Genomic DNA, 230,686 nt, shown 5'->3' on the forward strand with positions numbered 1-230,686 from the left:
TCGCGTGGGCATTTTTCAAACCGGTGATAATCAGGTTGTCATGATGGGCATCAGCCATGGCAGTTCTCCATTTGGGTCTGGTCTCCCAATAGAATTTCCGATCCTTGGTTCCCTGACGTCATCCTGGAGTGGCGGGCATTGCGCCGTTAAAGCGTGTCGCAGTGAGTAGGATTCACGGCGACACGCTTTAGCTCTTCTTTTGTTGCATGTACGTTATCGTTTAATTGCGGGCAATTAAACGCGACATGCTTTAGATCCGCCGCACCCGGTCCGTGATCGCAACGACAACGAAGGCGCCCACAAGACCGATATGTTCGAAGAAGCCATTCATAGCCATGGCGCGATCAGGCCCGACCGGGACCTCCCAGAAACGCAAGGCAAGAAAGGTTGCCATCAGCGTAAAGCCGGCAAGCGCCAGCGCCGCCGCCCAGCGCAACACGCCTGAAATGACCAGAGCCGACATGACAAGTTCGAAGACAATCACCCCGACAGCGAACACCGGGGCGGGGTGCAGACCGAAATGCGTCATTTCACCGATGGCGCCATTGAAGTCAGCGATCTTGACAAGGGGTCCCTGAATATAGGCCGAGCAAAGCGCCGTCAGCGCCAGGCGGTAGACAAGCGGAGAAGCAAGCACTGTCGGCTTAGGCTGCTGCACTTTCTTGGAAATCGTGGTCATGGTTCTATCCTTCGATATAGCGGCTCGCGCCCTGTCAAACCGCCCAGCAGGAGCAGCCAAGCGCACCGAAAAAGCCCTTGAGATCAGCGATCGGCAGCTTAGACGTCCAGGCGCCGGCGTGGTCATGACCATGAACGCCGCAATCTTGAGCGCAACCACAGGACGCAATCGCCGTACGGCGCAGCGAGTGACGGCCTGCCCCTTCAGGATCGCCCCAGGCAGCATAGCCACCGAAGGTGCGGACGGGCGACCAGTCGGGCATCGCAGGCGGCACATCGCTTTCATCGCACTTGGCGAAATCGCCGGCGCCAAACACGATCTTGCCGCCGACCATGGTGAGGTCGGATGTCAGGAAGGAGATCTCGTCCTCGGCGCAGGCGAAGAAATCTTTGCTCGGTACCACGAGATCGGCAAACTGGCCTTGCTCGATCCGGCCCTTCTTGCCCTCCTCGTTGGAGAACCAGGTGACGTTTTCCGTCCACATCCGAAGTGCCGTCTCGCGATCCAGACAATTGGCGCGCGGATAGAGATGCATGCCGCCGACGGTCTTGCCTGTTATCATCCAGGCCAGAGATACCCATGGATTATAGGAGGCGACACGGGTGGCATCGGTACCGGCAGAAACCTTCACGCCCTTTTCGAGCATTTTTGCCACCGGAGGCGTTGCTTCGGCAGCACCTAGGCCGTAGCGCTCGACGAAATATTCGCCTTGATAGGCCATTCGGTGCTGAACGGCGATGCCGCCGCCAAGAGCAGCCACGCGATCGATCGAGCGGTCGGAAATCGTTTCGGCATGGTCGAAGAACCAGTTGATGCCCTCGAGCGGAATATCCTGATTGACCTTTTCGAAGACGTCGAGCGCCCGCGAAATAGTCTCGTCATAGGTGGCATGCAGGCGCCAGGGCCAGCGGTTTTGCGCAAGAATACGCACGACCTCTTCCAGCTCGCCTTCCATTTCCGGCGGCATATCAGGGCGAGGCTGACGGAAGTCCTCGAAATCTGCGGCAGAAAACACCAGCATCTCGCCAGCACCATTGTGGCGGAAATAATCGTTGCCCTGCTTGTACTTGACCGATTGCGTCCAGGCGAGAAAGTCCTCCTTCTCAGCCTTCGGCTTTTGGGTAAACAGATTATAGGCCAGCCTGACGGTCATCTGGCCAGCATCGGCCAACTGCTGGATAACGGCATAATCATCGGGATAATTCTGAAACCCGCCGCCAGCATCGATGACGCCGGTCACACCCAGCCGGTTGAGCTCGCGCAGGAAGTGGCGCGTCGAATTGACCTGGTACTCGAGGGGCAGCTTCGGCCCCTTGGCCAAGGTGGAATAGAGAATGCCGGCATTGGGCTTGGCCAGCAGCAGGCCGCTCGGATTGCCGGCGGCATCGCGGATTATCTCCCCACCAGGTGGGTTGGGCGTATCTTTGTTATAGCCGACGGCGCGAAGCGCCGCACCGTTCAACAGCGCCCGGTCATAAAGGTGCAGAAGGAAAACCGGGGTATCAGGGGCAACCGCATTGATCTCTTCGATGGTCGGCAGCCGCTTTTCGGCAAATTGGTGCTCGGTGAACCCGCCGACGACGCGCACCCATTGTGGTGCGGGCGTAACGGCCACCTGCTGCCTGAGCATGTCCATCGCATCCGCCAGCGAGCGCACCCCGTCCCACCGCAGCTCCATATTGAAGTTCAAGCCACCGCGAATGACGTGGGTATGGTTGTCGATCAGCCCAGGCAGAACGCGTTTGCCTTTCAGATCGATCAGCTTCGTCTCCGGCCCCTTGAAAGCCATGATCTCCTGGTCGTGACCGACGGCAAGAAATACGCCGTCCTTGATCGCCACGGCACTGGCCGTTGGATTGGTGCGGTCAAGCGTCGTGAAAAGACCGTGGTGCAAAATGAGGTCGGCGATCATGGCTGGAGCTCCAGATGGCGAGATGGTTGGGATCAAAAATATCGGCGGAGCGAGGCTCAGCTCTTGTCAGACAGACTGCTGCCAGGAGTAGGATTTCCCTTGGGCAGATGACCGAACATATGGGGCTTGACCTGATTGAGCCAGGAAACGGCAGCCGGCTCCTTGTTGAGCATGGTCTTGGCGAAGGGCACGATCTGCTCACCCACGAGAATACCAAGAAGTCCGACCAACGCCACGATGGGTGGAGCCGGCGACCGGACATTGATGAGACTGTAGATAATGCCGACTAGGACCCCGGCGGCAAGCGACAGCAAATAGACTTTCATGATCTTTTCCTCGGTTGGGAGAGGCGCAGGCATCTCGCGCCTGCGCCTCGTCTGAGATCAGTGACCTTCCGAGGCACCGAACATGGTCTTGGCATAGATGATGCCCAGACCGTAGGCGCCACCGAACTTCTTGGCGATGCCTGTGGTCATGTCGTAGGTTTCGGTACGAGCCCAATCGCGCTGCAGTTCCAGCATATATTGCAGCGACGTTATCGGCTGTACGCCCAGCGCGACCATACGATCCATGGCGCGATTATGGGCTTCCTCAGAGACGTCTCCGCAGGCATCGGCGATAACATAGACTTCGAAGCCCTGATCAAGAGCCGATAGCGCCGGACCGACGATGCAGACACTGGTCCAGAGACCAGAAAGCACAATCCGCTTTTTGCCTATGCGGTTGACCTCTTCAATCACCTTGGCATCTTCCCAGGTATTCATTGATGTCCGGTCGAGCAGCGCCTGCCCCGGAAACGCATCCGTGATCTCGCTAAACATTGGGCCGGAAAAACTCTTTTCCGCAACTGTCGTCAATATTGTTGAAACGCCAAAGCCCTTGGCAGCATTGGCCACCAGGGCAGCGTTGTTGCGCAGGTTCACCGCGTCGATGCTCTTGGTCGCGAAAGACATCTGCGACTGGAAGTCGATCATCAGCAGAATGTGATCCTGGGGAGCGAGCAGCTTTGCGCCCGGCGTCGGTGTGGCGGTGGTGTTCATGAAATTCCTCTCTGGACATCGTAAAGTACGAGATGTCAGGCCGTTATGAAGCATGATCGTCCGCGGCTCTTGTCGGGGACTTCGCGGTTTGGACGTTTCCACTGCCTTGAGGGCAGACTGAGTTGCCTCCGAAGAAAGCCCCCCGAAAAGAGCAGCAGGCCCTTTACAATCCCCAGATTGGCGGTATCGACCAAGGGCAAATCCTCTTGCGGCATTATGAACTAACTGGTACAAACAAAATCATTGGAGATAAGGACGTGGGGAGAGCACGTCCTTGAGCACCACCGAAAGGCGAAATCTCGATGCATCGGCCAACAGGCCGCGTGCGATCAGACACGCCTATGGCTGCACCGCGGAGGCTTGGGAGGAGATATGCCGTATAGTCTCGACTTTTCCGTCGTCATCGAGCGGCTGCCGGAACTGCTTTTGGCATGCCTTGCAACGATCGGCCTTGCTATCGCAGGCATGTCGCTTGCAACGGTCATCGGCCTGCTCGGCGTGGTCGCAAGACGCTCGCGTCTGCCGGCGCTTCGGGCGGTTGTCATCGGCTTCGTCGAGGTGATCCGCAACACGCCCTTCCTCGTGCAGATCTTCTTCATTTTCTTCGCGCTGCCGCAATTCGGTATCCGGCTCAATCCAACCGTCACGGCCATTGTTGCCCTTGGCCTTAACGGTGGCGCCTATGCAATCGAGATCATCAGGGGCGGCGTCGACGCCATTCCGAAAGGTCAGGTCGAGGCCGGTCTGGCGCTTGGCCTGCATCGTGCGCAGATCCTGCGCCACATCATCCTGAAGCCTGCTCTGCGTGCGGTCTATCCGTCTCTGACCAGCCAGTTCGTGATGCTGACGCTGACGACATCCGTCTGCACCTCGATTGCCGCCTACGAGCTGACATCAGTTGCCCAGAAGATCGAGGCAGACACCTTCCGCTCCTTCGAGGTCTATTTCTCGATCACCGTGCTCTACCTGATCATTTCCTCGCTGATGATGGGAGTTTTCGCCGTCATTTCCCGCATGTTCTTCAGTTATCCGGTCAAGTGAGGCAGTCATGGCATCTATCGGACCCAATGAACTGTTCTTCCTGATGCAAGGGCTGAAGTGGACGCTGGCGCTGACGGCAATCGGCTTTGTTGGCGGCGGGGTGTTCGGCCTCCTGGTCGCCTTGGCACGTGTTGCCGAAAGTGCCGTGCTGCGCAACGCGACGGTCGCCTACATCGCCATATTTCAGGGCACGCCGCTCTTGATGCAGTTGTTCGTCGTTTACTACGGCGTCGCGCTGCTCGGCATCGACATCGATGCGTGGATCGCCGTCGCCATCGCCTTCACTCTACATGCCAGTGCCTTTCTCGGAGAAATCTGGCGCGGTGGCATCCAGGCGGTTCCGAAGGGCCAGACTGAAGCGGCCAAGGCGCTCGGTCTGCACTATGTCTCGATCATGAAGGACGTCGTCCTGCCGCAGGCGCTCAAAATCTCGCTACCCGCGACCATTGGCTTCCTGGTGCAGCTGATCAAGGGCACCTCGCTTGCCGCCATTGTCGGCTTTGTCGAATTGTCGCGTGCCGGACAAATCGTCTCCAACCAGACCTACCGACCGCTGATGGTCTTTGCCATCGTCGGACTGATCTATTTCCTGATCTGCTGGCCCCTGTCGCTCTGGGGTGCGCGCAAGGAGAAGCGGCTGCAGACGGCAGCCCGTTAACACCTGAAGACAGAAACATCTCATCAGCTTTGTAAGGAGGAGCAAATGATGAAAACTACTCAGAAATCCATGGCACGCCGCACGGTGCTTGCCTTGATCACCGCAGCCGCAGTCGCGCCGCTCATGGCACCGGCCGCCGCCTTTGCCGGCACGCTGGAACAGGCCAAGGCCAAGGGTAAAGTCGTGATCGGCATTCAGGGCGACAATGCGCCCTGGGGCTTTGTCAATTCGAGCGGCATCCAGGATGGTCTCGATGCCGATATCGGCAAGGCCTATGCCGACTATATCGGTGTGAAGGCCGAGTTCGTGCCGCTTGCCGTTGCCAACCGCATTCCAGCTTTGATGACCGGCAAGGTCGACATCCTGTTTGCCACCATGGGCATGACCGCTGACCGCGCCAAGACCATTCAGTTCTCCAAGCCCTATGCCGGCAACGTTCTGTCGGTCTACGGCCCAAAGGATAAGAAAATTGCCAGCTATGACGACCTGAGGGGCGTTTCCGTCGGCGTGCCGAAATCCTCGGCCATGGACACCGCAATCACCGCTGGCGCCGGCTCGAAGGCAAGCATTCTGCGCTTCGATGACGATGCCGCCAATATCCAGGCGCTGATATCAGGCCAGGTCGAAGTCGTCGGCGGCAACCAGTTCTATGGCGACCGGCTGAATGCCGCCTCCGCCGGCAAATATGAAGCGAAATTCGATCTAGTGACGCTCTACAACGGAGCCGGCACCCGCCCGGGCGAGAAGGACTGGAACGAGAGCATCAACAGCTTCATCGACAAGATCAAGGCCAATGGTGAGTTGGCAAAGATCTACGCCAAGTGGATGAAGCGCGACGTTCCGTCCTTCCCGGACTCGCTGCCCGACATTCCTTTCGCCGCCAAGTAACAGGAGACCTCCATGCCGCAATCCACCGCTGAGGCTCCGCTGATCGCGCTCGAAGGCGTCGGCAAGTGGTATGGAGCCTATCACGCACTGAAAGACATTAACCTGACGGTTCGCAAGGGCGAGAAGATCGTGCTGTGCGGACCGTCAGGCTCGGGGAAATCGACACTGATCCGCTGCATCAACCATCTGGAGGAAATCCAGCAGGGCAGCATCACCGTCGAAGGCACAAGGCTGACCGGCGCAACCCGCACCATCGACGCGGTGCGCCGCGAGGTTGGCATGGTGTTCCAGAGCTTCAATCTCTTCCCGCATATGACCATCATGGAAAACTGCGTCCTGGCGCCCATGCGGGTCAAGGGATTGCAGAAGCCGCAGGCGGAAGAAATCGCCCGCAAATATCTCGATCGGGTGCGGATTCTCGATCAGGCCGATAAATATCCGGCCCAGCTCTCTGGCGGTCAGCAGCAGCGCGCGGCGATTGCCCGTGCGCTATGCATGGAGCCAAAGGCCATGCTGTTCGACGAACCAACCTCAGCGCTCGACCCGGAAATGGTCAAGGAAGTGCTCGATACCATGATCGGCCTGGCGCGCGATGGCATGACGATGATCTGCGTGACCCATGAAATGGGCTTTGCCCGGCAGGTGGCCGACCGCGTCGTGTTCATGGCCTCGGCGCAGATTGTCGAGGAAGGACCGCCGGAAGAGTTTTTCCGCAATCCACAACACCAGCGCACCCGCGCCTTCCTGGGCGAAATCCTTGCCCATCACTGAAACGGCGCGCTGGCCGATCAATCCGGCCGGCGGCCATTTTTCCTCTCGGAACTGCCCCAGACCCGAGCCATTGGACGAAACCATGACTGATAAACCCTCACTCTGCGTCGGGCTGATCGGCACCGATATTCAGCTCTCGAAATCCCCCGCCTTGCACATGCGCGAGGGCGCAGCCCAGGGCATCGATTACCGCTACGAATTGCTCGACATCCAGGCGCGCAATCTGCCGGAAAGCGCCCTGCCCGACCTTTTGGCCGAATGCGAAGCCCGAGGGTTTGCCGGCACCAACATTACCCACCCATTCAAGCAGGCCGTCATTCCGCTTCTCGACGATTTATCGGAAGACGCCCGCATGCTCGGCGCCGTCAACACCGTCGTGCTGCGCGACGGAAAGCGTGTGGGCCACAATACCGACTGGTCCGGCTTCTACGAGAGCTTCCAGCGGGGACTGCCGGACGTGAAGCGCGACAGAGCGCTGCTGATCGGGGCGGGTGGGGCCGGCGTTGCCGTTGCCCATGCGGCGCTCAAGCTCGGCATCGGCAGGCTGGATATCGTCGATCAGGCGCCTGCGAAGGCCGAGACCTTGGCCGAGGAGCTTAGCAGCCGGTTTGGCGCCGGCCGGGCCGTGGCCGTCACCGATGCCGGCCAGTCACTGGCGCAAGCCGATGGGCTCATTCACGCGACGCCGGTCGGCATGCCGGCGCATCCAGGGATTCCCGTTTCAGCCGACCTGATCGAGCCTCGTCACTGGGTGGCCGATATCGTCTACATGCCGCTGATCACCGATCTCATTGCAGCAGCACGCCAGAAGGGCTGTCACACCATGCCGGGCGGCGGCATGGCGGTATTTCAGGCTGTCGGCGCTTTCAGGCTGTTTTCCGGCCGTGAGCCGGATGCCGAACGTATGAGCGCGCATTTTGCCGAACTTTGTGCCTCGGAGGGCATCGCATGAGCCATTTCGTCATTCTCAACGGTCCCAATCTCAACCTGCTCGGCCAGCGTCAGCCGGAAATCTATGGCCGCGAAACGCTGGCCGACGTCGAAGCCATCTGCCGCGATGTCGCAGAGAGCGCGGGACACACGCTGTTTTTCGCCCAGAGCAACCGCGAATACGAGCTGATCGACTGGATCCATGAGGCCAGAGGAAAGGCGGCGGGCATTGTCATTAACCCCGGCGCCTTCACCCATACGTCGGTGGCGATCCTTGACGCCCTCAATGCATTCGAGGCGGCGGTCATCGAGGTGCATATTTCCAATATCCACAAACGAGAGGTCTTTCGCCACCATTCCTATGTGTCGACCCGGGCGGAAGGCGTAATCGCCGGTCTTGGCATCGAAGGCTACGAGATGGCGTTGCGCCACCTCATCAGCCGGTCTCACCGATCAAACTGATATGATCGGCGCGCAGCACATATCGCAGCACCATTTCGGCCACATGCTGCGACAGCGTCTCTTGTCCGCCAGGCTTAAACAGCGTGTCGCCAAAAATGGCAGAAAAGCTGGCGGCGTTGGAGACGTTGAAGAAAGACAGCGCGCTGATCTGCCAGTGCAATTCCAAGGCCTCGACGCCGGTGCGAAACAGTCCTTGCTCCTGGCCACGTTTCAGCACGCCCTGCAGCGCCTCGATCGCGGGCTGATTGACGCCGCCGATGGTCTGAGACAGCTGCATATGACGGCCGTGGTGAATGTTTTCGATCATCACCATGCGGATGAACGCCGGGTTGCGGCGATGGTGGTCGAAGGTAAAACGACAGAGCTTGGTAAGGGCAGCAACCGGGTCGAGTCCTTCGAGCTCCAGCTCCATTTCACCGCCGCGCACCTTGCCGTAGGCCTCTTCCAGCACGCGCTGGTAAAGTCCCTCCTTATCGCCGAAATAGTAATAGATCATTCGCTTCGACGTGCGGGTGCGGGCCGCAATCTCATCGATGCGTGCTCCAGACAGGCCGTTTTGCGAAAATTCCTCCATCGCGACGGTGAGAATGTCGCGGCGCACGCCCTCCGGATCCCGTTTCACCGGGCGCGCCTGCTTAACGTCCTGCGTTGCCGTCTCCCTCTCCATCATCCCCCGTCCGACACAACCGTCAGGCATTATTATTAACCAATCAGTACATAAAGCCGGAAAGGAAGCAAAATGGCAAGCCCAGACAAAAGCGACCGAACGAGCGACAGCAAGACCAATTCGCCCGCAGCGCATAGCGTACAGATGCAGACCTCAATTGCAACCGTATCGATCAGTGGCGAATTCCCAGAAAAGCTGGCAGCTATCGCCAGGGCTGGCTTTACCGGGGTAGAGATTTTCGAGAACGATTTCCTCACCTATGATGCCTCGCCAAAGGAAGTCGCCAAGATGGTCAGCGACCACGGGCTGGAGATTACCCTTTTCCAACCTTTCCGTGACTTCGAGGGGATGCCGGACCTGCACCGCGCCCGCGCCTTTGAACGAGCCGAGCGCAAGTTCGAAATCATGGACGAGCTGGGTACCGACCTGATGCTGATCTGCTCGAATGTCTCGCCGATCTCGCTTGGCGGCATTGACCGAGCCGCCGCCGATTTCCGCGAACTGGGCGAGCGGGCAGCCAAACACGGCGTGCGCGTTGGCTATGAGGCGCTGGCCTGGGGCCGGCACGTCAACGACCACCGCGACGCTTGGGAAGTGGTGCGGCGTGCCGACCATGCCAATGTCGGGCTCATCCTCGACAGCTTTCATACGCTGGCGCGCAAGATCGACCCGAATTCGATCCGCTCTATTCCAGGCGACAAGATCTTCATCGTGCAATTAGCCGACGCACCGCTGTTCGACATGGACCTGCTCTACTGGAGCCGACATTTTCGCAATATGCCCGGTGAAGGCGACCTTCCCGTCGTCGACTTCATGCGCGCCGTGGCCGCGACGGGCTATACCGGTCCGCTATCACTGGAAATCTTCAACGACCAGTTCCGTGGCGGCTCGCCGCGCGCCATTGCCGAAGATGGACATCGCTCGCTCGTCTATCTCATGGACCAGGTGCAGCGTCAGGAGCCGGATATCCGCCTCAGCGCCCCAACCATGCCGGCGCCGATCGAGACCGCTGGAGTGGCATTCGTGGAATTTGCCAGTTCGGCAGAGGACAAAGAGAAACTGACCACTCTCCTGCGCACGCTCGGCTTTTCCAGAACCGCAAAACATCGCACCCGCGACCTGGATCTCTACATCAAGGGCGACATCCGCATTCTGATCAATACCGACGGCACCGAAAACAGTTTCGCCAACGCCTCATATTCGGTGCATGGCACCAGCGCCTATGCCTTTGGCCTGAAGGTGGCGGATGCGGAAGAGGCCGTCCGGCGGGCAACAGCGCTTGGCGCCGTCCCGTTTTCCGAGCCGCGCCGCAGCGGTGAGGTGCCGGTGCCCGCCATTCAGGGCGTCAGCAACAGCGTCATCTATTTCCTTGATGACAGCCCCGAGTTATCGCGCGTCTGGGAGCAGGAGTTCGAGCCTGTTGCAGATGAGCAGACCCCTGCCGATACAAAGCTTTTGCGCATCGACCATTTAGCCCAGACCACGCGCTATGACGAAATGCTGACGTGGCTACTATTCTATGGCTCTATCTTTTCGACACGTCGCACGCCGATGGTCGATGTGGTCGATCCTGGCGGCCTCGTCCGCAGTCAGGCCATTGAAAGCCGCCCTGCCCCCGATTTTCGAGTGACACTGAACGGGGCCGACAATCGCAAGACGGTGGCCGGCAAATTTTTGGCCGAAAGCTTCGGCACCAGCATCCAGCATATTGCGCTAGCCACCGACGACATCTTCGGGACGGCCGCAGGCCTTGCCGCCTGCGGCTTTCGCGCGCTTCCGATCTCGCGCAATTATTATGACGATCTGGAAGCCCGCTTCGGCCTCGAGCCGGAGTTCGCCGATGCATTGCGCGCCGCAAGCATCCTTTACGACCGCGACGACAATGGCGAATATTTCCAGATCTATAGCCAGACCTTTGGCGAGGGCTTCTTCTTCGAAATCGTCGAACGGCGTGGTGCCTATAATGGCTACGGCGCCATGAATGCGCCGTTCCGCATTGCAGCACAACGCCGCCAGCTAAGGCCGGATGGGGTCCCGCGCTGAGTATTCAGACCACAGGACCGAACGAGAAAGGCGAGGCTGCCGATGCAGCCTCGCCTTTTTTCTTGAAGGATGAGGTGAGATCCGTCCGGCTTATCAGGCCGGCTGGCCCTCGCCGTGGCCATGTCCTGCAGAACCGTGTTCGGCAGAAGCGCCCTCCGGCTTGTCGGCAGCCTTGGCGATCAGCACATAGGCAGCCGGAACAACGAACAGCGTGAACAGCGTGCCGATCGACAGACCTGATGAAATGACCAGACCCATGTTGAAGCGCGAAGCAGCACCGGCACCCGAGGCGGTGATGAGCGGAACAACGCCGAGCACCATGGCAGCGGTGGTCATCAGGATCGGCCGCAACCGGATTTCGGCAGCTTCGACAATGGCCTGCCGCTTCGACTTTCCTGCATTGCGGTGTTCGTTGGCCACTTCCACCATCAGGATGCCGTGCTTGGACACCAGACCCATCAGCGTCACCAGACCCACCTGGGTATAGATGTTGATGCTGGCTCCGCCGAGGCCGAGGCTGATGAAGATCAGCGCGCCGGCGAGCGACATCGGCACCGAGACCAGAATGACGATCGGATCTCGGAAGCTGTTAAACAGCGCAGCCAATGCCAGGAAGATAATGATCAACGCAAAGGCGAAGGTCTGCACAAAGCCGCCGGATTCTTTCTCAAGCTGACGCGACTGACCACCGTAGTCCAATCCATAGCCCGGAGGCAGGGAATCGCTCGCAACGCTTTTCAAAGTTGCAAGGGCGTCACCCATAGCCACACCAGGCATGGCAACACCTGAGATGGTCGCCGAATTGACCTGTTGGAAGTGGTTATAGGACTGCGGCTGGGTGATCGTTTCAATGTGGGCGACCGTCGACAGCGGCACGTTCGTACCGTCGCTGGCCTTAATGTAATAGTTCAATACATCGGATGCATTGAGGCGCGACATCTGCTGCACCTGGGGAATGACCTTATAGGACCGGCCATCAAAGCTGAAGTAGCCGGTGTAATTACCACCCAGCATGGTTGCCAGCGCGCCACCCACATCCGACATGTTCAAACCGAGCTGAGCGACCTTTTCGCGGTCGAACACGATGCGCGACTGCGGCTGGTCGTATTTCAGGTCGTTGTCGAGGAAGATGAACTTGCCTGTCTTCAACGCGTTGGCGATGAAGGTTTGCGACACATCATTCAACTGGGAGAAATCGTTGGTGGTGGTGAGAACGAACTGGATAGGAAGACCGTTGCTACCTGGTAGCGGCGACGGCTGGAAGGCCACGGTTCTGACACCCGCAATACGATTCAAGTCGTTCTGGATCGCAGGCTGCAGGGTCTTCGTCGTTTTTTCACGCTGATCCCAGGGTTTCAGAACCCAACCGGCGATGGACTGGCCGGGGGCATCAATCTGGAAGACGATATTCGTTTCGGCTTCTTTTGCGAAAGTCTTGTAGGCCTGCTCCGCATAAAACTGCCGCTGGCTGAGCGTCGAGGACGGCGCTGACGTGGTCAGTGTCAGGATGACGCCCTGGTCTTCTTCCGGTGCCAGTTCGCTTGTCGATACCGTATAGAGCCAGTAGATGCTGCCAAGCACGATCAGGCCGAAGACGATCACGACGGGTATCGTATTCAGAGTGCCCTCGAGCAGACGGCGATAGCCTCGGCTAAGGCCCTCCATGAAGCGGTCGATGCCATGAACAATACGCGCTTCGATCGACTTGCCGTCCTTCGGGATCGGCTTCAGCAGATAGGCGCAGGTCATGGGCGACAGGGTCAGCGCGATGACGGCAGACACCGTGACCGCACCGGCCAGGGTGAAGGCGAACTCGGTAAACAGAGCGCCGGTCAGGCCGCCCTGGAAGCCAACGGGGACATAGACTGCGATGAGAACCACGGTCATCGCCACGATCGGGCTTGCGAGATCACGGGCCGCTTGCAAGGCGGCGTCGAAGGGTTTCATCCCTTCTTCCATATGACGATTGACGCCTTCGACCACGATGATCGCATCGTCGACGACGAGACCGATGGCCAGCACCAACGCCAGAAGTGTCAAAAGGTTGATCGAGAAGCCCATGGCGAGCATCAGCGCGAAAGTGCCGATCAGCGACAGGGGAATGGCAACGATCGGGATAAGAACCGCACGCCACGATCCGAGGAAGAGGAAGACGACGACGGTAACGATCAGACCGGCTTCGAACAGTGTATGGATAACCTCGTCGATCGAACTGTTCACGAAGTCGGTGGAGTCATAGATCACCTGCCCGTCAAGACCGGCTGGCAATTGCTGCTGAATTTCCGGGAAGACGGCCTTCACGCCATTGATGACGTCAAGAAGATTGGCGGTCGGCGCAACCTGAATGCCGATATAGACAGCCTTCTGACCGTTGAAGCTGGTGGCCGAGTCATAGTCGTCACTGCCAAGGGTGACATTGGCGACATCCTTCAACCGAATGATGGCGTTGTTGGTCTGCTTGACGACCAGATTCTGATATTCCGCAAGAGAATGCAGATTGGTCGAGGAGGAGAGATTGACCTGAACCATCTGGCCCTTGGTCGTGCCGAGACCGGAAATATAGTCGTTGCCGGTCAGGGCAGAGGAGATATCGGTGGCGCTCAAGCTATAGGCGGCCATCTTGATCGGATCGAGCCAGGCGCGCAGCGCGAACTTCTTGGCCCCGAGCAATTCAGCGGTCTGGACGCCCTGAACAGCCTGCAACTTAGGCTGTACGACGCGCGTCAGATAGTCGGTGACCTGGTTTGGCGCAAGAACATCGCTCTTGAAACCGAGATACATGGAGTCGATCGTCTGACCCACGGTCAGCGTCAGGGTCGGCTGCTGCGCATTCGACGGCAGCTGATTGATGACGGAATTAACCTTGGTATTGATTTCCGTCAGCGCCTTGCCTGAATCGTAGTTCAGACGCAGGTTGACGGTGATGGTGCTCGTTCCCGTCTTGCTGGTCGACGTCATGTAGTCGATGCCGTTCGCCTGGGCGATGGCATTTTCGAGCGGCGTGGTGATGAAACCGGCGATGATGTCGGAATCGGCGCCGGCATACGTGGTCGTCACGGTCACGACCGCGTTCTGCGTCCGCGGATACTGCAGGATCGACAGCGAAGTCATCGACTTCAGGCCGAGGACCAGGATCAGCGCACTGACCACCAGCGCAAGCACGGGCTTGCGCACGAATATATCGGTGAAGCTCTTCATGGCGTTATGTCCTATTGATCCTTGATCTCAGGCGCATTTTGAGAGGTCGGCACATGGCTGTTGTCGACGATGACAGGCGTGCCGCCGCGCAGCTTCAACTGACCTGCGATGACCACATTGTCACCGGACTTCACGCCATCGGTAACCGCAACAAAGTCGCCCCGGACACTGCCGGTCTTTACGAAGACCTGTCGGACGCTGTCGTGCTCTCTATTGCCTTTGTCCTTGTCGACGATGAAAACGCTATCGCCATAGGGATTATAGACGATGGCGGTCTGCGGCACGGTGACGAGCTGCTGAACTGCGCCAGTCGCAACCTTGACCCGCGCAAACATGCCCGGCAGCAGCGACCCATCGGCATTTTTCAGAGTGGCGCGAACCTGGACGTTGCGTGAAGTGCTATCGACCTTAGGGTTGATTGCAGAAATCTGGCCGGTGAACGTTTTGCCAGGATAGGCGTCGATGGTCGTGGTGACGTCCTGACCAACCTTCAGGCGGCTGACGTCCTGCTGAGGCAGGTAGAAGTCGACATAGATCGGGTCGAGGGACTGAAGCGTAACGACCGTGGTGCCGGCAGTCAGATACTGACCGAGGTCAACCGACCGAATGCCGAGACGACCGGCAAAAGGTGCCTTCAGCGTCTTCTGCTCGACAACAGCCTTCTGCTGGTCGACGAGCGCCTGGGCGTTCTTGACGTTCGCACGGTCGGTATCGACGGTCGCCTGGCTGACGGCTTTGACGTTCAACTGCGCCAAGTCACGCTGCAAGGTGATGTTGTAGTTGTCGAGCGTTGCCTCGAGGGATACCAGCTTGGCATTGTCTTCCGTCGCATTGAGCTGCAACAGAGTCTGGCCCTGCTCCACAGCGTCGCCGGAATTGAAGCTGATATTCTGGACGATGCCGGAGACTTCCAGCGCCAGATCGGCACCATTTGCCGCCCTCAGAGAGCCAACTGCTTCTATCTCGTCCTGCCAATCTGTCACATCGGCAACGGCGGTAGAAACCGTTTGCGCAGGATTGGCCATACCGGCCATGACCTGCTGGATGATTCCAGCTTTGAAATTCTGGAACCAGTACAGCCCACCGAAGACAGCGCCAGTGGCGAGCAACATGATCACCATTCGCTTGATCATTATGTTCAGACCTTCTTATTCTAAGTGTCGTTAATAAACTAGTTGCCCGCAGTCCGGCACGGCCGGACTTCTACGCTACGATGTCTGCGTTGTTTTGGACCTACGGAGACATCTTTCTTTCCTGCTTTCAGATCTACAAACTGAAACTGGACTGCACACTCCAACAAAACTATCTAATATACCGTTATTGATGTGCAGATTTTCTTGGCATTTTCTGGTAGCAGGCCAGCTTTGTCGGGCGTGTGATGGTCACTGCCTATGTCATAGCTTTGCCGCCACTTCTGGACCGGCAAAATGCCCTGGAGAAACACGCGGACGCGACTGGTCCGTCTCATCCTGTCGGTTCCACCAGCCACCACCAAGCGCTTGGTACAGCGCGACTGTATCGGTGTAGCGGGTCGCCTGGGCCTTTACCCTGGAGATAACCGCATTCTGATAGGACTGCTGGGCGGTGGATACTGTCGGGTAATCGACGGCGCCAATCTTGTACTGTTCCTGGGCCATGGTCAGGCTGGCGGAAGACGCCTTTTCGGCTTTTGCCTGCGCCTGCAGTGCCTTGGCATCATATTCGATGGCACGCAGACTATCGGCAACGTTCTGGAAGGCGGAAATCACAGTGCTTTTGTACTTGGACAGGTCTTGCCGGAAGGTCGCGACGCTGGCTTCCTTGGTATGATAGAGCTTGTTTCCATCGAAGATGGTTTGGCTGACGGAGTCAGCAACGCTCCAGGCAATCGTGTTGGCGCTGAACAGCTTGGCAGGCGCAGAGGCACCGTAGCTGCCGCTAAGCGTGATCTGCGGCAGCATATTGGCAATTGCCACGCCGACACTCGCCGTGGCGTTGTGCAGGGTTGCTTCCGCCTCGCGAATGTCAGGACGCTGGCGAACCAGGCTAGACGGCAGACTGAGCGGAAGATCACGCGGCAAATGCAAATCCGACAGGCTGACGCTTTCGCCGTTATCCTGGCTGGGCAGCCGACCGAGATAGGCCATCAGTTCGTTGCGCTGCTGAGCCCGCTGCTTTTGCAGCGACGGGAGGCTAGCCTCAGTCGTGGCGAGGGTCGATTGCTGCGACAGCACGTCGGATGCAGGAACAGCCCCGACATTGAACTGCTGCTGGATGCGCGCGAGTTGATCCCGCTGCAGGCGAATAATGTCCTGCGTAGCCTGGATTTGGGCATTCAGCGACGCATCGTTCATGGCCGCCGTCACGACATTAGCCGTCAGGGAGAGATAGGTGGCTTCCAGCTGGAAGCGCTGATAATCAGCCTGCGCCTGCGCCGCTTCGATCGTCCGCCGTGTTCCGCCCCACATGTCGAGATTGTAGGAGACGCTGACGGTTGCGTTATGCAGCGTAAAAAGGGATGCCTTTGTTGCGCCGCTAGCTGCCGAACGCTCACGCTCGGAGGATTCGCTGGCAGTGACCGTTGGAAACAACCCACCCTGATCGGCAAGAACAGTTTCGCGCGCAGACCGCAGAGCATATTGAGCCGCGGCCACATCCGGATGATTGTGGATCGCTTCTTCGACAAGCGCGTTGATCTGCTTGGACTGGAACAGTGTCCACCAAGCGGGATTGACATCGCTGCCCATAGTGAAGCGCTGCGCCTGGCCGTTGGAGACGCCCTTTGCATCGACAGTCTTGACCAGCGACTCTTTGGTATAGCCACTCGCGTCCGGCCCGTCCGGAGATTGGAAATCGGGTCCGGCGGTGCAACCCGACAGCGTGATAAGCGTTAATAGAATAGTCCATCGAGACCAAAGGACCTGGCTGCTTCCGTCGACGTCGGGGGCATAGGATTTTTTATTGAACATGAGGCGCTACCAATTGAACCGAACCGTTCAGTCTGTTGCTTCAAATTGCAGTCTGGTATAACGATGTCAAGTGGAAAACTGAACCGTACAGTTCAAAAGAGGGGGTATTTGATGCAAGGCAATTCTGCGAAAACCGCTATTGACACTGAAAACCATCCGAAATCTCGAAAGATGGCGAGCAAGAAGTCCAAGTCGGTTCTGCAAGCTGCCCGCTCTACCTTCCTTGAGCTTGGCTATGATCGGACCAGTATGGACACGATCGCCCAAGGCGCGGGCGTGTCGAAGGCGACGGTCTACGCACATTTTGAAAGCAAGGAAGCCCTATTTTCTCGGCTGATCGAGGAAGAGTTCGCACTTAACGGTGACGACCGACTTTGGGATTCCAGCCTGCCGATTGCTGATATTGAAGCAGATCTCAGGACCATTGCCCGCAATTTCACCCGCTGTTTTCTCAACGACAAGGGGTTGGCATTCCACCGGTTGATCGTCTCCAACGCATCGCGGTTCCCGGAAATCGCCGAGATTTTTATGAAAGCCGGCCCCCGCAAACAACGCGCCGAAGTCGGAGCATTTTTTGAAAGAGCGGTAGACGAAGGATTCCTGCGAATTGCCGACATGGACTTGGCCGTGAAGCAATTTCTCAGTCTGGTGCAGTGCGACCTGCCACTGAATTGGGCTCTTTCAATGAAGCCGCCGGCACAGAGCCAGTATGACGCCCTTATAGAGGGAGGGGTGCGCATCTTCCTGGCTGCCTACGGGGTCAAAAAAAACGGCGCGGACAGCTGAAATCAGCATCCGCACCGTTGAGAATAAAAGGCGGCGGCCAGGAATTGCGGTAGTCTTGTCTGGCGCTAGCCGGCAAGCCGATCCATTATTCTAATCCAGGACCGAATACCCTTGTGAAATGAGGTTAGATTGTATTTTTCGTTCGGAGAATGGACGCAGTCGTCCATCAGCGAAAACCCGACAAGCAAGGCATCCATGCCGAGCAGGCTCTGGAAATCTCCGACAATCGGGATCGATCCGCCCCCGCCGGTCACGACGGCCGGCTTCGACCATTCCTGCGAAAGAGCTTCCTTCGCCTTGGCAAGAACGGGAGAGTCGTAAGGTAGCTGAATGGCGGGAGATGCGCCTTCTTCGGAAAACTCCACCCGGCAATCGACAGGCAGTTTCGAGCGCACATATTCGCGGAATGTGTTGCGGATCTGCTGCGGGTTCTGGCGTCCGACCAGCCGGAAGGAGACCTTCGCCATCGCTTCGGCGGCAATGACGGTCTTGAACCCCTTGCCCGTATAGCCGCCGCTCATGCCATTGACCTCGGCAGTCGGCCTTGCCCAGAGCAATTCCAGCATAGAGCGCCCTTTTTCGCCCGAGATGGCAGAAAGGCCAATGTCCGGCAGGAACGAGGATTGGCTCTTCTCCAGTTCCGCCCAGGCGGCTTTGAGATCGGCAGGCACTTCGTCGACGCCGTCATAGAAGCCAGGCAGGGTCACCGCACCGGTCTCGTCATGCAGTCCGGCAAGGATATCGCTCAGGATATGCAGGGGATTGGCGGCAACGCCACCGTAACCGCCGGAATGCAGATCGCGGCTGGCGGCTTTGATGACGACCTCCTCCCCAACCAGTCCGCGCAGACTGGCGCAGATTGCCGGCGTCTCGGCGTCCCACATGCCGGTATCGCAGACCATGGCGAAATCCGCCTTCAGTTCCGCAGCATGAGCTTCGAGAAAGCGCTTCAGCGATGGAGAGCCGGATTCTTCCTCGCCTTCGAAAAGAATGGTTATGCGCAAGGGAAGTTCGCCCCTCACCTCCCTGAAGGCACGGAGCGCCTCCAGAAAGGTCATGATCTGGCCCTTGTCGTCGGACGTGCCGCGACCGGTAATGATCTTCTGCCCTTGCGGTGTCTCTCGCACCGCCGGGGCGAATGGGTCGTTGTGCCAAAGGCCGAGCGGGTCGACCGGCTGCACATCGTAATGGCCGTAAAACAGCACATGAGGGGCGCCCTCAGGGGCCGCAACATCATGAGCAACCACCATGGGGTGCCCCGAGGTGTCGCGCACCGAGGCCTCGAATCCCAGTTGCGTCAGGTGATCCGCCAAAAATGCAGCCGCTCGCCGGCAATCAGACGCATAGGCCGGATCGGTCGAAATCGACGGTATCCGCACAAGATCAAACAGCGTCTCAAGACTGGACGGGAGATTGGCATCCGCACGGGCAAGAACGGAATGGATATCGGTCATGACTCTATCTCTTGTAAGGTAACCGCAAACTTACGATTCTGTTGCAGCAGAAATCGCGGCGACAAGGTCGCTCCACAGCGCCTCCGTGCCCTCAAGGCCGACATGCAGCCGCACCGACAGCGGATCGACGCCGAAGGCTTCGGCAAAACTCGGCGGCGCTTTCTGGGCCGCGACCACGTCTCCCGGCACGATCAGGCTTTCATGGCCGCCCCAGCTGACGCCCATCTTGAAATAGCGCAGCTGATTGCAGAAGATCTTGAGATCGATGCCCGGCTTGAAGATGAAGGAAAACAGCCCGGACGTGCCGACGAGACCCGGTGGCAGGCTGTTGGCGAGCGCGGGATGGCATACCGTTTCAACCTGCTCATGCGCCTGAAGCCGCCGGGCGATTTCCAGCGCCGAAGCCTCATGCGCCTTCATGCGCACCGGCAGCGTCCGCATACCGCGGATCAACAGCCAGGCATCGAAGGGCGACAGCTTGCCGCCGAGATAAGGCAGGGTTTCATTGCGGATCCTGTCGATCAAGGCCTTCGGCCCGGCCACAACACCCGCCACGACATCGCTATGGCCGCCAAGATATTTCGAAGCCGAATGCAGGACGAGATCGACGCCGAGCGTCAGCGGCCGCTGGAAAACTGGGCTCGCCCAGCTATTGTCGATAATAGAGAGAACACCGTGATGCCGGGCAAGTGCGGCCAGCGCGCCGACATCATGGGCATGCATCACCCAGCTGGTCGGGCTTTCGAGATAGATGAGCTTGGCACCCGGCAGGGCTGCAGCGACCGCATCCTCGTCGCGCCCATCGACATAGGTCACCTCGACGCGCATGCGCTTCAAGATGGTCTCGAAAAACCGGAAGGCGTCCGGATAGACATGCCGCACGGCGACAATCCGATCGCCCGGCTGGACAAAGGTTAGTACCGTCGAGGAAATCGTCGCCATGCCGCTGCCGAAGCCGAGCGCATCCTCAGCACCTTCCAGACGCGCCAGCATGTCTTCAAAAATCCGCACAGTCGGGTTGAGGCCACGCGAATAGACCGGACGCTGTTTTTCACCGCGATAGGTCGCGACCATCTCGTCGTAATCGCTGAAGGTGAACAGCGAGGTCTGCACGATCGGCGGCACGACCGCATCGAAGGCATTGCCTTCGTCATGGGCAGTGATCAGCGAGGCAAATTCGGAAAAGTCGTGCTTGTCGTTCATTGGGACATGTCCTTGATGTCTTCTTCCACCACGCTGAGAATCTTGAGAGTTTCCTGGCGGGCCGCCTCCGCGTCGCCCTCGGCGATCGCGGCAAACAGAGTGCGATGATAGGGAAATGAGCGGCGGGCAAAATCCGGCCGGTCGAAAGGCTTGCTCCAGAAGCGCTCGAAAGCCTCGCGCATCTGCTCTAGCAACTGCCGGAACAGCGGATTATGGGCAGCATCGTAAATGGCGAGATGAAAGGCGAGATCTTCCTTACCTGAAGTGCCCTTGGCCAGATGCACCCGCTCCATCGCGTCGAGTTTTTCCTCGATCTGCTGGATGTCCTGTGCAGTCCGTCGCCTTGCGGCCCAGGCGCTTGCCTCGACTTCCAGGCCACGGCGTACTTCAAGCGTCTGCAACAGAGCTTCGCGGAGATTTTCCGCTTCCAACCTCAAGGGCATATGGACGGTTGCAGCGCTGATTGGCTGCAGCAGATAGGTGCCGCTGCCCTTGCGGCTTTCCAGCACGCCCAGCGCCTGAAACCGGCCGATCACCTCCCGCACCGTCGAGCGACCGACGCCAAGCGCCACCATCAGCTCCCGCTCGGTCGGCAGCCGATCACCGCGCTTTAAGCCTGCTTTTTCAATGTAATCGGCCATAACGCCGCTGACCTGGGCGACCCGGTCCAACGGCGCCAGGATGGCGAGCCGCGGCGGATCTCTGCCGGTGTTTTCCACACCCAAAGCCATACAACTCCCCTTTCGCGGACCGCTTGACAATTGGTCTGACATCTTAGCACTATGCGGCCTATCCGGAATGTCAAGCCATGCAGACAGCGCTTTCGACCGGTCTTTGCACTTGGGGAAAAAATACTGAACATCCCTGTTGCAGCCGAAGATGCCGTTGACGTTTGGATGACGATCCGACAAGAAAACGAAGAAAATACCAGAAATATACAACATGAGGGTGCCTGGCACACCTCAACGAACTGGGGATAGAGGAATGAAACTTCGTGTTTTCGGCGCGGCCGCAGCCGTTTCGGCTGCCGCTTTGCTCACTGGCCCTGCCTTCGCTTTCGAAGGCAAGAGCCTCACAGCGCCTAACTGCAGCTATGGCGGAACGATCAAGTCCATCGTCGCAACCGACGAGCATACCGTCACCTTCTCCATGTGCGCCCCTGACCCGGCTTTCAAAGCCAAGGCCGCCTTTGTCGTGTTCGGCATCCAGCCTGCCAAGCATATTGAAGAGCTTGGCCCGACAAAGAAGCTGCTCGAAAACCCTATCGGCACTGGTCCGTTCAAGTTGGAAAGCTGGAACCGCGGCGATTCGATCACCATGGTGCGCAACGACGACTATTGGGGCACCAAGCCAGCCTTTAGCAAACTGGTCTTCCGCTGGAACCAGTCGGGCGCCGGCCGTCTGAACGAGTTGCGCTCCGGCACCGTCGACGAGATCGCCAATATCAGCCCCGACGACTTCGACAGCGTCAAGAACGATCCCGATCTGCAGTTCCTGCCGCAGGAAAGCCCGAACGTTCTCTATCTCGGCATGGTCAACACCGCCAAGCCGTTCGATAATGAAAAGGTCCGCCAGGCCGTCGCCATGGGCGTCGACCGTCAGCGTATCGTCGACAATTTCTATCCCAAGGGTTCCGTCGTCGCCACCCACTTTACCCCCTGCTCGCTGCCGAATGGCTGCGCCGGCAAGGATTGGTACGGCTTTGACGCAGCTGCTGGCAAGAAGCTGTTGGCTGAAGCCGGCTTCCCGAACGGCTTCAAGACCAAGATCTACTACCGCGACGTCTTCCGCGCCTATCTGCCGGAACCAAGCGCAGTTGCCGTCGAATTCCAGACGCAGCTGAAGAAGAACCTCGGCATCGACGCCGAAGTCGTTCCGGTTGAATCCGGCAAGTTCATCGAGGAAACCTCGGCTGGCCGCATCGATGGTCTCTATCTGCTCGGCTGGGGTGCGGACTACCCGCATGTCACCAACTTCCTCGACTATCATTTTGGTAAGACGTCGAAGATGTTCGGCACGACCTTCCCTGAAATCACCGAGGGTCTGACCAAGGGCGGCACCATTGCCGAGACCAAGACTGCCGAGCCGGTCTACGCCGCAGTCAACGACGCGATCCGTCAGCACGTACCGATGGTTCCGATCGTTCATGGCGCAGCAGCCTATGCCGGCCGTGCGACCTTGAAGGACGCCATCGTCCGCCCGTTCGGCTCGCCACGTCTGCAGGACGAAAATCCGGGCAAGGATACTCTGGTATTCATGCAGAATGCTGAACCGATCAGCCTCTATTGCGGCGATGAAACCGACGGCGAAACGCTCAATGCCTGCACGCCGATCACCGAAACGCTGTTGGACTACGCTAAGGACAGCGGCGAAATCGTACCGGCGCTTGCCAAGAGCTGTGATGCCAATACCGACTCGACCGTCTGGACCTGCCACCTGCGGGAAGGCGTGAAGTTCACTGATGGTTCCGTGTTCACCTCCAACGACGTCGTCGCCTCCTGGGCTGCTGGCCTCGATGCATCGAACCCGGCCCATGTCGGCAATACCGGCTCCTTCGACTACTTCTCCTCCCTTTGGGGTGGATTGATGAACGCCAAGAAGTAATCGCAACCGGAACCGTCCGGCCGGGCCACCATGCCCAGCCGGACGGCTTTCGGCGTTTGCTATCAGCTTTGCCCGGTGCATTGCGTGGTGAACGCAAGACGAAATCCAGTGTCGCCAAGCGGTTTACGCTGGGCGGACGCTGAGAAATAGGACCTGCGATGCTCGGATATGCCGCAAAGCGCCTGCTAATCTCCATTCCCGTTATTTTCGGCATTCTCGTCGTGACCTTTGCGCTCGCCCGGCTCATTCCCGGCGATCCCTGCAAGGCCATGCTGGGCGAGAAGGCAACGGCCCAGACCTGCGCCGACTTCGTCGTGCGATACAGCCTCGACAAGCCCCTGCCGGTGCAATTCCTGATCTATGCCAAGAACTTGCTGCATGGCGACTTCGGCACTTCTGTCCGCTTTTCGCGTCCAGTCACCCAGATCGTGATTGAACGGCTGCCGATGACAATCGAGCTTGCCATGCTGGCGCTGATCGTCGCGACCTTTACTGGTATCGGCCTTGGCATCCTCGCTGCACGGCGCCACAATTCCTTGACGGATGTCGGAACCATGGTCATCGCCAATGCTGGCATCTCCATGCCGGTCTTCTGGCTCGGCCTGATGCTTGCCTATCTCTTCGGCGTCATGCTACGCGACACCCCATTCTGGCTGCCGCCATCGGGACGGCTGTCTGCCGGTGTGAGTTCCGTTCCCTTCTATGATGTCTGGCATTGGCAACTCGCCGCCGATAGCACCTGGTCGAAATTCCTGGAATTCTTGTCCAATCTCTACATCTTCAACGCGCTGATTACAGGCAATTGGCCGGTCTTCTGGGACGCCGTGCGCCATATGATCCTGCCGGTGCTGACGCTCTCGACCATTCCGATGGCTGTCATTGCCCGCATGACCCGCTCCTCGTTGCTTGACGTGCTCGGTCGCGACTACGTGCGTACCGCCCGCGCCAAAGGCGTTTCCGAACGCAAGGTGGTGCGTGAGCATGCGCTTGGCAATGCACTGTTGCCCGTCGTCACCATCCTCGGCTTGCAGATGGGCGCCTTGCTGAGTGGCGCGGTACTGACCGAGACGGTGTTCGGCCTTTCGGGTGTCGGGCGCATGCTGGTGGAGGCGATCTTCTCGCGCGACTATCCAGTGATCCAGACATTTACGGTGATGATTGCCGTTGCCTATGTGGCGATCAACCTGCTCGTCGATCTCTCCTATACCTATCTCGATCCGCGCATCCGGCCGCAATAGTGTCCGTCCGGTTCAAGTTGAACCCGACGGTTGCTCGCTTTTTGTTTTCGTTTGTCTTTTCGGAAAGCCGATCACCGCTTTCCCCTGACAGACTTAGTTCTCTCGTTTTCGTTTGTCTTTTCGGGAAAACCGGCGACCACTTTTCCCTGACAAACTCTAGGACGCTCCATGACCCGTTTGAACACTGCCTCGGCCAATGCCGCAGACATCATCATCGAAGAGGGACTGACCGGCGAGCCGGTGGCGCAGTGGCGCCGCACGCTTGGCCGTCTGCTGCGCCTGCGCTCCGGTCAGGTCGGCATCTTCATCATCGGCCTGCTGCTGCTGATCGCCATCTTCGCGCCTGTCATTGCGCCTTACGATCCGGATCAGGTCCTGATCGGCGTTGAACAGGTCAAGCGTCGCGAGCCGCCCTGTATCCACATGTTCGGCTGCGATCCGGAAAAGCCGCAGCATATCATGGGCGTCGACGGCAATGCCCGCGATTCCTTCTCGCGCATTCTCTACGGCACCCGTGTCAGCCTGCTGATCGGCCTCACCACGGTTGGAACGGCGCTAGTGTTCGGCGTGTTCCTTGGCGCCATCGCCGGTTATTTCCGCGGCTGGCTCGACAATCTGATCATGCGCGTCATGGACGTGATCCTCGGCTTTCCGTCGCTGCTCTTGGCAATCGCCATCGTCGCAGTGCTCGGCCCCGGCATCCGCAATGCGCTTTTGGCGATCTCGATCGTCTCGGTGCCCGCCTATGCCCGCGTCACCCGCGCCAGCGTGCTGTCGGTCAAGACGCTGGATTTCGTTGCCGCCACCCGCGTGCTCGGCGGCAGCAAATGGCGCATCCTGTTTCGCCGGGTGCTGCCAAACGCAATCACGCCGATCGTGGTTCTCGCGACGCTTGGGGTCGCCACCGCCATTCTCGATGCTGCTGGCCTCAGCTTCCTTGGTCTTGGCGCACAGCCGCCGACGCCGGAATGGGGCACGATGCTTGGCTCTGCCCGCAACGAGATCTTCTCTGCGCCGCATCTGGTGTTCTTTCCAGGCTTGGCGATCATGCTGACGGTGCTCGGCTTCAACCTTCTCGGAGACGGATTGCGCGATGCCCTTGATCCGCGGCTCCATGCGTGAGGATGTCATGACCCAGTCCATTCTCGAAATCCGTGATCTCAGCACCGAATTCCAGACCCGCTCCGGCACGGCACGCGCCGTCGATAAGGTTTCCATGACCTTGAAGGCCGGAGAAACACTCTGCGTTGTCGGCGAAAGCGGCTGCGGCAAGTCGATCACCGCGCTCAGCGTCATGGGGCTGGTGCCCTATCCAGGCAAGGTGGTGGGTGGCGAAGTGCTGCTGGACGGCGCTGACCTGCGCACGATGACGCCGAAGCAGCTTGCCGAAGTGCGCGGCAACCGCATTTCGATGATCTTCCAGGACCCATCCTCCTCCCTCAACCCCGTTCACACGGTCGGTCGGCAGATTTCGGAAGTCTACCGGCTGCACAAGAACATGGGTAAGCGTGAAGCCGAAGCGGCAGCGATCAAGATGCTGGCCGCCGTCGGCATTCCCGATCCCGAGCGCCGTATGAAGGCCTATCCGCACGAAATGTCCGGCGGCATGGCTCAGCGGGTGATGATCGCCATGGCGCTTGCCTGCCAGCCGGAAGTGCTGATCGCCGACGAGCCGACCACCGCGCTTGACGTCACCATCCAGGCGCAAATTCTCGATCTGATGCGCGATTTGCAGCGCGATTTCGGCACCGCCATCATCCTGATCACCCATGATCTCGGCGTCGTCGCCGAAATGGCCGATCATGTTGCGGTCATGTATGCCGGCCAGGTGGTGGAACGGGCTGATGTCCACACACTTTTCAAATCGCCGAAGCATCCCTACACGCAGGCGCTGCTGCGCTCGGTCCCCGTGCTGGGCGAAGAGACCGACATGCTTGAAGTGATCGATGGCCGTGTGCCGCAGTTGACGCATCTGCCCGAGGGCTGTCTGTTTGCCCCGCGCTGCCGCGCCCGTCGCGAGACCGATGATCCGCGCTGCACCACCATCCGGCCAGCCCTCACCGAACTCGGTGAAGACCATCTCTGTCGATGCTGGCTGGCCGCTCCAGCAGACCCGCTTGCCCATCGTGAGGAGCAGCCCGCATGAACGCGCTGATCGAAATCAACAAGGTCAAGATGGCCTTTCCGGTGACCGGCGGTGCCTTTCAGCGGGTGAAGGGGCATGTCAATGCCGTCAACAATGTCAGCCTCGCCATCGAGCGCGGACGCACGCTTGGCGTCGTCGGTGAAAGCGGCTGCGGCAAGTCCACCCTCGCCCGTATCGTCGTCGGTCTCTACGCTCCGACCGACGGAGACATCATCTTCGACGGCAAGCAGATCGCCGGACCCGGCATGGGCGTGGATTTTGCCACCAGCCGCCGCATCCAGATCGTTTTTCAGGACCCCTACTCCTCCCTCGACCCGCGTCTGCCGATCGGCGATTCCATCGCCGAAGGCCTCGTGATCCACGACATCGGCGACAAGACGGAACGACGCAAAGCCGTTGCCGACATGCTGGAATTGGTCGGCCTGCCGCCTCAGGCCGCCGACCGCTTCCCGCACGAATTTTCCGGCGGCCAGCGCCAGCGTATCGGCATCGCCCGGGCGCTGATCATGAAGCCCGAATTCCTTGTTTGCGACGAGCCGACCTCAGCGCTCGACGTGTCCGTACAGGCGCAGATCCTCAATCTGCTGAAGCGGCTGAAGAGCCAGCTGAACCTGACGATGATGTTCATCTCCCACAACCTCGCCGTCGTCCGGCACATCGCCGACGACGTGATGGTGATGTATCTCGGCCGCGCGGTAGAGATCGGGCCCGTGAACAAGATCTTCGCCAATCCGCAGCATCCCTATACCAAGGCGCTGCTGTCGGCGACGCTGATCGCCGATCCGGATCGACGTGGAGAGCGCATCAAGCTCACCGGGGAACTGCCCTCGCCGCTGAAGCCGCCGTCGGGTTGTCCGTTCCATCCGCGCTGCACGCTCGCCAATGATCGCTGTCGTGCCGACATGCCCGGCCTGACCGAGCGCGACGGCGTTCGGGTTGCCTGTCACGCGGTCGAAGAAGGCCGGGCCTAATCTCAATCCTTTACGCCATCGGGAATATGACCATGTCTCAAATGTCTGCGCCAAAAATCTCCATGGACGAGCGGGAGCAGCGCCTGCGGCAGCTGCGCCAGACCATGGCGGAGCGCGGCATCGGCGCGGTATTGATCGGCCCGACTGAAAGCCTGCGCTATTTCACCGGTCTCGTCTGGCATGCCAGCGAGCGGCTGGTTGGCGCTGTCGTCACGGCATCGGATCTCGTTTACGTCGTGCCCGGCTTCGAGTGCAGCCGGGTGGAAACACTGCCGCATCTGACCGGTGACATAAGAGTTTGGGAAGAGGATGAGAGCAGCTCGGCATTGGTCGCTTCGCTGCTGCCTGACGGCACGAGCCTTGCCGTCGATGATTCCGTAGCACTGTTCGTTTATAACGCACTGCGCCGTGAGATTCCGGCCGAGCGGCTGATCGACGGCGGGCCTATCCTGCGCGGCCAGCGATTGCGCAAGTCACCGAGCGAAATCGCCATTATCCAATATGCGATGAACCTGACGCTGGACGTGCAGCGCAAGGCGCATGCGATGATCCGCCCCGGCATCGCAGCGTCCGAGGTCATCCGCTTCATCGACGAGGAGCATCGGCGGCTCGGGGCTGCCGGTGGCTCTACATTCTGCATCGTGTCCTTTGGCGAGACGACGGCGCTGCCGCATGGGGCCGATGGCGATCAGATCTATAAGGCTGGCGATGTCGTGCTTGTCGATACCGGCTGCCGGATCGACGGCTACAATTCCGATATCACCCGGACCTATGTGATGGAGGAGCCAAGCGCAGATTTCGCGCGGATCTGGGCGATTGAGCGGGAGGCGCAGCAGGCCGTGTTCGATGCCGCTCAGCTCGGCGCCACCTGCGCCAGTCTTGATGATGCCGCCCGCCGGGTCATCACTGGCCATGGTCTCGGACCGGATTACCGCCTGCCCGGCCTGCCGCACCGCGCCGGCCACGGGCTCGGGCTCGAAGGTCATGAAGAGCCTTATATCGTGCGCGGAAACAGCACCTTGCTCGAAGAGGGCATGTGCTTTTCCAATGAGCCCATGATCGTGCTACCCGGCCAGTTCGGCCTGCGGCTTGAGGATATCATCCACATGACCGCTGACGGTCCGGCCTGGTTCACCCACCCGCCCAAGGGGCCGACCGAGCCGTTTTAAGAAGGTGCGGCGAGCGAGGTGGAAAATTCAGCGGACAGCATTTGGACGCTGAAAATCGACACCAACGTTCATTAGTAAGTTATTTTATTTACGCCTCCTTTATTATTGCTCCTCAATAATGCTGCAACCGTCAGAAATTCGGAAGAGTTTGCGCCTGCGCTCTCCGTACGCTGATCCAGTTCGTCGACCGACACGCTGTTTGCGATATCAATGGGTGGCTGCATCATGTCCCTTTATACACAGTTCAAAAAATCCTCTCGTCCGAGGGCTGCAATCGCCGAAATCGAGAATTTGGCGCGGAGCATGGCGGACGGCGATCTGTCGCGTCGTGCCGGTCTGGACATGGTCACCGACGAGGCAAGAGATGTGCTGGTTGCGGTCAATCATCTGCTTGACGCGGCCCTTCGCCCGGTTTTGAACCTGGGTGATGCTGCCGGCCGTATGTCGCTCGAGCATGATAGAGGCGATATCGATACGGCCATTCCTGCGCATGCCTTCAAAGGCGATCTGGCTGCCATGGCTCAGAGCATCAACGACATGGTTGCCGGTCATATCAGCGTTAAAAAGAAGGCGATGGCCTGCGTAAAGGAGTTCGGCGAGGGCAATTTCGAAGCACCGCTCGAACGGTTTCCGGGCAAGAAGGTCTTTATCAATGAGACCGTGGAGAGCCTGCGTGGCAATCTTAAGGGCTTCATCTCCGAGATGAACCGGATGTCGATGGAGCATGACAAAGGCGATATTGACGTCTTCGTTCCCGTTGAACGTTTCAAGGGCGATTTTGCCGTCATGGCGAAAGGTGTCAACGATATGGTGGAAGGTCATATCGCCGTTAAGAAGAAAGCCATGGCCTGCATCAAGGAATTCGGCGAAGGCAATTTTGCTGCCGAACTTGAAAAATTCCCTGGCAAGAAGGCCTTTATCAACGAGACGATCGAGACCCTGCGCAGCAATTTCCGTGATATCTTCCAGGAAATCGTCCGCCTGACCGCCGCCTCTACGGCCGGCAATCTCAGCGAACGTGGCGAGTCCCATCGCTTTGTGGGCGACTTCGCCAAAATCATCTCCGGGCTGAACCATATGCTCGACGCCATTCTGCTGCCCATCGCCGAGGGCAATCGCGTTCTCAGTCTGGTCAGCACCGGTGACCTGACCCAGCATGTCGACATCGACTGCGAGGGCGATCATCAAAAAATGAAGGACGCCATCAACTCGCTGGTGGATAACCTCAGGTCCTTCGCCGTTGGCGTCGCCAATGCCGCCGATCAGGTGACCAGCGGCAGCCAGGCCCTTTCATCGACATCAGAGCAACTGTCGCAGGGTGCAACGGAGCAGGCCTCCGCCGCCGAAGAGGCTTCTGCCTCGATGGAGCAGATGGCAGCCAATATCAAGCAAAACGCCGACAACGCGGCTCAAACAGAGAAAATCGCACGTCAATCGGCGAAAGACACCGAAAGCTCAGGCGCGGCAGTGGACAAAGCCGTCAATGCCATGCGCACCATTGCCGAAAAGATTTCGATCGTGCAGGAAATTGCCCGTCAGACGGATCTCCTCGCCCTGAATGCGGCTGTTGAAGCGGCCCGTGCCGGCGAGCATGGCAAGGGCTTTGCCGTCGTTGCTTCTGAAGTGCGCAAACTGGCCGAACGCAGCCAGGCAGCGGCCGGCGAAATCAGCGGCCTATCGGTCGAGACGGTCAGAGCGGCAACAGCTGCCGGCGAGATGCTCAATCGCCTCGTTCCTGACATCCGAAAGACTGCCGAACTCGTCTCCGAAATTTCCGTGGCGTGCCGGGAGCAGGATCTCGGGGCAAGCCAGATCAACGAAGCGATCCAGCAGCTCGATAAGGTAACGCAGCACAACGCCAACGCGTCGGAGGAAATGTCAGCGACATCGGAAGAACTCGCGACCCAGGCCGAGGAGTTGCAGACGTCGCTGTCCTTCTTCCAGACAGGTGAAGACAAGGATGCCAAGGTCAGTGCACGCGAAGCCGCACCTGCCGCCGCGCGCAAACCGGCACCGCCGATAAAACCAGTCAAATCACCGGCTTTCAAACCTCCTGTAGCGGTGCAGCAGGCCCGTGCGAAAGGCTTTGCCCTCGATCTATCGATGGGCGGGCCGGACGCCGAAGACGATCGCTTTCACCACACCAGCGATACCGGACGATATCGGTAAGAGCACCAGCTGCAGCAGGCTGTCATTCAGCCTGCTGTGGCACCGCAGCTCATATCGCAACCCCTTGGGCGTCGAAGCGATGCAGGCAACCGGGCTTTGGGGTGAGCCAGATGGTCTGCCCGACGGGGGGCGCAAATTCGCCGTCGGTGCGAAGATTGAGGCGGCCGATCCCCTCGGCTTCAACGGTCAGATAGGTATCGCTGCCGAGATATTCTCCTGAGACGATCCGGCATTCCCAGCCGTTCCCGGTTTCCACCACGGCAAGATGCTCTGGCCGCACACCAAGCGTCGTCGCCCCATGGCGCTCTGCTTCTGGGCCAGTAATCAGGTTCATCTGCGGCGAACCGATGAAGGTTGCAACAAACAGATTGATCGGCTTGCGATACAGATCGAGCGGCGCGCCGATCTGCTCGACCCGACCGGCATTGAGCACCACGATCTTATCAGCCATGGTCATCGCCTCAACCTGATCATGGGTCACGTAAACGGTCGTCGTTGCCAGCCTTTGCTGTAGGCTTCTGATTTCCGAGCGCATCTGCACGCGAAGCTTCGCATCGAGATTGGAGAGCGGTTCGTCGAACAGGAACACCTTCGGCGCCCGCACGATGGCGCGGCCCATGGCGACGCGCTGGCGCTGGCCGCCGGACAAGGCCGCCGGCTTGCGGTCGAGGTAGGATTGCAGGTCGAGAATGGCCGCGGCATCGCCGACCCGGCGGCCGATCTCCCCGGATTGCAGGCCGCCGAGCTTCAGGGCAAAGCCCATATTGTCGGCGACTGTCATGTGGGGATAAAGCGCGTAGTTCTGGAAGACCATGGCGATGTCGCGGTCGCGCGGCGCCAGATCATTGATCAACATATCATCGACGCAGATGATGCCTGACGTCACCGTCTCCAGGCCGGCGATCATCCGCAACAACGTCGATTTCCCGCAGCCCGACGGGCCAACCAGGGCAAAAAACTCGCCATCCTCGATAGCAGCGTCGACGCCGTGGATCACTTCCAGCGCCCCGTAACTCTTGCGCAGAGCCTCGATTTCAACCCGTGCCATTTTTCCTCCCCAAGGCTGGCTTGACACAAAACAAAAGTGATTTAATCTATTTTTTGCGACTTGGAAAGTCGGCTGTGGAGAGACGGTCGGCCTGCACGCCAGGAGGGGAGGCCCATACCGGGAAGCCAGGAGCGGAGGAAGCGATCACGCATTTGGCGCCAGCAGCGCCTGGTGGGAAAGGGTCAGCGAGAAGCTAGCCTGATCAGGAGCATCGACACGTCGGGCACGTCACAGGTCCGGCAAACTCATTATGTCTGGGAGGAACATTCATGATCATCAAGGCGCCCTTACTCGCGCTCACATCCATTCTCGCCCTGTCCGCCGGCCTTGTCGCCAACGGGCAAGCACAGGCCAGCGACCTCATCACCGGCGATACGGTCGGCAGCGCCAGCGCGAAGAAAACCCTTGTCTTCCGCATGACCACGGATGGGCCGCGCAATAACGATGAAACGGTCGCGGAAGGCTATAGCAAGCTGTTCAAGGCCTTCATCGCCAAGCGACCCGACTGGAAAATCGAGCTGCAGATGATGTCCGGCGATATCGGCCAGGAACAGGCCCGTCTGCTGGAACAGGCACGGTCCGGCAATGCGCCTGATTGCGCGGCGGTCGATTCCTTCGTGCTGCCGCTGTTCAAGAAAGCCGGCGTGCTGCGCTCCTTCTCGCCCTATTTCCAGAAGGATGAAATCGACCAGCTCTTCCCCTTCATCCGCACGGGCATTACCGGCTCCGACGGAAAGATCTACGCCTGGTGGTGGTCGACCGATCTTCGTGTGCTCTACCGCAACAAGGAAATCATCCCCGACGCGCCGCAGACCTGGGACGACACCAAGAAAGCGGCCCTTGCCTCCGTCAAGCAGGGCATGGAAGGCATCCTGTTCAACGGTGGCCGCTACGAAGGCACGACCTTCGACTGGCTGGCCAACTTCTGGGGCCAGGGCGGCAAGCTGGTTGACGATGCCGGCAAGCCGATCTTCGGCGAAGGCGACAACCGCGCGAAGTTCATCAAGGCAGTCAATTACTACCACGACCTCGTCACATCGGGCGCCGCCCCCAAGCGCGTCGCCACGATCGGCAATTACGACGATTTCAACGCTGCGGCAGCAGCCGGCACGACGGCCCTCTTCGTCGGCGGCAACTGGCAGATCAACCAGTTGAAGACTACGCTTGAGCCTGAAGATTTCGCCAAGTGGACCTTCTCGCCCCTGCCCGGCCCGACCGCCGATCAGCGCTCGACCGGCACCGGCGGCTGGACGGTCGCGTCTTTTGCGAAAGACGAGGAAAAGGTCAATATGTGCGCCGATCTAGCCCGTGAGGTCTATATGGGGCCAGCCAACGACGTGCAGCAACAATTGCCGACCCGCGCCGACCTCTATGACAAATATCCGGTCTTCTCGACTGACGTGAACAAGGCCTTCCGCGATGCGCTGAAGGTTGGTCAGGCTCGTCCGGGCGCGCCTGTCTATCCTGAAATCTCCAACCAGATCCAGATCATGATGGGCAAAGTGCTGACCGGCACCCAACCCACCGAAGCTGCCGTCGACGAGGCCTTCAAGGCGTCGCTCGACGCCTATGGCCGCCTCTGATCCCATGACCCAGCCGGGCGCGATGCGAACATCGCGCCCGGCCTACAGCATCGGACCGAAAAGTGGAAACCGGTTTTCGGAAAAATCCAATGCGAAAACAAAAAGCGAGAGAATCGTGCCGATTCCGTTTTTCGGTGCGATTTCCTGGCGCCCTTTGAAGGTCTGAAACGGATTACGACATGCCCATTGCCAGCACCAAAACCGGCAGCAGGGACCTTGCCTTGGCAGGAGCCTCCTTACCGCAATCAGGATCGGGCCTAGGATCTGAAGCAGCGCGGCTCGCCCCTTGGCTGCTGCCGCTGATCCTGGTTCTCGGGATCTTCTACCTCTATCCCGTGTTCGATGTGGTGCGACTGGCCTTCACCCATGCGACACTGCTTGGCGATACCGGCGGTTATACACTGTCGACCTTCGCGCAGACGCTGACACGCCCTGAACTTCTAGGCATTCTTTGGGTCACGCTGGTCTTCACGCTGTCGAGCGTCTTTGCCCAGCAGTTGTTGGGCCTTGCCGTGGCGCTGGTCGTGGTGCGCGGTGAAAAACGACGGCTGGTCGGCACCACGCTGTTGCGCACGACGGCGCTGATTGCCTGGGTCGTGCCCGGCATTGCCGGCGGCATCATCTGGAAGATGCTGTTCAACGAAGCGCCGTTTGGCGGATTGAACAGCCTGCTGCGGCTGATGGGCATGGCGCCGATGCAATGGCTGTCCGATCCCGATCTCGTCATGTGGTCGGTGGTGATGTCGAATGTCTGGCGCGGCACCGCCTTTTCGATGGTGGTGATGTATGCGGCGCTTAAGGCGATCGATCCCGTGCTCTATGAGGCGGCTTCCGTGGATGGCGCGACGGCCCTGCAACGTCTGCGCCATGTCACCCTGCCGCAATTGCGCCCGGCAATCCTCGTCAACATGATCCTCATCACCATCCAGACGCTCAATACCTTCGACGCGATCATCTCGCTGACCGGTGGCGGACCGGGCCGGGCAACGGAGGTTCTGTCGCTCTATACGTTCAACACCGTATTTCGCAATTACGATCTCGCCAGCGGCGCGGTCCTGTCGCTGGTCATGCTGGTTATCAGCCTGGGGCTGGCGCTGATTTATGCCTCGTTCCTGCCAAAGGAGACCTCGCGATGAAGGGCGCATCGATGGCAAAGGCCAGCAACCAGGAACGGCTCGGCGATCTCGCCAGCTATCTGTTCATGATCGTGATGTTCGCCTTCTTTGCCTGGCCGCTGCTCTGGCTGCTGTCGCTGGCGCTGCGCACCCGCAAGGAGGTGTTTCTCGGCGTCAGCCGCTTCATTCCCAAGGCGCCGACGCTTGATAATTTCGCGACGATCCTCTCCTCAGACAAGTTCGCCCATTATTTGTGGAACGCCCTGACGCTTTCCTGCCTCAGCGCCGCCGGCTGCCTGATTGTGGCGCTTCCGGCTGCCTATGCCTTTTCCCGCTTCAACTTTCGCGGCAAGGGCGTGTGGATGATGGCGCTTTTGTCGGTGCAGATGATTTCGCCGCTGGTCATCATGGTGCCGCTCTACCGCTACATGGCAGCCATTGGCCTAACCAACAGTTATTTCGGGGCGATCATGGTCTATATCGCGCTCGCCATTCCCATGGTCACCTGGATCCTGAAAGGCGCGATCGACGGGATTCCCGTCAGCCTGGATGAGGCCGCGATGATGGATGGCTGCACCCGGTTCGGCGTTTTCATCCGGGTTATCCTGCCGCTGTCGACGCCCGGCATCGCCTCTGCCTTCATCATTTCCGTCATCAACGGCTGGTCGCAATTCCTGGTGCCATTCCTGTTGATCACCAAGGAATCGATGACGCCGATCGCCGTTGGTATTTTTCAATATGCCGGCACCCAGAACGATTCCTCCATTCAATTGCTGGCGGCCGCCTGCCTCATCTCAGTGGTGCCGGCTATCGTCGCTTTCCTATCCCTGCAACGCCTGATCCTCAGCGCCATGACCGCCGGTGCGGTCAAGGGCTGAGCCGCCCCCGTCATTTCGAAACTATTTGAGAACCGCCATGACCCTTACCAATGCCCAACGCCTCGAACGCCTCAAGGTCCGCACCCTCGAACTGGAATTCTGGCGCGCCCGCAAGACCATCGCCGTGGATGGCTGGCGTTTCAACGATGCCCCGATTGCTCTCGGCGCAGACTGGCCCGAGAAGACGGGCACGCAGCATTTCGCGGCAGACATCGCCGTGCCTGACGGATGGCCTCTCGACACTGTCAGACTCTGCCTCGACCTCGGTGGCGAAAGCCTGATCAGGATCGAAGCAGCAGATGGCACGGCCAAGAGCTTTGGTCTTGATCCCAACCACCGCGAATTTCCCGTGCCGTCGCGACAGTTTCGCCTGACATCCGACACGGTCGCCCGCCTTCCCTTCGGCGAACCGGTGCGCCATCCGAAGCTGACACGGGCAGAACTCGTCTGGATCGAAGAAGATGTCGATGCGCTATGGCTGCTCCTGCGCCAGGTGGCGGAAGCGGTCGAGACGCTCGAAGGGCACGACGTGGTCCCGCATCTGCTGCAGGCGTCCGAGGAAACCATCCGGATGCTCGATTGGCCTTCGGCGACGGCCGACTACATCGCCCGCACGGCTGCGGCACCGATGCAGCAGAAGATCTGGCAATTGCCGACACTCAAACCGGACCCCGAAGGGTTGAACGAGGCACAGCGCGAAAGCGTTGCCAAGGCCTATCAAAGCCTGATGGACAAGCTTGCCGGCCTGCGCGAGCGCTTCCCGCCGCAGGGCAAGGTCGCATTGACCGGCCATGCTCATATCGACCTCGCCTGGCTCTGGCCTTATGACGAGACTCGCCGCAAGGTGCGACGCACCTTCCACACCGCACTGTCGCTGATGGAAGGCTCGAAGGATTTCCGCTTCAACCAGTCGACGGCCCATTACTATGCGCAGCTCGAGGAAGACGATCCTGCTCTGCTGGAAAAGGTCGTCGAGCGGGTCAAGGCCGGTCAATGGGAAACGCTCGGCGGCACCTGGATCGAGCCTGACACCAACATGCCGACAGGCGAGAGCCTGTCGCGGCAGATCCTCTACGGCCAGCGCTATTTCGAAAAGATATCCGGTATCCGCCACACCATCTGCTGGCTACCTGATTGTTTCGGCTTCTCAGGCGCCCTGCCGCAATTGCTGGTTCAGGGCGGCATGAAGAGCTTCTTCACCATCAAGGTGAACTGGTCGGAGAGCAACCATATTCCGTCCGACCTGTTCTGGTGGGAAGGCTTCGATGGCTCGCGGGTGCTTGCCCATACGTTCGACAATCCCGTCGATGGCTATAACGGCCAGGTCCGCCCGGATACGATCGCGTCCACCTGGCGTAATTTCCGTCAGAAGGATCGCCACGACACCACGCTTCTCTGTGTTGGCTATGGCGATGGCGGCGGCGGCGTCAGCCCAGAAATGATCCGCCGCGAAGAGCAATTGCGCGTCTTCCCAGCCCTGCCCGAGGCACAGTGGACCCGCGTCGAAGACTTTTTCGAGAATGCCCACGAGGCGGCTACGGCCCGTAAAATGTCGGTCTGGAAGGGCGAGATCTATCTCGAACTGCATCGCGGCACGCTGACCAGCCAGAGCGACGTCAAGCGCCTGCATCGCAAGGCCGAGCGCAGCCTGATCACCGCCGAAACCGTGGCAAGCCTCGCCCATCTTCTCGGCGCGGAACGGTCCACATCGATGGAGCCGGAATGGCGGGTGGTGCTGAAGAACGAGTTCCACGACATTCTGCCCGGCTCCTCGATTGCCGAAGTCTATGTCGATGCTCGCCGGGAGCTGGAGGCGGTGATCGAACAGGGCAAGGCCGCGCAGACGGCAGGGCTTGAACGCCTGCTGGCGGAATTGCCCGAGGGTGGCGACGGCCATATCCTGGTGGTCAACCCGTCGCTCGATAGCCGACCGCTGCGGCTGGAGCTCGCCGACGGCTTCATTTCGGCAGAAGGCACGATCCCGCCGCTTGCTGCCGTGGTGCTGCCGGCCTCGTCGCTTGCTCCCCTGCACGGCCTGTCGGCCAGCGAGCGGCATCTCGAAAATGCTTTCATCCGCGTCAAGCTTGCTGAAGACGGCTCTATCGCCAGCATCCTGCACAAGGAAAGTGGTCGCGAAGCCGTCGAAGGCGGGGCCAACCGGCTGTTTGCCTATCCTTGCGACAAGCCGCGCAACTGGGATGCCTGGGATGTCGAGGAAGATTATGCCGAACAGGCCGAGGAGATCACCGGCTTCGACAGCATCGAACTGATCGAGAAAGGGCCGCATCGCGCTGCAATCCGCATCCGCCGCAGCTGGCGCCATTCGAGCATCGTCCAGACGCTCAGCCTTGCCGCGAACGCCCGGCGCGTCGAGATTCACACAGAGCTGGACTGGCATGACCGGCGCGTGCTGCTGCGCACCGAAACCGGCGTTGCCGTGCAGGCCGCGAGAGCAGTTTGCGAATGCGCCTACGGCGTGGTCGAACGCCCGACGCACACCAACACATCCTGGGACGAGGCAATGTTCGAGGCGCCCGGCCATCGTTTCATCGACCTCTCGGACCCGGATTTTGGTCTCGCGCTGCTGAACGATGCCAAATACGGCCATTCGGCACGCGGCAATGTCCTTGGCCTGTCGCTGCTGCGCTCACCCGTCTATCCCGATCCGCTCGCCGACGAAGGCTATCAGGCTTTCACCTATGCCCTGATGCCGCATGCCGGCCCCTGGCATGCTGGCGGTGTCCGCGAGGAAGCCGAAGATCTGAACCAGCCGCTTCTCGCTATATCGGCTGAGGGCTATCAGACCGGTACGTGGCAGCCGCTCGCCGTTGAAGGCATCACCGCCGCCTTGTCGGCGTTGAAATCGAGCGAGGATGGTGACGATCTGATCCTGCGCGTCTATGAGCCTGCCGGCCGCCAGGGTGCCCTTACAGTCAAGCCCACCGAGGGCTGGCGCCACGAAGGACCGGTGACCATTCTCGAAGAACCGATGACCGGCCCCAGTGCCACGGGATTGAAGCCGTTTGAGGTGAAAAGCTGGCGCCTTAGCAAAAACTAATCGTATAAGCTGCTACACGGCAGGCGAGACAAGGGCGCGGATCTTGCAACTCCGCGCTTTCTTGTTTTTAGGTATTGCTGATTTCCGTGACGTGCCGTGCATTCAGGAGACCACATGAATTACTCCGGCGCCAATGGCGAGCAGGCAGCGGCGTTGAACCGGGCGATGGTGCTCAACGCCATCCATCGCGGCGCGCCGATTTCCCGTGCCGAGATCGCCAGCCAGTCGCGGCTGACCAAGCAGACCGTGACCCGGATCGTCGAGCGTTTGCTTGATGAAGGCTTGGTGATGGAAGCCCGCCGTCGTCAGGGCCTGCGCGGCCAGCCGGCCATCGAGCTCGAAATCGACCCTGAAGGTGTGTTTGCCATCGGCGCCAATATCGATCGCGATCACCTGACCGTGGTCGCCGTCGATGCCGCCGGCCATATTCGCGGTCGCATCCACCACGAAGAGCGGTTCATCCTGCCGTCGACCTTCGTGACCCTGATGGAAGGCGCGCTCTCGACATTCCTGCGCCGCAAGGTCATTCAGGAACATCGCCTTGCTGGCATCGGGCTTGCTATCCCGGATTGGCTGGGAGAAGTCGACGTCATCGGTCGTCCGCCGGAATACAGCGCCTGGAAGGGTTTCGACGTGCGTCAGGCACTGGCTTCGGTGACCCATCATCCGATCTTCATCGACAACGATGCCAATGCGGCCGCGCTGGGCGAAATCGAGTATGGTCTCGGAACGGAAATCCGCAGCTTCTTCTATATTCTCGTCAATGCCTGTCTTGGCGGCAGTCTGGTCATCGACGGCGCTCGTCACAAGGGCGCAAGCGGCTTGAGCGGTGAAATCGGCTGGCTGCCCGTTGCGCTCGACGACGGTCCTTTGGCCGGACAGAGCCGGCCACTCGGCGACCAGTTTTCGCTGTTCATCCTGCTCGACCATCTGCAACGCCAGGGCATCGAGGCGAAGACACCGGCGGATTTGCTGACGCTCGACGCGCATGGGCGCCAGATCGTGAGTACTTGGCTAAAGCGCTTCGCCGTGAAACTGGCCGACGCGATCATCGACATCGGCATGGTTGTCGATCCCGAGGCGGTCATCATCGGCGGTCGGCTACCGGTGCGGCTGCTTGACGAGTTGCTGGTGCATGTGCATCGCGAGATTGCAGACAGCGGCATGGCCGCGCCCTCTCTGCACCGCGCCGCGGGTTCGGAAGATGCTGCAGCGCTTGGGGCCGCCGCCATGCCGCTGTCTCACAAGCTCTGTCTGCCATCATCAGAGGCTAGCCAGCAGGAGCGCGTGCCGCTATCGGGCCTTCCGCCGCAGAGGGCGACCCTCGTCAGGCCTGCTTAGGCAGGAGCCGCTCCATCAACGGCAACAAGCCGGCACCAAGCGCCAGGTCGTCGTAGCCGAGAGACAAAGGCCGGATCGGCGGAATCCAGGGCGCTGCGACGAAATAGCTGCCCTTCTTGTCCCGGTCAGCGAGCATGTGTTCAACCAAGCCCTCCAGCACCGCTCGTGGTAGATTGCCCCCGATCAGGATAGCACCCGGCGACACGAAGCCGGCAATCGCCAGCACCGCATCAAGAAGCCGGCTTGCCGCCTGTTGCATCCAGGCATCAATAGCGCTCTCGCCATGCTCTGCCAGACAGGTTTCATAAGCCCGAACGCTTGCGACGTCTTCCAGGCTCGGCTCGCCGCGCGCCGGACGCATCTGGCCTATATCGCCGGCCCGGCCATGGGTACCACGAAAGAACCGACCGCCAGCGAGTAGCCCGGCGCGGATTTTCTCATCGATCAGCAGTACGGCAAAGCCACCTTCGGGCTCGCCAATGCCAAGCATCCGCTCACCGGCAACCGCCGCCTCGACATCCCGGACAAAAAACACCGGCATACCAGCGAGAAGCTTGGCAAATCGATCCTCATCCAACCGACAGTCCGGATGCTGCGCAATGCCGACACCCATGAGACGATCCGGCGCGACCGCCAGGCAATCTTCAATCGCAGCCTCCAATCCATCAGCGGCGAAGGCTTGCGTATGAATAGCCCGGCCGGAAAGATCGACCACGGCCGCACGGCCGCCATCCGGCCCCAGCCAGAGCCCAAAACCATAAGCGCCGTCGACCAGAGGCGAAAACCTTGCTGCTTTGTCGCCGCTTTCACGCCGCCCCTGCTGCACCAGACCGGCACCGGCCAGCCGCTTCAAGATGCCGGTCACGGCAGGTTCGGTCAGTCCGAGCTGGCCGGACAGCTCCTGGCGCGTTAGAGGACCGTGCCGCAACAACAGCGCCAGCGTCGCTCGCGAATTGTGGTCCGCGATGTCTTCAGGGCTGATGCCGGGGCCGTCCCGTTGCCCGCTGCCTCGCGGTATCTGCCGGCGCGCCAGGCGCCCGTCGCTGCTCACGCCGTCTGTCTCCAATCCATCCCGTCAGTTCGCCCGATCGGGCAAAGCAGGTGCTGGTCAACTGTAGCAGGACCGACGCATTGTTTGGGAGACCCATTGCCATTTTTTTAGGTGCTAACGTGAGCAGACAACGCGACATGGTTGCTGTGAAAATGCACGGTCACCTCAGCATATAGCAGTTGCCGCCAACCTCTCGGCAGAATCAAGAATGCGAGGCCTGCAAATCGCTTTCAATGATGGCCGCCGTCTTTTCATAATGCTGCTGCAGCAAGGTAACCGCCTGCGTGATGTCATGGTTCAGAACCGCCGCGAGAATTTGGCGGTGTTCGTCGCTGACCTTCCGAACCCGGAATGCCTTGCGGATCGACATGGCGCGGTAGCGAAACAACCGATCCGCCAATTGCTCGCAAAAACCTATCAGAGGGCGGGAACCGCAGCCGCGGATCAAAAGCGCGTGAAAGGCGCGGTGCAACTTCTCCCATTCCGGACTATGCTCGAATCGTTCAGGGTTCAGCGACCGCGGCATCCGCTCCAGCCGATGATGCGCGACCAGAAGCGCCTCTTCCCATTCGGCCGTACCATTGGCCATGGACTCCTTCAGCGCCAGGCCCTCGACCCAACAGCGGGTCTTTGTCAGTTCGCGCAGTTCCTCAAGGCTGATCGGCTTGACGAAAAAGCCGCGCTGCTCCTTGCCAACCACAAGTTCCTCAGAACTCAGCCGGTTCAGCGCCTCGCGCAGAGGCGTTTGCCCCGCGTCGTAATGCTGGGTCAGAAATCGTAATTGTAACTTGCGTCCCGGTTCGAGCGTCGTCGACAAAATGTCGGCTTTCAGCCGCTCATAGATGGTCGTGGCCAGTGTCGCCGGGCTTTCCGCCCCTTTGATCGCAATCTCGCCGTCCATGGGAATCCTGCTTCGTCGTCCACCATATTTATATACATAGTCGGCGCTCAAATAAAATTTATAAATTTTTTCTTTACGGGCCCGATTTTGTATATTACCACGCTATCAGAACTCTGGAGGAAACCATGAGCTTTGCAGGGAGGAAGCGCGGCCGTTTTGAGCGGAACTGCGCCTGTAGCGGCATCGACATCCATTGCCACGTCGTACCATCGAGCTTTCCATCGACACCGGGCGGAAGAGCGATCAAGGGCTGGCCGTCCATGTCCCCCGTTGTCGACTGCCACGCGACCGTTGTCATCGACGACAAGCCGTATCGCACGATCGGCGATGCCTGCTGGGTCGCCGAACGGCGCATCGAGGAAATGGACAAAGCCGGCATTCAGATTCAGGCGCTGTCCCCAATGCCCGAACTGTTCGGCTACTGGATCGAGGCCGAAGCTGCCGATGGCCTCAACCGCCACGTCAACGACGTGATCGCAGCCATGGTCGAGCAAGGCCGCGGCCGCTTCGTCGGACTTGGCGGCGTGCCGTTGCAGGATATCGATCTCGCCATCCGCGAGTTACAGCGCATCATGGCCCAGCCGGGCTTTCACGGGGTGGAAATCGGCAGCAACATCAATGGCGTCGCCATTGGCGATCCCAGATTTCATCCCTTCTTTGCCGAGGCCGAAAAACTCGGCGCAGCGATCTTCGTCCACGCGGTGCGCCCGGCCGGCATGGACCGGCTTGTCGGCCCAGCACCGCTGCAGCAGGTGCTTGCCTATCCGACCGATGTTGGGCTTGCCGCCGCATCTGTCATCACGGGCAATCTTCTTAAGCATTTCCCGAACCTGCGGATCGCCTTCAGCCATGGCGGCGGCACGCTCGCCTCGCTGCTGCCGCGCCTGGAACAGGGCTATGCGACGTTTCCGGCCCTCACGGACGCGCTGTTCGAGCCGCCCTCTGTCCAGGCCAAGCGTCTCTATGCCGACACGTTGGTCTTCGACACGGAAACGCTGCGCCGTGTCATCTCCGTCTTCGGCGAAGACAAGGTGATGATCGGCACCGACTATCCCTTCAATTTCCGCGAAAAGGACCCGCTGGCTTGCGTTGACGCAGCCCTTGCCGATCAAGCCGGCCGGGAACGGCTCACTTTCGCCAATGCCTTGACATTCCTGGCCATCGAGGAGGTCTCCAATGCCTGATTTTCCCGTCACCGCGCTGCGCAGCGTCGAGATTTCGACGCCAGATCTCGCCGGCTCGGTCGATTTCTACACGCGCGTCTGGGGCCTGACCGTTGCTGCCGAAGTCGATGACAAGGTCTTTCTCAGCGCCACCGGCGACGACTTCCATGTGCTGGAACTGAAGGCCGGCGATAAGGCCGAGCTGCGCAAGACCACCTTCCGCGCGGCCTCGGCGGATGCGCTTGCGGCTCTGCTTGCGCGCTGCCGCGACGCCGGCTGCACGGTCATGCGCGAGCTCGGCCCAGCCGATGCGCCCTCGGGCGGTCAGCGTTTCGTGGTGCGCGAGCCCCAGGGTGCAGTGCTGGAATTCGTGCACGGAGATCTGCGCAAGCCAGCCAAGACCGTTGAAAACCAGGTGCTGCGCCTCGCGCATGTCAACATCAACAGCAGCGAGATCGAAGCGCTTTCCTCATTCTATCAGGACGTGCTCGGTTTTCAGCTGACCGATCGTTCCAAGATGATGGCCTTCCTGCGCTGCAATGACGATCACCACGCGGTGGTGCTGGCAGAGGCGCCGGTCAACGGCCTCAACCATATCGCCTTCCTGATGCCGGATCTGGAATCGGTCATGCGTGGTTCCGGCCGGGTCGTGGACCACGGCTATCCGATCGGCTGGGGCGTCGGCCGCCACGGCCCCGGCGACAATGTCTTTGCCTATTTCGTCGATCCAACCGGCGTCGTGGTCGAATACACCGCCGAGGTGCTGCAGGTCGATGACACCTACCGCGTCAAGGGACCGGATGAATGGGTTTGGCCACCCGGGCGCACGGACCATTGGGGCATCGCGGCGCCCAAAAGCGAGGTCTGCAAGAAGGCTCAGGTTTCCGTCGGCTTTGCCGGCGCCTGACGCCTCGAACGTCTCGATAAGACAGTGAACCGCTCCGCGGCACTGCTTTCATGCTCTATTCCACACCATTGCAGAGGCATTTTCCGTGAACACCAAGCAGGAAATCTCCAGCCATTACGATGTCCTCATTATCGGTTACGGCCCGGCCGGCGCCGTGGCCGCCGCGATGTTTGGCGCCAAGGGTCACTCCACCCTGGTGATCGACCGGATGACCGGCATTTATGAAAAGCCGCGTGCCATCGCCATCGACCATGAAATCCTGCGCCACTTCGACAATATGGGCATTGCAGAAGAGGTTCTGCCCTTTGTGGCGCCGTTCACCGCGTCCCAGCATTTTGGTGCCAAGGGCCAGTTGATCCGCCGCATCGATATGGTGCCGGAACCCTATCCGCTCGGCTACACACCGAGCATGGTCTTCACCCAGCCGCCCGTCGAGCAGGTGCTGCGCCGCCACGCTGAAGGCCTCGACGGTGTAACGGTCGAGCTCGGCACTGAACTGATCGATATCGCTGACATGGGCAACCAAGTCGTCGCTACGCTGCGCAACGCCGATGGCGGGACCCGCAACGTGGCGGCCAAATATGCGCTTGGGTGCGACGGGGCGTCCAGCACCGTGCGCCAGCTTTGCGGCATCACCCTGGAAGATCTGATCTTCGACGAGCCCTGGCTGGTTATCGATGTGCAGGTCAACGACAGCTCTCTTTCGAAACTGCCGCAGACCTCGGCGCAATTTTGCGACCCGGCGCGGCCAACCAGCTTCATCATCGGTCCGAACAACCATCGCCGCTGGGAAATCATGCTTCTGCCCGGTGAAGATGCCCGCGAAATGGAAAAGCCCGAGAACGTCTGGAAGCTGCTCGCGCCCTGGCTGACGCCTGACGATGGCGAGCTTTGGCGTGCGGCGTCCTATCGCTTCCACGCTCTGGTCGCCGATACCTGGCGCCGGGGACGGACCCTGATCGCCGGCGATGCCGCCCATCAGCAGCCGCCTTTCATCGGTCAGGGCATGTGCCAGGGCCTGCGCGATGTCTCCAACATAGTCTGGAAGCTCGACAGGGTTTTGAAGGGCCAGTCCAGCGACAGCCTCCTCGACAGCTATACCGTCGAGCGCAAGCGCCATGTCCAGACACTGACCGGCAAGATCAAGGCCATCGGCCAGATGATTTGCGAACGCGACCCGCTGCTGGCGGCAGAACGCGATGCCCGCGTGCTTGCCGAGGGCGGCGGCAAGCCGCCGACCATCACCCGCCAGGAAATCGTGCCGCCGCTCGAGGCTGGCCTGATTGGCGCGGAAGGCACACCTGCCCGCGGCTTGCTGTTCCCGCAACCAGCTATCGTCAAGGATGGTAGTGCCGTCTTGCTCGACCGCCTGATTGGCCATGGCTGGCGGTTGCTGCTGGACGGTCGCAAGGTTTCAACCCAACAGGCGCAAACGCTCAAGGGCGCGGTCGAGGGCGTTGCGGTCCACGTTATCGCCGCGCCGAACTCAGCAGCCGAAGAGGCTGCTCTCGTGGAGAAAGACGGCGTTCTTTCGGCCTGGTTTGACCGCCATGGCTGCATCGCCGCCATCGTTCGGCCGGACCACTACGTCTTTGCCGGCGCCGCCGACATGACCGACCTTGAGAGCCAGCTGGCAGATTTGCGAACCCGTATCGCCTGAGGGGTGGCGTGAGGGGATGACAAGCGTGTTTCAATAATTCGGATCTGGGAGGACACTATGACCGAATCGACCAGTACTATCAGACCTTACATCGTGCTTTTGATGCTCTTCCTCTTCCAGACGTTGAATTTCTTCGACAAGCTGGTCTTCGGCCTATCCGCCGTTCCGATGATGAAGGAGTTGGCGATTACGCCGCAACAATTCGGCCTGATTGGCAGCAGCTTCTTTTTGCTGTTTTCGATTTCAGGCGTGCTTGTCGGGTTGTTCGTCATCGGCCGCGTTCCGATGAAATGGATACTGGTCGCGCTGGCGCTGATCTGGTCGATCTCACAGATCCCGATTTACTTCAGCAGTTCGGTCACGGTTCTCGTCGCATGCCGTATCCTGCTCGGCCTTGGCGAAGGTCCGGGCCTGCCAACGGCACTGCATGCCTGCCAGAACTGGTTTCATCCGCAAAAGCGCAGCGTGCCAAGCGCAATCGTCGTCCAGGGCATCAGCGTCGGCCTTCTCGCAGGCGGCCCGATCCTGACCTATCTGATCGTCAACCACGGCTGGCGTTCGGGCTTCCTGTTCTGCGGCGTGATCGGCCTTGTCTGGATCGCCGGCTGGCTTCTCGTCGGCGGTGAAGGCCCCTATGCCAGCAAGAGCCACAAGAGCGATGCCATCGTCAGCGACGAAGCGCCCATTCCAGCCGCCAAGCTATGGCTCGACCCAACCGTCATCGGCGTGATCATCATGTCCACGATGTCCTACTGGATCGTGGGCATGTCCGCGACCTGGCTGCCGCCTTTCCTGCAGCAGGGCCTGGGCTATTCCCAGGGGCAGACCGGCTCGATCATCTCTGCCGTCTATGTCTTCCAGTCGCCGCTTCTGCTGCTGGGTTCCTGGGTTGCACAGCGGATGCTGCTCAATGGCGTCAGCAGGCGCAAAGCGCTCGGCAGTGCTTCCGGCTATGCGCTTCTCGCTGCTGGCCTGGCACTGATCGGATCGGTCTATGTCAGCGGTCCGCTGCAATTGGCGCTGGTCGCCATCGCCTTTGCCGCACCCAGCCTCACCACCATCTACGGGCCGATCACGCTTGGCGCCATAGCCCCGGCCGTACAACGTGGCCGCTTGATTGTGGTGATTTATTCGGCCAACGCCGCCTCGGCCCTCGTTTCCAACGCCGTGACCGGCATGATCGTGCAGGCCGCCGGCCCCGATCATGTCACCCAAGGCTATGCCAATGCCATGATGTTTACCGCAGTGATCCTGTTGATCGGCGCGGTCTCCGCTTTTGCCCTGATTTTCCCGGAGCGGTCCCTGGAGCGTTTCGGCCGTATACCTCGCTTTGCCAATCGGGTACAGGAAGCCTGAAGGCTTTCCCCGACCTCATGACAGGAGAAGACCCATGAGACTATCAAGCGTATCTATCGACGGACAACGGACCTGGGGTGTCGTCGAAGGCGATACATTCCTCGATGTCGGCGCCGTACTGAAGGACCGTTACAGCGACCTGAAGGCTGCCGTGACCGCCGGTCTGGACGGCGTCGCCGCCGCGACAGCCTCGGCGAAGGCCACGCCGCTTGAGGCCGTGACCTGGCTGCCGGTGATCAGCAACCCAGACAAGATCCTCTGCGTCGGCCTGAACTACGAAATGCACCGCAAGGAAACCGGTCGGACCGAAGTGGAAAACCCGACCATCTTTGCCCGCTATGCCAATAGCCAGACCGGCCATCTGCAGCCGATCATCCGCCCGAAGGCCTCGATCGAGCTGGATTATGAAGGCGAGTTGGCCATCATCATCGGCAAGCCGGGCCGTTATATTTCCCGGGAAGATGCGCTCAGCCATGTTGCCGGCTATGCCTGCTACAATGACGGCAGCGTGCGCGATTATCAGCGCCATACCCATCAGTTTACCCCGGGCAAGAACTTCCCCGACACCGGCGCTTTCGGTCCATGGATGATGACGCCGGACGAACTCGGGCCGCTGGCCACGCTGCGTATCCAGACCCGCCTGAATGGTACTGTCGTTCAGGAAGCAACTTTCGATCAGATGATTTTCGATATCGCACGCCAGATCGAATACTGCTCGAGCTTCACCCGGCTTGAAGCCGGTGATGTCATCGTCAGCGGCACGCCGGGCGGTGTCGGAGCAAAGCGCAATCCGCCGCTCTGGATGAAGCCCGGCGATGTTGTCGAAGTTGAAGTCGACAAGCTTGGCATCCTGCGCAACCCGATTGTCCAGGAAGCCGCCTAATTTAGCTATCGGGAGCGATCTTCACCCTTCCGATCGATCGCAGCACCGTCCAACATCAGAGTCTGTCAGGTCCAGATTGAACCTGACAGACTCTGAGCCTCCTTACTGTCCTTCGTCTTATCGGGAAAACAGTTTCCACTTTTCCTGACAAACTCTAGGGCACGGGCGGTGCCCTCACGCAAACATGGACATCAGTGTGCTTGCTTGCTCTTCAGATAGGCGATGAGATCCGCCACATCCTCTGGATTTTTCAAGCCGGTAAAGCTCATGCGGTTGCCGGGATGCAGCTTTCTCGGATCAGTCACCCAGGCTGACACGCTTTCTTCATCCCAGACCGCTCCGCTGGCGCCCGCTGTTTTCAGAGCGTCGGAATAGTTGGTGTAATCGCTGACAGATGCGACCTTGCGTCCGAATATGTCCACCAGATGCGGGCCGATCTTATTTTCCGACTTATCAATATTGTGGCAGGCTGCGCATTTCTTGAAGACGATTTCACCTTTTGCCGGATCGCCCTCGGCAAGAGCCAACGCGGGAACAAGAAGGGCGGCCAATGCGATCAACGGGGCGCCTGGGAATTTCATCGCATATCGTCCTCTCAGAAGCGTATCAAAAAGGTGACCGGTTACCCGGTCACAGGTGGCGCGGGCTGTGTGAACCCGACCGCGCGGGAGGGCCCGGCCGGAGCGATGAGGCCGGGCAATCCGTTTACCTTGCTTTGACGCATTCCCTAACGAAGAGCCGGATTCCACTTTCCCCGGCAATGCTCTGCTGAGCAGTCAGATCGACTTCGCCGACATCTCCTTGGCAATAAATTCCGACTGGCGAATAGCAAGCGACACGATGGTCAATGTCGGGTTTTCCGCGCCGCCGGTGGTGAACTGGCTGCCATCGGACACGAACAGATTCTTGATGTCGTGCGTCTGGCCCCATTTATTGACGACACCGTCGCGGGCCTTTTCGCTCATCCTGACGGTGCCGAGATTATGCGTGGAGGGATAGGGTGGCGTCGGGAAGGATCGCATAGCCCCGACCGAGGCATAGAGCGCCTGCCCTTGCGCATAGGCGTGGTTGCGCATGGCAACGTCATTGGCATGGTCGGTGAACCAGACATCCGGGATCGGCATGCCGTATTTGTCTTTCAACTCCTTATGCAGTTTTACGGCATTCTGCTCCTGCGGCATGTCCTCGCCGACAATCCACATGCCCGCCATATTTGGATAATCGTCGAGTGCGGACGTGAACGACCGGCCCCAGCCGCCAGGATCGAGAAATGCTGCCATGAAGGGCAGGCCAAGCGACAACGTTTCCAACTCATAGCCACCGACAAAGCCGCGCGACGGGTCATGCTTTGCTTCGTCGCGAATGACGCCGGCCATGGTCGTGCCGCGGTACATATGCACCGGCTTTTCGAACACGGCATAGACCGAGCCCGTCGTATGGCGCATGTAATTCTTGCCGACTTGACCGGAGGAATTGGCGAGACCCTGCGGGAACATCGAGGAATGCGAGTTCAAAAGCAGGCGTGGACTTTCTATGGAATTGCCGGCCACGCAGACGATGCGCGCCTTCTGCTCCTGGACCTTCCCGTCCTTGTCAGCATAGACCACGCTCGTGACCTTGCCGGACTTGTCATGCTCAATGCGCAGGACATGCGATTGGGCACGCAGTTCCAGACGGCCGGTGTCCTCCCCCTTCGGGATTTCAGTGTAGAGCGTCGACCATTTCGCACCCCATTTGCAGCCCTGGAAGCAAAATCCAGTTTGCTGACAGCCCATGCGACCATCACGTTCCTTGGAATTGATAGCCATATGGCCGGTATTGCATTCCTTGTAGCCGAGTTTGTCGGCACCCGCCTTGAACACCTTGAAATTGTTGTTGCCCGGCAGCCCCTCGATACCATTGGTGCGTGTCACGCCCATCTTGTCTTCGGCACGGGCGTAGTAAGGTTCCAGTTCGGCGAGTGTGATCGGCCAGTCCAGCAGATTGGCACCCTTAACGTCGCCATAATGCGTGTGCGTCTTGAATTCATGTTCCTGGAGGCGCAGCGAGGCACCAGCCCAGTGGGTGGTGGTGCCGCCGACGGCCTTGACGATCCAGGCCGGGAGATTGGGAAAGTCCTTCGAGACCCGCCAGCCGCCGCCGGTGGTGCGATGATCGAGCCAAGCGAGTTGGGCGAAACTGTCCCACTCGTCATTGATAAAATCCTCGTGCTCGATGCGCGCGCCTGACTCCAGCACGACCACATCGATGCCCTTCTGGGCCAGTTCATTGGCAAGCGTGCCGCCACCGGCCCCCGAGCCGATGATAACGACGACACTATCGTCTTTCAGATCATAAGGTGCAGGCATGATATTCCTCCCGATAGCCCTTCACCGCGCCGCATCAACCCTTGAGCCCGCCTCCTCGCGAGCGAGGGTCAATCCTCACAGCCATTCCAGGTCATTGAAACCACGATTGATGTAACCGCCCTTGGAATAGGATTCGCCCTCGTAACCGAAGATCGGCCAGATCTCCTTCTGGTTATAAAGGCTCACCACCAGGTCACCGCGCACGGCCTGGAAGAAGGGCGTTTTCTCGATATCATGCAGGATGGCGATACGATCCTTTTCCCAGCCGATTGCCGCATAGCCGCCGGCACCAGCCCGTTTGTCGAGATCGGCCACGCCGTCCTCGACCAGCGTCTTGTGCGTGGCATCCCTCTGGGCAAGTTGGTCCTGGCCCTTTACGGCGATGGCGTAAAAACGGTCGGCCAGGCGGTCATGCGGGTAGATATCCCGGGCAAGCTTGATCAGCGTCGCCATGGTTTCGGGCTTCAGCGCCTGGCTCTCCAAAGCCCAGGCGGCTTCGGGACAGATCACCGCCTGGCCCGAAATGATCAATGCGGCGCCAATGGTACCGCTCTTCAAAACATCGCGGCGGGAAAGGCCGCGCTTGTCCTCATACAACGTCGCCATTCTTGTCCTCCTCCAGGCTTAATGGCGTTGATATGCTTCACATCGGCCGCTTCTCCTAAAGCGGCCGACATCTGCTTGTAATCATTTCGCTACTTGTATCGGCCGTGGCGCTGAAGAACCTCTATCTTATAGCCATCGGGATCGGTGATGAAGAAGAAGCGGGCAAGCAGGCCGCCATCGCGATTGAAGTCGACGATCTTGCCAGGATTGAGCCCAGCCTCCTCAAGACGGGCATGTTCCGCTTCGAGATCGGCAACGGAAACAGCGAAATGTCCATAGCCGTCGCCTAGCGCATAGGGCTCGGTCCGCCCTTTATTGACGGTCAACTCGACTTCGAAATCGCTTTCCTCATTGCTCATATAGATGAGCGTGAAGGTCTCGAAATCGAGACGGTCGGCCACGGACAGGCCGAACGCCGTCTGATAGAATGCAACGGATCGTGCCTCGTCCAGCACGCGGATCATGGAATGAATAGCTTTTGCCAAATCGGGCCTCCTTCATTTCGAAGGCAGATTACCGAAGCTTTTGGCAATGCTGGTAGCAACCGATTACCGCATGGGAGAAATGTTCCGCCCTTCCGATAAACTTTGGTATCGTTTGGCAATGCGGGTGCCGAAGTGATTTGACGATCGCCAGGCCGGGGAACACATTAGCAAGATAACAAAAACCAGGAGGAAGCCATGTGTGAAATCTATGCCGGTCAGGACCCGGAGCGCTATCGCCCGATCAATCGCTCAGTGCGGATAGGCGGTCATTCCACCAGCATCCAGTTGGAGGCGGCCTTTTGGCTGCTGATCGATGAGATCGCTGAAAGGCAGGGCTACTCCACTGCCCGTTTTCTGTCGACGCTCTATGACGAAGCCCTGGAGATCAATGGCTCCATCACCAACTTCAGCTCGCTGTTACGCACAAGCTGTCTGATCTACCTGATCAACAATGGCAAGACCGAGCCAGAGCCAGCCTCCTTCAAGATCATGGCAGCCGAGTGATCGAGCCGCGTCGGCCAGGTGGGGGCTTGGCCGATAACGGATTGAAGCGATTGCAGAGGCCTTGGCGCGGCGCTCGGCCCGGAAAATCGGGCGCGGCATTATGCGGGTGGCAAATGGTCAATCCAGCGCGTGAAAAATCTTTCCAACCGGCCGGCAATCGGGGACATCAGGTGCAGAGACGGTCATCCCACCGGCAATCACGCCCTTGACCATCGGACAGATGAACAGCACGCCCCGCACGCTCAAAGTCGAGCGCTCATCAATGCTATGCACAGCCGCCTGCAGAAACACCTGAACCGAACGGAACATGTAGACGCCAGCGGAGGCATGATTGGAAATCACCTGCTTTTCCACAGCCCGCGTTACCTGACCTTCGACAATGTCGAGATAGCTGTAACAACTCTCGTCAGAGACAAAGACCGGGACGACAGCGCCATGGCCCTCTGCCGCAAACAATGCTTGCGGATCGTCAGGTCCGTCCGAAAACAGGATATCGGCAAGATCGATGATCAGCGGCTCGTCCGGCTGCACCAGCGACATGGCAGCCAAAGCTGAAAACACCGCACCGCCCGTCAGATGCGACAGGGTGACGATGCGGCAGCCGGGCCAACTGCGGGAGAGGTAGCCGGTGAGCACATCGAGTTTTTCCACCGCGCGGACCACGAAAATGTAGTCTTCCGGCGCAAGCCTGACAGCCCAGGCCCGCTGTTTCAGTGCCGCCTCGATCAGAGGCGTGCCATCGAGATCCATCAATGGCCTGAACCCGTATTTTTCGGTCCACAGATCAGGCCCGGCAAGGGGAACGATACATTTCATCGCGGTCAGATCAGCTCCAGATAGGCTTCCAGATCAGGCGGCGTGCCAATGCCGTGCATCGCATCCGGGGCGATATGGTAGACGCCAATCCTGCCGCCCTGGCGGATCAAGTAATTATAGACCGGGCAGACATAGAATTCGTTGTTTGATCGATCATTATGGGCGATCATGTCCGTTGCCGCGTCAATAAAGTCGCGGGCACGGCGGAAATAGTAGATGCCCACGGTGGCATTATCCGAGATCGGCACCTTTTCCTTGACCTCGTCGACCAGCCCTTCATCATTGACATGGGCAAAGGACCATTTCGGATCGCGGTCTCTATCCTTGAAGCACAGGATGGATCCGTCGAGGTCACGCTCGATTGCGTCGTAGAGATAGTCGGCGCAATCGAAATCGACGATCTGGTCGCAATTGGCAATCAGCAACGGCGCGTCGGGATCGAAATGATGGCGGGCGGTCAGTACTGTGCAGGCAGCGCCTTCCGTGACGAAGTCGATCGGTGAAAACACCAGGTCGCCGCGCTCCTTCAGCCCGTCGACGACGTCGGGTTCGGCGTCCAGATGCTCCTGTCGGGCGATCAGCACGAAGCGGGCGTGGTCGAGCCGCAGATTGTCCATGACCCGTTCGATCATGGTCTTGCCCTTCACGTCGATAAAGGGCTTCGGCTTGCTATAGCCCACCTTGGCAAACCTGCTACCCAGGCCGGCCATCGGGATGACCACCTGCACCGATCGCGACGGCTTGGCGAGGACAGCGACCTTGCCGCGCAGCTCGTTCTGATAGAACTCGATGCGTTTGGGCGAATAGAAGGAAATATAGTTGTCCGAGGGGATCTCGTGCTGGACGATCCGTCCGCCCGACAGCACCACTTCATTCAGCACCGGCGACAGGTAATATTTGCCGCCGAGCGGGTCCGCCTTCAGAAGGTAGGTCTGGGCCTTTTCGATGAATAGATTGCCGGATCGGAAATAATAGTAGCCGGCAATCGCCTTGCGGCTCAACACCCGCTTTTCGGCTGTCTCGATCACCTCGCCTCGGCCGTTTTCGCGGATATAGGACCAGCGCGGATGGACTGAGTCGAAGGTGACTACGCCGGCATCGGCGCCGGAGCGTACGAAATCCCTGGCGATGCCGGAGAGATCCGCATCGATGATCTGGTCGCCATTGCAGATCACCAGCGGCTCGTCATCGCCAATGTGGTCGACCGCCATCAGCGCCGAGCAGACGGCGCCCATGGTCGGATTGTTGAGTTCGATCACTGTTGTCGACGGGCCTGCCAGCAGTTTCAGGATCTGGTCCAGGCTGTACTCAAGCGCATCCTGATGCAGCACGATGAAGATGAAACGCGCTGAGGCGTCGCGATTGCGGATGCTGTTGACCACGAGAGAGATCATCGGTGCGCCGTCGACCTCGATCAACGGTTTGGGGAAATGATACTCGTCTTTCGGGAAAAGATCGTCCTTCGACGCGATGGGGATAAGATATCTCACTGGACGCCCGCCTCGATCGTGTTGATTTTGGTGATGATACGCTCATAGGTCACATCGTTGGTCGAACCGACCACCATGACATGAGCCCCGGACGCGCGCGCAGCCTGGATGCCGTGATCGTTGTCTTCGAGGATCAGGCACTCCTCCGGGCGCAGGTTAAGCCGCTCGATGGCCATAAGATAGATTTCGGGGTCGGGCTTTGCTTTGCCCACATCCTGGTTGGACAGGAAGAAATCCAGATATTTCAAGAGATCGGACTGGCGCATCATCGCTTCGACGCTTGATCGCACCGAGTTGGAGCAGACGACGATGCTCTTGCCTTCGCGTTTCAGCCGCGACAGCGCGTATTCGTGATGAAACACCGGCGCGCATTTCTCAACAATGACCTGATAGGTCATCTTCTGCTTCAGCGTATTGAGAAAATCGTGCAGCTTCGGCGGCAGGCCGCGCGTCTTGCTCAACATTTCCAGCTTCTTGCGCGTCGGCAGACCGTCGTAAACGGCCAGATGCTCCGTGCGGCTGATATTCAGCCCAAATAGCGCGAGCGCATCGTTGAGCGTCTCGTAATGCCATTCCTTGGCATCGATCAGCACGCCATCCATATCGAACAGCACCGCCTTGATCATCGGTTGTCGTCCCCTCAGGTCCATGACCTCATCCCCATTTTTCAGCCGCCAGATGCGGCAAGTCGGTGCAGATCGCGATAGTGTCGCCCTTCAGGTCGCTCCACGCATCCCAGGCGGCAGCCGGGTCGCGTCCATGCAGTTCGGGCGAAACGAGCGCGACACGCTTGCCCGCATCAAGATGCTTCTGGACGACCTCAGCCGTGATCCAATCGGAATAGAAGGCATCGATCCACACGCCCTCAGCTTTGTCGTAAAAGGGCGGCACCGGCTCTAGTTCGGAATGGCGGGTATAGGCAACGAAACCGGCTTTGAAATAGCCGAGAGCGTCCGGCACGGCCATATCGAAGCAAAAGAGATCGGAGATTCCGACCTTGTCCAGCGCGCTGCGCAGCAGCGTCTGCAATCCGTCGGCCTTGATGTTCATGGCAATCGTGCCGGACCCGGCATAGCTCTTGTGCAGCGCCAGGAAATAATCGAGATCCATGACATCATCGCCGACAGGCATGTCGTGGGCGATTTTCAACACGCCGTTCTGGTCACGCGTGTCGGTTTCGACGCCGAAGCCGTTTTCAAACGCGCGACGGAAGGCTGTCTCGCTGTTCTTCTCGGTTGGCTCCAACCACCAGCCGCGATGCGCAAGAATTTTCATCACTTATCCAATCGGGTTGGATGACGGCCGCCCGCATCCTCTGGCGGCTATCAATCCGGGTTGAATTGCGGGAAGGTTTTTCTGTCAATGTGATAGACGGCCAAGTAGTCGTTCTGCCTGAAAAAGCCGGGGTCCTGCGCGTAAGCGAGCGCATTCGTCCACCGCATCGGATGGATTTGCTTGTGAACGCGCGACACGAGATTGGCGGTGCTGAATTCCAGCGCATGGTTCATGCCCTCCACGACCGTGAAGGAAAAGCCGCCATGCAGCGCCATGTAAAACTGGTAGGTAATATGGTCGAAGACGCTGTGGACCAGTCGCTCCACGAACTGGAGACTCATGTCCCAGCCGATCCATTCCAGGAAACCCGGGACGCTCTTGGCGACATAGACCGGTAGGTCCCACCACCAGGTATAAAAAGCCCAGTTTCCAGAAACGGTCTGGATATTCTCATGGTCAGCGATCGGCGCCAGCAAAACAGATGAGGCATACATGATCTGCCGCTCTGACGTATGATTTGCCGTCAGCGTCCCACCATACCAGCGGCTGGCGGATGCAATCGCTTCCGACGCCTGCGTCCAGCCGGTGGGATTGAGCACGTAGGTCTCGGCATCGACGCAGTGAATATAGTCGTAGGACTGATGGATCAGCGCAAGAGCGAGGAATTTCTTGATGGTCGGCCAAGTCCGCTGCTCAGCCACGACAGACAGAGCGCTTGCCGAAAAATAATCCGACAGAACGATGGATGTATAGCTGAGATAGGCCGAGGCTTGGTGCATCTGCCGGAATTGCAAGCGATCGGCATCGGTCGAAAACACGAAGACGACATCGTAATCGGCCCCCATGCTCTGAAACAGCAGATTGATTCCGTAAATGAAATAGGCATCGTGGATCGGAACGATCAGCGCCGTACGATTGTCAGGCAGCTTACGTGCGCCAGATTCATGCAAATAATGAACTGACGCTTCACCGGGAAGGCGAAAACGCCCTTCCATCTGCAGCCGGCCATCGACCAACTTCACATGATCGAAGCGGGTAGAAACCGTGTTGTTTTGGTTCAGAAGCTCGACCGCACCGCCCTTAACCCGCCAGGAATGCTCATTGGGATGGGAGTAGCCGCGCAGCCAACCACCGCTCTCCAGGCCCAGCTGCGGGGCAAACACTTCTTTGGTTCCAGCCTTGCCGAAGGTCCAGATCCGCTCCTTCATCAATCTCTCGAGCACAACGTCATCACGCGGCCCGGCACCAAGCCCAAGGCTATCACGTACACTCTTATCGAGATTAACAGGCACAGCAGTCCCCCATCTGTAAATTCGAAGGAACGCTATTAGGCGAAACTTGTATGAGGCTGTTGACTCAGGCCGCAACAGCCACTCAATCATCTGGATAAATATTCGTTATTGATTTTTTATTTCACGACATCATACTCGCCGTTGATCGAGAAGGTCCGGCAAATCAATTGGCTTGCCGGAGGACACAAAAGACGCCGGAGTGAGCCGGCCATGGGAGGAAGCATGCTCTGTTTTTCAGGAAAGACTGTCGTAATAACCGGCGCCAGTCGTGGCATCGGCGCGGCGATTGCCAAGCGCTTTGCACGCGAGGGCGCCAATCTCGTCGTTTCGGCCAATGAGGAGCGCGTTGAGACGGTTGCCCAGGAAATCCGCGATAATGGCGGCAAGGCGCTTTCGTTCGTCGGCGATGTCACGGACAAAGCAAGCGTGATCGCGTTGTATGACGCGGCCGAGACTGCCTTCAGCACCGTCGATGTCTCGATCCAGAATGCCGGCGTCATCACCATCGCCCGCGTCGAAGACATGACGGAGCGGGAATGGGACTTCGTGATGGCGGTCAACACCAAGGGTGTGTTTCTCTGTGCGCAAGAGGCTATAGCACGTATGCGCAAGCACGGGCGCGGCGGCCGTATCATCAACACGGCTTCAGGCCAAGCCCGTGACGGCTTCATCTACACGCCACATTATGCCGCATCGAAGATGGGGGTCGTCGGCATTACCCAAAGCCTCGCCAAGGAGGTCGCCGTCGAGAAGATCACCGTCAACGCCTTCTGCCCAGGCATCATCGAAACCGACATGTGGGCCTATAACGACGAAGCCTGGGGCAAGTTGCTGGGCGATTACAAACCCGGCGAACTGATGCGCGAATGGGTCGACGGCATCCCAATGAAACGCGCCGGCACCGGCGAGGATGTCGCCGGATTGGTGACCTTTCTCGCCAGCGATGATGCCGCCTACATCACCGGGCAGACCATCAACGTGGACGGCGGCCTGATCATGTCGTGAGGCCGTCTACACGGTGTAGAGCCATTCACCGAACAGAGACTGTATGCCAACACGCCATTTTCTGAAGGGTGAGCCTTCACGAGCGGGTCTGATAGACCGTGGCCTTAGCGTCGATGGGAAAGCTGACCCGCAGCAGGGTCGGCTTTCCCATAAGGCCGTAGTGCGGCATGGATAAATCGCCAATCTGGCTATCTCACCAGGTGCCGATCGACCGCTTCAAGGTCGCGGATAGCCATAGCTTTGACGCGCCGGTCCGTGTTGACCAGCGCGACATGTCAGTTATCGTATCCAGATGGAATTAAGTCAGCGGCTTACCAGCAGCAGAAGCCGCCATCGACCAGCAGATCGACGCCAGTAACGAAGCTGGCCGCATCCGATAGCAGGAAGACGGCCGGGCCGACCATTTCATCGACATTTGCCATGCGCTGCATGGGAGTCTGCTCTTCAAACAACTTGGTCTGATGCACCATTTCCGGGCGGGTGTTCATCGGGGTGGCCGTATAGCCGGGCGAGATCGTATTGACGCGAATGCCGCGCCCAACCCACTCCATCGCCATGGACTTCGACATGTGGATGACGCCGGCCTTCGACGCATTGTAATGGCACTGCATCAAGCCGCGATTGACGATAACGCCGGACATGGAGGCGATGTTGACGATAGCGCCGCGCCCGTGCTTCAGCATGGCGGCCGCTTCGGCCTGGCAGGAGAAAAACACGCCCTTCAAGTTGATGTCCATCATCGTCTGGAACTGGCTTTCCTCCATCTCCTCGGCCGGGTTGGCATTGGCGATGCCAGCGGCGTTGACCGCCAAACCCAAGGCCCCAAGCTCGGCTTCGGTGCGGGCGACGGCATCGCTCAGCGCCTGTTTCGAGGTCACGTCAGCAGCGATCTGGATGGAGCGCCGGCCCGCCTTGGCGATGAAATCGGCCGTTTGGGCAAGACCGTCATCCGTGCGCCGGTCCAGCAGCGCCACGTCGGCACCGCATTGCGCAAGCCCCATGGCAATCCGCTGGCCAATGCCGCTGCCGGCGCCGGTGACGAAGGCCACCTTGCCGGCGAGATCGAAGAGTTTGGGGGCGTTGAGGGTGATGTCGGACATCGTCCTTCCTTTCAAAATATTGCCAATCAAAGTGTCGCAAGTTCCATGACCGAGACGTCGTTTGCCGCCTCATGGTCGAGAATACCGGCCTGCTTGCCCTGCGCCAGAACGAGGATGCGGTTGGACACGCCGAGCACTTCCTCCAGATCCGAGCTGACCACGATCACGGCAACGCCTTGGCGCGCAAGATCGGCGATAATGCCGTAAATGCCGGCGCGTGCTCCGACATCGATGCCGCGGGTCGGTTCATCCAGCACGACGACCCTGGGATTGCGGATCAGCCATTTGGCGATCACGACTTTCTGCTGGTTGCCGCCCGAAAGATCGGAAGCGGGCTGCTCGTCGCGGCCCTTGACGCCGAAGGACGCAATCGCCTTCTTCGCCAAGGCCGATTTCAACTTGCGTGTAACCCAGCCGCCCTTGAAGCGGTCGAGATTGGCATAGGCGATGTTTTCGCCGATCTCGTGGGCGACAACCAGGCCTTGCGATTTGCGATCTTCAGGCACCATGACGATGCCCTTGGCGATCGCGTCGGCAGGGCTGCGCAAGACGAGCTCTTGCCCATCCAGCCGCACCGCGCCTGATGCCAGCGGATCTGCGCCGCAAATGCTGCGCACCAACTCGGTTCTGCCCGCGCCGATCAGGCCGGCGATGCCGAGGATTTCGCCTTCGTGGACATCGAAGCTAACGTTTTTAAACGCGCCATTTGCACCGCTGACGGCCTGGACCTCCAGCACCTTGCGGGTGCCCGGCGACGGCAGGGCTGGAAACATCCGCTCCAGCGAGCGCCCGACCATGCTTTCGACGATGGTACGGACAGGCGTGGCGCTGTCGGCAAATTCATTGACCCGCTCACCATCGCGCAGCACGACGATTCGGTCGGTGATCTGGCGGATTTCTTCCATACGATGAGAAATATAGATTATGCCGACGCCCTCGGCGCGCAGCTTGCGGACCTGCGCAAACAGTGCCTCGGTTTCGGCTCCGCCCAGCGCTGCCGTCGGTTCGTCGAGGATGAGCAGCTTCGCCTTCAGGGCCAATGCCTTGGCGATCTCGATCAGCTGCTGATTGGCCGTGGAGAGGCCGGCAACCTTACGGGTGGCGGGGATGTGCAGATTGAGGCGGGCAAGCTGCTCCTGGGCCCGCGCCACCATTTCGGCGCGATTGACGACACCATTCTTCATTGGCCAGCGACCGATGAAGACGTTTTCGGCAATCGACAGTTCCGGCAGCAGTTGCAGTTCCTGGTGAATGAGGACGATGCCCTTGTCGATTGCTTCGCGCGGCGATCCCGGGGCATAGGGCTCGCCCTGCCAATTCATGCTGCCTTCGGACGGCATGCGCGAGCCAGCGATGATGCCTGATAGCGTCGACTTCCCGGCGCCATTTTCGCCTAAAAGCGCGACGACCTCACCGGCATGGATATCGAGATCCATCTTGCGCAGCACTTCGACGGAGCCGTAGCTCTTGCTGATGCCGCGAAGGGACAGGATGGGATCAGGCATGACACAGGTCCTCGGACGAAATCGGCAATCACCGCCCGGCCCCGCCGCTCGGGATCTCGGGCAAGTCGAGAGCATCGGGCCGAAAAGGGGAAACCTTTTTCGGAAATGTCCGATGCTCTGGAAAGACGGGCCCCAGCTTTGAGCCGGGACCCGCCTCGGGAGGATCAGGGATGGTTGGCGATGAAGCCGGCGACATTGTCCTTGGTGGTCAGCGTCGCGTTCAGAAGCTGCACCGGCTCGACCTTTTCGCCGCCGACGATCTTGACCGCCATATCAACAGCCATGCGACCCATCTTCTGGGTCTGCTGTGTGGCCGTTACATCGAAGACGCCGTTCTTCAGGGCTTCAAGTGCTGCCGTATCGCCGTCGAAACCGCCAACGACAATCTTCTGCGAGGGCTTGCCGACCTTGATGGCCTGGGCAGCGCCGAGCGCCAGGCCATCGGCCTGCGCGAAGACGATAGAAACGTCGGGATTAGCCTGCAGCATGTTCTGCATGATCTGGAAGCCTTCATCCTGGCTCCACATGTTCGACCATTGCTCGGCAACGATCTTCACATCCGGGTTGGCCTTGACGGCTTCCATGCAGCCCTTGGTGCGATCGACTTCCGGCGTCGTGCCCTTCTGGCCATGGATGATGACCATCTTGCCCTTGCCGCCGGCCTTTTCGATGATGTGCTTGCACACGTCATTGGCTGAGGCGACGGAATCGGTGGCAATGAAGGTGTCGCCCGGTGCGCCATCGGCATTGCGGTCGATATTGATAACCGGAACGCCAGCGGCCTTGGCGAGCTTGACCGGTACAGTTGCGGCCGCAGCACCAGCTGGAATGTAGATCAGAGCGTCGACATTGCGGGTCAAGAGATCCTGTATCTGGTTGACCTGGGTCGGGCCGTCGCCCTTGGCATCGACGGTGATGACCTCGATACCGCGGCTCTTGGCTTCCGCCTCGACCGACTGCTTGATCTGGTTGAAGAAATTGGCCTGGAGATTGGCAACGGCCAGACCGATTTTCTTGACTTCCTTGGCTTCGGCCATGTTCAGCGACAAGGCGAGAACGGCGGCGGATGCAAACAGAATGCGGGTGAGTTTCATGAGTTCCTCCTCAAGGGTTGATAGCGACCTAAGGGCATGAACCTCCCCCCTCAGGCATCAGTACTTCCCCCCGCCGCAGCGGAGGGAATTTCAGTTGCGGCCCTGCCGCATCTGCTCAGCGCGGGCGCCGGCGCAGGGTTTCGGCGCCAACGGCAACGACGATCACGACGCCGATGATAACCTGCTGCAGAAACGGCGAGACGTTGAGCAGATTGAGGCCGTTGCGCAGCACACCGATGATCAGCACGCCGATCAGCGTTCCGCCGATGCCGCCGGCACCGCCAGACAGTGAAGTACCGCCAATCACGACCGCCGCGATGGTATCGAGTTCGTAGCCGAGACCGCTCGACGGCTGCACCGAATCCAGCCGGGCGGCGAGCACGATGCCGGCAAGGCCTGCCAGCACGGCGCAGGCGACATAGACGGCAATGGTAACCCGCAGGACATTGATGCCTGCCAGCCGAGCCACCTCAGGATTGCCGCCCACAGCATAGAGCATGCGGCCTTCGGCACGGAATTTCAGGAAAATCCAGGACACGAGCACCACAGCGAGCATCACGAACACGGTTGCCGTCAGCACGCCGAAATGGCGGTCGATGGCGAGCATCATGAACCAATCCGGAAAGCCGACGATCTGCTGGCCGTCGGTGATCATGTTGGCGACGCCACGCGCAACCGACATCATGGCAAGAGTGGCGATAAAGGCAGGCACGCGAAAATGCGTGACCATGACACCGACGGCAAAGCCGCTGATAGCAGAGGCAATAAGCGCAATGGGAATGGCAATCGCCATGGGCAGGCCCATCACATTGGCGGTCCAGCCCATGATCATCATCGAAAGCGCCAGTACCGAACCGACCGACAAATCAATGCCACCGATCAGGATGACGAAGGTCATGCCCACGGCCATGATGCCGAGCACGGTGATCTGGTCGAGAATGTTGAGGCCGTTGCGCAGGGACAGGAAGCTGTCGCTCATCACGCTCAGGAACAGGCAAAGCGCAATCAGCCCGATCAGCGGCCCGGTCGCGCCACTCAGCCAGCCGAACAGGTTCTTTGCGTGGGACTTTTCGCCCTTGGCGTCGATGGCGACCATGATTCCTCCCGATCGACTGCAAATGCCAAGCTCCGTCTCAGCTATTGCATAAATATTCTCATACGGTATTTAATTCAGTACCAACGAGCGAAATATCTGTCAACCGCCTTTGCCAGCCCCTGCGAATTTAATGGTTGATCGCAACTTTTCGCGTCAAACCCTCTTGACTGCCGCCCGACTTGTGCAAAACTAACCGCATACGCATATTTATGCATAGCGAGGTTTTTATGCAGACCCAAGAGCTCGAGCGCATGGCCCGCCAGATCCGCCGGCGCGATCTCCAGGCCGTTTTTGAGGCAGGCGCCGGCCATATCGGCGGTGAGATGTCGGCGATCGATATTCTGACAGCACTTTATTTCCGCGTGCTGCGGATTTATCCCGACCAGCCGAAACATCCGGGCCGTGACCGGTTTGTCCTGTCCAAGGGGCATACCGCCTGTGCGCTCTACATCACGCTCGCCAAACGCGGTTTTCTTCCCGAAGACGAGATCTCGACCTTCCTCAAGCCAGGCTCGCGGCTGAACGGCCATCCGAACTGTAACAAGGTGCCGGGCGTGGAAACCAATACCGGGCCGCTTGGCCACGGCCTGCCCGTTGCAGTCGGCATGGCGAAAGCCGCCAAATTGTCCGGCGCCGATTACCGGACTTTCGTGATGACCGGCGATGGCGAGATGCAGGAAGGCTCGAACTGGGAAGCCATCATGGCCGCCGCGCAGTTCGGGCTCGACAATCTTACCCTCGTCGTCGACCACAACCGCTTCCAGCAAGGTGCTGCTCTTGCCGATACCAATGACATCGCTCCGCTGCGCCCCAAACTGGAAGCCTTTGGCTGGGAAGTGACCGAAATCAACGGCAATGCCATGGCCGAGGTGGTCACCGCCCTCGAATATCGCGGCGCGAGGCCGCATTGCGTGGTGGCCCATACCAACAAGGGCCATGGCATTTCCTTCATGCAGGACCGCGTCGACTGGCATCACAAAGTGCCGAACAAGGAACAGTATGAGATCGCTCTTGCCGAATTGTCGGAGGCTCTGTGATGAACGCGCTGACCCAAACCGGAGCCCCAGCTGAAAAGCTGCACGATTGCCGCGATGCCTTTGCCGAAACGCTGGAGCGACTGGCCGCCGCCAATGATACAATCGTCGCCGTCTGCAATGACAGCGTCGGCTCGTCAAAGCTCGGTGGCTTCAAGTCGAAATTCCCCGAGCGGCTTGTCAATGTCGGCATTGCCGAGCAGAACATGATCGGCGTCGGCGCCGGTCTTGCCAATGGTGGGCGCCTGCCTTTCGTCTGTGCCGCCGCCTGCTTTCTAACGGGCCGAGCGCTCGAGCAGATCAAGGCCGACATCTCCTATTCCAATGCCAATGTGAAGCTGATCGGCATTTCGTCAGGCATGGCTTATGGCGAACTCGGCCCGACACATCACTCGATCGAGGATTTTGCCTGGACACGGGTCCTGCCCAATCTACCGGTCATCGCCCCATGCGACCGGATCGAAACGGCGGCGGCGGTGGAATGGGCGGCAAGCTATGACGGCCCCTGCTTCCTGCGCCTGTCGCGTGTTGGTGTGCCCGACCTGCTGCCTGAAGGCCATGTCTTCGTGCCCGGCCGTGCCAATCTTCTGCGCGATGGGAAGGATGTGACGCTGATTGCCAATGGCACCCTCACCCACCGTATTTTGAAAGCGGCTGCGCTGCTTGCCGAGCGCGGCGTCGAAGCGCGCGTGCTGAACATGGCGACAGTTCGTCCGATAGACGAAGAGGCCATTATCAGCGCGGCTCGCGAAACTGGCGCCATTCTGACGGCAGAAGAACACTCCATCTTCGGTGGCCTCGGCTCTGCCGTTGCGGAAGTGGTCGTCGATCATCAGCCTGTGCCGATGAAGCGGCTTGGTGTTCCCGGCGTCTATGCCCATACCGGCTCGGCTGAAATGCTGCTCGACGAATATGGTATGGCGCCCTTGGCCATTGCCGAGGCGGCGCTGGCGCTGGTCAAGCGTAAATAAGTCATCATAAAACACATTTGAGCCGCCCGATGCCCTACCGGCCCGGGCGGTTCCGCTTCTTAGCCTCTTTCTCGGGATAGACGCCATGCGGGCCATTCTCGCCATCGATCAGGGCACCACCAATTCGAAGGCCATTCTCGTCTCGCCGGATGGCGCGATTTTGAGCCGAGGGTCATCAGCGGTCGGCATTTCCTATCCACAGCCGGGCTGGGTGGAACAGGACCCGAACCGGATCTGGGCCTCTGTGCAAGAAGCTATCGCCGCCTGCCTTTCAGCCTGCCCGCAGGCTGCCGTCGAGGCCATCGCCATTTCCAACCAGCGCGAATCGGTAACGATCTGGGACGGAGAGAGCGGCGAAGCGCTGGGACCGGTGCTGAGTTGGCAGTGCCGACGCACCGCAGATGACTGCGCGAAGCTGAATGGCGACGGCCACTCCATTCGGGTGCAGGAACTAACGGGCCTGCCGATTGACCCGATGTTTCCAGGCTCGAAAATGCGCTGGCTGCTGGAGCGGGCACCGAATGATCGTCACCTGCGGCTTGGCACCGTGGATGCCTGGCTTATCAACTGCATGACCGGCGGCGCGACCCACGCCTGCGACGCCTCCAATGCCGCCCGCAGCCAGGCCTTCGATCTGAAGGCGCAGGGCTGGAGTGAAGAACTGTGCTCTCTCTTCGGCATCGATCGCAGAGCGCTGCCCGACGTGCGCGACAGTTCCGGCGATTTCGGAGTAACTCGCGGTATTGCTGGCATTGCCAATGGAACGCCGATCCGGGCAGCAATTGGCGACAGCCATGCCGCCCTGTTCGGTCATGGTGCCTACCGTCCGGGCGATGGCAAGGTCACCTTCGGCACCGGCTCATCGGTCATGACAACGCTCGGTGAGTATATTGCGCCGGAAGGCGGTATCACCACCACGGTTGCCTGGCGGCTGGGCGGCAAGCCAACTTTCGCTTTCGAAGGCAATATTTTGGTGTCGGCGGCCAGCCTGCCCTGGATGACCGAAATCCTCGGCTTGCCAGATGTCGCAGCCCTGATCGCCTTGGCGGAGACGGCAGACCCCAATGGCCCCGGCTTTGTCCCTGCTTTTGTCGGACTCGGTGCGCCCTACTGGGATACAGAGTCGCGTGCGCTTTTTTCGCAAATCAATTTTTCGACCACTCGAGCGCAAATGGCGCGCGCGGTTACCGATTCCATCGCCTTCCAGGTACATGACGTCGTTGCCGCCATGCGCGCCCAGTCCACTCATGCCGCTGGCGCGCTCTATGTAGACGGCGGCCCAAGCCAGAACCGGTTTCTGATGCAATGCGTCGCCGATATCTTGCAGCATCCTGTGATCCAGCGGGAGGCCCCGGAAGCATCGGCACTGGGCGCCGCCTATCTCGCGGGCCTGTCGGTCGGCTTCTGGAGCAGCCTTGATGACATCGCCCGGCTTGCCGGCGACGGCAGCCGCATCGAACCCCAAGCCGGAGACCGGCAGGACAGGCTCGAGATCTGGAAGGATGCGATTGACCGCTCGACCTTTCGGCCCATTCCCGCTAAAGATGAATAAAAATTCATCCCCGGAGGACTGATGGGCCGCATCAACGAGCTTCGACTGGTGACCCGCGTGGCGCAGATGTATCATGTGGAGCGCAAGCGCCAGGCCGATATCGCGGCGCATCTGCACCTCTCCCAGGCGACGGTATCGCGCATGCTCAAGCGCGCCGAAGCCGAAGGCATCGTGCGCACCAGCGTCATTCCGCCCGCCGGCACGTTCAGCGATCTCGAAGACGGGCTGCGGCATCGCTTCGGCCTGCCGGAAGTGGTCGTCGTCGACTGTTCGGAAGACCGGGACGGCGCGATTATGTCGCGCATCGGCGAAGCAGCGGCGCATCTGCTCGAGGCGACGCTGATTCAGGGCGAAGTCATCGGCGTCTCCAGCTGGAGCCAGACGATCTTCAAGATGGTGGAGAACATCCATCCGCAGCGCGGCACGCTGGCGCGTTATGTCGTGCAAACGCTGGGCGGCATGGGAGACCCTTCCGTCCAGACCCACGCGACGCAATTGACCACGCGACTGGCGCGACTGACCGGCGCGGAGCCTAAACTGCTGCCGGTGCAGGGACTGGCATCGTCGCGCGAGGCCAAGCTGTTGATGCTGTCTGATCCCTTCGTGCGCGAAACCATGGACCTGTTCGACAGCATCACGCTTGCCATCGTCGGCATTGGTGCTGTCGAGCCATCGGAGCTTCTGGCCCGGTCCGGCAATATCTTTTCCGCCCGCGAATTGTCCGATCTGGCCGAGGCCGGCGCTGTCGGCGATATCTCGCTCAGGTTTTTCGACAGCAGTGGCAAATTCGTCAAGACGCCGCTGGACGACCGGGTGATCGGGCTGCCGCCGGAGGCGCTCTCGGGTATCCGGCGGGTCATTGCGCTGGCCGGCGGCCAGAAGAAAACTCCAGCGATCGCCGGCGCACTGCGGACCGGTCTTTTGCACATGCTGATCACCGACCGCTTCACAGCCGAGCGTCTGCTCTCGCTATAAAGGCTTTAAAGCATGTCGCGTTTAATTGCCCGCAATTAAACGATAACGTACATGCGACAAAAGAAGACCTAAAGCGTCGACACCGCTGCCTTGGTCTGCGGGCGGCGCAGCCTGTCGAGCAGGAGATAGATGGCCGGCGTCGTGTACAGCGTCAGGATCTGGCTAACGATCAAGCCGCCGACGATGGCATAGCCAAGCGGCTGGCGCAGCTCCGAGCCGGCGCCGTGGCCGATGGCCAGCGGAATGCCGCCAAGCAGCGCCGCCATGGTCGTCATCAGGATCGGCCGGAAGCGCAGATGCGCGGCCTGCACGATGGCATCCTTACTGCTCATCCCGTCCTTTTCCGCCTGAATAGCGAAATCGACCAGCATGATCCCGTTTTTCTTGACGATGCCGATCAGCAGGATAACACCGATCATCCCGACCAGACCGAAATCGAAACCGGCCCAGTCCAGCGCCAGCAGCGCGCCAAGCCCAGCCGAAGGCAGGGTCGACAGAATGGTCAGCGGGTGGATCAGGCTCTCATAGAGCACGCCGAGAATGATATAGACGACAAACAGCGACGCCAAAATCAGCAGCGGCACGGTGGCCAGTGATTCCTCGAAGGCCTTGGCGCTGCCGGAAAAGCTCGTCTGCAACGAGGCCGGCGGATGCAGACCCGCAACCGTGTTCTCAATGGCTTTCGTCGCATCGCCCAGAGCCACCGACGGCGCAAGATTGAAGGACACGGTTACCGCGGGCGACTGTCCCTGATGGGCAATGGAAACCGGTGCAACCCCATCCGTCGACCATTTGGCAACGACCGGCAAAGGCACCAGCGTGCCATTGCTTGAGCGGACCGATAGCCGATCGAGGGTCGACATATCGCGCTGCAGACTGGGCAGCACCTCCAGCACGACGTGGAACGTGTCCGTCTGGGTCGAATAGGACGCCACCTGCCGCTGGCCGAAGGCGTCGTAAAGCGTGTCATCGATGGTCGACGGCAGCACGCCATAAAGGCTGGCGGCGGCCCGGTCGATCTTGATAGTCAGGTTTGGCGCTTCCGCCTGCCGGTCGCTACCGACATCGCGCAGTTGCGGCATGGCCTGCAGCGCGTCGGTGACCTTTGTCGACCAGGTCGCGAGTTCGGCGATATTGGCGTCCTGCAACGTGTACTGATATTGGGTCTTGGCCGGGCGGGCGCCGATATTAATGTCCTGCGCCGATTGCATGAAAAGCTTGATACCCTGCTGCGCGTTGAGCGCCGTCCCCAGCCGATCGATGACCTCGCGGGCGCTGACGCCCCGTTCTGCCAGCGGCTTCAGGGTGATGTTCACATGGCCCTGGTTCATGGCATTGCCACCATTGCCGCCACCGATATCCATAAAGACACTGTAGACGGCGGGATCACGCAGGATGATCGCACTGACTTTTTCCTGCAGCTTGACCATTTCGCTGTAGGAGATGTCGGGAGACGCCTGAGAAAGCCCGGCGATAAAGCCGGTATCCTGCTCGGGAAAAAAGCCCTTTGGGATGGTGACGAACAGATAGCCGGTGAGGACCACAGTCGCCAGGAAGATGAACAATGTCACGTAAATATGCCTGAGGGCCGGCACCAGGCTGCGCGCGTAAAGCGCCAGCAGCCCATCGAAGAACGCTTCGCCGGCCCGATAGAGCCGTCCATGCTTTTCGCGGGCAACAGGCTTCAGAAAGCGTGCGGCCAGCATCGGTGTCAGCGTCAGCGACACGAAGGCTGAAAGCGCGATTGCCACCGTCAGCGTCAGCGCAAATTCACGGAACAGCCGGCCGACGATGCCGCCCATCATCAGGATCGGGATCAGCACCGCAACGAGGGTCAGGCTGATCGAAATGATCGTGAAGCCGATTTCGCTCGCTCCCTTGCGCGCGGCCTCAAGCGGGGCCATTCCGTCTTCGATATGACGACTGATATTTTCGAGCATGACGATTGCATCGTCGACTACGAAGCCGACGGCCACGACCAGTGCCATCAGTGAGAGATTATCGAGGCTGAAACCCAGCAGCCACATAGGAGCGAGCGCGCCGGCAAGGGCAATCGGCAGTGTCACGGCTGGAATCAGCGTGGCGCGCACATTGCGCAGGAACAGGAAGATCACGAGAACGACGAGGCCGATGGTCAAGAGCAGCGTGAACTGCACATCATCCACCGAGGCTCGGATCGTCGTCGTGCGATCGGTCACCAGTTCCAGCTTGATCGACGGAGGAAGCGACGCCTGCAGCGCCGGCAATTGCTTCTTGATGGCGTTGACGACCTCGATGACATTGGCGCCGGGCTGGCGGAATACGTCAAGCGCGATGCCGCGCTCGCCATTGGTCCAATGAGCCATCTTCGTGTCTTCGGCACCGTCGACGGCACGGCCGATATCCCGGATGCGGACCGGTCCGCCATTGCGATAGGCAATGACCGCATCGTTCCACTCGGCAGACGAGGTGATCTGGTCGTTGGTATAGATCGGAAAGGTCCGGGTCGGATCGTCGATATTGCCCTTCGGCGCGCTCAGGCTCAGATTGCCGATGGCGCTGCGGACGTCTTCGAGCGTCACATTCGCCTGGGCGAGCCTGCCGGGGTCGACGGCGATGCGGATCGCAGGCTTCTGCTTGCCGCCGATATTGACATAGGCGACACCGGAGACCTGGCCGATCTTTGTGGCGACATTGCTTTCAATATATTCGTCCAGTTCAGGCAGCGTCAGCAGATCGGATGTGGCAGACAATTGCATGACTGGCGCATCGGCCGGATTGACCTTGCGCACCGTCGGCTGGGAGGTCATGTCCTTCGGCAGCGAGCCGGAGGCCTCGCTGAGTGCCGTCTGCACATCGCTTGCCGCCGTCTGAATATCCTGATCGAGCGCGAACTGGATCGTAATGGACGTGTTGCCGAGCGAACTGGTCGAGGTCATCTCGGTAATGCCGCTGACGCGCGACAGCGCCTGTTCAATCGGCTGGGCAACGCTGGACGCCATCGTATCCGGCGAGGCGCCGGGCAGGCTGGCGGCGATCTGGACGGTTGGGAAATCCATCTGCGGCAAGGCCGAGACCGGTAGCAGCGGGTAGCAGATCGCACCGATCCCGGCGATGCCAACCATGATCAGGAAGGTGGCGACGGGATGGTCGATGAAAAAGTTGAAAAATCCGGATGTGCGCTTCACGGGTGACGTCTGCCCAGACGCCGAGTTCATTGGCTAACCCCAGGCAGGATCTGGCCGTCAGGCATGCCGTTCCAAGGCGTGACGCTGACCTTTACGCCATCACCGATCCGCGATTGACCATCCATCACGACTTGGTCACCTTCGGCAATACCTTTGGTGACAAGCGCGCGGGCATCGGTCACGAAAGCGGTGGTCACATCGCGCTTTTGGACCTTGCCATCCTTCCCGACGACATAGGCATAGAGACCCGCCGGGCTGCGCGCCAGCGCCTTATCAGGTACGACCACGCCCTGCCGGCGCTCGACGGTTAGCCGTGTGGCTACGGGTAGACCGGGCCAAAGCTTTTCGGCACTGTTGTCGAAATCGGCGCGCAAATGGATCGAGCCGGTCTCGGCATCCACCGCATTGTCCATGATCTTGAGTTGGCCAGTGCCAAGTTTGCTCGTGCCGTCGGTAGTGGACACTTCGACCGTGGCAATACCCTTGCGCATGGCATCGCGGATGTCTCCGAACCGGTCCCCGGGCGCCACGAAGGAAACGCCAATCGGGTCCATCTGGGTGATGGTCACGATGCCGGTGGTCGAACTGGCGCTGACGATGCTGCCGGGGTCGGCCTGGCGGAAGCCGGCCCGACCGGTGAAGGGCGCAGTAATCGTGGCAAAGCTGAGCTGGGTTTCGGCATTCTTGATCATCGCATTGTCGTAATCGACGGCTGCGGCAAGTTGCTGGCTGGTGGACCGCTTCTGCTCCAGCGTCGCCATTGCCGCGACACCGCTTTGGGTCAGCGTCTCATAGCGATCTGCATCAGTCTGCGCGCCTTTCAGCTGTGCCTCATCCTGGGCCCGCTTGGCCTTTGCCGAGGTAAGATCCGAGCGTAGCTGACTGTCATCCAGCCGCAGCAGCACCGCGCCTTTCTCGACGATTTGGCCTTCGCTGAAGGGAACCTCCAGCACCTGTCCATCGATGCGGGAGCGAACCGTGACCGATTGCAAGGGGGAAACCGTGCCGATGCCATAGATGACCCGGTCAAGGGTTTCGGATGTCGCGGCAATCGCGGTCACGGGAATGGGCGGGGGCTCTGCCTGGGACTGTGTTTCGGCTGCCGGAGCATGTGAAACGGGACTGAAAAGGACAGCTGCAAGCGACGCAATGATAAGTTTGGACGAACGGTCCATTGATCAGTTCCCCATGGGCAGCCGATTAATGTGTCCAGGTGCAAATTGTTCCCTCCGCGCCAGACTTTATTTTCAAGCAGGCTGCAAGCGACCCGGCGACCGGCATTGGAAACGCAGCGGCAAGCCGATAGCTTCGGCAATGGTGTGCGCCGCTTCGTCAGGCTGGAGACGGTAGATCGTATCACCGTCGGCGACTGAAAATGCACCCTTAGCCTGATCGAGGCAGGTCACTGCAAGGCTCGCCGTTACATTCATCCCCTGCATTACCGTCGAAAGATCGTGCGCGATGGCGTCGCGCAGCACCTGCAGGTCAAGCGGCGCGACCCGCAACGTGCCTTGCCAGGCATTTGGCGCATTGGTCGGATCGACGACGGTTATGCCCTCCACCGTATTCACCTCGCCCTTGAGCGGACCGGCGCCGTGGCGGGTCGCATAGCAGCGCGTTGCGTAGACCACATCGATGCCGGCGAGCTGCGCCTCGGCAGCGATGGACAGCATATTGGGCAGCCCTGTTTTCGAGCGCGTTACATGCGGGAAGGCGCCGTAATCCTGATCGAGCATCAGCCCCTGGGCGGCTTCGAAAATGATTGGCCCCAGGTCTTTCAGCCGACGATCCGGCCAGAGCGAGACGTAATCGAGATAGGCCTGGCAGTCGGCGACGAAGGCCTGAAGCGTCGCATCGGCAGCCAGCGCCTCTGCCAGCACTGGAGGAAGCTCCACAATTCCAAGATCCGCCAGCCGTTGCGGCACCCAGCGATCACGGATTGCAGCGAGCCTCTCGGCGAGATCCGGCCTGAAAAGATCCTGAGTCACCAGAGCAAACTCGGCGTTGAGGTTACGCTCGATGGTTTCGCCAAAACCGAGACCGCAGCTGCCATGGCGGGCATTGCCGCGCAGCAGTTCGACCGCCTGATTGATGATGACATCGTAGGGCGTCGTGACCAGCGCGCGCGGATCGCTGCTCAATTTTGGCTTCACGCCAAGCCCTGCCAATACGGCCAGTTCGTCGAGCAGCAGCATGGGATGGGCAACGAAAAACCGGCTGAAATGGGTGGCCGCACCGGCAAAGCTGCCGGCACCGACATGGTGGAACACGTGCCGGCGCCCTTCCGGAGAAACAACGGTGTGACCCGCCTGCGCACCGCCATTGCTGCGCACAACGGTCGCATTCCGTGTCGCGGCGGTCAGCCGGTCGACCAGCATACCCTTGCCCTCGTCGCCATAGCCTGCGCCGATCACGGCCTGAGCCCTCGTGTTCATGATCGTCTCCTTTGCTTGCCTGGTTGATGCTTCTAGATTCCTGTTTTCGCATCGGATTTATCCGAAAACCGGCTCCCACTTTTCTGTCCGATGCTGGAAGGATGGAGATAATGACCGACCACAGGAGGCCGGCCTGGCGGTTTCAGTCAGGTGACCGCTGATCAGAAGAAAGACAGAAACCGGTTCTTCGGACGCCTGCCGATCGCTTTGGCAACGACGCTCTGCGCGCCTGTATCCCAGCTCGACGCCACATCTTCGGCATTGCCGCCTTCGTTGATCTCGATGATCGACACGACCAGTTCGGCAATGCGGCGATAGTCTTCAAGAACATAGGTACGGCCGGGCAGCAGCGCCTCCCAACTGCCGAGAACCCGGCTCATCTGCGTGGAGGCATAGCCTTCGCGAATGACAATGTGGAAAACGTCATAGCGCTGCTGCGCTAGGTCGAGGCATTGCCGGGCCGTCAGCCCCCTGCGTTCTTCCGTACCGAAGATATTGGCGATCTGGCCGCCGCTCAGGCCATCGTGGATCGGCTCGTCGCCGATGGTGAACAGGTAGCCCTTGCGGCGGCGTTTATCGAAGGCGTCGCTTGCGGTTTTCCAGGCGGCAAAGAGATGGGCAGCACTATAGCTTTCACCATCGTTGCCGCCGCCATTGCCCTCCAGCCACAGCGACCGGATCTGGCTTGCCAGCGAAATATCCGCCTCGAACTGCGTCGCCTGCAGCGGCGCATTGTCCGTGAAGGCGTCGCCAACAGCTGCGACCAGAATATGCGGATCGGTCACCGGGCGCCGATCGTAAATTTCGGAGGTCAGGGTGACCAGACCGTTGCGCATCAACTCGTGGGCAATCATGCCCATCGAGCCCGTAACGTCGGTGGCGAGAATGATCGGTGTCGATAGCGGATTAAAATCGCTATCGCGGCTTTCGCGCACGGCAAACCGGGCCGGATCGAAACGAGGGTCCATGCCCCGTGCGCCGAAGACTTCATCCCGGCTGCGTCCATCGACATGGCGCGCGTTGTAATTGGACCAATCGGCGGTGTTGAAACGTCCCATACCCATGGCATGACTCCTTTTCTTTAGCCTTAGCTCTCTGCCGTTTTCTCGGCGCTACGGTCGCCAGTGGCGCTCCCGTCGTCGATGTCCAAGCAATAAACTTGCAAAGTGCAAATTGCAAGTTAAAAAATGCAAATTGTTGCTTTTATCGTCCTGCGCTATGAGGAGGTAACAACTGGCGCAGGAGCAACCGATGACCGACGAGCAATTTCCACGACCGATCGTGACCGTCGATATCGTTCTGCTCACCCTGTCGGATGAGCGCCTCTGTGTCGCTCTTCTGCCGCGCGCGACCGAGCCGTTTCAGACCTTCGCCGGATTGATCGGCGGCTATATCCATGCCGATGAGGATCAGGACGCCGAGGATGCCGTGCGCCGCATCCTCAAACAGAAAACCGGGCTCGACGGCATTTTCTTTGAACAGCTGCGCAGCTTCGCCTCTGCCAAGCGCGATCCACGTGGCTGGTCCGTGTCGATCGCCTATTTCGCACTGGTGCCGAAGCCGGTGCTGGAAGCCGCCGCTCACACACTGGAACTACGCCCCGTCACAGAGCCTGGCTCCCTGCCCTTCGACCATGGCGAGATCCTTGCAGCCGCAGTGAACAGATTGCGCGGCAAAGGCGCCTATTCGACGCTTCCCGCCCGGCTCCTGCCAGACATCTTCACCATGTCGGAACTGCAATCGATCTATGAGACCGTGATCGGCGAGCGGCTTGACCAAAGCGCCTTTCGCCGCAAGATCAGCGACCTCAATCTCCTCGAAGAGGTCGAGGGCGAAAAGCGGCAGACCGAGCGGGCCCGCCGACCGACCACTCTGTATCGGCTGAAGGACCCGATCTCCGTGTTCAATCGACGGATTTAAGCCTTTTCCATACATGTCTCTCGAAAGGCGCTGGAGAAAAAGATAGACGAGCTTATCGAGGAATTTCGACGCAACCTGTCCCCAACTCACGGTTAGACCATGCGATTGGACCCACAAGCTTTCTTCTACAGGCGTGTCGAAGCGCTTGGCGACATCGTCTTCGGCGTTGCCATGACGATGCTGGTCTATGACGTGCCGCTGCATGACAGGCTGAGTGCTGCACCGACGCTATCGGAAATCTGGAATGTCGATGGTCAGACGCTGACCGCCCTTGGCCTAAGCTTCGCTGTCGGGATGATGTTCTGGCTGAGCCACCACCGTCGGCTTGCGCTCGCCCGCCGCAACGGCGGCTTTGAATTCGTGGTCACGGCGGCGTTTCTACTGTCGATTGCCTGCCTTCCGCTCACGACCTCCCTCTACGGCATAAAGGGGGCCGCCGGCGATGTACTGACGGTCTACAGTTCCCATCTCGCCATAATTGCTCTGCTGAACGTGTTTCTCTGGTTGATGGCCTGGTACTCCAAGGCGGATATGACCGAGCCCGTCGCGGCGAACCTGCTCATCCCGCCGATCATTTCCTTCGCCATTCTCGCCGCTGCAGCAGTCACCTCTCTATGGTCGTCGGACCTCCCACAGATTCTGATGTATGCCGCATTCCTGTCGCCTCTATCAGAGCACCTCGCCAGAAGGGTTCACAGGACCGACAAAAAAGAGGGATAACGGGCGCAGAAGATGCGCCCGCCTTTGGCATTATCCGTTGTAATCCGCGTCAGCGACATGCTCTAGCCAGTCGACCGCCTTGCCATCAAGCGATTCCTGGATGGCAATATGGGTCATGGCCGTCGTAGGGCTTGCCCCGTGCCAGTGCTTTTCGCCCGGCCCAAACCACACGACGTCGCCGGGGCGGATTTCCTCCACCGGACCGCCGTCACGCTGAACGCGACCAAGGCCTGACGTAACGATCAACACCTGGCCAAGCGGGTGCGTGTGCCAGGCGGTGCGCGCGCCGGGCTCAAATATCACGGTATTTCCGGCGGCGCGAGCGGGATCGCGCACGGGAAACAGCGGATCAATCCGCACTGTTCCGGTGAACCAATCGGCCGGACCCTTGCCGGATGGCTGGCTGCCTGCGCGTCGAATATCCATCTTATCGTTCCTTCTCTTCCGCTTTGCGTATGGGAATCGAGTTGCACCGGGCAACGCCCGCCGCTTGCGTCCTTTGAAGCAAAAGGCGGACATGGATGCAAGCAACGGCCCATCTCAACCCACCCTCTTGTTTCCCCCGGGAAATGCCCCACTTGGGAGAAGAGGAGAAATGCAGGAGGTCTTCGATGGTTGCATCCGTGGGCAGGATAACGTCTCTCGCCTTTGTCGCGGCACTCGCGCTGCAATGGCCGGCATATGCCGAAAGCATCAATGCCGGCAATCGTCCCGCCAGCGCTGAGCGGCCGTTCAAAACGCAGACAATCGCGCAATTCGACACGCCCTGGGCGCTAACATTCCTACCCGATGGCCGTATGCTGGTGACGGAAAAACCGGGCGGTCTTTTTGTCGTGACGCAGACGGGCGAGAAGCGCGAAATCAGCGGCGTGCCAAAGGTCGCAGCCGAGGGACAGAATGGCCTGCTTGATATCGCCATCGCACCTGACTTTGCCACCTCGTCGTTGGTCTACCTCACCTATGTTGAACAGGATGCCGGTGGGACGCGGCTAGTGCTGGCAAAAGCGAAGCTGACCCTGGCGCAGGACAAGGCGCAACTTGACGATCTCACCCCCATCTGGCGCCAGACGCCGGGCGGTGGAGGCGGCCAGCCCGGCGGCATCATCGCGTTTGACCCGCAGGGCAAGACGCTGTTTCTCACCGTGGGTGACCGGATGCAGCCGCAAACGGCCCAGGATCCGAAACAGGCGCGTGGCAAGGTGCTGCATCTTAACCTGGATGGCTCGATCCCATCAGACAATCCCGATGCCAGCAAGGGCGGCATCGAAGGCGAGACCTGGACGACAGGGCATCGCAACCCCTATGGCCTCGCCTTTGCGCCTAACGGGAAACTGTGGCTCAACGAAATGGGTCCCCGCGGCGGCGACGAACTGAACCTCATTGAAAAGGGCAAAAACTACGGCTGGCCGCTGGTCTCGAATGGCGACCAATATAGCGGCGAGCCGATCCCGCGCCATTCGACCCGACCGGAATTCGCCGCCCCATTGGTTTACTGGACACCCGTCATCGCTCCCGCCGGTCTCGTCTTCTACGAAGGCAAGATGTTCCCGCAATGGAAGGGCTCCGCGTTGATTGGGGGCCTGAGGGTCAAGTCGCTGGTGCGCGTCAGCTTTGATGCGAAGGGACAACCTGACGAGGCCGACCGCTTCGACATGCAGGCACGCGTCCGTGACGTTGCCGTGGCACCGGATGGTGCCATCTGGCTGATCGAGGATAGCAAGTCTAGCAAGCTGATGCGGCTGACGCCGAAGAGCTGATCCTCAATGCCGCAGGCCCAATGGCTCGCCCCTATCACGCCGTGGCGAGCCTCAGCACGGCAGCGCCGAGCACCTGGCAACCGGCGATGCAGTGATCCGGCTCGACATGTTCCGCCTCGTTATGGCTGAGGCCATCGCGGCAGGGCACGAAGATCATCGCGGATGGAGCAACGCGGTTCAGGAACAGCGCATCATGGAAGGCGCCGGACAGAAGATGCGCCGTGGCAAACCCGCAATCGGATGCAGCTTCTTGTAATGTGGCCAGCAGAGGCTCCGGAAATTGTGCCGGCGCCATGTCGAAGATGCGTGTGACTGCGGTACCGCAGCCCTGGACATTGGCGTGGGTCTCAAACGTCTTGCGGATCAAGTTTTCATTGATATCGAGGACAGCGGTGCTCGGATGTCTGAGATCAACCGTCAGCCGGACCGTGTCTGGAATAGCATTGACGGCACCGGGCAGGCAGGAGATCCGGCCAACCGTAAAGCGCGCCTCTGCATCGCCGGGCATGATCGACGCATAGAGTTCCGCGAGCGCCTGCGACACCGTCAGCATGGGATCGCGCCGATAGGCAAGCGCAGTGGTGCCCGCATGCGCAGTCTGTCCCGTCACGACCACGTCCAGCCAGCGGGTTCCTTGGATACCGGTCACGACACCGATTGGAATACCCTGGTGTTCCAGCGAAGGCCCCTGCTCAATATGCACTTCGAGATAGGCCGAAACAGGAAAGCCGAGCGGTCTCGGCTGCGCCTCCGGCAGGCTGTCCAGCGTCGCGGCGAGTTCTTCGGCAAAGCCCGCGCCATCCGTCGCCTTCAGATCCCGCCAGCTATCTGGAATTGCGGCCTCGGCAAAGGCCAGGGAGCCCATGCAGCCGGGCGCAAAGCGACAGCCTTCCTCATTGGTGAAGGCCACGACCTCAACCGCTCTTTCGGTGGCTATCTCTTGGTCTTCGAGGGTTTCCAGCACCTCGAAGGCAGCCAGCGTTCCAAGCGCGCCATCAAATTTTCCGCCTGCGGGCTGGCTATCGAGATGGCTGCCGATCAGAAGCGGCGGCAGATCCGGATTTTTGCCCTCCCGGCGGATAAAGAGATTGGCGATCGGATCTTGAAAGACCACAAAGCCACGCTCCCGCGCCAGTTTTGCCAGCAGCCGCCGCGCCTCGCGATCGAGCGCTGTGAGCGCCTGCCGGTTGACGCCACCTTTTTCCGTACCGCCGATAGCGGCAAAGTGCTGCAACCGCGCCAGCAGCCGCTCACTGTTGATGGCGAAGCCTTGCATCATCTCTTTGCCTTTCAGCCGTTCAACCCGGGCTGAGCCGCCGCCACGAAGCTGCGGACCCGCGACAGTTCCACCGGGTTCCACCAGACACCACCAACCTTCAACGAGGAAGCGACAATGACACCGCTGGTGCGCGCCAGGATTTCGACGATATTGCCTTCGCTGACGCCCGAGCCGACCAGCAACGGCAGGTGCGTCGCCTTGCCGATTTCCTCGATCTCTTCGATCGTGGCGCTGTTGCCGGTGCGCTGACCGGTCGCGATGACCCCGTCTGCATCGAAGAAAGCGAGGTCGCGGGTCAGCTCCTCGATGGTGCGGTCGGCGGTGATAGCATGGGCGCCGTGCTTCACATGGCTATCGGCAAACACCTTGATATGTTCGGCGCGCAGCAGTGAGCGGTAACGCATCGCCTCTGCGGCCCGGCCTTCCATGAAGCCTTCGTTTGCCACATAGGCATTGGCCCACTGGTTGACGCGGATGAACTTGGCGCCACCAGCCATGGCAATCGCGAAGGCCGGGATTGGCGCATTAGCCAGCACGTTGATGCCGAGCGGCACGCCGATGGCGCATGCGATACGGTCGGTCACCACGCTCATGAAGGCCGAGGTTTCCGGGCCGATATCCTCTGGCTTGGAAAAGGGGATGTCGCCGTGGTTTTCGATGATGATGCCATGCATGCCGCCCTCGATCAGGGCTTCGGCATCGCGCATGCAGGTATCATAGATCGTGTCCATTGCCGCCCCACGATAGCGCGGCGCACCGGGAAAGGCGGGGCAATGCACCATGCCGATCAGCGCCTTGGGCCTGCCAAAGATTTCCACGATGGCATTGGCCGCATTGTCGGATATGGTCTCACTCATCATCAGTCCTTTCGAAAGCGTTCCATGCGCGCCTTTGTCCTCGGCAATATCGCACTCGACGAAACCTATTCCCTTGCAGCCCTGCCGCAACCGGGCGCGTCCATTTTTGGTGCCCAGGCCAGCCGCGATCTCGGCGGCAAGGGCTGCAACCAGGCCATCGTACTGGCGCGTACCGGTGTCGCCACCACGCTCGTTGCCGCCATCGGCACCGATGACAGAGCCGCATCGCTGGCCAATGCCATTGCAGAAGAGCCCGTCACGCCCGAACTCATTTCCACTCCCGGCACTGTCAGCGACCTCTCTATCATCCTGACGACACCGGACGGCGAAAATTCGATCATCACGACGCGCGATGCCGCCTCACATTTCACCGCCAAGGCCGCCGTTCATTCACTGCAGGCGGCAACAGCCGGCGACCTATTGGTTCTGCAGGGTAATCTACCCGAGGAGACCACGGTCACCGCCCTCAAAACAGCCCGCACGAAAGGCATGGTCACCGCCTTCAACCCGTCGCCGCTGCAGCCCTGGTTCCCGAGCCTCTGGCCGCTGATCGATATCGCCTTTCTCAACCAAGGCGAGGCCGAGCAATTGACGGCAAGAACCGGAGCAGACGCCGGATCGGTTTTACTTTCAGCCGGCGTCTCCCACGTCATTCTCACCCTTGGCGGTGCCGGTGCCTTGCTCGTCACCGCCGAGGGCGCAACTTCCGTTCCCGCCGCCTCCGCAGCTGTCATCGATACGACAGGTGCGGGCGACTGCTTCATGGCAACGGCGCTAGCCTCCGCCCTCCTTCGCATGGTCCCCGTGGACCAAACAGCGCTGGAGCATGCCGCGAAGGCTTCCGCCATCACCGTCAGCCGCCGAGGAACGCGACAGGCATTTCCGAGCGCATCGGAATTTGCCGCGATCCTTCGGCTGTAAAAAGATCAGGCTTTTTCCGTCAGCCAGCCCAGAATGTTCTTCCAGAGCTTGCCATAGCCCTCCCATTCGCAGAAGGCCGGCGAGAGCCAGTGCGGACCGATATCCGAGGTCCAGGCGGCGCTGCGGCCCTTGCCAAAATGGCCGGTCACGAGCAGCGGATGACCACCCTGATCCGCAGGCAGGCGGGCAACCACTTCCACATCGGCGCGGTCGCGCACCTCTACTTCGTTGACGCCGAGCAGCAGAGGCCATTCGCCTGTCAGGCCCGCCACAGTCGGGTGATCTGGCTTAACGATATCTGCGGTGGAGCCTTCCGGAATTTCCACACGGTCATCCCAGGGCAAGCAGGTCACCGGCAGCACGTCTTCAACAGGCGTGCGGCGCCAGCGGGCCTTGCCGTCAATGCCCTGGAAGGAGAAATAGCCGCCGACCATCAGCAAGCTGCCGCCTTTTTCCACCCAGGCTTTGATCAGCTTCAACCGGTTCGGCACGGTTTTCGAATGCAGCCAGACAGCAGGCGGCAGAAGCAGTGAATTGGCGCCGATATCCGAGAGGATGATCGTGTCATAGGCATCGAGACCTGCCATCTCAAAGGGGAATTTTTCCACCGCATCATGGGCTGTCATATAGGTCAGCTCGAATTCGCTGCCTTCAAGCGCCTTCACCAGCGGCTCGGCGCCGAGATGAAAGGTGACGCTGCCGAACTGGTCGAAGCCTTTGTAATGGGTGGCGGAGCTGACCCAGCTTTCGCCGACAAGGAGAATTTTTTTCGTCATCACTTTCGTTCCATATCAATGAGGTCTCCGGGTTTTAGTTTGAGGCATTTTCGGACGGAAAACCGGTATCCACTTTTCCTGAAAATGCTTCGAAGACCGAGCGCGGGTTATCCCGCATGAGGGTTTGAAGGGTGGCGTCATCCAGCCCGTGCCGCTTCAGGCGCGGCAGGAAATGCTTGAGGATATAGGCATAGCCATTGCCGCCATATTTCGTCAGCATCATCTTCAGGAAGACGTCGTGGGAGAGCAGGATGCGGTCCAGATGCCCGCGTTCCACCAGTTTGACGATGGCGCGTGCCGCCTCTTCGTCGCTCGGGCATTGCACCTGCTGGTCGGCATAGAAGAAATCCATGCCGATCATGTCATATTCGATAAAGGCGCCGCGGCTGGCGAGTTCGCCCTGATAGGCGAGATCGTCATGGGACGGGTTCATGTGGCAAAGCACGGTGTGGCGCAGATCCGCACCCTCTTCCGCCACCACATCCAGCACCTTGTGGCCGAGCCGGAACCAGCCCGGCAAATGCACCATCAGCGGCAGGCCAGTGCGGACTTGCGCCTGCGCCGCACCGCGCAGCGATTTTTCTTCTTCCGGGGTGAAATCCGAGGACACGCCGATTTCGCCGATAAGGCCGATCTTGATATCGCTGCCGTCGACGCCTTGGAGCGCTTCTGCGACGATTTCATCGGCGATAGCATCGACCGTAAGGCCTGCCACTTTTTCGGGATGGGATGAGGCAAGATAGTAGCCGGCCCCCATCACGATGTTCAGCCCGGACGCTTTGGAAATCCGCTGCATAGCGCGCGGATTGCGGCCGATGCCCTGGCAGGTCGGCTCGACCACTGTGTGACCGCCCTCAGTCGCGAAGGCCTTGAGTTCGGCGATTGCCAGCGGCTCATCGTCAAGCGTGATGTTGTGCTTGTTGACGAAAGGGTCCTGGCGCAACTCGCCGAGGATTTCCATGCAGACGAAGCCTTCGGCGAGATATTGCCGCTCCGGCGTCTTCGGTGCGTGCCACCAGCAGCGGCAGTCGTTGAGGATATGCTCGTGCATCAGCGTCACGCCCAGCTTTTCCACCGGGATCGCGCCTTGCACGGTCATCACCTTGCCGGAGCGCACATGGCCTTCTGAGAGTTCACTCGCCATAACATCAGGCCTTTCTCTTGGCGCCAAAGCGGAAATTGGCGGTGAAGATGCGGGTGTTCAGCCAGATGGCGGCCAGGATGATCGCGCCTGTGACGATCTGGGTGAAGAAGGGTGAGATATGCATCAGGATCAGCCCGTTGCCGATGACGGCAATGGTCATTGTTCCCAGCACAGTGCCGAGGATGGTGCCGCGACCACCCATCAGGGATGTGCCGCCCAGAACCACAGCCGCTACGACCTGCAATTCGAAACCCACAGCGGCATTAGACGAACCGGAGCCGAGACGGGCGGCAATCAGCAGACCAGCAATGGCAGAGGCTACGCCCGCCACTAGATAGACGGAGGCAAGTATCCATTTCGCCGGCATGCCGACCCGGCGGGCGGCTTCCAAGTTGGAGCCGACGGCAACGATGCGCCGGCCATAACGGGTCGACGAGATCACGACATAACCGATCACTGTCACGAGAATGCCGATCAGCGCCGGCACTGGCATGCCCAGCCAATCGCCGCGACCGAGAAAGAAGAAGCCCGGCGCGTCGGGGATCGGAATGGAATAGCCCTGGGTGATATAGAGCGCCACGCCGCGCAGGATCGATAGGCCGGCAAGCGTGACGATGAAGGCCGGAATGCCCTGATAGGCGATGAACCAGCCCTGCAGCAGGCCGAGTGCTCCGCCCAGGGTAAGCATGGCCACCAGCACCAGCGGCCAGGGATAGCCCGTCGCCAACATGATGGCGCCGACGGCATTGATCAGCGCCACCATGGAACCAACAGAAAGATCGATACCGCCGGTGATGATGACAAGCGTCATGGCGATCGACACGATCAGGATCGGAGCTGCCTGGCGCACGACATTGAGCAGGTTACCCGTTGTCAGGAACGTATCCGTCATGGCGGAGAAGAACACCATACAGGCGAGAAAGAAGATGGCGATGGAAAGGACCTGGGCGTTTTCCGCAATGAAATCGGCAAGCGGCGAGCCTTTGGCGCGTTCGGTATAGACGGTCAATGGCGATCTCCCACGATAAGCCTGACGAGGTCTTCAAGGCTCGTCTCGTTGATCTGCCGCTCCGCCACCTTTGTGCCCTCATACATAACGGCGATGCGGTCGCAGACCCGGAACAGGTCCTGAAGCCGGTGGGTGATGAGGATGACAGAAACGCCCTTGGCCTTGACCCGGTTGATCAATGCCAGCACGGCCTCGACTTCCGCCACTGCCAGAGCCGAGGTCGGCTCGTCCATGATCAGCACCTTCGGATTGAAGGACGCGGCACGGGCAATGGCGATCGCCTGCCGCTGCCCACCGGAGAGCTTCTCCACCTTGGCGGTCAACCGCGGAATGCGGATTTCCAACGCATCCAGCATCTTGCGGGCTTCTTCCAGCATGGTCTGCCGGTCGAGAAACGGACCCTTGGTGATCTCACGTCCGAGAAAGAGGTTTCCGACCACATCGATGTGGTCGCAAAGGCTCAAATCCTGGAACACCATTTCGATATGGCGCTTGCGGGCATCAGCCGGTCCGGTCAGACGCAGGGCCTTGCCATCCATGGTCATGGTGCCGTCATCGGGGATGTAGGTGCCTGATATCACTTTGGTTAGCGTTGACTTACCAGCCGCATTGTCCCCGACGAGTCCTAGGCACTCGCCCGGATAGATGTCGAGATCGACGCCACGCAGCGCCTGATGAGAGCCAAAGGTCTTGCGGATGTCTCGAAGCGAAATTCGCGGCTGGCGCTGGTCGCCGGCGGGTTGCCGGGGGAGAAGATCTCCCCCGGCGCCGGTGACAGCGGTTGGGTGCTGTCCGCCGGAAATCATTTGAAAATCGCCCGGTAGGGTTCGACATTCGCTTTGGTGACGATGGTGACAGGTACGGCAATGGTCTTCTCGACCTTGCCTCCGTCAGACACGGTCTTCAGCGCCTTGACGGCAGCAGCGCCCATGGCGGACGGGTCCTGCTGGATGACGCCTGCGACGTAGCCAGCATCGATACCGGCAATTGCCTGCTTGGTCAGATCCCAGCCGAACACCTTGATGTCCTTCTGCTTGCCCTGGCTTTCCACGGCAGCGACGGCGCCGAGCAACGCCGGTTCGCCGGTCGCATAGATCGCGGTCATATCGGGATTGCCGGTGATCAGGTTTTCGGCTGCGGAAAGCGCCGTGTCCTGAACGTTCTGGCCATCGACAACGCCGGCGGTGGTGATACCGGACTTGTCCTTGATCGCGTCTTCAAAGCCCTTCTGGCGGATATTCTGGATGAAGGAATTCAGCGCGCCAACGACGCCGATCTTCGCCTTGCCCTTCATGTCGGACTTGACGTAGTCGAGGAAGAACTTGCCCATGTCGGCGCCGGCCTTGCCATTGTCCACGCCAATCTGCGCCTTTTGCGGGCCTTCAGGCAGGATCGAGTCTATGGCTACAACCGGGATATTGGCGGCAGCGGCCTGCTTGACGGCGGGCATGATGCCGTTGACGTCGATGGCGACGACGGCAATGCCATCGACCTTCTGCTGAATATAGGTCTCGATGGCGCTGTTCTGCGCGGCCGGATCATTGTTAGCGTTGAAGATGACCAGCTTGACGCCGGCTTCCTTGGCTGCCTTTTCGGCGCCCTCGTTCATCTGGTTAAAGAACAGCGCCTGCTGGTTGATCTGCACCAGGGCAATGGTCTTTTCGGCGGCGCTGGCAAGGCCAGCGGCAAGCGTTCCGCCGGCGAGCACGGTCGCGGCAAGCGCTGCGGAAACATATCTGCGTTTGACTATCGGCATGTTTGTTCTTCCTCTGTTGGTTTTACCGTTGCTTATGCAGACATCGGCGGCGCAACGGAGCTCCGCACGACGAGTTCGACGGGGATCAGCTCCTCGCGCGCCAGCGAGGAGGCATCTTCCCAATTGGTTTCCAGAAGCATTGACAGCGCGCGCTGCCCAATGGCGCGAACCGGCTGGCGAATGGCAGTCAGCGGCGGCGCGAACAGATGCAAAGGCCCGACGTCGTCGAAGCCGATCATTGAGACATCGTCGGGAATACGCACGCCCTCGGCACACAATACCTCAATGAAGCCGATGGCGATTTCGTCGGAGCTGACGAAGACGGCGCTGGCCGGGCGCCCTTCATCCAGGAAGCGGCGGGCGGCGGCGCGGCCGAAATCCACGGTGTAGTCGCCGCAGTAACGCATAAGGGAGAGATCATCGCCGAAGCCGGCGGAAAGGGCGCTTTCAAAGCCGGCGAAGCGCCGCTCCGTGCTGATCATCTGCTGCGGACCGCCGACATAGAGCACGCGCCTATGGCCATGATCGGCCAGATGTTCGCCCGCCAGTTGCCCGCCCTGGAAATTGTCGCAGAACAGCTTCGGCACTGCCGCGCCCTGCACGTCTTCGTCCACCACCACCACCTTGCCGGTAGCGTTGATCAGTTCGGCAAGCTCTTGCGTGTCCGGGTGATTGGTGATGAAGACCAAGCCATCGACATGATTTCGGGCGAGAAGCCTGAGATAGGATAGTTCCCGACCGGGACGGTTCAGGGTTGCAAACAACGAGACCGCAAGCCCACGCCGATCGGCCTCCTCTTCCACTGCGGCCACGAGCATGCCGAAGAAGGGATTGGCAATATCGGGCACGACAAGCCCGATCGTGTCGGACCGGCCCCGGCTCAAGCGCCGCGCATGCGGATTGGGGATGTAGTTGAGATCGCGGATCGCCTTGTCGATGCGCGCCTTGGTCTCGGCGGGCAGCTCAAGCGTGCCGTTCAAAAGCCGCGACACGGTCGCGACCGAAACGCCAGCAGCGCTGGCCACGTCTTTCAGGCTGGTCGCACGAGTTTGCGCCATGATCAACACTTTCGTTCCCCTGCCACCGGACCTTATGGTCTCTCTGTTGGCACCGTTGTAAACCGGTTTAGTAAAGCGCTTTACAGAATCCATATGATCTTCAACTTGTCAAGCCAGACCAGTTGATTTTAAGGGGTTTCAGCGATCTGCCGGCACCACCGAGAAACGCAAAAGAGCTGGTGGACCAGAGAAATCAATAGTTTGACAGAAGCTACCTCACCTCGTTGCAAAGGCTGCGAAGTCGTGAACACCACGGTACGGACGATCACGCTTGGTTCATTTCAATCCTGCACCCGGCCGTGCTTTGATTGCAGCGCAACATGAAGCCTGTCTGGAGAAAATTATGACATCTGCGGTGATCGCTACCAAAGCGCAATCCCCCTATCGCTACCGTGGCCCGCAAAGGCTCATTCACTGGGCGATGGCATTCGTGATCATTTGCGCTTTGGGGCTGGGTCTCTACTGTTCGTACCTCGTTCCCGGCACGCCGCAGCGACAGTTTCTCCTTGAGATCCACAAATCCTTCGGCATGACGGCCCTCGCCCTCATCGTTCTGCGCATTCCGGTGCGCGCCTCCTACGGCGAGCCCTCCTGGCGCACCCAGCCCTCCTGGTCGGTCAAGGCCGGCGCCCATGCGGCGCATATGGTGCTATATGGGCTGATGATCCTGATGCCGGTAACGGGTTACATGACCTCGGGCGCCGCCGGGCGCTCCCTTCCCTGGTTCGGCCTGTTTCAATGGCCAAACCTCATGCCTGCGGATCGAGACCTGTCCCGCCTCGCCGCCACCATTCACGAATATGGTGCCTATGCCTTTTTCGCCGTGCTCGGCCTTCATATTGCAGCTGTCGCCTGGCACCGGTTGGTGAAGAAGGATGAAGTGTTGTCGCGGATGCTCTGACAGAGCGTGCAGGATCCTGCATGAGCCGGACATTGATTGATTTAGCCGCTTAAACAAAGAACCGCACGGCCAGTTTCCCAGCCGTGCGGCACCGTCATCGTCGCGAGGTCAGCGTTGTGCGGGACCATTCAGGCGGTCGAGAACCTGCAAGAGCGTGTCCGAGCAGGCCTTCATCGGTTCGTCATCGGCGCATTTGATATCGATGCGCGTATCACCATCCTCAATGACGAAATGTGCTGCCTTGGACGGCGGCGGCGGTGGTGGCGGACGATGACCGCGGGGTCCCATCGGGCCGTCAGGGCCGCGCGGCGGCGGGCCGGCGCGATCTTCAGGTCCGCCCTGCCAGCCTTGCCAGCCCGGCTCACCTCGGTCACCAAAGGCACCCGGCCCGCCCGGCGGCGGAGGAGGTGCTGCCATCGCCGGTCCACCCGGTGGTGGCGGGGGCGGAGGAACCAGTGCCTGGCCGGCAGGTCCCGGAGGAGGCGCCGGTGGTGTCGGAGCCGGTGCGGACGCGCCTGTAGCCGGAGGGGCCGAAGGAGCGGGCAGTGCCGGGGGAGCGGGCGGTTGCTGCGCAAAGGCCGATCCGGCGAGCGCCGCGACTGCGACGGCGGACAAGAGATAGCGTTTCATGCACTTCATCCTTTCATGGGAGTAGGAAGGCGAGACGTCAACGTGACAGACGCCTTTTGGTTCAGCGGCTTGCAGGTGATAGCCCTCGCCGCTGCAGCGAGCCGAATGCCAAATTCGTCAGCTTTGGCGCTGGTTCTGCTCGCTTTTCGAAGATCCGTTTCAACGTCGTTCAACAGATCTTGAAATCAGGGCGCAGGCGGCGGCGGTGGGCCGCCCGGGCCCCACATCCGGTGTGGCGGCGGCGGGCCTGCGGGGCCAAGAGCCTCGGCCTTGCCATCCTTGCCGATCAAGTAGCTGGCATGCACGAAGCCGTCATCGAACCGTCCCTGCACTGTCACGAGGTCACCTTTGCCAACAAGACCGCTGCCATCGCCAGCCGGGCCGGTATCCACAAGAGTGCGGCCGCTATCGTCCTGCAAAATGAACTTGTTGCCGTAGATCTCCGCAGCCGTGCCCTTGATGGTCACGAGACCGGATGCGGGCATTGCCGCGATAGAGACCGGAAGCATGGCCGCCATTTCAGGAGCCGGCCGCAGCAGTTTCATCGCACCGGCACCACCGGCGGCACCGATAGCAAGGGCCACGGCAAGCGCCGGAAACAAGATCCGTCGGCGATGCCTGCCATGCGGCGGCGGGGCCTTATCGGGCTTGGGCAAACCGGCGGGGCCGGCAGCATGTTCGTCGCTCATCATTCGAACTCCTTCGTCATTGACCAGGCCAATCTACGCGCTACCTCCCCTCGGCCCGCTGAACATGCTGGTTCAGATTGAGTTCAGCCATTTTCGATAGGTGTAGCCGCGCATATCCGTGTCGAACGAAGGTCCATTTGCATGCGTATCCTGCTTGTCGAAGACGATGACGATCTCAGCACCCGCATTGCGGCCGCCCTGAGAGCAGAGAATTTCGTCGTCGACGTCGCCCGCAACGGCGAGGATGGCTTGCATGCCGGGCTCACTGAACTGTTCGACGTCGCCATTCTCGATCTCGGACTGCCGAAACTCGATGGCGTCGCCGTGCTGAAAGGCTGGCGCGATGGCTCGCGTAATCTGCCGGTGCTGGTGCTGACCGCTCGCGACGGGTGGCCGGACAAAGTCTCGAGTTTCAAGGCTGGCGCCGACGATTTCCTGGCCAAGCCCTTCAAGCTGGAGGAACTGGTGCTGCGGCTGCGCGCCCTGGTGCGCCGGGCGAATGGCCATGGGGCGGCACGGGTGCAATGCGGCAGACTGGTCTTCGACGCGCAACTCGGTACATTCGAGCTCGACGGCTTTCCGGTCAAGCTGACCGCGCTGGAATGGCGGGTACTTTCCTGCCTCATGCTGCGCAAGGAAACCGTTGTCGACCGGCGCGAGTTGAACGAGCGCGTTTATGACGGAGATGCCGAGGTCGATTCCAACTCGCTCGAGGTCATCGTCGGCCGATTGCGCAAGAAACTCGGCGCCGAACTCATCGAGACCGTGCGCGGCAGAGGCTATATGCTGACGGCGGCATCCGCATGAAACGCGCCTTGCTCAACCGGCCTCAATCGATTGCAGGGCGGCTGCTGATCTTCTCCGCCATCTTCGTGACGCTCGCTGTCGTCACCGTCTCTGTCGTGCTCTGGCTCGCCTTGCAAACCGTGATCCGCGAGCAGATCGACCAGCGGCTCGACACGCAGATCACCGCCCTCGCCGGCGCGCTGAGCCGAGACACGGCAGGGCGACTGTCGCTATCTGCACCGCTCGATGCGCCACCTTTCGATCGCCCCGGCTCGGGCTGGTACTGGCAGATCGAAGGCGGGGGCCAGCGGCTGACGTCGCGCTCGCTGCGCGACCGAACGATCGACGCCCCGCCACCGGACCAGGATTTCCTGCAGATGATGACAGGTCGGCCGGCACCAGGCGAAGGCAAGGACCGGGGCAGAAGCCTTCACTTGCGCCAAAGCGTCCGTCTGGTGGAGGGCGCACCCGTGACCATCACCGCCTCGGCCCCCCAAGCCGCGCTTTCCGATCCTGTTTTACACGCCCTGATGTGGCTGGCGCCAGCCATGCTGCTGCTCGGCGCGGTGCTGATGGCCGGTACCTTGTGGCAAATCCGCTTCGGGCTGCGGCCGCTGCGCGCCATGGGAGCCGATATCGATGCGATCAATCGTGGCGAAGCCACTCGCCTGGCCGATCAGCCCGTCATTGAGCTTGCGCCACTGGCCGCGAAGATCAATGCGCTGATATCAGCCAATGAAGAGCGATTGGCGGAAACCCGGCTTCAGTTCGCCAATCTGGCGCACGGCCTGAAAACCCCGGTCGCCAGTCTGCTGCTGGCCCTGAACGACGACAACGACCCGCCAGGCGCATTGCGCCGCCTGGTGCTTCGCATCGAGGCCAGGATCAAGCATCATCTCAGCGCCACTCGTCGCGCCATGGTCGCGACCGGCACCATCGCCCGCAGCAATCTCGCCCAGACCGTAGCCGATATTGAGGATGCGCTCCGCCTGATCCATGCAGACCGCGGCATCGCGTTGCAAAATGCGGTCACGCCGGATGTGTTTGTCGCATGCGATGGCAAGGATCTCGAAGAGATGCTCGGCAATCTCATGGACAATGCCTGCAAATGGGCGCAGACGCGGATTCTTGTTTCAGCCGAACGCACTGGCCCACTGGTCCGGATCTTGGTGGAAGACGACGGCCCCGGCATACCTGAAGAGCGCCGCCAAGCCGTGCTTCTACCGGGAATACGGGAAGACGAGCGCGTGGCAGGCGATGGCTTCGGCCTTGCCATTGTCACGGAACTGGCCGCCCTCTACGGCGGATCGCTAACGCTCGAGCAGGCAAGCCCAATCGGCCTGCGCGCCGTGCTGCTACTTCCTGCAGCCAAGACGGATAGACGCTCCTAGCTGGACGGCCTATCCGGCAGACCTACCGCCGCGATGCAGCGAAATTTGTATAACGTCAAAGATTTGACGCATTGACCATTCGATGCTCGCCATCCATGCCTTTGCTTGCGCCCACGCTGGGAAACTTAATCGCGGATGCCTGCTGAGCAATGCATGAGCCGCGAGTGTGATAGACGCAACAAGACAAATGCCAGTGCCAGGAAGAGAGATATGACGCTTCGCCCCTTTCGTCCGACCGTGATCCGCTTACTGTCCGCGCTTGTCTGCCTCTCCTCCCCGGCTCTTGCTGCCGAAGGCGCAACCCGGCTGCCGGATTGGCTGCAGGCCCATGTCGGTGAGGGCAACGGGCAGATCGCACCCGTTGTCGTGGAACGGGCGCGGGCGCTTTATCTGAGCAAGGTGAAGGAAGGCAAGACGCGCAATGCCTGCTACTTCGCCATGGACGCCACCCGCCCGAACGACGTGACGATGGGGCCTGCCGGTGGTCGCTTCTATATCATCTGCGAGGCCGACAAGACATTCCGGGTAATCTCCGCCGGTCACGGCGGCGGCCGTAATCTGGGCGCCAACGCCAATTTCTCAAATGGGCGCGAATGCGTGCGCAACTTCGGCAACGGGCTGGATTCCAATCTGACAGCCGGTGGCGCCTATCTGACCAATGAAATCAAGACGTCCTTCAAGGGCTACTACCGGATGGCCAGCAAGCAGGAAGCGGTTCTGACCCGCTCCTTCGTGCAATTCGACGGTATCGGCGAGACCGCCAATGCCCGGCAACGCGCCATCGGCGGTCATGCAGCAGCGCTGGTGTCCGGCGTCTGCATGATGAAGAAGCCGGATAGTCCCTATGCCAATCGTGACGGCTACGTGCCGCGTGGCAATCTCGTCAACTACGCCGCTGGCCGCAGCGATGGCTGTACCAGCTGGTCGCCGGACGACGCACCGCAGGTGCTGTCTATGGTCAAGGACAATCCGACCACGCTCTATATCTACCCCGAATCCCGCGATATCGAAGCGGTCTCGAAAGAACTCGCTGCCGGGCGTACGCCTGCTGCGGACGGGGTCTACTGGAACAGTTCCTGCCTGAAGGCGATCGGCACCCCGAAATTCTGGCCCAAGGAAAAGCTGGAGCCGATCATAGCCCAGTTCAAGGCAGACCATCCCGCGCCGCCGCCGCGCCCAGTCCCGCTCTGCGAAGGCCAGCCGCAGTAGCGATTGCGAACTGCCACGGCGAATTATCCTAAGGCTTGGGGATGACTGTCGCCAGCTTGCGGAAGGGAGACAGGATGTCGAGCCGGCTCGGAACACCCTTGGCGATAGTGACGATCGAGCCAGGGCCGATCGTCACCGATTTTTCCGAGCCTTGCGAGTAGAGCGCCTCGCCTTCGATGACGATGAAAGTCTCTTCAAGATCTCGGCCCGGATAATTATAGATGCCGGGCTCTGCTTTCCAGACCGCCACGATCGTGCCGTTCTCGACCGAATCCTGCCAGATCAGCCGGCGCCAGGAGCCGCTCTCGCGCCCCTCGGCCGGCATGGCGGGTGTCAGATCGATGTCATCGGCAATATTGTAGATCGGCATGGTCATCAATGTCTCCGGAGAGTTTGGGATTGCGCGCTTCGGGCGCTGGTTTTGAGGGCAAGATCAAGCATGCGGCGGCATGGGGGCACCGGATAGCCTCGTCTTGATGTTGTCGCGCAAGCGGTAATAGCGCAGCGTCAATGCCGGGGCGAAGGCCATGTAGAAGGGGGCAGACGTCAGCGGCTCCAGTTTCAATGCCAGCTCGTTTTGCGGTATTCCCAGCGCCCATTCCGACAAGATGGAGCCGAGCATCGAGCCGGTCGGCACACCGCGGCCGGAAAGACCGGTCAGTGCCGCAACGCCGGGTGCCAGATCGTAAAGCCGAGGCACCGTGCGATATTGCATGTCAAGTTCGCCGAACCAGAAGTAGTCCCAGCGTATGTCTTCGCGGATCTGGGGATGCAGCCATTTCAGCCGTTCGCTCATCACCTGACGAGTATAGGCCATATCTCGGCCGCGCCGTCCCATCGGGAACATGGAGGCGACGATGCGGCCCTCGGCATTGTATTTATAGACATAAATGTCGCCGCGACCATCATGGATCGTCGTGTTGCGCGGAAGAACGGACCGTCGTATCTCCTCCGGCAGGATCTGGGTGGCCGCGACGAAGACCCGCTGAATCTTGAAGGTCCGGTCCAACTTCGGCCACCCTCCAACGGTGTAGGCTCCGGTGGTGAAGATCACCTTGTCGGCAATCACGTGACCCTTCTCCGTTGCGACTCTCCAGCCGCCGCCCGCATTGCGGTCGCAAGAAATCGCCGCCGAGCCGGTGAAGATCTTTGCTCCCTCCTGCAGAACCGCACGCGCCAGGCCGCGCGCATAACCGAGGGGATTGAGATGACCGGCCTCCTCATGCAGCCATCCCCCTAGAAAGCGAGGACTGCCGGTGATTTCCGCCACTTCGTCGCGATTGACGAAGCGAGTATTTGCACCAACCGCATTATAGGTCTCGACCTTATGGCGGATTGCATCGATAGCCCCCTTGTGCGGGGCGCCCATGACGTACCCGTTTTGGACCCATTCGCAATCGATCTGATAGTCCCGGATCATGGCCGAGACCCGGTCATTGGCGCGCGTCTGGCGCTCGATCAGCCTTTCCGCCCAGGGCTCGCCCAGCATGCGCCGTAGCTCCGGCAGGCTGTAATGGGTGAAGGTTGGCGTGCAATGGCCAGCATTGCGGCCAGACCCGCCAAAGCCCGCCTCTTCGCGTTCCAGCACCACGACGTTAACCCCCGCTCGGGCGAGTTCAAGCGCCGTCGTGAGGCCCGCGTAGCCGGCGCCGACAATGCAGACATCAGCCTTAACAGACCCCATAAGCACGTCCGTGTGCGGCGCTGGTGCGGCTGTCGCATACCATAGCGTGGTGCCGAACGGAGAAAAGGCGGTCATGACACCTCTCCTCAGTTGAGGTCGCTGCGGGCGTCAAGCGCATCGCGCAGGCCATCGCCGATGAAATTGAAGCTGGTGACGGCTAGCGTGATGGCGACGCCGGGGACAATGGCAAGCCAGGGCGCCTTGTCGAGATATTGCTGGGCGCCGTTCAGCATATTGCCCCAGCTCGGCAGCGGCGGCTGGATGCCATATCCCAGAAAGCTGATATAGGCTTCGAGAAGGATGGCGCGCGCCACCGTCAGCGTTGATGCCACGATAATCGGGCCAATGGCGTTCGGCAGGATTTCCCGGAACATGATGCGGGCGTTGGGGAGGCCGAGCATGCGGGCGGCGGCTACGAAATCGCGCTCGCGCAGCGATCGCACCTCCGCTTCCACCAGCCGGGCAATTTCCATCCAACTCGTGACCGCGATGATGACCGTGATCATGAACGGACTGGGCTTGACGAAGGCCGCGAGCGCCAGAAGCAGGAAAATGCTCGGAAACGACAGGAAGGCATCGACGAAGCGCATCAGCACCGCGCCGATCTTGCCGCCATAGTAGCCGGCCACTACCCCAATGACCGTGCCGATCACCGTTGACAGCACCATGGCGAAGAAGCCAACGAGCAGCGAAATCCGGCCGGCATTGAAGAGCCGGGCGGCAATGTCGCGGCCGAGCGGATCCGTGCCGAAGATGTGATAGCCTGTCAGCGGCGGCGCGAAGCGGGCACGCAGATCGATGTAGAGTTCGTCGTAGGGCAGCAGATGCGGCCCGACGATACAGGCGAAGATCATGATCACGATCATCACGAGGCCGAGAACGGCGAGCTTGTGCCGGGCAAACCGGCGCAGCGTGCGGTTTTGCCACCAGTGGCTACCGGCAGTACGGGCGGAAGAGGAAAGCGTTGCAGCGGACATGGTCAAACCCTTCAAATCATGGCGACAATCGGCGGCGGCGCATCATCCGAGACGAATGCGCGGATCGACGAGTGCTACCAGGAGGTCGGCGATGAGGCTGCCGAGCAGCACGAGAATGGCGGAAAACATCAGGAGGCCCATGACGACGGGATAGTCGTGATAGCCGAGACTATCGAGGAACAGCCGCCCCATGCCGGGCCAGGTGAAGACCGTCTCGGTGACCAGGGCACCGCCGAGAATTGTCGGAAGCTGCAGGCCGGCGAGCGTGATCATCGGCAAAAGTGCATTGCCGACAACGTGCTTCATCAGCACGCGGCGCGGCGTCAGCCCCTTGGCGCGGGCGGTGCGGACGAAATCCTGGTTGATGACATCGAGCGTGGCGGTGCGCATGTAGCGGCTCCAGACCGCTATATTGACCAGCGCCAGAACCAGGCTCGGCATGACCAGATGGATGGCATAATCGTAAAAGGATTGATCGCCGATCGTGTACATGCTGCCCGCCGGCAGCCACTTGAGCTTCAGCGCAAAGACATAGATGGCAACGAGTCCGAACCAGAAGGTCGGGATCGACAAGGCCACCATGGCGCCAACTGTCACCGTGTAATCGAACAGGGAATAGCGCTTGGTTGCCCCCTTGATGCCGATCCAGGTGCCTATGAGGATCGATACGACGGTGGACGACCCCATCAGCAGCAGCGTCGCGAACATGTGACCGAGGATGATGTCGAGCACCGGCCGCTGATCACGGTAGGACGTGCCCCAGTCGCCGCGCAACAGCCGCCAGGCCCAGTCGAGATATTGGATCGGCAGCGGCCGATCCAGCCCCATCTGGTGGGCGATACGGTCGAGAGCTTCGCGCGTCATACCTGGCGTCAGCGCAAATTGCGACAGGGGTCCGCCGGGCGCGAGATTGAGTACGGCAAAACCGATGATCGACACGAGCACAAGCAGAACGAGACTCTGCCAAAGTCGGTTCAGAAGATAGGAGAACATGGGCATAGCTCCGGTTCAGTCCAGGAAACCTGCCCCGGGACAAACCGGAGCAGGTCTTACGACCACGGGCAAAGGCAGACGTGAGGCAACCTGATCTGGAGTTGCCGACCGCCGTCACCATTGCTGTAATCAGCTGAGTTTCCAGCTTCCGACATTCCAGGTATCGATGCGGGTGTTGATGTTGAACACCACATTCTCCACACCCTGCTTGTGGCCGCGCACGGTTGCGTATTGGAAGAGTGGCAGGAACGGCAGTTCCCTGCGCATGATCTCCTGGATCTTGAAATAAGCCGCCTTGCGCTCCTCGGGCACAAACACACTGCCGCCCTTGGCGAGCAGGTCGTCCACCTCCTTGTTGACGAATTGCCAATTGTTCTGGCCGGAGCCGCCCTTGGCGGGGCTTGAGGTCGAGCGGAAGAAATCCGAGGTATCGGGGTCCGGTCCGGTCAGGAAGTCGAGACCGACGATGACGCAGTCGAACTTCGACAGCATCCAGTAATCACCCCACATCACCGCCGGCGGCAGGTTGGAGATGGTCATGTCAATGCCGAGATCCTTGAAGGATTGCTGCAGATATTGCTGCACCTGTTCGCGGATATGATTGCCGGCCGTGGTCGAGCAGGTAAAGGCAAGCTTGACGCCATCCTTGGCCCGCACACCGTCCGTCCCCGGTTTCCAGCCTGCGTCATCAAGCAGCTTCTTAGCCTTTTCCATCGAAAATTCGTGCTTCGGCAGATCGGGATTGTAGTAGAAGGACTGCTGCGGCACGTAGCTTTCGGTCGGCGTCGGCAGACCGTAATAAAGCGCGTCGATGATCGATTGCTTGTCGATCGCGTGGTAAAGCGCCTCGCGCACCTTCGGGTCCTTGAACTGCGGACGCTCCATGTTGAAAGTGAAGGATTCCACCGTCGAGCCCGGCACGACGGTCACGACCTTGCCTTCCAGCGCCTTGGCCTCCTCGTAATGATCGGGCGTGATCCACTGCAGGCCGACGACATCGATGTCGCCGGTCTTGAACTGGGTATACATCACGTTCAGGTCAGGAACGTATTTGTAGATCAGCCGCTCGATATAGGGGCCGGCGCCGAAATAATCAGTATTGGCTTCGAGCAGGATGTAATCGCCGGCAACCCGCTCCTTCCATTTGAACGGGCCGGTACCAACAGGGGCGTTGTTGAACGGCGCGGTGTTCTTGTCGGCCGCAGCGCCCAGAATGTGCTTGGGCGTGATGAAGGTCGAGGCGAGGATCGATGGGTAAGGCGCGAACGGCTTTTCCATCTTCCAGGTGATTTCAGTCGGCGACACCACAGTAAGGTCGCGGACATATTCGTGGCCGGTCTTGCGCCAGGAGCGGAAATTCGGATCGACGAGCAGTTCCAGCGTGAACTTGACATCTTCGGCGGTAAACGGCTTGCCGTCGTGCCATTTCACGTCGTCGCGCAGCTTGACCTTCCAGGAGAGACCATCTGCGGAAATCCCGCCATTCTCCACGGTCGGCACTTCGGCGGCGAGCGCGGCCACGAAAGCCCCCTTCTCGTCCACGTAAAACAGCGGATCGAAGATGCTGAAATGAATGCCTTCATCCACTTCGATATGGATCATATGCGGATTGAAAACAGTCGGCTCCTGCGAAAAGCCGATGGTCAACTGACCCTTGGCCTTCTTGGTATCCTGTGCAAAGGCGCGCGACAGAGTGGGCAAGCCTGAGAGCACGACGCCGGAGGCGCCGAGCGCAAGCAGGCTGAGCGCCTGGCGGCGCGTTGTATTCATGAACGGCTGTTTGGTATCGGACATTTTTAGTTCCCCTTCATCTGATTGATTATTTTTCAGATACGTCGTTGCATCCGCCTCTTCGGGCGGTAAGCCTCCCAACGGCAGGTGTCTGCCGGCATGCGGTGCAGCAGGCGGGCGAGCCGCCGGCTGCAAAGCGTCAGAATCCGCTGATCAGTTCGATCTTCGAACCATCGGAAAAGCGGCTGAACCTGAAGTCGCGGCGGTCGACGATCGGGTTGCGACCCATGACGACATCAGCCATAAGCCGACCGGCCGCTGGGCCAATACCGAAGCCGTGACCGGAAAAGCCGGTGGCGACGTGGAAACCGGGAATGGCATCGATGGCATCGATGACCGGAACGGCATCCGGTGTCACATCGATCATGCCGCCCCAGCGCTGGGCGATTTCAGCCTTTGCGAAAACCGGGAAGGCTTCCGCCAGACGCTTCAGCGCCGCGTCCGAGACCGCCTTGGACGGGATGGGATCGAGCACTCGGTTGTATTCGAAGGGCGAGGCTTCATCGAGTGCCCAGCGGCGCCGCATGCGGGCCTCGTCGAAAAAGCCGCCGCCGAAGCGAAAGCGCAGCGAACGCCATTCATGCGCAAATGCCGGCATGAATTTCATAGCATAGCGGAAGGAAGCCGGCACGAGATCGACGATGTTTTGATGACCGTCGGCGATGGTATAGCCGCCATCCGCCCGCTTGCGCAGCGCAAAGCCCTTTGCCCAGATCGCCTCTTCCGGCCCCCCTTCGAGGGGCTTCGTTCGCAGCACCGAATTCAGCACCTTCAACTGCGGCAGATCGAGACCGTTATTGCCCATGAACAGGCTGGACCAGGCGCCGCCCGCCAGCACCACCGACTTGCAGGCAATCTCGCCGCGCTCGGTCACGACGCCGGAGACACGACCGCCCGACAACTGCAGGCCGCGGACCGCGCATTCGGTGAGGATGTGGGCGCCACGGTCTCGCGCGGCTTCGGCAATCGCCGGCGCTGCCTTCTGCGGTTCCGCCCGGCAGTCGCCGGCGGTGTAAAGCGCACCGGCAATCTTCATATTATTGCCGGGATATTTGGCATTGAACTCGGCCGCGCTCAGCATGCGGCTTTCGATTTGATAGCCCTCGAGATTGCGATTCCAGCGCTCGTGTTCGTCGAACTGCTTGTCGTCGGCGCAGGTAAAGACGATGCCGGAGCGCTTGAAGCCGGTTTCGCGGCCGGTGCGACGGTTCAGATCCGCCCAGATGCGCAGGGATTCGGCCATCAACGGCACTTCGCGCGGATCGCGGCGGGAAATGCGCACCCAGCCCCAGTTGCGGCTGGACTGCTCGTGGCCGATGCCACCCTTTTCGCAGAGCGCAACCCTCAGGCCGCTATCGGCAAGTTCGAGCGCCGTCGAGGTTCCGATGATCCCACCACCGATGACGACGACATCCACCTCCTTGGGCAGATCCGTATCACCTTGGACGGGAACGACAAATGGACCTGGCATTTCAGAAAAACTCCTCGAGTTGGCAATTAACGGCGAATTCGGCGACCGAGGCCGAATTGGGAAGGGCAATCAGCATGGCGATAATGCGGGCGAGATCATCCGGTTGGGTCAGCAGTTCGCTGGCACGATCCGTTAACGCCGCCGCCATATCGGTGGCAACGAAGCCGGGGCAAACAGCAGTCGCCCGTATACCCCTGTCGAAACCAGCCTGACGAATGGCATGGGCAAGCGCAACGGCGGCGAATTTCGATAGGGAATAGCTACCGGCGCCGGCCGATTTCACCCGCTTGCCGGAAAGCGAGGCAAGGATGATGACGCGTCCGCGTCCCGTAGAGCACAAGGCCTTCCAGGCAGCCTTGGCAAGCCGGCGCGGTGCCTTGACGTTGATCGCCATCAAGGCGTCGATATCGTCATCGTCAGCCTCGATAACCGTCTTCGGGATCATGATGCCAGCATTGGCGACGAGCGCGTCGATCCGCCCAAAGCGCGCTAAAGCGGCATCCACCCAGCGCTGCTCGGCCTCGACATCACCGGCCTCGTAGGCCATCACCTGCACCCGGTCCTCATGACCGGCGGCCCATTCCGGCATAGCGGGCTGGCGCATGCCGAGAGATACCGACCATCCCTGGTGCAGCAGTTCGGCCGCGGCATAGTTGCCGATCCCACGGCTGGCACCGGAAATGAGTGCGACAGCACCGTTTGGAAACTCACTCATGCAGCCCCACGATCCGGCGATAGGCGCGCCTCAGGATATCGGTGACGAGCCTCTGCTCGTCTTCCGGAATGAAAGAGAAAAAATCGCGCGATTGTTTCGGCACGATCTCGCGGATCTTCACCGCCAGCGCAGTCCCGGCCTCGGTGATATAAAGCTCCTGCGCGCGGCTATCCTCCGGCGATATTTCCCGGCGGATCAGCCCATGGTCCTCCATCTGGTCGATCAGCCGGCCCATGGCCGAGCGATCGCGCATGATGAGATGGGCAATCACCGAAGGGCGAATGCCGGGATAGTCGTCGACCAGCAGCAGCGTCGTGATCTTGCCGGTACCCTTGGCCACATCCAGCCCCTCGAGCCGCTCGTCCAGATCACGCGAGACAGCGATATTGATAGTGCGGATGTAGAAGCTCAGCGTATCCTCCAGCACATCGATATTGATGTCCTGCGGAATAGTCGGCGGTTTGGATCGACGTGTGTGCATTGGATATCCGTGCGAATGAACAAAAAATTCCCTACCGCCACGCGCTGTCAGCGCACAGAAGTTCGGGTTCTCCGCCCATGTCGTATTTCAATTTCGCAATACGATCAAAGGACAGATAGTGGACATTTGCAATTAAATTCTTACCCGACCGGCAATTATTTCTTCTTTTGTATCAATAATTTACAGCGAAACAGCTCCATCGCCGGCTTCCTCGGAAACCAGCGGAAGGGCAGCCTTGTCAGGCCGTTCAGTGGGCATTTTCTCGCCGCTCAGGCAGCGATCTCGCTGCCCGGCAAGCCGGTCTTCCAGGTCAGACTGCTTCGGCAGCCGGTTCCCAGTCCGCCCCGGGAATCGCCAAAACCAGCTTGCGGGTATAATCGTGCTGCGGCTCGCGGAATATTCTGGTAGGCGGCCCCTCTTCCACCACCACGCCCTTGTGCATGACCAGAACCGTATCGCAGATCTGGCTGGCGACGCGCAGATCATGGGTGATGAAGATCATCGCCACCTTCATCTCCGCCTGCACTTTCGCCAGCAGTTCGAGGATTTGCGCCTGGATCGACACGTCGAGAGCCGACACCGCCTCGTCCGCCACCAGCACGACCGGATCGAACATCAGCGCCCTGGCAATGCCGATGCGCTGACGCTGGCCGCCAGAAAACTCATGCGGGAAGCGGTCATAAGCCTGTTCGTCGAGACCGACGAGTTTCAGCAGCCGCAGCGCCTTGCTCCGCGCCTCCTGCACGGAAACACCGTGGGCGATTGGCCCAACCGTGAGAATCCGGCCGATCGTGTGGCGCGGATTGAGCGAAGCAAAGGGGTCCTGGAAGATCATCTGGATATAGGGTCGAAGCGACCTAAAACTCTCTTCCGTCATACCGGCGATGTCGCGGCCGTCGAAGCGGATCACCCCGCCATCCGGCTCCAGGAGCTTCAGCAGAACACGGCCAAGGGAGGATTTGCCGGAACCGCTTTCGCCGACCACACCAAGCGTCTGGCCCTTGCGCAGCTGGAAGCTGACACCGTTGACGGCTTTGACGACGCGCGCCTTGCGGAAGAATGAGCCGGAACTGCGATACTCCTTTTCGAGATTTTCCACCTCCAACACGACAGGAGGCTCCTCGCTGACTGCCGACGCGCTCGAGCGCATGCGAGGCACGGCAGCGACCAGCCGTTGTGTATAGGGATGCGCGGGATGGACCAGCACCTGATCCGCCCTGCCCTGCTCGACAAGAATGCCTTTCTCCATGACGACGACGCGATCAGCGATCTCGGCGACTACGCCAAAATCATGGGTGATGAACATCACGCTCATGCCCTTGCGCTTCTGGATGTTGCGGATGAGATCAAGGATCTGCGCCTGCGTCGTCACGTCGAGTGCCGTCGTCGGTTCGTCGGCGATCAGCACGTCAGGGTCAAGCGCTAGCGCCATGGCGATCATCACCCGCTGCCGCTGGCCGCCGGAAAGACGAAACGGATATTGCAGCCGCATCAGCGGTGGATCAGGCAGCCCAACCTCATCCAAAAGCGCCAGAACCTTGGCCTTGCGGCTTGCCGCCGTTCCATAGCCATGCGCCTCCAGCACCTCGGAAATCTGGTCGCCGACAGTCATCAGCGGATTGAGGGCCGAAAGCGGATCCTGAAAGATGATCGAAACCGCCTGGCCGCGCAGCGGTCGGACCTTTTCTTCGCGGGCGGCGAGAATGTCCATTCCCTTGAAATGGATCTCGCCTGCAGTGACTCTGATCACGGGCGACAGCAGGCCCATGATCGTGTTGGCGGTGACGGATTTCCCAGACCCGGATTCGCCGATAACGCAGAGGATTTCCCCCGCATGCAGATCGAAAGAAATGTCCTTGACCGCGTGGCTGCGTTCCATTCCCGGCGGCAGAGCCACCGTGAGATTGCGAACCGACAGCACCACGTCGGTCGACGTGGAGTTTTGCGACATGAGTTCCCCTTGTTTTTTTGTTCACTATGTTCGCTTTAGCGGGCGAATTGTGCACCCGACAAAATAGTGGATCATGTCCACTATTTTGTCCAGTAGCACCTGAAGGCAAATCCACTTCGCAGCCAGCTGACGGCAAGGGTACCGATCATGGCGCAAAACAGATTTGGAACACCTTGTTCTTCAAGAGATTTTGCCGAACTTAGACCTTGCTCGGAAAGCGCCTGTTGAGCTCGGTGACCTCGTCGCAGGTGAGCGGCCTCGTCTTTTCGCCGCGCAGCATCAGGAAAAGCTTGGCGGTCTCTTCCAGTTCCTCGGCCGCATAGACGGCTTCGGCCAAATCAGCGCCGGCGACGACGGGGCCGTGGTTGGCAAGCAGAACGGCATGGGCGTTCTCGGTTCTCTCAGCCACCGCCTCGGCCAGGGCCTCGTCTCCCGGGGGAAAGTAAGGCACCAGCGGCAGGCGGCCCACACGCATCGCATAATAGGCGGTCAGCGGCGGCAGCACGTCGTCGGTGTTCAGATCGCAGAGGCAGCTGACAGCCACGCAATGGGTGGAATGCAGATGCACCACCGCCCCTGCCCTTGGCCGGGTGCGATACATCACCCGATGCAGGAAGGCTTCCTTGGTCGGCGCGTCACCGGAGACATGGCGACCCGTTTCGTCCAGCTTCGAAATCCGGGCCGGATCAATAGTCCCCATGGAGGAGCCCGTCGGGGTCATCAGCCAGCCATCCTCGGTGCGCAGGCTGATATTGCCGGTCGAGCCGGCGGTCAGCCCACGGTCGAACAACGATTTGGCATAGGTGGCGATTTGGTCGCGCAGTTTGGTTTCGCTCATCCGGCTATCTCCAGCGCCCGTTCGAAGAAATCAGGCCCGCCGAAATTGCCGCTCTTTAGCGCCACCTGCAACGGTGTTTGCGACAGCGTCACAGTCCAGGGCACGCCGGGAGCGATTTCCGCGCCGATAGATAGACCCTTGATATCAAGCGCCGAAATGACCGCGCCGGAGGTTTCCCCGCCTGCCACCAGAAGCCGGTGCACCCCGTCCGACACCAGCGCTTTTGCAATTTCGGCCAGTGCATGTTCCATCAGTTCGCCGGAACGCTGCCGGCCGTAGCGCAGCTGATTGGCCTCGACTTCCTCAGGGTCGGCGGAGCCATAGATCACCACAGGCTGATCCTGCCGCTGCTGGCTTGCCCAAGCCAGCGCCAGCTCCACGACCGGCCTGCCATCGGCCAGTGCTTCCAGGTCGATCTTGAAGTTCGGCCACAAATCCCTGGCGCGCGCCAACTGTTGGCGGGTTGCCGCCGAACAACTGCCTGAAAGAATGGCCGTTTTGACCTTGGCATCGACGACCTTTGAGGCATCGCTTGCCGGCTTCGGCGTGATACCGAAATTGGCAGGCAGGCCCATGGCCAGCGCCGAGCCGCCGGTCAGCAGCTTGTGGTCGCGCACGGCGCGACCCAGCGCCCGCAGGTGATCGTCATTGATGGCGTCAACCACGACATGCCGCTTGCCAGCCGCGATAGACGCCTCGAAGGCTTGCGTGATCGCAGTGTCGCCAGCCGACACCACGTCGTAGGGAATGAGTCCGACTGGATAAGCCGATTGCGTTGCCATCAGCGCCACCAGATCCGACTGGCGCATGGGCGTCAGCGGATGATCCTTCATCGGCGAATCCTGCAACAGCTGGCGCCCGACGAACAGATGGCCGTTGAAGACGGTCCGCCCATTCTTGGGAAAAGCCGGGCAGACCACGGCAATCTCGGCGCCGAGCGCATCGGCAAGTGCATCGGCAACCGGGCCGATATTGCCTTCCGCGGTCGAATCGAAGGTCGAGCAATATTTGAAGAAAATTTGCCGGGCACCCCGATGTTGCAGCCAGGCCAGCGCCTCCAGCGACTGCGACACCGCATCGGCTGCGGCAATCGTGCGGGATTTTAGCGCGACGACCACGGCTTGCGCCTCACCGATATCGAAATCCTCGTTCGGAATGCCTATTGTCATCGCCACCTGCATTCCCTCGCGGGCGATGATGCTGGCAATATCAGTGGCGCCGGTAAAGTCGTCGGCGATGACGCCGAGAAGAATACTCATCGCTCAGCTCCGTCTATAGACATCGAACCAGCCGAGGCCGTCGAGCGTTTTGCCGCGCGGATTGTATTCGCAGCCGACAAAGCCGGCATAGCCCAGGCGGTCCAGTTCGGAAAACACGAAAGGATAGTTCAATTCCTCACCATCAGGCTCGTTGCGCGAGGGTATGCTGGCGATCTGGACATGGCCGACATGGGCGAAGTCGCGCCTCAGCCGTATCGTCACGTCGCCATGCAGGATCTGGCAGTGATAGATGTCGAACTGCAGTTTGACATTGGGCAGGCTGGCCGCTTCGATCACCTGCAGGGCACGGTCAAAACTGTTGAGGAAATAGCCGGGCATGTTGCGGCTATTGATCGGCTCCAGCAACAGGTCGATGCCCTTCTCTGCCAGCCGGCGCGAGGCATGATCGACTGCCCGCAGATAGCTGGCCTTGGCATCCGCATCGGCGGCATCAGCCTGTCCCGCCATCATATGGATCCGGTTGACGCCGGTAGCCTCGGCATACTCAAGCGCCCGTTCAACACCGGATTTGAATTCGTCGAAACGTTCAGGCAGAGCGGCAAGACCGCGCTCGCCCGCGGCCCAGTCGCCGGGCGGCATGTTGAACAGTGCTTGCGTCAGATTGTTGCGCACCAGCCGCTCCTGGATCGCCTCGGGCGCAAAATCATAGGGAAACAGATATTCGACGGCGGAAAATCCGGCTTGCGCCGCTGCATCGAACCGGTCGAGGAACGACCATTCCGTAAACATCATCGTCAGATTGGCGGCAAAGATGGGCATGATCAATTTGCCTTTTCAGGTAGTGTCGCGCCTGATAGCTGCGCATAGAGACGGGCAAGCGAGGAATCGTCATCGCGGCCCATACCCGCTCCGGAAGCGGCAAGATACATCTGCAGTGCCGCAGCGCTCAAGGGCACGGGATAGCGTTCGCTGCGGGCCATGTCCTGGATGATACCGAGATCCTTGACGAAGATTTCGATGGCGCTGAGCGGCGTATAATCGCCCGACAGCACATGCGGAATGCGGTTTTCGAACATCCAGGAATTGCCGGCCGAGGCCGTAATCACTTCATAAACCTTGGCGAGGTCGAGGCCCTGCTTTGCGGCAAACGTGATCGCCTCGCAGGCCGCAGCGATATGAACGCCGGCCAGCAGCTGATTGATCATCTTGAAAGCGGCACCAAAGCCGGCGCTGTCGCCGAGTTCATAGACCTTGGCGGCCATGGCATCGAGAGCGGGACGGGCAGCGGCAAAGGCCGCCGGCGTGCCTGAGGCCATGACTGTCAATTCGCCGCTGGCGGCTCGGGCCGCGCCGCCCGAAATCGGTGCGTCGAGATAATGTACGCCTTTTTCTTCCAGCCGGGCAGCCAGCTTGCGGGCAATGGCAGGGTCCATGGTGGCCGACGAGACGAAGACTGAGCCGGGGCGCAGGCTATCGGCGATCCCTTCCGGCCCGAACAGCACTGTTTCGGTCTGGGTAGCATTGACGACGACTGAAATGACGGTGTCCGCCTCGCCGATCTCTTCCGCGAGATTGGCGATACCGCGACCGCCTGCGGCAACAAAGCGCGAGACGGCGTCAGCCGAGACGTCGGCGCCGAGAACGTCAAAGCCCGCCTTTTTCAATGAGAGCGCCATGCCCATTCCCATGGAGCCGAGGCCGATAACGGCGGCAACGCGGGCGGTGGCGGTTTGAGAGAGAGACATGCGTTTTCTCCTTGAGATAATGAAAGCTCTCCCGGCGGACAGCCGGGAGAGAGGCTTTGCGCGATCAGCGATTGACTGTTTTGGCGGGAACGCAGAGCGTGGCAATGCAGCCAATCACCAGCGCTCCGGCCAGGAAATACATGCCCACGGCATTGCTGCCGGTGAGGTCCTTGAGATAGCCGATCATGAACGGCCCCAGGAAGCCAGCCAAATTGCCGAGAGAATTGATCCAGGCGATGCCAGCAGCAGCACCGGTTCCAGCCAGGAAGGCTGTCGGCAGCGACCAGAACAGCGGCGCGCAGGTGATCACGCCGGCGGCGGCAAGCGAGAGTGCGGCAATCGCCAGCACCGTGCTGGGTGCGATGGTGGCAAGCACGAACCCGACACAGGCAAAGCCGGCCGGGATAACCAGATGCCAGCGGCGTTCACGGAAATGGTCTGCCGAGCGACCAAGCAGCAGCATGGCGACGAAAGTGCAGATATAGGGGATGGCCGAAACAAGCCCGACATTGAAGTTTCCAACCACACCCGAGGCCTTGACCAGGGTCGGCATCCAGAAATTCAGGCCGTACTGGCCAAGCACGAAGCAGAAGTAGATCAGGCTCATCAGCCAGACACGGCCATCGCGTAGCGTCTCGCCAAGGCCATGCGGGCTCGATGACTTGACCCGATTTTCAGTCTCCATGTTGGTAAGCAGGACGGTTTTTTCCTCCGAGCTCAACCACTTCGCCTCCTCGATCCGGTTATCGAGATAGAACAGGACCGCGACACCGAGCAGAACCGCTGGCACGGCCTCGATCACAAACATCCATTGCCAGCCTGACAGGCCATGCGACCCGTGGAAACCGTCCATGATCCAGCCGGATAGCGGATTGCCGAATATGGCAGAGACCGGGATAGCCGACATGAAGGTCGCGATGATCTTGGCGCGGCGCGAGGTCGGGTACCAGGAGGTCAGATAGAGAATGATGCCGGGAAAGAAGCCGGCTTCTGCAATACCGAGCAGGAAACGCAGGGCGTAGAACACGGTTTCCGAGGTGGTGAAGGCGAAGGCAGCTGAGATTATCCCCCAGGTGATCATGATCCGGGCAATCCAGATCCGGGCGCCAACCTTGTTCATCAAAAGATTGCTCGGCACTTCAAACAGGAAATAGCCGACGAAGAAGATCCCGGCACCGACGCCATAGGCGGCTTCCGATAGGCCAAGCTCGCTCGACATCTGCAACTTCGCAAAGCCGACATTGACGCGATCGAGATAGGCGACCACGTAGCAAAGCATCAAAAACGGCACGATCCGCCAGAACACTTTTCGATAAGCAATATTTTCCACACCATCGGTCACGCCTGCGGGCGCGGCCGATGCTTCACCGAGCATCGTCATGGTATCCTCCTCCAAGGTTTTCGGCCGGTCATGGCCTTGGCCGCCGCATGCTCTCGTCATTCCCACATGACGTCAGGGGCCTTTGGCAGCGCTGCCAAAAGTGAATAATCTATTTTGGCAGCGCTGCCAACATCTTTTTGGCGGCGCTGCCGCTGACGGTAGGCTAATATAACGGGAGCCAAGCCACACGATGCAGCCACCGGGAACAACCCTTTGAATTTCATGGATCAGAAGACCAACCTCATCACCTTGTCGGATGTCGCGGCAGCCGCGGGCGTCGGCGAAAGCACTGTATCCCGGGTGCTGCGCAATCACGGCTCCTTCTCTGAAAAGACGAGAGCGCGGGTCATGGCGGCGGTGGAACGGCTCGGCTATGTGCCAAACAGGATCGCCGGTGCGCTAGCCTCGACAGGGACCCCGCTTGTCGCCATCCTCGTTCCCTCGCTGTCGAACATCGTGTTTGCCGATCTCCTGAGCGGTGTCACCCGAACGCTGGAGAACCACGGGCGCCAGGCCGTCTTTGCCGTTACCGACTACGATCTCGACAAGGAGGAGGCGCTGGTGGCGGCACTTCTGGCCTGGCGTCCTGCCGCCGTAATGCTGGTTGGCATGGAACATAGCGAAGGCACACGCCGAATGCTGCGCGCCGCCGGCTGCCGGATCATCGAACTGCTGGATATTGACGGCGATGCACTCGATATCGCTGTCGGCTTTTCCCACGTCGCTGCCGGGCGCGAAACGGCGGCAAGGCTTGCTGATGCCGGCCGCCGCTCCATCGCCTATGTCGGCCACGACCTCAAGCGCGACACCCGCGGCGCCAAGCGTTTCTCCGGCTTTTGCGCGGGCCTTGCGGAGGCCGGGCTAACGCTTGCAGACCGGGAAGTCCGTGATGCCCCCTCCTCCGTCGGCGAAGGCAAGGCCGGGCTTGCGGCTCTGCTGGAGCGCAGTCCCGCGATCGACGCCGTCTATTTTTCCAATGACGACATGGCGCTCGGCGGCTATTTCTATTGTCTGGCTAAGGGCATTGCCGTACCGGACAGATTGGCGATCATCGGTTTCAACGCGCTGGAGATCTGTCGCCACACCCCGCAGCCGATCGCCAGCGTTCTCACCCCGCGCATCGAAATCGGCCAGCGCGCCGCCGAACTTTTCCTGAGTGACGCGCCGTCGCAAGTGCTCGATCTCGGCTTCTCCGTCGTCACCGGCGGCACGCTCTGAGCGGCGGCAGGTCATCATGCACCGCCATCTCCACCATTTGCCTAAACGCTATCCAATGGTGGCTCGGTCGATGTTGAAAGATGTCGCGCGATGACGGCGCGCAGCCATTGATGACATGGATCGCCGTCCAGAAACTTCGGCCAGACCATGTATTCCCGCAGGGGCTGCATGGAGGATGGAGCATCGAGGCAAGTCAGCGGGAAATGCTTCGCCATCAACATTGCAATCTGCCTGTGCAGAGTGGCGACGCGCTGCGTTCCCATCAACAGATGCGGCACGGCTCCAAAATATTCCACCGTGCATTCCACCCGCCGCTGCTGGCCATAGCGCGGCAAAAACCAGTCCTCGAACGCAATACTGCTGTCCTCACCGAAGCGCACGGCCACATGACCGAGAGATAGATAATCATCCATAGACAGCGCCGTCTTACCCTTGAAGCTCTCGCTGCAGACCAGACAGACCTGATCGTCGGTGAATAGCAGCGACTGCGGATGCTGCAGACTGGATGCGTATTGTTCGGGAATGACAAGCAGATCGATATTGCCGCGATCAAACACCTCAAGCACCTGCTTGGGCGGGCGGCGCAGATCGAGCCGGATGCCGGGTGCCGCGGTGGACAGATATCGCACGACAGGCGCAAACAGGCTTTCGACCAGATAATCCGAAGCATGCACGGTAAACCGCCGGGTCACCGTCGCCGGATCGAACGTCGCCTTCAGTCCCACGGTCGTGCGGGCATGGTTCAGAGTTTCGCGAACGGGGCCGATCAGAGTATGCGCCAGCGGCGTCAATTCCATGCGGCGGCCGACCTGCACCAGCAGCGCATCCTCAAAGTAATCCCTGAGGCGGGCAAGTGCCGCGCTGGTTGCCGATTGGCCGATATGCAGGCGCTCAGCTGCCCGTGTCACATTGCGCTCCTCAAGCAGCACATCGAGCACGACAAGCAAATTCAGATCGAACCGATCCAGACGCATGTGGCTTCCTCCTCCGTCCAGGTATCGATGGTATCGATGATTATCATGAATACAATCTGATTTTCATTTGCTTCACCGTTGCTAAAGCTAAACCTGTTGGGAGCTGCACGAGAGGATCCATGTCGCGCAGAGGCTCGGGCGAGACGAGGATGACTGCCAGGCCGCCTCAGATGGAGGAGATTTATGAAACAACACTGTTCCATTGCCTGCCTGGCTTAATAGCTCACGGATTAGCGCTGCGGCGAAGACCGTAGCCCGCACTTTGAACATCAATTTTCAAAGGTGATTGCACCCACGCGGGGCGGCGAGGTCGGCCGCCCTTGTCTCTGTCGTTTTCCGAAAACAGCTTTTTCGGGAGGAGAAAATGTCAAACTTGGAAGGAGCATTTTCATGAACCAGCACAGCAAGTTGCAACAGGGGCTTCAGTTTCCCAATGACGTCGTCTTCAACGGTTATGCCGCACCTGTGCGCATCGAAGGCGAAGTGCACGATCTTGAAGTGATCGGCCGCATCCCGCCCGAGCTTGAGGGCATGTATATCCGCAACAGCGCCGACCACACCTACCCGCCGCTGCATGGTAAGGACATCTTCCTCAACGGCGACGGCATGATCCATTCCGTGCGCATCCAGAACGGCCATGCGGATCTCACCATGCGCTACGTGCGCACCCGCAAACTCGAGCTGGAACGCGCCGCGCGCAAAGCACTGTTCGGCGCCTATCGCAATCCCTTCACTGATTCTCCCGAGGTTGCCGGCGAAGATGCGAATACGGCAAACACGTCGGTTCTCTGGCATCACGGCAAACTCTACGCGCTAAAAGAAGCCGGCCGCCCCTATGAGCTCGATCCGAACGATCTCACCACGCGCGGCGAAAGCGATTTCGGCGGTCAGCTCACCAGCCACACCTTTACCGCCCATCCAAAGATCGACCCGGTCACCGGCGACTGTGTCGCTTTCGCCTACAATTGCGAAGGCGTGGCCAGCGACGAAATCGAACTTTACGTGATCGGCAAGGATGGCGAGTTCAAGAGCACCGAGCGTTTCAAAGCGCCTTACTGCTCCATGGTCCACGACTTCCTCGTCTCGCGCAATTTCATCGCCTTCGTCATCTGCCCGATGGTCTGTGACTGGGACCGAGTGAAAAACGGCGAATCCTACTGGCACTGGGACAGCCATCGCCAGACCTATATCGCGGTCATTCCGCGCGACCAGGGCGTCTCCGCCATTCGCTGGTACACGGCACCGAAGGTTGCGATGCAGACGCACACTTTCAACGCATGGGACGATGGCAGCCAGTTGGTGCTGGATCATTTCGTCAACGATTCCGGCTGGCTCAGCCAGTTTCCGGATATCCACAATCCCCATGCTCACGAGATGCCGCCGTTCGGCGAGCGCTGGATCGTCGATCTCTCGACAAAGGGCGGCGACGTCAAGATCGAGCGCTTCATCAACCATATCGGCGAAATGCCCGTAGTCGATCCGCGCTTTTCCATGCGCCGTACCCGCCACTATTGGTTCGGCACCAATCACCCCGAGACATGGCCAATGCTGCAGCCCGGTCCGAAGGGACCTCCCTTCACCTGCCTCGGTCACTTCGACGAACAGACCGGTAAAATCGGCCTCTTCTATGCCGGACCGGATGCTTCGCCGGAAGAGCCCTGTTTCGTACCGCGTAGCGCGAACGCTGAGGAAGGCGACGGCTGGCTGATGACAATTGTGGGGCGGCGGGCGGAAAACCGCACAGATCTCGTCATTCTCGATGCTCGCAATATCGACAAGGGGCCGGTTGCCGTCATCAAGTTCCCTTGTCGCGTGCATGAGGGCTTCCATGGCATCTGGGTGCCGGGCAGCGCGCTGGGCACCGACCACCGCTGAGCTTCCTCGTCACACCAACGCCCCGGCACATCACACCGGGGCGTCTCCGCCCAGCTCGCCATAAGCCCTGGCTCAATATCCGCCTGTCACGCCCGCAGGCCGTCGATTTGCATAGTATTCACATTAGGGAACCGAGATCGAAAACGCCTTGCGATCTCATCGCCATGTTCCTGTAAGCTCGACGTCCTTCTTCCGTTTCCTATCAGCATGAGGTTCCCATGACACGTCTTACTCTCGATCAAGCAACAGCCATAACAGACGCAGCCCTAGCCGAGGGTCGCAAGCGTAACCTGGCCCCGCTCGCGGTGGCGGTACTGGATGCCGGCGGCCATCTGATTGTCTATAAGCGCGAAGACGGCGCCGGCATTGTTCGCTTCGACATCGCCTTCGGCAAAGCATGGGGTTCGCTCGGCATGGGCTTCGGCTCACGAGAACTGGCAACCCGGGCAGAGAAAATGCCGACCTTCTTTTCCATGCTGGCCGATGTCAGCGGCGGGCGCATGGTGCCCTCGCCTGGCGGCCTGCTGATCCTCGATCCAGCAGGCGAGGTGATCGGTGCGATCGGCATTTCAGGCGATCTCGGCGACAATGACGAAATCTGCGCCCTGGCCGGCATTGAGGCGGCAGGCCTCCAGGCGCGCTGACAAATCCACCGCCGTCCCGTCATCGGCACCGCTGCCATGACGGGACGATTTTTGCATCCCGTTAAGCGCTGAACCGCTCGGGCCGGAAGGTCTCGAGCAGCGGGTGGCGATTGCCCGTCGCCATCTCATAGGCTGTCAATTCGCCAACGATCAGCCCAAGCGTCGCGCCACTATGGCTAAAGGCGACATGGCAGTGAGCGATGTTCGGCAATACGCCGAGCACTGGCTCGCCATCGCCAGGGATCGGCTTGCGGCCGGCACCATGGGAAGCAAGTTCAAGCTTTGGATGATCCGCCAGCACCTTGGAGGCCTCGGCCAGCAGGCCGTCTATGGTCGACTGTTTGACCTCATAGGAACCATCGGCTGTCGTGATCACTTCATCCGCCGCCCAATCCGCATCGATGAACAGGCTACCGCCAGGGCCCGGCCGCACCGCGACACGAGGCGTGTTGAGCACGGCTTCAAGAGGATGGGCGACAGGCTTGGTTGTCAGCAGCAGAGCAACGGGCGTGCCGTCGTCAATGGTTTCACCAAGTTCCGCCGCCATCGCGGGAACGGCAGGACCTGTTGCGATCAACACCGCGTCAGCCTTGCGCTCCGTGCCCTTATTCGTGCGCGCACCCACGGCGCGAGCATTTTCGACCATAACTTTCGCCGCGCCTTCGTCGGTGACCAGCAGACCTCCACGCTCGGTAAATTCCTTTAGCAGGAAAGCGATCAGGGCTGAAAGATCGACCCAGCCTTCGCCTGGATTGAAGATCGCACCTTCCTCCGTCACGGCTTCGGGCGATACACCGGGCGTCGCCGACTCGATCTCGGCGGGCTGCAGATGACGGGCCTCATAGGCCAGCGAGACCTCATGCGCATAGGCAGCCGCAATCTCATTGCCCTCGCCTTGCGGGTCCCAGGTCAGGCCACCGTCAAACTGTAGCCAGTCGACCGGGCCGAGACGGCTGGAGAGCGTGCGGTAACGGTCTATGCCGGCCATGCGCAGCAGATGATAGGGATTGGAGCGCATCCGGGCCGAGTTCAGCCAGGACAGCGAGCGGCCGGAGGCACCATTGGCGGCCGGACCGTCATTGATGATGGTGACGCTCACGCCGCGACGCTGTAGCTGGACGGCGGTGGAAACACCGAAAATGCCAGCGCCGATAACGATGGCGGATGAGATTTTATTGTCGGACTTTTTTTCACACATGGAAGTCATCTTTCAATTCGTTGGTCTTCGTTTGGTGAAGTCGGGAAGCTCAGACAGCCTCCCACCGCCCGGTTTCCACAGAGCGGAACAGCGCATCGATGGCGCGCATATTGGCCACGGCATCACTCAAATCCGGCTGCGGCGAACGCCCTTCGATGAGAGCTTCCGCAAAGGCATCAACCTGGAGACGGTATTGGTTGGAGGTCTCGATTTCGATCACCTCGCGACCGCCGCCGCTCAAGTCGCGTCCGTCATCGACAACAATAGTCGTTGTCGCGTCGAGCGGCGCATTGAAGGGAATGGTGACCTCGATGCGCCCGCGCGTGCCAAGCAGCGTGACGCGCTGGGTCGGAACCAATTGGGTGGCGCAGGTGAAGGAGAGTTGCCGGCCATCGGAAAATTCCAGGAGGCCGCTTGCCAGCCGGTCGGTGCCGAAGCTGACATCACGGTCGAGAAGGCCGATAGCGCGCAGCGGCGCGGATCCGAAGGCATAGCGGGCGGTGTTCAACGCATAGCAGCCGACGTCGTAGAGCCCGCCGCCGCCGATTTCGGCCTGGTTGCGGACATTGTCGGGATCATCAAGGAAATAGGAAAAGACCGTCTGGATGGCGCGCAGTTCGCCGATACGGCCGCTGTCGATAAGATCCCGCACCTTTTTCCATTGCGGATGATGGCGTACCATGAAAGCCTCGGTGACCGGCAGGCCCGTCTCGGCAGATGCCTCCACCAGCAATTTTGCCTCCACGGCCGAAAGCGCGATCGGCTTTTCGCAGAGGACCGGCTTACCCTGGCGCAGTGCTGCAAGCGTCAGAGGCACATGCAGATGGTTCGGCAGAGGATTGTAGATCGCATCGATCTCGGGATCGGCAAGCAGAGCCTCGTAATCGCCGTAGAAGCGGGGAATGCCGAGCGCCTCAGCCGTGGCTTTCGCCTTGTCGAGGGAGCGGGAGGCGATGGCCTCGACCCGCCCGAAGCGGCTGGTCTGAATGGCGGGGATAACGGTACTGCGGGCAATGCTGGCACAGCCGAGAATGCCCCAGCGAATACATTTCGTCATGATGATGCCTTTCGAAATGGTGGTGATTACAGCACTTCAGCAAGGAAGCGGCGCAGACGCGGGCTCTGCGGATTGTCGAAAATCACGTCGGGCGGACCCGCCTCGACCACGCGGCCTTCGTCCATGAACACGACTTGGTCGGCGACGCGGCGGGCAAAGCCCATTTCATGGGTCACGACGACCATGGTCATGCCGCGCGTGCCGAGATCAGCCATCAGGTTGAGCACGCCCTTAACCAGTTCGGGATCAAGCGCGCTGGTGACCTCGTCGAACAGGATCACTTCCGGCTCCATCGCCAGTGCGCGGGCAATGGCGACGCGCTGCTGCTGGCCGCCCGAAAGGCTGCCCGGACGGTGATGCTGGCGGCTGGCAAGCCCGACATCGGCAAGCCGCGCCATGGCGATCCGCTCTGCTTCAGCACGCGGCAGGCCTTTGATCTTGGTCGGCGACAGCATCACGTTTTCAAGTGCCGTGTGATCAGGAAACAGGTTGAAATGCTGGAACACCATACCGACGCGGCGGCGCAGCTTTTCCGGCTTCATCGCCAGAATATTGTCACCGTCGAGCAGCAGCGTGCCGCCCTTCGGCTCGACCAAACGGTTGAGGCAGCGCAGCAGCGTCGACTTACCCGACCCGGACGGACCGATGATGCAAGTGACGCTGCCGGGCCGAACCGTCAGGTCTACGCCTTTCAGCACCTGCAATTCGCCGTAAGCCATCGTCAGGTCGCGCACCTCGATACTGCCGGCCTTGAAACTCGGCACTGCCTGAGCTGTCCGGTTGGCCTGGTCGAGTTCCGAAACTTCCTCCAGCCCGCTGGTGACCACGGTCGGCGCGCGCTTCTTGCCAAGCCGCAACCGCATGTCGATGGCATTGACCAGATGGGTCAGCGGCACCGTGATGACGAGATAGAAGACGCCTGCGAGCAGCAGCGGCGAGAGATTGCCCGTGACGACTGCCTGGTCCTGCCCGACGCGGAAGATTTCGCGCTCCGAAGCGAGCAGCCCCAGGAAGTAGACAAGGCTAGAATCCTTGACATTTCCGATGAACTGATTGACCAGCGCCGGCAGCACGCGGCGCACGCCCTGCGGCACCACGATCAGCCTCATGCCCTGGCCATAGCTCATCGACAGCGCCCGCGAAGCCTCCATCTGGCCCCGATCGACGCTCTGGATGCCGGAGCGAAAAATCTCGCCAATATAGGCGCCAGCAATCAGGCTGAGCGCTAGAATGCCCAGCGGAAAGGGTGAAGGACCGAAGATGTCACGGCCGATCCGCGCGAAGCCCTGGCCGATCAGCAGAATGGTGACGATAGCCGGCAGACCGCGAAAGACGTCGGTATAGAGCCGGGCCGGAATGCGCAGCCAGGGCGAGCGCGAAATGCCCATGATTGCCAGTATCATGCCGATGATGATGCCGAGAACCGTCGAGGCAAAGGCCAGGATCAGTGTGTTCTTCAACCCGACGGTGATCATTGCCGGCAGCACTTCGGCCATGGCATCCCAGTCGAAAAAGCTCCGGCTGAGGTTATCGAACCAGTTCATGTCATCTTCCTTGGATTAATGAGGGGCAGCTGAGATGCCCGGCCCTTATTGAGAGCCGGGCGCTCCATTCACTTCTGCGGAAGATAGGCGTCGGGCATGGGCGAGCCGGGGAACCATTTTTCGTAAAGCGTCTTCCAGGTGCCGTCCTGCATGGCCTCATGCAGACCTTTGTTGAAGGCGAGCCGCAGGGCATCATTGCCCTTGCGCACCACGAAGCCGGCCGGCGCATCGAAGCTGGGGATATTCACGGCGATTTTCAGAGCCTTGTAGCGCGACGTGTAATCCTTGGCGGCTTCGTAATCGAGGAAATGGCCATCGATCGTGCCGTTGTTCAGCGCCGAAATCGCCGAGTTGTTGTCGGGGAACTTGACGAGATCGGTATCGGTAAAATTCTTCTGGGCGTAGATTTCCTGCAAGGTGCCCTGGACGACACCGAGCCGCTTGCCCTTGAGGCCTGCAACGTCAGTGATCTTGGCGTCGGGCGTGACGACGGAGAGGTAGCCGGCAAGATAACCATCGGAAAAATCGACCGTCTGCTTACGCTTTTCGGTCGTGCCGATCGCAGCAACGGCAACATCGAACCGGCCGTTGGCAACAGAAGGCATCAGCGCAGAAAACTCCTGGCCCGTGAAGATCACCTGGTCCTTCTTGAAGCCCATGCGCTCGGCAACATTTAGAAACAGTTCGATGTCGAAGCCGGTAAACGTGCCGTCGGCCTTGGTGAAGGTATAGGGCTTGGCGTCGCCCATAGTGCCAACGCTAATCGTATGCGGATCGATGAGGCCGTAAGGGTTATCGGCAGCCGTTGCCGCGCCGCCGGCCATCGTGCCCGTGAGGGCAAGGCTCGCAGCCAGAAGAAGCGAGCGCAACCGGGCTGAAAACATCGGTTTCATGCTGGGAGATATCGTCATGTTCCTGTTCTCCGTCTCTGGGGTTTGGGACGAGATCGCGACTGCGGACACAGAGGTTCCTGTCCGGGCAAGCCATGGGCTTGCCAGGTCATGACCCCGCAGATCGATCTCGTGATGATGTCAGGCGGTCTTTTTAGTGAGACCGGTCTCTTTTTTGATTGAGACCGGTCTCTTGTTGGTTTGACGATTGTTATATTCGCATTGACCGGTCGTCAACATCTCTTGTAAAGCTTTGCTCATGAAAGAAGCTCAGTCGAAAAATGTCATTGTGACGGTAGCCGATGTGGCGCGCCTTGCCGGCGTCTCGAAAGCCACGGCAGCCCGAGTGCTCGGCGGCTATGGCACGGTCAGCGACAAGGTCCGCCTTGAGGTCAAGGCGGCCGCCAAGGCGCTGGATTACCGGCCGAACGAACTGGCCCGCAGCATGACGACTGGCCGGTCCGGCACGATCGGCGTCGTCGTCGGCGATATCGAAAACCCGTTCTTCGGCTCGGCGGTGCGCGGCATTTCCGACATGGCGCGCTCAGCCGGGTTCAATGTCGTTCTGGCCAATTCCGGCGAGGACGTCGATGTCGAGCGTGCCGCCATCAAGACCTTGGTGGCCAAGCGCGTGGATGGACTGATCGTGTCGCCAGCCAGAGCCGGCGAGACCGAACATCTGAAAGAAATCGGTCGCAGCGGTCGCTCGCTTGTCCTGCTCGACCGAGCCATTCCCGCGCTCGGCGTCGATACGGTCACGGCAGACGACCGGCAGGCGGCAGAAGCTGTCACCCGGCTGCTGCTGGCGCGCGGCCATCGCCGCATCGCCTATGTCACCGCCTGCGATACGCCTGATCACCTCTATCGCGAAGCGAGCGACATCCATACCGCCTCGGTGCGCGAAAGAATCGAAGGGTTCATTCATGCCGGACGCGACGCCGGTATCTCGGACATGGAGCGATGGGTGCGCCTTGGCGCGACCACGCCGGACAGTATCCGAAGCCTCGCGGCCGATCTGTTTGGCAACGTCGATATGCCAAGCGCGATCATCGCCTCCGACAGCCTGATTGCGCTGGAACTGTTCAAGCTCGCCCGCGACAGCGGCATCGCCATGCCCGATGCGCTCTCACTGCTCACCTTTCACGACGCAACATGGACGGCGGTTACGACGCCGCCGGTCACGGTGGTGCGCCAGCCCGTCTATGAACTCGGCGAGGCCGCCGCACGGATGCTGATCGAGAGGCTAAAGGGCGTTGATGCCCCGCCGCGCCATCTGGTCCTGCCGACCGAACTGATCGAGCGGGGCTCGATTGCCCCGCCCTCACGCTGACCGAAATCCTGCTTAAAGGGCCGGACGCGTTAGACCAAGATGATCGCGCAGCGTGGAGCCACTATAGTCAGTGCGGAACAGCCCGCGCTCCTGCAGGATCGGCACGACCAGGTTGGTAAAATCTTCCAGACCTTCCGGGAAGAAGGGCGGCATGACATTGAAACCATCAGCCGCATGGCCCTCGAACCATTGTTGCATCCGGTCAGCGACTTCTTCGGGCGTGCCAAGCACGATGTGATGGCCGCGCCCGGCCGCCACCCGCAGCGCGAGCTGCCGGATCGTCAGATTTTCGCGGCGCGCGAGAGCGGTCAGCAGCTCGGCGCGGCTGCGCAATTGGTCGGAAATTGGTAGCTCCGGCAACGGGCCGTCCGGATCGTATTCGCCAAGGCTATGGCCGATACGTTCTTCCAGCAGCGGCATGGCGGCTTTCAACTCGGTCCATTGGTCGAGTTCCGCCAGCTTGTCGGCGGCTTCGCGCGCCGTGCGTCCGATGACAGGCAGGAAGCCGGGCATGACGGCGACATCGTCGGGATGACGGCCGAAGCCGGCAACACGGGTCTTCAGGCTCTTGTAGAAGGCCTGCGCTTCTTCAAGGCTCTGCTGGGCCGTAAAGACGACATCGGCGGTGCGGGCAGCAAGATCCTGCCCCGGCCCGGAAGAGCCGGCCTGGATCAGGATCGGATGGCCCTGCGGCGCACGCGGAATGTTGAGCGGCCCCTTGACCGAGAAATATTTGCCCTTGTGATCGAGAATATGCATCTTCGCCGGGTCGGCATAGACGCCGCTCTGCTTATCCTTGATGAAGGCATCGTCGTCCCAGCTGTCCCAGAGGCCGCGCACCACGTCAACGAATTCGCCTGCGACGGCATAACGCTCGTCATGCTCAGGATGAGACTTGGAAAAATTATTGGCGGTGCGGGCGTAGGATGTCGTGACGATGTTCCAGGCTGCCCGCCCGTGGCTGAGATGATCGATCGAGGAAAAGGCGCGGGCGATGTGATACGGCTCGCCATAGGTCGTCGACGCCGTGGCCGCGAGACCGATCTTGTCCGTCACGGTTGCGAGCGCGGCCAGAAGCGTCAGCGGCTCGAACCGGGCGATGGTCGAGGGATGCGCGTCGGTACCGCTGGTCAGGCCGTCGGCCAGGAACACCATGTCGAATTTGGCATCCTCAGCGATCTTAGAGACCCGGCGCAGCAGGTCGAAATTCTCGCTGCCGGCCTCGGCATGCGGATGGCGCCAGCCGGAAACGTGATGACCAGCCCCTTGCAGGAACAGGCCGAGGTGGATTTCTCTCTTGCGGGTCATGGCTCAGTCTTTCGTCATCTTTGGAATCAGGCGGGATGTTTACGTTCTATTCGGCCGAAGTTCCTGGCCTAGAAGCGCCAACAGCCGTTGCAGGCCGTCGCTGCTGCGCATGCTGCGGACCAGACTGGGGATCTCGGCGAAGGCGGCATTGGAGCCGGTGGTCTCGTCGAATTTTTCGGCGGGGTCAGCAAGACCCGGCAGGCCATCGAAGCGCCGCCGGATCGTCTCGCCGCTTGTCTTGACAATATCGAGGATAACAAAGCGAGTGGTTGGATCGCTCGACATCCGCGGAGCCGTCTCGTCATGGCGGCGGCTGGCGCGGCGAGCGAGCGCCATCAGCCGAGGCGACACCGGCCGCTCGTCAAAATGATCCAGCCTAAGCGCGCCGTCGATCAGGGCTGCGGAAAACACATATTCCGGGCTGAACCGCGCTTCGATGCCATTGCTCGGATGGGTGACGACAAGGGCGGCGTCGGCACCGGGCGGATAGGTGAAGGTAATGCTTTCGATCGCGTCCGCCTCGAGACCTTCCCGATGCAACTCGATGCCGAGCGAGGCGACCGGATGGCTGGCGGTGCAGCAGGGATAGGCCTTCAGCGTCAGCCCCGGAGACACGATTTGCCAGGGATCACCCCAATGCTCGAGAACGGCTTCGGGCCGCCCTGCCCCGAAGGCATAGGCGGAATGGAAACCAACGGGATTGTCGAGAAAGTCAGGTGCTCCGCCAAAGCCGGCCATCGCAAGCCGGGCGGCGAGCAGGCCGGAGCGCGCCGCCATGCCGGCGTGATAGGGTTTTGCGTCGAAGCCGAATTGCAGCCGCAGACCAGACGATTGCGTCGCGGCAAGGCCGAGAGCCACTGCCGTCTGTTCCGGCGTCGCTTGAATGAGATGGCAGATAGCTGCCGCAGCCCCGATGGGCCCAAGCGTGGCGGTGGCATGAAAGCCGTTTTCGTAATGGCGGGAGCCGAGCGAAAGGCCAAGCCGCGCCATCGCTTCGAGCCCGACAATATAGGCAGCAATCAGTGCCTCGGCGGTCAATGCTCGCTCGCTCGCCAGCGCCAGCAGGGCGGGGATAATCACCGTGGTCGGGTGACCGCGCACGCTTGAATGGACGTCATCATAATCAAGCACATGACCGGCATAGGCATTGACGACAGCGGCGGCGAGCGGGTCGGCGCGGCCAGCGCTGCCAATCAGGATCGCCTCCCCGGGTGCCTGCGCGCCAATGGCATGCGCAAGTAGGCCGGTGGTGCGGTCACTGGCACCAGCAATGGCACAGGCGAAAAAGTCGATGAGGGCATTGCGCGCCGCTGCCATGGCAGCGCTGTCCTTGGTCGGATCGGAGGCCAGGATAGCGCGGGCAAAGCCCTCGGTCAGCGGTGCGGCTATGGTGCTCGTCATGGAGTGCTCCTAGATACCTTCGCCGTCACGCACGGCGCCTCGGCCCGACAGGCCACCGACGAACTGGCGGATGCGCGGGTTGTCGCTGTCATGAAAAATTTGCTGCGGCGAGCCCTGGCCGACGATGCGGCCATTTTCGGTAAAGACCACCTTGTCGCTGATTTCCTCAGCAAAGCGCATTTCATGGGTAACGAGAATGCTGGTCATGCCCTCGCGGATCAGGTCGCGGATAACCCAGAGCACTTCGCCGACGGTTTCCGGGTCTAGCGCCGAGGTCACTTCATCGAACAGCACCAGTTCCGGCTTCATCGCCAATGCCCTGGCAATCGCGACACGCTGCTGTTGGCCACCGGAGAGCTGACCGGGATAGGCGTTGGCCTTGTCGGCCAGCCGCACCCGGTCGAGCAACTCGCGCGCGGTCTTTTCCGCCTCGGCGCGCGCCACGCCAAGGATGCGCACCGGGGCGATCACGATGTTGTCCAGCACGGTCAGGTGCGGAAACAGATTATACTGCTGGAACACGATGCCGACCCGCTTGCGCAGCGCGATCCGTTCGCTCTCGCGAGCCAATTGATCCACGCGTATGCCGGCTACGGTGATGCGGCCGCTCTGCGCCGTCACCAGCGCGTTGATGCAGCGCAGAATAGTGGATTTTCCGGAGCCGGAGGGGCCGATGATCGACACCGCATCGCCCTTGTTGATCGTGAGATCGATGCCTTTCAGCACCTGCGTCTGACCGAAGGACAGGTGTACGTCTTCCAATCGAACGATGGGGTCGTCGGTACTGGTGTTCATCATATCAATCCTCAGGCCTGTTTGAACCGCCGCTCCAGCCGGCGGGTCAGGCGGCCGATCGGGTAGCACAGTGCAAAAAAGGCAGCCATCACCACGACATAGGCAATGACGGTGAAATCAAGCCGACGCACGGCAGTGCTGGCATCGGTGGCGGCATGCAGCAATTCATGAACGCCGACTAGAGAGGCAAGCGAGGTGCCCATGGTGATCGAAGCCAGCACATTCATCCAGGGCGGCAGCGACCGGCGCAGGCATTGCGGCAGAATGATCCAGCGCAGTGCCTGGAAGCGGGAAAAGCCCAGCCCCTGCGCCGCCTCCCATTGCGCCGTCGGAATGGAGAGAATGGCGCCACGGGTAATTTCGGCGATATAGGCACTGGCGGGAATGGCAAGCCCGACCGTCGCCTTCACCCAATCCGGAAATTCAAGATAATTGCCGAACACCACGATCTCGAACGGGAAGATATAAGTCGTGGCAAAGATCAGCACGAGATGCGGTGCGTTGCGAAACACCTGCACGTAAAGGCCTGCCGGATAGCGCAGCAGCCGGTAGGGCGCCATCTTGAGAATGCCGAGTACGACACCCAGCAGGCTCCCCAGAACCATAGCGGTCAGCGCTATCAGGATGTTCATCGCAAAACCCGAGGCGAGATAGGGCAGCCATTGCAAAAGCTCGCGACCGAGCGAAAGATCGGCCAAAGCCCAGGCAAGGATCGCCAACGGCAGCAAGACAAAAGCGGCAAAGCGCAGGCTTGCACCGGCCAAGTTTCTATTTTGAGAAGCGACCACCGTCATATCCCATATCCCGGAATGGCGAGCCGGCGCTCAACCCACAGGCCGATGCGGGCAACGGCCATGTTTATCAGGCTAAAGAAGGCCAGGATGACGATCATCAGTTCCACGACATTGTCGCGTTGGGTCCAGACCATGATCGAGGCATAGGTAATTTCGCTGACCGCAATCGCATTGCCCACCGTCGTCAGCTTAACCAGGTTGATCAGGTTGTTGACCAGCGCCGGCAGCGAGGCACGCAACGCCAGCGGCACCTCGACATAAGCCAGGATCTGGAACCGGCTGAAACCCATGCCGCGCGCGGCCTCGACGGTCGCTGACGGCACGGACTCGATGCCGGCGCGGATCGCTTCCGCGTGCAGGGCAGCGACATGCAGACCGACCACCGCCACCACCCAAAAGAAGGGAGAAAGCGGATTGTTCTGCGCACCACCGACCAGATTGGAAACCACCGTGTTCAACACCAGGAAGCTGAACATCAGTTGCACCAGCGTCGGGGTATTGCGGGTTACCTCGACAAAGGCCCGCACCGGCACTGAGAGCCAGGCCTTGCCCGAGGTTAGGCACGCCGCAAACAGCAGACCGAAGACGAGGCTGACGGGAATCAGCAACGCGACGAGATAAAGCGTGGTGATGAAGCCATCACGCCAGATCTGCGCCTCGTAGCCGCCCGATAGAAACTGGTAATTGAGGCCGATCCTGTCCGTCAAACGAACGAACAGGTCGATCAGGTTGGTATCCTGCATGTCTTTCTACCGCACTGTGCGCCTATTTGGCTGATGACAGCGACTTTTGCTCCTGCTGAAGGAAATCGGTGTTGAGCAGCCGGTTGGCCGTCGCGAATTCCAGGATCTTCCCGGAAGCGTGAAGTTTCTTCATGCTGTTGTCGAGCGCGGCCTGCGTATCCTTCTCGCCCTTGCGCAACCAGATGACGGAATCCGATGGCACCAGTTCGGTCGGGAAAGGAATGGCATAGTCCTTCCACTCGTCCGGCCGATCCTGCAACAGCAGGCCAACGGTCGCGCCGACATGAACGGCGGCCACGCAATTGCCGCCCTGCAGCGCCAGCAGCGATTCCGGCTGGCTCGGCAGCCCCTTTACGACAGCGCCATACTGTTCGATCAGCGGCTGAGTGTAATTGGAGCCCTGGGAAACGCAGACCGGCTTGCCCTTCAGGTCCGTCCAATCCTTCAGTCCGCTATCCTTGCGCACCACGGCGGCACCGCCGCTGCGGTCATAGGGCGTCGGCACATAATCCAGCACCTTCGCCCGGTCATCAGTATATTGCATATTGGCGATCAGGATATCGACCTTGCCCTGTTGCAGAAACTGAACCCGGTTCGGCGGGGTCACCGTCACGGTTTCCAGCTTGACGCCGAGATCCTCGGCGAGGGCCTTGGCCAGATCGACATTGAAGCCCTTCTGCTCCTGGCTCTTCGGATCGATATAGCCAAACGGAGCGCCAGACAGGATCACGCCAACCGTCAACTTGCCACGTCCCTTGATCCGGTCGAGGGTTGCATCCGCGAAGGCCTGACCGGCGGCAAGGACGGAAAGAGACATCGCGAGCCCGAAGACCGTACGGGCAGTTCTGGTGGACAGCATGGCAAGCTCCTTGTTCTTAACGGTCGCAGGGCCGCGTCCGGGTCCACTTAAGGAACCAGTCGCAGCCATCGGTAGACGTGAGGCAGGCGCGCAAATTTCGACGATACGCGCCATAGATGATATAAATAGCCTATTCAATGATGATGACAATCTCGAGCGACAGCGTTTCGCCCTAACCTCTTTAGTAGGATTGTCGTTCCGCAAAACATCAAGCTGATGGTTTTTTCCTTCAGTATCCTAAAATACGCCGCGCTTGTTTACGTGCACGCCGATGGCGACTGCCCGGTGCCAAGACGTGCAAAGTGGTAAATTCATCAGACCCATTTTCGCACGACCATTGAACAGAGTTGAATGGCGGCTAAATTCATCATACATATATGTGCAAGCAGGTGCGGGACATGATTTGCGCAGCCCGCGGAACGCAAACAGGATGGACCCGCTTGACCGGTCGAATGACATCGCGCGCCAAGGGCGCAGGCTCTCTGGTGGCACAAGTCAGCGAGCGGCTGCGCAAGGATATTCTCGATGGCGTCTATGCGCCCGGAGCGCGGCTTCCAAGCGAGCTGGAACTGACCGAAGCACACGGCGTCAGCCGTACCGTGATACGCGAAGCGGTCACCGGTTTGCGCTATGACGGCTTGGTGGAAGTGCGCCAAGGCGCCGGTATTTTCGTCCTTGATCATCAATCGCGTGCCACGCCGCCGAAGCTGGATCGGGCGCGGTTGTCATCCGATCTAGAAGTGCTGGAAATCCGCACACCGCTGGAGATCGAGGCAGCAGGTCTTGCTGCACTACGGCGCTCGCCTGCCCAGGAAGAAGCAATCTTCGACTGTCACGCCAAGGTGCTGGAATGTATCGAGGCAGACCAGTCGATCCGGCTCGCGGACTTCGCCTTGCACAAGGCTATCGCGGCTGCCACCAACAATCCGCTTTTTACCCAATTCCTCGACATGCATGGCGCGGCGGCCATTCCACAGTCGAAGACCGTTGCCGACAACCGCACTGCAGAGCAGACGGCTTATCGCCGCCTGATCCACAGGGAGCATCAGGCGGTTGTCGTGGCGATTTCCGATGGCGATGAAAAGGCGGCACGATCAGCCATGCAGGAGCACCTGCGCGGCAGCCAGTTGCGCTACCGCGACCTGCTGCGCGATCTGCGCGGTCTTGGTAGCGACGCCTGAACGGGCCACTTCAAGCCTCGATACCCCAGACTTCGATTTGCGTCAGCGCCGGATAGGGTGATGGATCATCCGCCTTGATCAGCCGATGCAGCTTGACCCATTCGGTGATGATTGCTGGAAAGCGGAAGGATTGGCCCCGGTCGGTCTTGTCGAGCACCAGTTCCTGCGTTTCGCCATTGGAAAAGCTGAGACTTGCAGCCTGCCACCAGGCGTCGTGGGGAAAATCAGCCCGCAGATAAAGCACGACTTCATCGACTGTGACCAGCCGGCCGAAGTCCACGGTCAGTGCTGCATCCGGGTCACGATTGATACCCCAGCTGGTAAAGGGCCAGTGACCATGGCCGGCATTTGCCTTCTCGCCGTCGATTGCGGTGCGGGCGGCAAATGCCGCCTCGCCGCGGGTCTCGGCGCTGGCGAAGGCATGAGGAAAAGCGGCACCGGCACCAAGCCCGTCATGGGTCGAACCATCCCAGGGATTGAGGGCCAGATTACGCCGTGCAGCAACCTCCTCCGGCCGCGCCTGGGCAACGAAAAGCCGATGCAGATCCCCCTGAAAGGCATGGGGCGGATAGGCTTTGCGCCTGCTGTCAAAGGGTATCGAAAAGCTGAACTGACCCTGCGGCAGATAGACGAGCGCCGGCGTCATCGCTGCATCAAGCGCCAGGCGCACATGGCCAGCGGCAGAGAGTTCCACCTGCAGCCGATCGCCTTCGCGATAGGCGTCGCGATAAACCAACCAGGCTTCTTCCTCGCCATGGACTTGCGCCAGACAGCGCCCGTCCGCATGGGTTACGCCAAGCGTTACCTGCATATCCTCTCTCCTCACATGATCTTCAGGACCAGCCGCCCTACCTCAAGCGGTAACAGGATGCGGAAAATCCGCTCCGGCCAGGCCTGACGCAGCCTTGCATCCTCGATGGTGATCGGCTCGACCACCGGCGCACCCGCGCCGGAGATCTCGATGGAGCCAAGTCCGTCAAATATCAGCTTCCCCGCCTCTGCCATGGGTTCGACCACAGTCATGAGCGAGAGCACAGCTTTTGCGTCACCGTCATGCACGTCGACGAGCTCGACATGGCTGCCGCGCACGAGCCTGATGGTGCGGTGATAGGATCGCAGCTTTGCCGCCGCCGGATAGGCACCAGCCAATTCGAAGGATATTTCGGCCTCGCCTTCGTCAAACCGGGTTCCAATGGCGCGGGCGCGGAATGCCTCGCCATCCTGCTGCTGCACGCCGTCAAACGTCGGGAGATTGTGATAGGCCGACTGCATCGTCCAGATCTCGTAGCGACGCGGCGAAAATGTCTTGGCAGTATAGGTCTCGACGCCGACATCGATCAGAAACGGCTTCCCATCCTTGTAAAGCGTCAGGCTGCCGACATCGTTGTGATTGTGACCTTCGCCATTATGGCCGCACTTGACCGCGAGATCGAAATGACAGTCCCGCGCCACAAACAGACCGATACCGGGATAGAATATATCGCGTTTTGTTTGGTGAACTTTCGCCTCGTCCGCCAAATCAGGCAGGGTGGTCGCGGCAAGCAGCCGATACCAGAGGTTCCACTCCTTCGACAAAAGCGGATCGGCTGCGCGGCGGATATCGGCTGCCGCAAAGTCCATCAGATCTTCAGAGCCGACGGCCCGGCCGAACAAATATTCCCTGATGCTGCAGGGATCGAGCACGGCAGATGAATCGGCGAAATTGAAATAGATCCCATCAGACACATGCATATGGCTGATATACTCAGCCATGTTGCGGATCTTCGGCTCACTCCACAGTGCCTCGCAAAGCCCCGGCGCCACCTGATCGAGAACCGTCATGGCGCCAAACAGGCAGAGCGCCGCGTGACGATAATAGAGCACGCCCTCCTCGCAGGCCCCGTCCTCGGCATAGTCCTTCAGAAACGCATCGAGACTGGAGAGCGCCTTGACCAGCACGGCACGGCGGGTTTCCTGCGAAGTCGGCAGGGTGAAGGTTGCAATCAGCACATTCTGGGTGATCCAGGCGGTCCAATTGTTCATCCGCTCGTCACCGGCGCCCATCCACCAGAAATGCCTGTTCAAATAGGGATTGATCAGCCGATGCTCGATCTCCCGCTCGATCCGGCCCGGCAGACGCGGGTCGACTGCCGCGAATTTGGCGCGCATCAGCCAGAGCAGCACCGCGAGATTGGCCGAGGTCTCAGCCGAAAACAGATCCACCACGGGATCATCAGGATCAGGCAGCGGCAGCCGGGCGCCGCCACGGCCATAGGCATTATGGGCGGGCAATTGCCAGCCGCTTTCCTCACAGATCAGCAAGGCCCCATCAATGATCGCATTGACAAAACCGCCCTTGTCTTCGAGGCATTCCGCCAACACCAGATCGTTGAGCATCAGGCGACGCCGAAAATAGAGCGCTTCGAATTCGGATCGGTTACCGCTCAGCGTATACTGCCGGTAATCCGAGGCAAGAATCTGCGGCCAACTGGCCTGCAATGCGCCGCGCCCTGCCTCGACAAGACCAAGGCATCGCGCCTCCCCCAGCCGCCGGAGCTTGGGAGCCAGCCCGTCGCTCTTCACGGGGTGAAAATCGCCCAGATATTCAGGCAGACTGCCAATGATTTCGCTGAACACGCCTCGCTCCCGTGCCGGGCCACAGCATGCCGGCCCAGAGTCGCTATCATACCTATTTCTGATTTTCCAGAAATTTGTATGATGACATCGTAATTTGTTTGACCAATATCGGATATATGCTATTCAACGACAGGGAGGCGGATGCTGGAGGAGCAGCTCTGCCAGCTGACGTCCCACGAAAAGACGTCAGGTGCGGCGGACACATGCGGGAGGATCGCGGATGGACATCGTCAGACCGGCATTACCTGACAGTCGCGGCTCTGCGCTGACAAGGCGCAAGGTCCGGGTGCTGTCGAAGCGCCGGCGGCGGATCGAAAATGCGCTGGTCGCCTACTCGTTCATTGCTCCGAACTTTCTTGGCTTTGCAGTCTTCACGCTCGGCCCGATCCTGTTTGCCTTCGCCTTGGCCTTCATGCATTGGGACGGCTCCAATCCGATCACCTTTGCCGGGCTGGACAATTTTTGGCGCCTGTTTCAGGACAAGGCCTTTATCGCCGCCTTCTGGAACACCGTCATCTATACGGTGGTCTCCGTGCCGATCACGCTTGCCTGCGCGCTCGGGCTTGCGATCCTGCTTAACCAGAAAATCTGGGGCCGCGATTTCTTCCGCACCGCGATGTTCTTTCCCTATGTCGCCTCGCTGGTGGCGGTCGCCGTCGTCTGGAACATGCTGTTCAACCCCGAAATGGGGCCCGTCAACATGCTGCTCTACACGCTGGGCCTCGACCCCGCCGACATGCCGGGCTGGGCTGCCGACCGGCATTGGGCGATGGTCACGGTCATCCTGTTCGGCGTCTGGAAGAGCATGGGCTATTACATGGTCATCTATCTTGCCGGGTTGCAGGGCATCAACGGCGAGCTTTACGAAGCGGCCGGCCTCGACGGCGCCAATGCCTGGCAGAAATTCCGGCATGTCACCGTGCCGCAGCTGGCGCCGACCACGTTTTTCGTGACCGTCATGCTGACCATCCAGTCCTTCAAGGTCTTCGACCAGGTCTATATGATCACGCAAGGCGGGCCCGGAACCTCGACGCTGGTGCTGGTCTATCACATCTACAACGAGGCTTTCATCTCCTGGGATCTCGGCTATTCCAGCATGATAGCGCTGGTGCTGTTCTTCCTGGTGCTGGCTGTGACCGTCGTTCAATTCCGCCGCCAGAGGGAGGATTAAGCGATGCGCATCGCCGGCCGCAAAATTCCGCTCTCGACTATTGCCGTCTATGTCACGGTGATTGCCGTCACCGTCATCATGCTTTTGCCCTTCGCCTGGATGCTGTCGGCCTCGCTGAAGCTCGATCGCGACGTCTTCGTCTTTCCAATCGAGTGGATACCGGCCCATCCACGCTGGCAGAACTATGTGGATATCTGGACCAAGATCCCGCTGGCGCTGTTCATCTACAACACCTCGAAGCTGACGATCATCGTCACCATCATGCAATTGCTGACATCGAGCTTTGCGGCCTATGCCTTCGCCAAGCTGCATTTCCCGTTCAAGAACGCGCTGTTCCTCGGCTATATCGCCACCATCGCCATGCCCTGGCAGGTTTATATGGTGCCGCAATTCCTGCTGATGCGGGAGTTTGGGCTGAACAACACCCATCTGGCCCTGATCTGCCTCCAGGCCTTCACTGCCTTCGGCGTCTTCCTGATGCGGCAGTTCTACATGTCGATCCCGACTGAACTCTGCGAAGCGGCCCGCATCGACGGCATGAACGAGTACCAGATCTGGGCCAAAATCATGCTGCCGCTGTCGAAGCCTGCCCTGTCGACGCTGACCATCTTCACCTTCGTCACCACCTGGAACGACTTCCTGGGGCCGATGATCTATCTGACCAAGACCGAATTGAAGACCATCCAGATCGGGCTTCGCATGTTTATCTCGCAATATTCCGCCGAATACGGACTGATCATGGCGGCCTCCGTCGTGGCGCTCATTCCTGTTCTCATCGTGTTTCTCTCCTTGCAGCGCTTCTTTGTCGAAGGCGTCGCATCCTCAGGTCTGAAGGGATAACCGGATGATCACCCTGCCCGAGAACGCCCCGCAGCCGATCACCGACGAGGAAGTGCGCCAGGCGCTCGACTTCGCCACCGCCCAGGTCCGCCGCAATCTGCCGGACTTTACCTATAAAGCGCAGAACCATTCGAGTGTGGGCAATGTCTATCCGGCGGTCGACAACACACAATGGACGGCAGGCTTCTGGCCGGGTGAAATCTGGCTCGCTTATGAGCATTCCGGCGACAAGCTGTTTCAATACGCCGCGCAAATCCAGGTACAGAGCTTTCTGCACCGGATCGAAAACCGGATCGAAACCGACCATCACGACATGGGCTTCCTCTATTCGCCCTCCTGCATTGCCGCCTGGAAGCTGGTGGGCGACGAGGACGGACGGCGGGCGGCGTTGCTGGCGGCCGACCAGTTGCTGGAGCGCTACCAGCCGGTCGGTCAATTCATCCAGGCGTGGGGTCGCAAGGACAATCCCGGCGAATATCGCTATATCATCGACTGCCTGCTGAACCTGCCGCTGCTCTACTGGGCCGCCCGCGAAACCGGCGAGGATCGCTACCGTCAGATCGCCCTCATCCACGCGCGCACGACGCTTGCCCATTCCATCCGGCCTGACAATTCGACCTATCACACCTTCTACATGGACCCGCAGACCGGCGGGCCGGTGCGCGGCGTGACCAAACAGGGCTATAGCGACGACAGTTTCTGGGCGCGTGGCCAGGCCTGGGGCATAGCAGGCATGGCGCTGTCGTATCGCTACGAGCGCATCGACGATTATCGCGACACATTCGAGCGCTTGCTCGACTTTTATCTCAAGCGCCTGCCGCAGGATCTTGTGCCGGTCTGGGACCTGGTCTTTTCAGAGCAGGATGGCGAACCGCGCGACAGTTCGTCTGCCTCCATCGTTGCCTGCGGGCTTCTGGAAATGGCTGATATCGTCGAGGGCGAGGACGCTGCCCGCTACCGCGATCTGGCGCAGCGGATGGTGAAGAGCCTGGCCGAGCATTATGCCGTCAAGGACCATGCGGTCTCCAACGGTCTTGTGCTGCACGGCACTTATTCGAAGAAGACCCCGCACAACACATGCCGCGGCGAAGGCGTCGATGAATGCGTCTCCTGGGGCGACTATTATTACATGGAAGCCCTGACGCGCCTGTCGCGCGTCTGGTCTTCCTACTGGTGATCCGAGGGGAATATGGCAAGCATATCGCTCAACAAACTCAACAAGACCTTCGGCGCCCTCAAAGTGGTGCACGATATCGACCTCGACATCGCCGATAAGGAATTTGTCGTGCTGGTCGGCCCGTCCGGTTGCGGCAAGTCGACAACGCTGCGAATGATCGCCGGGCTCGAAGAAATCTCCGGCGGCGAGTTGCGGATCGGCGCCGACCTGATGAACGACGTGCCGTCAAAGGACCGCGACATCGCCATGGTCTTTCAGAATTACGCGCTCTATCCGCATATGACCGTCTACAAGAACATGGCCTTCGGGCTGGAACTGCGCAAGGCGCCGCGCGATCTGATCGAGACCAAGGTGCAGGAAGCCGCCAAGATCCTCGACATCACCCATCTCCTCAACCGCAAACCAAAAGCGCTTTCGGGTGGCCAGCGGCAGCGCGTGGCGCTTGGCCGCGCCATGGTGCGCAATCCCGAGGTCTTCCTGCTGGACGAGCCGCTGTCCAATCTCGACGCCAAGCTGCGCGGCACCATGCGGGCGGAAATTTCCAAGCTACACAAGCGGCTGAATGCCACCTTCATCTACGTCACCCATGATCAGGTCGAAGCCATGACCATGGCGGATCGGATCGTTGTGATGAAAGACGGCCATATCCAGCAGGTGGACACGCCGCAAAATCTCTATGACCGCCCTGTCAACATGTTCGTAGCCGGCTTCATCGGTGCGCCGCAGATGAACATGCTGCCGTCGACGATCCAGCGGCAAGGCACCGGCTTCGTCGCTGTCTTCGACGGCCAGACCCTGCCACTGCCGCCCTCCTTCGACGCCCACCGTCTCGAACCCTATGTGGATCGCCAGATCGTCGTCGGCATCCGGCCGGAAAACTTCCATGAATATGTCCCAGCCGATATCGACCCCGCCCACACCGCCCCCTTCGAAGCGCGGATGGAACTGGCGGAGCCGATGGGCTCGGAAGTGCATCTGAACCTTTTAGCCGGCGACCGGCCCATGATTGCCCGTGTCTCGCCACGCTTCAAATCTGCGGTTGGCGACCAGGTGCGGCTGATCGTCGACATGACCCATGCGCAGCTTTTCGACCCTGAAACCGAGCGGTCTATCCTGCTTTAACCGCGAAAGGCACGTGCCATGCAATGGCTGGAAGCGATGTGGAGCAGGGAAGGAAAGGGCATCCCGAAGGATGCCCCCAAGCGCCAGGGGCTTGCGCTCTTCATCGAAATCATCGCTCGCGAATTCTTTGAACTCGTCAAGCTGAACCTGCTGTTTCTGGCAAGCGCCCTGCCGCTCATCACCCTTCCCGCCGCCGTCTTTGCCAGTGCCAGCATCTGCCGGATGATGGTCGAGGACCGAAATGTCTATCTGCTGCGCGATTATCTGGAGGCTATGAGGGCTCACGCCTTGCGAGCCACCGTCTGGGGCCTGGCCTCCGGCCTCGCGCTGTGGATCTGTGTGGAGGCCATCCTCACCTACGGCGCAAAGAGCCATGAAAGCCTCATCTACGCCGTGCCGCTCGCCGTCAGCTTGCTCGCGACAGGCTTTATCGGTCTCTGCTCGGCGCATTTCGTCGTGCTTTCGGTGATGAGCCGGCGCAAGGCGCTCACCATTCTAAAGCTGTCTGCTCTGGCGACATTGGCGCGGCCGCTGCCGGTCCTTGCCGCGCTTGGCTTTGCCGCCAGCCTCTGGCTGCTGCATGTGCTGTTTTATCCAATCTCGGTCTTCATGCCCGTGACGATCAACATCTCGCTCGGCCTGTTCGCCCTCAGCTTTGCCGCTGACAAGGCGGCGCGAATGGTTCTGGGCGGCATCGACAAGAATGCTACCGAAAGCGCGGGAGGCGCTTTCCTCTGAAAAACAAAGGCCTGTGAAAAGGCAAGGGAAGGAGAACGGAATGTATAGAGGCAAATTAGCAAGAGCGCTGGTTTCGGCCGCAGCAGCGATCAGCATAACGGTGGCGCTGGGCGGGACCGTCTTTGCAGAGGAGACGGGGCCGGTCACGCTGAAATGGGCGCTCTGGGATCTTGACAAGGTCGCCTATTACAAGCCGTTGATAACAGCCTATCAGGGCAAGCATCCCAATGTGACGATCGAGCCGCTCGATCTCGGCTCCCAGGACTATACCCAGATGATCGCCACCCAGCTGACCGGCGGGGCGAAGGACATCGACGTCGTCACCATCAAGGACGTCCCGGGCTATGCGACGCTGGTCAAGGCCGGATCGGTTGGCGATCTCTCGGGCTTCATTGCCGAACAGAAGATCGACAAGGCTGGCTATGGCGGACTGATCGAGGAGTTGACGCTCGACAACAAGGTCTATGCCCTGCCCTTCCGCTCCGACATCTGGGTCGTCTACTACAACAAGGATATTTTCGACAAGGCGAAGCAGCCATATCCGACCAATGACATGACCTGGGCGGATTTCGACCGGACCGCCGAGGCGCTGAAAGGCGGCATGGGCGTCAACAAGACCTATGGCGCATTGCTGCATACCTGGCGTTCCACCGTGCAGCTTCCCGGCATAATGGATGGCAAGCACACGCTGGTCGGCGGCGATTATGCCTTCCTGAAGCCCTGGTACGAACGGGCGCTGAAACTGCAGAAAGACGGAGCCATTCCCTCATACGCTTCGCTGAAGACCTCCAACACCCATTATTCGGCGCTGTTCTTCAACGGCACGGTCGGCATGCTGCCGATGGGCACATGGTTCGTCGGCACCCAGATCGCCAAGGTCAAGTCTGGCGAATCCAAGAGCAAGAATTGGGGCATCGTCAAATTCCCGCATCCGGAAGGTGTAGCCGCCGGAACGACAGCGGCGCAGATCGCCGCGCTTTCCGTCAACAGCAATTCCGCCCACAAGGATACGGCTCTCGACTTCATCAAGTTCGTGACCGGGCCGGAAGGGGCGGCCATCATCGCCGATACCGGAACACTGCCCGCATTGCGCAACGATGGTGTCACGGCAAAAATTGCAGCACTGCCAGGCTTCCCGCAGGACGAGAACAGCAAGGCGGCCCTGAGCGCGCAAAAGTCCTATCTGGAAATGGCTGTTAATCCCAATGCCGCCAAGATCGAGGTCGTGCTGAACCGGGTGCATGACGCCATCATGACCGACAACGAGTCGATCGATGACGGGCTGAAAGACATGGATGACGGTGTGAAAGCCATCAAGTAAGCGCCAGCAACCAAGGCCGCAGATGCTTCAGCCCTGCGGCCTCATTTTATGACCTCTTTGATGGATAAGACTGTGGTTTACGATCCCGCCAAAGCCAATCCCCTGCACGGCAATCCGCTTTTGAGTCGCGACGACGTCGAAAGGGCCGTGCTCGACCTGTTCAATCCGCTGCTGCCCTATTTCTCGGAAAGCGGTGCGAGGGTCAGGCTTGGCGCGGCTGGCGCGATCTTCGACCATGCGGCGGCCGATCTGGAGGGCTTTGCGCGACCGCTCTGGGGCATCGTGCCCTTTGCCGCCGGTGGTGGCAATTTCCCGCACTGGGATATCTACCGGCGCGGCCTTGCCAACGGCACAAACCCTGATCATCCCGACTACTGGGGCGATGTCGCAGATCGCAACCAGCGGCTGGTCGAACTCGCGGCGATCGGCCTTGCGGTTGCCATGGTGCCTGAACATATCTGGGACCCGCTGGACAACAAGGCGAAATCCGGCATTGGTGCCTATCTCCTGCGCGCCCGCGAGCGGGACTATGTCGACAATAACTGGAAATTCTTTCGCGTTCTGGTCGATCTCGGCCTGGAGCGGGTCGGCATTGCTTTCGACCACAGCAAGACCGAAGCGTATCTCGACGAAATCGAGGCCTTCGACATCGGTGGCGGCTGGTATCGCGACGGACCGGTGCGGCGCGCCGACCATTACATTCCCTTCGCGATGCATTTCTACGGCCTGATTTATACGGTTTTGGCCAAGGGTGATGACGCCCGAAAGGCGCGGCTGCGGCAAAGGGCGCAAGAGTTTACCGCCGATATCCGCCACTGGTTTGGGGCCGACGGTGCAGCGCTTGCCTATGGGCGCAGCCAGACCTATCGCTTTGCCGCAGGCGGCTTTTGGGGTGCGCTTGCGCTTGCCGATCTCGACGCTCTGCCTTGGGGCGAGATCAAGGGCTATTACCTGCGCCATCTGCGCTGGTGGTCTAGGTGGCCGATTGCCGATCGTGATGGCGTGCTATCGGTTGGCTACGGCTATCCCAACCTGCTGATGAGTGAGAGCTACAACTCACCGGGATCGCCCTATTGGGCGATGAAAGTCTTCCTGCCGCTCGCGCTCGGAGCCGATCATCCCTTCTGGCAGGCAGAGGAGATCGAGGCGCCCATCTTCGATGAGCCAATTGCCCTGGAAAAACCGGGCATGGTTGCCATGCACACATCAGGCAACACAGTCATTCTGGCTTCAGGCCAGGAGCATGACAAGATGCGCGGCTCCCACGAGAAGTACTCGAAATTCGCCTATTCCACCCGCTACGCCTTCAATATCGAGGCCAATGACCGGCATTTCGATGCCGCTGGCTTCGACAATATGCTGGGGCTGTCGGATGACGGCGTGCATTTCAGAATGCGCGAGACGCTCGAAGAGGCGATGATTGTTGCGGACCGGCTCTATTCACGCTGGAAGCCGTGGCCGGACGTGACGGTCGAGACCTGGCTGATCCCCGCCAACCCCTGGCACATCCGCGTGCATCGCTTAGTGACGCCGCGAAGCCTGATGACCACAGAAGGCGGTTTTGCCATTAGCCGGGCCGATTTCGGCAGAGATCGTCAGGAGGAAGGTCCAGGCCGCGCCACCTGGCTTGGCCAGACCGATGTCAGCACCATCCTCGACCTTTCGGAAACGCCCCGTGACGGCCGGGCTCATGCCGCGATTGCCAATACCAACCTTCTGCATGCCAGAGCCATCCTGCCGCAATTGCGGGCGACGCTTTCCGCTGGCGAGACGGTGCTGATAACTGCGGTTCTTGCCCTGCCGCTCGGAGGCGACGCAGACAAGGCGCTCGCCGCCCCGCCAAGCCGTCCGGATCTCGCGTCTCTCGAACGCCTGTTTCGCGATGAAGGCCGACGGATTGCCGTCTTCGACTTAACTTGAGACGGCGTCGATGACAGATGCGCGCGACAGCAGTGATCCCGAGGAGGACGCGGCCTTGGCTGCGCTGCATCGCAGCCGGCTCGATTTCCTGACCTGGGAGCGCAAGGCTGAAGACATTGACAGTCCGGAGCATCAGGCACGGCTACGCCGGCTTGCCGCCTATGCCAGAGCAAGCATCGCGCCCGGTGCCTATATTGCAGACAAAGCCGAGATCCATACCGATCGCCTGGTGATGGGAAAAGGCTCATGGATTGCGGGCTATGCCCTGGTGCGCGGCGATATCGAGCTTGGCGGCGATGTATCGATCAATGCCTATACGTGCCTGTCCGGGCGCGTCAGGATTGGCAATGGCGTGCGGATCGCCTCGCATGTCAGCATCGTCGGCTTCAACCACGGCTTCGATGATTTGGACACGCCCATCCACCGCCAGCCTCTGACCACGCTTGGCATCGAGATCGGCGACAATGTCTGGATTGGCGCCAATGCAACCATCGTCGACGGCGTGCGGATCGGCCGCGATGCGATCATCGCAGCCGGTGCTGTCGTCTCACGGGACATTCCAGCCGGTGCGATTGCCGGTGGCGTGCCTGCCCGGGTGATCCGCATGCGGGGAAGCGCTAAAACCACGCGCAAAGACGAGGTGCAGCGGGCGCTCAGACCGCTTGATGCCGCAGCCAGTGCGGAGTGGCGAACGGTCCTCGATCATCACTGCCAAGGCGGAGATTTCCTCTCACCTGACGCTAGCGGTGAGTCCATACCTGCCATCCGCCATCTCTGCGACGCTATCGAAATCGCCGCCGCTTTTGGCGATGCCGGATCGCTGTTCGATGACAAGACCGTGGCGCGGCTGCAAGCCGTGCAGGACGAGGAAACCGGCCTGTTTCCAGATCCGCATCGCGTCCCGCTTACACCACTCCAGACAGACCCGATTGCGCTCTACAATGTGCTGGCCGTTGGCTACGCACTCGAATGTCTTGGAGCCAAACCCCTCCATCCCTTCCGCTTCGTGGAAGAGTTGGACGCTCCGGCGCTAGTCGCCTGGCTGCAGGCGCTGCCTTGGAGGTCGCGGGCCTGGTACAGCGGCGCAACGGTCGATGCCATCGCCACCGCGCTCTATTTCAGCAAGCGTTATTTTGCAGGCGGCGATAACCGGCATGCTCTGTTTGGCTGGCTCAGTGAGGCCTGCGACCAGAAAACCGGCCTCTGGGGAGCCGCCACCGAGGATCAGGGCCTACTGCAACCGGTCAACGGTTTTTATCGGCTAACCCGAGGTTCCTACGCTCAGTTTGGCAGGCCGGTGCCATATCCTGCGGTGACCATCGATTCCATCATGGCCCATTACCGGGCGTATGACGGCTTTCAAGCTCAGCATTTCAACGCCTGCAACCTGCTCGACACCATCCATCCGCTGCTGCTTTGCCTGCAGCAGACGGATCATCGCCGGCCGGAAGCCATGGCTGTCGCCGAAGACCTTATTATCAGGCTATCAAGCCGCTGGCACACCGGCCGCGGCTTCGCCTTTGCCGATGGCCAGGCGCCCGGATTGCAGGGCACGGAAATGTGGCTCTCTACACTGTGGCTCGCGGCAAAGCTTCTCGGCCACGAGGACGTGCTGTCCTTTTCTCCCAAAGGCGTTCACCGGTTTAACCAGGCCTGACGCCAGACGGCTATAACGCCCGGCGCACAAGGCTGTCGCTCGAGATTTCGCCAATCGAGCGCGCACCCGTCAGCGTCATCGCCACCCGCATTTCCTTGGCGAACAGGTCGAGAAGATTTTCCACCCCGGCCTGGCCGGCTGCTGCCAGCGCATAGACGAAGGCGCGGCCGATCAGCACGCCATCAGCGCCTTGGGCAATCATTCTGACGACATCGAGGCCAGATCGGATGCCGGAATCTGTGAGGATCGTCAGATCGGATTTCACCGCATCAGCAATCGCCGGCAGCGCCCGGGCGGAAGATAGAACGCCATCCAGCTGACGGCCGCCATGGTTGGAAACGATGATGCCATCAGCGCCGAAGCGCACGGCATCCTTCGCATCCTCAGGGTCGAGAATGCCCTTGATGATCATCGGTCCCTTCCAGAACTCCCTGATCCATTCGAGATCCTTCCAGGCGATGGACGGGTCGAAATTCTCACCCAGCCAGCCGACATAATCCGCAAGGTTGGTCTTCTGCTGTCGATAGGCCGAGACATTGCCGAGATCATGCGGCCTGCCCAGCAAGCCGACATCGACGGCCCAGGCGGGATGGGTCATCGCCTGGAGGATACGGCGGAACGGCGCATTGGGGCCAGACATGCCGGAATGAGCGTCGCGGTAGCGGGCGCCGGGCACGGGCATATCGACGGTGAAGACCAGTTTGCGGATGCCGGCCGCCCAGGCCCGCTCCAACGCATTTTTCATAAAACCACGGTCGCGCAGCACGTAAAGCTGGAACCAGATCGGCCTGTTGACGGCGCCCTGCACTTCCTCGATCGGGCAGACCGATACGGTCGACAGGGTCAGCGATATGCCCTTTTTCTCCGCCGCCCGCGCTGCCTGCACTTCGCCGCGCCGGGCATACATGCCCGTCAGCCCAACCGGGGCAAGAATGACGGGCATGGCGAGCTTTTCATCGAAAAGCGTCGTGGATATATCGACATCGCCGACGCCCTTCAGCACCCGCTGGCGCAGCGCCAGGTCGGAGAGATCGTCGACATTGCGACGCATCGTGTGCTCGCTATAGGCACCGCCATCGATGTAGTGAAACAGAAAGGGCGGCAGACGGCGGCGGGCCGCCTCGCGGTAATCGGTCGAAGACGAGATGATCATGATGGAGTGTTCCGTTGAAATTCAGGTCTCAGTAATGCGTCTGCGGCGCGCCGTTCGCGTGCACGGCCATCCTCGATGCGTCCCAGGCTTTCTTCCACGAACGCCAAATGATCCGCAGCCGCCCGGCGCGCGTCCTCCGCCCGCCCGTCAAGAATGCAGCGAAGGATAAGCGCATGCTGCCGGGTAAGCTGCGGGCCGAGATCCGGCTGGCGGTAGAAATGCACCAGGCTCTGGGCAATGCTCTGGCGCAGGAGTTCGGAAAGTCCTGCCACCACCTGGCGCAGCACGATATTATGGGCCGCTTCGGCTATCGCGACATGAAAAGCAGTATCCGCCTGGGCCTGCACATCAGGTTCGCCGTCTTCAGCTGCCGTCATCGCCTCAAAAGCCGCAGTCAGCCGGGCCTTGTCGGCATCGCTGGCCCGCAGCGCCGCATAATAGGCCGCATCGGTTTCCAGCGACTTGCGGATTTCCATAACGTCACGCCAATAACCGGTCTCGCCCTGCATGACAGGCACGAGCGGCTTCAACGCCGTCTCCAGCGATTGAGCCGCATCCTGGCTGGCAACGAATGTGCCGCCACCCCGGCGGCTCTCGACAAGGCCACGGCTGATCAACTGCTGGATCGCTTCGCGCAGCCGCGACCGCGATATACCGAGTTCTGCGGAGAGAACCCGCTCCGCCGGCAGCCGATCGCCCGCGCGCAGTCCGCGTTCGATAATGATAGCTCCGATACGGTCCGTCAGCAGCATGGCCAATCCCTTCACTATTGGTCGTACCAGGAACCACTGGATTGTTCAATACCGCCTCAAAATCACCGAATATACACATTATTGGTAGGACCAATTTGATTCGTCGCCCAACGCAAAAGACCTGCGGCATTGCTCATGCCGCAGGTCTTTTTTATACTCGGACGTATGCTTAAGGACTCGAATTACAGCCCTTCGGCAATATCGAAGGCAGCAGTCGTCTTCGCCTTGACGTCTTCAATGGTCACCTCGGGTGCCAACTCCACCAGCCGGAAGCGGGCAGAGCGGTCATCACGGACGAAGACGCAGAGATCGGTGATGATCATGTCGACGACATTGAGACCGGTCAGCGGCAGGGTGCATTCGGGGATGAATTTCGATTCGCCGCCTTTGGAGCAATGCTCCATCACCACGATCACCTTCTTGACGCCAGCAACGAGGTCCATCGCGCCGCCCATACCCTTGACCATCTTGCCGGGCACCATCCAGTTGGCGATATCGCCCTTTTCCGACACTTCCATGGCTCCGAGCACGGTGAGGTCGATGTGACCGCCGCGGATCATCGCAAAACTGTCGGACGAGGAGAAGTAGCTCGAAGATGGCAGCTGGCTGATCGTCTGCTTGCCGGCATTGATCAGGTCGGCATCCTCTTCGCCTTCAAACGGGAAGGGACCGATGCCCAGCATGCCGTTTTCCGATTGCAGCGTCACTTCGACGCCAGCGGGAATGTGATTGGCCACCAAAGTCGGAATGCCGATGCCCAGATTGACGTAGAAGCCGTCTTCGAGCTCGTTTGCCGCGCGTGCGGCCATCTGGTCTCTGCTCCAGGGCATCAGGCTGCTCCTCTTGTCGTCACAGTGCGGAATTCGATCTTCTTCTCATAGGGGGAGCCGTTGATCAGACGCTTGACATAGATGCCAGGCAGATGGACCGCATCGGGCTCCAGCGTCCCGACCGGCACGATCTCCTCCACTTCCGCAACGCAGATCTTGCCAGCGGTGGCGGCAGGCGCATTGAAATTGCGCGCAGTCTTGCGGAAGATCAGGTTGCCGGCCTCATCGGCGCGCCAGCCCTTGATAATCGAAAGATCGGCGCGAATGCCGCGCTCCAGAAGATAGGTCTCGCCGTCGAAAACGCGGGTTTCCTTGCCTTCGGCAACCTGGGTGCCCACACCGGTGCGGGTATAAAAGCCGGGGATGCCAGCGCCGCCGGCGCGCATGCGCTCGGCCAGCGTGCCCTGCGGGCAAAACTCGACTTCCAACTCGCCAGCCAGATACTGGCGCTCGAATTCCTTGTTCTCGCCGACATAGGACGAGATCATTTTCTTGACCTGGCGGGTGCGCAGGAGCTTGCCGAGCCCATAGCCGTCGATGCCCGCATTGTTGGAGGCAATCGTCAGATCCTTGACCCCTGACGCGACGATGGCGTCAATGAATCGTTCCGGGATGCCGCAGAGGCCGAAACCGCCGGCGCAGATCGTCATTCCGTCGAACAACAATCCCTCCAGGGCAGTACTGGCGTCCTTATATATTTTCTTCATCTGTATCTCCCGCCTGTATAATAAGTCCCGAATGCTGTTTAAGCTGTGGCGAAACTATCATGGATCCTCTTTCTCCAGACACCTCCAGAATAGCTTTAAACGCCATCGCAACCCGTCCGGCAAGCGCAAAGCTTGTCCCTGAGGTGGTATGCGCTACAGATTTTTTTCGCAGACGCGAGATAACCAGCGCCTGGAAAACCGCGCCAATTCGGACGCGATGCTGCAATGCACCTATTCGCTAGGATTCGAAGCCTGAAATCAATCCATCGCCATTTCCGAACGCGATGACGCTCAGAGCAACTGGCACGAAAAATGCGTTTCATCAACTCGTCACTGATGAAGGAAAACGCATATGACAGAACAGGCCTATGCAAGTCTCGACATCCGCTTGATGCGTACTTTGCGCTTGCTACTGACGGAATGCAGCGTCTCGCGCACCGCTGATCTTCTGGGTCAGGCCCAACCAACCGTCAGTCTGACCTTGAAGAAGCTCCGTGACATCTTTCAGGATCCCTTGCTGGTCCGCTCTGGCAGCACGTTGGTGCCGACCGAGCGTGGTCTGGCGCTGCGAGTGGCGATGAACGACATTCTCGGCCGGATCGACAGTCACCTGTCATCACAAACAGGTTTTGATCCCGCGACATCCACGCGGCATTTCCGAATTGTCGCCAGCAATTGCCTCGGCACCGTGTTCATGCCGCAATTGATCGGGGCCATCACCGATATCGCACCGGGCGTTTCCATCGACGCTTCGCCGCTGCCCTCGCAGGAAGACCTGATGTCGGGCCTGTCGGAAGGCCGCATCGACGCCGTGATCGGCAACTGGCCGCATCCGCCCGACCATCTGCGCATCGCGCCGATGCTGAAGACCGATATCGTCTGCCTGGTCAGGTCAAGCCACCGTTTTGCCCGCCGCAACTGGACCCGTATTCCGCTGCAGGATTATCTGAACGAGAGCCACCTCTCCCCCACCTCCGAGCGAGACGCGCAGTTCAGCCCGATCGACGGTCGCCTGCTCGATCTCGGCCTGAAGCGGCATATCCGGGCAACCGTGCCGGAATATTCGATTGCACCTTACGTGCTGGCCCGCTCCGATCTCGTGTTCACCACGGGCCGGCATTTCGCCGAACAGGTGGCCCAGACCTTTCCGTTCGCCGTGCTCGATGCCCCCGAGGAATTGGGGCAGATGCACTTCTACACCCTCTGGCATGACCGCAAGCACCATTCCCCCGACCAGGCGTGGCTGCGCCGGATGATCAAGAACGCCTCGGCCGAAATGCGGGCGCTGGATCGCGCCCATCCCTTGCCGCTGCCACCGGCGCTTTGCGAGCTTCCGGGCTGAGTATCGGAGCAAAGGCAATAGACTCTATTGCCTTTGCCTTATGGCCGTCCGACCTGGAAATCCGCACACTGGCTCTATCGAAACCACAGGCGGATGGGGCTCCATGGACCAGATAAAGATGAAGCGGACAGGGTTCACACGGCGCGAAATGCTGGCCATGGGGGCAGCGGGAGCTGCCGCAGGCCTCATGGGAAATGCGCGCATGGCAAAGGCTGCGGTCTCCGATATGGTCTGGGCGACCTGGGACTCCAACGGCCATCCCGAATATGTCGCCGGCTTCGAAAAGGAAACTGGCGTCAAGGTCAAGCTCTCATACCTCTCCAGCGAGGATACGCAATTTGCCTCGCTGAAGACAGGGGCGGCAGCCGATTGGGACATGATCAATCCCTCGCTCAACGGCAGCTGGCGCTATATCAAGGCCGGCCTCCTGAAGGAGCTGGACCTTTCAAAAATCCCCAATGCCTCGCTGATGTACGATGCATTCAAGGGCACGCCGAAAGTGATGGACGAGGCCGGCAAGACCTTCGCTATTCCATATCTCTGGGGCCTCAACCCCATTGTCTATCGCAAGGACAAGTTCGACAAGGAGCCTGACTACACGACCCTGTTTGACGCCAAATATTCCGGCCAGTTGGCGATGCGCGACTATGCGCTGGAATCGATTGCCATCGCTGGCCTCGTCGCCGGCGTACCGCGCGACAAGGTCTTCGTGATGGAGGTCAAGGAACTGGCGGAAGCCAAGAAATTGCTGGTGGCTCAAAAGCCGCTGCTCCGCACCTATTGGCAGACGATCGGCGACCTGACCAACCTCTTTGCAACCGGCGAGGTCTCCTGCGCCTTTTCCTGGCGCGTGCCCTATGACGAATTGCAGGCCAAGCTGCCGATGGGAATGGCCAAGCCAAAGGCGGGCGTGATGGGCTGGTGTGACTGCTTCGCCATGCCTGCCAACCTGCCAGCGGACAAGACTGAAATCGGCTATAGATTCATCAATTATCTGCTCGGACCGAGCTATTCCGCCGATGTTGCTCGGATCGGCCATTATGCGACCACCTCGTCGATCATCCGCGACAAGCTCTCTCACGAGGAGCAGGCGACAATCTTCGTCGACGATATGGACGTGATGAAGTCCTTCATGTGGCCAGTAGCGCCGCCGAACTATTCCGACTGGCTGAAGGTCTGGAACGAAGTCAAGGCTAGCTGAGGCATGAGGCATAAAGGACATGGCGCAGGCGAGGCAGAACGGCTTCTTCCGCTCATCCCGGACGCTTTCGGGCCGAAGGTGATGAGCGAAGGCGCTACGATCCGCAAAGCGGAGGAGAAGCCGCTGCTGCTGTCGGCGCGCGGTCTCGTCAAATCCTATGGCGGCAACCGTGCCGTCGATGGCGTCGATCTCGACATTCCCGAGCGGGCCTTCACCACCCTGCTCGGGCCATCCGGTTGCGGCAAGACGACGATCCTGCGGATGATCGGCGGCTTCGAGACGCCGGATGCGGGCTCCCTGACGCTCGACGGTCGTTCGCTGGCGGGCGTGCCGCCGGAGCGCCGGCCGGTCAACACCGTCTTTCAGAATTACGCGCTGTTTCCGCATATGACCGTTTTCGAGAATGTCGCCTTCTCGTTGACCTTGCGCCGTGGCGCGCAGGACCCGACACCACAGGTGAAGCGCGCGCTTGATGCCGTGCATATGGGCGAATTTGCCGCTCGCTACCCGCATCAACTCTCCGGCGGCCAGCAGCAGCGGGTTGCCGTCGCCCGCGCTATCATCGCCGAGCCACATCTGCTGCTGCTCGACGAGCCGCTATCGGCGTTGGACCGAAAGATGCGCAGCCATCTGCAGATCGAACTCAAGGATCTGCAACGACGCCTGGGCATCGCCTTCGTCTATGTCACCCACGACCAGGAAGAGGCCTTCGCGCTGTCGGACATGATCGTGGTGATGAACCGGGGAAAGATCGCCCAGAAAACCGATCCGCTGACGCTCTATGCCCGCCCGGCCGATACATTCGTGGCCGATTTCATCGGCTCGGCTAGCCTGATCGAAGGCGAGATCCTGGCCACGGCCAAAGAGCAGGCAACCATCGCAACCCCGCTTGGCACCATCACGGCGCCAGCCGTTGAAGGGCTTGCCCCAGGCCAGCGCGCCGCTCTGGTGCTGCGGCCGGAAAACCTGAGGCAAGCGCCAGCCCATCCAGGGTCTGGCAAAGGGCACGAGATCGCAGCGCAAGTGCGCCACGTGGTTTTCAAAGGCGACCGCTTCATGATCGAAGCAGAAGCGGCTGGCCTGGCGCTGCGGCTGATGACGGAACAGCCACCTGAGCCGGGTGCTGAAATTCGCATCGCTTTCGATCCCAAGACAAGCTTCATCACGAGGCTCGCATCATGACGCTTGCTATTGCCAAACCAATGCCGGCCAGAGCCGGATTTTCAATGCCGATTTTGACCCGAGCGCATCTTGCCGTCCCCGTCGCCTTGGTGCTGGCGATAGGCTGCCTGTTGCCGCTGGTGCTGCTGATTGCCTTCAGCGTTTTCACTGTCGACATGGACGCTTTTGTCATGGTGCCTGACATCTCGCTGCACAATTGGGCGCAGATGGTCACCAATCCGGCCTTTGCCTATCTGATCGGCAAGTCAGTGCTGTCTGGGCTCGCGACATCCGTTCTTGCCGCCGTCCTTGGCTATCCCATTGCACTCTCCATCGCGCAGCTTCCAACGGCCTGGAAAGGCGTTGCGCAGATCGTGCTGCTGACGCCGCTTTATACCGGGGAGATCGTGCGCATCTATGCCTGGCGCGTCGTGCTCGGCTCGGAAGGGCTGGTCAATGCCCTGCTGAAAGCACTTGGTTTGATTGATCAGCCACTGAAATTCCTGTTGTTTTCGCCCTTCACCACACAGCTCGTCCTCCTCTACAACTGCCTGCCGTTCATGGTGCTGCCGATCTGGATCTCGATCGAGCTGATCGACCGCAGGCTGATCGAGGCGGCGCGGGATCTTGGCGCAAGGCCGCTCGACGCTTTCAGCCGGATCGTATTTCCACTGACGGTGCCTGGCCTGGCGGTCGGTCTTTTCGCAGTATTTGCGCTCGCGGCCGGCGATATGCTGACGCCAAGCCTGCTCGGCGGCACGTCGGGTGCAACGCCGATGGCGATGATCGACAATCTCTTCGGCACTGCTTTCGATTGGCCGCTTGCCTCCACCCTGGCGCTCAGCCTGCTCTTGGCGCTGTTTGCCACCGCAAGCGCCATTGCCTGGCTGTTGCTGCGCCTGAAAGGGGCAAGAGCCGTGCTGCAGGGAGGCCTCAAATGACGAAAAGCGCCAAACTGACTCTGGGACTTGCCGTAGGCTTTTTCTATCTGCCGATTGCCGTTCTGACACTGTTTTCCTTCAATGCCTCGAAACTGATGGCCTTTCCGCTCAGCGGCTTCACACTGTCCTGGTACGAAGACCTGTTCGGCAATGCTGCTTTTCTCGGCGGCTTCGTCACCAGCTTTCTGGTCTCGCAACCCGTCGGCATATTTGCGGCCCTGATCGGTCTTTGTGCGGCGCTCGCCCTCACCTCGCCGCGGCTTGCCTGGCGCTCCGGGTTGATCATGCTGATCGTTCTGCCGTTTCTGGTGCCAAAGACCGTGTTGTCGATTGCCCAAGCGATGCTGATGAACTGGCTCGGATTCGGACGCGGCGCAGTGGCCCTTATTGCAGCGCAAACCCTCGTTGCCATCCCCTTTGCCACGACGATCATTGCCGCAACCGTCATCCGCCTCGACCGACGGTTGGAAGAAGCCGCGCGCGACCTCGGCGCCACGCCCTGGCAAAGCTTTCGCCGTATCGTTCTGCCGCAATTGCAGGGCGCCATCGGCGCTGCCTATTCCATCGGCGTGATCCTGTCGCTTGCCGACCTGACGATCTCGATGTTCATGGCTGGCCGCACCCAGCCGCTGTCCCTGATCGTCGCTTCGGAATTCCGGCGTGAATTGAAACCGGATCTCAACGCCATGCAGGTCGTGGTCCTGCTGCTGACAGCCGTGATCGTGATCGCCAGCGAGGCCTACCGCCGCCGCCGAATGGTGCTGCGGAACCGCATATCCGGCCAGACACTCGGCCTGACCAAGGGAATTTGACCATCATGCTCGACCCCCGTCCCGATGCAACTGCGGCACTTGCCCGCCTGAAGGAAGCCGCAAGAGCCGATCTGGCAGTACTCGCCTATCCGGTGACACCGTGGCTTTCCCCTTTGCCACCAGGGCAAGTGCCGGTCTGCGATGTCGCCATCGTCGGTGGCGGTCAATCCGCCATCACCATCGCCGCCGCACTGAAATGGGATGGGGTCGGCAGTATCCGTCTGTTCGACAGCGCACCGGCTGGCGCCGAAGGCCCTTGGACCACCTTTGCCCGGATGGAGGAATTGCGCACGCCAAAGACGGCTGTCGGTAACGAATTCAATGTCGTTAACCTGTCGGTGCGCCGTTGGTTCGAGACGCGCTATGGGCCGGACGCCTGGCAGGCGCTGACCCGCATCCCCCGCCGCGACTGGAAGGCCTATCTTGACTGGTACGCCGAGGTCTTCGACATCAGGATCGACAACGAGACTGATGTCACCGACGTGGCACCCGACGGCGAACTGATCGCTGTGACGACGCTGTGCCGGGGCCAGGAAACCCGCCATCTCGCAAGGGCCGTGGTGCTCGCCACGGGTTTCGACGGTGCCGGCGCATGGCGTGTGCCGCGTTTCATCTCCGACAATCTACCGTCCTCCCGTTACGACCATACCAACGGCCCCGTGGATTTCGAGCGCCTGCGTGGCAAGAGGATCGGCATTCTCGGCCATGGTGCGTCGGGTTTCGACAATGCCATCGCCGCCTTAAAGGACGGGGCCAAATCCGTTGACCTCTGTTTCCGCCGCGCCCGGCTGCCGCGCACCAATCCACATCGCGCGCTCGAAGCCCCTGCCCTGCTCAACAGTTTCGACGCCCTGTCCGATACCACCCGCTGGCGGATCGCCCGCTTCTTCCGCGCGACGGATCAACCACCACCAGTGCGCGCTTTTGAGGCCGCGATGGCAATGCCCGGTTTTACGCTACGGCCCGCCACGCCATGGCTAAGCGTCTGCGAGAAGGACGGCATGGTCTGCGTCGAGACGCCGGAGGGGATGCTGAACTTCGATCATCTGCTGCTGGCGACTGGCATGGATGTCGATCTCAAGGCCCGGCCTGAAATGAAAAGCCTTGCGCCAGCTGTTGCCTTCTGGGGCGAGCGCTTCACGCCTCCCACCGGTGAAGAAGATGCGCGGTTGGCGCAATTGCCTTATCTCGACACGTCCTATGCCTTTCTGCCGAAGCAGCCTGAAGACGCCTGGGTCAATCGCGTCTTTGCCTTCAACAGCGCCAGTTTCGTCAGCCAGGGGCCGCATTCCACCTCGATCAGCGGCCACCGCGATGCGCTACCCAATGTCGTGCGCGGCATAGAACGCCGGCTGCTGCTCGATCAGGAAGATGCCATCCTGCCAGGCCTTCAGGCCTATCGCTCGCAGGATCTGCCTGTTGATGACGATTTCGAGGCTGTTATCCAGGCCCGCAACCTCGGGCAAATGATGGAAAAAGCATCATGACCCGCTCGTTTTTCTGGATAGATCATTCGACGGAGGCATTCGCCACCCGCGATCTGTCGCAGACTGTCGTCGTGCTGCCGATCGCCGCTGTCGAGCAACACGGCCCGCATCTGCCCGTTGATGTCGACGCCGCCATCAATGCGGAGATCGTCAGGCGCGCCGCCGAGCGGCTACCCGATAGCGCCGACGTCCTGTTTCTGCCGCCGATGAGCGTCGGGAAGTCGGATGAGCATCTGGCCTTTCCTGGCACGCTTGCGATTTCCGCCGAGACCTTGCGGCAGGTCTGGCTGGATATTGCGCGCAGCGTCAAACGCGCAGGCATCAACAAGCTGATCCTGTTCAATTCCCACGGCGGGCAGATCGCGCTGATGGAAATCGTCTGCCGCGACATCAGGATCGAGCTTGGCATGCTCGCCGTCGCCTGTTCCTGGTTTCGCATCGCGCCGGTCGAGGACCTTTTTTCGAAAGAAGAGATCGACCACGGCATCCACGGCGGCGATATCGAAACCAGCATGATGCTGGCGATTGCGCCAGAGCGGGTCGCCATGGACAAGGCGGAGGATTTCGTGCCGCTCACCGTCGCCATCGCTCGTTCGGGAAGCCTTCTAACTGCGGAAGGCGCCGTCGGCTTCGGTTGGCAAGCGCAGGATCTGCACCCGGCCGGCGTCTGCGGCAATGCCGCCAATGCGACAGCGGAGAAAGGCGAACACGTGCTGGAGCGCGCAGCCGATGGGCTGGTAGAATTGATTGCCGCCACCAAGGCTTTCGATCTGACACAGCTTACAGCTCATACCCGCTTTTCCAAGGGCGCATGATCTATAAAACGTGCAACAAAGTGATATCGGACCGTTCGAGGAGATGCGGCATGGCTGACGAACAGGCACTTTTGCGCCGAACTTTCGAGATCGCCCGCAACGCGAGGGCCCATGGCAACATGCCGTTCGGCGCGCTTTTAGCCGGGCCGGATGGCGAAATCCTGCTGGAAATGGAAAACGGCTACTATCCCGATCTCGATGCCACGGCCCATGCCGAAAGGTTGCTGGCCACCGCCGCCTCCCGACAATTTCGCGAGCCGTTTCTTGCCCAATGCACCCTGGTCAGTTCCGCAGAACCCTGCGCCATGTGCGCTGGTGCCATCTACTGGACCGGGATCGGCCGGGTGGTCTACGGGCTGTCGGAAACGCGATTGAAAGCGCTGACCGGCGATCATCCTGACAATCCAACTATGGACATGCCCTGCCGCCGTGTCTTTGCCGCCGGGCAGAAGGTGATTTCAGTCGAAGGCCCACTGCTGGAAGACGAAGCAGCCGCCGTGCACCAGGAAGCCTGGGACCGTGAGGATGCATCATGAGCGCGCTGGCCAGAACAACTGAAATAGATGTAATCCTCTCGGAAATGCCGGCCTGGGGATCGGAGTTTACCCGTACCTTCGCCAACCACGCGCCGATGGTGCTTTGCGCGCTGGCTGAAATCGGCGGCACGCCGGCGCAGATGCGCCGCTTTTTCGATCACTACAGAGCCTACAAGAACCTTCTTCCGTTCGGCGAGCCAACCTCGCCGCTCGATGCCACCACCTGGGCGTCAGCGCTTGGGGAGCGAAACCGGGAACCGGATTTTCGGGTGTTCTTTTCAGGTGAAGTCGCAAGGCTTGGCATCGATGGCACCCTGCGGCATTACCTGCCGGTGCTGGCGCCGGGTGTGGCGGCGAGCGCCTTTCACGCGTTGATGCGCACCGCCTATGGCGTGTTGCGCCGGAACGAAACCGATATCGCCATTGCACTCGGCTATTGGGCGGCGACCTATCTGGCACTGCCGCCGGCGTCTGGTGCCCCGCCGCTCACGGACGATCCGGCGGAGGTATTGCTCCGCGTGACCCAGATCCCGGCGATGCATGAACTGCCATTGCATGACCTACTCTGGCAAAATATCCGCGACGCGGTTGCCTTGCCGGACTTCGTGCCCGTAGTTGATTGGCTCGCCATCGGCCCGCAAACCATGGCGCGTATGGCCGATGTCGCCATCCGCCTGTTTGCCGCCACCCAGCATTTCGCCGCGCTGCATGTCGTGACCGGGCTGCACTGGATCAGGCTTATCGCGCCCTATTGCGATGCTGATACCAAGGACATGCTGCTTCGGGTCTTCTGGCAGGCAATTGCCGCCTTAATACGGGAGCTGGATTTTCCCGAACTGCCCTCGGAAGAAGCTGTTGCGCGCTGGCGGGAGCGGCCTGCACCGGATTGGCCGGAGATCCACGCAGCCGCTGCCGCAAGCTTTGACGAACACGATATCAGCCTTGCCTATTCCGCGTCTGAAGACATGAAAATCTATGGCGATCCGCTTTACCGTGTCGCAGCGGCGCGGCGCCTCGGCCTGATCGGAGATTACAGGATATGACAGAGGCGCCTCCCGTCGCAGATTGCATCATCGAGGCCGGAACGGTTCTGACCGGCCGCTACCCCGATGGCAGCATGGGCATGCGCCACGATGTCGGCATCCGCGTCGAAAAGGGCATGATCGCTCAGATCGGGCCGCTTGAGGCGGTCGGCTATGGCAACGATCACCTGCCACGCTTCGGCTCCCGCCGGATGATCGCCATGCCCGGCCTCGTCAACGCGCATCACCATTTCGGCGTAACGCCCCTGATGCAGGGTGTGCCGTTTGCGCCGCTGGAACTGTGGCTGCCGCAGTTTCGCGCCATGCGGCGTATCGATCAGCGGCTGGACACGCTCTATTCGGCCATTGAAATGCTGGAAAGCGGCACAACGACCGTGCAGCACATCCATAGCGGATTTTCCGGCCAGCCCGAAGGCTGGATGCAGGTCGCGGATGCAACCCTGTCTGCTTATGGCGAAGTCGGCATGCGTGTCGGCTACTGTTTCATGATCCGCGACCGCAATATCCTTTCCTATGCGCCTGATGCCGAGATCCTCAGCCAGCTGCCGGATGAGGTGCGCGACTGGATTGCCCCGCAGCTTGCCCAGGCTGCTATTCCAGTGCCTGAATTGATGAACTTCTATCATGCCCTGCGCGCCCGCTTCTTGCCCAATGCGCCGGACCATGTGCGGATGAACCTTGCCCCCGCCAATCTGCACTGGTGCAGTGATGAGGCGCTACAGACGATTTTCGCCACGGCAAAAGCGACTGGCGGCCACATCCACATGCATCTTCTGGAAACCGAAAGGCAGGCGGAATTTGCCCGCAGGACCTATGGCCACAGCGCCGTGCGACATTTGCAGGCGCTGGAATGCCTGGATGCCAATGTAACGCTCGGGCATGGCAACTGGATGAGCGGCGAGGATCTTGACATTATCGCCGCCTGCGGCTGCAGCATCTGCCACAATGCATCGTCAGGCTTGCGGCTCGGCAGCGGCATTGCGCCGGTCAACGCCATGCGCCGGCGCGGCATTCCCGTGGCGCTCGGCATCGATCAATCGAATATCGCCGATGATCGCGACATGCTGCTGGAAATGAAGCTGGTGTGGGCTTTGCACCGGGAAACGGGCTTGTGGAACGACCGGCCGGATGCCGGCGCGGTGCTGCAAATGGCCAGCGAACACGGCGCCGATTCCGTCGGCTTCGGTGGCTTTACCGGTCGGCTCGAGCCCGGCTGGCAGGCCGATATCGTCTTGATGGACCAAGACCGCATCGCCCGTCCTGCGATCAACCCGCGCACGCCACCGGTGGAGGCGCTGCTGCATCGCGGCAGCCGCCAGGCAATCGAGCAGGTCTTCGTTGGCGGTCGGCTGGTGGTCGATGCAGGTCGCGTCATCACCATCGATCGCGATGCCGTTATGGCGGAAATCGAAGCGATCTTGACGCGGCCGGAAACGGCGCAGGAGCAACAGGCCTGGCGGGCGGTGGAAGGCTTGCTGCCGCATCTCGAGGCAAGCCTCCACCAGCTTGGCCTTGGCGCCGGCTATCGCAGCTATCGCTACAACGCCCAGTCCGACATTTAGGCCGGGCCAGCCATCATGCCGGCAGCCCAGCTACAGAGTAACGGTGCTCAAAGGGCTTATGGCGCTCGAGGCTGGCAGCCAGATGCAGCAGCAGCGGCTCGCCGCCGATGGGCGCCAGCATCTGCACCGGCAGGGGCAGCCCGGCAGCGTCGGCTCCAAACGGCAGGGTGATGGCCGGAAAGCCCGAGGCATTGGCAAGCGTTGCCAAAGGCGCAAAGGCGGCCATGCGGTTGAAATGCAGTTCAGTATCGCGGTGATCGTTCGGGAATGAGCCGATCGGCAAAGGCGCTGAGGTCAGCATCGGGCACAGCAGGCAATCGACTTCATCGAACAACCGCCAGAGATCGCGGCTGACCAGCACCATGGCATTGAGGCTGCGCCAGAGGCGAGTAGCGTGGAGCGCCAGCCCGCGCTCGATCACCGCCTGGGTCAAGATTTCCGTCTTCGAGGCATCGAGATCGAATTTGCTGATCGTATCAGCGAGATTGGCGCAGGCGAGATCGACAAAAGCGTCGCGGCTCACAGCCGCCTGACGCTCGACAACCGAAAATGCCAGCGGCACCAGTTGGTGGCCATCGGCTTCCAGGGCTTTGCCCGCTGCCTCGATGGCAGCCATCCGTTCGCCGTCTGCGGGATACTCGCTGCCCGTCTCGGTTAGGAGGCCAATGCGCAAGGAGCCGGCTTTGACCGGTGTCGGCGCCAGGGGCGGAAACGGCCCGCGCACATCACCGCTGAGCACCGAAAAACTCGTGGCAGCATCGCGCACCGAGCGGCAAACCGTCAGCTCGGTGGCCAGTCCGCCGAGATGATTGCCGAAATGCGGACCAGCCGGCATGGCGCCGCGGCTGGGTTTCAGACCGACAAGGCCGCAGCAGGCGGCGGGCACGCGGATCGAGCCGCCAGCATCCGTAGCATGGGCAATGGCGACAATCCCGGCGGCAACGGCCGCAGCCGAGCCTCCCGACGAACCGCCAGCGGTGCTCGAGGGGTCGAGCGGATTACGGCAGATAGGGCCAATTTCGGGTTCGCTGGCGAGCGCCAAACCGAATTCCGGGCTGGTCGTCAAGCCGAACACGCAGAGGCCGGCTGCCCGGAAGCGGCCAGCCAAATCCGAATCGATCAAGCCGCCCCGGCGCGCCATGAGCTTCGACCCAGCGGCAACCGGAAATCCGGCAAACGGACCGCCGAGATCCTTGGCCAGCGTCGGCACGCCGGCAAAGACCATGGACGTGCGGGCGGGATCGCCGGGTGCCAGCGCATCGATCCTGGCGGCGGCATCAAGACCCTTTTCTGCATCCTGGTAGGCGATAGCGCCAAGATCAGACAATGTCTGCGCGGCAGCTAGTGAGGCCTGCATCGCTTCGGTAGCCGTCACAAGACCAGAGGCGATGGCTTGGCTCAGCGCGGTTGCGTCGGCTTGCATGAGGGCGACCTATTTCGGTTGGGATGTTACCGGCGGCAGTAGGACAAGATCACTGAATTCAGCGTCACTGTTATGATAGTGAAAATGGCAGGAAAGGCTATAAACCCATAGCTGATTTCTGCAGTGCTTCCGATAAACCACGTGCATTAGCCGGCGGTCCTGACGACGTCCAGGACAACCCAAAATTCATCCGCACGACCATGGCTGATCCGCGGCTCCTGTGCCGCCGAAAAACTAAACGACACCCTTGCTGAAGATGAAACAGCCATAAGGGCCAGGATCGGATGTCCTGACAATTGCGAAGGATCTCTTCGCCTCCTCATAGAAGGCAAAGCGCTCAAGGGCCTCGATCTGCACCGGCCGTCCCTCGGCAGCATCCACCACCCGCTGCATCACGGAGAAGATCGGCACCTCACCATCGGGATCGCCGACGACCTGCATTCTCTTCACTGGTGCCTCAACGAAAGTATCCAGCGGGAAGAGCGTCAGGATGGCTTTTGCCGCGTGCTCCAGCCCGCAGCCGGAGAGGTTGATAAGCTGTCCGTAAGTCGTCTCGCTTGCGATGGTTTGGGCAGGGTGGTTGATGTCACACAATACGAGTTGGTCGCCGTGACCCATCAACATTAGGGCGTGCAGAAGCTCTGCATTCAACGCCGGATCGATTCCTTTCAGCACTGTCTTAGCCCTTCCTTAAAGTAGCAAATATCTTCACAGATTTTCTTATTTTCGTGATGTTCCACTTTAAAACCCGCAAAACCTTCGAGCAAACAAGACCTTTATGCAACGCAGCATAGGTTCCGACGCGATTTACACTGACGTTTCGAGTACGACATGACCAACATCGAAAATATTTGGGCGAAACACAAGAACCGACTTTACCAAAATAAAGGATTGTGTGAAGTTCCTTGCACAGATAGCGACCTTCCGGGCGCAAAGGCTGTCGCGGCGAGATGGAGGTCTCCGGCCGTTTCAGCTTTCCGGAAAGTGGCTTGAACGGCACGCGTCGGGCGCGTCGTTATGGGAGGAGAACTGCTTTTGGCGTCGATGAATATCGTCAATGTCGGCAAGGCCTATGGTAGCCTGACGGTGATCCACGGCGTGTCGGTCGAGATCCCCGATGGTGAATTCGTGGTCCTGGTCGGCCCTTCCGGCTGCGGCAAGTCCACCTTGTTGCGCATGGTTGCCGGCCTGGAGCCGATTACGTTTGGCGACGTCGTCATCGACGGCAAAGTCGTCAACGACCTTCCGCCGAAGGATCGCGATATCGCGATGGTCTTCCAGAGCTACGCGCTCTATCCCCACAAGACCGTTGCAGAGAATATGGGCTTTGCGCTGAAGATGCGCGGAGAGACGAAACCGTTCATCGACGAACGGGTCCGCAAGGCCGCTGAGATCCTCGATCTCGTGCCCTATCTGGCCCGCTATCCGCGCCAACTGTCCGGCGGGCAGCGGCAGCGCGTTGCCATGGGCCGGGCGATCGTGCGCGATCCCAAGGTGTTTCTGTTCGACGAGCCACTTTCCAATCTCGATGCCAAATTGCGCGTGCAGATGCGCGCCGAGATCAAGGAATTGCAGCGCCGCCTGGCGACGACAATGATCTATGTGACCCATGACCAGGTCGAGGCCATGACCATGGCAGACCGCATCGTGGTGTTGCGCGACGGTCGCGTGGAGCAGATCGGCTCGCCGCTGACGCTTTACGACAAGCCCGCCAACATATTCGTGGCCGGTTTTATCGGCTCGCCATCAATGAACCTGATCAAGGGTCATATCCGGGCATCAGCGACGCCGTTTTTCGAAACGGATGAAGGATACCGTTTGCCATTGACATCGGCGCCATCAGGGTCTGACGGACGACCGGCCTATTACGGTATCCGGCCTGAGCATTTCCTGCTCGGCGGCGATGTCACTGCCAGCGTCACCGTGCTGGAATCAACAGGAACGGAAACCCAGGTTTTCGCGCGCCTTGGCGAGCAGAAGATCATCGGCGTCTTCCGCGAACGCCTGGTCGAGCCGCCGGGCATGGAAATCGCCATGACGCCTAATCCTGCCATGGTGCATCTCTTCGACGGAGCAACAGGGGCACGGCTGGACGGATAACGACAGCGCGCCACCATGGGAGCGGTGGGGCGAAAATACCAAGTGGAACAGTTGAATTTAGGGAGGAGACAGCAATGAAAGTCAGTGAATTCGAAAGGATGATGGCGATCGGCCTTAGCCGCCGCGCCATCCTGAAGACCGGTGCCAGCCTTGGCGCGGTTGCGGCCGCAGGCGGCTTGCTCGGCGATGCGGGCGCGGCATTTGCCGACGATAGCTCGCTGCGCACGAAGATCCTGCAGATCCCCGGCGTCGGCAAAGGTTCCCCAACCGATGCCGATTGGCAAAAGGTCGGCGAGTTGTGCCTTGAGGCCACCAAGAAGAACGTCAAAAAGGGCGAGTTTGCCGGCGTTGAACTGTCCTTCATGGGCCTGAACAATCAGAACCTGCACAATGTGCTGTTTCGCGGTTTCCTGAAGCCTTGGGAAGAATATACCGGCGCCAAGATCACCTGGATCGACCTGGCTCAGGCTGACTACAATCCGCGCCTGCAGCAGGCGATTGCGACCGGCACCGTCGATTTCGACATTCTGGAAATGGGCGCACCGTTTGAAGGCGACGTTTGCGGCAAGGGTCTGGCCTCTGAAATGCCTGACTGGGTCAAGGCCCAGATCGACATGGACGATTACGTCGATTACCTCAAAGCCCCCGTCGGCACCTGGGGCGGTAAGGTCTACCGCATTTCCGTGGATGGCGATTGCCATAACTTCAACTACCGCAAGGACTATTTCGCTGATGCCGATCTGGCAAAGGCCTGGAAGTCCGAGGGCCACCAGGGCGAATGGGGCGTGCCGAAGACCTGGCAGAAGGTTCAGGAAGTCACCAAGTTCCTCAAGGGCAAGAAGATCGCCGGCGCCGATGCCATCGGCTATCTCGATGCACCGAAGGCTTGGGGCGGCTTCGGCTTCTATTTCCTCGGCAGCCGCGCAACCGCTTACGCCAAACACCCTGATGACAAGGCCTGGCTGTTCGACGTCGACACGATGAAGCCGCGCATCAACAACCCGGCCTGGGTTCGCGCCATCCAGGACGTGGTCGACGCGCTGCCATCGGAGGCGGGCGACCAGCTCAATGCCGACCCCGGCACGACAGCGTTCCAGCAGTTCCTCGCCGGTACCGGCTCCATGGTCTCCTGGTGGGGCGATGTCGGGCAGAGCGCCCAGACCAGCGACAGTTCCGTCGTCGGCGATACGATCGCTTTCGACATTCTTCCCGGCTCTGACGATGTCTATAATTCCAAGACCGGCAAGTGGGAAAAGCTTGCAAGCGGCCCGAACTTTGCGCCCAACATGGCCTATCTTGGTTGGGGTGTTTACGTCATGTCGCGTGTCGACAAGGACGAGAAGAAAAAGAAGGCGGCCTGGAGCGCTGCGGCGCATCTCGGCGGCAAGGATCTCGCCCTGTGGACAGCCGCCTATCCCTCGGGTTTCCAATGCTATCGAAAGAGCCAGTTCGATATCAAGGAATGGGTCGCTGCGGGCTATGACGAGGCCTATATCAGCAACTACCTCGCCTCGCAGTCCAATTCCTACAATCACCCGAATGCGGCAATCGAACCGCGCATTCCCGGCATCTTCCAATATTACAGCGTTGCGGAAGACGAATTGGCCAAGGTCTTTGCCGGACGGGTGAAGCCACAGGAAGGCGCCGATGCGATTGCGGCGGCCTGGGAAAAGATCACCGACCAGCTTGGCCGCGACAAGCAGATCGCGCTCTACAAGGCCTCGCTCGGCATGTAAGGCGTCGACTGAGACATGACGGCAGGCGAGACATGCATATGCCTGCCGTCCACTGACAGCCGGGAAAAAACCCGGCTGGTAATTTCCGCAAGCCCCCCGGCCCAAGGGTTCACCCATGTCCGACACGACTATACCTGCCATCCATGTGACCCAGCAGACCTCGCAGGCCCGCCGTGGCCGCCTGCTGTTTACGGCGGCGTCCGTGCTGTTGCTGGGCGTGCTTTTGCTCCAGATTCTTGATGCAGCAGAAGTGACCTCGCTCGGCCTGACCAGTTGGCGCCCCTTGCTCTACGCCTATATCGTCTGGGCGGTGGCGCTATGCGCAGCCCAGGTGATGATCCGGGGCGAGGACGGGCAGAGGGCTGCCTTCGTTCTGCCGGCCGTGCTGTTTACCGTGGCGATGGTGGTGTTTCCCACCGTCTTCGGGCTTTATATCGCCTTTACCGATTGGAACCTCAGTGCCGCTGCGGGACGGCGTTTCAACGGTCTCGACAATCTTCGGGCGCTGTTTTCAGATTTGTACTTTTGGAACGCGCTCCTGAACATGGTCTATTATGTTCTGGCGGTGCTGGTGCAATATGCCATCGCCTTTGGCCTTGCTTTGCTGTTGAACGCCGAAATCAAGGCCCGGAAATTTTTCCGCGTCGCCTTTCTCCTGCCGCTGATGTTGAGCCCGGTTGCCGTCAGCTGGATGATCGGCAAATCCTTGATGGAATATCGGTTCGGCCCCGCCGCAACCCTTGCCCGTCATCTCGGCTGGGATAATCCCGCCTTCTTCTCCACCCCCTGGCTGGCGCGTACCTCGCTGATGGCCATGGATGCCTGGGTCTCGATCCCCTTCATGATGATCCTGCTGTTGGCAGGATTGCAGGCACTGCCGACGGAAATCAAGGAAGCGGCCAAGGTCGATGGCGCCTCCGGCTGGCAGAGCTTCAAGGAAATCACCTTCCCGCTGATGCTGCCGGTCAGCGTCACCGTGATCATCCTGCGGATCATTTTCCAGTTGAAGCTCGCCGATATCGTCATCAACGTCACCGCCGGAGGCCCCGGCGGCGCGACAGACACAGTGTCCAGCTTCATCTTCCGCGAATATCGCGACCGCTCGAATGTCGGCTACGGCACCATGCTGGCCGAGTTCTATCTCGTCATCATCATCATCTTCGTCTCGCTCATCCTCAAGGTGACGAGCCGCTGGCTGCAACGATCAAACTGAGGCTCCGACCATGGCAATCAAAAGCACCAGCCATAGCGGCAATGAAAGCCGGGCCGAACCTCGGTTCCGCCGCCCTCAGTTTCTGACAGGCAGCCTGCTGATCTATGCCGCCTTGGTCTTCTGGGCGTTCATCTCGCTGTTTCCGATCTACTGGACGATTACCACCTCCTTCAAGACGGCCGTCAACGTCACGCAGGGGCACCTGATCCCCTTCGTGGATTTCACGCCCGACTGGAAGGGCTGGCGGTCGCTTGGGCTTTCGCCGGATACGATCTTCGTTGCCTCGACTGTGCGTGACGAATTCATGCGGCGGTTCTTCAACAGCATCGTCGCGTCCGCGGGCGCGTCGTTTCTGGCTGTCGTGATCGGATCGCTGGCTGCCTATGGGCTGAGCAGGTTTTCCTACAAGTTCCTCTGGCTGCGCAACAAGGACATCTCATTCTTCTTCCTGTCCCAGCTTATCCTGCCGCCCGTCGTGCTCGCCATGCCGTTTCTGGTGCTCTACAAGCACCTGATGCTGCTCGACACGCTTGCCGGCCTCATCCTCGTTTATACGCTGATGGTGCTGCCGATCGTCATCTGGATCATGCGCGACCAGTTCGACACGATCCCCGTCGAGCTTGAGCAAGCGGCGCTGGTCGACGGCTGCTCGATCTGGGGCGCCTTCATGCGGATCGTCCTGCCCATCGCCCTGCCGGGCATGGTCGCCGCCTTCATCCTGTCGGTCATCCTGTGCTGGAACGAGTATTTCTTCGCGGCCTTGCTGACCAGTTCCAACGCAAAAACGCTGCCGGTCATGGTCGCCAGCCAGACGGGTTCGCAGGGCATCAACTGGTGGTCGATGGCAGCAATCGCCACCGCCGCCATCATGCCGCTTGTACTGGTCGGAATCTTTCTGGAGCGATATATCGTCAAGGGCCTGACGGCAGGCGCGGTCAAATAGACGATAGACCGCCCTAGAGTCTGTCAGGTTCAGATTGAACCAGACAGACTCTCGATTATTTTGTTTTCGTTTGTCTTTTCGGGAAAACCGGTTTCCACTTTTCCCTGACAAACTCTAGATTTTGCAAGAACCACGGAGCTTTCCATGCTGAAAAACCTGCACCCCGCCCTCAATGCCGATGTCCTGCACGCGCTGCGGTCGATGGGGCATGGCGATACCCTTGTCGTGTCGGACACCAATTTCCCGAGCGACAGTGTGGCGCGCCAGACGGTTCTTGGCCGCCCCTTGTCCATGGCCAATCTGTCTGCGGCAGAAGCCATGCGCGTGCTGCTCTCGGTCCTGCCGCTCGATACGCCTTTGCAGAATTCCGCCGGTCGCATGGAAGTGATGGGGGCGCCCAACGAAATCCCCCTGGTACAGCAGGAAGTGCAGGCAGAAATCGACCGCGCAGAGGGCAAGCCTACGCCGATGTATGGCATTGAGCGCTTCGCCTTCTATGATCTCGCCAAGAAGGCATATTGCGTGATTTCGACTGGAGAAACCAGGTTTTACGGTTGCTTTCTGCTGACCAAGGGCGTGATCCCGCCAGCTGGCGCGTGAGGAAACCAGGATGAAGAAGGGCGTTTCCATTCTCGGAATTTTCGTGGCAGACACCGCCTATCTTGCAGCCCGGATGCCTGCCGTCGGTGAGACCATCACCGGCAGCGGCTTTTCCGTCGGGCCGGGCGGCAAAGGCTCCAATCAGGCCGTTGCCGCCGCCAGAGCATCGGCAGGCGGGGCCGAGGGAGGAAGCGTCTCCTTCATCTCCAAGGTCGGCCGCGACACATTTGGAGATCTGGCGCAAAACACCTATGCCCAGGCAGGCGTAGTGCCGCATCTGACCGTGATGGACGACCAGCCGACCGGCGCCGCCTTCATCTACGTCAACGATAAGACCGGCGACAATGCCATCATCGTCTATCCCGGTGCGGCCGGAACGATTGGCATAGACGATGTCGAAGCGGCGCGGCAGACCATCGAGAGCAGCCAGATCTTCGTAACGCAGCTGGAGCAACCGGCCGAAGCCGCGCATCACGCGCTCACCATCGCCCGCAATGCCGGCGTAACCACGATTTTCAATCCAGCCCCCGCCGAGCCCTTCCCGGAAACGATTTACCGTCTGTGCGACTTCATCATTCCCAACGAGACCGAAGCGGCTGCGCTGGTCGGTTTTCCGCTTGTTACCATCGAGGATGCTAAAAGGGCGGGAGATGTGTTGCTGGGACGCGGCGTTGGCACGGCAATCATCACGCTTGGCAGCCGGGGCGTGTTGTTTCATAGCCCCGATGCTTCGGTTGCCGTTCCAGCCATCGCCGCCGGCCCGGTCATTGATACGACGGGGGCTGGAGACGCTTTCGTCGGCGGGTTTGCCGCAGCCCTTGCCGATGGGCAGACGCCAATCGATGCCGTACGGTTCGGCTGCGCCACAGCAGGCATTGCAGTGACCCGGCGGGGAACCGCGCCGGCCATGCCGTCGCGTCAGGAAATCGAGGCGCTGCTGGTTCGGTAAGGGGAATTATCCGGCTATTTCGGCCTCGCTTGCTAACTTTATACTTTACAAATTACAAAAAATTTGTGAAGTATAAGGCACAACGACGGAAGTGAGCCAGAGCCGTGACCCAGCAGAAATTTGCAACTCGCCTGAATTCCTTTGCCTCCTGCCCCAAGGCCGAGTGGCCGGATCTGTCCGGCAAACCGACCATGCTGCAAATGGCAAAACGTGCCGCAAAAGTCGAAGGTTTGACGGATCTCGACCTCAACTATCCCGACCATGTCGGTGAAGATCCGGCTGTTATTGCGCGTCAAATCGGCGATATGGGCCTGGCGATCAACGGTTTGGCCATGCGGTACTACACCAATCCTGCCTTCAAGATCGGCGCCTTCACCAATCCCGATCCGGCGGTTCGGCGTGAAGCGATCGACTTGACCAAAGCCGGCATCGATGCCGCACGCGCCGCCGGCACCAATCTCATGACCCTCTGGCTTGGCCAGGACGGTTTCGATTACGCCTTCCAGGCCGACTACCATGCACTTTGGCAACACGAGATCGACGGAATCCGTGAAGTTTGTGAGCATGATCCCGATTGCCTCGTTAGCATCGAATACAAGCCGAACGAACCGCGCTCCTATAGCCTGATGCCTGATGCTGCGACGACGCTGCTGGCCATCAAGGATGTCGACATGCCCAATCTGGGCGTAACCCTCGACTTCGCCCACGTTCTCTACGCCGATGAACAGCCGGCCTTTGCTGCTGCCTTGATTGCCCGCCACAGCCGCGTTCTCGGCGTGCATCTCAACGACGGCTACGCCAAACGTGACGACGGCCTGATGGTCGGCGCCGTTCACACCCAGCAGACCATCGAATTGCTGCGGCAGATCCGCAAGGACGGCTATAGCGGCGCCATCTATTTCGATACCTTCCCTGACATGACCGGTCTCGATCCCGTCCATGAATGTGAAGTCAACATCCAGACCGTCAAGCGCATGCTGCGGATTGTCGATCGCCTCGATCAGGACAACCGCCTTTCCAGCGCAACAGACCGTCAGGACGCCGTATCGGCCCAGGCCATCGTGCAGGAACTGATGCTGGGCTGAGACAGCAACGCTTCTGAAAATATCCGAGCATTTCGAACCTTTGCAGCCAAAGGCATGCCGGAGGCGTGCCCAATGACCACCCGGGAGGAACCGATGAAAAACATGATGAAATTGACGATTGCAGCAGGCCTTGCTGCAAGCTTCCTGTTCAGCGCAGCCTTTGCGCAGCAGCTGGCACCGCTGAATTCCGACACGGAAAAGGATCGCATGGACTGGTCTGAACTGGAGGCAAAGCTCGGCCCCTTCCCGAAGCTGCCTGACGGCACCAAGGCGGCTGCGGTGTCGAAGACGCTTACCAACGAATACTGGCGCTCGCTCGGCGAAGGCTATGCGGCGTTCGGCAAATCGAAGAAGGTTCCGGTTGCCTATCAGGCAGCGCAAAGCGAAGGCGACCAGCTTGGTCAGCTGACGATTGCCGAAGGCATGATCACCCAGGGCTACAATGTGCTGCTGGTGTCGCCGCAGACGGATTCCAATCTGCAGCCTGTTCTTGAGCAGGCGAAGGCCGCGAACATTCCTGTCGTCAACGTCAATGACGCCGTGATCCCGCAGGCGGAACACTATGTCGGCAACGTCCAGCGCGACAATGGCGTGCGCGTTGCCAAGTGGTTTATTGCCAACCGTCCGCAAGGCGGCAAGGTCGCGATCATCGAAGGGCAGGCCGGCGTCTATGCCGCCGTGCAGCGCACCGACGGCTTCAAGTCCACCATCGGCGCCGACAGCAAGTTCAAGGTCGTCGCCAGCGTTCCCGGCAATTGGGACCGCCAGACCTCTTACGATGCCGCAACCAACATTCTCAACCAGCATCCCGACCTGATCGGCTTTTACGCCAACAATGACGGCATGGCGCTTGGTGTCGTGGAAGCCGTCAAGGCAGCCGGACTGGCCGGCAAGGTCGCCGTGTTCGGCACCGACGGCATTTCCGATGCCTATGCCTCGATCAAGGCGGGCGAGCTAACCGGCACCGTCGACAGCTTTCCGGTGCTGACAGGTGAAGTGGCCATGGAAACGGCTCTTCGGCTGGTTGCCGGCCAGAAGCTGCCGCGCGTCGTCGCCACGCCGCAGGCGCTGATCACGGCGGACAACCTTAGCCGCTACCAGGGCAAGGACGTCAACATCCGCGCCGTGCTGATGGAAGACGCCAAGGCCGCCAAGTAACGAACGCTCCCGGACGCCGGCCTGAGCGCCGGCGTCCTAGTGCAGCGATCCAAACGGAGGCTTCAGCCGAGTTTGGATAAATCGCTGCACAAACAAAAATCTAGTGCACGCAAGCATGAACGAGGTGAATGCGTCAGTGCACTAGAATGTTGCAGGAGGAGGTGGACATGGTTCCGCGTTTAGGTTTCGACACGATCACCAAGAGCTTTCCGGGCGTAAACGCACTGAGCGGCGTCAGTTTCGATGTGGCTCCCGGCGAAATTCATGGGCTGCTTGGGGAGAATGGCGCGGGCAAATCGACGCTTCTGCGCATTCTGTCAGGCGTGTTCCGCCCGACCTCCGGCACCGTTTTCGTCGATGGTGAGGCCGTCGCCTTTCGCAAGCCGCTGGATGCCAGGCACGCAGGCATCGCGATGATCCATCAGGAACTTCAGCAGGTGCCGCATCTGAGCGTCGCCCAGAACATGTTCCTCGGCCATTCTCTCACCCACATGGGCGGGCTTTTTGTCTCGCGCCGGGAACAGGAGAAGCGTGCCGCCGAAGCGCTGTCGATGATCGACAGAAGCATCGATGTGTCAGCGCCGATCTCCAGCCTGAAAGTCGCGCAGCGACAGATCGTCGAAATCGGCCGCGCTTTGCTCGACAAGGCGAAAGTCATCGCCATGGACGAGCCGACATCAAGCCTGACGCCGAGCGAATTCGACCGGCTGGCGCAGGTCATCGCCGATCTCTCGGCCAGCGGCGTGTCGATCATCTACGTCTCCCACAAGATGGATGAGGTGTTTCAGATCTGCCAGCGCGCCAGCGTCATGCGCGATGGCAACCTGATCGGCACCGTCGACATGAAAGCCACCTCGGAAAAGCAGGTCATCGCCATGATGGTTGGCCGTGAGCTGATGCAGGAAGAACATCATTCCTTCGTCACCAATACCGTAAAGCTGAAGGCCGACAGTCTCTCCTCTGCCACCAAGATCAAAGATGTCTCCTTCACGCTCCACAAGGGCGAGGTTCTCGGCATTGCGGGTCTGGTCGGTTCCGGCCGCACAGAATTGCTGCGGCTGATCGCCGGCGTCGACCGCCTGACCAGCGGCTCTCTCTCCATCGACGGAAAAGCCGTCAGCCTGCGGACGCCACGTGACGCCATCGCTGCCGGCATCGGCCTTGTGCCCGAGGAGCGCAAGCGGGAGGGCATCATTCCCATGCGTCCGGTCAGCCTCAACATGGCGCTTGCCTCGCTTCCTGCCTTTTCATCCACCGGTGTGATCCGCCAGGGCAAGTTGCGGGCGACCGCGAAGGAATTGCTGCAGCGGGTCAATCTCAGACCTTTCCAACTCGACCGCCCCATCCGGCTGTTCAGCGGTGGCAATCAGCAGAAGGCGATTATCGCCCGGTGGCTGGCGGCGAAGTCGCAGATCCTGCTGTTCGACGAGCCGACACGCGGCATCGATGTCGGCGCCAAGTCCGAGATCTACCAGTTGATCGAGACGCTCGCCCGTGAGGGCCATTCGATTATCGTCGTATCCTCTGAGCTTCCAGAGGTCATCAGGCTTTCCGACCGGGTGCTGGTGATGCGGGAAGGCCGCGTCGCCGCCGAACTTGGCCGCGATGAGCTGAGTGAAAGCGCGATCGTCGCTCATGCTATTCCAGGGGCGATTGCCGGCGCGTCCGCCGCCGCCCATCCTGCGTAACCATCAAGGACCGTTGATCATGACCGCCTCTTCACCATCAGTCGCAAGCACCGCCCCAGTCTTTCGCCGGTTCTCCTTTTCTTTGCGTGACGCGGGAACGCTGATCGGTCTCGTCGTCATCATGGCTGTTTTCGCAGCCCTTGTTCCGGGCTTTCTGTCCGAGCGGAACCTGACCAATATTCTGCAGCAGTCCAGCATTAATGCCTGCCTTGCGCTCGGCATGACGCTGGTAATCATTTCAGGCGGCATCGATCTATCCGTGGGACCAACAGCTGCCATTGCAGCCGTGATCACCGCGACATTGCTGCTGGACGGTACGCCGATCCCGCTCGCCATTCTGGCCGGGCTTGGTATTGGTGCTATCTGCGGCTTCATCAATGGCGTGCTCGTTGCCTATGTGGGCCTGCAGCCGTTCATCGTCACGCTGGGTACGCTCAGCACCTACAGAGCCATCGCGCTGATCTTCACCGGCGGCAACCCCGTGCTCGGTATTCCGCCTGGCTTTCGGGCACTGTTCAACGGCACGCTGATCGGCCTTCCAATCCCCGTCCTGATCGTCGCCGGGGTTTCGGTCGCGGCCTGGGTTCTGCTGAAGAAGACACCGATCGGCGAGTATCTGATGGCCGTGGGCGGCAACGAGGAAGCGGCCTATGTCGCTGGCGTTCCGATCGCCCGCACCAAGATCACTGCCTATGTGATTTCCGGCGGGCTTGCTGCGCTTGCCTCGCTGATTCTCATCGGTCGCCTTGGCGCAGCTGAACCGATCCTCGGCAATCTCTGGGAACTCGACGCCATTGCCGCGGCCGCTATCGGCGGTGCCTCGCTGATGGGCGGCAAGGGCAGCGTCGTCGGCACCATCCTTGGCGCAATCATCCTTGGCGCAATGCGCAACGGTTTGACGCTTATGAATGTACAGGCCTTCTACCAACTGCTCGCTACCGGCCTTATAATCCTCGTCGCAATGATGATTGATCGCGCGACAAGGGGACGGGAATGAACGCTGATAGCTTTGACATGAAGGCGGTGGGGCCGCGCATCCGGATGATGATGCCGATGCTGACGCCGCTGGAAGCAAAGGTGGTGGATACGGTCTTCGGCATGCGTGATTTCAGCGAGGAAACCTCGCTGAAACAGATCGCCGAGAATGCCGGGGTTTCCGAAGCCATGGTGGTGAAGATCACCAAGAAGCTCGGCTTTTCCGGCTTTCGCGACTTCCGCTCTGCCGTCAGCCAGTATAACCGGCAGCCAACCACCGAAATGCATCAGGAGCTGTCGGTCGACGATACCTCGATGGAAATCGTCCAGAAGGTGTTTCGCACCTCGATCCACGCGCTGGAGGAAACCCTGGCCATCCTTGATATGGCCGCCTTCGACCAGGCTGCCGATATGATCCACAAGGCGCGTAACCGCGACTTCTACGGCGTTGGCGGCTCCGCGCAGATCGCCCGGGACGTGGCCCACAAGTTTCTGCGCATCGGCGTGCGCGCCAGCGTCTTTGACGATTCCCACATGATGCTGATGTCCGCGGCACTGCTTGGCGACACCGATATCGCCATCGGCTTCTCGCACTCCGGCAACACCATCGCTGTCATCGAAGCCCTGCAACTCGCGCGCAGAAACGGCGCCCGCACCATTGCCGTCACCAATTACGGCTCCTCGGCGCTCGCGCAATCTGCTGACGTGGTGCTGTGTTCGACGGCACAGGGATCGCCGCTGATGGGTGAAAACGCGGCAGCGCGCATCGCCCAGCTCAATATTCTCGACGCAGTCTTCGTTGCCGTCGCCCAGCGTGACTACCAGGCTGCCGAACGCAATCTCGACCGCACCATGTCCGCCGTCACCTCCAAACGCAGAGATCGCCTTCCATGACATCCTCGCCCATCGTCACCGTTTTCGGCAGCCTTCACTATGACATCGCGGTTTTTGGTCCCGACCGACCGCGCCAGGGCGAAACGGTGACGGGCACGTCCTGGCATCCGAAAAGTGGCGGCAAGGGCGGCAATCAGGCAGTGGCGGCCGCACAGGCCGGAGTTTCCACCTTCATGATCGGCGCTGTCGCCGATGACGACTTCGGCCACTTCCTGCTCGCCAATCTGAAGCGCAAACAGGTGGACGAACGCTTCGTGCGCCGCGATACCGCGAAGGGTACCGGCCAGGCCACCGGCATGAGCGTGGCGATCTTCGACGCCCAGGGTGACTACGGCGCCGTTATCGTTTCCGGCGCAAATCTCACGCTCGGCGATCATGACGTGGAAGCGGCGGCGGATCTCCTGAAGCGCACCACCGTTCTCGTTCTCCAGAATGAAATCCCCGACGCGGCCAATGCCGCTGCCGCCAAGGCCGTGAAACAGGCTGGCGGGCGTGTGCTGATCAACGCCGCCCCCGCGCGTGCCCTGTCCGCCGATCTCCAGCAGTGGATCGACATCATCGTCGTCAACGCCATCGAAGCGGAAATGCTGGCAGGCACGCCTGTCGTGGAAACGCTGGAAGGTGCGCTGGAGGCGGCCAAAATCCTGCTAGCGCATTTTCCGGAAGTCGTGGTGACCGCCGGTGGTGCCGGCGTCGCCTATGCCAACAGAAGCGGGACGGAAATCACGCTGCCGGCGGTCAAGGTAAAGGTCGAAAGCACCCATGGAGCCGGTGACATGTTCATAGGCGTGATGGCTGCGGAACTTGCTCATGGCACTAGCATGGAGACCGCACTTCAATCCGCAAATGCTCAAGCCGCAAAGCTTGTTGGCACGCCGGAGGCGGAGCGGGTTTAACCGCAATACAGCGCAGGCCGACGACGAGCTGTGTACCCCAAGTCGGCGGCCCTTCTGCTTCGTGGCCAAGCCCTTTCTTGCATCTGCGGGCCTGGAACCGACGTACCGGAGACCAGCAAGATCGAAAGCTCTCATTTCAATCGGCTGGCTCTCCTTCGCTCCCGGCTTTCTGATTGGCTTTTGCGTCGAGCGTCTTGATGAGGTTGCGCAACTGATGTTCGTCCAACTCTTCGATGCCGACGAATTTGTTCTGCGCATGCGACGTGAGGATCAGTTCGTCCAGCTTGGCCTGGAGCGCCTTGCTGTCCCTGTTCTGCGAGTTTTGCAGGACGAAAACCATCAGAAACGTGATGATCGTGGTGCCGGTATTGATGACCAATTGCCACGTCTCGCTGAACCCGAAAATCGGGCCGGAGAGCGCCCACAAAACTACGCACGCAACTGCCGTGAAGAAGATCACCGGTTTCCCGGACCATTCCGCTATAACATTGGCAAATTTCGAAAAGAACTTGGACATCTGGCCTCCTGCGAAACTTGGTGACGCCGCAATCACCGAACTCTCAAGTGAGACGTTTGATCCAGTGCCCATTCCCGAAGCCGCTCTCTGAGCCTCGTTCTCCGCCAGCCATGGCCCAGGGTCATCCGAAGCGGTCGAGCAGAGCCACCAGCATTGGTTTCAGCCGCTGGATTTCCTGGCGATGGGCGTTGGATAGCGTTGCGAGAACTGCCTCCCCTTGCTGCGTCAGCATGAGGACGGTCCTTCGCTTATCCTGCTGGTCGGTACTGCGCACGATCAGATCCAAGGCCTCCAGCCGGTTGACCAGTTCGGAAGCACTGTGCGGCTTCAGGATCAGCCGCTCGGCGATAAAACCCACCGTCGCCTTTTGCCCCTCTGCGCCGCGAATGGCCAGCAGCACCTGGTGCTGCTGCGGCGTCAGCCCGGCCTCCGCCGCCTCAGCTTCACTGAACGCCTGAAAGCCACGTAAGGCTGCCCGGAAATCCGCGAGATCGGCATAATCGCTATCTTTCAAGGCAATTTTTTCCGCACACATTCCCTCATCCATTCTTGATAAATATCGTATTACGATATAATTGCGAGACCCCGATCGAAAGAGATGCCGATGATTAACATGAATGGCGGCAGTGCCAAACGCCCTCCCCTTGGTGACCACAGCGCCGATCACCGCCTGCTTCTCCTTGCCGGCATGGCGGTGGTGGTTGGCAGTGTCAGCGCCATGGGAGCCTGGCTTTTGCTGCGTCTGATCGCGCTCGCCACGAATTTTTTCTGGTTCGGGCGGCTTTCATCTGCCGAGAGCACGATAGCCGATACCGGTCTTGGCCTCGGCATCATTGCCATTCCAATTATCGGCAGCCTGATCGTCGGTTTGATGGCTCGGTTTGGCTCGGACAAAATCCGCGGCCACGGCATTCCGGAAGCTATAGAGGCGATCCTTTACGGAGAAAGTCGGCTGTCTCTGAAGGTCGCGATCCTGAAGCCCGTCTCCTCTGCGATATCGATCGGCAGCGGTGGCCCGTTCGGCGCGGAGGGGCCTATTATCATGACCGGCGGCGCCGTTGGCTCGCTCTTTGCCCAATGTTTTCATCTGAGCGCGACAGAGCGCAAGACGCTGCTCGTGGCCGGCGCAGCCGCCGGAATGACGGGCATCTTTGGAACGCCGCTTGCCGCCATTCTCCTGGCAATCGAAGTTTTACTGTTTGAATGGAAGCCGCGCAGCTTTGTGCCTGTCGTGGTTGCTGTTCTGGTTTCCTGGAGCTGGCGCCCGGCCTTGATCGGCGCCGGCCCCTTACTTTCCCTGCAGGCGGCCATGCCTTCAGGCTATTGGCCCCTGCTGGCAGCGGCGGGCATAGGCACTGTCGTCGGCCTTGAAGCAGCGCTTCTCTCCACCAGCCTCTATAAGATCGAGGACCTGTTTCATCGCTTGCCAATCCACTGGATGTGGTGGCCCGCCCTCGGCGCCATCGTCGTCGGCCTCGGCGGCTATATGGACCCGCGCGTACTCGGAGCCGGATACGCCAATATCCAGTCCATGCTCGCCGATACGATGACGATAAAAATGGTCGTAACGCTGCTGGCGATCAAAGCGATCGTGTGGATCGTCGCGCTCGGCTCCGGAACGTCAGGCGGTGTTCTTGCCCCGCTTCTGATCCTCGGCGGCGCGGTCGGATGCCTTGCCGGACATGCCCTGCCGGGCGATCCCGGTTTCTGGACGATGATCGGCATGGCAGCCATGATGAGCGGCGCCATGCGGGCCCCGCTGACCGGAGCCCTGTTTGCCGGCGAGTTGACGGGACTGTTCGAGGCGTTACCTTTGACCCTGGCAGCGGCAGCGGCCGCTTATGCGGTCAGTGTACTGGTCATGCGCCGGTCTATTCTGACCGAGAAGATCGCCCGCCGCGGCAGACATGTCCTTCAGGAATATACAGTCGACCCCCTGGATTTCACCCAGGCGGCCCAAATTATGACCGCAGGCCCGGCGACATTGTCGGGTGACCTGTCGGTCGCCGGCGCCTTGTCCTTCTTCACAGAAGAGGCCGTTCATCGCAGCTATCCTGTGGTTGATGGCGAGAACCGATTGCTTGGCCTCGTGTCACGCAGCGACGCCCTGCGCTGGCGCAACGGCGACGTGACGCTAGAGGCAACACTGGCCGAAACGCTGTCCGACAGGTCGCAGCCGGTAGCCTATCCGGATACGCCGAGCAGCTTTATCGCTGATCTCATCATCGAGACCGGCGTCGGCCGCATCCCGGTGGTCGACCCGCAAACGCGCAAGGTCGTCGGCATCGTCTCACGGCAAGACCTGCTCAAGGTCCGCAGCGTCAACCGCGTCAGCGAAACGATGCGGAGCCGGATGATAGGGCAAAGATAGCGCTGCTCGAAGGATAGAGAAAGCAGCGACCGCGCATTCGACTGCCCGTTTTGCGCAGATTGACCGGGCATTTCCGTTAGGTCAAATATAAGAATATCGTAATCGCTCAGCCGCGCCCCGCATGGGAGGAACAGCATGCGTAAAGCCACGTATCGTTGGGTTGTCGTCGCGGCTGGGGGACTGCTTAGCTGCGTGGCGATCGGGTCCATGTTCACGCTACCGGTTTTCATCCGGCCGATCGTAACGGAAACCGGCTGGTCGGTGACTGGCATATCCACCGCCATGACCATCGCCTTCCTTGCAATGGCGCTCGGCAGCTTCGCCCTCGGCTCGCTTTCCGACCGTGTTGGCGCGCGACCGGTCATCCTCGTCGGATCGGCCATGCTGGCGGTCGGCCTCGCCTGGGCCAGCCGGTCCACGTCAATTCTGGAATTCCAGTTGATCTTCGGGCTCATCGTCGGCCTCTCGATCGCGGCCATCCTGCCACCATTGATGGCCTCCGTCACGGGGTGGTTCGACACGCATCGAAGCCTTGCCGTTTCACTGGTCTCGGCAGGCATGGGCATGGCACCGATGACTGTATCGCCCTTCGCAGCATGGCTGGTCTCCACCTATGGCTGGCGCTCATCGATGCTTGTCATTGCCGGGCTCGCCGCAAGTGTCATGATCCCGCTTTCGCTCCTCATCCGCCAGCCGCCTACGCTTGATGACGAGGAGCGTCCGATGGCTTCAGGCATCGCCGCTGGCCAGTCCATGTCCGTCGGCTCGGCCCTCAAATCTCGGCCTTTTATCGTGCTGATGCTCACCAACTTTTTCTGTTGCGCAACCCATTCCGGCCCGATCTTCCACACCGTCGGCTATGCCGTGAGCTGCGGCATTCCCCTGATTGCCGCCGTGACAATCTATAGTGTCGAAGGTCTGGCAGGGCTCGGTGGTCGCATCGCCTTCGGGCTGATGGGCGACCGCTTTGGCGCCAAGACCATCCTCGTGCTCGGGCTGCTCGCTCAGGCAATCGTGGCATTCCTATTCTTCTTCGTTCGGCAATTGGATGGATTTTACGCGGTGTCTGGCATGTTCGGCTTTATCTATGCCGGCGTCATGCCGCTCTATGCAGTGCTGGCGCGCGAGAATTTTCCACAGCGTTTGATGGGTACCATTATCGGTGGCACCGGCATGGCCGGTTCATTGGGCATGGCGCTCGGCCCTTGGGCCGGCGGGCTGATCTATGACACCTTCGCCACCTATACTTGGCTCTATCTGGGTGCCTGCGGCATGGGCATCGGAGCCTTCCTGATTGCCATGACCTTCAGACCTTTCCCCAAAGCGGACATGCAGGCGGCTACGGCGTGAGGCGTCGAAACAGCGATCGTCTCTCGATTTCTTAGGCCTTATTGAAAGCCAAGGCTCAACGCCTCCATCACCAAGCGGTAGACCACGGCACTTCGTATCAGAGGCCAGCGCCCGCACCTCGTCGATCATGACAACTCCATGATGAAAATGAAAGGAGATTGGAAAGCCATTTTATGAGGCTGACATATGCGGGCTCTAGAGAGACCGGGAAGAGCGCGCAGACATCTTGCGCCCATGCCTCAAGACCGGAGTTTCCCGCGTGAAGATCATCCAGATCACCGACACCCATTTCAGCCCGTCAAAGCCGCATTTCAACGGCAATTGGCCGCCGCTGCTGGCATGGATCGAGGCTGAAAAGCCCGATCTGATCATTCACACCGGCGATCTCTGCGTGGATGGCGCGGATCATGCCGAAGACATCGCCTTTTCACTGGAGCTGATGCGCCAGGCATCTGCACCCATGCTGATCGTCCCGGGCAATCACGACGTTGGCCATCTGCCGGGCTCCCATCAGCCGGTCACGCAAACCCGGCTCGAACGCTGGAACGGCCTTGTCGGCTCCGACCGCTTCATTCGCGATATCGACGGCTGGCGGCTGATCGGCTTCAATTCTCTGCTGCTCGGCATGGGTAACGAGCACGAGACCGAGCAGTTGGACTGGCTGGCGCAGGCCATGGCGGATGCCGGCCCGCGCCGCATCGCGCTCTTTACCCATAAGCCGATCTTTGTCGATGAGCCGCATGAAGGCGATACCGGCTACTGGAGCATTCGCCCGACCCCGCGTGGCCGCCTCTACGAATTGATGCAGCGTCACGATGTCGGCCTCGTCGCAACAGGTCATCTGCACTGGGCCTGGAAGGGTGCGTTCAACAAGACAAGCCTCGTCTGGGGGCCGTCTGCGGCCTTTATCATCGACACGCTTGAGCGGGAAATGCCAGGTGAGCGCCTGATCGGCGCCGTCATCCACACATTCGACGGTGACACGGTGGCGAGCGAGATCGTCGCCGTTCCCGGCATGACCGCCTATGTGATCGACGATGTTATCGACGAAGTCTATCCGAAGCCGGCGATGCCGGGGGAGGCTGCGGAATGAGCGCGCTCCACCTTTCCAATATCACCAAGTCCTTTGGCGACAACGCCATCCTCAAGGGTATCAGCCTCGAAGCAGAGGCTGGCGAATTCATCGCCCTTGTCGGCCCCTCCGGTTGCGGCAAGAGCACGCTGCTGCGCATCGTCGCCGGCCTCGAGCATCCGACCTCCGGCAGTGTCATGGCGGCAGGCCGCGAACTGACGGCACTTGCCCCGGCAGATCGCAACGTTGCGATGGTATTCCAGTCCTACGCGCTTTATCCGCATCTGACGGCCGGGCAGAACATCGCTGTGCCGCTGGCTATGCGGCAGCTCAGCCGGGCACAGCGCCTGCCCATCATCGGCAATCTGCTGCCCGGGCAAAAGCAGGTGCGCACCGCTATTCAGGCGCAAGTCCTGGACATGGCGCGAGCGCTGAAGATCGAGCATCTCATCGACCGCAAGCCAGGCCAGATGTCCGGCGGGCAGCGGCAGCGCGTGGCGCTGGCCCGCGCCATGGTGCGGCGCCCGAGCCTCTTCTTGATGGATGAGCCGCTTTCCAATCTCGATGCCAACCTGCGTGTGCATGCACGCGGCGAAATCGTTGATCTTCACCGGCGCGCGGGCGTGCCGACCCTATACGTTACCCATGACCAGGCGGAAGCGCTGTCGATGGCGGACCGGGTTGCCGTGATGATCTCAGGCACCCTTCTTCAGCTTGCCCCGCCGCAGGTTATCTATGACGATCCTGATCATATCGAGGTGGCACGTTTCCTCGGCCAACCCAGGATCAATACGCTCGACACGCTGGCGGCGCCCGACCAGACAGTCGCGCTCGGCAGCATGCGCCTCCAGATCGTCGCGACCGCACCCCAACAGGACGCCGTGACCATTGCCGTGCGGCCAGAACATCTGCGTGTGCTTCCGACCCGTCAGGGTGGCCTTGCCGCACATGTGGAGCGGATGGAATTTCTCGGCTCAGAGGTCATCGTCTACACCAAGCTCGACGGGCTGAGCCAGCCGATGGTCGCCAAGCTGACCCCAGTGGAAGCCGCAGGCCTTGCCGCTGGAATGCCGGTATCCCTCGCGACTAATCCCGAGCGGGTAATGGTGTTTGGCAAGGATGGTTTCCGGCTTTCCACAACGCCTTTGGCTTCAACCGTGCTGGAGGCGGCCAATGGCTGATATCACCATGTCGGCAGCCGCACCGGCGCTGCCCGATCTCGGCGCAGTAAGGCAGGCCAAGACCGCCTGGCTACTGGTGCTGCCGGCTGTCCTCCTGATGATCGCTTTCATCATCGCGCCGCTCGCAGCCGTCGTCTTTCTCGGCTTTACGGATTTCGAGCTCGGCTATGGCAGCTTCCACTTTGTCGGGTTCGAGAATTACGCCGAACTGCTGACGGACAGGACCTTCCGGCAATCCCTGTGGAATACCACGGTCTATACTGCCATCGTTGCACCGGTGTCGCTGCTGCTTGGGCTTGGGATCGCACTTTTGATCGAAAGCGAAGCCATCGGCCGCTCGTTCTTTCGTACCGCCTATTTCTTGCCGGTCGCATCGCTGATCGTCGCCATGGCGACGGCATGGCAATATCTGTTTCACCCAACGATCGGGCCGATCAACGCTCTGCTTCACCTGATCGGCATCGACGGCCCCAATTGGCTCGGTTCGTCGAGCATGGTGCTCTACAGCCTGGCGATCATCGGTATCTGGCAGAGCGTTGGCTTCAACATGGTGCTGTTTCTCGCCGGCCTGACCGCCATTCCCCGCGATCTCTATGCGGCCGCGGATGTGGACGGCGCCAAATCCGGCATCGATCGCTTCTTCCTCGTGACTTGGCCGATGCTGGGGCCAACCACGCTGTTCGTCATCACCATCAGCATCATCAATGCGGTGAAAGTGTTCGAGACGGTGCGGACGCTGACCGAGGGGGGACCGAACAAGGCGTCGGAAGTGCTGCTGTTCACCATCTACCAGGAAGGCTTCGTCTACCTGCGCGTCGGTTATGCCTCTGCCATGGCGGTCGTGTTTCTCGCCGTCCTCGTCGTCATGATGTTCGTCCAATATCGCCTGCTCGACCGCGAGGTTCACTACGCATGACGCATTCAGGTTTTTCCCTCGGTCGCCTGTTGCGGCTGGCTTTGCTGAGCTTCGGCGCCCTGCTGTTTCTGGCGCCCTACATTTTCATGCTCTCCACGGCGAGCAAAAGCCAGAGCGAGATATTCTCCTCATCGCTGTCGCTGATCCCGGAGCATTGGTTCCTCCTGCAAAACGTCACCAAGGCCATGACCAAGGTAAACATGTCCGGCCTGCTGTTTAACGGCGTCGTCGTCTGCGGGCTGATCCTGTTCTTCCAGGTGTTGATCGCGGTCCCCTGCGCGTATGCGCTGGCCAAGCTGAACTTCAGGGCGGCACGGCTGATGATGGCACTGGTCATGTTGGGCCTGCTGGTGCCGATCCATGCCACGGCGCTGCCTCTCTATGTGGCCTTCAACAGCCTGTCGGTTCTGAACAGCTATACGGCCCTGGTCGCGCCCTTTTCCATCTCGGTCTTCGGCATCTTCCTGTTTCTGCAGTTCTTCCGCGCCATGCCCGATGATCTCATCCATGCAGCCAGGCTGGACGGCATGTCGGAGATCGGCATCGTTGCCCGGGTCATCGTGCCGAATGCCTGGCCGGCGATCACCGCCTTTGCCATCTTTTCAGTCGTCGGCCATTGGAACGACCTCTACTGGCCGCTGATCGTCGTCTCCAATCCGGCCTATGCCACCCCACCGCTCGGCCTTCTCTACTTCCGTGGCGCCGAGGCCGGTGACGATTACGGCGCGCTGATGGCTGCCACCCTCATCATCACTCTTCCCCTCCTGCTGGCCTTTCTGTTTGCACAGAAACGCTTCGTCGAGGGCATCACCATGACCGGTCTCAAGGGCTGACCGGCTCTTCTCCAACCAGGAAACACACCATGAAACACTTCACCAGGATATTGGCAGCCACGGCCGTCACTATGGCTATGGTCCTGCCGGCCCACGCTGAAACCACCCTCACCGTTCACTATCCGATGCCCGGCTTCTTCAAGGACGTGATGGACACGATCTCGAAGAAGTTCATGGAAGAAAACCCTGATATCAAGATCCAGTTTGCCAATCCTTCCGCCACCTACGAGGAAGGCATCCAGACGATCATGCGCCAAGTCGGCACGTCCGACATGCCTGACGTGACCTTTATCGGCCTCAATCGCCTGCGCATGGCCGACGAGCGCAGCATTCCTGTCGACATGGGCCCGATGATCGCCAAGGAAAAGCAGAGCATGTCCGAACAGGGCTTTTCGGACACGATCCTGAAGCTTGCCCAGGTCAACGGCAAACAGGTCGGCCTCGCCTTCGCCACCTCGAACCCGATCATGTATTACAACGCCAATCTGGTGAAAGCTGCCGGTGGCGATCCGGATCAGCCGCCGAAGACCTGGGACGAGGTGATCGCGCTCGCCAAGAAGATCAAGGCGCTCGGCAACGGCGTCGACTCCATCGATTTCCGCTGGCAGGGCGATGACTGGATGTTCTCCGCGCTGCTGTTCGGCGCCGGCGGCACCATGCTGAACCAGGACGAAAGCAAGGTCACTTTCAACGGTCCGGAAGGCCAGAAGGCCATGACCATCATCGACCGCATGGTCAAGGAAGCCGGCATGCCGGTCTTTACCAAGGCAGCCGGCGAACAGGCGTTCGTGGCCGGCAAGGTTGGCTTCACCTTCCAGACCACGGGCGCATTGCGCAACACCATCAAGAATGTCGGCGACAAGTTCGACCTGCGCACGGCGCCGATCCCGTTGCTCGATCCCGTCAACGGCAAGCTGCCGACCGGCGGTAATGCCGTGGTTATTCTGACCCATGACGCGACGAAGCAGCAGGCCGCCTGGAAATTTGCCAAATTCGCCGCCGGTCCCTACGGCGCGTCCGTCGTCGTTCCCGGCACTGGTTACGTCCCGAACAACGAACTGGCCGCCAAATCGCCTGATTATCTCGGTGATTTCTACAAGAAGAACCCATTGTTCCTGGCCGGTCTCAACCAGATGCCGCGCATGATCCCTTGGTATGCCTTCCCCGGCTCGAACGGCGTGCGCGTAACGCAGACGATCGTCGACAACATTTCCCGCGTCGTCGACCAGTCCGTCACCCCGCAGCAGGCTCTTGATGACGCCGCCAAGGACGTGAAGCGCCTGCTGCCGCGCAGCAACTAAACCTGTTAACAGGCAATCCGCCGCGCAATATGCGGCGGATCGCTTTACCTTCAAACCGAGCGAACCGTGCCACCCGGTTTCAACGTGAAGCCAACCTGCAAATGCCGCGGAATGGCTCCCCGCTCGGCAATGTCGAGCAGAAGCGAGGCGGCCACGGCTCCCATGCTGGCGTCGGGCATTTCGATCGTGGTCAGCGGCGGGGTCATCAACTGGCCCATTGCGATACCATCGAAGCCGGCAACGGATACGTCCTGCGGAACGCAGAGGCCATGCCGACGCAGCGCCCCGATCACGCCGAAAGCGAGAAGATCATTCGAGGCGATGATTGCAGTCGGCTTGTGATCCACGATTGCACCTGAAATATCCAGTTGCTCGTAACTGCCGATGAAGGGAATCTGCAGAGCCGGTAGCGGCTCTCCACCAGCTTCCCCGAGCGCTGAAAGATAGCCCTCGTAGCGTAGCAGGGCCCGATCGGACGCAGCGAAATTGCCGGAGACAAAGAGAATGCGGCGATGGCCCCGATCGATCAGATGCCTGGTCAATAGCCGCCCGGCCTCTCGGTTGTCGACGGTGACAGCGGCTGGAAAAATCGAGGTCGGGAGATTGTTCAAAAGCACCGTCGGCGGCAAGCGGCCGGCCCGCGGCAAGCCCTGCGCCGCATGGCAGAGCGTCAGAATCAGTCCCGTCGGCCGCTCTGCCAGCAGCGCCTCGATTGCGTCAGGCTCCTGCGCGGGATCGTAATTGGATTGCGCAAGCACCACGGAATGCCCGCCCAGATGCATGCGGTTCTGGATCTGTGACAGCGAGGCCGCAAAGACGGGATTGGTGATGCTCGGAATGAGCACACCAATCAACGGCCTGCGGGACCCGCGACCATGCACCTGGGCACCTTGCCGGTAGCCAAGTTCAGCCGCCGCCTTGCGCACCCGGCTCTTCACCCCGTCACTGACCGAGCCATGCGCCCCAAGCGCACGGCTGGCTGTCGCAACGGAACAACCCGCCTTCTTCGCCACATCTTCCAGCGTCGCCATCGTCCACTACCCCTTGTCCAGCGGCAGGACTATGTGTGGATGATGTCAGGTTCATGAATGGCGGTTTTGCAGCACCATGCGTTTATCAAACGCATGGTGCTGCAATGCTCTAAGTTATTCATTGCAGGCAACACATTTTGGACCGCGTCAACACCGTGACGATCAGGCGGCGCGCCGCTGTGGTTTGCCATCGCTACCGATTTTGAAGCGCGAGATGAGCGTCTTCAAGTGAACGGTTTCGTCGGCCAGACGGTTGGTGCTGGCTGCGGCCTCCTCGACCATCGCGGCATTTTGCTGTGTCACCTGGTCCATCTGGTTGATGGCCATATTGACCTCGGACAAGCCCGTCGATTGTTCCTGTGCTGCGGTTGCGATTGAGGTGACCTGCTTTGAAATGCCGATGACCTGGGTCTGGATCTCCCGCAATGCGTCGCCGGTAGAACTCACGAGCTTCACGCCGGTTTCCACTTCAGCCGAGGACTTGCTGATAAGCGTTTTGATATCCTTTGCCGCCGAGGCCGAACGCTGTGCAAGCTCGCGCACTTCCTGTGCGACGACGGCAAAGCCCTTGCCGGCTTCGCCAGCGCGCGCAGCCTCGACGCCGGCATTCAGCGCCAGAAGGTTGGTCTGGAAGGCGATCTCGTCGATCACGTTGATGATCTGCGTAATCTCGTTCGAGGCCTGTTCGATCCTGGTCATTGCTGCTGTTGCTTCCTCGACGACACTGGCAGAACGCTCGGCGAATTGCCGGGCATCGGTCACCATGCGACTTGATTCGTGCGCCCGCTCCGTCGAGGTTTTAACGGCAACCGTAATTTCCTCCAGCGCCGAGGACGTTTCCTCAAGCGAAGCAGCCTGCGTCTCTGTACGGCGCGACAGGTCGTTGGACGCCTGACGGATCTCGCCAGCGCCGCCATTGATCACGTCGGCCGATTGGCGCACCTCCTGCATAAGGTCGCGCATGATGGCCATCGTTTCGTTGACGTTGGATTGAAGTTCGGCAAAGACGCCCTGATAATTCCCTTGCATGGTTTCTGTGAGATCACCTTGCGACAGGGCTGAAATCACCCGGCGGGTTTCCGCAATACCTGTGTCGACCGATTGCACCAGCGTATTGACGTTGGCGGCGAAGCTATCCAGATCCGGATTGTCGTACCGCTTCGAGATCCGCGCGGAAAAGTCGCCAGCGACCGCTGCGTTGACGACTGTGGCGATATTCGACTGCAGATCGACATTCTTTTCCTGCAGCGCGGCTTCCTGGGCGGCGAGTTGGCGAATACGGATGGCGTTCCGCTTGAATACATCCACGGCCTTTGCCATCTGTCCGATTTCACTTTTGTGGTCGAGGCCAGGGATCTCGGTATCAAGCTTGTTTTCGGCGAGTGCACCCATAGCATTGGTGATTGCTCCGATCGGCCTGGTGATGCCTTTGGCGATAACAAAGGCGATGATGCAGGCCATCAGGAAACCACCGACTGCAAGTACAGCACCGATCGTCACCCCGTCTTCCATTGTCGACTGGATATTGGGACCCAGAGTGTCCTGTTCCTTCTTAAGATCCAGCTTCACCTGCTCGACCGACTGGGACAGCTTTCCGCCAGTCGTGTCCATGGTGCCATTGATAATGGTGTTGCGCGCGGTGATGACTTCGTAGACCTTTCTAAGCCCTGAATTATAGGCATCGAATTTTGCAATAAGCGCTTCTATGGCCGCACGATCCGCATCCACCTTGACAATGTTCATGGCCGCATCGAGCGCGGTCTCAGCCGCCTTCGCAGACTCCAAAGCTTTTTCGTGGAGAGTCTTCTCATTTTTCAACAAGAACTTGTTGGTGCCCAACCGCATCATGGCAACCGCGTATTTCGCGTCGTCCACGATTGCAGCGGTCTCCATATCACCGCCGTCCTCAAGCTTTTTGGAGATGTCGCCTAACTTGTCAGCCATTTCCGGGCCCAGAGCCTCCAGGGTCCCGCTTACGATTTCGTCGCGCTGGAGCTGGAGACCCACCACCTTGTCAAACCCGGTGGCATAGGTATCGACCATGCTATGGAAGTTGGCGATTTTTGCTTTTCCTAGGTCGTCCGCCGTTGCCGCTTGAAGCGCGTCAATGGCAGCCTTGGTCGCATTCAGGCGTTCAATCGCTTTCTTACGAAGCTCTTCGCTTGGTTCTGCCCGGTATTTGCGAAAATACAGACGCGCTTCCAGCATATTCGCTTGAATACGGCCTGCCTCATTCGTCTGCCTCGCGGCACCGCGATAATCGCCGAACATCCCCTTGTTGGCGATGTTGTAATAAGCACCGGTTCCGGCAAGAATTGCCAGCACGAGCAGAACAAGCCCGAAACCCAAATAGATTTTCGTGCCGATTTTCATGTTGTCCAGCATGCCACGCAATCTCCCATAGCGCTTTTCATGCCTTATATTTATTATTGCTTATTAAAGAAAGATTTAATGCATAATCTCCCCCTCGACGTAAATTGCTCAAGCCCATTAAATTAACCGCATATTTTCTCCTGAGATCGATGCCGATCTCAGGAGTGATATGCGAAACCGCGTTTCCGCTACGACACAAGCCGCATGGTGGAGAAGGGGCAGGTCCGGGGCTCGCTCACGCCAATCGGATTGCGCTCCGACCTGAATGCGGCAGAACGTTCATAGGCCAGCTTACGCATGCGCATGATCTGTCCAAGCGGCTGATGCTCGCCTATGCCATTCCATGGGCTGAACTTCATGCCGTCATCGACGATGCCAGCGCGTTCCTCCGACCAGCTCTCCTGCGGTCGAGCGGTAACTGTAGCAATCGTGACATAGGCGCTTTTTTCTTCGTCCCACAGGGCCATCGGGTCTTCGATCGGCATCTCCGCCGCATCCGTGCACAGCTGCACCTGAAGATGCCAAACAGCAGTTTGCGTTCGAAAAAATTCCTCGATCAAATGGCGATGAACATCTTCGTCACCGTCGACACTGACTTTTGTGTCTATCAGCGCCTTCAGATTTTCCGACGCCGGCACGAGGCCAAGCTTCGCGACATATTGGCCAAAGCGCACTGGCACCTGGGTATAAACGCTTTCGCCCAGCATATGCGTCATCGGCTGGCCGCCCATGACCTTAACAGGCGTCAGTTCCTTTCCTGCTGCTTCCGCCACGCTTTCGACGCCACGCAGGAGTTTGGAAAGAATTTTTTTCGCTCCCTCCGCCCGATCGGTTGTTGCCGCAAGCAGCTTGAGGCTGCCGAGAAAAGCCTTGGCGCTGGGAGAATTGAATACCTTGCCGTTGACCATCACGAAGTCCTGCGAGGAGGAGTTCTCTGACCCCGGCAAACGCGTGCCGTCCACATCGAGGATCTTCAATGCCATGCCGCGTGGCGCAGAGACACTGTCGTGCAGGATATCGCCTGGCGTGGTCGAAAGCCGCATGACCGCTTGATATCTGCCCGGTTGGGCAAAGATGCCCTGCGCCAACTGCGGCGGCAGGTCATCGCGGATGTCAACCTCCGCCTCCAGTAGCGCATGGCTTTTGGCATGAACGCAACGAATGGCATGGGCGCTATTGGCATAGGTCGTATAGGCGATCGAAAGCATGGTTTCCGACAAGGCTTCCGCCAGTTGCGGTTCGTCCGGGCCAATCTGTTCAAGGTCAGGGGTATAAGGTTGTATACGAGGCGGAAGGGAAAAATTCATTCTGCTGCCTCCTGGGCATAGGCCAGTTTGTCGATGGTGATCGGCAGGTGTCGAACGCGGGTGCCGGTCGCATGATAGAGCGCATTTGCGACAGCCGCCGCGAAACCAACAATGCCGATTTCACCAAGACCCTTCACACCGAGCGGGCTGGTCTTCCCGTCATGTTCCTCCACGAAAATCACCTCGATATCCCGAACGTCGGCGTGAGACGGGATGTGATATTCCGCGAGGTTGTGGTTCATGATGCGCCCCGTGCGGTGGTCGAACATGCCTTCCTCATGGAGAGCCATGCCAATCCCCATGACCACACCACCCAGAATCTGGCTTCGAGCCGTTTTTGGGTTGAGAATCCGCCCGGCGGCAACAGCGACAACGACTTTGGTAATGCGGATAACACCAAGCTCCTCATCCACATGCACCTCAACGAAATTGGCGGAATGCGTGTAGCTGGAAAAGCTCTTCATGGTTTTCTTGTCCGGTGCGACCTGCCCCTCTTCCTCGATATGAGAGAGCCCTGCATGGGCCAGCACATCAGCGACCGACACCCCAACCTGGTCATTGACCTCCAGAACCAAACGGCCATCTCGCACCGTCGTTTGCTCCACCGTAGCGTCAGCAAGCGGCGTGTTTTCCATAGCCTGGGCATGTTTCAAAAGCGTGGCCCGCACATTGGCCGCAGCCGCTTGCACAGCGGAGCCCGTCGAGGCGGCCGTCCATGATCCGCCTTCCACAGAGGTTTGCGGGAGCGAGGAGTCACCGATATCAACAGTGACATTTTCAGGCTTGATGCCGAAGCTTTCGGCGCCGATCTGGGCAAGAATGGTGTAGGTCCCGGTTCCGATATCCGAAGCGGCGGCCGAGACCATGACACTCAGATCCGAATTCAGCCGCACCTTGGCTGCTGCGTTCGTGATCTGCGCCTCCCAAACGCCGGTTGAAACGCCATAACCGACGAGATCCTGCCCGTCGCGCATGGACCGAGGCTCCGGGTTGCGTTTGTCCCAGCCAAAGGCTTCCGCTCCCTGCCTATAACAAGCATGTAGCGCCTTCGAAGTGAATTGCTTGTCCTCGTTCTGGTCCATGTGCACGAAATTGAGGATGCGCATCTCAAGCGGATCGAGGCCTGCCGTGTAAGAAAGCTCGTCAATTGCCGATTCCAGCGCAAAAACACCGGTTGCGGCACCGGGTGCACGCATGTCGCCAGGTGTCGAGACATTCATGGCGGCAAGCTCATACGTGAGCTTTACATTGTCGCACTTGTAGGCAAGCCCCGACCAGTTGACGACAACCTCCTGGTAATCCTCGTATTTCGAAGTCGCCTCGACCGCGTGATGCATGATGGAAACCAGCTTGCCGCTTTCATCAGCCGCCATCGACATCTGCTGCACAGTGGCAGGACGCCAAGTGAGATAGAACATTTCCCGACGGCTAAGTTCCAACTTGACGGAGCGCTTGAGATCGAGCGCCGCCATCACGGACAAAAACAACTGATGCTTGGGCCGCAGGCCGGAGCCGAAGGCGCCGCCGACATAGCGATTGAACACGCGGACCTTATCTTTTGGCAGATTGAACACGCCGCAGACATAACCCTGGCTGTTTTGCGAGCCCTGCGTCTTGTCGTGAACTGTGATCGATCCGTCCTTCTCCCAGATTACGGTCGAGGAGAACAGCTCCATCGGGTTATGATGCTCGCCCTCCAGCACATAGTCTGCCGACATCTTGAAAGCCGCGGCTTCGAAGGCAGCTTCAGCGTCGCCGCGTGGCGATGGCGGCGGCGCAATACCACTTCGCTTCTCTTTCGGCTCATAGGAATTGCGCTGCTCCGCAACAATGTCCGTCGCGGGTTCTTCTTCAGCGTAGCTCACACGGATCATCGAAGCAGCATCGCGTGCGGCTTCAAAGGTTTCGGCAACAACGAGAGCGACGGGCTGGCCGTCAAACAAAATGCGGTCGTTCTGAAGCGGGCGGAACGGATGCCCCGGCAAAGCCACGGCATCCTTCCAGGCACTATCCCACCAGGCGGCGCTGGGCCGGTTCTCATGGGTATAGATCTTCACAACGCCGGGATACTGGGCCGCCTGCGTTGAATCGATCGATAGAATACGGCCTTTGGCGATGGTCGCAACGTGAACGCAGCCGTGCACCATGTTGTCGGGGTGATGCTCCGCCGCATAAGCCGCGCGACCGGAAACCTTCAACGGTCCGTCAATACGCGGCAGCGGAAAGCCGATGATTCGGGTTTGATCTGACATGGCTTTTTTCCTTAACGCACGCGCTTTTCGGATTGGATCTGTGGGCGGCCTTCCGCAGCTTGCGTCAAAGCGCGCACGATGGCCCGATGTGCCATCGGGATCTTGAAATCGTTCTGTCCCTGGCCTTTAGCGCCCGACAAAAGCCGATCGGCAAGCGCTTCAAAACTGTCTCGCGTTGCAGGCTGGCCGGCAAGCTCTGCTTCCGCCAGCGGATCTCGCCACGGTTTATGGGCAACGCCGCCGAGCGCGACGCGAACATCCAAAATTTTTCCATCCTCGACGTCCAAGGCCGCCGCAACCGAAATCAGCGCGAAGGCATATGACAGGCGGTCACGCAGCTTCAAATAGCTGTAATGTTTGGAAAAGCGGTTTTGGTCGAGCCGGATGGCGGTGACGATTTCCCCACGCTGCAGCGTGTTATCACGCTCCGGCTGGGCGTCCGGCAGTCGGTGAAACTCCAGAAAAGGAATAATCCGCTCGCCATCCGGACCCGTGACGTCCACTTTGGCATCAAGCGCCGCAAGGGCCACGCACATATCGGACGGATGGGTAGCGATGCACTGGTCGCTTGCACCGAGAATGGCATGAATGCGGTTGAGACCGCCGATCGCAGAGCATCCGGATCCAGGCTCGCGCTTGTTACAAGGCGTTGAGGGATCATAGAAATAATAGCAGCGGGTGCGCTGGAGAAGATTGCCGCCGCTGGTGGCCGCATTGCGCAACTGTGGCGACGCACCGGCCAGAATGGCAGACGAGAGCAACGGCGCATGTTCCAACACGTTGGAATCATAGGCGACCTGCGCATTGGTGGTAAGTGCACCAATCCGCAGCCCATTGTCCTCAGTGATGTCAATTTCCTTCAACGGCAAGTCATTGATATCGATGATGGCGGAAGGATGCGTGACATCATATTTCATGAGGTCAATCAGGTTGGTGCCACCAGCAAGAACCTGTGCGTCGGGCCGAGCGCGCAGAGCGGATACCGCTTCTGCCATGGCTGTCGGACGGATGTAATCAAACGGTTTCATTCAGCAGCCTCCTTACAAGAGCTGGCTGTTGCGCCCATCGCATCCTCAATGGCATCGGCAATGTTGGTGTAGGCTCCGCAACGACAGAGATTACCGGACATCAACTCTCTTATGTCCTCGCGATCGTGGGCGTGACCTTCCGAAATCATGCCCACGGCGGAACAGATCTGCCCCGGCGTACAATAACCGCACTGATAAGCATCATGCTCCACGAATGCCTTTTGCATGGGGTGCAGATTCTCAGGCGAGCCCAGACCTTCGATTGTGGTGATCTCACTGTTTTGAACGCTGACCGCCAGCTTCAAACAGGAATTGATCCGCACGCCATTGATAAGAACCGTACAGGCGCCGCACTGGCCGTGGTCGCAACCCTTTTTAGTGCCGTCTAGCTGCATGTGGTTGCGCAGCAGATCGAGCAAAGTAACGAACGGCTGGATCTCAAAACGGTGCTGCTGACCGTTGACCTTGAGCTGGATAGGGATAGTGGAGGTGGGCGACGGCCGCGTAGGCATAGAGCCATTTTGCATCGAAAATTCCTTCAGTACCGGACAGATAATGTAGGGGCAGAACGAAGGGTGCTGAGGTTTGTTCCGGTTGTATCGCGTGCTGGAGGTTCTGCACTTGGTAGATCGGCCTGTCGATTTAGGCTCAATATTATTGTTTTGGCGCGGCTATCGCGGCAATGGATCGAGCCTGCTGCTTTCTTGCAGCAATGTCGTTCTATGATTTCTTCGGTTGATCGGTCGCCGGCAGACAATCTCGACTTGAATTGACAACCTGCCAGTTCAGGATGCGATGTCATCAAAAGCAGGGTAGCATCAGCGTCGACGCACAAGGGATGTTTGGCACAATAGTGGTTTGCAGAATAAGTGGAGACAGCGGATGCAAAAGGAAACGATCGGTATCATCGGCCTGGGACGCATGGGAAAGGCCATGGCCCAACGCCTGTCCTCTGAAGGGTTTTCCGTGACGGGCTGGACAAGACGCGGCATCGGCACGGACGAGGCCGCGAGCCTGAACATCCATCCCGCCGCAACGATCGGCGAGCTTGCCGCAGCCTCTGACATCATCATCCTGTCTCTCATGGATGACACCTCTGTCTCGCAGATGGTGGCCGCATTGTGCCAGGAACGCATCGAGGGACGTTTGTTGGTGGAAACCAGCACCGTCAGCCCGGAAACGCTGCGCAGCCACATGGCCGTGATCTCAGAAGCGGGCGCCTCTGCAATCGACGCGCCGATCTCTGGCGGGCCACCGCAGGTCCAGAGCGGCACGATCGGCATGTATATCGGGGGAAATGAGGCCGATTACCAACGTTTCACTCCTGTGGCGCGAGCCCTGTCGAACCGCGTCCTGCATGTTGGGCCACTTGGTCACGGTGCTGCGGCAAAACTCGTCAACAACATGATGCTGCTGGGTTTCTGGCAGACGTTGAAGGAGGCGCTCACTCTGGGACGCGCTGCCGGCCTGAGCAGCGACACGATGCTGGCCTTCCTGGAGGGTAGCCCTGCGGCTACGCCCGCATTCAAGGCGCGCCTTCCGATCATCCGCGGTGAAGACAACGTGGTGGGTTTTGCACTGTCCGGCGTCGTGAAAGACGCGCGTGTGATCGCAAATCTTGCTGATCACCTAAGGCTTTCGCTTCCGGCCATCCGGGCGAGCCTGGCCAGTTTCGAGGAGGCCGATGCGCTAGGTTACGGTAATGCAGATCTCGCAACCATGGTGCGCTTGGCCGCAGAGGGCAAAATAGCGGAAGGTTAGGTGCATCACATTCCCTCCAGTGTCTGCAATCCAGTATTGGTTTAATTGTTGCCGACCCGGGACAATGTCGATGGGACGCCTATGGCATCATCGGAATTTCCATTGCACCACATCAGTTCTCCCCTGCGTTCCGCGCTCCGACAGGTGCTGGCTTCATGCGGCTTTGCATGAGTTCGCCATACTGTTCGAGGATTGGATAGGCTGTCGCCGCGATCAGATGCGAGTTGATCTGCTTGAAGTCGCGCAGAAGATCGAGGTGCAGCGAACTGGTTTCGGCGGCATTGAGGTCACCTTCGCGCATTCGCTTGAAATGTTGATCGGTTCCCTCGCGCTCGGCCCTGCGAAACACAATCTTTTCGTCGGTCAATAGTCGCGCAACCCGTTCGTCCTGGGACATGAACAATGCAGCGGCTGTCCGCAAATTTGTCGACAGGCGGGCGAGCAATTGTCCAAGTTCACCTTCATCTTCCCTGGAAAATTTAATGCCGCGCCGCAGCCGTTTCGCCAGATGCGGCAGCACGTTTTGGTCCAGAACATCGCCGGCATGTTCCAGGCCGGTTGAAAACAGAAGGATTTCGTTGAGCCTGCGTCTGTCGCCTTCGCTGAGTTCGTCCGGATCGATCGATGTCAGGTATTGCTTGATCGCCAGATTCAGGCGGTCGAGAATGTTGTCTTTTTGCCTGAGAACCGACAGTGCCCGGCGATCCGTGCTGTTCAACGCTTCTTTCGTACCTTGCAGCATCTCCCCAAAGGTATCGACCAACCGCAAGACTTCGCGCGCAGCCGCCTGCAGTGCCACAACAGGCGTCTCCTTGGCAGATGGGTCGAGGTAACGTGGCTGGCCGGGGTCGCCCTCGTCAAGCCGCTCCGGCAGCAGCCTGACCAACAGGTTGGACAGCGGCGTCAGGAAGGGCATGACCACGATCGCGACAACCAAATTGAATGCCGTATGAAAATTGGCGACGACGCGGGCTCCGTCTCCGTCAATTGCAGTCATCCATGACGCGATTTGCGGAAGACCTGCGAAAACGATGGTAATCCCGATGATCCGGGTGAGAAGATTGCCGATCGGCAGGCGCTTGGCTGACAGATCGCTTCCGGATTGTCCCTCGATCACAGGATTGATTGCGGTTCCCAGATTGGCCCCAAGCCCCAGTGCGAAGGCCTGATAGGGATCGACAAGGCCTTTGGCAGACAGTGTCATGATAAGCAAGACGACCGCCACGCTGGAATGCGCCGCCCAGGTCAAGGCTGCCGCGAGCAACAGGCTAATCATCGGCGCGGAGGCGATCGCCGCAAGAGCCACCTCGAACGCGTGGGTCGCTGAATAGGCGGTCAAAGCGTCCAGAAGCTGATGCAGCGCCAACAGCATGAAACCGAGGCCTATGAAAACGCGGCCAAGATCGTGCACCTGCGGGTTGTTGGCGCGGCGAAACATGATGACCCCGACCAGGATCAAGGCAGGTGAAGCAGCGGCTACATCGAACGACAAGACCTGAACGATCAGCGTGGTCCCGACATTGGCGCCCAGCATGACCGCTAAGGCCGGGACAAGCCTGACCAAGCCGCTTGCCGCGAATCCGGAAGCCATCAAGCCAGTGGCCGTGCTGCTTTGCAAAATTGCGGTGACGCCCAGCCCGGCAAAGAAGGCCTTTATCCGGTTGCTGAGAGCCCTGTTCAGAAAGGACCGCAGACTTGGGCCAAAGGCACGCTGGACACCGGTCTGAACCATATGCGTGCCCCACAGAAGAAGGGCGATGTGACCTGCGAGCGAAATGGCGGCGAGAATGAGAGACATGATCTTCCGAAACTATGCAAAATATGAGGTTAAACGATCCAAAAATCGTAGCCAGCTAATATAATGACGGCAGGTTGTGTCGATTGCAAGGCCCTAGCATGCTCTCGGCTTGGAGCATTTTCAGGGACATTGGGAATGGGTTTAATGCACTAAACCAGAGAGTTAGGCTCTTTCTGCGGTTTCGTGAAACGCGGAAATCCCCAAAAGGGATTTCACGGCAGCCTTGACCAATCGTTAAGCTCGCATCGCTCCATGCCCTCGACAGACGGGTGCATCAAAGCCTGCACCTTCTGACTGATGTCTCAGGCAAATCTCTTACCCATGACGATCGAAGGCATGCGGCCAATCTCGGCAAAGCCGAATTTGCCGTAAAAGCTCGTCACGCCTTCATTGCGGGGATCCACACCAAGGTGGACGCCGGCGACGCCTGAATTGCTCAGCCATTGCAGTTGATGGCGCAGGAGCTTGGAGCCATGCCCGCCGTGTTGCAGCGCCGGCAAGAGGTTGATGTGCAGGTGAGCGGGGTAAAGATCGGTCACATGCGGCGGAGTCCGAGGTGCTTCGAGAATATAAGCCAGAACATTTTCGTCCTGCGCCGTCGTGGCGGAAAAGTCCTGAAGCTCTACCTTCAGCTTCGGCCACCATTCGGCGGCCAGACGGTCCTCATAAGCAACCGTATCGGAAGCGGCCACGCAATATCCCATTACCACCTCGTCGCACGTCACCACGAGCGCGCTTTCCGGGCAGAACCGAAGATAAGGCAATGCCCAGACGAAACCCGGAAGCCGGGGATCGCCATAACATTGCGTGCCGTCTTGGCCGCGGTCTGCCGTCCGCAGGCAGATGTCAAGCACCGCCGCCTCGTCCGTTGGACGGGCAGTTCGGATCGCAATGGATGCGGTAGGATTGGTATCGCTCATGGATGAAATAGCCGCTCTCGCCCTCGTTCGGCATCGCCAAGCGAGGGTGTCGCCTGGGTATTGCCATGCCGAAGACCTCTTCGGGTTCTAGACAATAGACTGTTACCTGCGTTTTTGATTAAAAGACACCGCCCGCTCCTGTTCCTGGCCGAGAAACAGGCGCGGGGACGGCATCTCATCACACCTTGCGGCAGTCGTTATTTGCCATCCCAGGCCTTGAGCGCCTCGGTTTTCATCTGCCGCTGCGCTTCAGGAGAGAGTTTGTAGTCTCCGTGATAAGGCGCGGACTCGAAGGAGCCATAGGTCGGATTGGCAATCACGATCCAGTCGTGCCCCCAATGGGCGGCGGCGTCAGAATACACTTTGTAGCGTTGCTCCAGCGTCCCCTTGTAGTCGTCGGTGAAGTCACCGAGATTGTCACCGAGCATCAGGAGGATGCGATAGTTCTTGGCAATGAAGGCGCGCCGCGTACCTTTGGCCGAGCTCCAGTCCGGCTGTTCCTTGCTGGCAAGAAACGTGTCGACATTGTCTCCCATCGGGAAGCCGAGCTTCTTCATTTCCTTGACAGTCGGGCCTTTTTCCTCCTTGGAGCGATTGGTGACGTAAAACACTTTCACGCCCTTGGAGGCGGCGTATTGCGTGAATGCGACCGCACCCGGAATCGCCACGTCGGTCTGCGATTTCACATAATCCGTCCAGGTGGTCGGCGAAAAACTCGTGCCTGCCTTGATGTTCCAAGCCTGGTATGCGGACGTGTTCAACAGCGTGTCATCGACGTCGAGAATGATCGCCGGCGGCAAATCTGCGAAACTGCCGGTCTGTTCCACCGGTGCTGCCGTCCAGGCCTTGTCAGCAAGGGCCTGATCCAGCCGTACCTGTGCAAGCGCATAAGCACCGATCGCATTGGCCTTTGCCTCAACCGAGGTCTGGTCCCACAGGACCGCGTTGAGGTTATCGTTTGCAGGCCGCGGCGTGGCGTCGGCTGCGGCCGCCGGCAAGGCCGGCACAGCGATCAGGCATAGAAGGAGCGCGGTGCTCGTGATGGTGCGGTTGAGTAGGCTCTTCCTCATGCATGTCTCCTGGCGTTGAACATGGCCATTCTTTTCGCCGCGTTTCGTTGATGTCAACGGCTGGACCATTCACGCCTGTGACAAATGATCAGTCGGACGGATCACAACGCTTGCCGTCCTTATCGAAGAAGTGGAGGCAGTTGCGTGCTGCACCAACGGTGAGTTCATCATTTATCTTGATGGCGGAGCGACCCGGCACGCGGAAAGTCACGGTCTGTTTGTCCGGCAGCACGCCATAGACATAGCTTTCTGCGCCGACCAATTCGACAGCGAGCACCCGCGCCGTTGCCCGAAATGCCAAGGCCGCATCGTCAGTCGCGATTTGAATATCTTCTGGGCGGATTCCAACTGTCGCGACTTGACGGGCAGAGAGCGCATCTCCCAGATGGAAATGCGCATTCCCCGGTGCCCAACTCAGCAGGTTCATGGCCGGCGATCCGATGAAGGTCGCAACGAAGGTGGTTGCCGGCTTTTCGTAGAGTTCGATTGGCGTTCCCACCTGCTCGATACGGCCGCCGTTCAAAACGACCAGTCGGTCGGCAAGCGTCATCGCCTCCATCTGGTCATGGGTGACGTAGACGCTCGTGGTCTTCAACGCGAACTGCAGCCCCTTGATTTCGACGCGCATCTGGACGCGCAGTTTGGCATCGAGGTTGGACAGCGGCTCGTCAAACAGGAATGCCGACGGATTTCTGACGATGGCACGGCCCATGGCAACGCGCTGGCGCTGCCCGCCCGATAGCTGTCGCGGCTTTCGTTCAAGGAATTTCTCGATCTCCAGCGACGCTGCAGCCTTTTGAATGCGGCTTTCGATCTCGGCCTTCGGCATATTGCGGTTCTTCAGGCCGTAAGCGAGGTTCTGGCGCACGGTCATATGCGGATAGAGTGCATAATTCTGGAACACCATGGCAATGTCGCGCTCTGCGGGCTCGAGATCGTTGACCACGCGCCCGCCGATGGAGATCTCGCCGGAGGTGATGCTTTCCAGCCCGGCGATCATCCGCAGCAGCGTTGACTTTCCACATCCAGATGGGCCGACCAGCACAACGAATTCGCCATCTTCGATCTCAAGCGAAATGCCTGAAATAGCCTCGATGTTTTTGCCATAGGTCTTGCGGACATCCCTGAGGGTGATTGCAGCCATTACTTTTCAGTCTCCACGAGCCCTTTGACGAACCAGCGCTGCATCAGCACCACGACAAGTATGGGGGGAATGATTGCCAGGATCGCCGTCACCATCACGAGGTTCCAGGGCGTCGACGCATCAGTGAAATCGACCATCTTGCGAAGGCCAATGATGATCGTCGACATCTGGGCATCGTTGGTGACAAGCAGCGGCCAGAGATATTGCGTCCAACCGTAGATGAACAGGATGACGAACAAGGCAGCGATATTGGTGGTCGACAGAGGAAGCAGGATATCCCGCATGAAGCGGAACGGTCCAGCATTGTCGATGCGAGCGGCTTCCAGCAGCTCTCCAGGTATCGTCAGAAAGAATTGCCGAAACAGGAATGTCGCCGTCGCCGATGCCATCAATGGCAGGGTCAGCCCGGCATAGGTGTCGATCAGCCCGAGATCGACCACCACCTTGTAGGTCGGCAGGATACGCACCTCGACCGGCAGCATCAGGGTGATGAAGATCATCCAGAAGAACGCCATGCGCAGCGGAAAGCGAAAGAACACGATGGCAAAGGCCGATAAGAAGGAAATGATGATCTTGCCTGCGGCAATGACGACGGAGACGACGATCGTGTTCAACAGCATGCGCTCGAGGCTGACGCCGACCACCCGTTCGACGCCGCCGGACAGCGCCTCGCCGTAGTTTTCGAGGAAGTGGCTACCGGGCAGCAGCGAAATCGGTGGCCGCAGGATCTCAGAAGACGTCATCGTCGAGGCGACGAAGGTATAGTAAATCGGGAAGGCGACGATGATGATGCCAATGATCAGCATCAGATGGCCGACCAGATTGGCGATGGGGCGTTTTTCAATCACTGCCGGACCTCACGCATAATGCACCCGCCGCTCGACAAACCGAAACTGGAAGGCCGTCAGGCCGATAACGATTGCCATGAGAATAACGGACTGGGCAGCCGACGAGCCGAGATTGAGGTTCACGAAGCCGTCGTTATAGACCTTATAGACCAGGGTCTCCGTCGCCTTGGCCGGACCGCCCTTGGTCACGGAATCGATGATGCCGAAGGTGTCGAAGAAGGCATAGACGGTATTGACGACGAGCAGGAAGAAGGTCGTCGGCGCCAGCAGCGGAAAAACGATCGTCCAGAACCGCCGGCTGCCGCGCGAGCCGTCTATGGCAGCGGCCTCAAGCAGCGATTTCGGTATGGCCTGCAGGCCGGCAACAAAAAACAGGAAATTGTAGCTGATCTGCTTCCAGGCGGCCGCGACAATCACCAGAAACATCGCCTGCTCGCCATTCAGCAGGGGATCCCACGCAACGCCGTTTCTGCGCAGCAGATAGGCAAAAGTGCCCATGGCCGGATTGAACATGAACAGCCAGAGCATGCCGGCGACAGCAGGTGCCACGGCATAAGGCCAAATCAGCAGCGTACGATAGAGCGTCTTGCCACGCACGACCTTGTCGGCGGCGGTCGCCAACGCCAGAGCGAAAATCATAGAGAGCGCTGCGGTCGAAACACTGAAGATCACGGTGATCTTCAGGGCATGCAGATAGCTGGGGTCGTCCAGGACCTGCCGGAAGTTTGACAGACCAACGAAAACAGTCTTGATGCCGAATGCATCTTCACGCTGCATGGATTGGTAGAGTGCCTGGCTGGCCGGCCAGAAGAAGAACACGACCGTCAGGACGATCTGCGGCGCGACCAGAAAATAGGGGAGGATCTTGTTTGGAAAGACGACGTTCTGCACGACGATCTCCTCAAAAGAGAGTGGCGATCTGCGCGATCAATCGCGCAGATCGAGATGACGCCGTTAGTTTCCGTTCGCCTGAGCGATGGCGGCATTGCCCCGCTCGACGGCCGTGTCCAACGCCGTCTTTGCGTCGACCTTGCCGGCGAGCATCGCCTCAAACTCCTCGTTCATGATGTCGCGCACCTGCGGCAGATTGACGAGGCGAACACCCTTCGAGTTTGCGGTCGGTGCCTTGCCCATCATCTGCAGGATCGGCGTTTCCCGGCCCGGGTTCTTCTCGTAGAAGCCAGACTTCTTGGTATCTTCATAGGCCGCCATGGTCACAGGCAGATAGCCGGATACCTGATGCAGACGAGCCTGAATCTTGGTTTGCGACAGGAAGTGGAAGAATGCGCCGATGCCCTTGTATTCGGCGTCGGTCTTGCCTCCAAAGACCCAGAGGCTGGCACCGCCGGGAATGGTGTTTTGCGGACGGCCTTCGCCCTTGTCATAGGGAAGCTGGCCGATGCCATAGGGAACGCCAGCCTTGGCGATGTCACCAAGTCCACCGGAGGATTCGGTCAGGATACCGCATTCGCCAGAGATGAAGAGCTGCTTGGCTTCGGACGTGCGCCCGCCGTAACGAAACGTCCCATCCTTGGCCAGATCGGCAATGGCCTGGAAATGCTCGACGAAAGGCGCGGAATTGAACTCGAGCTTTACATTGGTGCCGCCGAGGCCGTTCTCGTTCGTCGCGTAGGGCACATTGTTCCAGGCAGCATAGTTCTCTGTCTGGATCCATGTCAGCCATGTCGACGTGAAGCCGCAATTGGCCGCACCGCTGGCCTTGATCTTCTTGGCAGCGTCGAAAACTTCAGCCCATGTCTTCGGCGGGTTCTCAGCGTCCAGCCCGGCTTTCTTGAAGATCTCCTTGTTGTAGTAGAGGATCGGTGACGACGAATTGTAGGGGAACGACAACATCGTGCCGTCGGGCTTGGAATAATAGGACACGATGCCGGGTAGATAGTCACCCTTATTGAAATCGTAGCCGGCCTTCTTCATCACGTCTGCGGCTGGCATGACGGCACCTTCCGCGCCCATCATCACACCGCTTCCGGCATCGAACACCTGCAGGATGGCCGGGGACTTTTTGGCTCGGAAAGCGGCAATGCCGGCATTCAAGGTTTCAGGATAAGAGCCTTTGAAGACCGGAACGACCTTGTAATCCGTCTGGCTTTCGTTGAATTCCTTAGCCAGCTGGTCGACAACCTCGTTGTTTGCGCCGGACATCGCATGCCACCATTGCAGCTCCGTTGCCGCAAAAGCGTGCGACGCACCCGCCATCGAAACCGTTGCGGCGATAGCGCATGTGATAATAGAACGATTAGTCATCTTGTCCTCCCAGACCTCAATTTTAATCCTGCTGCTGCCGAGATCCTCCCAGATCACGGCGGCACGGGCACTCCAAAACCACGATCTATCCGCCATAAACACAAACAGATCATCGTCATCTATAAGAGCACCGACTCCCGCCCATGTTAGCGAAAGCATTTATAAGCCAGCTATTATCTTTCACCTCGGCGAACCAAATGCAACCCAATCGGCAAATGCTCAGAGGCTTTTCAACGATATCGAGTAGCCTTCTTGCGCCCTGACAGATGCCCGATTTGCCGAATCCAAACCAATTGCTGTGAGTGAACCTATCGGCCAGCCTGTCGGCAGCGCGGCCTGCAATGCAGAACGCGTTACAACTGGACGACCGAATTCCATCGCCAAAGGGAGATGTTGGCGCGGGCCTGGCCTTCTTGAGCTTATGGCGTCTGGGCGACCTGCTGCTCGATGGCACCAAACAATGCCTGACCATCCGGAAGGCAGGTTTCCATTCGCACGGTATCACCAAAGCGCATGAAAGCAGTCTTCGGTGCACCTTCGTCGATCATTTCGATGCCGCGTCGCTCAGCGATGCAGCTGGAACCGATCTCGCGATAATTGCTGTTGGAAACGGTGCCCGATCCGATGACCGTTCCCGCAACCAGCGAGCGTGAATAGGCAGCATGTGCCACCAGATCTTGAAAGCCGCAGCTCATCGCATAGCCATTGGCAGCGCCAAACTGCTTGCCATTCCAGTGGACAACCAGATTGAGATCGACGCGTCCATCGCGCCAATTGTTGCCAAGTTCATCCGGTGTCACTGCCACAGGCGCCATCGCGCAAGGAGGTTTAGCCTGTATCCAGCCAAATCCGGTCTTCATTTCAATTGGAGCGAGACGCCGCAGCGACCAGTCATTGATTTGTACCAGTAACCGGATATGGCCGATGGCGGCATCCGCCGAGATACCAAGCGGAACTTTGTCGGTGATAATGCCGAATTCGCCTTCGAAATCGATGTCGTCGCCTTCCGATGGGAAGAAACTGGTTTCCTGCGGACCAAGAAACCGGTCGGATACACCCTGGTACATCAAGGGACGTCCGGTTTGTTCCTTCGTCATACCGAACACTTTGTCCATGAGGTCGCCATGGCTGTCGAAGGCTGAACCATCGAGCCATTGCCAGGCTCGCGGCAAGGGAGCCATAGCCTGGGCCGGGTCGAAAGCAATCGCATCGATGACAAGACCCGCGTTCAGCTTTTCGTAAATTGCGACCAGGGCGGGGACGAGCGCGTCCCAGCTTTCCAACAATTGCTGCAGCGTGTCGACGCCGGGGGCTGCGGTTGCGCGTGTCAGATCGCGGCTGACGATGTGAAGCCGTCCATCAGGACTACCATTATTTAAGCTCGCCAGTTTCATGAAATCCTCCTCATTGGAAATTGAACTCGATCTATCAAAATGATCGAGTCACAAGCGCATCTGCATCCAAGTCCCTTAGGAAGCCCAGAGTATCCGCCGCCTGCGTGGCAATTGGCGGATAGGAGCCGAAGAGCGCCACCACGTCTTCATCGGGTTGATAGGTTACGCGCGCGCGGCTTTCGGGAAAGCGTCGCATCAGTGCCGCCACAAGCTCCTCAAAGGATAGGCAAAGCGCAGGCAGGGTAAAGGCACGCACTGCGCCAAGCGCTGCGGCATCAAGACGGCCGGCATGCGCAAAATTAGAAGCAGCGGTTTCCACCGATGTCAGCCATGTCTGTGAATGGGGGTGAACGGGCAGCACAATATCCTCGCTGCGCATGACGGCGTAAAATAGCCGGCTGATGAAAGCCGAACGCATGCGGGCATCGGCACCGTCCAGGGCCATGACACCGGCCAGACGCAAGGAGACGCCGTCCAGCCAGCCCCGCGCGGCGAAATTCGCAATGGCAATTTCCATCATCAGTTTCTGCGCGCCATAGACCATAGTTGGCCCTGTCGGCGTCGCATCCGTCACCAGCGCGGGCATGGGCTTGCCAAAAACCGCAATAGTCGAGGCGAAGACCAGCCGCGTTTGCGGATTGCTGTCGCGCAAGCGCTCTAGAAGTGTCAGCGTCGCGTCGATATTCACCTGCCGCGCCAAAGCATAATTGGCTTCCGCCGCGCCGCCGAGAATGGACGCAAGGAGATAGACCGTAGACGCGCCTGCTATATGCGTGTCGAACAGATCGAGGGCCGCAAAGTCGCCGGCAACTATATCAAGGCGTGGATCATCATTGATCTCTGTGGCCGCGGCCTTGTCGATCAAGACCAGTCGGTCAAACTGCTCGCTGGCAAGCAACTGTTTTGTCAAGCGCTGGCCGACGAAACCCTGCGCGCCGATGATAACCGTTTTCAAACGCTCCTCCCGGCAATTGGAATATATTAGTTGGTTGTACGACCAATATTTGAAATGTGGAATTTTGGCAAGGTGGGTGCCTATCACCTTCGTGAATAGTAGCTATCGACAACGCTTGTTTGAACATACGACCAAATAACGATAAAGCAGCCGTGTCGATGACAGGAGGAGGCAGACATGGCAAGATGGTTAAAGCACGGCGCTGTGGCATCCGCCGTGGCAGATCAGGAGCGTAAGGTGCGCGAGGTGGTCGAGGCCACCTTGGCGGATATCGATCGGCGCGGCGACGCGGCTGTGCGCGACTTGTCCGTTAAGTTCGATGCATGGGACCGTGACGATTACCGTCTGTCGCAGGCCGAAATCGATGAATGCTTGAACAAGCTCTCGAAGCAGGACATCACGGATATCGAATTTGCCCAGCAGCAGGTGCGCAATTTCGCCCGCATCCAGCGTGAGGCGCTGCGCGATGTCGAGGTGGAAACCCTGCCAGGCATCATGCTCGGACACAAGAACGTGCCAGTTCAAGCAGCCGGGTGCTACGTGCCTGGCGGCAAATATCCGCTTCTGGCCTCGGCTCATATGTCTGTTATCACCGCCAAAGTGGCGGGCGTGCCGCGTGTCGTCACCTGCGCACCGCCCTACAAGGGCAAACTGGCCCCCGCTATCGTTGCTGCCCAACATCTTGCCGGTGCCGACGAAATCTACGCACTGGGCGGTATTCAGGCAGTTGGCGCCATGGCGCTCGGCACAGCCTCGATTGCACCAGTCGATATGCTGGTCGGGCCTGGCAATGCCTTCGTCGCCGAAGCCAAGCGGCAACTGTTTGGCCGCGTCGGCATCGACCTCTTCGCCGGCCCCACGGAAACGCTTGTTATTGCCGATGACAGCGTTGATGGAGAATTGTGCGCCACTGACCTCCTTGGGCAGGCCGAGCACGGTCCAGACAGTCCGGCAATCCTGCTGACCACATCCGAAAAGCTCGCGCGCGATACGCTCGCCGAGATTGAGCGGCTGTTGACCATCCTGCCGACCGCCGAGATCGCCGCCAAGTCCTGGGCGGTATTCGGTCAGGTTATCGTGGCAGACTCCGAGGAAGAAATGGTGCAGATCGCCGATGAAATCGCTTCGGAACATGTACAGGTCATGACTCGCGATCCCGATTACTTCCTTGCCAATATGACCAATTACGGGGCGCTCTTCCTGGGCCCCCGCACCAATGTCGCCTATGGCGACAAGGTGATTGGCACCAATCATACCCTGCCGACCAAGAGGGCGGCCCGTTACACCGGCGGCCTTTGGGTCGGCAAGTTTCTAAAGACGTGCACCTACCAAAAAGTACTCACCGACGAAGCGTCGGCCATGATCGGACGCTACTGTTCCCGGCTTTGCGATCTCGAAGGCTTCTCCGGCCATGGCGAGCAGGCCAATATCCGGGTGCGCCGCTATGGCGGTGATAATATCGCCTATGCCGGGCGTGCAGAAGGGCGGTCATGACGGTGGTTCATCTCCCAACCACACCGTCCTTCCGCCTCGCCAAAAAGCGCGCGCTCGTCACCGGGGCGGGACGCGGCCTCGGCCTTGCCGCAGCGGCGGCCCTGGCAGAGGCCGGTGCCCATGTGGTACTGGCGGCTCGCAGTGGCAGTGAGATTGAGGCCGCCTGCGAAGCAATCCGGGCTGCCGGCGGCTCTGCCGAGGCCCTGATCCTCGATGTCACCGATCGTATTGGTCTGGAAGATTCTCTTGCCGCCCACGGCCCGTTCGATATCCTTTTCAACAACGCAGGCACAAATCGACCTAAGCCTCTCTGGGATGTGACTGAGGACGATTACGACGCGGTCCTCGATCTCAACCTAAAGGCGGCCTTTTTCGTTGCCCGGGCGGTGGCGCGCTCGATGATCGATCACGGGATCAAAGGATCACTCATTCATATGGGCTCGCAGATGGGGCATGTCGGCGGGGCGAACCGATCGCTCTATTGCGCCTCGAAATGGGGGCTTGAAGGCATGAACAAGGCCTTCGCAGTCGATCTTGCACCCCGTGGCATCCGGTCGAACACCATTGCCCCGACCTTCATTGAAACGCCGATGACCCAGCCGTTTTTCGAGAACAAGACCTTTCTCGACAGCGTGCTGGCCAGGATCAAGCTTGGCCGCCTTGGCCGGGTGGAAGACATCATGGGCGCAGTCGTGTTTCTGGCCTGCGACGCCTCGGCGCTGATCACCGGCACGTCGATCATCGTCGATGGTGGCTGGACAGCAGACTGAGGGCCTATGGCTTTTGGGGAGGCAACGGCTCCAGCATTCTTTAAGAAGCAGACAAGGAGCCAAGCAGCTCCTCAACTCTTGGATAGCCAAGGCAAGCAGGGGTTTACTATGGCAGAGCGCGATCTGGGGCGCGGCTGCAGCCTTTCTCCAGCACTCCATTTCCAGCACTCGGTTTTTTTCGTACCGCTATACAGGTGCTACCAGTCGATCAGCGGCAGGCCTGCGACCGGACTGGTGAAATAGGGAATGCGGTTACCGCGCAGAGAACCCAGATATACGGTCTTCAAGTCAGGCCCGCCAAAGGTCAGCGACGCCATCCAAGGGCAAAGCGTACCGGTCGCGGCCGCCATCAAGTCGGGGGTTACGCGGCCCTCTTCCCAGGCCTTGTCGAGTTCGGCAGTTTTTTCCGGCCTGCCGTCGTCGAGAAGTGTGAGAAGTTCTCCTTCCGGCGTAATCGCCACCAACCGATCGGCCATGATGAGCGTGGTCCAGAGATTGCCGTAGGCGTCGAAGGCGATGCCATCGCAGAAGCCGCCGACATTGGAGGGACCGTAGATCTCGCGGTCGCTCAACGAACCATCCGGCTGGACGCGCATTCGGGTAATATTGCGCGACGTGGTCTCAGCCACATAGAGCCATTCCTCACGGGCATCGAAGCGCAGTTCATTGGTACCGCAGAAATTCTCCGCAACAATCCGCGCACCTTTTTCGTCGATCAGAGCAATATAGCCGTCGCGACTGTTGATTTTGACATGATCGGTCCAGGGAATTGTCCGGGTCGTAACGGTCAGCCATAGCCGGCCTTTGCTGTCACGAGTGACAAAATTGGCCTTGCCGATCGGCCGGCCATCAATGTTATCGATCAGGATCGTGCTCTCGCCATTGCGCTTCATCAACTCGAGCCGGTCGGTGCCGAAGTTGGCAATGAGAAAGTCGCCGCCCTTGGTAAACGCCAGTCCGTTGGGCAGGCTGCCGACAGTATTGACGTAGCGATCCTCAAAGGATGCGGGTGCCGAGTTGTCCAGTCCCTTCTGCAGAATGAGTTCTTGACTGCCATCGGGGTCGATCCGCATTACACCGCCGCGCCCATCCGCTGCCCAAAGCGTACCGTTTCTTTCCGCCAATATGCATTCAGGCCGCTCCAGCCCTTCACCGATGAAGCGGATGTCTTCTCGCTGCACCTGAAAGCCCTTCAATGGATTGGTCATCTTGCATTCTCCGCAGAGTTTAGTTGTTCAACCAACCAAATAATTTTCTTGCGCAGATGTCAATGCTTTCCTGCGTAAAGACGCGGCATTCTTCTGGCTCCATTTAAAATGCTCTTTTCCGGTTATCGGCGAGCATCCTCAAGCAGCATGGACGCGCCTTTCATGGCAATCATAGCAGTCGGCGTGTTGGTATTACCCGAGGTAATTGTTGGCATGATCGAGGCATCGATCACCCTCAACCCGACAATGCCATGCAGTCGCAGACGGGCGTCGACGACCGCGAGCGGATCGTCCGAGCGTCCCATTCTAGCAGTTCCGACCGGATGAAAGATCGTCGTGCCGATGTCGCCCGCTGCCTTAGCCAAGGCTACCTCGTCGTCGCCGACGGCCATGCCTGGCACAAGCTCCTCCGGCCGATACGGGGCCAGCGCGGGCTGCGCCATCAGCCTGCGCGTGGCACGGATGGCGTCCGCCGCCACCCGGCGATCTTCTACCGCCGTCAGATAGTTTGGGGCAATCAGCGGCGGGTCGTGCGGATCACGGGAGCGCAGCCGCACTTCCCCACGCGAGGTCGGGCGCAGATTACAGGCGCTGACCGTGATCGCCGGAAACCGGTGCAGCGGCTCGCCGAACCTGTCGAGGGACAACGGCTGCACATGAAACTGGATATTGGCGCGCTCCTGCGACGGATCGGAGCGCATGAACAGGCCAAGCTGCGACGGCGCCATCGTGAGCGGCCCACGCCGCCGCAGCGCGTAATCAAGCACCATCAGGCCTCGACGGACCAGCGAATGATAGGTTTCGTTCAGCGTGCGGGCGCCACTAACCCCATAGACGGCGCGCTGCTGGAGATGGTCCTGAAGATTGCGACCGACACCCGCGCGGGCGGCGATCGGGTCGATGCCAAGCTCGGAAAGCCATTCTCCCGGCCCGATGCCCGACCGGTGCAGGATTTGCACGGAGCCGATCGAGCCGGCGCTGAGCACAATTTCGCCCCGCGCCGTCGCCGTCTTCATCACGCCGTTGCGACTGTAGTGCAATCCTATTGCTCTACCGTCTTGAATGACCAGCCTGTCGACAAGAACGCCTGTCTCGATACGCAGGTTCGGCCGCGCCAGTGCAGGCTTCAAGAATCCTCTTGCCGACGACCACCGGCGGCCGCACTTCTGATTGACGTGAAAATAGCCAGAGCCTTCATTGTCGCCCGTATTGAAATCGGCGACCTTGCGCACGCCCATGTCAGCAGCCGCCTCGCGCACCGCGTCGAGGATCGGCCAGGACAGGCGCGCCGCTTCTACGCGCCAGCCGCCGCCAGTTCCGTGAAACGGGCCTTCACCCAAGAAATGATCTTCCATAGCGCGGAAGTGCGGCATGACCTCCTGCCAACTCCAGCCCGGAAGGCCGAGGTTTGACCATGTGTCATAGTCAGCCGCCTGCCCGCGCATAACGATCATGGCGTTGATCGCGGAGGAGCCGCCGATGACCTTGCCGCGCGGATAGGACAGCGAACGACCGTTCAAGCCCGCTTCCGGCTCCGTCTTGAACATCCAATCGGAGCGGGCATTGCCGATGGTGAAGAGATAGCCGACAGGAATATGAAACCAGATCCAATTGTCCTTGCCGCCGGCTTCTAGGAGAAGCACCCGATTGGCGGGATTTTCAGAAAGCCTGTTGGCAAGGATGCAGCCGGCCGTACCGGCTCCAACGACGATGTAATCATACTCCCCCTCCATCACATCTCTCCTTTTTTGCAATCGTCCAGGCTTGCTGGTCTATCCCCATCGCAGATGAAGACAAGGGGCAAGCAGCAGAGAGCATGTGCAAAAAAGAGCGCCGAAATCGTGGATCGGAACGATATCAGAGGATCTGCTGCACATGGCTCTCAGCTGAAGGTTTGTCGGCTCCACAAGACCATGACGCTCACACTCAACCGTCAACCTGCACCTCCTGACGCTTGAGAAGAGCTTAAGCGTGCGCTGTTCGACAACGAGGACAACACACAGCAATGGGGCCAGGCAATTAGCGATAGGGCTCGGCAATTGCCACCAAGGAGGCGGAAATCAGGGCCGCCTGCTGCTGTTTAGGCGCAGCGGACATCTCTAGCTCACCGATTTTCAGCGAGTTGTTGACGACCAGCGATGCGCGTGGAATACGTCGGCGCTCGAAGTCCGCCAGAACTTGCGCAACGGACTGACCACTGGCGAGTTCGTCGCAGAGTACGATAGCATCTTCAATTGCTGCGCCAGCGCCGGCGCCTAGATGAGGGGTCGTGGCGTGGACGGCATCCCCGATCAACACGACGCGACCCACGCTCCAGCGATCGGTTAGAAGAACGCTTTCCAGCGGCCGATAAAGGATCGGCGTATCCTCGTTAATCGTATCGCGCAACCGAGCAACCTCGCCGCCAAAGCCTTCCATCAACTGACGCAACAAGCCGGGAAGTTGAGCCTTTTCCCGCCACGGATTATTAGGCACATGTTCCAGCAAATAAAGGTACATCTTGTCCGGCGAACACAGGGTAAAGCCAAGCTTGACCCTGTCGCCCAGAAACATGCGGCCGCAATCCCACCCGGCTGGTATGTCGAACAGCGCGCGCCAGCAGGCTTGGCCCGTAAAACGTGGCAGCGGCGCGTCGGGCAATATCATGGACCGCGTTTTCGAGAACAGTCCGTCGGCGCCGATCACCAGGTCGTAGCGGCTGCGCGTACCATCGGAAAACAGCACATCGACACCGGCGCCATCCTGGCTCAGTTCTGTCATATTGAGACCGGCCCGCACTTCGGCTCCGGCCGCCAATACCCGAGATTTCATGATCGCGTGCAGCACGGGGCGCAAGATCCCACCTTCCGCCGGAACGTGCGGTGCATAGAGTCGGGGAGAGGCCATCTTAGCCAACACATCGCCGGCCTGACTGCAAAGAACAAAACTGTCATAGCAGTTGCCTTTGGCCATGATCTCGTCAGCAAGACCAAGATCGCAAAGAGCGCGTAACGTCAGCACCGAAAGGGTGATCCCGGTGCCGTAAACACCCCAATTGGGGTCGATATCGATAAGATCGACCGCGACGTCCTGCTCACGCAGTCGCATGGCCGCAGCCATGCCGGCGACACCTCCCCCGACGACCAGAACCTTGGTGACCAGTGACGGTTTACTCATAAAACTCTCCTCCCTGCGCCTGTCACGACCGGTTTTTCCTCCCGGGCCGATCATGCCGCACTGCCGTACATCAAAAGAAATCGCCGTCTGGACTGACGGTTGGCACCATTCCAACGTCTATTATTCGCTATTTAATTGGTTGACCAATCAAAAAATATAACCGGGAGGTAGATATGATTCGGCCTCTGCTCGTCAACGCCAATAGGCAGTCTGGAAGACTGCAACCGAATGGTGGCGGCGAGGTTCTGCAGTTGAACCGGAATTCAGCTTCAATAATTCTCGTATCGGCGCTTACGGCGACTTTTGCGCAAGAAATGGGGGGAGATTTTCGAGATTGAGGACACCTGCCAGCGCCGACCGGCCGATGGGTAAGCCGCCGCCGATCCGGAACGTTAACAACATTGGCACAGGCTGTTGCGAACCGCACGCAGCCTACTTCAACGTATGCCTCAATGTGTCGAGACGTTCGCCGGGTTTAGATCCAAGGGCATCTGAACTATTAGGCAGGTCTTAGCGCGTTGAGACCCGCCAAGGCAAATTTCAGCAGCAGCGAATAGGCATTTGAGAGGTCTGCTCCCGAAAAACGGCCGTCGGAAAGGGAGTCGAGACGTCTGTTCTTGGACACTGTCTGAAGCATCAGCACAAGTACCATAGCAAAGCCGCGCAACAAGGTTTCCTCATCGATATCAGGCATAAGCGTGCGAAGTCGTGCGATGAACAGATTGGCCGTTTCGTCGTAATTCTCACGGATGTAGCTAAGCCATCGGTCGTTTGTCGCCAGCTTTGCAAGAAGCAGAAGATAGGCCTGCCAACCCTCGTCATTGCTTTGCATCTGCTCAAACAGCGGTTGCATGAAGGCGTCCAGCAGGCTCTCCACAGTCACGTTGCCGCTTTCTTCCAACGCCGCCAGCCGTGCCCGCCGCGTCAGATTGAGCGTTTCGGCCCGGCGCGCGACAATGGCTGCAAACAGATTTTCCTTGGTCTTGAAGTGGTAGCTGACCAGAGCAAGCGTCACGCCAGCAGAATTGGTGATGTCGCGCAAAGAGACGGTATCGAAGGAATGATTGCCAAACAATAATTCGGCGGCAGCGATGATTTTTTCCCGAGTCTGGTCCCCGTTAGCTCGCGTCTGTGGCGCTGCTTCGTTCCGCTCGCTGCCTGCCTTGGCCTTGCTGACCATAGTCCATTCTCCCTTACCGATCGATCCTGCCTTAGAAGGTCCGGAGTTCCCGAGCCCACACATCTTTGCCTTCCCACTCACCGACATAGGCAAGCTATAGCCGGCTGTCATCTGTTTGCGCTCTTTTAATCGGCGCCGCAGCGCGGCCATATAAATCGATGCGAAGGCTGCTGGCAGTAGCCGATACCATAAATGCACGAGTTCGGCATTCCGTACTGCCACTCCCGGGTGATGAACCTGTCAGAACGGAGATCTTCACGAACTAATCCCAAGGCCACCCTTGCGGACATCCCAAGATTGTATTGCAATTCATAGCCTTGGACGTTGATCTCAGTTCTCCCTCTCGGCGGAACCGTCGAGCGTCCGCAGCGTTGTCAGACGCCAGGATCCGCCAACGTTTTTCGGCGGAAACAGAGCGACTTCAATTCTCCAGCCGACGCGGTGCCCATGTCAGATGCCAATTCAAAGCTAAATCGTTCCACCGGCGTCCAAGAGCAGAAAAAAGCTTCTGCCGATCAACACCAAGAAGCAGAAATCCCACCGCCTGAAAACCCGGAGCATGACTGGAATCTGACGCCGGAGGAGGCTGAAGAGGCGAGAAAGGCCTATCTGCTGAAACGGTTCTGGATCAGCGCCCGAGGCTACTGGAGCCGTCGCGGCGATAAGCTTGCCTGGCCTTTTTCCTTGGCACTGTTGGCTTTGATCGGCATTAACGTTGGTTTTCAATACGGCATCAACGTCTGGAACCGCAGCATTTTCGACGCGATCGAGCAACGCAATGCCAGCGATGTCTATCGGCTGGGCTTGCTGTTTCCGCCACTCGTGTTGGGAAGCGTCGGCCTCGTCACTTTACAGGTCTACGTCCGCATGTTGATACAGCGCCGCTGGCGTTCGTGGCTGACCAAATCGCTGGTTTCCCGCTGGCTGACCAATGGCCGCTATTACCAGCTTAACCTGATCGGCGGAGATCACGGCAATCCCGAGGCCCGCATCTCCGAAGACATGCGCATCGGAACTGAGTCCCCGGTCGATTTTACCGCCGGCGTAATCTCCGCATTCCTGTCGGCGTCAACCTTTATCGTCGTTCTCTGGACCATAGGGGGCGCGCTGACCATCTCCATCGCCGACACATGGATCACCATACCAGGCTTTCTGGTGATTGCTGCGGTTGTCTACGCTGGCATCACCTCAAGCTCGATCGCCTTTATCGGCCGCAACTTTGTTGTGGTCTCCGAGGCCAAGAACCAAACCGAAGCAGAGTTTCGCTACACCCTGACGCGCGTGCGGGAAAATGGTGAAAGCATTGCTCTGCTTGGTGGAGAAGAAGAGGAGCAAAGCGATCTCGACAAAACCTTCGGCAAGGTAAGACAGCAGTGGCGCCTGCTTGCCAAGCAGCATATGCGCACCACTGTTGTCTCCCATGGCTCGATGCTGATCGCACCCGTCGTACCGCTGCTTCTCTGCGCGCCGAAATTCCTGGATGGAAGCATGTCTCTCGGGCAAGTCATGCAGGCCGCGTCTGCCTTTACCATCGTGCAGGGTGCTTTCGGCTGGCTGGTCGACAACTATCCGCGGCTTGCCGACTGGAACGCCTGTGCGCGGCGCGTCGCATCGCTGATGCTATCGCTCGACGGATTGGAACGAGCAGAATCGAGCGAAGCATTCGGCCGGATCAAACGGGGTGAAACAACTGGCGAATTTGTGCTTAGCCTGCGAAATCTCTCGGTTTCGCTTGGCGATGGCACGGCGGTCGTCAAGGAAACCGAGGTGGACATCAAGCCGGGCGAGCGTGTGCTTGTCGCGGGCGAATCCGGATCCGGCAAAAGTACCTTGATACGGGCGATTTCAGGACTTTGGCCATGGGGTGATGGCGAGGTCAGCTTCCGCCCCGACCAGAAGCTATTTATGCTGCCGCAACGACCATACATTCCATCTGGAACTCTCGGCCGCGCGGTCGCCTATCCCGAAGCGGCGGATCGTTATAGCGTGGAGGAGGTTCAAGCCGCCCTTGAAAAGGTCGGCCTCGGACATCTCGCAGACCGGATTGAGGACGAAGCGCCCTGGGATCATACGCTGTCTGGCGGCGAAAAGCAGCGCTTGGCCTTTGCTCGGCTTCTGCTGAACGACCCCGACATCATCGTCCTCGATGAGGCAACCTCCGCGCTTGATGAAAAGACACAAGACAAGATCATGGATATGATGATCAACGAACTGCCCAAGGCAACCATCGTCAGTGTCGCGCATCGCATTGAACTTGAAGCTTTCCATAGCCGAAAGATCACATTGGAACGCCGGGACGGTGGCGCCAGACTGGTCAGCGATATCGAGTTGAGGCCACGCAAGCGCAAGCACCGGGTGCTCTCACGGTTGCTTGATCCGTCGAACCGGAGAGGGACTCAGGTCACGAGGTAACTTCGTCGTAACTCGATAAAACGAGGTACGACAAATGACCATCAAGCCGACGCTCGCAGCATCAGATCCGACTTCAGCAGGATCTGGTCGCGGCCAAGCCCCTGCTCTGCCCCGTCGACCTCGCCCAGTTTTTTCAGGAGCAGGCCGATCGCCAGGCGGCCAATCTCGTTATAGTTCTGCGCCACCGTCGTAATGGGCGGGCAGGCATATTGTGACAGCGGATGGTCGTCATGGCCTGCCACTCTCAGATCGTTGGCGGCACCATGGCCGACCTTCAGCCCTTTTTGCCAGGCGGCGGCGATGACGCCGAAGGCCAGGCGGTCATTGGCGCAGACAATCGTGCGTGTCGGTAGTTCGTTGAGGTTCTCAAAAAGACGCGATGCTTCCTCGAAGGCAAAGCGCTCGAAGTCCCATGTCAGATCGTTGGAGACGGTGAGCACCGCTGGGCTGAAATTGGCCGTCTCCATCGCTTCAACATAGACCTGCCGTCTCTGGGCGGCGTTGCGGTTCACCTCGGGCATTCCGAAAAAGCAGGGCGGTTCGCCGGAGCGGCAGAGGTAATCGACAATCAGTCCAAAGCTCTGGCGATTGTCGCTGCCCACAAAAGAGGCTTCCTCCTCAGGCGGGGCATCGACATACACAAGGGGAATGTCGCGCGCCAGAACATGCAGTGGCGAGTTTCTGCGCATGGTGCCGATGGGCGCAATGATCGCCCCCGCAACATTCATCGACTGCAGCGTGCTGACGGCGGCATCCTCAGCCTCGAGCCGTCCATCCGATGAAAGCATAAAGGCCAGAAACCCGGCCTCAGCGGCAATCGTCTCGATGCGGCGAGTCAGGGCCATGTAAAACGGGTCTAGCGCGTTCGGGATGATAATGCCGATGATATTGCTGCGGCGACGATTGAGGTTGACCGCAAACAGGTTTGGCTTGAAGCCTGATTTCTTCAGCGCCTCCTCGATGGCATCGCGCGTCTTCTTGCGCACCGAAGACGGATCGTTGAAATATTTCGAAACCGTGGGCCTGGAGAGGCCAACGAATTCCGAGAAGTCTTCCATCGTCTTGATCGGCTTTCGCAAGTCTCTCTCCATCACTCATCGACCTGCCCTTTTAGCACCGGAATCATCCGTTGAAAGGGGAGAGCGTCAGGGGGAAACGAATTGCACTTTCATCGTTGTCGGGTCCGACGGCTTTGCGAGGAAGAATGGAAGAAGCTCCTCGAGAGGCAGCCTGTGGCTGACTAGCTTCGCCATCCTCCCATCGTCCGCACCAAGGATTTCAAGCGCGTCGGGGATATTGCGGTTCAGGGAATGAGACCCGACGATCTTGATCTGCCGCCGAAAAATCTCGAACGGGTGGATCGTCACCGTGGCCGTGGGAGGGCAGACGCCGAACAGAAGCGCGGTCCCACCATCTTCGACCAAGTCGATCATCTTTTCCACAACGGACGGCACCCCGGTGGCATCAGCGACGAAGTCGAAGCCATGGCGCTGCGACGTGAGGCTGTCCGATCCGGACACGGCCGTGCCGAGACCGAGATCTGCGGCAAATGCCAGACGATCCTCGTTAATATCAGCAACCGTTACCGCGTCCGCTCCCCTCGCCTGCAGCGTGAGAGCCATCAGAAGGCCGATAGGACCGGCGCCGAAAACCAGAGCCCTCTGCGGAATACGATCACCTTTACCGGCGCCCGCGGTTTTCAGGCCGTTCAGGACACAGGCAAGCGGTTCCGCCAGTGCCGCGCGGTCGAAGGGGAGATTACGGATCCGGTGAAGCTGGTCGGCACGCACAACGCTATAGTCGCTGAAACCGCCATCCTGCGTTACACCATAGGCCTTGAGATTAGCGCAAAGATTGGTGAGCCCCTTGCGGCAGGCTGGGCAGGTTCCGCAGGGCAAGTTGGGATCGACGACGACCCGATCGCCAATGCTGAAATGCGTGATGTCGCTTGCGAGGGCTTCGATCTCGCCTGCAAACTCGTGTCCTGGAATAACCGGAAAGGCGCTTGCGCCATAGCGGCCATGCAGCACATCGATATCCGTGTGGCAAAGTCCTGATGCTCTGACCCGTATCAGGGCGTGGCCCTCGGGAAGGTGGCTGCCGAGGGAAAGATTAGCCAGCACCGGTTGGCCCTTTCCCACAAATTGAATGGCCTTCATGGTCGCAAACCTCCCTCAACTCATCCAGTTGCCGCCGTCGACATTGTAGGTCTGCGCCAGGATGTAATCGCTGTCTGCAGATGCCAGGAAAACGGCAAGCCCCTTGATGTCATCAGGCGTTGCGAACCGGCCGATCGGCACCGATTTTGCCACCTGCGCCTTCTTCTCGCCGGGCTTCAGACCTTCCCATTCCGCGAATTTGGCATCGACCACGTCCCAGTGCTCGCCATCGACAACGCCAGGTGCGATCGCGTTGACATTGATGCCGTGCTTGACAAGCGCAAGCGCTGCCGACTGAGTGGCCGAAATGATGGCGGCCTTCGATGCGCAGTAGAGGGTGACGAGCGCCTCGCCCCGACGCCCGGCTTGGCTCGCCATGTTGATGATCTTGCCGCCACGCTTGCGGTCGATCATCACGTTTGACACGGCCCGCATCATGAACAATGGTCCCTTGAAGTTCACGTCCATCACACGGGTATAACTTTCCTCGGTGATGCCGTTGATCGGCGCCATATCGAAGATCGCGGCATTGTTGACGAGGATGTCGATGCCGCCGAATTCCTGGTCGACGGCTTTCACCACCCGGTCGATATCGGCAATATCGGTGACATCGAGCTTCATGGCTTTCGCTGCCGGGCCGATATCGGCCGCAGCCTGTGTCGCCCGTTCGATATTGATATCGGCGATGACGACTTTCGCGCCTTCGGCCACGAAGGCTTCGGCAAAGCCGAGGCCGATGCCGCGCGCGCCACCGGTGATCAGGGCAACCTTGTCTTTCAGTCTCATGGTTCGGTCTCCGACAAACCGCGTCTTGACGTGGCGGTCGTCCATCTGGGTCTGCAATCGGGATTGGAGATCGATGCCCGGCGAAGGAGCGCCGGGCATCGCGGGAGGACCTGCCGCCCTGAACGTGCTGAGCGGCAGGCTGAAGCGCTACTTGATGTAATGGGCGCGGGTCATGTCGCGCGTCACCTGCTTCTGCGAGGCCTCAAGGGCGGCGTCGACAGACTTTTGACCGGCCAGAGCGGCACTGATCTGCTGGCCGACGAAGGTGCCGATGCCCTGGAACTCCGGAATGGCCACGAACTGCACGCCGGTATAGGGCACAGGATCCTTGGTGGGCTTGGACGGATCAGCAGACATGATGGCCTTCAGCACCGTATCGGCAAACGGCGCCGCCTTCTGGTATTCGGCAAGCGCGTAGGTGGATTTGCGGGTGCCGGGCGGAATGGAAACCCAGCCTTCCGTCTGGCCGACAAGCTTTACATAATCCTTGGAGGTCGCCCATTTGACGAAGGATTTGGCGGTTTCAGCCTTCTTCGTCGTTGCCGGGATTGCCAGGTTCCACGACCAGGACCAGCTAGAACCCGCAGGCGTCACGGCAACGGGAGACCGGGTGAAGGCAACCTTGTCGGCAACCTTGCTCTGCTTGGGATCGTAGACGCGGCCCGCTGCCGAGGTGGCGTCGATCCACATGGCACATTTGCCCGAGGCAAACAGCGTCTGGTTTTCGTTGAAGCCGTTCGACGTCACACCAGGTGGGCCATATTTCTTCATCAGGTCGACGTAATCGGTGACTGCCTTTTTCCACGGCTCGGTGGTGAGTTGCGGTTTCCAGTCCATATCGAACCAGCGGCCGCCATAGGTATTCACCATGGTGCCAAGGAAGGCCATGTTCTCGCCCCAACCCGGCTTGCCGCGCAGGCAAAGGCCGTACTGGCTCTTGGCCTTGTCCGTCAGTTTGGCCGCATAGTCCTTGATTTGGTCATAGGTCGGCTGGTCGGGCATCTTGATGCCGGCGGCGTCGAAAAGATCCTTGCGGTAAAGGGTGAAGGAGCTTTCGGTGTAGAACGGCACCGCATAGAGCTTTCCATTGACAGTCAGGCCCGCCTTGATCGGATCGAGCAGGTCACCGTAATCATAGTCGTCGCCGAGGTCGTCCATCTGGCGCAACCATCCGGACTTGCCCCAGATCGGTGCCTCATAACCGCCGATCGTCATGATGTCGAACTGACCACTCTTCGTGGCAATATCCGTCGTCAACTTCTCGCGCAGCACGTTCTCCTCCAGAACGACCCACTTGATCTTGTTGCCGGTCTGCTGCTCCCACTGCTTGGAGAGCTTCTGCATGATGATCATGTCGCCATTGTTGACGGTCGCGATCGTGATGTCCTCGGCATGCGCCATTCCTGCAAGCAGGCCAAAGCCGACCACGGACGACAAAAGGATGCTAGGCCTTACACTCATATCAATCTCCTCCATTGGCGAGTGCGAAAACGCATAAAGCTTACATGCGTAAACTTTTATTACGATGGCTCAGCGCCTTGTCAAGCACTCCATTTGACGGCCTGAATGCCGCATAGCAGCAAAGATAGAGGGATAAAATGGAGAATGTAGGATTTTGAGCGCTAAATCGATTGGAATTCAATGAGGCGCTGCCCTTGTTGCAGCGCTTATAAAATTTACACGCGAAAATTTATATTGACGTGGCGGCTGTGCATTTCTATTCATCAGCAAGCGCAGGCAAAAAGCCCTCGGTGGTGTAAGTGTTTGGAGGAGCCATGAAAAACCCATCCGTCCTTGCTCCGGAGAGGCTCGGGCCAACGATCACCGCCGGCGAGATCCTTGTCGAGATCATGGCGACATCGGTCGGGACGGGCTTTCTTGAGCCGCTTCCTCTGCTCGGGCCATTTCCGAGCGGCGCTCCGGCGATCTTTATTGACCAAGTCGCCAAACTCGGTGGCAGCGCCGGCATCATTTCCGCCGTCGGCGCCGACGATTTCGGCACGCTCAATATCGAGCGATTGAGACGCGACGGGGCAGACATATCCGCCATAGATGTCCTTCCTGATATGCCGACAGGAACAGCCTTCGTCCGCTACCGCCCGGACGGCGCGCGTGACTTCGTGTTCAACATCGCGAAGTCCGCCTCAGGGCAGATCCGCATGACGGATGCGGCGCGGCAGCTGATTTCGCGTGCCGGCCACGTCCATGTGATGGGATCCGCCTTTGCAATCACGGGTATCGGACAGATTCTGACGGACGCGGTTGCTGACGTGAAATCGCGAGGTGGCAGCGTGTCCTTCGACCCCAATGTTCGAAAGGAACTGATCGCAGAGCATGGTCAGGCGCGCGAACAGATGCGCGAGATCCTTGCCGTTACCGATCTTCTACTTCCTTCGGGCGAGGAGTTGGAAGTGGCCTCTGGCATTAAGGGAGAGGAGGCCTCCATCGGGGCTCTGCTCTCCCTTGGCATTTCCGAAATCGTGCTCAAGCGCGGCGCACTCGGCTCCTCCTATTTCGCAAAAGACGGTCGGCTGGACAGTCCGGCTTTTGCGGTGAAGGAAGTGGACCCGACAGGTGCGGGAGATTGTTTCGGAGCGACCTATCTGACCTGCCGCCGCCTTGGAAAATCACCCGAAGACGCGCTGCGCTATGCCAATGCCGCCGGCGCCCGCACCGTCACCCGGCAAGGGCCGATGGAAGGTGCTTCGAGCTTTGCCGAACTGGACGCCTTTATCAGAGAAACTGGATCGGAGACCTGACATGAGCAGCCATCTGCTGGAACTGGCCACGGCACGCCGCAACGGCACGCCTCTTGGCATCACCTCGGTATGTTCGGCCCATCCTAACGTCATCCGCGCCGCCCTGCGGCGGGCATCGACAACCCGGCAGCACGTTCTGATCGAGGCGACCTGCAATCAGGTCAATCATCTCGGTGGTTATACCGGCATGACGCCAGCTGATTTCGTGAACCTTGTGAACACGATTGCAGTGGAAGAGAAGCTGGAGCCCAGCCTCATCATCTTCGGCGGCGATCATCTCGGCCCCAATCCCTGGCGGAAAGAGAAACCGGAAACCGCATTGGCAAAGGCCCGGGATATGGTCAAAGCCTATGTGACCGCCGGGTTCAGCAAGATCCATCTCGACACGTCCATGGGTTGCTCCGGCGAACCGGCCGCCCTGGATGACCAAACAATTGCCAACCGGGCCGCCGACCTCTGCGAAGTGGCGGAAGCTGCCTCAAAGGCAGCAGGGCTTCCGCCGCCGGTCTATGTGCTCGGAACCGAAGTGCCCGTGCCCGGCGGGGCCGATCATGTGCTCGATAGCGTCGAGCCGACCTCGCCCGACGCCGCAAAAGCTACCATTGCCATTCACCGCGACATCTTCGCTGCTGCGGGGCTGGAGGCAGCATTCGAACGCGTCATCGCCTTCGTCGTGCAGCCCGGTGTGGAGTTCGGCAGCCAGAATGTGATGCAGTATGACCGGTCGAAAGCCCGGGCGCTGTCGCTGGTACTGAACGATCACCCTGGCCTGGTATTCGAGGCGCATTCGACGGACTATCAGACGCAGCAAGCTCTCAGCGACCTCGTCAGCGACGGTTTTCCAATCCTCAAGGTCGGCCCCGGCCTGACATTTGCCTATCGAGAAGCCCTTTACGCTCTTGATATGATCGCTTCGGACCTGATCCCATCCTACGGGACACGACCACTTGCGGCGGCGATGGAGCGGCTGATGCTCGACCACCCAACGGATTGGCAAGGCCATTATCACGGCGATACCCAATCCGTGCGCCTTCAGCGCCACTACAGCTACAGTGACCGCATTCGCTATTACTGGAACCGGCCAGAAGCGACATCTGCCGTGCAGGCACTGCTTTCGGCGCTTGATGGACAGGTGATCCCCGAGCCTTTGCTGCACCAGTTCTTTGGAGAGCACACCAAAGCAGGATCTACCGCCGAAGAGACATTGCTGGCATCAGTCGAAGGTGTCCTCGCTATCTACGACCGCGCGGTGCATCCACAGCAATCATAAAAGATAGCGAGGTTGTTGTGTTTCAGTCCAAATGCCGCTCGCGTCAAACTTGCCGCGGTCGCCTCTATCCGGAAAGAAAGCAAATCGGTCAGCCGTCCAGCAAAGACGTCTGACCCAGCCGGTGGTAGCGGCGCTGGTGATAGGCCAAACCATCGCCCGCCTCGCCCTGGCGAACCATCAGTACCCGACACAGCAAGACATCGTGGGTTCCCGATGCGACATGGCTGTCGATGATGCAGTCGAAGGAGGCGATAGCATCTGCAAGTGCCGGCGCGCCCGTCACGCCCTCTAACCAGTCGGCCCCGGCGAAGCGGTCTTCCATGGGCGTCTTGCCGCCAAACAGCCCTGACAGATTAACATGCGACGGGTTCAGCGTATTGACCGTCAGCACACCATTGCTCCGGAAGGCATCATAGACCGAACTGGAGCGGTTGAGGCAGACGAGCAGCGTCGGCGGCGTATCGCTGACACTGCACATAGCCGTGGCGGCAAAGCCTGCGCGTCCGGCAACGCCATCGGTCGTTACGATGTGCACGGCCGCACCGACACTGGCCATGGCATTTCGGAACAGGTCTCGGTCAACCACCTGGTCGCCGGGCTGGAAATGGGGCTGGATTGCATTCATTGCTCAACTCCTTCTCATCATATTGGTCAGGTGGCGGCTTTGGCGGTGAACCGGGAAAGTGCCAATGCCCGTTCAAGATGCCGGGCCACCGAAGCAGCCAGATCCTCCCGCCAGGGACGCGCAACCAGCTGAAGCGCAATGGGCAGGCCTTCGCGGCTTGCGGCCACCGGCACCGTCACCACAGGCAGGCCGAGATAGGAAAACGGCCGGGTCAGCGCGGTCATGGCGCTGATGACCTCGTTCATCCGACTGCCGGCACCGACATCGACGTCCCGGTCAAGCGGCGCGATAAAGGGCATGGTCGGCAGGATCAGCACGTCGCAGGCGCCAAAACTTTCCTCCAGAAAGCGCGCCAACATAACCGAACGGATTTGTAGAGCCCGGACATAGAGCGGTCCGGGAATGGCAAGCCCCTGCGACAGGCGCATGCGAACTTGCGACCCGAATTGATCAGGCGCGTCCCGCATGCTGTCGAAATGCACAGCCGCCGCCTCGGTCATCGCCACGGCATTGGCGAGTTCCGTTACGGCCTCCAGATCCGCAAAGGGTGCGTCTGCCACCTGCACCCCATCCCGATCCAAAAGCCGCCCCACAGTTTGCACAGCCTCTCCGACATCGTCAGACAGGGTTTGCTGGAACAGACCCTTGGCAAGTCCGATCCTGACGCCTTCGATATTGTCCAGCAACGGTCGCAGCGGCGCATCGAGACAGGTCGGGTCAAGACCATCGGGGCCGCTGATCAGCGACAGGATCAGCCAGGCATCCTCGACACTGCCTGCCAGAGGGCCGATGCAATCCTGGGAGAAGGACAGCGGCATGGCGCCATGGCGGCTGACGCGGCCTTGCGTCGGCTTAATACCCACTGTGCCGCAGCAGGCTGCCGGTATCCGGATGGAGCCGCCAGTATCGGACCCCAAGGCCGCCAGCACCACCCCTGCCCCAACTGCCGAGCCGGAGCCGCTGGAGGAGCCGCCGGTGATCCGGTCCGGATCGATCGGATTTAAGACGCGGCCATGATGGTGGTTATGCCCCGTCGGCCCCATGGCGAATTCCGACATGTTGAGGCGTCCAATCGAGAAACTTCCAGCCGTTCCAAGACGTGCAAGGACCGTTGACGTCGTCTTGGCGCGGTGCCCGGCCCGGATCAGCGAACCACAGCCGGTGAGGCGCCCCTCGCCGTCAAACATGTCCTTGTGGGCCAGAGGCACACCGTGCAGCGGCCCTAAGCTCGCGTCCGAGGTCCGCATGTCGTCCGCGGCCTTTGCGCAGGCAAGCGCATGTTCTTCATCGATATCGATGAAGGCATTGAGGCGAGACCGACTGGCTTTGGCTCGCGACAGCGCCGCAAGGGTCATCTCCTGCGACGAAATCACGCCGCTACGGATCGCCTCTGCGGCCTGTCTCAGGCTTTTGGGATGGTCAAGGCTCACCTTTGATCTCCCGCAGCATCAGCCCTTGGAAATGTGAGGGCTCCACCGAAAACAGCCCACCGTCGCGACCGTAGGAATGGATGCCGATGGCACGGGCATCCCGCGCGATCTCGGCTTGCATGGCAAGCCGCTCCGCTTCGGTGACGGAACGGCTCCAGAAGGCGCGGGCCAAAAGTTCTGCCAAGTCCTCTCGCACCGTCATCAGCTGAACTCCTGCGGCTGGCGATTGCGCACAAGCTGGCTCAGCGCCACGGCGATGACGAGAGCGCCGCCATAGAACAGGTTTTGCACATAAGCATCGGCTCCCAGCATGGTGAGCCCAGTGATGCCGGTCACCAGGAAATAGACGCTGATCACCGCCCCAAAGGCGTTGAACCGGCCCGGAGAGATCGTGGTAGCCCCGAGGAAGGCCGCTGCAAAAGCCGGCAAAAGCAGGTTCAGCCCCGAAAGTGGGTCGGCGGAGCCCGTCATGCCGGCATAGAAAATCCCGGCCAAAGCGGCGATCAGGCCAGACAGGATGAAGGAAATAGCCCGTACTTTATCCACCGCAATGCCATTGAGGCGAGACACCTCGCGCCCGCGCCCGACGAAGAGCAGTCTGCGCCCGGCAATCGTATATTCCAGCGCGTACCAGATCACGGCGGCGAGGATCAGCGCATAGAAAAAGGCGAGCGGAATACCAAAGAGCCGGTTGATGATCACCGATTCCACCAGGGACATCGACACACCTGATATGGTCTGAGAATTGCTGATCCACAAAATCAGGCCATTGACGAAGGTGCCGACGCCAAGCGTGACGATCAGCGAATGGATGCGGAAATAAAGGACGAAGAAGGCATTGACCGCGCCGATAATCACTCCGGCGGCCAGCGCAATCACGAGAGTCGGCGCCAGCGGCCAGCCTTCGCGGGCATTCAGCACGCCGATCAGCATAGTGCTCATGGTCAGCGTCGAGGCTCCCGACAGGTCGAAATCGCCCGACGTGAGAGGAATGATAATGCCGAGCGTCAGCACGACAAGCACGGCCTGCGACCCGAACATGGTGGAAAAATTGCGCCAGCTGAGAAAGGAATCCGGCATAAGAATGCCGAAAATCACGATCAGCAGCAGCCAGGCGCCGACCAGCGCAAACCGCTCGCCCTCCTGCTTCAAGGCGAAACGGGGCAGGCTCTTTGTTTTGACAGGTTTGGCGGACACATCGATCGTCGTCATTCTGCGGCCTCCGCGGTTTGGCTTTCGCTGTAGAAACAAGCTTCGGTTATCGCCTTGCGGCTGATCTCTGCCCCCTTCAACTCGATGACCGGTCGTCCTCGGGCAAAGACGAGAATGCGGTCGGCGATCTGTTCGAGCTGTTCATTGTCGGTGGAGGCACAGAGAATGGCAGTGCCTGCCCGCGCCGCCTGATCCAGCGCCAGAAAGATCTGCTGGCGAGCGCCGAAATCCACGCCCTGGGTCGGCTCGTCCAGCAGCAGCAGCCGGGGTTTGGTCTGCAACCATTTGGCAAGCAGCACCTTTTGCTGGTTGCCGCCCGAGAGGGCTGCGAGCGGCAGTGCCGGACGGCGCGGGCGCACATCGTGCAGTTCCGAAAGCAAGGCCGCCTGCCGCATCATGCCCCCGCGGTCGAGGCCATAGGTACGCCGATGCTGATCCAGAACCGGCAAGGTGATGTTGTCGGTGATCGACAGGCTGCCAACGCCTGCCGCCCCCAACCGGTCTCCCGGTAGAAGCGCAATACCAAGCGCCTGTGCCTTGGCCGGCGTCAGCCGGTTAAGATCAATCTGCTGGCCTTCCATGACCATCCGGCCCGAGGCCTTGGCTGCGCCGAACAGCGCATAGGGAAGGTTCGCGAAGCCGGAACCAATCAGCCCTGTTACGCCAAGCACTTCGCCTTCGGCGATGCTGATGTCGAAGGGTTTCGCACGCCCTGCCGTGAAGTCTCGGACCGTCACGGCCGCAGGACGCGATACGGTTTCCCGGCTCTTGGCGAAGGCCTCGATCCGGCTGCCGACGATGGTGTCAAGAATGGCTTGCCGACCGCTTGCGCCAGTGTCGAGAATGTCGACCAGTTCGCCATCCCTCAGCACGGCCACCCGGTCGGTGATTTCACGCACCTCGTCGATATCATGGGTGACGATGACCACGGACGCACCACGCGCCACAATTGAGCGGATCAGCGTGAAGAGACGACCGACATCCTCGGCCGACAAAAACGGCGTCGGCTCGTCCAGCACGAGAATACCCTCGCCGCCATGCCCGGCATCGGAGGCCTTCAAATCTTCGAAGGCGCGGACAATGGCCACGAATGCGCGCTCGACTGGCGAGAGCGAGGCAATGGTCGCGAAGGGATCGATCGAGAGACGGAAATCGGCAAACAATGCGGCCACCTGCCGCGCTTCTCGCCGCCAATTGACGAACCAGGGCGTGCGGGCTTGAAGGGCGGTAACGCGCATGTTTTCCAACACCGTCAGCGATCCGATCAACCCGAGATGCTGATGGACGAAAGCGACGCCACGCTTCTTGATGTCCATCTGGTTGAGCGGCAGCGGCATGGTTTGGCCCCAGAGCACGACCTCGCTGCTCGGCTCGGGCTGGTAGAAGCCGGCAAGCACCTTGATCAGTGTCGATTTGCCAGATCCGTTCTGACCAAGCAGGCCAAACACCTCGCCGCGCTTTACTGACAGCGACACCCCCTTCAGCGCCTGATGGCTCCCGAAGCGCATGCGGATATTTTTCATGTGAAGCACGGCATTCTCAGACATGGCGGGCTCCTCTAATGCCAAGGCTCGAAGATACTAGCGCGTCCTCGCCTTGAAAGGATTTCGATATCTCAAATGCGCCAAGCGCTTGCGATATTCGAAAGTGGAATGCGAAGGATCGTTTCAACGACTCTTCGCATGTGATCCTGAAGGGCTATTTCAGCTTCCACAGCTTGCGGAAACCTTCGAGATGGGCATCGCCGTAGCCATCGTTGAAATTGGCCGGGATGCCTGCCGTCTTGATATTGTTCTCGTCGAAGATCAGCAGCGGCACGTTCAGCTTCGATGCCGACGGCAAGCCGCACATCATCCGCATGATATTGTCGACCGCCGCATAGCCGGCCCAGCCGAGGCTTTCGCCGATATCCATCTGCACATGACCTTCGCGAACCATATCCAGCACGAAGGGAGTGCCATTAAAGCTGGCAATCTTCACCGTGCCTTCCGAACCGGTGATGCGCAGCGCCGGAACCACGAATTGCGCCATGGAATCATAGATCGGCAGGACGAAATTGATGGAGGAATCGGCCAGTACTGCCGATTGCACGCCAGACTGGATCTTTGTCGCCCATTCAGAGACCGGGACATCCAGATGCTTCTGCTTGCATTCCGGGCAAAGCGTCTTCAACTCTGCCTGGATCGACTTGACGAAGGGCGTCGACGGCAGCACGTCCGAGGAGCCGACGATCAGCACATTTGGCTTGCCGCCGGTCTTCACATAGGCCCAGGCCGCCAGCAGCCGGCCCGCCTCGGTGAAATCGACCTTGGAGGCGTAATCGATACCCTTGAATGGCTCTTGCGTGACGTCATAGAGATGGGTCGTGCTGATTTTCAGACCCGCCGCCCGCGCTTCCGAAAGCTGCGGACCGAGCACTTCAGGATTAAGGCCGCCAGCCACATCAAGCACATCGTATTTCTGGCTGATGGCCTGCGAGACGCCCTGGATCCACTGGTCGACCTTCAACTGATTGTCCCAGGTGGTGTAGGTGAACCCTACTTCCTTGGCCGCGGCGGCCATGCCCTTCTGCAATTCGACATTGAAAGGGATGGTCATGGTAATCGGGATGGAGAGGACCTTTTTGCCCGCCATACAGGACTTGGCGTCGAAAGCCTCGCCGGGCGGCGAAAACACCGGCATCACCTGATGGGAGGCGACGATAGCCTTGGCATCCTCCATCGGTCCGGCCTGCCCTGATCCCGTGAAAGACAGAATGGCCGCACCTGTTAGCACTGACGTCAGCAGAAATTGGCGCATCATCGACAGTCCCCTTCATTATCACCCATGATGTTTCATCGGCATTTATTGGAGACAATGTACGGACATAAACGAAAGTCCGTCAACGGAATTTTGCCTAAATTTTTACGCCGCCTATTCTTTAATCAATTGCTGAATTCACTCTCCCGCAATTGCGCAAGACCTGATCATCCGAGACTTCCGCTTAGCTCATGGGAATTACGGGACCACGAGCTGAGCCCGAGCAATAACCGTCCAAACACTCTATTGCGACGCAAAGGCTGCGATCGGTATGTCCGTACATGGAAAGCGTGTAGAGCCGTTAAGACTGCAGGCGATGCGCTCGCCAGGCCGCCACCATTCCAGCAAATCCGAACACTGAGAACACGAGGAAGCTCGCGCCATAATGGCCGGTTAGCGCATAGAGCGCGGCAAAGCTGGAGGGACCGACGATGACCCCGATGAAGGTGTAAACCAGGGCGCCGCCGGTGATTGCACCAACCCGCGCCTCCGGCGCATGATGCGCAACCTCCGCCAGGAGAACGCCGTTCCAGCCAATGGTGACTGAGCCGATCAGCACGAAAAGGCCAGCCTGCAGGATCGTGGGCAGATCGTTCAGCCAATAGAGACCGGCAAAACCCGAACCTCCCAACAGACCGAGCAGCGAGAGCGTTAGCAGGCCACCGCCGAGACGGTCTGCGACGACGCCCCAGAACACACGTCCGAAGGCACCGGCGCATTGCATGCCGGCCGCGACCGCGCCAGCCGCTAAAAGCGACCAGCCGGCATCATGCACCAGCGCCACCACAGCAAAGGCCGAAGCCGAAAGCTGCATGGCGGAATAGGCGAAACCCAACCCACTCAGCGTGCGCAGCGGCCTGCTTTTCCAGATGATCGATTGCTCCTCGCGAAAGCCGCGCCCTAAAGAGGCGGGCTTTGCCGTATGCTTCGGCTCAGCCGGATGGATGAAGGCAAGCAGACCCATCGTGACGAGCGGCGCAAGCGCGCCCAGCAGCAAGGCTTCATGCCAACCGAAATGCGCCGTCAGATAGGGAAAGGCGAAGCTTGCACAGAGACCGCCCAGAGGAACTCCCGCCTGCTTGAGCGAGAAAACGATATTGCGCCGGTTCTGCGGGGTCACACGGCTCAGCATTTCCGAAGAGGCCGGATTGTTCAACCCATAGCCGAGACCGATTGAAAGCGAGGCCAGCAACATGACAGGCACCAGGCCCGTGGCAATCCCTGCAAAGCCGAGCGCTACGCAACTCAGCGCCACATGCTCGACCCTGACCGGACCATAGCGTTGCACCAGGCTTCCCGCCACCGCAGAAGACAGCATGCCTGACGTGTAGATTAGGCTGATCTGGTAGCCGATCCAGTGGGCACCGATCTGCATGTCGCCCGCTACTGTCGGCGCGATGGCCGTCAACGCCAGCACGCTTGCGGTGGCAACCACCTGAATGAGCGTTGCCACGGCAAGCGTTTGCGAAAGCGAGGACACCGGCGCAAGACGCCGCTCTCCGGCAAGAATGTCCGACATGCTGGAAACCTTGGATTGCCTGGATAAATTGAGTATTTGTCCGTACTAACTGATTTCAGCAGACCGCGCAATATCCCGGCTTCAAGCGTGGCCTTGCCGGAAACTGTTTGATTCTCTTGCGGAAAACCTGTTGATAGGGGCAATCGAATGGATCTGGGCATGACAGCGATCGACGGGCAGCCGCAAGCAGACGAGGCAGAGGCAAGCGAAATGCAATGGCGGCCAGAGCTCGCCACCGCGCCGCTCTATCTTCAGGTCGCCCATCATCTGGAAGCGCGCATCCGCAGCGGCGAGTTCCCCGTCGGCTCACTTTTGCCCACCGAAAACGAGCTTGCCGCAGCCCTCGGCGTCAGCCGCCAGACCGTGCGCCAGGCGATTGCGACCCTGCGGTCCGGCGGCCGACTGTCTGCCAGGAAAGGCGTGGGCACAAGGGTCGAGGCCGGGATGGACGTCGCCCGTCGACACTTCATCGCCCACTCGCGCTCCGAACTATTCGAGGTGGCGAGCAAGACGGAATTCGTGATCTCCCACAAGCAGGAAATTGCCGCCCAGGGCCGACTAGCCGTGGAGCTTGGCTGCCGGGCGGGCCGTCGCTTTCTGCACATGACCGGCGTGCGCTATACCGCAGGCAGGCAAAAGACCTTTTCCTGGAACGAAGTCTATGTCGACGCCCGCCTCGCTCCGGCAGTGAAGGACGTCGATGTGGCAAAATCTGCGATTTTTCACCTGATCGAGGAATATACCGGCGAGATGATCCATGAGATCCAGCAGGACATCAAGCCTGTTGCACTAACTGCCGAAATCGCCGACCGGATCGGCTGCAAGGAGGGCGATCTCGCCCTCCAGGTCACGCGGCGCTACTACGCAAGCGGCCGACGGTTGATAGAATACGCCTTCCAGATTCTGCCCGCCGACCGCTTCACCTACACGACGACGCTGCGCGCCGAAAACTGATCTTTTCCGTCAAAACGCTGCCGCTTTCGGCATTTGCGCAGGATTTGCGCCACGGGCCAGGCACGCTTTTCGGCGATTTGCCCAAAAATTATTCAAGCCTAATTTTAAGACAAATTTAGTCTGGACAGCCGGAAGGTTTTTTGCATAAGTTCGTACATACAAAATTCGATCAGGTTTAAAACCGGCAAAAGGGGAACCGCAATGGATATCGGAGTCTTCATTCCCATCGGTAACAATGGCTGGCTGATCTCGACGGCAGCGCCGCAGTACAAGCCAAGCTTCGAACTCAATAAGGAAGTCGTGCAAAAGGCCGAGAGCTACGGGCTCGACTTCGCGCTCTCGATGATCAAGCTGCGCGGCTTCGGCGGCCAGACGGAGTTTTGGGACTACAATCTGGAGTCCTTCACGCTGATGGCGAGCCTTGCCGCCGTCACCACGCGTATCAAGCTGTTTGCCTCGACTGCCGTACTCACCATGCCACCGGCCATCGTGGCGCGCATGGCTACAACCATCGATACTATCGCGCCGGGCAGGTTCGGCGTCAACATCGTCTCCGGCTGGCAGATGGCGGAATATGACCAGATGGGCATCTGGCCGGGCGACGATTATTTCGGCTACCGCTACGATTACTCGACCGAATACGTACAAGTCATGAAATCACTCTGGGAGAGCGGCTCCTGCACCTTGGAAGGCAAGTACTTCACCATGAAGGATTGCCACATGAAGCCGATGCCGGAGCACAAGATCGAGATCGTTGCGGCCGGCCAAAGCCCACGCGGCATGAAATTTGCCGCCGACTACGCCGATTACAACTTCGTCATGGGCACAGGCATCAACACGCCAACGGCCTATGCGCCGGGCAACGAGCGGCTGCTGGAGGCTTCAGCAAAGAGCGGTCGCGATGTGGGCTCCTATGTGCTGTTCATGGTGATCGCGGACGAAACGGACGAGAAAGCCGAGGCGAAATGGGAAAGCTACCGCTCCGGCGCCGATGTTGACGCGCTAGCATGGATGGCGGATCAGGGCAGCAAGGACGCGACCGCCGACGCCAGCTCCACTGGCCGCCATATCAATCTTCCCGAGGGTGCTGTCAATTTCAACATGGGCACGCTGGTCGGCTCCTATGCCAAGGTCGCCCGCATGCTGGATGAGGTTGCTGCGGTCCCAGGAACCAAAGGCATCATGCTGACCTTCGATGACTTCCTCATAGGTCTCGATCAGTTCGGCCAGCATATCCAGCCGCTCATGGCCTGCCGTAGCCAGCTCAACGCGATGGCGGCGGAATAGTCCCTGTGGATGCTTCGAAGGCAAGCCATGCGAGTGCCTGGATCGATCCGCTGGAACTGGTCGATCCGAGCACATCCAAGGACATGATGGAGGCTAGGCTCGCAAGAGCCAGCTTCCCCGTTCCAGCCTCACCCACTGCACAAGTCCTCAGCGTATCCATCCTTGATGCTGGCGTGTTAGACCTGCTCGCCGCCTATGCCGCCGGCAGCCTGACACCGTCAGATGCATTCGACGCATTGACGCATGCCATCGCCATCAGCCGGGCAGGCAAGGAGGCTGTGCTGCGGCTCACAAACGGCATTGCCGAAAGTCTCGCCGAAAGCGACAGACGGTGGCGCGAGGGCACTGCTCGTCCGCTGGAAGGCATGTTGTTCGGCATCAAGGATATCATCGACGTCGCTGGCACGATGACCAGCTGCGGCTCGCTTCTGACCGGCGACCGCATTGCCCCCGCCGATGCCGAGGTGGTGGCGCGACTGCGCTCGGCAGGCGCCATACCGCTTGCTATGCTGGCCACGACGGAATTTGCCTGCGGCGGTCCGCACAACCCGCGCTTTGGCGCGGTCACCAATCCCTGGGACCCAAGCCGCTGGACTGGCGGCTCCTCCACCGGATCAGGGGCAGCACTTGCTGCCCGGCTCATGCCGCTGGCGCTTGGGACCGATACGGGCGGCTCGATCCGCGTCCCCTCCTGCTGGTGCGGCACGACGGGGCTGAAGCCGACTCACGATCTCGTCTCTCGAGCCGGCGTTGCGCCGCTCTCCTGGACGCTTGATCACGTGGGGCCGATGGCGCGCAGTGCCCGCGATGTGGCGCATGTCTTGCCGTTCATGACGGCAAGATCAGGCGTGCACCCTGCTCAGACATCGCCAAGGGGTTTGCGTCTCGGCATTCCCGGCAACTGGTTCACGGAGCGGGTCGATACCCGCGTGCTTGAGAACTGGCGGACAGCCCTTGGCGTTCTGGAATCGCAAGGATACGAATTGATCGACCTGCCGCCCATCGACATCGCAAGCATGCACGCGGCCGGGTGGACGATCCTGCTGTCGGAACTGGCAAGCCTGCAGGCCCGCAACATCGATCAAGCCGAGCGGTTCGATCCCGGGCTGCTCATTCGCCTCAAGCAGGGCATGGCAATTTCGGCCAGAGATTACGGTGAGGCCCTGCAAAAGCGCGCTACCGCCCAACGGCAGTTTCTGGCGCTGTTCGAGACGGTCGATCTGATCGTCACTCCAGGGGTTGGCGGCGAGGCCGGATCGCTGGAGACGCTATCGGTCGATGTGGATGGAGAAGCCCTCCCCTTCCAGGAGGTGATTTCCCGCAACACCATGATCTTCGACTTCCTCGGCTTTCCCGCCCTGATGCTGCCTTCCGGCCTCGGAAGACAGGGATTGCCGACCGGCATCCAGATCGCCGGACCGCCGGGAGCTGATTATCGCTGCCTGGAACTCGGCATGCTCTATCAATCCTTGACCCACCATCATCGAAACCAGCCGTCGGGTCCTGCCCGGTGAGCTGACGCATGCCCGGTCCGGCTTGCAACAGGGATGGACCTCCCTATGCTGCCCGCACCCAAAAAGCCGACAAAACAGGAGGAAACCATGGCTGACCCCAAGCTGAGACAGGCGCTTGAACGAAAAGAATTCATTCTTGCCCCTGGCGTATTCGACCTCATCTCGGCGCTGATTGCCGATCAAAGCGGCTTCAAGGCACTTTACGTCACCGGTTACGGCACCGTCGCCTCCTATCTCGGCCTGCCGGATGCGGGCCTTGCCACCTACCGCGACATGCTCGAGCGCATCGCGCAAATCGTCAAAATGACCAAGACGCCCGTGATTGCCGATGCCGATACTGGCTATGGTGGTCTGCTCAACATCCGCCATACGGTGCGCGGCTATGAGACGGCGGGCGTAACCGCAATCCAGATCGAGGACCAGGAATTTCCGAAGAAATGCGGACACACGCCGAACCGCCGCGTCATTCCGCTCGAGGATATGGTGCGCAAGATCAAGGTCGCCTGCGACAGCCGTTCCAGCGCCGACTTCCTGATCATCGCCCGCACCGATGCCCGCACAAGCCTCGGCCTCGATGAGGCGCTGCGCCGCGCGCAAGCCTATGCCGAGGCAGGCGCGGATATACTCTTCGTGGAATCGCCGGAAAGCGAAGCGGAAATGCAGGCAATTTCGGCACGTATCGATGCACCGCTGTTTGCCAATATGGTCAATGGCGGCCGCACGCCACTCCTCTCGGCACAGCGTCTGCAGGAGATCGGCTATGCCGTGGCCATTCACCCAGCGGTCGGCTTCCTCAGCGCCGGAGCCGCCCTTTCGGCAGCCTATCGCGACCTCAAGGACAACGGCATTACCTCGCCGGAGATCGACCTCTATTCCTTTGCCGAATTCAACACGTTGCTGGGCTTTGAAGATGTCTGGGAGTTCGAGCGGCGCTACGCGGAAATTTAAAATCAGAGCGGGAGTAACACAATGGGGACGGCTTTGGATCAGGATCTTGGTGATAACTACCGTGCCGCCTACAGCAACAGGGTCGGCTTCGGCAAACGCCCTGCGCTGGTGCTGATCGACTTCGCCAAGGCTTATTTCGATCCCGATTGCATTCTCTATGCCGGCGTTGAGGCCGCGCTTGCCTCAGCACTGCGTCTGCGCGAGGCAGCCCATAAGGCTGACATCCCCGTTGTCTTGACGGAAGTGACCTATCAGCCGGGAGGTCGCAATGGCGGCCGCTTCTTTGAAAAGGCCAAACCGCTGGCCTGCTTCGTAAAAGGCGAGAAAACTGCCGAATTCGCCGATGGCCTGGTTCCGGTCCCCAAGGATATCGTCGTCTCCAAGCAATATCCCTCCGCGTTTTTCGGCACGTCGCTCGCCTCCACCCTCACCGCCATGGGCATCGATACCGTCGTGCTCACAGGTCTGACGACCAGTGGCTGCGTCAGGGCAACCTGCGTCGATTCCATGTCGCATGGTTTCACAACGGCTGTCGTGCGCGAGGCCTGCGGCGATCGCCATCCGGCGCCGCATGAGGCCAACCTGTTCGACATGAACGCCAAATACGCAGATGTCGTCTCAGAGGATGAGGCACTGGCCTATTTCACCAGCGCTCTAAAGTAGGGTTTGAGCAGGAACGCATTAAAGCAAGCAAGGCCGCTCCAATTGGAGCGGCCTTGTAATCATCCGGTATTCCAGGTTGCCTTTCAGCGACCGTTCTTCTGCCGCCATTGCTCGTATTTCTGCTGGTACTCGTCCTTGGTGCAGGGATAAAGTCCGATGATCGCCTCTCCGGCTTTGACCTGTTCCAGCACGAAATCCTCGTAGCTTTCCATGGCCGAGCATTCATCCGCCAGTTCCTCGGCAAGATGCGCCGGAATGACCATGACGCCGTCCTTGTCGCCAACCAGCAAGTCACCCGGAAACACCGCGACATCGCCGCATGAGATCGGCACGTTGATGTCGATCGCCTCGTGATGGGTCAGGTTGGTCGGCGCGGACGGCCGAGCGTAGTAGGCGGGCATGTCGAGGGCGCCGATGCCTTCGGCATCGCGAAAGCCACCGTCAGAGACGACGCCGGCCGCCCCGCGTAGCGCCAGCCGTGTGATCAGGATGGAGCCGGCCGTGGCGGCGCGGGCGTCCTTGCGGGCATCCATGACCAGCACATGGCCGGGTGGGCAGGTTTCCATGGCAACCCGCTGCGGATGGCTTGGGTCACGGAACACGGTGATCGGGTTGCGATCTTCACGCGCCACGATGTAGCGCAGGGTAAAGGCCTGACCAACCATGGTCTCGGATTTCGGAGCAACCGGCACCACGCCCTGGATGAACTGGTTGCGCAGCCCGCGCTTATACAGCGCCGTGGCAATCGAGGCCGTCGAGATTTTCTTATATTTGGCGCGGGTTGCGTCACTCAGAACATAGTCTGCCATGATCTATCCTTCTCTAAAAACTCTGATGGATCTCAATAGATATCCGGTTCGCCAGCGGCTTTGCCGAAGTCGGTCTCGAGGAAATCGAAGTCGCAGCCCTGGTCGGCCTGGGTGACATGACGGGAAAACATCCAGCCATAGCCGCGCTGGAACCTTGGCTCGGGCGCAACCCATTCCTGCTTGCGGCGGGCGAGTTCCGCTTCGTCGACCAGCATGTCGAGCCGGCGGTTCGGCAAATCGAGACGGACGATATCGCCGGTCTTCAGCAGCGCCAGCGGCCCACCGATATAGCTTTCAGGCGATACATGCAGCACGCAGGCGCCGTAGGACGTGCCGGACATCCGGGCATCGGAAATCCTGAGCATGTCGCGGTGGCCCTGTTTGATCAGTGCCTTCGGGATCGGCAGCATGCCCCATTCGGGAAAGCCCGGCCCGCCCAAGGGGCCGGCATTGCGCAGGACGAGGACATGATCCGGCGTGACATCGAGGTCTTCGTCGTCGATGGCCTTCTTCATGTCGGGATAGCTGTCGAACACCAGGGCCGGTCCCTGATGGGTGTGGTATTTCGGATCGCAGGCGGCCGGCTTGATCACGGCACCGTTAGGGCAGAGATTGCCGCGCAGCACGGCCAGCGAACCCTCGTGATAAACAGGGTTGGACAGCGGACGGATGACATCGTCGTTATAGACCTCCGCACCCTCGAGGTTCTCGCCCATGGTCTTGCCGGTCACGGTCATGACAGAGAGGTCCAGCCGCTGGTCGAGCTGCTTCATCAGCGCCCTGAGCCCGCCGGCATAGAAGAAGTCCTCCATCAGGTAGTCCTTGCCGGAGGGACGGACATTGGCAATCAGCGGCGTTACCCGGCCCAGCGCATCGAGATCATCAAGCGTGAGGTTGACGCCAGCGCGGCGCGCCATGGCGATCAGATGCACGACTGCATTGGTGGAACAGCCTGTGGCCATGGCAACGATGGCCGCGTTGCGGCAGGCGGCATCGGTCACGATCTGGTCCGGCCCCAGGTCTTCCCAGACCATCTCGACGATCCGTCGACCGCAGGCAGCCGCCATACGCTGGTGGTTTGCGTCGACCGCAGGGATTGAGGAAGCACCCGGCAGCGTCAGGCCCATGGCGTCGGCAATCGCCGTCATGGTCGAGGCGGTGCCCATGGTCATGCAGGTGCCGGCGGAACGGGCGATGCCGCCTTGCACGCCCAGCCATTCCTCGTCGGATATGTTGCCAGCGCGCCGTTCGTCCCAGTATTTCCAGGCATCGGAGCCGGAGCCCAGAATCTTGCCGGCATAATTGCCGCGCAGCATCGGCCCGGCGGGCAGGTAGATGACAGGAACGCCTGCGGAAATCGCCCCCATCACCAGGCCCGGCGTGGTCTTGTCACAGCCGCCCATCAGCACGACGCCGTCGAGCGGATGCGAGCGGATCATTTCTTCCGTCTCCATCGCCAGCATGTTGCGATAGAGCATCGAGGTCGGCTTGGTGAAGCTTTCATCGACGGACAGCGACGGCATCTGCACCGGGAAGCCGCCGGCCTGGCTGACGCCGCGCTTCACATCCTGCACCCGCTCCTTGAAATGCGCGTGGCAGGTGTTGAGCTCGGACCAGGTATCGAGGATGCCGATAACCGGCTTGTCACGGAAATCCTCCTCGCCATAACCGAGCTGCATCATCCGGGAACGGTGGCCGAAGCTGCGCAGGTCGTCAGGGGCAAACCAGCGCGCACTGCGCAACGTTTCGGGGGTCTTTTTTGTTGTCATGGATCTGACCTTATGCTGGGGCGGCAAGAGATAGTGAAAGAGCTATTCCTTCATGCCCCATTTCTGGATGGTGTGGCGCTCAAGGGTCTGAAACACCAGGTTTTCGACAATGAGGCCGATGATGATGACGGTCAGCAGCCCGGCAAACACCGCGGGTATATCGAGCAGGTTGCGGTTTTCGAAGATGAACCAGCCAAGCCCGCCCTGGCCGGAGGAGACGCCGAACACCAGTTCGGCGGCAATCAGCGTGCGCCATGCAAAGGCCCAGCCGATCTTCAAGCCGGTTAGGATCGACGGAAAGGCAGCAGGTACGAGAATGCGCAGCACGTAGGAAATGCCGGTCAGACCATAATTGGCGCCGACCATGCGCAGGGTGCGGGATACGCCGAGAAAGCCGGAATGGGTGTTGAGCGCGACGGCCCAGAGCACGGAATGAACCAGCACGAAGACTAGGCTCGACGCACCGAGGCCAAACCAGATCAACGCCAGCGGCAGAAGCGAAATCGCCGGCAACGGGTTGAACATCGCCGTCATCGTCTCAAGGAAATCGGTGCCGATGCGGGTGTTGATCGCGAGCACCGTCAGCAGCGCGGCAAGCACGGTACCGATGATATAGCCCATGAACAGCACTTGCAGCGTCGTCCAGATCCGGGCGGGCAGCGTGCCATCGGCAAACCGGTCCACCAGCGTCGTCAGCGTATCGCTCAAAGTCGGAAACAGCAGAGGATTGTCGAGATAGCTGGCATAGACCTGCCAGATGGTGGCGAGAACAAGGATCAGCAGCGCCTTGCGCAGCGCGCCGATACCCCAGAGGGTTTCGAAGACACTGAGCTTCTGCTCGACTGGCTTGACATTGTCATAGGGCCTCGATGTCTCGACATCGCCGGCAAGGATGATGTTGGGCGACAGCATGGTTCTATTCCTTGTGACCGGGCTCGTTGGAAAACAGCAGATTGTGAATATCGCGCTCCAGGGCCGCAGCGCTGCCATCCGCGTGATTGACCTTGTCGACGTCAATGACCTCGGCTTTCACCCGTCCGGGATGCGGCGACAACAACAGGATACGGTTGGAGATCTTGATCGCCTCTGCAATCGAGTGGGTCACGAAAATCACCGTGAACTTGGTGTCTTCCCAGAGCTGCAGCAATTCGTCCTGCATCTGGCGCCGGGTCAGCGCATC

General features: G+C 59.9%; 203 protein-coding genes and 2 pseudogenes (2 of these 205 cut by a window edge). 93 read left to right on the forward strand and 112 right to left on the reverse strand.

Translation table 11 applies throughout. The features are described 5' to 3' along the window. From BJF91_RS09490 to BJF91_RS09510, 5 genes are all read right to left on the reverse strand, one after another. Positions 1 to 58, reverse strand: partial view of a ferritin-like domain-containing protein gene (locus BJF91_RS09490; RefSeq protein ID WP_075614235.1) — the beginning only. 455 nt of this gene lie to the left of the window's left edge; 58 of the gene's 513 nt are visible here — the first part of the coding sequence; its start codon is at positions 56 to 58; its stop codon lies beyond the left edge, outside the window. 192 nt (positions 59 to 250) lie between these two features. Further along, positions 251 to 679, reverse strand: a complete 429-nt coding sequence (locus tag BJF91_RS09495; protein ID WP_075614236.1) for a DoxX family protein — start codon at positions 677 to 679, stop codon at positions 251 to 253. A 34-nt stretch (positions 680 to 713) separates the two neighbouring features. Further along, positions 714 to 2,591 carry an amidohydrolase gene (locus BJF91_RS09500; RefSeq protein WP_075614237.1) on the reverse strand — a complete coding sequence of 626 codons (1,878 nt, stop codon included), beginning with the start codon at positions 2,589 to 2,591 and terminating at the stop codon, positions 714 to 716. Between the two features lie 56 nt (positions 2,592 to 2,647). After that, positions 2,648 to 2,917 carry a XapX domain-containing protein gene (locus tag BJF91_RS09505; RefSeq protein WP_075614238.1) on the reverse strand — a complete coding sequence of 90 codons (270 nt, stop codon included), beginning with the start codon at positions 2,915 to 2,917 and terminating at the stop codon, positions 2,648 to 2,650. A gap of 57 nt (positions 2,918 to 2,974) precedes the next feature. Then, positions 2,975 to 3,631 (reverse strand): hydrolase, encoded by a 657-nt coding sequence (locus tag BJF91_RS09510; protein ID WP_075614239.1) that lies wholly within the window; start codon positions 3,629 to 3,631, stop codon positions 2,975 to 2,977. Positions 3,632 to 4,003: 372 nt separating this feature from the next. Between BJF91_RS09510 and BJF91_RS09515 the strand changes: the two genes are divergently transcribed. The 6 genes from BJF91_RS09515 (at position 4,004) to aroQ (ending at position 8,381) form a co-directional block, all read left to right on the forward strand. After that, a complete protein-coding gene (locus BJF91_RS09515; RefSeq protein WP_075614240.1) occupies positions 4,004 to 4,672 on the forward strand; it encodes an amino acid ABC transporter permease in 669 nt (222 codons plus the stop codon). 7 nt (positions 4,673 to 4,679) lie between these two features. Next, positions 4,680 to 5,330, forward strand: coding sequence for an amino acid ABC transporter permease (locus BJF91_RS09520; RefSeq protein ID WP_075614241.1), 651 nt, complete (start codon positions 4,680 to 4,682; stop codon positions 5,328 to 5,330). Positions 5,331 to 5,378: 48 nt separating this feature from the next. After that, complete coding sequence (locus BJF91_RS09525; RefSeq protein ID WP_075614559.1) at positions 5,379 to 6,218, forward strand: transporter substrate-binding domain-containing protein; 840 nt, start codon at positions 5,379 to 5,381, stop codon at positions 6,216 to 6,218. A 12-nt stretch (positions 6,219 to 6,230) separates the two neighbouring features. Then, positions 6,231 to 6,989 carry an amino acid ABC transporter ATP-binding protein gene (locus BJF91_RS09530; RefSeq protein WP_075614242.1) on the forward strand — a complete coding sequence of 253 codons (759 nt, stop codon included), beginning with the start codon at positions 6,231 to 6,233 and terminating at the stop codon, positions 6,987 to 6,989. A gap of 82 nt (positions 6,990 to 7,071) precedes the next feature. Next, entirely contained in the window at positions 7,072 to 7,941 is an 870-nt protein-coding gene (locus tag BJF91_RS09535; RefSeq protein ID WP_075614560.1) for a shikimate dehydrogenase, read from the forward strand. Beyond that, positions 7,938 to 8,381 (forward strand): type II 3-dehydroquinate dehydratase, encoded by a 444-nt coding sequence (aroQ, locus tag BJF91_RS09540; protein WP_075614243.1) that lies wholly within the window; start codon positions 7,938 to 7,940, stop codon positions 8,379 to 8,381. The genes BJF91_RS09535 and aroQ overlap by 4 nt, the downstream gene beginning before the upstream one ends. Here aroQ and BJF91_RS09545 read toward each other — a convergent pair. Next, positions 8,356 to 9,048 carry a TetR/AcrR family transcriptional regulator gene (locus BJF91_RS09545; protein WP_075614561.1) on the reverse strand — a complete coding sequence of 231 codons (693 nt, stop codon included), beginning with the start codon at positions 9,046 to 9,048 and terminating at the stop codon, positions 8,356 to 8,358. The genes aroQ and BJF91_RS09545 overlap by 26 nt on opposite strands. A gap of 144 nt (positions 9,049 to 9,192) precedes the next feature. On the opposite strand from BJF91_RS09545, the gene BJF91_RS09550 reads away from it, so the two are divergent. Further along, a complete protein-coding gene (locus BJF91_RS09550; RefSeq protein WP_075614562.1) occupies positions 9,193 to 11,091 on the forward strand; it encodes a bifunctional sugar phosphate isomerase/epimerase/4-hydroxyphenylpyruvate dioxygenase family protein in 1,899 nt (632 codons plus the stop codon). A 93-nt stretch (positions 11,092 to 11,184) separates the two neighbouring features. Here BJF91_RS09550 and BJF91_RS09555 read toward each other — a convergent pair whose 3' ends face one another. The 3 genes from BJF91_RS09555 to BJF91_RS09565 form a co-directional block, all read right to left on the reverse strand. Next, positions 11,185 to 14,289, reverse strand: a complete 3,105-nt coding sequence (locus BJF91_RS09555) for an efflux RND transporter permease subunit (RefSeq protein ID WP_075614244.1) — start codon at positions 14,287 to 14,289, stop codon at positions 11,185 to 11,187. Between the two features lie 11 nt (positions 14,290 to 14,300). Next, positions 14,301 to 15,422: an efflux RND transporter periplasmic adaptor subunit gene (locus tag BJF91_RS09560; RefSeq protein ID WP_075614245.1), complete on the reverse strand. Its 1,122-nt coding sequence runs from the start codon at positions 15,420 to 15,422 to the stop codon at positions 14,301 to 14,303. 261 nt (positions 15,423 to 15,683) lie between these two features. Continuing rightward, complete coding sequence (locus BJF91_RS09565) at positions 15,684 to 17,237, reverse strand: efflux transporter outer membrane subunit (protein WP_075614246.1); 1,554 nt, start codon at positions 17,235 to 17,237, stop codon at positions 15,684 to 15,686. A gap of 111 nt (positions 17,238 to 17,348) precedes the next feature. On the opposite strand from BJF91_RS09565, the gene BJF91_RS09570 reads away from it, so the two are divergent. After that, a complete protein-coding gene (locus BJF91_RS09570) occupies positions 17,349 to 18,023 on the forward strand; it encodes a TetR/AcrR family transcriptional regulator (RefSeq protein ID WP_234801584.1) in 675 nt (224 codons plus the stop codon). A gap of 65 nt (positions 18,024 to 18,088) precedes the next feature. On the opposite strand, the gene BJF91_RS09575 is transcribed toward BJF91_RS09570, so the two are convergent. From BJF91_RS09575 to BJF91_RS09585, 3 genes are read right to left on the reverse strand one after another with little or no spacing between them, the layout of a single operon-like run. Continuing rightward, positions 18,089 to 19,477: a M20/M25/M40 family metallo-hydrolase gene (locus tag BJF91_RS09575; protein ID WP_075614247.1), complete on the reverse strand. Its 1,389-nt coding sequence runs from the start codon at positions 19,475 to 19,477 to the stop codon at positions 18,089 to 18,091. A 30-nt stretch (positions 19,478 to 19,507) separates the two neighbouring features. Continuing rightward, the gene (locus tag BJF91_RS09580; RefSeq protein ID WP_075614248.1) at positions 19,508 to 20,680 is read right to left on the reverse strand and encodes a PLP-dependent transferase; all 1,173 of its coding nucleotides are present in this window, start codon (positions 20,678 to 20,680) and stop codon (positions 19,508 to 19,510) included. Next, a complete protein-coding gene (locus BJF91_RS09585; RefSeq protein WP_234801603.1) occupies positions 20,677 to 21,321 on the reverse strand; it encodes a FadR/GntR family transcriptional regulator in 645 nt (214 codons plus the stop codon). The genes BJF91_RS09580 and BJF91_RS09585 overlap by 4 nt, the downstream gene beginning before the upstream one ends. Before the next feature lie 343 nt (positions 21,322 to 21,664). Between BJF91_RS09585 and BJF91_RS09590 the strand changes: the two genes are divergently transcribed. The 8 genes and pseudogenes from BJF91_RS09590 to BJF91_RS25625 all read left to right on the forward strand — a co-directional run. Beyond that, on the forward strand, positions 21,665 to 23,284 hold the full coding sequence (locus tag BJF91_RS09590) for an ABC transporter substrate-binding protein (RefSeq protein ID WP_075614250.1): 1,620 nt from the start codon (positions 21,665 to 21,667) through the stop codon (positions 23,282 to 23,284). Positions 23,285 to 23,442: 158 nt separating this feature from the next. Next, complete coding sequence (locus BJF91_RS09595) at positions 23,443 to 24,522, forward strand: ABC transporter permease (protein WP_075614251.1); 1,080 nt, start codon at positions 23,443 to 23,445, stop codon at positions 24,520 to 24,522. 168 nt (positions 24,523 to 24,690) lie between these two features. Continuing rightward, positions 24,691 to 25,644, forward strand: coding sequence for an ABC transporter permease (locus tag BJF91_RS09600; RefSeq protein WP_075614252.1), 954 nt, complete (start codon positions 24,691 to 24,693; stop codon positions 25,642 to 25,644). Then, entirely contained in the window at positions 25,616 to 26,668 is a 1,053-nt protein-coding gene (locus BJF91_RS09605) for an ABC transporter ATP-binding protein (RefSeq protein ID WP_075614564.1), read from the forward strand. The genes BJF91_RS09600 and BJF91_RS09605 overlap by 29 nt, the downstream gene beginning before the upstream one ends. Further along, complete coding sequence (locus BJF91_RS09610) at positions 26,665 to 27,639, forward strand: ABC transporter ATP-binding protein (protein WP_075614253.1); 975 nt, start codon at positions 26,665 to 26,667, stop codon at positions 27,637 to 27,639. The genes BJF91_RS09605 and BJF91_RS09610 overlap by 4 nt, the downstream gene beginning before the upstream one ends. A gap of 32 nt (positions 27,640 to 27,671) precedes the next feature. Continuing rightward, positions 27,672 to 28,808, forward strand: coding sequence for a M24 family metallopeptidase (locus BJF91_RS09615; RefSeq protein ID WP_407639871.1), 1,137 nt, complete (start codon positions 27,672 to 27,674; stop codon positions 28,806 to 28,808). A 342-nt stretch (positions 28,809 to 29,150) separates the two neighbouring features. Further along, positions 29,151 to 29,753: pseudogene (locus tag BJF91_RS25620) on the forward strand (HAMP domain-containing protein); the annotation flags it as partial. 93 nt (positions 29,754 to 29,846) lie between these two features. Beyond that, positions 29,847 to 30,732, forward strand: a pseudogene (locus tag BJF91_RS25625) (methyl-accepting chemotaxis protein); the annotation flags it as partial. Between the two features lie 294 nt (positions 30,733 to 31,026). Here the strand turns inward: BJF91_RS25625 and BJF91_RS09625 are convergent. Then, positions 31,027 to 32,025, reverse strand: a complete 999-nt coding sequence (locus BJF91_RS09625; RefSeq protein WP_075614255.1) for an ABC transporter ATP-binding protein — start codon at positions 32,023 to 32,025, stop codon at positions 31,027 to 31,029. Between the two features lie 269 nt (positions 32,026 to 32,294). On the opposite strand from BJF91_RS09625, the gene BJF91_RS09630 reads away from it, so the two are divergent. The 5 genes from BJF91_RS09630 (at position 32,295) to BJF91_RS09655 (ending at position 40,000) form a co-directional block, all read left to right on the forward strand. After that, the gene (locus tag BJF91_RS09630) at positions 32,295 to 33,608 is read left to right on the forward strand and encodes an extracellular solute-binding protein (protein WP_075614256.1); all 1,314 of its coding nucleotides are present in this window, start codon (positions 32,295 to 32,297) and stop codon (positions 33,606 to 33,608) included. Between the two features lie 179 nt (positions 33,609 to 33,787). Next, positions 33,788 to 34,744: a carbohydrate ABC transporter permease gene (locus tag BJF91_RS09640; RefSeq protein WP_075614258.1), complete on the forward strand. Its 957-nt coding sequence runs from the start codon at positions 33,788 to 33,790 to the stop codon at positions 34,742 to 34,744. Beyond that, entirely contained in the window at positions 34,741 to 35,601 is an 861-nt protein-coding gene (locus BJF91_RS09645; RefSeq protein WP_407639872.1) for a carbohydrate ABC transporter permease, read from the forward strand. Before BJF91_RS09640 ends, BJF91_RS09645 begins: the two co-directional genes overlap by 4 nt. Positions 35,602 to 35,638: 37 nt before the next feature. Then, positions 35,639 to 38,659, forward strand: coding sequence for an alpha-mannosidase (locus BJF91_RS09650; RefSeq protein ID WP_075614259.1), 3,021 nt, complete (start codon positions 35,639 to 35,641; stop codon positions 38,657 to 38,659). A gap of 114 nt (positions 38,660 to 38,773) precedes the next feature. Beyond that, positions 38,774 to 40,000, forward strand: a complete 1,227-nt coding sequence (locus BJF91_RS09655) for an ROK family transcriptional regulator (protein ID WP_075614260.1) — start codon at positions 38,774 to 38,776, stop codon at positions 39,998 to 40,000. Here the strand turns inward: BJF91_RS09655 and BJF91_RS09660 are convergent. Together BJF91_RS09660 and BJF91_RS09665 are read right to left on the reverse strand one after the other, a co-directional pair. Next, positions 39,987 to 41,051 (reverse strand): ROK family transcriptional regulator, encoded by a 1,065-nt coding sequence (locus tag BJF91_RS09660; RefSeq protein WP_234801586.1) that lies wholly within the window; start codon positions 41,049 to 41,051, stop codon positions 39,987 to 39,989. The genes BJF91_RS09655 and BJF91_RS09660 overlap by 14 nt on opposite strands. A 202-nt stretch (positions 41,052 to 41,253) precedes the next feature. Next, positions 41,254 to 41,952, reverse strand: coding sequence for a GntR family transcriptional regulator (locus BJF91_RS09665; RefSeq protein ID WP_075614261.1), 699 nt, complete (start codon positions 41,950 to 41,952; stop codon positions 41,254 to 41,256). Between the two features lie 125 nt (positions 41,953 to 42,077). On the opposite strand from BJF91_RS09665, the gene BJF91_RS09670 reads away from it, so the two are divergent. The 5 genes from BJF91_RS09670 (at position 42,078) to BJF91_RS09690 (ending at position 47,921) form a co-directional block, all read left to right on the forward strand. Then, positions 42,078 to 43,136: an amidohydrolase family protein gene (locus tag BJF91_RS09670; protein WP_075614262.1), complete on the forward strand. Its 1,059-nt coding sequence runs from the start codon at positions 42,078 to 42,080 to the stop codon at positions 43,134 to 43,136. After that, entirely contained in the window at positions 43,129 to 44,022 is an 894-nt protein-coding gene (locus BJF91_RS09675; RefSeq protein WP_075614263.1) for a VOC family protein, read from the forward strand. The genes BJF91_RS09670 and BJF91_RS09675 overlap by 8 nt, the downstream gene beginning before the upstream one ends. A gap of 85 nt (positions 44,023 to 44,107) precedes the next feature. After that, the gene (gene mhpA, locus BJF91_RS09680; RefSeq protein WP_075614264.1) at positions 44,108 to 45,682 is read left to right on the forward strand and encodes a bifunctional 3-(3-hydroxy-phenyl)propionate/3-hydroxycinnamic acid hydroxylase MhpA; all 1,575 of its coding nucleotides are present in this window, start codon (positions 44,108 to 44,110) and stop codon (positions 45,680 to 45,682) included. Between the two features lie 57 nt (positions 45,683 to 45,739). Continuing rightward, positions 45,740 to 47,038: an MFS transporter gene (locus BJF91_RS09685; protein WP_075614265.1), complete on the forward strand. Its 1,299-nt coding sequence runs from the start codon at positions 45,740 to 45,742 to the stop codon at positions 47,036 to 47,038. Positions 47,039 to 47,072: 34 nt separating this feature from the next. After that, positions 47,073 to 47,921, forward strand: a complete 849-nt coding sequence (locus BJF91_RS09690; RefSeq protein WP_075614266.1) for a fumarylacetoacetate hydrolase family protein — start codon at positions 47,073 to 47,075, stop codon at positions 47,919 to 47,921. A gap of 191 nt (positions 47,922 to 48,112) precedes the next feature. On the opposite strand, the gene BJF91_RS09695 is transcribed toward BJF91_RS09690, so the two are convergent. From BJF91_RS09695 to BJF91_RS09710, 4 genes are all read right to left on the reverse strand, one after another. Next, positions 48,113 to 48,502, reverse strand: a complete 390-nt coding sequence (locus tag BJF91_RS09695) for a c-type cytochrome (RefSeq protein WP_075614267.1) — start codon at positions 48,500 to 48,502, stop codon at positions 48,113 to 48,115. 195 nt (positions 48,503 to 48,697) lie between these two features. Next, positions 48,698 to 50,269, reverse strand: a complete 1,572-nt coding sequence (locus BJF91_RS09700; protein ID WP_075614268.1) for a GMC family oxidoreductase — start codon at positions 50,267 to 50,269, stop codon at positions 48,698 to 48,700. A 75-nt stretch (positions 50,270 to 50,344) separates the two neighbouring features. Then, positions 50,345 to 50,875 (reverse strand): Twin-arginine translocation pathway signal, encoded by a 531-nt coding sequence (locus tag BJF91_RS09705; RefSeq protein WP_075614269.1) that lies wholly within the window; start codon positions 50,873 to 50,875, stop codon positions 50,345 to 50,347. Positions 50,876 to 50,964: 89 nt separating this feature from the next. After that, positions 50,965 to 51,360 carry a VOC family protein gene (locus tag BJF91_RS09710; protein ID WP_075614270.1) on the reverse strand — a complete coding sequence of 132 codons (396 nt, stop codon included), beginning with the start codon at positions 51,358 to 51,360 and terminating at the stop codon, positions 50,965 to 50,967. Between the two features lie 195 nt (positions 51,361 to 51,555). On the opposite strand from BJF91_RS09710, the gene BJF91_RS09715 reads away from it, so the two are divergent. Continuing rightward, a complete protein-coding gene (locus tag BJF91_RS09715) occupies positions 51,556 to 51,864 on the forward strand; it encodes a ribbon-helix-helix domain-containing protein (protein WP_075614271.1) in 309 nt (102 codons plus the stop codon). A 117-nt stretch (positions 51,865 to 51,981) separates the two neighbouring features. On the opposite strand, the gene BJF91_RS09720 is transcribed toward BJF91_RS09715, so the two are convergent. The 5 genes from BJF91_RS09720 to BJF91_RS09740 are packed head-to-tail and all read right to left on the reverse strand — an operon-like array spanning position 51,982 to position 56,737. Next, positions 51,982 to 52,680, reverse strand: coding sequence for a glycosyltransferase family protein (locus BJF91_RS09720; RefSeq protein ID WP_075614272.1), 699 nt, complete (start codon positions 52,678 to 52,680; stop codon positions 51,982 to 51,984). 5 nt (positions 52,681 to 52,685) lie between these two features. Next, positions 52,686 to 54,170, reverse strand: a complete 1,485-nt coding sequence (locus BJF91_RS09725; protein ID WP_075614273.1) for a glycosyltransferase family 2 protein — start codon at positions 54,168 to 54,170, stop codon at positions 52,686 to 52,688. Beyond that, positions 54,167 to 54,820 carry an HAD family hydrolase gene (locus tag BJF91_RS09730; RefSeq protein WP_234801587.1) on the reverse strand — a complete coding sequence of 218 codons (654 nt, stop codon included), beginning with the start codon at positions 54,818 to 54,820 and terminating at the stop codon, positions 54,167 to 54,169. Before BJF91_RS09730 ends, BJF91_RS09725 begins: the two co-directional genes overlap by 4 nt. 4 nt (positions 54,821 to 54,824) lie before the next feature. After that, the gene (locus BJF91_RS09735) at positions 54,825 to 55,445 is read right to left on the reverse strand and encodes a PI-PLC domain-containing protein (protein ID WP_075614275.1); all 621 of its coding nucleotides are present in this window, start codon (positions 55,443 to 55,445) and stop codon (positions 54,825 to 54,827) included. 50 nt (positions 55,446 to 55,495) lie between these two features. Beyond that, positions 55,496 to 56,737 (reverse strand): hypothetical protein, encoded by a 1,242-nt coding sequence (locus BJF91_RS09740; RefSeq protein ID WP_139310644.1) that lies wholly within the window; start codon positions 56,735 to 56,737, stop codon positions 55,496 to 55,498. A 222-nt stretch (positions 56,738 to 56,959) separates the two neighbouring features. Between BJF91_RS09740 and BJF91_RS09745 the strand changes: the two genes are divergently transcribed. Beyond that, positions 56,960 to 57,742, forward strand: a complete 783-nt coding sequence (locus tag BJF91_RS09745) for an SDR family oxidoreductase (protein ID WP_075614277.1) — start codon at positions 56,960 to 56,962, stop codon at positions 57,740 to 57,742. A 311-nt stretch (positions 57,743 to 58,053) separates the two neighbouring features. On the opposite strand, the gene BJF91_RS09750 is transcribed toward BJF91_RS09745, so the two are convergent. The 4 genes from BJF91_RS09750 to BJF91_RS09765 all read right to left on the reverse strand — a co-directional run bounded on the left by BJF91_RS09750 (position 58,054) and on the right by BJF91_RS09765 (position 62,537). Continuing rightward, complete coding sequence (locus tag BJF91_RS09750) at positions 58,054 to 58,842, reverse strand: SDR family oxidoreductase (protein ID WP_075614278.1); 789 nt, start codon at positions 58,840 to 58,842, stop codon at positions 58,054 to 58,056. Positions 58,843 to 58,868: 26 nt separating this feature from the next. Then, the gene (locus tag BJF91_RS09755) at positions 58,869 to 60,347 is read right to left on the reverse strand and encodes a sugar ABC transporter ATP-binding protein (RefSeq protein ID WP_075614279.1); all 1,479 of its coding nucleotides are present in this window, start codon (positions 60,345 to 60,347) and stop codon (positions 58,869 to 58,871) included. Positions 60,348 to 60,511: 164 nt separating this feature from the next. Further along, a complete protein-coding gene (locus tag BJF91_RS09760) occupies positions 60,512 to 61,441 on the reverse strand; it encodes a sugar ABC transporter substrate-binding protein (RefSeq protein WP_075614280.1) in 930 nt (309 codons plus the stop codon). A gap of 115 nt (positions 61,442 to 61,556) precedes the next feature. After that, positions 61,557 to 62,537, reverse strand: a complete 981-nt coding sequence (locus BJF91_RS09765; protein WP_075614281.1) for an ABC transporter permease — start codon at positions 62,535 to 62,537, stop codon at positions 61,557 to 61,559. Positions 62,538 to 62,764: 227 nt separating this feature from the next. Between BJF91_RS09765 and BJF91_RS09770 the strand changes: the two genes are divergently transcribed. The 4 genes from BJF91_RS09770 to BJF91_RS09785 all read left to right on the forward strand — a co-directional run bounded on the left by BJF91_RS09770 (position 62,765) and on the right by BJF91_RS09785 (position 67,069). After that, the gene (locus tag BJF91_RS09770; protein WP_075614568.1) at positions 62,765 to 63,574 is read left to right on the forward strand and encodes a transketolase; all 810 of its coding nucleotides are present in this window, start codon (positions 62,765 to 62,767) and stop codon (positions 63,572 to 63,574) included. Beyond that, positions 63,574 to 64,542 carry a transketolase family protein gene (locus tag BJF91_RS09775; RefSeq protein ID WP_075614282.1) on the forward strand — a complete coding sequence of 323 codons (969 nt, stop codon included), beginning with the start codon at positions 63,574 to 63,576 and terminating at the stop codon, positions 64,540 to 64,542. The genes BJF91_RS09770 and BJF91_RS09775 overlap by 1 nt, the downstream gene beginning before the upstream one ends. Before the next feature lie 85 nt (positions 64,543 to 64,627). Next, entirely contained in the window at positions 64,628 to 66,094 is a 1,467-nt protein-coding gene (locus tag BJF91_RS09780; RefSeq protein WP_075614283.1) for an FGGY family carbohydrate kinase, read from the forward strand. A 21-nt stretch (positions 66,095 to 66,115) separates the two neighbouring features. Then, positions 66,116 to 67,069 (forward strand): sugar-binding transcriptional regulator, encoded by a 954-nt coding sequence (locus tag BJF91_RS09785; RefSeq protein ID WP_075614284.1) that lies wholly within the window; start codon positions 66,116 to 66,118, stop codon positions 67,067 to 67,069. 68 nt (positions 67,070 to 67,137) lie between these two features. Here the strand turns inward: BJF91_RS09785 and BJF91_RS09790 are convergent, their stop codons facing one another. The 4 genes from BJF91_RS09790 to BJF91_RS09805 form a co-directional block, all read right to left on the reverse strand. Further along, the gene (locus BJF91_RS09790; protein ID WP_267890145.1) at positions 67,138 to 70,236 is read right to left on the reverse strand and encodes an efflux RND transporter permease subunit; all 3,099 of its coding nucleotides are present in this window, start codon (positions 70,234 to 70,236) and stop codon (positions 67,138 to 67,140) included. A gap of 26 nt (positions 70,237 to 70,262) precedes the next feature. Next, a complete protein-coding gene (locus BJF91_RS09795; protein WP_234801588.1) occupies positions 70,263 to 71,297 on the reverse strand; it encodes an efflux RND transporter periplasmic adaptor subunit in 1,035 nt (344 codons plus the stop codon). A gap of 186 nt (positions 71,298 to 71,483) precedes the next feature. Next, entirely contained in the window at positions 71,484 to 72,671 is a 1,188-nt protein-coding gene (locus BJF91_RS09800; RefSeq protein WP_075614287.1) for an adenylosuccinate synthetase, read from the reverse strand. A gap of 161 nt (positions 72,672 to 72,832) precedes the next feature. Then, a complete protein-coding gene (locus BJF91_RS09805) occupies positions 72,833 to 73,735 on the reverse strand; it encodes a hypothetical protein (RefSeq protein WP_075614288.1) in 903 nt (300 codons plus the stop codon). 187 nt (positions 73,736 to 73,922) lie between these two features. Here BJF91_RS09805 and BJF91_RS09810 point away from each other — a divergent pair, with 187 nt between their 5' ends. Then, positions 73,923 to 74,591, forward strand: coding sequence for an NUDIX hydrolase (locus BJF91_RS09810; RefSeq protein WP_075614289.1), 669 nt, complete (start codon positions 73,923 to 73,925; stop codon positions 74,589 to 74,591). A 99-nt stretch (positions 74,592 to 74,690) separates the two neighbouring features. Beyond that, the gene (locus BJF91_RS09815; RefSeq protein ID WP_075614290.1) at positions 74,691 to 75,311 is read left to right on the forward strand and encodes a TMEM175 family protein; all 621 of its coding nucleotides are present in this window, start codon (positions 74,691 to 74,693) and stop codon (positions 75,309 to 75,311) included. 30 nt (positions 75,312 to 75,341) lie between these two features. Here BJF91_RS09815 and BJF91_RS09820 read toward each other — a convergent pair whose 3' ends face one another. Then, positions 75,342 to 75,737 (reverse strand): (R)-mandelonitrile lyase, encoded by a 396-nt coding sequence (locus BJF91_RS09820; protein WP_075614291.1) that lies wholly within the window; start codon positions 75,735 to 75,737, stop codon positions 75,342 to 75,344. Between the two features lie 185 nt (positions 75,738 to 75,922). On the opposite strand from BJF91_RS09820, the gene BJF91_RS09825 reads away from it, so the two are divergent. Beyond that, positions 75,923 to 77,068 carry a PQQ-dependent sugar dehydrogenase gene (locus tag BJF91_RS09825; protein WP_075614292.1) on the forward strand — a complete coding sequence of 382 codons (1,146 nt, stop codon included), beginning with the start codon at positions 75,923 to 75,925 and terminating at the stop codon, positions 77,066 to 77,068. 34 nt (positions 77,069 to 77,102) lie between these two features. On the opposite strand, the gene BJF91_RS09830 is transcribed toward BJF91_RS09825, so the two are convergent. Together BJF91_RS09830 and BJF91_RS09835 are read right to left on the reverse strand one after the other, a co-directional pair. Then, a complete protein-coding gene (locus tag BJF91_RS09830) occupies positions 77,103 to 78,344 on the reverse strand; it encodes a Zn-dependent hydrolase (protein ID WP_075614569.1) in 1,242 nt (413 codons plus the stop codon). A 14-nt stretch (positions 78,345 to 78,358) separates the two neighbouring features. Beyond that, positions 78,359 to 79,204, reverse strand: a complete 846-nt coding sequence (locus tag BJF91_RS09835; RefSeq protein WP_075614570.1) for a BtpA/SgcQ family protein — start codon at positions 79,202 to 79,204, stop codon at positions 78,359 to 78,361. Between the two features lie 24 nt (positions 79,205 to 79,228). Here BJF91_RS09835 and BJF91_RS09840 point away from each other — a divergent pair, with 24 nt between their 5' ends. After that, positions 79,229 to 80,125: a ribokinase gene (locus tag BJF91_RS09840; RefSeq protein ID WP_075614293.1), complete on the forward strand. Its 897-nt coding sequence runs from the start codon at positions 79,229 to 79,231 to the stop codon at positions 80,123 to 80,125. Between the two features lie 5 nt (positions 80,126 to 80,130). On the opposite strand, the gene BJF91_RS09845 is transcribed toward BJF91_RS09840, so the two are convergent. From BJF91_RS09845 to BJF91_RS09870, 6 genes are read right to left on the reverse strand one after another with little or no spacing between them, the layout of a single operon-like run. Then, positions 80,131 to 80,901 carry a glutamine amidotransferase gene (locus tag BJF91_RS09845; protein ID WP_075614294.1) on the reverse strand — a complete coding sequence of 257 codons (771 nt, stop codon included), beginning with the start codon at positions 80,899 to 80,901 and terminating at the stop codon, positions 80,131 to 80,133. 34 nt (positions 80,902 to 80,935) lie between these two features. Then, complete coding sequence (locus BJF91_RS09850) at positions 80,936 to 82,045, reverse strand: phosphotriesterase family protein (protein ID WP_075614295.1); 1,110 nt, start codon at positions 82,043 to 82,045, stop codon at positions 80,936 to 80,938. A 4-nt stretch (positions 82,046 to 82,049) separates the two neighbouring features. Next, a complete protein-coding gene (locus BJF91_RS09855) occupies positions 82,050 to 83,054 on the reverse strand; it encodes an ABC transporter permease (protein WP_075614296.1) in 1,005 nt (334 codons plus the stop codon). Beyond that, positions 83,051 to 83,860, reverse strand: a complete 810-nt coding sequence (locus tag BJF91_RS09860) for an ATP-binding cassette domain-containing protein (protein ID WP_075614297.1) — start codon at positions 83,858 to 83,860, stop codon at positions 83,051 to 83,053. Before BJF91_RS09860 ends, BJF91_RS09855 begins: the two co-directional genes overlap by 4 nt. Beyond that, entirely contained in the window at positions 83,857 to 84,810 is a 954-nt protein-coding gene (locus tag BJF91_RS09865; RefSeq protein WP_075614298.1) for an ABC transporter substrate-binding protein, read from the reverse strand. Before BJF91_RS09865 ends, BJF91_RS09860 begins: the two co-directional genes overlap by 4 nt. 32 nt (positions 84,811 to 84,842) lie before the next feature. Continuing rightward, entirely contained in the window at positions 84,843 to 85,868 is a 1,026-nt protein-coding gene (locus BJF91_RS09870; RefSeq protein WP_075614299.1) for a LacI family DNA-binding transcriptional regulator, read from the reverse strand. A 343-nt stretch (positions 85,869 to 86,211) separates the two neighbouring features. On the opposite strand from BJF91_RS09870, the gene BJF91_RS09875 reads away from it, so the two are divergent. Further along, positions 86,212 to 86,769, forward strand: a complete 558-nt coding sequence (locus BJF91_RS09875; protein WP_075614300.1) for a cytochrome b — start codon at positions 86,212 to 86,214, stop codon at positions 86,767 to 86,769. Positions 86,770 to 86,877: 108 nt separating this feature from the next. Here BJF91_RS09875 and BJF91_RS09880 read toward each other — a convergent pair whose 3' ends face one another. Together BJF91_RS09880 and BJF91_RS09885 are read right to left on the reverse strand one after the other, a co-directional pair. Then, complete coding sequence (locus tag BJF91_RS09880; RefSeq protein ID WP_075614301.1) at positions 86,878 to 87,399, reverse strand: hypothetical protein; 522 nt, start codon at positions 87,397 to 87,399, stop codon at positions 86,878 to 86,880. Positions 87,400 to 87,584: 185 nt separating this feature from the next. Next, a complete protein-coding gene (locus BJF91_RS09885) occupies positions 87,585 to 88,091 on the reverse strand; it encodes a hypothetical protein (protein WP_075614302.1) in 507 nt (168 codons plus the stop codon). 138 nt (positions 88,092 to 88,229) lie between these two features. Here BJF91_RS09885 and BJF91_RS09890 point away from each other — a divergent pair, with 138 nt between their 5' ends. From BJF91_RS09890 to BJF91_RS09900, 3 genes are all read left to right on the forward strand, one after another. Further along, complete coding sequence (locus tag BJF91_RS09890) at positions 88,230 to 88,895, forward strand: response regulator transcription factor (RefSeq protein WP_075614303.1); 666 nt, start codon at positions 88,230 to 88,232, stop codon at positions 88,893 to 88,895. Further along, on the forward strand, positions 88,892 to 90,265 hold the full coding sequence (locus tag BJF91_RS09895) for a sensor histidine kinase (protein WP_075614304.1): 1,374 nt from the start codon (positions 88,892 to 88,894) through the stop codon (positions 90,263 to 90,265). Before BJF91_RS09890 ends, BJF91_RS09895 begins: the two co-directional genes overlap by 4 nt. Before the next feature lie 210 nt (positions 90,266 to 90,475). Next, the gene (locus BJF91_RS09900; protein ID WP_075614305.1) at positions 90,476 to 91,474 is read left to right on the forward strand and encodes a hypothetical protein; all 999 of its coding nucleotides are present in this window, start codon (positions 90,476 to 90,478) and stop codon (positions 91,472 to 91,474) included. A gap of 28 nt (positions 91,475 to 91,502) precedes the next feature. Here the strand turns inward: BJF91_RS09900 and BJF91_RS09905 are convergent, their stop codons facing one another. The 14 genes from BJF91_RS09905 to BJF91_RS09970 form a co-directional block, all read right to left on the reverse strand. Next, positions 91,503 to 91,850: a cupin domain-containing protein gene (locus BJF91_RS09905; RefSeq protein WP_075614306.1), complete on the reverse strand. Its 348-nt coding sequence runs from the start codon at positions 91,848 to 91,850 to the stop codon at positions 91,503 to 91,505. A gap of 57 nt (positions 91,851 to 91,907) precedes the next feature. Further along, on the reverse strand, positions 91,908 to 93,233 hold the full coding sequence (locus BJF91_RS09910; protein ID WP_075614307.1) for an NAD(P)/FAD-dependent oxidoreductase: 1,326 nt from the start codon (positions 93,231 to 93,233) through the stop codon (positions 91,908 to 91,910). Between the two features lie 11 nt (positions 93,234 to 93,244). After that, complete coding sequence (locus BJF91_RS09915; RefSeq protein ID WP_075614308.1) at positions 93,245 to 94,135, reverse strand: ABC transporter permease; 891 nt, start codon at positions 94,133 to 94,135, stop codon at positions 93,245 to 93,247. Between the two features lie 42 nt (positions 94,136 to 94,177). Beyond that, a complete protein-coding gene (locus BJF91_RS09920; RefSeq protein ID WP_075614309.1) occupies positions 94,178 to 95,128 on the reverse strand; it encodes an ABC transporter permease in 951 nt (316 codons plus the stop codon). 129 nt (positions 95,129 to 95,257) lie between these two features. Next, entirely contained in the window at positions 95,258 to 96,922 is a 1,665-nt protein-coding gene (locus BJF91_RS09925; protein WP_075614310.1) for a peptide ABC transporter substrate-binding protein, read from the reverse strand. A 136-nt stretch (positions 96,923 to 97,058) separates the two neighbouring features. Continuing rightward, on the reverse strand, positions 97,059 to 98,390 hold the full coding sequence (locus BJF91_RS09930; protein WP_075614311.1) for an NAD(P)/FAD-dependent oxidoreductase: 1,332 nt from the start codon (positions 98,388 to 98,390) through the stop codon (positions 97,059 to 97,061). 1 nt (position 98,391) lies between these two features. After that, positions 98,392 to 99,105, reverse strand: coding sequence for an SDR family NAD(P)-dependent oxidoreductase (locus BJF91_RS09935; protein ID WP_075614312.1), 714 nt, complete (start codon positions 99,103 to 99,105; stop codon positions 98,392 to 98,394). Continuing rightward, positions 99,098 to 99,586 carry a MarR family winged helix-turn-helix transcriptional regulator gene (locus tag BJF91_RS09940; protein WP_075614313.1) on the reverse strand — a complete coding sequence of 163 codons (489 nt, stop codon included), beginning with the start codon at positions 99,584 to 99,586 and terminating at the stop codon, positions 99,098 to 99,100. The genes BJF91_RS09935 and BJF91_RS09940 overlap by 8 nt, the downstream gene beginning before the upstream one ends. A gap of 310 nt (positions 99,587 to 99,896) precedes the next feature. Beyond that, positions 99,897 to 101,537: an ABC transporter ATP-binding protein gene (locus tag BJF91_RS09945; RefSeq protein WP_075614314.1), complete on the reverse strand. Its 1,641-nt coding sequence runs from the start codon at positions 101,535 to 101,537 to the stop codon at positions 99,897 to 99,899. Positions 101,538 to 101,736: 199 nt separating this feature from the next. After that, positions 101,737 to 102,375 (reverse strand): 3-oxo-tetronate 4-phosphate decarboxylase, encoded by a 639-nt coding sequence (gene otnC / locus BJF91_RS09950; RefSeq protein ID WP_075614315.1) that lies wholly within the window; start codon positions 102,373 to 102,375, stop codon positions 101,737 to 101,739. Further along, entirely contained in the window at positions 102,372 to 103,634 is a 1,263-nt protein-coding gene (gene otnK / locus BJF91_RS09955; protein ID WP_075614316.1) for a 3-oxo-tetronate kinase, read from the reverse strand. Before otnK ends, otnC begins: the two co-directional genes overlap by 4 nt. Positions 103,635 to 103,637: 3 nt before the next feature. Continuing rightward, the gene (gene otnI / locus BJF91_RS09960) at positions 103,638 to 104,414 is read right to left on the reverse strand and encodes a 2-oxo-tetronate isomerase (RefSeq protein WP_075614317.1); all 777 of its coding nucleotides are present in this window, start codon (positions 104,412 to 104,414) and stop codon (positions 103,638 to 103,640) included. A gap of 2 nt (positions 104,415 to 104,416) precedes the next feature. Next, positions 104,417 to 105,340, reverse strand: a complete 924-nt coding sequence (ltnD, locus tag BJF91_RS09965; RefSeq protein ID WP_075614318.1) for an L-threonate dehydrogenase — start codon at positions 105,338 to 105,340, stop codon at positions 104,417 to 104,419. 64 nt (positions 105,341 to 105,404) lie between these two features. Next, positions 105,405 to 106,715, reverse strand: coding sequence for an MFS transporter (locus BJF91_RS09970; RefSeq protein WP_234801606.1), 1,311 nt, complete (start codon positions 106,713 to 106,715; stop codon positions 105,405 to 105,407). 219 nt (positions 106,716 to 106,934) lie between these two features. Here BJF91_RS09970 and BJF91_RS09975 point away from each other — a divergent pair, with 219 nt between their 5' ends. After that, positions 106,935 to 107,939 carry a LacI family DNA-binding transcriptional regulator gene (locus BJF91_RS09975; RefSeq protein ID WP_075614320.1) on the forward strand — a complete coding sequence of 335 codons (1,005 nt, stop codon included), beginning with the start codon at positions 106,935 to 106,937 and terminating at the stop codon, positions 107,937 to 107,939. A 41-nt stretch (positions 107,940 to 107,980) separates the two neighbouring features. On the opposite strand, the gene BJF91_RS09980 is transcribed toward BJF91_RS09975, so the two are convergent. Then, the gene (locus BJF91_RS09980; protein ID WP_075614321.1) at positions 107,981 to 108,913 is read right to left on the reverse strand and encodes a LysR family transcriptional regulator; all 933 of its coding nucleotides are present in this window, start codon (positions 108,911 to 108,913) and stop codon (positions 107,981 to 107,983) included. A 390-nt stretch (positions 108,914 to 109,303) separates the two neighbouring features. Between BJF91_RS09980 and BJF91_RS09985 the strand changes: the two genes are divergently transcribed. Together BJF91_RS09985 and BJF91_RS09990 are read left to right on the forward strand one after the other, a co-directional pair. After that, complete coding sequence (locus tag BJF91_RS09985; protein WP_075614322.1) at positions 109,304 to 110,788, forward strand: carotenoid oxygenase family protein; 1,485 nt, start codon at positions 109,304 to 109,306, stop codon at positions 110,786 to 110,788. 218 nt (positions 110,789 to 111,006) lie between these two features. Further along, positions 111,007 to 111,432 carry a GlcG/HbpS family heme-binding protein gene (locus BJF91_RS09990; RefSeq protein WP_075614323.1) on the forward strand — a complete coding sequence of 142 codons (426 nt, stop codon included), beginning with the start codon at positions 111,007 to 111,009 and terminating at the stop codon, positions 111,430 to 111,432. A gap of 61 nt (positions 111,433 to 111,493) precedes the next feature. Here BJF91_RS09990 and BJF91_RS09995 read toward each other — a convergent pair whose 3' ends face one another. From BJF91_RS09995 to BJF91_RS10010, 4 genes are all read right to left on the reverse strand, one after another. Beyond that, positions 111,494 to 112,630, reverse strand: a complete 1,137-nt coding sequence (locus tag BJF91_RS09995; protein ID WP_075614324.1) for an NAD(P)/FAD-dependent oxidoreductase — start codon at positions 112,628 to 112,630, stop codon at positions 111,494 to 111,496. Positions 112,631 to 112,679: 49 nt separating this feature from the next. After that, complete coding sequence (locus tag BJF91_RS10000) at positions 112,680 to 113,687, reverse strand: Gfo/Idh/MocA family protein (protein ID WP_075614325.1); 1,008 nt, start codon at positions 113,685 to 113,687, stop codon at positions 112,680 to 112,682. Between the two features lie 26 nt (positions 113,688 to 113,713). Next, positions 113,714 to 115,231: an amino acid ABC transporter permease/ATP-binding protein gene (locus BJF91_RS25490; RefSeq protein WP_075614326.1), complete on the reverse strand. Its 1,518-nt coding sequence runs from the start codon at positions 115,229 to 115,231 to the stop codon at positions 113,714 to 113,716. A gap of 68 nt (positions 115,232 to 115,299) precedes the next feature. After that, complete coding sequence (locus BJF91_RS10010; protein WP_407639878.1) at positions 115,300 to 116,115, reverse strand: ABC transporter substrate-binding protein; 816 nt, start codon at positions 116,113 to 116,115, stop codon at positions 115,300 to 115,302. Between the two features lie 265 nt (positions 116,116 to 116,380). Between BJF91_RS10010 and BJF91_RS10015 the strand changes: the two genes are divergently transcribed. After that, positions 116,381 to 117,451 carry a LacI family DNA-binding transcriptional regulator gene (locus BJF91_RS10015; RefSeq protein ID WP_075614328.1) on the forward strand — a complete coding sequence of 357 codons (1,071 nt, stop codon included), beginning with the start codon at positions 116,381 to 116,383 and terminating at the stop codon, positions 117,449 to 117,451. A gap of 12 nt (positions 117,452 to 117,463) precedes the next feature. On the opposite strand, the gene BJF91_RS10020 is transcribed toward BJF91_RS10015, so the two are convergent. The 6 genes from BJF91_RS10020 to BJF91_RS10045 are packed head-to-tail and all read right to left on the reverse strand — an operon-like array spanning position 117,464 to position 123,309. Beyond that, a complete protein-coding gene (locus tag BJF91_RS10020; protein ID WP_075614329.1) occupies positions 117,464 to 118,759 on the reverse strand; it encodes an LLM class flavin-dependent oxidoreductase in 1,296 nt (431 codons plus the stop codon). A gap of 39 nt (positions 118,760 to 118,798) precedes the next feature. Then, positions 118,799 to 120,160 (reverse strand): MmgE/PrpD family protein, encoded by a 1,362-nt coding sequence (locus BJF91_RS10025; RefSeq protein ID WP_075614330.1) that lies wholly within the window; start codon positions 120,158 to 120,160, stop codon positions 118,799 to 118,801. Positions 120,161 to 120,169: 9 nt separating this feature from the next. Next, positions 120,170 to 120,958, reverse strand: coding sequence for an amino acid ABC transporter ATP-binding protein (locus BJF91_RS10030; protein ID WP_407639873.1), 789 nt, complete (start codon positions 120,956 to 120,958; stop codon positions 120,170 to 120,172). Between the two features lie 8 nt (positions 120,959 to 120,966). Continuing rightward, positions 120,967 to 121,749 carry an amino acid ABC transporter permease gene (locus BJF91_RS10035; protein ID WP_075614331.1) on the reverse strand — a complete coding sequence of 261 codons (783 nt, stop codon included), beginning with the start codon at positions 121,747 to 121,749 and terminating at the stop codon, positions 120,967 to 120,969. Continuing rightward, positions 121,746 to 122,492 carry an amino acid ABC transporter permease gene (locus BJF91_RS10040; RefSeq protein WP_075614332.1) on the reverse strand — a complete coding sequence of 249 codons (747 nt, stop codon included), beginning with the start codon at positions 122,490 to 122,492 and terminating at the stop codon, positions 121,746 to 121,748. The genes BJF91_RS10035 and BJF91_RS10040 overlap by 4 nt, the downstream gene beginning before the upstream one ends. A 22-nt stretch (positions 122,493 to 122,514) precedes the next feature. Next, the gene (locus BJF91_RS10045; RefSeq protein ID WP_075614572.1) at positions 122,515 to 123,309 is read right to left on the reverse strand and encodes a transporter substrate-binding domain-containing protein; all 795 of its coding nucleotides are present in this window, start codon (positions 123,307 to 123,309) and stop codon (positions 122,515 to 122,517) included. A 494-nt stretch (positions 123,310 to 123,803) separates the two neighbouring features. On the opposite strand from BJF91_RS10045, the gene BJF91_RS10050 reads away from it, so the two are divergent. Then, positions 123,804 to 124,532, forward strand: a complete 729-nt coding sequence (locus BJF91_RS10050) for a FadR/GntR family transcriptional regulator (protein ID WP_139310664.1) — start codon at positions 123,804 to 123,806, stop codon at positions 124,530 to 124,532. Between the two features lie 10 nt (positions 124,533 to 124,542). Here the strand turns inward: BJF91_RS10050 and BJF91_RS10055 are convergent, their stop codons facing one another. Further along, on the reverse strand, positions 124,543 to 125,343 hold the full coding sequence (locus BJF91_RS10055) for a discoidin domain-containing protein (protein WP_075614333.1): 801 nt from the start codon (positions 125,341 to 125,343) through the stop codon (positions 124,543 to 124,545). Between the two features lie 11 nt (positions 125,344 to 125,354). After that, positions 125,355 to 127,148 carry a heparinase II/III domain-containing protein gene (locus tag BJF91_RS10060; protein WP_075614334.1) on the reverse strand — a complete coding sequence of 598 codons (1,794 nt, stop codon included), beginning with the start codon at positions 127,146 to 127,148 and terminating at the stop codon, positions 125,355 to 125,357. 220 nt (positions 127,149 to 127,368) lie between these two features. On the opposite strand from BJF91_RS10060, the gene BJF91_RS10065 reads away from it, so the two are divergent. From BJF91_RS10065 to BJF91_RS10100, 8 genes are all read left to right on the forward strand, one after another. Further along, complete coding sequence (locus tag BJF91_RS10065; RefSeq protein ID WP_075614335.1) at positions 127,369 to 128,319, forward strand: carbohydrate ABC transporter permease; 951 nt, start codon at positions 127,369 to 127,371, stop codon at positions 128,317 to 128,319. Positions 128,320 to 128,322: 3 nt separating this feature from the next. Further along, positions 128,323 to 129,159 carry a carbohydrate ABC transporter permease gene (locus BJF91_RS10070; protein WP_075614336.1) on the forward strand — a complete coding sequence of 279 codons (837 nt, stop codon included), beginning with the start codon at positions 128,323 to 128,325 and terminating at the stop codon, positions 129,157 to 129,159. 4 nt (positions 129,160 to 129,163) lie between these two features. Then, positions 129,164 to 130,336: a glycoside hydrolase family 88 protein gene (locus BJF91_RS10075; RefSeq protein ID WP_075614337.1), complete on the forward strand. Its 1,173-nt coding sequence runs from the start codon at positions 129,164 to 129,166 to the stop codon at positions 130,334 to 130,336. 12 nt (positions 130,337 to 130,348) lie between these two features. Further along, the gene (locus tag BJF91_RS10080; RefSeq protein ID WP_075614338.1) at positions 130,349 to 131,458 is read left to right on the forward strand and encodes an ABC transporter ATP-binding protein; all 1,110 of its coding nucleotides are present in this window, start codon (positions 130,349 to 130,351) and stop codon (positions 131,456 to 131,458) included. A gap of 18 nt (positions 131,459 to 131,476) precedes the next feature. Beyond that, positions 131,477 to 132,196 carry a hypothetical protein gene (locus BJF91_RS10085; protein WP_075614339.1) on the forward strand — a complete coding sequence of 240 codons (720 nt, stop codon included), beginning with the start codon at positions 131,477 to 131,479 and terminating at the stop codon, positions 132,194 to 132,196. Between the two features lie 40 nt (positions 132,197 to 132,236). Next, entirely contained in the window at positions 132,237 to 133,517 is a 1,281-nt protein-coding gene (locus tag BJF91_RS10090; protein WP_075614340.1) for an ABC transporter substrate-binding protein, read from the forward strand. Between the two features lie 72 nt (positions 133,518 to 133,589). Next, entirely contained in the window at positions 133,590 to 135,437 is a 1,848-nt protein-coding gene (locus BJF91_RS10095; RefSeq protein ID WP_075614574.1) for a DUF2264 domain-containing protein, read from the forward strand. A gap of 10 nt (positions 135,438 to 135,447) precedes the next feature. Continuing rightward, the gene (locus tag BJF91_RS10100) at positions 135,448 to 137,094 is read left to right on the forward strand and encodes an acyltransferase (RefSeq protein ID WP_083943249.1); all 1,647 of its coding nucleotides are present in this window, start codon (positions 135,448 to 135,450) and stop codon (positions 137,092 to 137,094) included. Between the two features lie 10 nt (positions 137,095 to 137,104). Here the strand turns inward: BJF91_RS10100 and lldD are convergent, their stop codons facing one another. The 4 genes from lldD to BJF91_RS10120 form a co-directional block, all read right to left on the reverse strand. Further along, a complete protein-coding gene (lldD, locus tag BJF91_RS10105; RefSeq protein ID WP_075614341.1) occupies positions 137,105 to 138,247 on the reverse strand; it encodes an FMN-dependent L-lactate dehydrogenase LldD in 1,143 nt (380 codons plus the stop codon). Beyond that, positions 138,244 to 138,999, reverse strand: a complete 756-nt coding sequence (locus BJF91_RS10110; protein ID WP_075614342.1) for an FCD domain-containing protein — start codon at positions 138,997 to 138,999, stop codon at positions 138,244 to 138,246. Before BJF91_RS10110 ends, lldD begins: the two co-directional genes overlap by 4 nt. A 182-nt stretch (positions 139,000 to 139,181) precedes the next feature. Next, entirely contained in the window at positions 139,182 to 139,829 is a 648-nt protein-coding gene (locus tag BJF91_RS10115; RefSeq protein WP_075614343.1) for a 3-oxoacid CoA-transferase subunit B, read from the reverse strand. Continuing rightward, on the reverse strand, positions 139,829 to 140,536 hold the full coding sequence (locus BJF91_RS10120) for a CoA transferase subunit A (protein WP_075614344.1): 708 nt from the start codon (positions 140,534 to 140,536) through the stop codon (positions 139,829 to 139,831). Before BJF91_RS10120 ends, BJF91_RS10115 begins: the two co-directional genes overlap by 1 nt. Before the next feature lie 352 nt (positions 140,537 to 140,888). Here BJF91_RS10120 and BJF91_RS10125 point away from each other — a divergent pair, with 352 nt between their 5' ends. From BJF91_RS10125 to BJF91_RS10170, 10 genes are all read left to right on the forward strand, one after another. Then, complete coding sequence (locus tag BJF91_RS10125) at positions 140,889 to 141,878, forward strand: LysR family transcriptional regulator (RefSeq protein WP_075614345.1); 990 nt, start codon at positions 140,889 to 140,891, stop codon at positions 141,876 to 141,878. 103 nt (positions 141,879 to 141,981) lie between these two features. Further along, on the forward strand, positions 141,982 to 143,079 hold the full coding sequence (locus BJF91_RS10130) for an ABC transporter substrate-binding protein (RefSeq protein ID WP_234801589.1): 1,098 nt from the start codon (positions 141,982 to 141,984) through the stop codon (positions 143,077 to 143,079). A 3-nt stretch (positions 143,080 to 143,082) separates the two neighbouring features. Next, complete coding sequence (locus BJF91_RS10135) at positions 143,083 to 144,261, forward strand: ABC transporter ATP-binding protein (protein WP_234801590.1); 1,179 nt, start codon at positions 143,083 to 143,085, stop codon at positions 144,259 to 144,261. Between the two features lie 44 nt (positions 144,262 to 144,305). Further along, positions 144,306 to 145,181: an ABC transporter permease gene (locus tag BJF91_RS10140; RefSeq protein WP_075614578.1), complete on the forward strand. Its 876-nt coding sequence runs from the start codon at positions 144,306 to 144,308 to the stop codon at positions 145,179 to 145,181. Then, positions 145,178 to 145,993: an ABC transporter permease gene (locus BJF91_RS10145; RefSeq protein WP_075614346.1), complete on the forward strand. Its 816-nt coding sequence runs from the start codon at positions 145,178 to 145,180 to the stop codon at positions 145,991 to 145,993. The genes BJF91_RS10140 and BJF91_RS10145 overlap by 4 nt, the downstream gene beginning before the upstream one ends. A 5-nt stretch (positions 145,994 to 145,998) precedes the next feature. Further along, on the forward strand, positions 145,999 to 147,480 hold the full coding sequence (locus tag BJF91_RS10150; protein ID WP_075614579.1) for a SidA/IucD/PvdA family monooxygenase: 1,482 nt from the start codon (positions 145,999 to 146,001) through the stop codon (positions 147,478 to 147,480). Continuing rightward, on the forward strand, positions 147,477 to 148,295 hold the full coding sequence (locus BJF91_RS10155; protein ID WP_075614347.1) for a creatininase family protein: 819 nt from the start codon (positions 147,477 to 147,479) through the stop codon (positions 148,293 to 148,295). Before BJF91_RS10150 ends, BJF91_RS10155 begins: the two co-directional genes overlap by 4 nt. 50 nt (positions 148,296 to 148,345) lie before the next feature. Further along, positions 148,346 to 148,831, forward strand: a complete 486-nt coding sequence (locus tag BJF91_RS10160) for a nucleoside deaminase (RefSeq protein ID WP_075614348.1) — start codon at positions 148,346 to 148,348, stop codon at positions 148,829 to 148,831. Then, a complete protein-coding gene (locus tag BJF91_RS10165) occupies positions 148,828 to 149,874 on the forward strand; it encodes a questin oxidase family protein (RefSeq protein ID WP_234801591.1) in 1,047 nt (348 codons plus the stop codon). Before BJF91_RS10160 ends, BJF91_RS10165 begins: the two co-directional genes overlap by 4 nt. Beyond that, positions 149,871 to 151,436: an amidohydrolase family protein gene (locus tag BJF91_RS10170; RefSeq protein WP_075614349.1), complete on the forward strand. Its 1,566-nt coding sequence runs from the start codon at positions 149,871 to 149,873 to the stop codon at positions 151,434 to 151,436. The genes BJF91_RS10165 and BJF91_RS10170 overlap by 4 nt, the downstream gene beginning before the upstream one ends. Before the next feature lie 13 nt (positions 151,437 to 151,449). Here BJF91_RS10170 and BJF91_RS10175 read toward each other — a convergent pair whose 3' ends face one another. Together BJF91_RS10175 and BJF91_RS10180 are read right to left on the reverse strand one after the other, a co-directional pair. Continuing rightward, positions 151,450 to 152,859, reverse strand: coding sequence for an amidase (locus BJF91_RS10175; protein WP_075614350.1), 1,410 nt, complete (start codon positions 152,857 to 152,859; stop codon positions 151,450 to 151,452). Between the two features lie 234 nt (positions 152,860 to 153,093). Next, positions 153,094 to 153,534 carry an RbsD/FucU family protein gene (locus BJF91_RS10180; RefSeq protein ID WP_075614351.1) on the reverse strand — a complete coding sequence of 147 codons (441 nt, stop codon included), beginning with the start codon at positions 153,532 to 153,534 and terminating at the stop codon, positions 153,094 to 153,096. Between the two features lie 360 nt (positions 153,535 to 153,894). On the opposite strand from BJF91_RS10180, the gene BJF91_RS10185 reads away from it, so the two are divergent. From BJF91_RS10185 to BJF91_RS10240, 12 genes are all read left to right on the forward strand, one after another. Next, positions 153,895 to 154,959 carry an ABC transporter ATP-binding protein gene (locus BJF91_RS10185; protein ID WP_075614581.1) on the forward strand — a complete coding sequence of 355 codons (1,065 nt, stop codon included), beginning with the start codon at positions 153,895 to 153,897 and terminating at the stop codon, positions 154,957 to 154,959. Positions 154,960 to 155,033: 74 nt separating this feature from the next. Further along, positions 155,034 to 156,695, forward strand: coding sequence for an ABC transporter substrate-binding protein (locus BJF91_RS10190; RefSeq protein WP_075614352.1), 1,662 nt, complete (start codon positions 155,034 to 155,036; stop codon positions 156,693 to 156,695). A 115-nt stretch (positions 156,696 to 156,810) separates the two neighbouring features. Continuing rightward, the gene (locus tag BJF91_RS10195) at positions 156,811 to 157,908 is read left to right on the forward strand and encodes a carbohydrate ABC transporter permease (protein WP_075614353.1); all 1,098 of its coding nucleotides are present in this window, start codon (positions 156,811 to 156,813) and stop codon (positions 157,906 to 157,908) included. 10 nt (positions 157,909 to 157,918) lie between these two features. Then, positions 157,919 to 158,851, forward strand: coding sequence for a carbohydrate ABC transporter permease (locus tag BJF91_RS10200; protein WP_075614354.1), 933 nt, complete (start codon positions 157,919 to 157,921; stop codon positions 158,849 to 158,851). 144 nt (positions 158,852 to 158,995) lie between these two features. Beyond that, a complete protein-coding gene (locus BJF91_RS10205) occupies positions 158,996 to 159,451 on the forward strand; it encodes an RbsD/FucU family protein (RefSeq protein WP_075614355.1) in 456 nt (151 codons plus the stop codon). A gap of 10 nt (positions 159,452 to 159,461) precedes the next feature. Further along, positions 159,462 to 160,400: a ribokinase gene (locus tag BJF91_RS10210; RefSeq protein WP_075614356.1), complete on the forward strand. Its 939-nt coding sequence runs from the start codon at positions 159,462 to 159,464 to the stop codon at positions 160,398 to 160,400. 104 nt (positions 160,401 to 160,504) lie between these two features. Continuing rightward, positions 160,505 to 161,485 carry a sugar phosphate isomerase/epimerase family protein gene (locus BJF91_RS10215; protein WP_075614357.1) on the forward strand — a complete coding sequence of 327 codons (981 nt, stop codon included), beginning with the start codon at positions 160,505 to 160,507 and terminating at the stop codon, positions 161,483 to 161,485. Positions 161,486 to 161,590: 105 nt separating this feature from the next. Continuing rightward, entirely contained in the window at positions 161,591 to 162,643 is a 1,053-nt protein-coding gene (locus BJF91_RS10220) for a sugar ABC transporter substrate-binding protein (protein WP_139310666.1), read from the forward strand. 167 nt (positions 162,644 to 162,810) lie between these two features. Continuing rightward, positions 162,811 to 164,331 carry a sugar ABC transporter ATP-binding protein gene (locus BJF91_RS10225; protein ID WP_075614359.1) on the forward strand — a complete coding sequence of 507 codons (1,521 nt, stop codon included), beginning with the start codon at positions 162,811 to 162,813 and terminating at the stop codon, positions 164,329 to 164,331. A 19-nt stretch (positions 164,332 to 164,350) separates the two neighbouring features. Continuing rightward, positions 164,351 to 165,328 carry an ABC transporter permease gene (locus BJF91_RS10230; RefSeq protein ID WP_075614582.1) on the forward strand — a complete coding sequence of 326 codons (978 nt, stop codon included), beginning with the start codon at positions 164,351 to 164,353 and terminating at the stop codon, positions 165,326 to 165,328. Then, on the forward strand, positions 165,325 to 166,200 hold the full coding sequence (locus BJF91_RS10235) for a MurR/RpiR family transcriptional regulator (RefSeq protein WP_075614360.1): 876 nt from the start codon (positions 165,325 to 165,327) through the stop codon (positions 166,198 to 166,200). The genes BJF91_RS10230 and BJF91_RS10235 overlap by 4 nt, the downstream gene beginning before the upstream one ends. Beyond that, entirely contained in the window at positions 166,197 to 167,096 is a 900-nt protein-coding gene (locus BJF91_RS10240) for a PfkB family carbohydrate kinase (protein ID WP_075614361.1), read from the forward strand. Before BJF91_RS10235 ends, BJF91_RS10240 begins: the two co-directional genes overlap by 4 nt. Before the next feature lie 136 nt (positions 167,097 to 167,232). Here BJF91_RS10240 and BJF91_RS10245 read toward each other — a convergent pair whose 3' ends face one another. Together BJF91_RS10245 and BJF91_RS10250 are read right to left on the reverse strand one after the other, a co-directional pair. Then, on the reverse strand, positions 167,233 to 167,613 hold the full coding sequence (locus BJF91_RS10245) for a low affinity iron permease family protein (RefSeq protein ID WP_075614362.1): 381 nt from the start codon (positions 167,611 to 167,613) through the stop codon (positions 167,233 to 167,235). Between the two features lie 121 nt (positions 167,614 to 167,734). Beyond that, complete coding sequence (locus tag BJF91_RS10250; RefSeq protein WP_139310645.1) at positions 167,735 to 168,148, reverse strand: MarR family winged helix-turn-helix transcriptional regulator; 414 nt, start codon at positions 168,146 to 168,148, stop codon at positions 167,735 to 167,737. A gap of 69 nt (positions 168,149 to 168,217) precedes the next feature. Between BJF91_RS10250 and BJF91_RS10255 the strand changes: the two genes are divergently transcribed. From BJF91_RS10255 to BJF91_RS10285, 7 genes are all read left to right on the forward strand, one after another. Continuing rightward, on the forward strand, positions 168,218 to 169,984 hold the full coding sequence (locus BJF91_RS10255) for a chloride channel protein (protein ID WP_075614583.1): 1,767 nt from the start codon (positions 168,218 to 168,220) through the stop codon (positions 169,982 to 169,984). 135 nt (positions 169,985 to 170,119) lie between these two features. Continuing rightward, a complete protein-coding gene (locus BJF91_RS10260) occupies positions 170,120 to 171,334 on the forward strand; it encodes an MFS transporter (RefSeq protein ID WP_075614364.1) in 1,215 nt (404 codons plus the stop codon). A gap of 259 nt (positions 171,335 to 171,593) precedes the next feature. Continuing rightward, complete coding sequence (locus tag BJF91_RS10265; protein WP_075614365.1) at positions 171,594 to 172,427, forward strand: metallophosphoesterase family protein; 834 nt, start codon at positions 171,594 to 171,596, stop codon at positions 172,425 to 172,427. Then, positions 172,424 to 173,587 carry an ABC transporter ATP-binding protein gene (locus BJF91_RS10270; RefSeq protein WP_075614366.1) on the forward strand — a complete coding sequence of 388 codons (1,164 nt, stop codon included), beginning with the start codon at positions 172,424 to 172,426 and terminating at the stop codon, positions 173,585 to 173,587. Before BJF91_RS10265 ends, BJF91_RS10270 begins: the two co-directional genes overlap by 4 nt. A gap of 7 nt (positions 173,588 to 173,594) precedes the next feature. Further along, positions 173,595 to 174,503, forward strand: coding sequence for a carbohydrate ABC transporter permease (locus tag BJF91_RS10275; protein WP_407639879.1), 909 nt, complete (start codon positions 173,595 to 173,597; stop codon positions 174,501 to 174,503). Next, on the forward strand, positions 174,500 to 175,336 hold the full coding sequence (locus BJF91_RS10280; protein ID WP_075614368.1) for a carbohydrate ABC transporter permease: 837 nt from the start codon (positions 174,500 to 174,502) through the stop codon (positions 175,334 to 175,336). The genes BJF91_RS10275 and BJF91_RS10280 overlap by 4 nt, the downstream gene beginning before the upstream one ends. A 29-nt stretch (positions 175,337 to 175,365) precedes the next feature. Beyond that, a complete protein-coding gene (locus BJF91_RS10285) occupies positions 175,366 to 176,637 on the forward strand; it encodes an ABC transporter substrate-binding protein (protein ID WP_075614369.1) in 1,272 nt (423 codons plus the stop codon). A gap of 50 nt (positions 176,638 to 176,687) precedes the next feature. On the opposite strand, the gene BJF91_RS10290 is transcribed toward BJF91_RS10285, so the two are convergent. The 6 genes from BJF91_RS10290 to BJF91_RS10315 form a co-directional block, all read right to left on the reverse strand. Continuing rightward, a complete protein-coding gene (locus tag BJF91_RS10290) occupies positions 176,688 to 177,668 on the reverse strand; it encodes a substrate-binding domain-containing protein (protein WP_075614370.1) in 981 nt (326 codons plus the stop codon). Positions 177,669 to 177,830: 162 nt separating this feature from the next. After that, complete coding sequence (locus BJF91_RS10295; RefSeq protein ID WP_075614371.1) at positions 177,831 to 180,053, reverse strand: methyl-accepting chemotaxis protein; 2,223 nt, start codon at positions 180,051 to 180,053, stop codon at positions 177,831 to 177,833. Positions 180,054 to 180,229: 176 nt separating this feature from the next. Continuing rightward, a complete protein-coding gene (locus BJF91_RS10300; protein ID WP_075614372.1) occupies positions 180,230 to 181,348 on the reverse strand; it encodes a catalase family protein in 1,119 nt (372 codons plus the stop codon). Continuing rightward, positions 181,345 to 183,600: a xanthine dehydrogenase family protein molybdopterin-binding subunit gene (locus BJF91_RS10305; RefSeq protein ID WP_075614373.1), complete on the reverse strand. Its 2,256-nt coding sequence runs from the start codon at positions 183,598 to 183,600 to the stop codon at positions 181,345 to 181,347. Before BJF91_RS10305 ends, BJF91_RS10300 begins: the two co-directional genes overlap by 4 nt. 11 nt (positions 183,601 to 183,611) lie before the next feature. Beyond that, a complete protein-coding gene (locus BJF91_RS10310) occupies positions 183,612 to 184,628 on the reverse strand; it encodes an FAD binding domain-containing protein (RefSeq protein ID WP_075614374.1) in 1,017 nt (338 codons plus the stop codon). Then, on the reverse strand, positions 184,625 to 185,155 hold the full coding sequence (locus BJF91_RS10315; protein ID WP_075614375.1) for a (2Fe-2S)-binding protein: 531 nt from the start codon (positions 185,153 to 185,155) through the stop codon (positions 184,625 to 184,627). The genes BJF91_RS10310 and BJF91_RS10315 overlap by 4 nt, the downstream gene beginning before the upstream one ends. Positions 185,156 to 185,486: 331 nt before the next feature. On the opposite strand from BJF91_RS10315, the gene BJF91_RS10320 reads away from it, so the two are divergent. After that, on the forward strand, positions 185,487 to 186,389 hold the full coding sequence (locus tag BJF91_RS10320; protein WP_267890148.1) for an NAD(P)-dependent oxidoreductase: 903 nt from the start codon (positions 185,487 to 185,489) through the stop codon (positions 186,387 to 186,389). Between the two features lie 112 nt (positions 186,390 to 186,501). Here BJF91_RS10320 and BJF91_RS10325 read toward each other — a convergent pair whose 3' ends face one another. The 9 genes from BJF91_RS10325 to BJF91_RS10365 form a co-directional block, all read right to left on the reverse strand. Continuing rightward, a complete protein-coding gene (locus BJF91_RS10325; protein WP_075614377.1) occupies positions 186,502 to 188,187 on the reverse strand; it encodes a Na/Pi cotransporter family protein in 1,686 nt (561 codons plus the stop codon). Between the two features lie 302 nt (positions 188,188 to 188,489). Continuing rightward, positions 188,490 to 189,107 (reverse strand): GNAT family N-acetyltransferase, encoded by a 618-nt coding sequence (locus BJF91_RS10330; protein WP_075614378.1) that lies wholly within the window; start codon positions 189,105 to 189,107, stop codon positions 188,490 to 188,492. Positions 189,108 to 189,304: 197 nt separating this feature from the next. Continuing rightward, a complete protein-coding gene (locus BJF91_RS10335) occupies positions 189,305 to 190,177 on the reverse strand; it encodes a 5'-nucleotidase, lipoprotein e(P4) family (protein WP_083943251.1) in 873 nt (290 codons plus the stop codon). 88 nt (positions 190,178 to 190,265) lie between these two features. Then, positions 190,266 to 191,321 carry a sn-glycerol-3-phosphate import ATP-binding protein UgpC gene (locus BJF91_RS10340; protein WP_075614379.1) on the reverse strand — a complete coding sequence of 352 codons (1,056 nt, stop codon included), beginning with the start codon at positions 191,319 to 191,321 and terminating at the stop codon, positions 190,266 to 190,268. Further along, on the reverse strand, positions 191,321 to 192,169 hold the full coding sequence (ugpE, locus tag BJF91_RS10345; protein WP_075614380.1) for a sn-glycerol-3-phosphate ABC transporter permease UgpE: 849 nt from the start codon (positions 192,167 to 192,169) through the stop codon (positions 191,321 to 191,323). The genes BJF91_RS10340 and ugpE overlap by 1 nt, the downstream gene beginning before the upstream one ends. Before the next feature lie 9 nt (positions 192,170 to 192,178). Next, the gene (gene ugpA / locus BJF91_RS10350; protein ID WP_075614381.1) at positions 192,179 to 193,060 is read right to left on the reverse strand and encodes a sn-glycerol-3-phosphate ABC transporter permease UgpA; all 882 of its coding nucleotides are present in this window, start codon (positions 193,058 to 193,060) and stop codon (positions 192,179 to 192,181) included. A 63-nt stretch (positions 193,061 to 193,123) separates the two neighbouring features. Next, positions 193,124 to 194,434: a sn-glycerol-3-phosphate ABC transporter substrate-binding protein UgpB gene (gene ugpB, locus BJF91_RS10355; protein ID WP_075614585.1), complete on the reverse strand. Its 1,311-nt coding sequence runs from the start codon at positions 194,432 to 194,434 to the stop codon at positions 193,124 to 193,126. A gap of 419 nt (positions 194,435 to 194,853) precedes the next feature. Next, the gene (locus tag BJF91_RS10360; protein ID WP_075614382.1) at positions 194,854 to 195,828 is read right to left on the reverse strand and encodes a fumarylacetoacetate hydrolase family protein; all 975 of its coding nucleotides are present in this window, start codon (positions 195,826 to 195,828) and stop codon (positions 194,854 to 194,856) included. 34 nt (positions 195,829 to 195,862) lie between these two features. Continuing rightward, positions 195,863 to 196,783, reverse strand: a complete 921-nt coding sequence (locus BJF91_RS10365; protein WP_075614383.1) for an NAD-dependent epimerase/dehydratase family protein — start codon at positions 196,781 to 196,783, stop codon at positions 195,863 to 195,865. Positions 196,784 to 196,960: 177 nt separating this feature from the next. On the opposite strand from BJF91_RS10365, the gene hisD reads away from it, so the two are divergent. Further along, positions 196,961 to 198,277 carry a histidinol dehydrogenase gene (hisD, locus tag BJF91_RS10370; RefSeq protein WP_075614384.1) on the forward strand — a complete coding sequence of 439 codons (1,317 nt, stop codon included), beginning with the start codon at positions 196,961 to 196,963 and terminating at the stop codon, positions 198,275 to 198,277. Continuing rightward, entirely contained in the window at positions 198,274 to 199,047 is a 774-nt protein-coding gene (locus tag BJF91_RS10375) for an SDR family NAD(P)-dependent oxidoreductase (RefSeq protein WP_075614385.1), read from the forward strand. The genes hisD and BJF91_RS10375 overlap by 4 nt, the downstream gene beginning before the upstream one ends. 197 nt (positions 199,048 to 199,244) lie before the next feature. Here the strand turns inward: BJF91_RS10375 and BJF91_RS10380 are convergent, their stop codons facing one another. The 4 genes from BJF91_RS10380 to BJF91_RS10395 all read right to left on the reverse strand — a co-directional run bounded on the left by BJF91_RS10380 (position 199,245) and on the right by BJF91_RS10395 (position 204,591). Then, a complete protein-coding gene (locus BJF91_RS10380) occupies positions 199,245 to 200,255 on the reverse strand; it encodes an SMP-30/gluconolactonase/LRE family protein (RefSeq protein WP_075614386.1) in 1,011 nt (336 codons plus the stop codon). Positions 200,256 to 200,377: 122 nt separating this feature from the next. Then, on the reverse strand, positions 200,378 to 201,988 hold the full coding sequence (locus BJF91_RS10385) for a GMC family oxidoreductase (RefSeq protein WP_139310646.1): 1,611 nt from the start codon (positions 201,986 to 201,988) through the stop codon (positions 200,378 to 200,380). Positions 201,989 to 202,274: 286 nt separating this feature from the next. Then, positions 202,275 to 203,411, reverse strand: a complete 1,137-nt coding sequence (locus tag BJF91_RS10390) for an FAD-dependent monooxygenase (protein ID WP_075614388.1) — start codon at positions 203,409 to 203,411, stop codon at positions 202,275 to 202,277. Between the two features lie 499 nt (positions 203,412 to 203,910). Beyond that, on the reverse strand, positions 203,911 to 204,591 hold the full coding sequence (locus BJF91_RS10395) for a TetR/AcrR family transcriptional regulator (protein WP_075614389.1): 681 nt from the start codon (positions 204,589 to 204,591) through the stop codon (positions 203,911 to 203,913). 447 nt (positions 204,592 to 205,038) lie between these two features. On the opposite strand from BJF91_RS10395, the gene BJF91_RS10400 reads away from it, so the two are divergent. Continuing rightward, entirely contained in the window at positions 205,039 to 207,003 is a 1,965-nt protein-coding gene (locus tag BJF91_RS10400; RefSeq protein ID WP_075614586.1) for an ABC transporter ATP-binding protein/permease, read from the forward strand. A gap of 41 nt (positions 207,004 to 207,044) precedes the next feature. Here the strand turns inward: BJF91_RS10400 and BJF91_RS10405 are convergent, their stop codons facing one another. The 4 genes from BJF91_RS10405 to BJF91_RS10420 form a co-directional block, all read right to left on the reverse strand. Beyond that, complete coding sequence (locus BJF91_RS10405) at positions 207,045 to 208,061, reverse strand: LacI family DNA-binding transcriptional regulator (RefSeq protein WP_075614587.1); 1,017 nt, start codon at positions 208,059 to 208,061, stop codon at positions 207,045 to 207,047. Between the two features lie 87 nt (positions 208,062 to 208,148). Beyond that, entirely contained in the window at positions 208,149 to 209,162 is a 1,014-nt protein-coding gene (locus tag BJF91_RS10410; protein ID WP_075614390.1) for a zinc-dependent alcohol dehydrogenase family protein, read from the reverse strand. 15 nt (positions 209,163 to 209,177) lie between these two features. After that, positions 209,178 to 209,948 (reverse strand): L-iditol 2-dehydrogenase, encoded by a 771-nt coding sequence (locus BJF91_RS10415; RefSeq protein ID WP_075614588.1) that lies wholly within the window; start codon positions 209,946 to 209,948, stop codon positions 209,178 to 209,180. Positions 209,949 to 210,095: 147 nt separating this feature from the next. Next, the gene (locus BJF91_RS10420) at positions 210,096 to 211,409 is read right to left on the reverse strand and encodes an ABC transporter substrate-binding protein (protein WP_075614391.1); all 1,314 of its coding nucleotides are present in this window, start codon (positions 211,407 to 211,409) and stop codon (positions 210,096 to 210,098) included. A 314-nt stretch (positions 211,410 to 211,723) separates the two neighbouring features. On the opposite strand from BJF91_RS10420, the gene BJF91_RS10425 reads away from it, so the two are divergent. Together BJF91_RS10425 and BJF91_RS10430 are read left to right on the forward strand one after the other, a co-directional pair. Then, positions 211,724 to 212,707, forward strand: coding sequence for a tagatose kinase (locus BJF91_RS10425; protein WP_075614392.1), 984 nt, complete (start codon positions 211,724 to 211,726; stop codon positions 212,705 to 212,707). A gap of 1 nt (position 212,708) precedes the next feature. Next, positions 212,709 to 213,977 carry a D-tagatose-bisphosphate aldolase, class II, non-catalytic subunit gene (locus BJF91_RS10430; protein WP_075614393.1) on the forward strand — a complete coding sequence of 423 codons (1,269 nt, stop codon included), beginning with the start codon at positions 212,709 to 212,711 and terminating at the stop codon, positions 213,975 to 213,977. Between the two features lie 88 nt (positions 213,978 to 214,065). Here the strand turns inward: BJF91_RS10430 and BJF91_RS10435 are convergent, their stop codons facing one another. The 7 genes from BJF91_RS10435 to BJF91_RS10465 all read right to left on the reverse strand — a co-directional run bounded on the left by BJF91_RS10435 (position 214,066) and on the right by BJF91_RS10465 (position 221,562). Then, a complete protein-coding gene (locus BJF91_RS10435) occupies positions 214,066 to 214,602 on the reverse strand; it encodes a flavin reductase (protein WP_075614394.1) in 537 nt (178 codons plus the stop codon). Between the two features lie 26 nt (positions 214,603 to 214,628). Beyond that, entirely contained in the window at positions 214,629 to 216,032 is a 1,404-nt protein-coding gene (locus BJF91_RS10440) for an amidase (RefSeq protein WP_075614395.1), read from the reverse strand. Further along, on the reverse strand, positions 216,022 to 216,234 hold the full coding sequence (locus BJF91_RS10445; RefSeq protein ID WP_075614396.1) for a hypothetical protein: 213 nt from the start codon (positions 216,232 to 216,234) through the stop codon (positions 216,022 to 216,024). Before BJF91_RS10445 ends, BJF91_RS10440 begins: the two co-directional genes overlap by 11 nt. Next, positions 216,234 to 217,244 (reverse strand): ABC transporter permease, encoded by a 1,011-nt coding sequence (locus BJF91_RS10450; RefSeq protein WP_075614397.1) that lies wholly within the window; start codon positions 217,242 to 217,244, stop codon positions 216,234 to 216,236. The genes BJF91_RS10445 and BJF91_RS10450 overlap by 1 nt, the downstream gene beginning before the upstream one ends. Continuing rightward, positions 217,241 to 218,791 carry a sugar ABC transporter ATP-binding protein gene (locus BJF91_RS10455; RefSeq protein WP_075614398.1) on the reverse strand — a complete coding sequence of 517 codons (1,551 nt, stop codon included), beginning with the start codon at positions 218,789 to 218,791 and terminating at the stop codon, positions 217,241 to 217,243. Before BJF91_RS10455 ends, BJF91_RS10450 begins: the two co-directional genes overlap by 4 nt. Positions 218,792 to 218,942: 151 nt before the next feature. Further along, a complete protein-coding gene (locus tag BJF91_RS10460; protein WP_083943254.1) occupies positions 218,943 to 220,046 on the reverse strand; it encodes a sugar ABC transporter substrate-binding protein in 1,104 nt (367 codons plus the stop codon). A gap of 298 nt (positions 220,047 to 220,344) precedes the next feature. Next, a complete protein-coding gene (locus tag BJF91_RS10465; protein WP_075614399.1) occupies positions 220,345 to 221,562 on the reverse strand; it encodes an MFS transporter in 1,218 nt (405 codons plus the stop codon). 159 nt (positions 221,563 to 221,721) lie between these two features. Between BJF91_RS10465 and BJF91_RS10470 the strand changes: the two genes are divergently transcribed. The 5 genes from BJF91_RS10470 to BJF91_RS10490 all read left to right on the forward strand — a co-directional run bounded on the left by BJF91_RS10470 (position 221,722) and on the right by BJF91_RS10490 (position 226,928). Continuing rightward, positions 221,722 to 222,516, forward strand: coding sequence for a GntR family transcriptional regulator (locus BJF91_RS10470; RefSeq protein ID WP_162843850.1), 795 nt, complete (start codon positions 221,722 to 221,724; stop codon positions 222,514 to 222,516). A 201-nt stretch (positions 222,517 to 222,717) separates the two neighbouring features. Beyond that, complete coding sequence (gene rutA, locus BJF91_RS10475; RefSeq protein WP_075614401.1) at positions 222,718 to 223,803, forward strand: pyrimidine utilization protein A; 1,086 nt, start codon at positions 222,718 to 222,720, stop codon at positions 223,801 to 223,803. Between the two features lie 5 nt (positions 223,804 to 223,808). Continuing rightward, the gene (locus BJF91_RS10480) at positions 223,809 to 225,317 is read left to right on the forward strand and encodes an amidase (protein ID WP_083943255.1); all 1,509 of its coding nucleotides are present in this window, start codon (positions 223,809 to 223,811) and stop codon (positions 225,315 to 225,317) included. An 87-nt stretch (positions 225,318 to 225,404) separates the two neighbouring features. Next, on the forward strand, positions 225,405 to 226,265 hold the full coding sequence (locus BJF91_RS10485; RefSeq protein WP_075614591.1) for an isocitrate lyase/PEP mutase family protein: 861 nt from the start codon (positions 225,405 to 225,407) through the stop codon (positions 226,263 to 226,265). A gap of 21 nt (positions 226,266 to 226,286) precedes the next feature. Beyond that, complete coding sequence (locus BJF91_RS10490; RefSeq protein ID WP_075614402.1) at positions 226,287 to 226,928, forward strand: isochorismatase family protein; 642 nt, start codon at positions 226,287 to 226,289, stop codon at positions 226,926 to 226,928. A gap of 83 nt (positions 226,929 to 227,011) precedes the next feature. Here BJF91_RS10490 and BJF91_RS10495 read toward each other — a convergent pair whose 3' ends face one another. The 4 genes in view from BJF91_RS10495 to BJF91_RS10510 are tightly spaced (at most 42 nt apart) and all read right to left on the reverse strand, a layout consistent with a single transcriptional unit that may run on beyond the window. Beyond that, positions 227,012 to 227,737: a ribonuclease activity regulator RraA gene (locus tag BJF91_RS10495; protein ID WP_075614403.1), complete on the reverse strand. Its 726-nt coding sequence runs from the start codon at positions 227,735 to 227,737 to the stop codon at positions 227,012 to 227,014. A gap of 32 nt (positions 227,738 to 227,769) precedes the next feature. Beyond that, positions 227,770 to 229,506, reverse strand: a complete 1,737-nt coding sequence (gene araD / locus BJF91_RS10500; RefSeq protein WP_075614404.1) for an L-arabinonate dehydratase — start codon at positions 229,504 to 229,506, stop codon at positions 227,770 to 227,772. A gap of 42 nt (positions 229,507 to 229,548) precedes the next feature. Further along, positions 229,549 to 230,418 carry an ABC transporter permease gene (locus tag BJF91_RS10505; protein WP_075614405.1) on the reverse strand — a complete coding sequence of 290 codons (870 nt, stop codon included), beginning with the start codon at positions 230,416 to 230,418 and terminating at the stop codon, positions 229,549 to 229,551. A gap of 4 nt (positions 230,419 to 230,422) precedes the next feature. Continuing rightward, a protein-coding gene (locus BJF91_RS10510; protein WP_075614406.1) for an ABC transporter ATP-binding protein crosses the window boundary here: on the reverse strand, positions 230,423 to 230,686 show its end. The gene runs 552 nt beyond the window's last position; 264 of the gene's 816 nt are visible here — the last part of the coding sequence; its start codon lies beyond the right edge, outside the window; its stop codon occupies positions 230,423 to 230,425.

Source organism: Gillisella taibaishanensis (assembly GCF_001938985.1).
GTDB lineage: Bacteria > Pseudomonadota > Alphaproteobacteria > Rhizobiales > Rhizobiaceae > Allorhizobium > Allorhizobium taibaishanense.

Bases quoted from the DNA above. Each gene is read 5' to 3' on its own strand.
- BJF91_RS09735 (WP_075614275.1), bottom strand. From the start codon at position 55,445: ATGAAAATTCTTGCGCATCGCGGCTGGTGGTTGGAGCCAACCGAGAAG.
- BJF91_RS10155 (WP_075614347.1), top strand. From the start codon at position 147,477: ATGACCCGCTCGTTTTTCTGGATAGATCATTCGACGGAGGCATTCGCC.
- otnI (WP_075614317.1), bottom strand. From the start codon at position 104,414: ATGCCCATCTTTGCCGCCAATCTGACGATGATGTTTACGGAATGGTCG.
- BJF91_RS09645 (WP_407639872.1), top strand. From the start codon at position 34,741: ATGAAGGGCGCATCGATGGCAAAGGCCAGCAACCAGGAACGGCTCGGC.
- BJF91_RS10300 (WP_075614372.1), bottom strand. From the start codon at position 181,348: ATGAATTTTTCCCTTCCGCCTCGTATACAACCTTATACCCCTGACCTT.
- BJF91_RS09875 (WP_075614300.1), top strand. From the start codon at position 86,212: ATGACATCTGCGGTGATCGCTACCAAAGCGCAATCCCCCTATCGCTAC.
- BJF91_RS10075 (WP_075614337.1), top strand. From the start codon at position 129,164: ATGATCACCCTGCCCGAGAACGCCCCGCAGCCGATCACCGACGAGGAA.
- lldD (WP_075614341.1), bottom strand. From the start codon at position 138,247: ATGATCATCTCGTCTTCGACCGATTACCGCGAGGCGGCCCGCCGCCGT.
- BJF91_RS10250 (WP_139310645.1), bottom strand. From the start codon at position 168,148: ATGTGTGCGGAAAAAATTGCCTTGAAAGATAGCGATTATGCCGATCTC.
- BJF91_RS09685 (WP_075614265.1), top strand. From the start codon at position 45,740: ATGACCGAATCGACCAGTACTATCAGACCTTACATCGTGCTTTTGATG.
- BJF91_RS10360 (WP_075614382.1), bottom strand. From the start codon at position 195,828: ATGAAACTGGCGAGCTTAAATAATGGTAGTCCTGATGGACGGCTTCAC.
- BJF91_RS10170 (WP_075614349.1), top strand. From the start codon at position 149,871: ATGACAGAGGCGCCTCCCGTCGCAGATTGCATCATCGAGGCCGGAACG.
- BJF91_RS10210 (WP_075614356.1), top strand. From the start codon at position 159,462: ATGAAGAAGGGCGTTTCCATTCTCGGAATTTTCGTGGCAGACACCGCC.
- BJF91_RS10110 (WP_075614342.1), bottom strand. From the start codon at position 138,999: ATGCTGCTGACGGACCGTATCGGAGCTATCATTATCGAACGCGGACTG.
- BJF91_RS09535 (WP_075614560.1), top strand. From the start codon at position 7,072: ATGACTGATAAACCCTCACTCTGCGTCGGGCTGATCGGCACCGATATT.
- BJF91_RS09985 (WP_075614322.1), top strand. From the start codon at position 109,304: ATGAACCAGCACAGCAAGTTGCAACAGGGGCTTCAGTTTCCCAATGAC.
- BJF91_RS09715 (WP_075614271.1), top strand. From the start codon at position 51,556: ATGTGTGAAATCTATGCCGGTCAGGACCCGGAGCGCTATCGCCCGATC.
- BJF91_RS10275 (WP_407639879.1), top strand. From the start codon at position 173,595: ATGTCGGCAGCCGCACCGGCGCTGCCCGATCTCGGCGCAGTAAGGCAG.
- BJF91_RS09815 (WP_075614290.1), top strand. From the start codon at position 74,691: ATGCGATTGGACCCACAAGCTTTCTTCTACAGGCGTGTCGAAGCGCTT.
- BJF91_RS09565 (WP_075614246.1), bottom strand. From the start codon at position 17,237: ATGTTCAATAAAAAATCCTATGCCCCCGACGTCGACGGAAGCAGCCAG.
- BJF91_RS09500 (WP_075614237.1), bottom strand. From the start codon at position 2,591: ATGATCGCCGACCTCATTTTGCACCACGGTCTTTTCACGACGCTTGAC.
- BJF91_RS10225 (WP_075614359.1), top strand. From the start codon at position 162,811: ATGGTTCCGCGTTTAGGTTTCGACACGATCACCAAGAGCTTTCCGGGC.
- BJF91_RS10145 (WP_075614346.1), top strand. From the start codon at position 145,178: ATGACGAAAAGCGCCAAACTGACTCTGGGACTTGCCGTAGGCTTTTTC.
- BJF91_RS09655 (WP_075614260.1), top strand. From the start codon at position 38,774: ATGAATTACTCCGGCGCCAATGGCGAGCAGGCAGCGGCGTTGAACCGG.
- BJF91_RS09870 (WP_075614299.1), bottom strand. From the start codon at position 85,868: ATGGCGCAAACTCGTGCGACCAGCCTGAAAGACGTGGCCAGCGCTGCT.
- BJF91_RS10175 (WP_075614350.1), bottom strand. From the start codon at position 152,859: ATGCAAGCCGACGCAACCGCGCTGAGCCAAGCCATCGCCTCTGGTCTT.
- BJF91_RS09695 (WP_075614267.1), bottom strand. From the start codon at position 48,502: ATGAAATTCCCAGGCGCCCCGTTGATCGCATTGGCCGCCCTTCTTGTT.
- BJF91_RS10025 (WP_075614330.1), bottom strand. From the start codon at position 120,160: ATGACGAGCACCATAGCCGCACCGCTGACCGAGGGCTTTGCCCGCGCT.
- BJF91_RS10190 (WP_075614352.1), top strand. From the start codon at position 155,034: ATGAAAGTCAGTGAATTCGAAAGGATGATGGCGATCGGCCTTAGCCGC.
- BJF91_RS10340 (WP_075614379.1), bottom strand. From the start codon at position 191,321: ATGGCTGCAATCACCCTCAGGGATGTCCGCAAGACCTATGGCAAAAAC.
- BJF91_RS10115 (WP_075614343.1), bottom strand. From the start codon at position 139,829: ATGCCCTGGAGCAGAGACCAGATGGCCGCACGCGCGGCAAACGAGCTC.
- BJF91_RS10410 (WP_075614390.1), bottom strand. From the start codon at position 209,162: ATGAAGGCCATTCAATTTGTGGGAAAGGGCCAACCGGTGCTGGCTAAT.
- BJF91_RS10150 (WP_075614579.1), top strand. From the start codon at position 145,999: ATGCTCGACCCCCGTCCCGATGCAACTGCGGCACTTGCCCGCCTGAAG.
- BJF91_RS10270 (WP_075614366.1), top strand. From the start codon at position 172,424: ATGAGCGCGCTCCACCTTTCCAATATCACCAAGTCCTTTGGCGACAAC.
- BJF91_RS09760 (WP_075614280.1), bottom strand. From the start codon at position 61,441: ATGAAACTCACCCGCATTCTGTTTGCATCCGCCGCCGTTCTCGCCTTG.
- BJF91_RS09750 (WP_075614278.1), bottom strand. From the start codon at position 58,842: ATGTCCGACATCACCCTCAACGCCCCCAAACTCTTCGATCTCGCCGGC.
- BJF91_RS09910 (WP_075614307.1), bottom strand. From the start codon at position 93,233: ATGACCGCCTTTTCTCCGTTCGGCACCACGCTATGGTATGCGACAGCC.
- BJF91_RS09595 (WP_075614251.1), top strand. From the start codon at position 23,443: ATGCTCGGATATGCCGCAAAGCGCCTGCTAATCTCCATTCCCGTTATT.
- BJF91_RS09770 (WP_075614568.1), top strand. From the start codon at position 62,765: ATGCAGACCCAAGAGCTCGAGCGCATGGCCCGCCAGATCCGCCGGCGC.
- BJF91_RS10385 (WP_139310646.1), bottom strand. From the start codon at position 201,988: ATGGAGGGGGAGTATGATTACATCGTCGTTGGAGCCGGTACGGCCGGC.
- BJF91_RS09775 (WP_075614282.1), top strand. From the start codon at position 63,574: ATGAACGCGCTGACCCAAACCGGAGCCCCAGCTGAAAAGCTGCACGAT.
- BJF91_RS09545 (WP_075614561.1), bottom strand. From the start codon at position 9,048: ATGGAGAGGGAGACGGCAACGCAGGACGTTAAGCAGGCGCGCCCGGTG.
- otnC (WP_075614315.1), bottom strand. From the start codon at position 102,375: ATGAGCGAAACCAAACTGCGCGACCAAATCGCCACCTATGCCAAATCG.
- BJF91_RS09690 (WP_075614266.1), top strand. From the start codon at position 47,073: ATGAGACTATCAAGCGTATCTATCGACGGACAACGGACCTGGGGTGTC.
- BJF91_RS09555 (WP_075614244.1), bottom strand. From the start codon at position 14,289: ATGAAGAGCTTCACCGATATATTCGTGCGCAAGCCCGTGCTTGCGCTG.
- BJF91_RS10310 (WP_075614374.1), bottom strand. From the start codon at position 184,628: ATGAAACCGTTTGATTACATCCGTCCGACAGCCATGGCAGAAGCGGTA.
- BJF91_RS10470 (WP_162843850.1), top strand. From the start codon at position 221,722: ATGACAGCGATCGACGGGCAGCCGCAAGCAGACGAGGCAGAGGCAAGC.
- BJF91_RS10255 (WP_075614583.1), top strand. From the start codon at position 168,218: ATGATTAACATGAATGGCGGCAGTGCCAAACGCCCTCCCCTTGGTGAC.
- otnK (WP_075614316.1), bottom strand. From the start codon at position 103,634: ATGAGTATTCTTCTCGGCGTCATCGCCGACGACTTTACCGGCGCCACT.
- BJF91_RS09720 (WP_075614272.1), bottom strand. From the start codon at position 52,680: ATGAAATGTATCGTTCCCCTTGCCGGGCCTGATCTGTGGACCGAAAAA.
- BJF91_RS09505 (WP_075614238.1), bottom strand. From the start codon at position 2,917: ATGAAAGTCTATTTGCTGTCGCTTGCCGCCGGGGTCCTAGTCGGCATT.
- BJF91_RS10130 (WP_234801589.1), top strand. From the start codon at position 141,982: ATGGACCAGATAAAGATGAAGCGGACAGGGTTCACACGGCGCGAAATG.
- BJF91_RS10325 (WP_075614377.1), bottom strand. From the start codon at position 188,187: ATGTCTCTCATTCTCGCCGCCATTTCGCTCGCAGGTCACATCGCCCTT.
- BJF91_RS10485 (WP_075614591.1), top strand. From the start codon at position 225,405: ATGGCTGACCCCAAGCTGAGACAGGCGCTTGAACGAAAAGAATTCATT.
- BJF91_RS10000 (WP_075614325.1), bottom strand. From the start codon at position 113,687: ATGACGAAATGTATTCGCTGGGGCATTCTCGGCTGTGCCAGCATTGCC.
- BJF91_RS09885 (WP_075614302.1), bottom strand. From the start codon at position 88,091: ATGATGAGCGACGAACATGCTGCCGGCCCCGCCGGTTTGCCCAAGCCC.
- BJF91_RS09890 (WP_075614303.1), top strand. From the start codon at position 88,230: ATGCGTATCCTGCTTGTCGAAGACGATGACGATCTCAGCACCCGCATT.
- BJF91_RS09605 (WP_075614564.1), top strand. From the start codon at position 25,616: ATGCCCTTGATCCGCGGCTCCATGCGTGAGGATGTCATGACCCAGTCC.
- BJF91_RS10450 (WP_075614397.1), bottom strand. From the start codon at position 217,244: ATGACGACGATCGATGTGTCCGCCAAACCTGTCAAAACAAAGAGCCTG.
- BJF91_RS09670 (WP_075614262.1), top strand. From the start codon at position 42,078: ATGAGCTTTGCAGGGAGGAAGCGCGGCCGTTTTGAGCGGAACTGCGCC.
- BJF91_RS09610 (WP_075614253.1), top strand. From the start codon at position 26,665: ATGAACGCGCTGATCGAAATCAACAAGGTCAAGATGGCCTTTCCGGTG.
- BJF91_RS09865 (WP_075614298.1), bottom strand. From the start codon at position 84,810: ATGCCGATAGTCAAACGCAGATATGTTTCCGCAGCGCTTGCCGCGACC.
- BJF91_RS09570 (WP_234801584.1), top strand. From the start codon at position 17,349: ATGCAAGGCAATTCTGCGAAAACCGCTATTGACACTGAAAACCATCCG.
- BJF91_RS09995 (WP_075614324.1), bottom strand. From the start codon at position 112,630: ATGTGTGAAAAAAAGTCCGACAATAAAATCTCATCCGCCATCGTTATC.
- BJF91_RS10295 (WP_075614371.1), bottom strand. From the start codon at position 180,053: ATGCTGGACAACATGAAAATCGGCACGAAAATCTATTTGGGTTTCGGG.
- BJF91_RS09935 (WP_075614312.1), bottom strand. From the start codon at position 99,105: ATGAGTGAGTTTCCAAACGGTGCTGTCGCACTCATTTCCGGTGCCAGC.
- BJF91_RS09590 (WP_075614250.1), top strand. From the start codon at position 21,665: ATGAAACTTCGTGTTTTCGGCGCGGCCGCAGCCGTTTCGGCTGCCGCT.
- BJF91_RS09800 (WP_075614287.1), bottom strand. From the start codon at position 72,671: ATGAACACGAGGGCTCAGGCCGTGATCGGCGCAGGCTATGGCGACGAG.
- BJF91_RS10140 (WP_075614578.1), top strand. From the start codon at position 144,306: ATGCCGATTTTGACCCGAGCGCATCTTGCCGTCCCCGTCGCCTTGGTG.
- BJF91_RS10425 (WP_075614392.1), top strand. From the start codon at position 211,724: ATGAAAAACCCATCCGTCCTTGCTCCGGAGAGGCTCGGGCCAACGATC.
- BJF91_RS09980 (WP_075614321.1), bottom strand. From the start codon at position 108,913: ATGCGTCTGGATCGGTTCGATCTGAATTTGCTTGTCGTGCTCGATGTG.
- BJF91_RS09970 (WP_234801606.1), bottom strand. From the start codon at position 106,715: ATGCTCGGTGAAGCATCGGCCGCGCCCGCAGGCGTGACCGATGGTGTG.
- BJF91_RS10125 (WP_075614345.1), top strand. From the start codon at position 140,889: ATGACAGAACAGGCCTATGCAAGTCTCGACATCCGCTTGATGCGTACT.
- BJF91_RS09575 (WP_075614247.1), bottom strand. From the start codon at position 19,477: ATGACCGATATCCATTCCGTTCTTGCCCGTGCGGATGCCAATCTCCCG.
- BJF91_RS09990 (WP_075614323.1), top strand. From the start codon at position 111,007: ATGACACGTCTTACTCTCGATCAAGCAACAGCCATAACAGACGCAGCC.
- BJF91_RS10230 (WP_075614582.1), top strand. From the start codon at position 164,351: ATGACCGCCTCTTCACCATCAGTCGCAAGCACCGCCCCAGTCTTTCGC.
- BJF91_RS09930 (WP_075614311.1), bottom strand. From the start codon at position 98,390: ATGCCAGGTCCATTTGTCGTTCCCGTCCAAGGTGATACGGATCTGCCC.
- BJF91_RS09625 (WP_075614255.1), bottom strand. From the start codon at position 32,025: ATGGCACGGGTTGAAATCGAGGCTCTGCGCAAGAGTTACGGGGCGCTG.
- BJF91_RS09920 (WP_075614309.1), bottom strand. From the start codon at position 95,128: ATGTTCTCCTATCTTCTGAACCGACTTTGGCAGAGTCTCGTTCTGCTT.
- BJF91_RS10080 (WP_075614338.1), top strand. From the start codon at position 130,349: ATGGCAAGCATATCGCTCAACAAACTCAACAAGACCTTCGGCGCCCTC.
- BJF91_RS10245 (WP_075614362.1), bottom strand. From the start codon at position 167,613: ATGTCCAAGTTCTTTTCGAAATTTGCCAATGTTATAGCGGAATGGTCC.
- BJF91_RS09665 (WP_075614261.1), bottom strand. From the start codon at position 41,952: ATGGACGGCGAGATTGCGATCAAAGGGGCGGAAAGCCCGGCGACACTG.
- BJF91_RS09515 (WP_075614240.1), top strand. From the start codon at position 4,004: ATGCCGTATAGTCTCGACTTTTCCGTCGTCATCGAGCGGCTGCCGGAA.
- BJF91_RS09945 (WP_075614314.1), bottom strand. From the start codon at position 101,537: ATGTCGCAAAACTCCACGTCGACCGACGTGGTGCTGTCGGTTCGCAAT.
- BJF91_RS10455 (WP_075614398.1), bottom strand. From the start codon at position 218,791: ATGTCTGAGAATGCCGTGCTTCACATGAAAAATATCCGCATGCGCTTC.
- BJF91_RS09700 (WP_075614268.1), bottom strand. From the start codon at position 50,269: ATGCCTGCACCTTATGATCTGAAAGACGATAGTGTCGTCGTTATCATC.
- BJF91_RS09940 (WP_075614313.1), bottom strand. From the start codon at position 99,586: ATGCACACACGTCGATCCAAACCGCCGACTATTCCGCAGGACATCAAT.
- BJF91_RS10495 (WP_075614403.1), bottom strand. From the start codon at position 227,737: ATGGCAGACTATGTTCTGAGTGACGCAACCCGCGCCAAATATAAGAAA.
- BJF91_RS10290 (WP_075614370.1), bottom strand. From the start codon at position 177,668: ATGGCGACGCTGGAAGATGTGGCGAAGAAGGCGGGTTGTTCCGTTGCG.
- BJF91_RS10335 (WP_083943251.1), bottom strand. From the start codon at position 190,177: ATGAGGAAGAGCCTACTCAACCGCACCATCACGAGCACCGCGCTCCTT.
- BJF91_RS10415 (WP_075614588.1), bottom strand. From the start codon at position 209,948: ATGAGACTGAAAGACAAGGTTGCCCTGATCACCGGTGGCGCGCGCGGC.
- BJF91_RS09560 (WP_075614245.1), bottom strand. From the start codon at position 15,422: ATGATCAAGCGAATGGTGATCATGTTGCTCGCCACTGGCGCTGTCTTC.
- BJF91_RS09755 (WP_075614279.1), bottom strand. From the start codon at position 60,347: ATGCCTGATCCCATCCTGTCCCTTCGCGGCATCAGCAAGAGCTACGGC.
- BJF91_RS10490 (WP_075614402.1), top strand. From the start codon at position 226,287: ATGGGGACGGCTTTGGATCAGGATCTTGGTGATAACTACCGTGCCGCC.
- BJF91_RS09650 (WP_075614259.1), top strand. From the start codon at position 35,639: ATGACCCTTACCAATGCCCAACGCCTCGAACGCCTCAAGGTCCGCACC.
- BJF91_RS09705 (WP_075614269.1), bottom strand. From the start codon at position 50,875: ATGGCGACGTTGTATGAGGACAAGCGCGGCCTTTCCCGCCGCGATGTT.
- BJF91_RS25490 (WP_075614326.1), bottom strand. From the start codon at position 115,231: ATGAACTGGTTCGATAACCTCAGCCGGAGCTTTTTCGACTGGGATGCC.
- BJF91_RS09830 (WP_075614569.1), bottom strand. From the start codon at position 78,344: ATGCAAGGCTTCGCCATCAACAGTGAGCGGCTGCTGGCGCGGTTGCAG.
- BJF91_RS09765 (WP_075614281.1), bottom strand. From the start codon at position 62,537: ATGGTCGCCATCGACGCCAAGGGCGAAAAGTCCCACGCAAAGAACCTG.
- BJF91_RS09530 (WP_075614242.1), top strand. From the start codon at position 6,231: ATGCCGCAATCCACCGCTGAGGCTCCGCTGATCGCGCTCGAAGGCGTC.
- BJF91_RS10400 (WP_075614586.1), top strand. From the start codon at position 205,039: ATGTCAGATGCCAATTCAAAGCTAAATCGTTCCACCGGCGTCCAAGAG.
- BJF91_RS09925 (WP_075614310.1), bottom strand. From the start codon at position 96,922: ATGTCCGATACCAAACAGCCGTTCATGAATACAACGCGCCGCCAGGCG.
- BJF91_RS10375 (WP_075614385.1), top strand. From the start codon at position 198,274: ATGACGGTGGTTCATCTCCCAACCACACCGTCCTTCCGCCTCGCCAAA.
- BJF91_RS10420 (WP_075614391.1), bottom strand. From the start codon at position 211,409: ATGAGTGTAAGGCCTAGCATCCTTTTGTCGTCCGTGGTCGGCTTTGGC.
- BJF91_RS09550 (WP_075614562.1), top strand. From the start codon at position 9,193: ATGCAGACCTCAATTGCAACCGTATCGATCAGTGGCGAATTCCCAGAA.
- BJF91_RS10030 (WP_407639873.1), bottom strand. From the start codon at position 120,958: ATGATGAACACCAGTACCGACGACCCCATCGTTCGATTGGAAGACGTA.
- BJF91_RS09820 (WP_075614291.1), bottom strand. From the start codon at position 75,737: ATGGATATTCGACGCGCAGGCAGCCAGCCATCCGGCAAGGGTCCGGCC.
- BJF91_RS09810 (WP_075614289.1), top strand. From the start codon at position 73,923: ATGACCGACGAGCAATTTCCACGACCGATCGTGACCGTCGATATCGTT.
- BJF91_RS10505 (WP_075614405.1), bottom strand. From the start codon at position 230,418: ATGCTGTCGCCCAACATCATCCTTGCCGGCGATGTCGAGACATCGAGG.
- BJF91_RS09785 (WP_075614284.1), top strand. From the start codon at position 66,116: ATGGGCCGCATCAACGAGCTTCGACTGGTGACCCGCGTGGCGCAGATG.
- BJF91_RS10405 (WP_075614587.1), bottom strand. From the start codon at position 208,061: ATGGAAGACTTCTCGGAATTCGTTGGCCTCTCCAGGCCCACGGTTTCG.
- BJF91_RS09615 (WP_407639871.1), top strand. From the start codon at position 27,672: ATGTCTCAAATGTCTGCGCCAAAAATCTCCATGGACGAGCGGGAGCAG.
- BJF91_RS10285 (WP_075614369.1), top strand. From the start codon at position 175,366: ATGAAACACTTCACCAGGATATTGGCAGCCACGGCCGTCACTATGGCT.
- BJF91_RS10120 (WP_075614344.1), bottom strand. From the start codon at position 140,536: ATGAAGAAAATATATAAGGACGCCAGTACTGCCCTGGAGGGATTGTTG.
- BJF91_RS10035 (WP_075614331.1), bottom strand. From the start codon at position 121,749: ATGACGGTGGTCGCTTCTCAAAATAGAAACTTGGCCGGTGCAAGCCTG.
- BJF91_RS09730 (WP_234801587.1), bottom strand. From the start codon at position 54,820: ATGGACCTGAGGGGACGACAACCGATGATCAAGGCGGTGCTGTTCGAT.
- BJF91_RS10165 (WP_234801591.1), top strand. From the start codon at position 148,828: ATGAGCGCGCTGGCCAGAACAACTGAAATAGATGTAATCCTCTCGGAA.
- BJF91_RS10040 (WP_075614332.1), bottom strand. From the start codon at position 122,492: ATGCAGGATACCAACCTGATCGACCTGTTCGTTCGTTTGACGGACAGG.
- BJF91_RS09525 (WP_075614559.1), top strand. From the start codon at position 5,379: ATGAAAACTACTCAGAAATCCATGGCACGCCGCACGGTGCTTGCCTTG.
- BJF91_RS09630 (WP_075614256.1), top strand. From the start codon at position 32,295: ATGATCATCAAGGCGCCCTTACTCGCGCTCACATCCATTCTCGCCCTG.
- BJF91_RS09895 (WP_075614304.1), top strand. From the start codon at position 88,892: ATGAAACGCGCCTTGCTCAACCGGCCTCAATCGATTGCAGGGCGGCTG.
- BJF91_RS10460 (WP_083943254.1), bottom strand. From the start codon at position 220,046: ATGATGCGCCAATTTCTGCTGACGTCAGTGCTAACAGGTGCGGCCATT.
- BJF91_RS10260 (WP_075614364.1), top strand. From the start codon at position 170,120: ATGCGTAAAGCCACGTATCGTTGGGTTGTCGTCGCGGCTGGGGGACTG.
- BJF91_RS10045 (WP_075614572.1), bottom strand. From the start codon at position 123,309: ATGTCTCTTTCCGTCCTTGCCGCCGGTCAGGCCTTCGCGGATGCAACC.
- rutA (WP_075614401.1), top strand. From the start codon at position 222,718: ATGGATATCGGAGTCTTCATTCCCATCGGTAACAATGGCTGGCTGATC.
- BJF91_RS10050 (WP_139310664.1), top strand. From the start codon at position 123,804: ATGACATCGCGCGCCAAGGGCGCAGGCTCTCTGGTGGCACAAGTCAGC.
- BJF91_RS10100 (WP_083943249.1), top strand. From the start codon at position 135,448: ATGACAGATGCGCGCGACAGCAGTGATCCCGAGGAGGACGCGGCCTTG.
- BJF91_RS09835 (WP_075614570.1), bottom strand. From the start codon at position 79,204: ATGAGTGAGACCATATCCGACAATGCGGCCAATGCCATCGTGGAAATC.
- BJF91_RS09850 (WP_075614295.1), bottom strand. From the start codon at position 82,045: ATGGCGAGTGAACTCTCAGAAGGCCATGTGCGCTCCGGCAAGGTGATG.
- BJF91_RS10205 (WP_075614355.1), top strand. From the start codon at position 158,996: ATGCTGAAAAACCTGCACCCCGCCCTCAATGCCGATGTCCTGCACGCG.
- BJF91_RS09905 (WP_075614306.1), bottom strand. From the start codon at position 91,850: ATGACCATGCCGATCTACAATATTGCCGATGACATCGATCTGACACCC.
- BJF91_RS10330 (WP_075614378.1), bottom strand. From the start codon at position 189,107: ATGAGCGATACCAATCCTACCGCATCCATTGCGATCCGAACTGCCCGT.
- BJF91_RS10235 (WP_075614360.1), top strand. From the start codon at position 165,325: ATGAACGCTGATAGCTTTGACATGAAGGCGGTGGGGCCGCGCATCCGG.
- BJF91_RS10465 (WP_075614399.1), bottom strand. From the start codon at position 221,562: ATGTCGGACATTCTTGCCGGAGAGCGGCGTCTTGCGCCGGTGTCCTCG.
- BJF91_RS10435 (WP_075614394.1), bottom strand. From the start codon at position 214,602: ATGAATGCAATCCAGCCCCATTTCCAGCCCGGCGACCAGGTGGTTGAC.
- BJF91_RS09510 (WP_075614239.1), bottom strand. From the start codon at position 3,631: ATGAACACCACCGCCACACCGACGCCGGGCGCAAAGCTGCTCGCTCCC.
- BJF91_RS10010 (WP_407639878.1), bottom strand. From the start codon at position 116,115: ATGTTTTCAGCCCGGTTGCGCTCGCTTCTTCTGGCTGCGAGCCTTGCC.
- BJF91_RS10240 (WP_075614361.1), top strand. From the start codon at position 166,197: ATGACATCCTCGCCCATCGTCACCGTTTTCGGCAGCCTTCACTATGAC.
- BJF91_RS09580 (WP_075614248.1), bottom strand. From the start codon at position 20,680: ATGAACGACAAGCACGACTTTTCCGAATTTGCCTCGCTGATCACTGCC.
- BJF91_RS10395 (WP_075614389.1), bottom strand. From the start codon at position 204,591: ATGGTCAGCAAGGCCAAGGCAGGCAGCGAGCGGAACGAAGCAGCGCCA.
- BJF91_RS10220 (WP_139310666.1), top strand. From the start codon at position 161,591: ATGAAATTGACGATTGCAGCAGGCCTTGCTGCAAGCTTCCTGTTCAGC.
- BJF91_RS10020 (WP_075614329.1), bottom strand. From the start codon at position 118,759: ATGACCCGCAAGAGAGAAATCCACCTCGGCCTGTTCCTGCAAGGGGCT.
- aroQ (WP_075614243.1), top strand. From the start codon at position 7,938: ATGAGCCATTTCGTCATTCTCAACGGTCCCAATCTCAACCTGCTCGGC.
- BJF91_RS10195 (WP_075614353.1), top strand. From the start codon at position 156,811: ATGTCCGACACGACTATACCTGCCATCCATGTGACCCAGCAGACCTCG.
- BJF91_RS09880 (WP_075614301.1), bottom strand. From the start codon at position 87,399: ATGAAACGCTATCTCTTGTCCGCCGTCGCAGTCGCGGCGCTCGCCGGA.
- BJF91_RS09675 (WP_075614263.1), top strand. From the start codon at position 43,129: ATGCCTGATTTTCCCGTCACCGCGCTGCGCAGCGTCGAGATTTCGACG.
- BJF91_RS10315 (WP_075614375.1), bottom strand. From the start codon at position 185,155: ATGCAAAATGGCTCTATGCCTACGCGGCCGTCGCCCACCTCCACTATC.
- BJF91_RS10445 (WP_075614396.1), bottom strand. From the start codon at position 216,234: ATGACGGTGCGAGAGGACTTGGCAGAACTTTTGGCCCGCGCCTTCTGG.
- BJF91_RS10390 (WP_075614388.1), bottom strand. From the start codon at position 203,411: ATGAGTAAACCGTCACTGGTCACCAAGGTTCTGGTCGTCGGGGGAGGT.
- BJF91_RS09845 (WP_075614294.1), bottom strand. From the start codon at position 80,901: ATGACGAAAAAAATTCTCCTTGTCGGCGAAAGCTGGGTCAGCTCCGCC.
- BJF91_RS10380 (WP_075614386.1), bottom strand. From the start codon at position 200,255: ATGACCAATCCATTGAAGGGCTTTCAGGTGCAGCGAGAAGACATCCGC.
- BJF91_RS09495 (WP_075614236.1), bottom strand. From the start codon at position 679: ATGACCACGATTTCCAAGAAAGTGCAGCAGCCTAAGCCGACAGTGCTT.
- BJF91_RS09915 (WP_075614308.1), bottom strand. From the start codon at position 94,135: ATGTCCGCTGCAACGCTTTCCTCTTCCGCCCGTACTGCCGGTAGCCAC.
- BJF91_RS09600 (WP_075614252.1), top strand. From the start codon at position 24,691: ATGACCCGTTTGAACACTGCCTCGGCCAATGCCGCAGACATCATCATC.
- BJF91_RS09585 (WP_234801603.1), bottom strand. From the start codon at position 21,321: ATGGCCGATTACATTGAAAAAGCAGGCTTAAAGCGCGGTGATCGGCTG.
- BJF91_RS10305 (WP_075614373.1), bottom strand. From the start codon at position 183,600: ATGTCAGATCAAACCCGAATCATCGGCTTTCCGCTGCCGCGTATTGAC.
- BJF91_RS10430 (WP_075614393.1), top strand. From the start codon at position 212,709: ATGAGCAGCCATCTGCTGGAACTGGCCACGGCACGCCGCAACGGCACG.
- BJF91_RS10280 (WP_075614368.1), top strand. From the start codon at position 174,500: ATGACGCATTCAGGTTTTTCCCTCGGTCGCCTGTTGCGGCTGGCTTTG.
- ltnD (WP_075614318.1), bottom strand. From the start codon at position 105,340: ATGTCTCTCTCTCAAACCGCCACCGCCCGCGTTGCCGCCGTTATCGGC.
- BJF91_RS10070 (WP_075614336.1), top strand. From the start codon at position 128,323: ATGCGCATCGCCGGCCGCAAAATTCCGCTCTCGACTATTGCCGTCTAT.
- BJF91_RS09520 (WP_075614241.1), top strand. From the start codon at position 4,680: ATGGCATCTATCGGACCCAATGAACTGTTCTTCCTGATGCAAGGGCTG.
- BJF91_RS09860 (WP_075614297.1), bottom strand. From the start codon at position 83,860: ATGATTTCCGGCGGACAGCACCCAACCGCTGTCACCGGCGCCGGGGGA.
- BJF91_RS10090 (WP_075614340.1), top strand. From the start codon at position 132,237: ATGTATAGAGGCAAATTAGCAAGAGCGCTGGTTTCGGCCGCAGCAGCG.
- BJF91_RS09780 (WP_075614283.1), top strand. From the start codon at position 64,628: ATGCGGGCCATTCTCGCCATCGATCAGGGCACCACCAATTCGAAGGCC.
- BJF91_RS10135 (WP_234801590.1), top strand. From the start codon at position 143,083: ATGAGGCATAAAGGACATGGCGCAGGCGAGGCAGAACGGCTTCTTCCG.
- BJF91_RS10085 (WP_075614339.1), top strand. From the start codon at position 131,477: ATGCAATGGCTGGAAGCGATGTGGAGCAGGGAAGGAAAGGGCATCCCG.
- BJF91_RS09640 (WP_075614258.1), top strand. From the start codon at position 33,788: ATGCCCATTGCCAGCACCAAAACCGGCAGCAGGGACCTTGCCTTGGCA.
- BJF91_RS10055 (WP_075614333.1), bottom strand. From the start codon at position 125,343: ATGCAGGTAACGCTTGGCGTAACCCATGCGGACGGGCGCTGTCTGGCG.
- BJF91_RS09805 (WP_075614288.1), bottom strand. From the start codon at position 73,735: ATGGGTATGGGACGTTTCAACACCGCCGATTGGTCCAATTACAACGCG.
- BJF91_RS09900 (WP_075614305.1), top strand. From the start codon at position 90,476: ATGACGCTTCGCCCCTTTCGTCCGACCGTGATCCGCTTACTGTCCGCG.
- hisD (WP_075614384.1), top strand. From the start codon at position 196,961: ATGGCAAGATGGTTAAAGCACGGCGCTGTGGCATCCGCCGTGGCAGAT.
- BJF91_RS09825 (WP_075614292.1), top strand. From the start codon at position 75,923: ATGGTTGCATCCGTGGGCAGGATAACGTCTCTCGCCTTTGTCGCGGCA.
- ugpB (WP_075614585.1), bottom strand. From the start codon at position 194,434: ATGACTAATCGTTCTATTATCACATGCGCTATCGCCGCAACGGTTTCG.
- BJF91_RS09840 (WP_075614293.1), top strand. From the start codon at position 79,229: ATGCGCGCCTTTGTCCTCGGCAATATCGCACTCGACGAAACCTATTCC.
- BJF91_RS10015 (WP_075614328.1), top strand. From the start codon at position 116,381: ATGAAAGAAGCTCAGTCGAAAAATGTCATTGTGACGGTAGCCGATGTG.
- BJF91_RS10065 (WP_075614335.1), top strand. From the start codon at position 127,369: ATGGACATCGTCAGACCGGCATTACCTGACAGTCGCGGCTCTGCGCTG.
- BJF91_RS10160 (WP_075614348.1), top strand. From the start codon at position 148,346: ATGGCTGACGAACAGGCACTTTTGCGCCGAACTTTCGAGATCGCCCGC.
- BJF91_RS10200 (WP_075614354.1), top strand. From the start codon at position 157,919: ATGGCAATCAAAAGCACCAGCCATAGCGGCAATGAAAGCCGGGCCGAA.
- araD (WP_075614404.1), bottom strand. From the start codon at position 229,506: ATGACAACAAAAAAGACCCCCGAAACGTTGCGCAGTGCGCGCTGGTTT.
- BJF91_RS09745 (WP_075614277.1), top strand. From the start codon at position 56,960: ATGCTCTGTTTTTCAGGAAAGACTGTCGTAATAACCGGCGCCAGTCGT.